Origin of the sequence: Pseudarthrobacter sp. fls2-241-R2A-168, assembly GCF_030209335.1 — a bacterium.
Taxonomy (GTDB): domain Bacteria; phylum Actinomycetota; class Actinomycetes; order Actinomycetales; family Micrococcaceae; genus Arthrobacter.
In genome coordinates this window covers 1-212,403 of the sequence record NZ_JARVSG010000015.1, presented here as the reverse complement: position 1 = coordinate 212,403, position 212,403 = coordinate 1, and the positions used below count along the sequence as shown (strand labels likewise).

Below are 212,403 nucleotides of genomic sequence, written 5' to 3'. Positions count from 1 at the left end.
ATCGTCCGCGCCGTGAGGGCGAAGGTGACCGCCGAGGCTTTGGTGGCGGTGAGCGTAAGGCGTTCGGTGACGGCGATCGTAAGCCTTATGGCGATCGGGACAACCGTTCGTTTGGTGATCGTCCGCGCCGCGATGGTGAAGGTGACCGCCGAGGCTTTGGTGGCGGTGAGCGCAAGCCCTTCGGCGACCGCGACAAGAAGCCTTTTGGGGATCGTCCGCGCCGTGAGGGCGAAGGTGACCGCCGAGGCTTTGGTGGCGGTGAGCGCAAGCCGTTCGGTGACCGCGACCGTAAGCCGTTCGGTGACGGCGATCGTAAACCTGGCGATCGGGAGAACCGTTCGTTTGGGGATCGTCCGCGGCGTGAGGGCGAGGGCGACCGCCGTGGTTTCATTGGTGGCGAGCGAAAGCCGTTCGGTGACCGTGACGGCAAGCCCTTTGGTGACCGTGACCGGAAGCCTTACGGCGATCGGGAGAACCGTTCGTTTGGGGATCGTCCGCGCCGCGATGGTGAAGGTGAACGCCGCGGTTTCAGTGGAGGAGAGAACCGCAAGCCTTTTGGCGACCGGAGTGACCGTCCCAACCGCGGTGACCGTCAGGAAGAACGCCGCGCACCGCGCAGCTTTGACCGCGGTCCCAGTCGCGGAGAGAGCCGCGACGCCGGCCCCCGCACTTTCGGCCGCGACCGGCAGGAAGAACGCCCCGCCCGCGTACCCAACGTGCGCGACCTCCGCAGCGCCAACCGCCCTGACCGGGAACGGTCCCCCCAGATCGACGACGATGTCACGGGCAAGGAACTTGACCGCGCCACCCAGCACCAGATCAAAACGCTTGAGGCCAACAGCGCCGAATGGGTCGCCCGCCACCTGGTGATGGCCGGCCGGCTGATCGACGACGAGCCGGAGCTGGCCTTCCAGCATGCCTTGGCCGCCAGCCGGCGCGGTGGCAGGCTGGCCGCTGTCCGCGAGGCGGTGGGCCTCACGGCCTACGCAGCGGGCCACTACGGCGAGGCACTTCGTGAATTCCGGACATACCGCCGGATCAGCGGCTCCAATGTGCACTTGCCCGTCATGGCCGACTGCGAACGTGGGCTCGGCCGCCCCGACCGTGCGCTCGATGTGGTCCGGTCCGAGGAAGCCCAGGACCTGGACGCTCCCGGCAAGGTCGAGCTTGCCATTGTGGCCGCGGGTGCACGAACTGATCTCGGCCAGCTGGACGCCGCAGTGGCCGAGCTGGAGATCCCGCAACTGGACATCAACCGTGCCTTCTCCTACAGCCCCCGCCTCTTCCGCGCCTACGCCGATGCACTCGCTGCCGTGGGCCGGACCACCGAGGCCGAGAAGTGGCAGAAGCAGGCCGTGGTGGCTGAAAACGCGCTGGGCCTTGGCGTTGACGAGGAACCGGACATCATCGACCTTGGCTGGGACGAGGAAGAGGAAGCCCGCGAGGAAGCCGAGCGGCGACGCCTCCTGGACCGCGCCTCCAGCGCGTCCGGCGCCGCCGGCGCTTCCGGTGCAGCCACAACGCCATCCACCGGCGCTGATGCCCCCGCCACCAACGGCGCAGCCATCACCGGGGAAGCAGAAACGCCTGCCGCTGAAGAAGCCGTGGATACCAGCATCGATGACCAGGAAGCGGATTTCTTCGTTTCAGACGACGCCGAATCAGACCAGGACTCGGTGGAACCCGACGAGCTGGGCCACGGGGAGCCGGTCCACGACGAGCTGGGCAATGACGGAGAGGACCTGCCGGACGGCAACGCTCCGGAGGACCACCAGGACCACCAGGATCGCCGGGAAGACTAAGACGGATGACTGAAGCAACCCTGATTTCCCGGTTCGATGCACTCCTGGCGGACCTGGACGGAGTGGTGTATGCGGGCCCGCACGCCATCCCCGGTGCGGTGGAATCACTCCTCCAGCTGAATGGCCTCGGCGTTGGCCTGGGATACGTAACCAACAACGCATCTCGCACCCCTGCGCAGGTGGCGGCCCACCTTCGTGAGCTCGGCGCACCGGCGGCTGATGACCAGGTGGTCAGCTCCTCACAGGCGGCCGCGGAGATGCTCGCCTCGGAGCTGCCCCCGGGTTCCCGGGTGCTTATCACCGGCAGCCCGGCACTGGCCCAGGAAATCGAACTCGTGGGCCTGGAGCCGGTGTACAGCCAGGACGAGAATCCAGTGGCGGTAGTCCAGGGCTTCAATCCGGCCATCGGCTGGAAGGAACTCGCTGAGGCCTCCTACGTCGTGGCCGCCGGAACGGTGTGGGTTGCCACCAACACGGACATGTCCATCCCGCAGGCCCGCGGCATCGCGCCCGGCAACGGAACGCTGGTGGCAGCAGTAACCGCCGCAACGGGCCAGATGCCCCGCGTGGCAGGAAAACCCGAAGCCCCGCTGTTCCACTCCGCCGCCAAGCGGCTTGGAGCAGAGCGCCCGCTGGTGGTGGGGGACCGGCTGGACACCGACATCCTGGGCGGCAACAATGCCGGCTTCGCCACGGTGGCGGTCCTGACCGGCGTCGACACCCGGAAAACAATCCTTGCTGCCCGCGCTGCCGAACGGCCCAACTACATCATCAATGACCTGACGGAGCTCTACAGCCCCTACCCCGAGGTGACGCACGACGACGGCACCTACACGTGCGGTGAAGCCACCGCTCGCGTGGCCAACGGAGCCGTTGGCATCATTGGCAGCCAGGACAGCCTCGACGCCTGGCGGGCGGCCTGCGCCGCCTGGTGGGCGGCCACTCCGGACGCCACCACGGCACAGGAACCGAAACTGGCCTGGCTGGATCACTAGACTGGTTGGATGACTGAGCTGAGCCCCACTGACGAATCCGCGGCAGCCCAGCCCTCCCCGGACTGGCCGCTGGGCAGCCAAGCCGACGTGACGGACCCCCTGGTCAAGCAGGCCCTGGCACGCCTGGACGGATTGCCCGGGACTCCTGTAGCGGGGCACGAAGCGGTCTACAACGATCTCCATGACCAGCTGCGGACCGCCCTGGATACGGAGCCCACAAGTACGGACCCCGCCAGCTTGAAGCCTACAAGCCCGGATCCGGCCAACAGCCACCCCTCGGACGGTGGCGCCTGATGCCGCTGCGGCTCGACCAGGCCCTGGTGGCCCGCGGCCTGGCCAGGTCCCGCACCCACGCGGCATCGCTGATCGCCGAAGGCAAAGTCAGCTCCGCCGGCCAGGTGCTGGGCAAGGCGTCACTCCAGGTCGCCGAGGACAAGGACCTGGTGGTCCAGCATGACGAGCAGGACACCTATGTGAGCCGGGCCGGGCACAAACTGGCCGGCGCCCTGGAAGCATTTCCCGAGGTGCAGGCCGCCGGGAAGAGGTGCCTTGACGCCGGAGCCTCCACCGGGGGCTTCACTGATGTCCTGCTGCGGCGAGGGGCCGCGCACGTGGTGGCGGTCGACGTCGGGCACGGCCAGTTGGTGCCCCAGCTGCGGGGCGATCCCCGCGTGGAAGTCCACGAGGGACTTAACGTGCGCTATATGTCGCCCGGGGATATCGGCGGCCCTGCGGCGCTCACAGTCGCTGACCTTTCCTTTATTTCGCTGACCCTCGTAGTCCAGCCACTGGCGGGATGCACGGAACCCGGCGGTGACCTGGTGCTGATGGTGAAGCCCCAGTTCGAGATCGGCAAGGACCGGCTGGGACGTACCGGGGTGGTGACTTCCGAACGGGAGCGGAGGATGGCGGTGGAGAAAGTGGCCCGGGCAGCCCTCGACGCCGGCCTCGACCTGCGCGGCCTCGCGCAGAGCCCGCTGCCCGGCCAGGACGGAAACGTCGAATACTTCCTGTGGATAAAGCGCAGGATGAGCCAAGAGTTGCCTAAGATCGAAGAGCGAGACGCAGCCACCGCTGCCTTGCTCGGAACTATCTGGCACAACCACTAGAGAGCGGAACCTGATGAGCAGGCGCGTATTGGTCCTCGCCCACACCGGCCGCGAGGAATCACTGAAGGCCGCCTGGGAGGCCTGCGCCTTGCTGCACGCCTCCGGCATTGTCCCGGTGATGCAGGACTCCGAACTGGCGGACATGGAACGCTTCTTTGGCCACCTGGCCCAGCCCGTGGAAGTGCTCCATGACCACGTCCAATTGCCCGACGTCGAACTGGTGATGGTCCTGGGCGGTGACGGCACCATCCTCCGCGCGGCAGAGCTGGTCCGTGAAGTGGACGTGCCCCTGCTGGGCGTGAACCTGGGCCATGTGGGCTTCCTTGCCGAGAGCGAACGGGCAGACCTCGCCCAGACCGTTGAATGGATCGCCAGCCGCGAGTACACGGTGGAAGAGCGCATGACCATCGACGTCCAGGTCTGGGTCCGGGGACAGAAGATCTGGCACACCTGGGCGCTGAACGAGGCAGCGATCGAAAAGGCCAACCGGGAACGCATGCTCGAGGTGGTCACCGAGGTGGACCAACGCCCGCTGACCACCTTCGGCTGCGACGGCATCGTGCTGGCCACCCCCACCGGCTCCACCGCCTACGCGTTTTCCGCCGGCGGACCGGTGGTCTGGCCGGAGGTGGAGGCCCTGGTCATCGTCCCCATCAGCGCCCATGCGCTCTTCGCCAAGCCGCTGGTGGTCTCGCCCCGCTCACGCCTCGCCGTGGAAGTCCTGGGCCGGACAGATGCCCAGGGAGTCCTCTGGTGCGACGGCCGGCGTTCCGTTGACCTGCCCCCAGGCGCCCGCGTGGAGGTTACCAAATCAGCCACCCCCGTACGGCTGGCCCGCACCCACCAGACACCCTTCTCGGCCCGGCTGGTGCGCAAGTTCGAGCTGCCCATCCACGGCTGGCGCGGCCCTGTCCCCAAGGCCGACGCGATCCACACCGGCCCCATTCCCATCGTCCGGACTCCCCGCCCCATGCCGCCGCTGCAGGTGCCGGGCAGCGGGCAGCCGGACATCGATCCCGATCCCTCAACCGCAAAGTGAACCATGCTTGAAGAACTGAGAATCCGCGATCTGGGCGTCATCACCGACGCAACACTGCCGCTGGGCCCCGGGCTGAGCGTGGTGACCGGCGAGACCGGCGCCGGCAAAACCATGGTGGTCACCGCCGTCGGACTCCTCCTGGGCGCCCGCTCTGATGCCGGTGCCGTCCGCAGCGGCGCCAAGAGTGCAACTGCCGAGGCAGTGCTGAAGCTCGACGCCGGCCATCCAGCCATTCAGCGTGCCCTGGAGGCAGGTGCGGATGCTGAAGAGTTCGACGGCGGCGCGGAGCTGATCCTTGCCCGGCGCCTGGGTGCGGACGGACGCAGCCGTGCGTTCCTGGGCGGCCGGGCCGCCCCTGTGGGTGTCCTCGCGGAGATCGGCGAAACCTTGGTGGTGGTCCACGGCCAGTCGGACCAGATCCGGCTCAAGGGTGCCGTGGCACAGCGGGGTGCGCTGGACAAGTTCGCAGGGGACGCCCTGGCGGGTCCGCTGTCCGCCTACCAGGAGCTGTACAACCACTGGAAGGCGAGCCAGTCCGAGCTGGACACCCTGCGCAGCGCTGCCCGGGACCGGCTCCGGGAAGCAGAATCCCTGGAGGCTGCCCTCGCCGAAATCGACGACGTGGATCCGCAGCCGGGGGAGGACGAGCTCCTGAAGGCGGAGGCGGTAAAGCTGGCCAATGTGGAGGAGCTGCGGATTGCGGCGAGCACGGCCCACCAGGCGCTGATCGCTGAGGACTTCGGTGAAGCCGGCGACGCCACCACGCTCGTGGACGCCGCCAAGCGGACGCTGGAGCATGTGGCAGAGCATGACGCCGAACTCGGTTCCGCGGCAGCCCGGCTGGCCGAAGTGGGCTTCCTCCTGAACGATATCGCTACCGACCTCGCCAGCTACCAGGCCAGCCTGGACACGGAGGGGCCAGAGCGCCTCGCCGAAATCGAGGAGCGGCGGGCCGTCCTTGCCAAGCTGATCCGCAAGTACGCCCCGTCCATCGACGAAGTGCTTGAGTGGGCGGAAAATGCCCGTGTGCGCTTCGATGAACTGCAGGACGATTCAACCCGGATCGAAACGCTGGACGCGGAGGTGGCAAAGGCGGAGGCGGACCTGCAGAAGCAGGCGGCCGCCATCAGCAAGATCAGGACCAAGGCCGCCAAGGACCTTTCGGCCCGCGTCAGCGCCGAGTTGAAGGCACTGGCCATGGCCGACGCCACCCTGGTGATCAACCTCGAGGCCACAGGCCAGCTGGGACCTCACGGCGCGGACGAGATCAGCTTCCTGCTCCAGCCGCACTCCGGCGCCCCGGCCCGGCCGCTGGGCAAAGGGGCGTCCGGCGGTGAACTCTCGCGGGTCATGCTGGCCATCGAAGTGGTGCTGGCCGCCGTGGATCCCGTTCCCACGTTTGTCTTTGACGAAGTGGACGCGGGCGTGGGCGGCCGTGCCGCCGTCGAAATCGGCCGCCGCCTGGCCATGCTGGCCCGGCACGTGCAGGTGCTGGTGGTCACGCACTTGCCGCAGGTTGCAGCCTTCGCCGACCAGCACATCACCGTCACCAAAACGTCCGTCAGGGGCGCCGACGGCAAAACAGCCACCGGGTTCACCTCGAGTGATGTCCGCCTCCTCGACGGCCCCGAGCGCGTCCGCGAACTGGCCCGCATGCTGGCCGGCCAGGAGGACTCCGAGTCCGCGCAGGCGCACGCGCAGGAGCTGCTGGACGACGCGAAACTGCTGCCACAGCGGGCCTGACACGGCCCGCTGAGGCATCCGGACAACGGGCTGCCCCTTGCCTCCCGGACGGCCGGACCAGCAGACTTGATCATTTGGGGGAAACAGTTACCCGGACCCGTGGAAGGCTCATTTGATGATAGGCTCGAATTCCGTGGTGCAGCGATCAAATTCCCGTGTAAATTCCCGGTTCCCGGGCTCGTCCAAGACGACCAAACACATCTTCGTAACCGGTGGTGTGGCGTCCTCGCTCGGTAAGGGACTGACGGCATCGAGCCTCGGTCATCTGCTGCGGGCACGCGGCCTGTCTGTAACTATGCAGAAGCTCGATCCCTACCTCAATGTGGATCCGGGCACGATGAACCCCTTCCAGCACGGCGAAGTCTTCGTCACGGACGACGGCGCCGAGACGGACCTGGACATCGGACACTACGAGCGCTTCCTCGACGAAAACCTCGAAGGCTCGGCCAACGTGACCACCGGCCAGGTGTACTCCACGGTTATCGCGAAGGAACGCCGCGGCGAATACCTCGGCGACACCGTGCAGGTCATCCCGCACATCACCGATGAGATCAAGCGCCGCATGCGCCTGCCCGCCGAAGGCAAGAACGCCCCGGACGTCATCATCACCGAAATCGGCGGCACTGTTGGCGACATCGAATCCCAGCCGTTCCTCGAATCGGCCCGCCAGGTCCGCCAGGACATCGGCCGGACCAACGTCTTCTTCCTGCACGTCTCGCTGGTTCCGTACATCGGGCCGTCCCAGGAGCTGAAGACCAAGCCCACGCAGCACTCGGTCGCCGCACTGCGCTCCATCGGCATCCAGCCCGAAGCGATCGTCATCCGCTCGGACCGCGAAGTGCCCGAGGCGATGCGCGAAAAGATCGGCCGGATGTGCGACGTCGACATCGACGCCGTGGTCAATGCCGCCGATGCTCCCAGCATCTACGACATCCCCAAGACCCTGCACACCCAGGGCCTGGACTCCTACATCGTGCGCGCCCTGGACCTCCCCTTCAAGGATGTGGACTGGACCAGCTGGGACAAGCTCCTCGAAGCCGTCCACAACCCCAAGCACCACGTGGAAATAGCGCTCGTTGGCAAGTACATCGACCTGCCGGACGCCTACCTCTCGGTCACTGAGGCACTGCGCGCCGGCGGGTTCGCAAATGACACCAAGGTCAAGATCCGCTGGGTCCCCTCGGACGAATGCGAAACCCTCGAGGGCGCGATTAAGGCACTCGACGGCGTCAACGCCATCTGCGTCCCGGGCGGCTTCGGCATCCGCGGGCTCGAGGGCAAGCTGGGCGCGCTGAAGTTCGCCCGCGAAACCAAGCTGCCGGTCCTGGGCCTCTGCCTGGGGCTGCAGTGCATGGTCATCGAGTACGCCCGCAACGTGGTGGGGATGGAAGGCGCGTCCTCCAGCGAATTCGAGCCGGATTCCAAGTACCCCGTCATCGCCACCATGGAAGAGCAGCTGGAGTTTGTCGAGGGCCGTGGCGACCTGGGCGGCACCATGCGCCTGGGCCTGTACGAAGCCAAGCTCGACGCCGGTTCGGTCATCGCCGAAACCTACGGCAAGACCACCGTCAGCGAACGCCACCGCCACCGCTACGAGGTGAACAACAAGTACCGCGACCAGATTGCGGCCGAAGGGCTCGTCTTCTCGGGCACGTCTCCGGACGGCAAGCTTGTGGAGTTCGTTGAGCTGCCCGCCGAGGTCCACCCGTACTACGTGGCCACCCAGGCGCACCCCGAACTGAGCTCCCGCCCCACCCGGCCGCACCCGCTGTTTGCCGGCCTGGTGAAGGCAGCACTGGACCACCAGGAGGGCGCCGACACGGCCGCCGCCCCGGGTGCCGGCGCTGCCGAGGCCGCACCGTCCGGTACGGTAGCCGCTAAGTAGTTCAGCACGACGTAAAGGACGGCGCGATGCCCGGTACACACGAAGCCACCCACGTAGTAAAGGTTTCGGATGCACCGAGCCCGCGCCGTCTTTTGTCTACCGAGAAGGTGTACGAAGGCCGGATCTGGGATGTAGTCAGCGACACCTTCCAGCTGCAGGACAGCGGCGAGGCACTCACCAGGGACTACATTGACCACCCCGGCGCTGTTGCCATCCTGCCCATGAACAGCGACGGCGAGATCCTCCTCCTCAAGCAGTACCGGCACCCCGTGGGCATGGATCTGTGGGAGATCCCGGCCGGGCTGCTGGATGTGGAGGGCGAGGAGTTCCAGGTGGGCGCGGCCCGCGAACTCGCCGAAGAGGCGGACCTCGCCGCCGGCACCTGGAACGTCCTGGCCGATGTCTTCAACTCACCCGGTTCCTCCAGCGAGGCCATTCGAATCTACCTGGCCCGTGACCTCACCGAGGTTCCGCACCACGAGCGCCACGAGCGGACGGACGAGGAAGCCGAGATCGAGTTCCACTGGATCAACCTGGACGACGCCGTGGAGTCCGTGCTGGCCGGCCGCCTGCACAACCCGTCCGCCGTCGTCGGGATCCTTGCCGCCGCCGCTGCCCGCGCTGACGGATTTTCCGGACTCCGGCCGGCGGACGCGCCCTGGCCCGAGCACCCCAGCCAGCGCTGATGGCCCCTGGTCCTTCGGCTGAAACAGCCCTCCCGGCTGGGGAGGCGGAGACCCGGCCGGCAACGGCCCCCACCGCCATTGACCGCGCCATCACCGACTACCTCCAGCACATGGGCGTGGAGCGGGGCTTGGCCGCCAACACCCTCGCGGCGTACCGCAGGGACCTGGCCCGCTATTCCCGTTACCTTGCCGCCGCGGGCTGCGGCCGGCCGGAGGACATTACCCGGCACCATGTCACGGGGTACGTCCGTGCGCTGGCGGACGGGTCCGACGGCGGTACCGCCCTGGGCGTGCGGTCCGCGGCGAGGACGGTGGTGGCCGTGCGGGGCCTGCACAAGTTCTGGGCCCTCGAAGGATTCACCCCCACCGACCCCGCCAGCGACGTCCATCCGCCGATGCCCGGGAAGCGGCTGCCGAAGGCCATCAGCGTGGACGAAGTCACCCGGATCCTGGAGGCGGCCGGCACCGATACCGCCACAGGCCTGCGGGACCGCGCCCTGCTGGAGTTCCTCTACTCCACCGGTGCCCGGATCAGTGAAGCCGTTGGCCTGGACGTGGATGACATCTCCCTCCAGGAGGCGGAAAGCGGACCGGCCATCGTGCGGCTCTTCGGCAAGGGATCCAAGGAGCGGCTGGTGCCGCTGGGGTCCTACGGAGCCAGGGCCCTGGACGCGTACCTGGTCCGCGGCCGCCCACTGCTGGCGGCCAAGGGGAAGGGCACGCCGGCCTTGTTCCTGAATGCCCGCGGCGGCCGGATCAGCCGGCAGAGTGCGTGGACCATCCTGAAAGCCGCCGCCAAGAAGGCCAACATCACCAAGGATGTTTCACCGCATACCCTCCGGCACTCCTTCGCCACCCACCTGCTCGAAGGCGGCGCGGACGTCCGGGTGGTCCAGGAACTGCTGGGCCACGCCTCAGTAACCACCACCCAGGTCTACACACTGGTCACCGCAGACACTCTTCGGGAAATCTACGCGGCGGCACACCCCCGGGCGCTGGGCTGACGCAGCTCAGGGACAGCGATGTCCTTGTTGTACAGCGCTTCAAGCACCTAGAGCAGCGCTTCGATGGTCAGTTCCACCGGGCCCAGCAGGAAAGCCAACAGGGAGGTGCCCATGCCTGCCAGCAACATCAGACCCGGATGCGCCAAACCAATCACAACCCGGCGCAGGCGCGGGCGGCCACGGAGGAACGATTTCGGCACCCGCGAGAACGTGGGGACCTGCCGCCAGCCGCGCAGCCGCCGCAGGAACCAGGCGCAGCGGGCAACAAACGCCAGCCATAGAACGGCCACTACCAGCGGGACCAGGGCTGCCATCAGGTTGAAACCCAGGGCGGTCACTTCGCGCTCTGAATCACCCGCCAGGGCCTGGATGGTGGTGGAGATGGACGCACTGAGCACTACCGAGATGGCCCACACCATAAATGCGGCAACCAGCGCCAGGAAACGCACGAAGAACAGGCCCAGCACCGATTCCCGGGCGGGTTTCACCTGCTGCCGGGGAGTCACGTGGAGCACGGCAAGGGTGCTGAGCAGCGTGGGCAGGGCAGCCGCGGCCACCAGCAGATACCAAGTCCAGCCGGCCAGGTCCACGAATTCGTCCACCACGATCAGCAGTGTCCAGAAACAGGCCCACGCCCAGCCCCAGTACAAGGGATTGCGCACCAGCCACTCGGGCAGGCGGGCGTCAACGGCCGAGATGCGGGCCGGCCGTATCCCGTGGGCAGTTTCGGGAGTCACAGGTAGAGCTTGGCATATTCGGACGCCCCCTGGCGCTTCCTCGCGGACAACTCCGGCACCCCATAGGCTTAAGGGCATGACTGCAGCACGGGTTACTCTCTGTTTCCTGCTCCGTGAAGGGGATTCGGGCCCGGAGGTGCTGCTGGGACTCAAACGGACCGGGTTTGGCCTTGGCAAGGTAGTGGGCATCGGGGGGCACGTGGAACCCGGTGAGACTGACGCCGAAGCCGTGGTCCGTGAGGTCCTGGAGGAAACCGGCGTGGTGGTCCGGCAGGAAGACCTCGCAGACGCGGGCGTGGTGCAGTTCGTCTTCCCGGCCCGTCCGGCGTGGGACATGCACACGCGCCTTTTCACTGCCCGGACCTGGCAGGGGGAACCGGCGGAAAGCGACGAGATCCTCCCCGGGTGGTTCCCCGTGGATACCCTCCCTGTGGACCGGATGTGGCAGGACGCCGATCACTGGCTGCCCGTGGTCCTGGAAGGCGGCAGGGTCAACATCGTGGTCACCATGGACAGCGACAACGAAGGCGTTGCGTCCTCGGAAAGCCTCCTGCCCTAACCCTCCTGCCCCAAGCCGCCGACTTCAGACCGTTAAGTGCCGACGGCGGCGCGAGTCTCCTCAAGGTGACCCGCGCCGCCGTCGTACTTTCAGTGAAAGCCCGCCCTACGGAAGGTGCCGCTCCTCCGGGCCGACGTACTCGCTCAGCGGGCGGATCAGGGAGTTGGCGTCCAACTGCTCCATGATGTGTGCTGTCCACCCGGTAATGCGGCTGGCCACAAACAGGGGAGTAAACGTTGCTGTGTCGAATCCCATGAGGTGGTACGTGGGGCCGGCGGGGTAGTCGAGGTTGGGCTTGATGGCCTTGGCCTCTTCCATGGCCTGCTCCAGGCCGTTGTAGAGGCCCAGGAGTTCGGGGCGGCCGTAGTGGGCGATCATCTTGTCCAGGGCGGCCTTCATGGTGGGCACCCGCGAGTCGCCGTGCTTGTAGACCCGGTGGCCGAACCCCATCACTTTCTTCTTCTGCGCCAGCGCGTTTTCCATCCAGGCCTTGGCCCGGGCCGCCGCTTCCTCAAGGGACTCCTGCGGGCGGATGCCGATCTCGTCGAACGTGTGCATCACGGCTTCGTTGGCACCGCCGTGCAGCGGACCTTTCAAGGCGCCAATGGCACCGGTGACCGCCGAATGGAGATCCGAGAGGGTGGAAGTGATCACCCGGGCGGTGAACGTGGAGGCGTTAAAGGAGTGCTCGGCATAGAGGATCATTGACACGTTGAACGCCTCCACCACCTCCGGCACCTGTTCCTCGCCAAACGTCATCCACAGGAAGTTCGCCGAATAGCCAAGATCCTCACGAGGCTCGACGACGCCCTGCCCGTGCCGGCGCCGCTGGTCATACGCCACTACGGCCGGCATGGCAGCAAACAGGTCGATGGCTTTGGCCATGTTGGCTTCGCGGGACGCATCCTCGGCCAGGGCGTGCCGCGCGCCCATCACCGACGCGGCCGTCCGGCACACATCCATGGGGTGGGACGTCTCCGGCAGCGCATCGATCACCTGCTTGACCACCGGATCCAGGGCCCGCCCGGACCGCTCGCGTGCAGTAAACTCCGTCAGTTGCTCCTGGCTGGGCAGCTCGCCGTTCCAGAGCAGGTAGGCCACCTCCTCGAAGCTGCACCTGGCCGCGAGCTCCTGGACTGGATAGCCCCTGTACAGCAGGGAGTTGGTGTCCGGATTGACCTTCGAGACGGACGTGTAATCCACCACGACGCCGTCCAGGCCCTTTTTGATGTCCACTTCATCCATGCTGAAACTCCTTCGTTCCTGTCGCCTGTTGCACCAGCGGTACCCGGTGCAGCTTTCCTACTCCCCGGGGACCCGGAAATTGAACACTCCGCTGTCGAAGCGGTTGTAGCCTTCGTAGTCAACGAGATCGTAGAGGCGTGCGCGGGTCAGCATGCTGCCGACCTGCGCCTCCTGCGTGCCCTCAGCCCTAATCGATTCCAGCGTACGCTCGGCAGCGCCCATGGCACTACGGAGAAGGGTCACCGGATATATCACCATGTTCACTCCGACGCCCTGGAGCTGTTCGGTGGTGAAGAGGTCGCTTTTGCCGAATTCGGTCATGTTGGCCAGGATGGGCACGTCCACGGCGTCGCGGATCGCCTTGAATTCTTCCAACGTGGCCATGGCTTCGGGGAAGATCGCGTCCGCCCCGGCGTCCACCAGGGCTTTGGCGCGGTCCTGCGCCGCTTGAAGTCCCTCTGTGGCGCGGATGTCGGTGCGGGCCATGATCAGGAAGTTCGGGTCCCGGCGGGCGTCTGCCGCGGCGCGGATGCGTTTCGTAGCGGTATCCAGGTCCACGACGTTTTTGCCGTCGAGGTGGCCGCAGCGTTTGGGGTTGAACTGGTCCTCGATGTGCAGCCCTGCCAGGCCCGCGTTCTCGATTTCCTGGACGGTGCGGGCCACGTTCATGGGTTCGCCGAAGCCGGTGTCGGCGTCCACGATGGCGGGCAGGTCCGTCATCCGGGCGATCTGCCCGGCCCGGGTGGCAACCTCGGTGAGGGTGGTCAAGCCGATGTCGGGCAGGCCAAGGTCGTTGGCCAGGACCGCGCCGGAGATGTAGACGCCGGCGAAGCCTTTCTCCTCGATCAGCCGGGCGGAGAGCGGGTTGAACGCGCCGGGAAACTGGGCGATGGTCCCGGAAGCGAGGAGTTCGCGGAACCGGATCCGTTTCTGTTCGGGGGTGGTTTTGGAGTACAGCATTAGAAGAGTCCCTTGGGTGCGGCGCCGAGGTCGATGATCCCGGGGGCGGCGGTGATGTTCAGCTGGTCCAGTTCCCCTGCGGCGAGTTCGGGGAGGCGTTCGACGGCGGCGAGGAACCGTTCGATTTCGGCTTCCTCCACGAGGCCGGCGGCGAGCGTGCGGAACTTGTGAATGTACTGCTCGCGGCCGAAGGGGCGGGCGCCGAGGGGGTGGGCGTCGGCGACGGCGATCTCGTCGGTGATGACGGTGCCGTCGGTAAGGGTGATTTCCACTGACCCGCCGAAGGCCTTCTCCGAAATGTCCAGGGAGTGGTAGCGGCGGGTCCATTCCGGATCCTCCTCCGTGGAGACCTTCTGCCAGAGGTCCACCGTATCCGGCCGGGCGGCGCGTTCGGGGGAGTAGGAGTCAACGTGGTGCCAGGCCCCGTCCTGCAGGGCGACGGTGAAGATGTAGGGGATGGAGTGGTCCAGCGTTTCCCGGGATGCGGTGGGGGAGTACTTCTGGGGGTCGTTGGCCCCGGAGCCGATGACGTAGTGGGTGTGGTGGCTCGTCTTGATCAGCACGGACTTCACGTTGCCCGGGTCGGTGGCCTCGGGGTGCTCGCGGTGCAGCTTGCGTGCGAGGTCGATCCAGGCCTGGGCCTGGTACTCGGCCGAGTGTTCCTTCGTGTAGGTGTCCAAAATGGCGCGCTTGGCCTCGCCCGCTTCCGGAAGCGGGACCTGGTAGGACGCCTCCGGGCCGTCCAGCATCCAGGCGATCACCCCGTCTTCGCCTTCGTAAATGGGCACGGGCGAGGTCTGGCCACGCATCGCCCGGTCCGCGGCCTCAACCGCCATCTTCCCTGCGAACGCGGGGGCGTGGGCCTTCCACGTGGAAATCTCACCCTTGCGCGACTGGCGGGTGGCGGTGGTGGTGTGCAGCGCCTGTCCGACGGACTGGAAGATCGTCTCGACGTCGAGCCTCAGGAGGGTGCCGATCCCGGCCGCGGCGGAGGGGCCAAGGTGGGCCACATGGTCGATCTTGTGCTTATGCAGGCAGATGGCCTTGACCAGGTTCACCTGAATCTCATACCCGGTGGCGATGCCCCGGATCAGGTCCCGGCCGCTGGAACCCACGTGCTGACCCACTGCGAGGATCGGCGGAATGTTGTCGCCCGGGTGGGAGTAGTCCGCAGCAAGGAAGGTGTCGTGGTAGTCCAGTTCGCGCACTGCCACCCCGTTGGCCCATGCGGCCCATTCGGGGGAGACCCGTTCGCCGATGCCGAAGACCTTCGCGCCCTTTCCGCCGGTGCTCGGACCATGGGCGAGTGCCTGCGCGCGGGCCGCCACGATCGGGGCGCGGTTCAGCGAAGCGATGGCCACCGAGGCGTTATCGATGATCCGGTTGATCACCATCTCCGTGACATCGGCGGTGACCTCCACCGGGTCCGCGGCGACCCTGGCAATTTTGTGGGCCAGCTGGTCCTCGCGGGAGAGGTTCTCTTCGCTCTTGTAGACGCGGACGTGGTGTTCCTTGACCATGGGGCTCCTTCTAACGGGGTGTGTGGGTTGCTTTGATGTGGGACAGGCTGCGGTGCAGATGCAGGGTGGTGGCCGCCTGCGCCAGTCCCGGGTTGCCGATGGCGATGGCCTCGGCGATGGCGGCATGTTCGGCTGCCGCGGCTGTCAGCCGGGCGGCATCGTCGGCGGCCATGCGGCGGATGCGGACCAGGTGGACCCGGAGGCTCCGCATCGCCTGGGCCAGGTAGGAATTGGAGATGGCGGCGTCGATGGCCGAGTCCAGCCGTTCCACGAGCAGGTAGTAGTCATCCAAAGCGGGTGCGCTGTTGGTGATCAGCGAAGGCGCCGCCCGGAAATCCGCCTCAAGTGTCCGGAAGGTACCGGCATCGCCCCGTTGCGCCGCCAGCGCCGCAGCCTTGCCTTCGAGCGTCTCGCGCAGTTCGAACAGTTCGTCGATATCCTCCAGCGAGATATCGGTGACGACGACGCCGCGGCCGCCTGCCGCCGTCGTCAGCCCTTCTGCAGCCAGGCGGCCCAGCGCCTCCCGGAGTGGAGTGCGTGAGACGCCAAGCCGCTCCGCCTGTTCCACCTCGGCCAGCAAAGTGCCCGGCTGGAGCCGCCACTGGACGATGTCATCGCGGAGTGCGGTGTAGGCGCGGTCGCTGGCTCGCACTGGTAGTCCCTTCGTCGATACCCGCCAGTGTATACAAGGAAAGCTAAAAAAGCAGCGCAGGACAAATATTTAGATGAAAAAAGCCCTGGCTGTATACATGCTCCGAAAGTGGGATTTCGACAGGCTCAATCACCGGTCGCTGACAGGCTCAATCACCGGTCGCTGCCAGGCTCAATCACAGGAGGTGGCAGGCCCGATCACCGGAGGGTGGCAGGAGCAATCATCGTGCTGCCCACCGGTATTCGTTTTCCGGCCGGCCCGGAGTGCCGTAACGGGCAGTCCTGGATACCGTTCCGGCGTCGGCAAGGTATTCCAGGTAGCGGCGGGCGGTGACGCGGGACATGCCCAGGGCGTCCATGACTTCCGTGGCGGATACGGCACCCTGCTGCTCCTTCATAAACTCCTGGACGGACGCCAGGGTTGACACCGAAAGCCCCTTCGGCAAAGGCAGTTCGGAGGGCGCCCGCAGGCTGGCGAACGCCTGGTCCACGTCCGTCTGGGAAGCTCCTGCCTTTCCGGAGCCCCCAGGCGGGCCCGCCAGCTGCTGCCGGAACTGGCGGTAACTCTCCAGTTTGTCCGCGAAGGTGGCGTAGGTGAACGGCTTAATCAAATACTGGACAACGCCAATGGCCACGGCGCTTCGCACGATGGCCAGTTCGCGGACGGCGGTGATGGCGATGATGTCGGCGAGGATCCCGGACGCCCGCATGCGGCGGGCGATATCCAGGCCGTGGAGGTCGGGAAGGTTCATATCCAGCAGCACCAGCTCCACCGGGTTGCCGGCAGCGACGAACTCGTTGAGCAGCCGCAGGGCGGACTGTCCGTCCGGGGCAGTCCCGGCCAGCTCGAAGCCCGCCAGCCGCCCCACGTAAGCCGCGTGTGCGGCAGCCGCGATAGCCTCATCCTCCACCACGAGGACCCGGATGTTGCTCACGCTTTGTGCTCCTTCTTTGCCGGCGCCGCGGCGGGGAGGAAAACTTCGAACTTGGCGCCACGCCGGCCATTGATTGTCAGGGTACCCCCCAGGCGGTGCACAGCCTGGCGGACCAGCGCCAGGCCGATGCCCCGTCCGCCCTGGCCGGCGGGCTTGGTGCTGAAGCCATGCCGTAGCAGATTGTCTGCGGCAGCAGGCTCGATGGCGGGGCCTGAATCGTGCACGGTGATGTCCAGGCCTTCCTCATCGGCCTCCACCGTCAGTTCCACCTGCCGGGGGGCCGGTCCGTCGGCCGCTGCATCCATGGCATTGTCCAGCAGGTTGCCAAGAATGGTTACCAGGTCCTGCACGGCAATCCCCGCCACGCTCGCCGAGCCAAGCGCGGACACGTCCAGCTGTACGCCCCGTTCGTGCGCCTCGGCCACTTTGCCCATCACCAGGGCACCAAGCACCGGCTCGTCCACCGAACTGACCATGTCATCTGTGAGCTGCTGGCTGAGTTCGAGGTCCTTCGTTGCGAAGGACAGTGCCTCCTGGGTGCGCCCCAGCTCCAGCAGCGAAACCATGGTGTGCAGCCGGTTCGCGTGCTCGTGGGTCTGCGCGCGAAGTGCGTCAGAGAGCGTGCGCATGGTTTCCAGCTCGCTGCCGAGGGCTTCAATTTCCGTCCTGTCCCGCAGGGTGGCCACAGTCCCGTAGACAGGGGTCTTGCCGCGGCTGGCGGACACCTCGGGCCCCTTTGCCGGTCCCTGGTTCACCACCAGGATGCGTGAGCCGGTCAGGACAGTCTCGTCCTTGGCGCTGCGCCCCGACGCGAACAGTGTCCGGAGCCCTTCATCAAGGGGCAGCTCAGACAGTGACGGCGGCCGGGTGGGGTCCTTGCTCCCGGGACTGTCCAGGCCCAGCAGTTCGGCCGCCTGGTCGTTATACATCACCACGTGGCCCTTGGTATCGATCAGGATCAGTCCCTCCCGCACCGAATGCAGCACCGACTCGTAGTAGGCGAAAAGCTGGGCCAACTGTTCAGGTCCCCAGCCCCGCGTGACCCGGCGGAGGTACCGGCCCAGCAGCCACGAGGCCAGCGAGCCGCCCACCAGCAGGGCCAGTCCGATGGCCACCAGGGCGGGCAGCCGGCCGGACAGGGCGACATCCACGCTCCGGACCGTGACGCCAGCGGCCACCAGTGCTTTGACGTTCCCGGCGGCATCCTTCACCGGCGCTATGGTTCGCACCGAGGGCCCCAGCGTTCCGGCGGTAACTTCGGTGAATGTCTCGCCACGCAGTGCGGCGTCGATGGACCCGATGTAGGGCCGGCCGAGTTCCTCGTTCCGGGGATGCGTCCACCGCGTCCGGTCCGGGGCCATGATCGTCACGAAGTCGGCACCCGATCCGGCCATCACGTTGAGGGCGTAGGGCTGCAGCAAGGCCGAGGGGTTGGTGGTGTCCGCGGCCTGGAGGACCAGGGGGTTGGCGGCGACCGCCGCAGCAACACCGGTCATCCGGCGCCCGGCTTCCTCATACGTGCGGTCCCGGGCATCGATAAACGTGGCGGTGCCAACGATCGCGATGAACGACACCACAATCAGCAGGTTCGCCACGAAAAGCCGGCGGGCGATACTCCAGCGGTGGATCATCTGTACCTTTCCCCAACCGATTAACTTCGCCCCGGCCGAACTGCGTCACGACCAATATGAACGCAACGGTGAGCTGGGTCACCACCTGCCCAATGATGGATATCACACCGGAGGACGTGGGCCCAGAGACTGTGCCGCAGCGTCTACCAGATTATCCAAAGGAGACACATCATGGCTTCTCAACGAGGAGAGTCGCTTGACAGCGTGAAGACGCCGCGCAAGGGCCTGGACAAATCGCATTACCTCTATATCGCCGTCATCGTCGCCGTCATCCTGGGCGCCGTCGTCGGCCTGCTGTTCCCCGAGGTGGGCAAATCCCTCAAGCCGCTCGGCGACGGATTCATCAAGCTCATCAAGATGATGATCGCCCCCATCATCTTCTGCACCATCGTCCTGGGCATCGGTTCCATCGCAAAGGCCGCCACGGTGGGCAAGGTAGGCGGCCTGGCCCTGCTCTACTTCGTCATCATGTCCACCTTCGCCCTGGCCATCGGCCTGGTGGTGGGCAACATCATCCACCCCGGTGAGGGCCTCAAGCTGACCCCTTACGATCCCAACAAGAAGGCCGCCACGGACAGCACCGTGGACTTCCTGCTCGGCATCATCCCCAGTGACATACCCGTCCTGCCTACCCTCCTTGCTGCCATCCTCGTCGGTTTTGCACTGCAGAAGATGGGACCGCAGGGCGCACCGATCCTGAAGGCCATCGGCCACGGCCAGGCCCTCGTGTTCCGCATCCTCATCATGATCATGTGGCTCGCCCCGGTAGGTGCCTTCGGTGCCATCGCCGCGGTTGTCGGCGCCACCGGATTCCAGGCCATCATCAGCATGTTCACCCTGATGCTTGCCTTCTACATCACCTGCGCCCTGTTCATCGTGGTCATCCTCGGCGGCCTGCTCCAGGTGGTATCCGGCGTCAACATCTTCAAGCTCATGAAGTACCTGGCCCGCGAATACCTGCTCATCTTCTCCACGTCCTCCTCTGAGGCGGCACTGCCCCGCCTGATCGCGAAGATGGAACATCTCGGCGTCTCCAAGCCCGTCGTCGGCGTGACGGTCCCCACCGGCTACTCCTTCAACCTTGACGGCACGGCCATCTACCTGACCATGGCATCCCTCTTCGTTGCCAATGCCATGGGCACCCCGCTGGACCTGGGCGCCCAGATCTCCCTCCTGATCTTTATGATCATCGCCTCCAAGGGTGCTGCCGGCGTCACCGGTGCCGGCCTGGCAACACTCGCTGCCGGCCTGCAGGCACACAAGCCCGAACTGCTCGGCGGCGTGGGCATGATTGTGGGCATCGACCGGTTCATGTCCGAGGCCCGCGCCCTGACCAACTTCACCGGCAACGCCGTGGCAACCATCCTGATCGGCACCTGGGTCAAGGAGATCGACGGCGGCCAGGTCGGCCGGGTCCTCTCAGGCCAAGAGCCGTTTGACGAGGCAACCATGATGGCCCACCACCATGGCGAGATGGCACCGAAGGAAGAAGGTGCACGGGAGGCCGCGAAGGCCTAGCCCTCCGCAGCTGTCGCAAAACCGCCCCCGCAGCACTCCTGTGGGGGCGGTTTTCTGCGTGCCCTGGCAGCAACCTTCTACCTCAGCTAGAGGGTAAAGGCTCAACATCCGCGGAAAGTCAAGTTGCCTCGAATACCGTGTCGGGCGCTGTAACCTTGGGAAGAAGCAGGAGCGTTGCTGGCCATCCAGCGGCAGGAAATCACCGTCATCGAAAGTGTGGATAGATACGTGAGCAGCGAACAGGGTTCAGCAACTCTGGAGGGCACGGAATTCGACCTGGAAGACGCGGTGATGGGGCCCACCGGGCGCCCATACCGCGAGTTCCCGGAACCCGCGCCGCTGTCCTCCCACGGTCCGGCCCGCGTCATCGCCATGGTTAACCAAAAAGGCGGCGTCGGCAAGACCACCTCCACCATCAACCTCGCGGCAGCGCTGGCTGAATACGGCCGTCGTGTGCTCCTGGTGGACTTCGATCCCCAGGGCGCCCTGTCCGCCGGCCTTGGCGTGAACCCGCACGAACTGGACCTCACGGTCTACAACGTCCTGATGGACCGCAAAGTAAACATCCGGGACGCCATCCACCGGACCGGCGTGGAGAACGTCGACCTGCTGCCGGCAAACATCGACCTCTCGGCAGCCGAAGTGCAGCTGGTCAACGAGGTGGCACGCGAGCAGGTGCTGGACCGTGCCCTCAAGAAGGTCGAAGACGACTACGACGTCGTCCTCATCGACTGCCAGCCGTCGCTCGGACTCCTCACCGTCAACGCCCTCACGGCAGCGCATGGCGTCATCATCCCGCTGATCTGCGAGTTTTTTGCCCTCCGTGCCGTGGCGCTGCTGGTGGAAACCATCGACAAAGTCCAGGACCGGCTCAACCCCCGCCTGCAGGTGGACGGCGTGCTGGCCACCATGTACGACGCCCGCACGCTGCACAGCCGCGAAGTGATCGCCCGCCTGGTGGAAGCCTTCGGGGACAAGGTCTTCGAAACCGTCATCAAACGCTCCATCAAGTTCGCCGACGCCACCGTGGCCGCCGAACCCATCACGAGCTATGCCGCCACCCATGTGGGAGCCGACGCCTACCGCAGGCTGGCCAAGGAACTGATTTCGCGCGGCGGCGCACCCTAGCCACGCCGTGGCCGAAACCAAGCCCGGCTTTGAGGTGCGGCTGGCCAACTTCACGGGTCCGTTCGACCTCCTCCTGGGGCTGATCGCCAAACACCAGCTGGACATCACCGAGGTGGCCATCGCCACCGTGACCGACGAGTTCATCAAGTACATCCGCAACCTGCAGAAGCTGGGCGAAGAGTGGGCCCTCGACGAGGCCAGCGAATTCCTGGTGATCGCCGCGACGCTACTGGACCTCAAAGCTGCCCGGCTCCTGCCTGCCGGCGAGGTGGACAACGACGAAGACATTGCGCTGCTGGAAGCCAGGGATCTGCTCTTCGCCCGCCTGCTGCAGTACAAAGCCTTTAAGCAGGTGGCCGGTATCCTTGGCGAAACCCTCCACCGGGAAGCCCTGCGCTTTCCAAGGCAGGTGGCGCTGGAAGGACACTTCGCCGCGATGCTCCCCGAACTGGTCTGGAAACACACGCCCGGGCAGTTCGCCCGTTTGGCGGAGGCGGCCATGCAGCCGAAGGCTCCACCGCCCACGGAAGTGGGGCTGGCCCACCTTCACGGCGGTACCGTCAGCGTCAAGGAGCAGGCTGAAATCGTGGGGCTGCGGCTGCAGCTCGAGTCGCCACTGACGTTCCGGGCCCTGATCGCCGACGCCGACTCCACCCTGGTGGTGGTGGCCAGGTTCCTTGCCCTCCTGGAACTGTTCAGGGACAAGGCGGTGTCCTTCGACCAGCTGTCGCCCCTGGGGGACTTGGCCGTGCACTGGACGGCCGGGAGCGGCGACTGGTCCGCGGAAAACCTGAGCGAGGAATTTGAGGAGCAGTTGTGACCCAACAACCAACCAATGGCGCAGCCCAGGGGGAGCCGGACGTCAACAGCCTTCCCGGCGGCGCCAAAGCGGCCTTGGAGGCCGTGCTGATGGTCATCGACGAGCCCGCCACAGAAGAGGAGCTGGCCGCGGGACTGGAGCTGACCGTTGATGCGGTGGGCGCCCTGCTGGCCGAACTCCAGTGGGAGTATAGCGGCTATACTGTTAACGCCCCGGATATGGATTCAGCCAGCCCAGCTGGTTTCGGCTCCAGCCCCCGGGGTTTTGAATTGCGGAAAGTCGCCGGCGGCTGGCGGATCTACTCCCGTGCTGAATTCGCCCACATCGTGGGCAAATACGTGCTGGAGGGGCAGACGGCCAGGCTCACCCAGGCCGCCCTGGAAACGCTCGCGGTGATCGCCTACCGCCAGCCGGTCTCCAGGGCCAGGGTGTCCGCAATCAGGGGAGTTAATGTCGACTCCGTCGTACGGACACTCGCCCAGCGCGGGCTGATCGAGGACACGGGAACGGATCCCGAGTCCGGCGCCATCCTCTACCGGACTACGTCGTACTTCCTGGAACGGATGGGAATCAGTTCAGTTGCCGAGCTGCCGCAGCTGTCCCCGCACCTCCCGGGGCTGGACGGGATCGCGGAGTTTTACGACGCCGAAACAACGTAGGCAGGGACCATCCCTGGCTGCAGCACGAGTATTTACAAGGGCAGATTATTTCTGCACGGCTGGTTAGGGTTGTCTGTGGACACCTTGCCGGTCAACATATCGAAGGACGGGTCATGACACAGGCGGGACGCCAGGGTTCACCACGTAACAGTTCGGGACGCAACAGCTCCGGACACAACAACACACCGGGACGCAACAGCTCCCAGGGCGGCGCTTCAGCCGGCGGCTTCCGCGGCGGTTCAGCCAAGCGCGGCACCGGATTCGGCAGCGACCGCCCGCACCGCGCACCCAAGCCGCGCGAGGAGCGCTTCATCGATCCGGATCAGGCGCCGGACGCCCGGACAGGCGGGGGATCCCCGGAACCAAGGGCTGCCAAGCCTTCTTCCCGGAAGCCGGCCGCGCGCAAGCCCGGAGCCAAGAAGGCGCCCGGAACGCCCGGCGCACCCAAGCAGAAGCCACGGACCGGCGCCCCCGGGGCAGCCGCCTCACGCGCCTTCGGCAGCGAACGCTTCGGCCAGAACCTCGGGCCGATCCGCAAGCCGTCACGCAAGAAAGGCCCGCGCGGCGACGTTCCCCAGTCCGAACTCCACGATGCCGACGGCGTGCGCCTGCAAAAGGTGATGGCCTCCGCCGGTGTGGCCTCGCGGCGCGTCTGCGAAGAGATGATTGCAGAAGGCCGGGTGGAAGTGGACGGCCAGGTGGTCACCGAACTCGGTGTCCGCGTCGATCCGAAAACCGCCGTCATCCACGTGGACGGCATCCGGATCCAGCTGGACGAAAACATGGTCTACATGGTGTTCAACAAGCCCAAGGGCGTCGTCTCCACCATGGAGGACCCCGAGGGCCGGCCCTGCATCAGTGACTTCCTCCGGAACCAGCACGGTGAACGGCTCTTCCACGTGGGCCGGCTGGACGTCGCCACCGAGGGGCTGCTCCTGCTGACGAACGACGGCGAGCTGGCCAACCGCCTGACCCACCCGTCCTACGAGGTTCCCAAGACGTACCTTGTCCAGGTCCGCGGCCCGTTCCCGCAGGGGATCGGTAGCCAGCTTAAGCAGGGTGTGGAACTTGAGGACGGTTTTGCCAACGTCGACTCCTTCAAGCTCGTGGACTCCACCCCCGGGCACGTGCTGATCGAGGTAGTGCTGCACTCCGGCAAGAACCGGATCGTCCGCCGCCTGTTCGACGCCGTCGGATTCCCGGTCCTGCGGCTGGTGCGCGTCAAGGTGGGGCCCATCGGCCTGGGCGACCAGCGCCAGGGCAGCATCCGCAACCTTGGCAAGCAGGAAGTCGGCCACCTGCTGGCATCCGTAGGACTCTGACCATGTCCGCTTTCCAGAGCCAGGGCCGCGGGCACCTGGACGGTCCGGTGGTGGTCCTTGGCACAGGGCTGCTGGGGACGAGCATCGGTCTGGGCCTTCGCGGCCGCGGGGTTCAGGTGTACCTCTCCGATCCCTCGCCCACCAACCAGGCGGTTGCGGTGGACATCGGGGCAGGGCAGCCCCTGGCTGCGTTGGCAGGTCAGACGCCGCAGCTGGTGGTGGTTGCCGCGCCGCCGGATGTCACGGCCGATGTTGTGGCGAAGGCGCTGGCTGACTACCCCGGGTCCGTGGTGGTGGACATTGCCAGCGTCAAGGCGGGAATCCTCTCAGCCCTGCGCAGCTGCGGCGTGGACCTCTCACGCTACGTGGGCACCCATCCCATGGCCGGACGGGAGAAATCCGGCCCGGTAGCCGCGCGCGGCGAGCTCTTCACTTCGATGCCGTGGGTGGTGTGCCCGTCTGAAGAGACTTCAGGTGCCGCACTCCAGGTGGCCCGCTCGCTGGCCGCCGACCTCGGTGCAGTCGTCTCCCAGTTCACCGCTGATGAACATGATGAAGCGGTCGCGCTTGTCTCGCACCTGCCCCAGGTGATGTCCTCGCTTTTGGCCAGCCGTCTTCAGGGTACGCCGCTGCACGCGCTCTCCCTTGCGGGAAACGGCCTGCGGGACGTTACCCGCATTGCTGCCAGCGATCCCACCCTCTGGGTGCAGATCCTGGGCGGCAATGCGGCCAAGGTGGTGGAGATCCTTTACGGCGTGCGCGAGGACCTCAACCGGCTGATCGGAACGCTGGAACAGCCGGCGGCTCCAGGTGCCCGCCTGGACCTCGCGCAGCTGATCAGCGAAGGCAATGCCGGACAGGCCCGCATTCCGGGCAAGCACGGCGGGCCTCCGCAGGCATACTCCTGGCTCACCGTTCTGGTGGACGACAAGCCGGGACAGATCGCGCAGCTCCTCACCGAGATTGGTGAGATCGGCGTCAACGTTGAGGACTTGCGGCTGGACCATTCGTCCGGACAGAACGTGGGCATGGTGGAATTGTCAGTGTTGCCCAACAAGCATGACCACCTGATCGAAGCTTTAAACGACCGCGGATGGCGGGTACTTCAGTAATGACACAGGAACTTCTTGACACCCTGCCGGCGCTCCGCGTCGGCAGGCCACTGGTGGTTGCCATCGACGGGCCGTCCGGCTCGGGCAAGTCCAGCGTCAGCAAGGAAGTGGCCCGCAGGCTCCGCCTCGCCTACCTCGATACCGGTGCAATGTACCGTGCACTCACCTGGCACTGCGTCACCCACGGCATTGACCTCGACGACGCCGCTTCCGTGGAGCAGGCCTCCCGCGACCTGGTCCTGGACCTGAGCACCAGCCCGAACGAGGAGTACGTCCGGGTTGACGGCGTGGACGTCACCGACGCCATCCGGGAACCCGCCATCTCTTCGGCAGTCAGCGCCGTGGCCACCACCCTTGGTGCCAGGACGGAGCTCATCCGGCGGCAGCGGGCCCTGATTGAAAAGCACCACCGCCGCATGGTGGTGGAAGGCAGGGACATCACCACCGTCGTCGCGCCCGGCGCAGAGGTGCGGATGCTGCTCACAGCCAGCGAGGAAGCCCGGCTTCGCCGCCGCGGCATCCAGCTTGGCGGAACGCAGGACGCCGAACAGCTGGCCGCGCAGGTGACCCACCGCGACGCCAAGGACTCCACGGTGGTCAACTTCACGCAGGCCGCCTCGGGCGTGGTCACCCTGGACTCCTCGGACCTCGACTTCGACCAGACAGTTGCCGCAGCCCTGGTGATTGTGACCAAGGTCCTGAACCGTGACTGACCCGGCCATCAACCAGCCGGCCATGGGCGGCGGGCCGGAGATTCCGGCCGGCTGGACCATGGCCTGGAGCAGGCCCGTGGGCTGGATCCTGGACCACCTCGTGTACCGGACGTCCGTCACCGGGCGGGACAATGTCCCCACCGGCGGGCCGGTGATTTTTGCCGCCAACCACATCAGCTTCCTGGACGGCCCGGTCATGTTCGGCGCCTCCCCGCGGCCCATGCACATCCTGGTGAAACAGGAAATGTTCAATGGCTTCCTGGGCCGGGTCCTCACCGCCTCCGGGCAGCTGCCGGTGGACCGTTCGGGAGACCGCGCCGCGTTGCAGCGTTGCAGGAAAGTGCTCGACGCCGGCCGTTGCGTCGGGATTCTTCCTGAGGGTACGCGGGGGAGCGGGGCCGCCGAAGACATCAATAACGGCGTTGCCTGGCTGGCGCTGAACTCCGGCGCCCCGGTGGTGCCGGTCGCGATCCTCGGCACCCGCAAAGGCGACGAACACCTCGATTCCGTACCACGGCCGGGCAGGCGGTTCCACGTCAGCTTCGGCAATGCGCTGACGCTGACCCGCCGGGCCGGCGAAAGCGGCCGTGCTTCAATGGACAGGGCGGCGCTGGAGATCCGCGCCGCACTGTCAGGGCATGTGCAGGATTCCATCCAGCTCACCGGGCAGCCACTGCCGGCGGCCGGCAATTCACAAAGACTTCAAGCAGTAGCCGGGACGCCGGCAGATGACCACTAAGGACAGTGCAATGAGCGACACCACCCAAACCTCCGGCCACCCAGGCGCCGGCGACGACGAATACACTCCGGCAGGCACCGACCAGGTTGCCGAACGGCTGGCGGCAATTGACGACGACGAAGCCGAGCTTCGTGCGGCGTCCCTCCGGGCAGGCCTTGAGGACTACGACCTCGACGAGGACGATGCCGCGCTCCTCAGCGGCGACTTCGGCGACGAGGACTATGACGGGCCCGTCAAGCTGGATCCAGTCCTGGCCATCATCGGCCGCCCCAACGTGGGCAAGTCCACCCTGGTGAACCGCATCCTGGGCCGCCGCGAAGCAGTAGTTGAAGACACCCCCGGCGTCACCCGTGACCGCGTGATGTACTCCGCCCACTGGAACGGCCGCAACTTCACCCTCGTGGACACCGGCGGCTGGGAGCACGATGCCCGCGGCATCCACGCCCGGGTGGCCGAGCAGGCCGAAATGGCGGTAGAGCTCGCAGACGCCGTCCTTTTCGTCGTCGACTCCGCCGTGGGCGCCACCGCCACCGACGAAGGCGTCATGAAGATGCTGCGCCGCAGCAAGAAGCCCGTCATCATGGTGGCCAACAAGGTAGACGACTTCGCGCAGGAAGCGGACTCCGCCGCACTGTGGGGCCTCGGCTTCGGCGAGCCCTACCCGGTGTCCGCCCTGCACGGCCGCGGCGTGGCCGACCTCCTGGACCATGTGATGGACGTGCTGCCCGAGTTCTCCACCATTGAGGGCCTGGAACGCTCCGGCGGCCCCCGCCGCATTGCCCTGATCGGCCGCCCCAACGTGGGCAAGTCCTCGCTGCTGAACAAGCTCGCCGGCACCGAGCGCGTGGTGGTGGACAACACCGCCGGAACCACCCGCGACCCCGTGGACGAATTCATCGAGCTCGGCGGCCGGACCTGGCGCTTCGTGGACACGGCAGGCATCCGCCGCCGCCAGCACATGGCGCAGGGCGCGGACTTCTACGCCTCCCTGCGGACACAATCCGCGCTCGAAAAGGCCGAGGTCGCCGTCGTGCTCCTCGCCGTGGACGAGGTCCTCAGCGAACAGGACGTCCGGATCCTGCAGCTCGCCATTGAATCGGGCCGCGCCCTGGTGCTGGCGTTCAACAAATGGGACCTGCTCGACGACGAACGCCGGCGCTACCTTGAGCGTGAAATCGAACAGGACCTGGCCCACGTGAACTGGGCTCCCCGGGTCAATATCTCGGCGAAAACCGGATGGCACAAGGACCGGCTGGTTCCCGCCCTGGACGTGGCGCTGGAAAGCTGGGACAAGCGCATCGCCACCGGCCGCCTGAACGCCTTCCTGGGCGAGCTCGTGGCGGCCCACCCGCACCCGGTCCGTGGCGGCAAGCAGCCGCGCATCCTCTTCGGCACCCAGGCCTCCAGCCGGCCGCCGAAGTTCGTGCTGTTCACCACCGGTTTCCTGGATCCCGGCTACCGCCGCTTTATCACCCGCCGGCTGCGGGAAACCTTTGGCTTCGAGGGCACGCCCATCGAGGTCAGCATGCGCGTGCGGGAAAAGCGGGGCAAGAAGCGTTAATTGCGGTGATATCCGCAACACGCGATGCCCCGAATCCCGGAAAGTGTCACTGGCACCCTCCGGGATCGTGTAAGCTCTTCTAGGTGGTTCGGCCGGACTGCTGGTGGAAATCCCCGGGTCAGCCCGCGGATGAAGCGCAGCGGAGAACGGCGGAACTAACGGGCTGTAGCGCAGCTTGGTAGCGCACTTGACTGGGGGTCAAGGGGTCGCAGGTTCAAATCCTGTCAGCCCGACCAAAAAAGTGGAAGCACCGGAGAAATCCGGTGCTTCCACTTTTTTGTTGCCGTTTTTGCCCGCTAACCCCTGGCCCGCTGTCCCGGGCTCCGCACCCTCTTCCGGACACAACACCCGGGCGTTCGCGGTGGTTTTGTCCGGAAGCGGGTGTCCACCGGGGAGCCCGCCACTACTTAAGGAACTTCGAGGTCCTGCGGTCGGCCAGGATCTTGCCCTTCGTCTGGCAGGTGGGGCAGTACTGCAGCGCCGTATCAGCGAAAGACACCTCGCGGACGGTGTCCCCACAGACAGGACACGGCTGGCCGGTCCGGGCATGGACGCGCATGTGGCTGCGCTTGACGTCCTTCAGGTCCTTGGGCGGCTTGCCGCGTGCCTCGGCCAGGGCCGTGCCCAGGATGCTGTGGATGGAGTCGTAGAGGACCTGGACCGTCCCGCGGTCCAGGGACTTGGCGGTGGCAAAGGGTGAAATCCGCGCCGCGTGCAGAATCTCGTCACTGTAGGCGTTGCCGATGCCGGCGATCACGCTCTGGCTCCTCAGGAGCCCCTTGATCTGCTGCGAACTGCCGGCGAGGATCTCCGCCAGCATGTCGGCGTCGAACGCCTCGGTAAACGGATCCGGTCCCAGCGTGGCGATGCCCGGAACCTCCTGCGGATCCCGCACCACGTAGACGGCGAGGCTCTTCTTCGTTCCAGCCTCGGTGAGGTCGATGCCGCGCGCACCATCGGAGCCCTTGAAAGTGAATCGGGCAGCGATGTGTCCCTTGCCCATCCGCAGTTGCGCATCCGTGGGGGAATCAGTGAACCGGACCCAGCCGGCCCGGGCCAAATGGAACACCAAGGAGATTCCGCCGGTGTCGATGCTGACGAATTTGCCAAAGCGGCGCACCCCGGTCACGGTCCTGCCCTCAAGAGCGTTGAACGGCGGATCAGCTGTCTTGAGTACCGCGAAGGAAACGATCTGCACTTTGGTCACGGACGTTCCCTGCAGATGATCGTCAAGAAATTCGGCCAGGCCGGCCACCTCGGGAAGTTCGGGCATCGCTTACCCTGCGGCTTCCCCGGGTCCGGAAACAGTGCGTGCGGTCATGGGTCCCATCTTGTCAGAATCCTCCGCGAACGCCCCGGCACTTGTGCCTATACTTTCAGCGGCGGCCTGTTTGGGCCCCGTTGACATTGGTGTTCGACCCGATGAAAGGCCCCTGATGAGCAACATTCCCGAAGACCTGTCCTACACCGCCGAACATGAGTGGGTCTCTGCCCCTAACGCCGACGGCGTGGTACGGGTGGGCATCACCGACTTCGCCCAGGACGCACTAGGGGACGTTGTGTACGCCCAAATGCCCGAAGTTGGCACAAAGGTTACGGCGAACGAAGTAGTGGGCGAGGTTGAATCCACCAAGAGCGTCAGCGACATCTACGCGCCGGTCAGCGGCGAAATAGTTGCCCGCAACGATTCCCTGGACACCGATTCGGCCCTGATCAACACCGATCCCTACGGCGACGGCTGGCTCATTGAAGTCAAACTGGCCGAACCGGACGCCGTCGAGTCATTGCTCAGTGCATCCGAGTACGAACAACAGGTAGGCTGAAACCTAACCGGTACATCCGGTTCGGCCGGACGTGAAGTCGGAACGTCTTCGCACGTCAGCGGCCGGATCGGAAGCCGGTTCCGGACCTGCAGGGCAGGTGCGGAGGGTAAAAAGTTCAATGCCGGCGTGAGCGCCGCATAGTCGATGAGGAGGAGTCCATGGCTGGCCACACACACAACCCTGCCGATGGGGAATACGGCAATGGTGCGGCTAGGGCGTCGGAGACCACCTCGATCCACCTCACCCCGGTGACCGATGAACCCACCATCGCACCCAAGCTGTCATCAGATGAGCGCAGCTCCGTCGAGGCACTGCCGGCGGGGTCCGCACTCCTCGTTGCGCACAGCGGCCCGAATGCCGGTGCCCGTTTCCTGCTGGATTCTGACGTCACCACCGCCGGCCGCCACCCTGATGCCGACATCTTCCTCGACGACGTCACCGTTTCCCGCCGCCATGTGGAATTCCGGCGCACTGCGCGGAGCTTCGAAGTGGTGGACAAGAACAGCCTGAACGGTACCTACGTCAACCACGACCGCGTTGACAGTGTGGAGCTCAAGTCCGGCAGCGAAGTCCAGATCGGCAAGTTCCGCCTCACCTTCTACCTGAGCCCTGCCAGCGCTGCAGGCCGCGGCTGATCCGGGGACCGCTGCCTGTGGCAATGGCACAACCGGAACGCCGGGGACCGCAGGTCCTGAACATCGGCGAAGTCCTCGCCCAGCTCAGCGGCGACTTCCCGGGCATGACCGCGTCGAAAATCCGGTTCCTTGAGGAGAAGGGGCTGATCAACCCGCGGCGCACTCCTGCCGGATACCGCCAGTATTCCGACGGCGATGTGGAGCGCCTGCGCTTTGTCCTGGCTTTGCAGCGGGACCAGTACCTGCCCCTGAAAGTCATCAAGGACTACCTTGACGCCATCGACAGGGGAGAACGCCCGGAAAACCTGCCGCCCGGCGTCGTGGTTTCGCCGCGGGTTGTGTCCGATGAACTGGCGGCGGAACTGCAGAGCCGCGGACGCAAGCTCAGCGAGGAACAGTTGCGGACGGAGTCCGGCGCCAGCGTCCCGCTGCTGCAGGCCCTGCTGAGCTTCGGCCTGATCAGCCACTCCAACGGACAATTCGACGAGCACGCCCTCACGGTGGCCCGGGCGTGCGTGCAGCTGGAAAGCCACGGGCTTGAGCCGCGCCACCTCCGTCCCTTCCAGGCAGCAGCCGAACGGGAGTTCGGGCTGGTGGAACGTGCAGTGGCGCCCCTTGCCTCGCGCAAGGACGCCGCGTCCCAGGCGCGCGCGGCGGAGGCGGCCCGCGAAATCAGCGACCTTTGCCTCACCCTGCACCGGGCCTTGGTGCAGGACCACATCTCACGCATGGACATCTGATGATTGAAGTCGAGATCGTAGGGGTTCGGATCGAACTGCCTTCCAACCAGCCACTGGTCCTCCTGCGGGAGATGCACGGCGAACGCCACGTTCCCATCTGGATCGGCACCCCGGAAGCAAGCGCCATCGCCCTGGCCCAGCAGGGCGTGGTTCCGCCCCGGCCCATGACGCACGACCTCCTCGTGGACGTTGTTGAATCGCTCGGCCATTCCGTGGTCAGCGTCAACATCGTTGCCGTGGAGGACAACATCTTCTACGGCCAGCTCCAGTTCGAGAACGGCACCACCGTCAGCTCGCGGGCGTCCGACGCACTCGCCATCGCCCTTCGTGCCAAATGCCGCATCTGGTGCGCAGACTCCGTCATGGACGAAGCCGGCGTCAGGATCACGGAGCACGATGAGGGGGAGGACGCGGAACCCGGTCCCTCCGTTGACGAGGAACGCGAACTGCGCCGCTTCCGCGAGTTCCTGGACGACGTGGAACCCGAGGATTTCGACGGCTAAGGTCACATTAAGGTTAAAGTTGAGGATGAAAGTTTCGACACGCCTCTTTCAACCGGCCAACGTCTTTGACCTTGGGTCCCTGCAGGCCTAACGTCAAAGTATCAAGTTCCCATTGCTTACGGCAGCCGCGCAAGTCACACTGGAAGGTGCGCCCCGCGGAAATTACAGGCATGGTCTTCGTACCTGTTCCTGCCGTTGCAGTTGTTCACGGGGGGCTTATGACAAGGAGGATCCAGGTGAGTCCCAAAGGCGAAGCAGGCGGGCTGAAGCAGCCCACGGCTGGTATTGCTATGCCCGCGAGCGGTGCCCAGGGCCTCCTGTTCACCGAAGACCTTCCCGTTCTGGACGAGGACGCCGGATACCGCGGCCCCACCGCCTGCAAGGCTGCAGGCATCACCTACCGCCAGCTGGACTACTGGGCGCGCACCGGGCTGGTTGAACCCGCTGTCCGCGGTGCCGCCGGCTCGGGGTCCCAGCGCCTGTACGGCTTCCGGGACATCCTGGTGCTGAAGGTGGTCAAACGACTGCTCGATACCGGTGTCTCATTGCAGCAGATCCGCACCGCCGTAGAGCACCTGCGTGAGCGCGGCGTGGAGGACCTCGCCCAGATCACCCTGATGAGCGACGGCGCCAGCGTCTACGAGTGCACCTCCGCGGACGAAGTGATCGACCTCGTGCAGGGCGGCCAGGGCGTGTTCGGCATCGCGGTTGGCCGCGTCTGGCGCGAAGTGGAAGGCAGCCTGGCATCGCTCCCGAGTGAGCACGCTGCCGAGCAGTCCTTTCCGGACGACGAATTGAGCAAGCGGCGGGCAGCCCGCAAGATCAGCTGACAGGCTTAACGGCAGAAGCCGCCCTTCCCACGGAGGGCGGCTTCTGCCGTTTAACTCGCTTTTACCTGGCGCGGCTGCGCAGGCCGCTTCCTACTGTCATCAGGTTTGCCAGCAGCTCGTCAAACAGTGCCGCGGCGGACTTGGCGGAGTCTCCCGGCCAATGGTGCACGGGGTGCGCTGCGCCCTGGATTTGCTGCCAGTTGGCCTGCTCCGGGATCCTGGGGCTCAACAGGAGCTCACCGAACATCGACTCCATCTCGGCCAGCCGGTAGCTGTGCTCCGAGGAACCGGACCGCACGCGGTTGGCGATGATGCCGGCCGGAGAAAGGTTGGGCGCGAACTCCTGCCGGAAAAGCTGGATGGCCCGCATGGTCCGCTCAGTGCCGGCCACCGAGAACAACCCAGGCTCGGCCACGAGGGCTACCTTGTCGCTGGCAGACCAGGCCATGCGCGTGAGGCCGTTGAGCGACGGCGGGCAGTCGATCAGGACCAGCTGGTAATCCTCGGCTCCGGCCAGCACCGACGACAGCCGGCGAAGGTCGCGGCGGCTGAGGTCGGGGCGGTCGTAGATTCCCGTGTAGGCAGAGCCGACTGCGACGTCCAGGACTGCAGGACCGGAACCGTTGGACTGGGCCAGCCCCGCCCAGCTGCTGCCCGCAACGTTCTCTGCGAGCTTGGCGCGGCGGGGGTGCTTGAGCATTCTGCCAATATCCAGCTGGTCGCCCGGCTGGACGCCCAAGGCGGTGGTCGCGTCTGCATGGGGATCAAGGTCCACCACCAGTGTGCGGACACCTGCGGCAAGTGCGGCGGACGCCAATCCTGTGGTCACGGAAGTCTTGCCGACTCCACCCTTGAGGCTGCTGATGCTGACTACTTGCACTTGAGAGACCAAAACCTAACGCCGGATGCCGTGTTGGGGGTAATGTTTGCTCCGGCAGCGCCGAAGCCGGACGGTCCTGCCGCCCTACTCATCATATGTGGATGCATCGGCGAATCCTGCTTTATGGGGCGTCGGCATGGCACGGACTGTGCTGTTGGAGGCGGTTTGCCCCCGGCCCGGCGAAAGGGTTCAGGACATGACGGGGAAATCTGTGACGGTGGCCACAAAGATTTGTGTTTGTCCTTGTAGGTCCTAGACACTGTGACCACTCACCGATCCACCCGCAATGATGCAGGAGAAGTATGTTTTCCAAAGTTCTGGTGGCCAACCGCGGCGAAATCGCGATCAGGGCCTTCCGCGCCGGCTACGAGCTGGGCGCAAAGACCGTTGCCGTTTTCCCCCAGGAGGACAGGAACTCGATCCACCGCCAGAAGGCGGACGAGGCCTACCTGATTGGCGAAGAGGGCCACCCCGTCCGTGCGTACCTGGACGTTGCCGAAATAGTGCGGGTGGCGAAGGAATCCGGCGCGGACGCCATCTACCCCGGCTACGGGTTCCTCTCCGAAAACCCGGACCTGGCCCGAGCGGCCAAGGAAGCGGGCATCACCTTCGTTGGCCCTCCGGCTGAAGTGCTGGAACTCGCAGGCAACAAAGTGGCGGCACTGAAGGCCGCCCGTGACGCCGGCGTTCCGGTCCTCAAGTCCAGCGCTCCGTCGAAGGACCTGGACGAACTGCTTGCCGCGGCCGATGAAATCGGCTTCCCCATCTTCGCCAAGGCCGTGGCCGGCGGCGGCGGACGCGGCATGCGCCGGGTGGACACCCGTGAGGCCCTGCCCGAGGCACTGCAGTCCGCGATGCGCGAGGCCGATGCCGCGTTCGGTGATCCCACCATGTTCCTCGAGCAGGCGGTACTGCGCCCGCGCCACATCGAAGTGCAGATCCTCGCCGACGCCGAGGGCAACGTGATGCACCTCTTCGAACGCGACTGCTCCATCCAGCGCCGCCACCAGAAAGTCATCGAGATCGCCCCGGCACCCAACCTGGACGAGGGCATCCGGCAGGCGCTTTACCGGGACGCCGTCAAATTCGCCAAGGCCTTGAACTACGTCAACGCCGGCACCGTGGAATTCCTCGTGGACACTGTGGGTGAGCGCGCCGGCCAGCACGTCTTCATCGAGATGAACCCCCGCATCCAGGTGGAGCACACCGTCACCGAAGAGGTCACCGACGTCGACCTCGTCCAGGCACAGATGCGCATCGCCGCCGGCGAGACCCTGGCTGACCTTGGCCTCTCCCAGGACACCGTCAGGCTGCGCGGCGCCGCGCTGCAGAGCCGCATCACCACCGAAGACCCGGCCAACGGCTTCCGCCCCGACGTCGGAAAGATCACCGGCTACCGCTCTGCCGGCGGCGCCGGCGTACGGCTCGACGGCGGCACCGTCTACTCGGGTGCCGAAATCAGCCCGCACTTCGACTCCATGCTGGTCAAGCTCACCTGCCGCGGCCGGGACTACCCGGCTGCCGTGGCCCGTGCACGCCGTGCCCTCGCGGAATTCCGGATCCGCGGCGTCTCCACCAACATCTCCTTCCTGCAGGCGGTGCTTGACGACCCCGACTTCATTGCCGGTGATGTGGCCACGTCCTTCATCGACGAGCGCCCGGAGCTGCTGAAGGCCCGTGTCTCTGCAGACCGCGGCACCAAGCTCCTCACCTGGCTGGCCGACGTCACGGTCAACAAGCCCAACGGTGAGCTGACTGTCCACTCGAACCCCGCCAGCAAACTCCCGTCCGTCAAGGACCAGCAGGCTGCTCCGGGCTCACGCCAGAAGCTCCTGGAACTGGGACCGGAAGGCTTCGCCAAGGCGCTGCGCGAGCAGAACGCGGTGGCCGTCACGGACACCACGTTCCGCGACGCACACCAGTCCCTGCTCGCCACCCGCGTCCGGACCCGGGACCTCGTCGCGGCCGGCCCCGCGGTGACCGCGCTCCTGCCGCAGCTGCTGTCCGTTGAAGCCTGGGGCGGTGCCACCTATGACGTTGCCCTGCGGTTCCTCGGCGAAGACCCCTGGGACCGGCTCGCTGCCCTGCGCCAGGCGCTTCCGAACGTCTGCCTGCAGATGCTGCTGCGCGGCCGCAACACCGTGGGCTACACGCCTTACCCCGAAGAGGTCACCGAAGCCTTCGTCAACGAGGCCGCTGCGACCGGCATCGACATTTTCCGGATCTTCGACGCCCTGAACGATGTCAACCAGATGGCCCCGGCCATCCGTGCAGTCCGGGCCACCGGCACCGCCGTCGCTGAAGTGGCGCTGTGCTACACGGGCGACATGCTGGACCCCAACGAGAAGCTCTACACGCTGGACTACTACCTGGAGCTCGCGCAGAGGATCGTTGACGCCGGAGCCCACATCCTGGCGATCAAGGACATGGCCGGCCTGCTCCGTCCTGCTGCCGCGGCGAAACTGGTGTCGGCGCTCCGGGACCGCTTCGACCTTCCGGTCCACCTGCACACCCACGACACCGCAGGAGGCCAGCTGGCCACCCTGCTGGCTGCCGTGGATGCCGGTGTGGACGCCGTGGATGTCGCCTCGGCGTCACTGGCAGGAACCACCAGCCAGCCGTCAGCGTCGGCCCTCGTGGCAGCCCTGGCGCACACCCCGCGGGACACCGGCCTCAGCCTGGAGGCCGTCAGCTCACTGGAGCCGTACTGGGAAGCTGTCCGGCGCGTCTACGCACCGTTCGAGTCAGGCCTTCCGGGCCCCACCGGCCGCGTGTACCAGCACGAGATCCCGGGCGGGCAGCTCTCTAACCTCCGCCAGCAGGCCATGGCACTGGGCCTGGGGGAGCGCTTTGAAGCGATCGAGGATATGTACACCGCCGCGGACCGCATCCTGGGCCGCCTGGTCAAGGTGACGCCGTCTTCGAAGGTTGTTGGCGACCTCGCCCTCCACCTGGTGGGCCTGAACGCGGACCCGGCAGACTTCAACGAGAACCCGCAGAACTACGACATCCCCGATTCGGTCATCGGATTCCTGTCCGGCGAACTCGGCGACCCTCCGGGCGGCTGGCCCGAGCCTTTCCGCACCAAGGCACTCCAGGGCCGGAGCGTGAAGGTCCGGGACGCGGAGCTCAGCGCCGAAGACAGCGCTGCCCTGAAATCCGATTCGAAGACCCGGCAGCACACCCTGAACAGGCTGCTCTTCGACGGACCCACCAAGGACTACCTCAAGAGCGTGGAAACGTACGGCAACATCTCGGTGCTGGACACCCGCGACTACCTGTACGGCCTGCAGCGGGGCAAGGAGCACGAGATCCAGCTCGAGAAGGGCGTCAGGCTGATCGCGTCACTCGAAGCCGTGTCCGAGCCTGACGAAAAGGGCATGCGCACGGTTATGTGCACCCTGAACGGCCAGTCCCGTCCCGTGGTGGTCCGCGACCGTTCAGTGGTCAGCAACGTCAAGGCCGCCGAGAAGGCCGACGCCAACCAGCCCGGCCACGTGGCAGCCCCGTTCGCCGGTGCCGTCACCGTCACGGTCAAGCCCGGTGACGAGGTCAACGCTGGTGACACCGTGGCGACCATCGAGGCAATGAAGATGGAGGCATCCATCACGACGCCGGTGGCCGGCAAGGTTTCCCGGCTCGCCATCTCCTCGGTGGAGCAAGTCCAGGGTGGAGACCTGCTGCTCGTCGTCGAGTAGGACAACAAACAACGCGGGGTCACTTCCCGCCCAATCCGATGCGTCGGACGGGCGGGAAGTGACCCCGCGTTGTTGTTTTCTAGGACCGTGGTGCTGCGTACATCTCTTCGATGACGGTCTCGAAGTCCTTCATGACCTGGGCGCGCTTGACCTTCATGGAGGGGGTCAGGTGGCCGGAGGCCTCCGTAAAGTCGGCCGGCACAATACGGAACGACTTGATGGCCTCGGCCTGGGACACCGACGTGTTGGCGGCCGTGATGAGATCCTGGACCGCGGCCTTGACCACGGGGTTGTTGGCCGCCTCGTCCAGGGATGTGGTGGCAGGGAGGCCGTGGCGCTGGAGCCAGCCGGGCAGGGCCTCCTGGTCCAGGGTGACCAAAGCCCCGATGAAGGGCCGGTTGTCACCGACCACCAGGACCTGGGAGACCAGGGCATCGGCACGGATCTGGTCCTCGAGCAGCGCAGGGATCACGTTCTTGCCGCCGGCGGTGACGATGATCTCCTTCTTGCGCCCGGTGATCCAGACGAAACCATCCTCGTCGAGGCGGCCGACGTCGCCCGTACGGAACCACTCGCCGTCGAACGTTTCTCCTGTGAGGTCCTCGCGCTTGTAGTAGCCGCGCATCACGCAGACGCCCTTGGCCAGGATCTCGCCGTCCTCGGCGATCCTGACGGCGTTCCCTGGCAGCGGTTTGCCCACGGAACCGATCTTGATCAGCGACGGTGTGTTCACCGAGATGGGGGCCGTGGTTTCGGTGAGGCCATAGCCTTCAAGCACCTGCAGGCCGATGCCCTGGAAGAAATGGCCCAGGCGTTCGCCCAGCGGCCCGCCGCCGGATACCGCGTGGGCAACGTGGCCGCCCATCGCAGCCCGAAGTTTGCCGTACACCAGCTTGTCGAAGAGGGCGTGGCGCAGCTTCAGGCCCAGGCCCACCCGCCCGTTCTGGCGTGCCTTGGAGAAGGCGATGGCAGTCTCGGCGGCCCGGTGGAAGATGGCTCCCTTGCCGCCGTCCTCCGCCTTGGTCAGCGCCGAGTTGTACACCTTTTCGAACACCCGCGGCACGGCCAGTATGAACGTGGGCTCATAGCTCTGCAGGTCCGAAAGGAGGTTCTTGATGTCCGGGGTATGGGCCACCGTGGTTCCGGCTGCCATGGCCAGGACGGAGATGAAACGGGCGAACACGTGCGCCAGCGGCAGGAACATGATCGTTTTGGCGTTTTCGTGGACGATCTCGCCGATGATGGCCAGCGCGTTCTCCGAGAGTTCCACGAAGTTCCCGTGCGTGAGTTCGCAGCCTTTGGGGCGGCCGGTGGTCCCCGAGGTGTAAATGATGGTGGCCACGTCGGCCAGGCCGGCAGAGGCGCGACGCGCTTCAAGGTCCGCGTCGCTGACATCCCGGCCGGCCTCACGCAGTGGGTCGAGGCCGCGGCCTTCCAGTTGCCACACGTGCTGGAGGGACGTGAGTCCCTCGGCATTGACGGCCTGGCGGATCACGTCCTCGTGGTGGGCGGCTTCGCCGAAGGCTGCCACCGCGCCGGAGTCACCGAGGTTCCAGGCGACCTGCGAGGGGGAGGAGGTCTCATAGATAGGTACCGAAACGGCGCCGGCAAACCAGATGGCGAAGTCTACCAACGCCCACTCGTACCGCGTCCGGGACATAACCCCCACACGGTCTCCGGCGGCCACGCCGCTGGCCATCAGGCCCTTGGCGAGGGCGGTGACGTCGGCGAGGAAGTCCGTGGCGGAAATGTCCTGCCAGGATCCGGCGGAGTCCAGTCGCGAAAACAGTGAAGGGTTGCTGGGCTTGGCGGCCTGCCGCAGTACCAGGTCCGTGATGTTGGTTTCCGGTGGGACAACAACAAGAGGCGGAACACTGAATTCGCGCACTATAGCTCCTTTGATATCCGAAGACCCGGGCAGGGTATGCCTAAAGACTAATACGCCTCTGCCCGGGCCATGCAGGATTCTAAGTTACTCGTCGGTAACTTTGTCGTCAATGCCGCCGGCTCCAACCTGCTGACCGGAACATGCTGGCCCGGCACCCGCCTGCCCGCGAGGCCACCGGCCTAGAATGGTTGACTATGTATGCACCGCCTCCCGGCGAACAGGCCGGCCCCCTGCGACGACCCGTTCCCTGGAGGCAGCGGCCGGCCCGCGGCGGGGCAAGGATGCGGCACGGCGAGAGCTTCCGCGAGCACCTGCGCCTGGGGCGGCGGGGCCTGGCCATCGGCATCGACATTGGCGGAACCAAGGTGGCTGCCGGCGTGGTGGACGCCGAGGGCAGGATCCTCAGCGAGGCACGCCGTTCAACGCCCGGGACGGATCCCCGGGCAGTAGAAAGCGTCATTGTCGAGCTCGTCGAAGAACTGGGCCGCGGGCACCGGATCTGGTCCGTGGGAATCGGTGCGGCCGGCTGGATGGATCTCGACGGCGGAACTGTGCTTTTCAGTCCGCACCTGGCCTGGCGGAACGAGCCGTTGCGCGACAATCTCCAAAAACTGTTGCGCCGTCCGGTCCTGCTGGCGAACGACGCCGATGCCGCGGCCTGGGCGGAATGGCGCTTTGGTGCCGGGCAGGGTGAAGACCGGCTGGTGTGCATCACGCTGGGCACCGGAATCGGTGGCGCCATGGTGATGGACGGCCGGGTGGAGCGGGGCAGGTTTGGTGTGGCCGGCGAGTTCGGCCACCAGATCATCATGCCCGGCGGGCACCGGTGCGAGTGCGGCAACCGGGGGTGCTGGGAACAGTACGCCTCCGGAAACGCGCTGGGCAGGGAGGCCCGGATCCTGGCGCGGGCGAACGGTCCGGTAGCCCAGGAACTCCTGGCAGCCGTGGGCGGACATTCTGAAACGATTACCGGTGCCGTCGTCACCGAACTTGCCCTCGCCGGGGATGCCGCTTCGCGCGAACTTCTGGATGAGGTGGGCGAGTGGCTGGGGCTGGGGCTTGCCAACCTGGCGGCGGCCTTGGATCCCGGCCTGTTCGTTATTGGCGGCGGCCTGTGTTCGGCCGGAGACCTCCTCGTGGAACCTGCCCGGAAGGCATTCGCGCGGAACCTGACCGGCAGGGGCTTCCGGCCTGCCGCCGGAATCGAGTTGGCCGCACTGGGACCAAACGCCGGCCTCATCGGCGCGGCGGACCTCTCCAGGGTCAGCAGCAGGCTGCGCGGCTGAAGTAACGCAACGACCGGGGCTAAACCCGGGCGCCGTCGTCGTTGTCGTCTTTTTCCTGCGGAAGCTTCATGATCAGGTACACGGTTCCGAAGATAAACACCGCAACGATGCCCACGATGGCCAGCAGCGGCGCGGAGCGCCAGAACATGGCCGACAACAACAGCGCTATGGGCCCGCCCACCGCTGCAAGCCATGCCAGCATGGTCAGCGGGTCGGTTCCGGCCAGGCTCGGTGGCTCCTCGGGGACGAACTCGCCCCCGTCCTCAAGCGCGTCGTAGTCACGCGGCCCGCCCGCACTGCCGGCGGGGGCATCGGTGTCCCGGCTGCCGGTGGAGGCTTCCTGGCGTTCGGCGGCAGACAGTTCGGCGGGCGCCGCTCCGGCAAGGCCCAGGGGATCGAAGTCCCGGAAGGTCGGTGCCCCTCCCGCCACGGCCGGCGTGCCGGGGGACTGCCCTGTTGCAGTTTCGCCGGGTTGGGCTGGTTCGGCCGTGGACTTCCCTTCAAGCCGGGCCACCAGGTCAAGCCAGACGGCGTCATCCTGATTGGCGCCCTGGTCCGGTGATCCGGGATCAGGCCTGTTCATGGGAGGCCTCCTGGGCGGACGGGGCGGGCACGGCGGATGCAGGATCGGCGGCGGGGACCATGCTGCGGATAAAATCCACGGAACCCTGGAAAATCTGCTCCGCATCGTTGTCCATGGTGGCCACATGGTAGCTGTTTTCCAGCCGGATAAGCTCAAGGGGAGCGTGGGTGAGGCCGCGCCGGAGTGCCACGATGCTGGTGTCGGACACTACGTGGTCGATGGTGGAGCGGTAGACGCGCACCGGCGCCGTAACCCTGGGCAGGATCCGGATGGTGTCCTTGAACATCTTGTTCAGCTCGTGGGCGGCGGCTACGGGGGTGCGGGGATATGCTCCCTCGTCCATGCCTTCCTTGAGGATGTCGTTCGCGATGGCCGGCGTGCTTTTCATGACCAGCTTGAGGATCCCTGCAAGCGGCGCCCGGGGATCGTCGATCACCAGCCCCGGGTTCACCAGGAGCACTCCGGCCACCGGGCGCGTAGCGGCGATGCGCAGGGCGAGTGCTCCGCCCATGCTCAGCCCGGCGGAGAAGACGTAGTCGCAGTCCGCGTCCAGCTCCAGGTAAGCGTCGTCGAGGACGCCGTGCCACTGCTGCCACCGGGTCCGCGCCAGTTCCTGCCAGCTGGTGCCGTGCCCGGGAAGCAGGGGCATCCGGACGGCAAAACCTGCGGCGGCGAAGGCGTGCGCCCAGGAGCGCAGGCCATGGGGACTTCCGGTGAACCCGTGCGAGAGGACCACGCCGATCCTGGGACCGTCGCCGCCGAACGGACTGCTGAAAGGGCTATGGTCCGGACTGGAGGTCATGGGGTCTCCATTGAAGTGCTTTGACGGGCGTGGGTTTGGAAAAAGGCGCTGGATTTCATGAAGATCTCCGGCGCGTCCACATCCAGCGTAGCTACGTGGCCGCTGCTGGCAAGGCCCACTACCTCCGTGAGGCGGGAGCCCAGGCGGTGCCGCAGCACGGCCAGCGAGGTGGGCGGCACCACCATGTCCGTATCGGACTTGAACACCTGCACCGGCGCTGTGATGCGGGTCAGGCCGCGGATGGCCGCACCGAACAGTTTCTTCAATTCGTGGACAGCGGAGAGGGGCGTGCGCGAATAGTCCCCGTCCTCGGTAACAACGGCCGTTGCCTGCTCCTCCTGGATGGGCACAGTGGTTTTCTGGAAATATTTGAGGACGCCAATGACGCGGACCCGCCGGTCGTAGAAGCTCAGGCCGGGGTTGACCACCGAAATTCCGGCCACGGGGTGCCGGGAGGCGGTGAGCAGGGCGATGGCTCCGCCCATGGACAGACCGGCAACAAAACAGGTTTCGGTGCGTTCGGCAAGGTCGAGGTAGGCGGTTTCGAAGCTGCTGTACCAATCGTTCCACCGGGTCCCGGCAAGCTGCCGCCAGTCCGTGCCGTGGCCGGGCAGCAGGGGAACGGTCACCGCATACCCCTGGGAGGCCAGATGCTGCGCCCACGGGAGGACGCTTAGCGGGCTGCCGGTGAAGCCATGGCAGATGGCGATGCCAATCCTTGCGTTGGCTCCATGGCCCGGATAGCTGAAAGCGGCAGGACCTGACGGGATGCTGCTTTCGCTCATGAGTCCATCGTGTCACTGTTCCGGGCAAATCTCACTAGAGTAGGGTTTCATTGAACTGCTGACCAGGCCCGATGCCGGGCGTGAAAGCTGCCTTCCGGAGGGGTTTCGCACGTGTTCTATTGGGTGATGAAAAGGATCTTCCTCGGTCCGGTGCTGAAGCTGCTTTTCCGTCCCTGGGTTAAGGGACTGGATAACATTCCGGGCGAGGGCGCAGCAATTATTGCGTCGAACCACCTCTCGTTTTCTGATTCGATTTTTATGCCGCTGATGGTCCGCCGTCCCGTGGTGTTCCTGGCCAAGTCCGAGTACTTCACCGGCACCGGGATCAAGGGCAGGCTGACTGCGATGTTCTTCCGGCTCACCAACCAGCTGCCCATGGACCGGTCCGGCGGTGCCGCATCTGAGGCATCGCTGACCGCCGGGATGGAGGTGCTTTCGCACGGCGGGCTGCTGGGCATCTACCCCGAAGGCACCCGCAGTCCCGATGCGCGCCTCTACCGGGGGAAAGTGGGCGTGGCCCGGCTGGCGCTCAAAGCCGGGGTGCCTGTGATTCCGGTGGCCATGATCGGCACGGACAAGGTGCAGCCGATCGGAAAGCGGCTCCCGAACATCCGCAGGATCGGGATGATCTTCGGCGAACCACTGGACTTCGCCAAGTACCGGGACCAGGCCGATGACCGCGTTGTCCAGAGGCAGGTGACGGACCAGATCATGTTCGAGCTGATGCGGCTCTCAGGCCAGGAATACGTGGACGAGTATGCCGCTGTGGTGAAGCTGCGGCTGGCAGGCAAGCCCGCCGATCCTGTTGTGGCCGCGGAGCCGCCCGCGCCCCCGGTGCCCGGCGGGCACGGCCAGGGCGTGCCCGGCAAAGGCGCGGCCGGGGGCCAGGTGCCGGAGGCCGGCAAGCAGCAGGACGACGGCGGTGCTGCCGCCGCCATCTGAGCACGCCGCGCGTCTCCCTGGTTCGCCCCGCAGGGTACCGGCGGAGTCCAGGGCAGGGTCTGTGACGGCCTGTCCAGGACGCGTGACGGGTGCGGTGTCCGGCGGGCCTGCGCTGCCGTTAGTCTTAGATAGTGACTGAGCTATCTGCAAAACCTGCCTTCTCGCTGTCCAGTACCGCCCAGAGCGGTGCGGCCAACTATCCCGGACTCGATAACTGGCGGGACCTTCCCATCTCCCAGCAGCCCAGCTGGCAGGACCGGGAGGTGTTTGATGCCTCGGTGAAGGAACTCTCCGTCCTTCCTCCGCTGGTGTTCGCCGGCGAGGTTGACGTCCTGCGCGAACGGCTGGCAGCCGCTGCCCAGGGCAAGGCGTTCCTGCTCCAGGGCGGCGACTGCGCCGAGACCTTCGAAGCAGCCACCGCGGACAAGATCAGCGCCCGCGTCAAAACCATCCTCCAGATGGCAGTGGTCCTGACCTACGGTGCGGCCATGCCCGTCATCAAGATGGGCCGGATGGCCGGCCAGTTTGCCAAGCCGCGCTCGTCCAACGACGAAACCCGCGACCGCGTGACGCTCCCCGCCTACCGCGGCGACATCGTCAACGGCTACGACTTCACCCCCGAGTCCCGCGGTCACGACGCCGCGCGCATGCTGCGGGCGTACCATACCTCTGCTTCCACCCTGAACCTCATCCGGGCCTTCACCCAGGGCGGGTTCGCGGACCTGCGCTCGGTTCACCAGTGGAACAAGGGCTTTACGGAGAACCCGGCCCACGCCCGCTACGAATCCCTGGCACGGGACATCGACAGGGCCATCAAGTTCATGGCATCCTGCGGGGCTGACTTCGAAGCGCTGAAGCGCGTTGAATTTTTCGCCAGCCACGAGGCACTGCTGCTGGACTACGAGCGTGCCCTCACCCGCATCGACTCCCGGACCGGCTTCCCGTACGACACGTCCGCCCACTTCCTCTGGATCGGCGAGCGGACCCGCGAACTGGACCACGCCCACGTAGATTTCCTGTCCCGTGTGCGGAACCCCATCGGCGTGAAGCTGGGCCCGTCCACTACCGGGGATGATGCCCTTCGCCTGATCGACAAGCTGGACCCGGACCGCGAACCGGGCCGCCTGACCTTTATTACCCGCATGGGCGCCGGCAACATCCGCGAGAAGCTGCCCGCCGTCGTCGAGAAGGTCACTGCCTCGGGCGCGCAGGTGCTCTGGGTGACCGACCCCATGCACGGGAACACGGTGACGTCCCCGAACGGCTACAAGACCCGCAACTTCGACGACGTCATCGACGAAGTGCGCGGCTTCTTCGAGGTGCACCACGCCTTGGGCACCGTTCCCGGCGGCCTGCACGTGGAAATGACGGGCGATGACGTTGCAGAATGCCTTGGCGGGGCCGACCCGATCGACCAGGAAGCTTTCCTGGACCGCTACGAGTCAGTGTGCGATCCGCGGCTGAACCACATGCAGTCGCTGGAGATGGCTTTCCTGGTGGCCGGAGCCCTCGCTAAACGCTGATGCCCTTGAAGGTGGTGCGGGCGGCAGGGCCGCCTACACCACCGTCAGGGTGATGACTGAGCCTTCGGGCACCTTGGTGTTGACGGGATCCTGGTCGCGGACTGTGCCGAAGAAGCCGCCCAGGATGTTGTTCACCTTGACCTGGAAGCCCAGGCTTTCAAGGGCCTTCCTGGCCTCTGCGGCCTGCTTGCCGATGTAGCTCGGCACGTCCACCATGCGCGGACCCTTAGAGATGGTCAGTGTCACTGTGCCTCCGCGGGTAAGAGTGCCGTTGGCGGGTTGCTGGCTCACCACCGCGCCCTTCGGGATGTTCTTGTCGAAGACTTCCTCCCGGGCCACGTCAGCCTTCAGCCCGGCTGCTTCGATGGCGTCCACGGCTTTGTCCTCCTCCCGGCCCACAACATTGGGTACCGGAATGGGCTCGGGGCCTTTGGATACAACGAGCCGGACAGGCGTGCCATGGCGGGCGGGCGTTCCGGGAGCAGGGTCCTGGGAGAGGACAACACCGGCCGCTGCCGTTTCGCTGAACTGCTCCGTGACCTCTCCCAAAGCCATTTCCGCCGTGCTCAGGCCGGTCTTGGCTTCCTCAAGGGTGCTGCCCGTCAGCTTGGGAAGCGGGAACAGTTGCGGTCCCTTGGAGACAAACAGCGAGACCGGCTGGAACTTCCGGATCTCCGAGCCGGCCGGCGGCTCCGTCCCCACCACCAGGCCACTGGGCACGTCATCGTCGAAGACGTCGCTGGTAGTGGACTGGAACCCGGCTTTGCTGAGGAGCCCCTGGGCTTCGGCCACCGTTTTGTTGGCTACAGCGGGGATGGCGGCTGCGGAACCAGGGCCCATGCCGAAGAACCAGCCCGCGCCGGTGGCCAGCAGCGCCGCTATGACCAGCACCACCACCCACAGGATCCCGCGGCGCCGCGGGCTGCCTTCACGCAGGCTCCGCGCCGGGACAGCAGCAGCCCGCGCGCGGGCCCTTTCGTCTTCCTTATCGGCCTTCCGCTGTGCCCGTTTACTCAAGGGGGCGCCACCAGGGGCGGGAGCCCATACCTGCTCGTCTGAGTCCGGGGGAGTGAGGTTGTGCCGCGCGCCGGAGACAGCCGGGCCTGCTTCCTGACCGGCGCGTGGGCCGGCCTGGGCGTGCGGAGGGCCGTGAGGGGACGCCGGGGGGCGACCAAAAGGCATAACGCTTGTTGGATTGTTGGCGCGGGCTATGACTTCTGTGTGGTTTTGGGATGCCGCGGCACCGGCCGCCGGCGGTTGCAGGTCCAGTTCCCGGTCAGTGAGGTTGGTCCTGATATGCCGCAGTTCCTGCAGCAGCGCGTTGCCGTCGATCGGCCGGTTCTCGGGATCGTTGGACGTGCACCACTGCACCAGTTCGTCCACTTCCGCTGCCAGGCCCGGGACAAGGGCCGACGGCGGACCGACAGTCCCGTTCACATGCTGGTATGCCACCTGGATGGGGACCTCGCCGGTGAACGGCTGCTGGCCGGTCAGCATCTCATAAAGCATGATGCCCACCGAGTAGACGTCGCTCCGGGCGTCTGCGGGTTTGCCAAGGACGAGTTCCGGCGAAAGGTAGGCGACGGTGCCGAGCAGGGCTCCCGTCGACGTGGACGTGGTGACAGCGCGTGCCAGCCCGAAGTCGCCGATCTTGATCCTGCCGTCGTCCGCTATCAGGACGTTTTCGGGCTTGACGTCGCGGTGGATGAATCCTGCGGCGTGGGCGGCGCCGAGGCCTTCCACTACGGGGTCGATCAGCGCCAGGGCCAGCCTGGGCGGAAGTGCCCCCTTGCTGTTGATCACATCCCGCAGCGTGTGGCCCTTGATGTACTCCATCACCAGGTAAGCGGTGTGGTGGTCCGTGCCCTGGTCCAGCACCCCCACCACGTGCGGGTGTGAGAGCCTGGCCGCGGCCTTCGCTTCACGGCCCAATCTCCCCAGGAAGCTTTCATCGGCGGACAGGTGCGGGTGCAGTACTTTCAGGGCCACATCCCGCTCAAGCCGCTGGTCTGTTGCCACGTAAACGGTGGACATTCCGCCGCGCGCCAGCCTGGACTGGATGGCATACCGGTTGTCCACCAGGGTTCCTACCATCGGGTCTGACACGTGTTCCGTCACCCTACGATCGTAATCCAGCAATGAAACGGGTCCGAACCGATACTGGTCCGGACCTGTGCCTATGTCCCTTCGCCACCCCCCTTTCACGGGGTGGCGGCGTCAGCCGAAGTTCTTTTGGTGTGCCTTGATGGCTTCGACGTACGCTTTGGTGTCGTCGTACATTCCGTACTTGCTCACCGAGTACTGGCCCTGGTAGTAGCCGGCGATGGCCGTGTCCTGGTCCTTGCTGGTGGCCAGGAGCTGGCGGATGATCGCCACGCCGGCAGTTGCGTTGTCACGGGGATCCAGGAGGTTCAGCTTCCGGCCCACCAGGTCCGAGGCCCATTGGCCCGAGCTGGGAATGACCTGCATGGTCCCGATCGCGTTGGCAGGGGAGACTGCGCGCTGGTTGAAGCCTGATTCCTGGTGGGCGAAGGCAAGCGCAAGTGAGGGCTCGACGCCCATCGCCCGGGCAGTGTCCGCGACAATGCCCCGCATCTCCTCCCGGGTAGGGACAGGGGAAGCGTTCAGGAGCGCCTTGTTTTCGTTGGCTGAGCTCACCACCGCCGCCGGATAGCTGAACCCGAGGAAGGAACTGGGCACCAACGGCGTCACGGCGGCCGCCGGCTGCGGTGCCGGCTCGGCCCCAGCGCCGGGGATTGCCAGCTTGTTGCCCGGGTGGATTACCGAGGACATGCCCAACTGGTTGGCGGAGAGGAGCTCAGAAAGCTTGACGCCATGGCGGGACGCGATGGCCCACAAGGTATCCCCGGCCTTGACGGTGTAGGAACCTGTTGCGGGAGCGGCCGGGCTGGCCGGTGCGGCAGAGGCGTTGGCCAGCGCCGCGGGCGGTGCCGCCGGTGCGGGAGCCGGGGCAGCATCACCTGCGCCGACTTTCACTTTCTGCCCGGGGTGGATGATGGACCGCATAGTGAGGTTGTTCCACGCGAAAACGTCCGCGAGGCTCACGTTGTGCCTCGCAGCGATGGCCCCCAGCGTGTCGCCGGGTTTCACCGTGTAGGTGGCCCCCGTCCCCGTGCTCGGGGCAGGGGCGGGCGAGGGTGCCGCAGCAGGGGCCGCCGGTGCATCACCGGAGCCCGTGAGCTTGATCTTCTGTCCCGGGTAAATGATCGTGTTGGCCTGGAGGTTGTTCAGCTTCAGGATTTCGCCCGTGTTCAGTCCGAACCTGCCCGCGATGGCACTGATGGTGTCACCCCGGGCAATGGTGTAGTCAGCCGGCGGCGCCGGCTGTGCCGGTTTGAAGGCGGCAGGGATGGTGGTGGAGACAGACGACGCCGGAATGACGGCTGCCGTTGCCTGGGCCGCCTGTGCCTTCATGGCTGCCGCGAGGGTGGCCGGGACAGGACGGGCAGGCTGCTGGGCAGCCGCGGGCTGCGCGAGGGCTAGAGACGACAATACGACCGCTGGCAGCGCCGCTGTTGTGGCGGCAATCAAGGGCAGGCTCGGCTTCGGGGGCTGCTTTGGCGAGCGGGACATCGTCATGGGAAGGAATCCTCTTCTCAACTGCGGGCGCGGGCGGGGGTGCCGCTGATAAACCGATACTACTGTTACTGCTGTTAATGCTGTTACGAATGTGATGTATGTGAATCTCTCACGGATTCCCGATTAGCACAAGAATTCCGGCATTCCCGGCATAGCGGAATTCCCGGAGTGTCCGCAGGTCAGGAGGGTCCGCATTATGTCCCGACTAGGCGGTACGGCGGCATCGTGGCAACCTTGATCCGTGAGTAATGTTGAAAACCTCGTGGGCGAATGGTTGCCCTTGCCCGACGTCGCACGCTTGTTGGACGTTTCCATCACCAAAGTCCATAGCCTGCTGGAAGACCGCGCATTGGCCGCTTTGCGGGTGGGTGAGCGTAAAATCCGTTCAGTCCCGGCCGAATTCATTCAGGACGGCCAAGTGGTGGACAGCCTTAAAGGCACCATTGTTGTACTGGCAGACGCGGGCTACTCCGACGAGGACCTCATCATTTGGCTTTTTACGCCTGATGAATCCTTGCGGGGACGGCCTATCGACGCATTGCGGGAAGGCCGCAAAACTGAAATCCGGCGCAGGGCGCAAACCCTGGCCTGGTAATTTCCCCTCCTGGAACCGGGAATCAGGAAGCCCGGCTGACCGTAGCTTCGGCAAGCCTTCGCAACGCGGTTTTTGGCAGGTCGTCCAAAGGAAGCGTCTCAAGGGCGTCGAATGCCGCTTCGCCAAATTCAGTGATCAGGACCTCGGTGGCCTGCAAGGCACCTGACTCTTCGATAATCCTCCGGATCTCATGGATGTCCTCATCCGTGAGGTCCGGGCTGCCCAGCCGGGCATCGATAAAGGCGGATTCGGCTGCCGAGGCCTGGTCCAGGGCCAGCGCCACCAGTACCGTGCGCTTGCCTTCCCTCAGATCGTCCCCGGCCGGCTTGCCGGTGGTGAGCGGATCGCCAAAAACACCAAGCACGTCGTCGCGGAGCTGGAAGGCCTCGCCCAGGGGCAGGGCAAACGCCGAATAGCCGCGGAGAAGTTCGTTCGAGGCACCCGCGAGTGCGCCACCCAACGCCAAGGGGTGTTCTGTGGAGTATTTGGCCGACTTGAACCGGATGATGGACTGGGCGCGGCTGACGGCACCGGCCCGGTCACGGACTGGGCCGGCAACCTCTTCCAGGATGTCCAGGTATTGCCCTGCCATGACCTCGGCGCGCATGAGGTTGAAGATCAGCCGCGCCCGGCTGCCGGCCGCTGCACGTTCTCCTATGTCCGTGAAGGCTTCCTCACTGAAGGACAGGCAGAGGTCGCCGGTGAGGATTGCCGCCGCCTGCCCGAAACGTTCACTGTCCAGCGCCCAGCCATGGGTGCCGTGGAGCTGGCTGAAGCGGCGGTGGACGCTCGGGCCGCCCCGCCGGGTATCAGAGCGGTCAATGATGTCGTCGTGGATCAGCGCCGCCGCCTGGAACAGTTCCAGGGCCGCTCCTGCCGTCACTACCTGCTGCGCGCTGGATTCGCCGCCTGCGCCCCGCCAGCCCCAGTAGCACATCAGCGCCCGGAGGCGCTTGCCGCCCGTGACCAGATTGGAGATGGAGCCCATGATGGGTTCGATGTCCGGGGAGATTGCGGTCATCACGGACTGCCGGGAGGTGAGGAAATCGGTCAGTTCGCCGGCTACGGCCGCGACAAAGGCGGCCTGTTCGTTCCTAAGCTGCTCCGCCGCCGTCACTTGGCTGACTCAGCTGCCACGTTGGCGCCGATAGTGAAGGTCACAACGCCTGCCGCTTCGACTGCCGACAGATTAACAGTCTCGTTGTCGCCCCGGACAAAGTCCTTCGAGGCAACAGCCCCCACCGCTTCACCCGGAACAGCTTTGAAGCCGCGCGCCTCAAGCTCCTTCGTGTAGAAATCCAGGACGGAGGCAGTCGGCGAGGTGATGGTGGCAACCAGGGCGGCGGTGGCAGGCGTCGAGGCCTTGTCGAAGCTGCTGGACACCACGGTGGCGCCGGGCATGAGGGGCAGGAGTTGCTGGGGGAAGCCCTCGACGACGGCGCCTACGGTGGCGGAGGTGTTGGGCGAGGCGGAGGGGCTGGCAGAGGCTGTGGCGGTTGGCGTGGCAGCTTCGGGCGAGGACGCGGAGGCGGTGGGACCAGGAGTTCCTGACGGTGTTGGGCTGCAGGCAGCCAGGGCCAATGCTGCCGCGGCAGCGAAAGCGGCCAGGGCTGCTGGCTTGAGGTTTCCAATGACCGTCACAGGGACTTTCCTCCTGGGGTTGATGCCGGATTCAGCCTCCAGTTTAGTCAGTACAAAACGATAGGATTGCAGCCGTGGGACCTGATGGGACGAATGAGCCGGCCACAGCAGGCCTCCGGGCCCGCAGGCCCAAGTGCATCATGCATGTGGATATGGACGCCTTTTTCGTCTCGGTGGAACTGCGTACGCGGCCGGAACTGCGCGGGAAGCCGGTTATCGTGGGCTTCCCCGCCGAACGCTCAGTGGTCCTGTCGGCCTCCTACGAGGCGAGGGCCTTTGGGGTGAAATCAGCCATGCCTATGGCTGTGGCCATGCGGATGTGCCCGCAGGCAGTGATCATCGAGCCACGCCATAAGGTGTACTACGAAGTCTCGGCGCAGCTGATGGCGATTTTCGAATCCGTGACCGAACTGGTGGAGCCGCTCAGCGTGGACGAGGCGTTCCTTGATGTAACAGGTGCCATACGCCGGCTGGGTCCGCCACGGGCCATTGGCGAACTGATCCGCAGCAGGGTGGCAGCGGAGCTGGGCATCACCGCCTCGGTGGGGATTGCGGAGACAAAGTTCGTGGCCAAAATTGCGTCCACCCGCTGCAAGCCGGACGGGCTGCTCCTTATCGGCCCGGACCAAACGGTGCCCTACCTCCACAGCCTGCCAGTGGGCGCACTCTGGGGCATCGGCGCCAAGACGGCTGAGGTCCTGGCCAGGATGGGTATCCGGACCGTGGCGGACGTGGCCGCCACCCCGGTCGCCTCGCTCCGGAAGATGCTGGGTGCCACGGGAGAGCACGTGTACCGGTTGGCATGGGGTCAGGACCCGCGTCCCGTCACGCCGGTCCGGCTGGAAAAGAGCATCGGCGCGGAGGAGACCTTTGCGGTGGACACAGCCGACGACGCCCTCCTCCACCGGGAACTGCTCCGCCTCGCCCACCGGACGGCAGGGCGCCTGCGGAGCGCGGGGATGGTGGCCCGCACCATCGCGCTGAAGCTGCGCTTCGCCGATTTCTCCACCATCACCCGCAGCAGGACTGTCCAAACACCCGTGGACAGCGCGCAGCTCATCTATGCAGTTGCTCTGCAACTCCTCGAATCCGTGGACCGGCCAATGACCGTGAGGCTGGTGGGAGTGCGGGCCGAACAACTCGAAGATGCAGCCACCACCTCGCTGCAGCTCAGCATCGACCGGCGGGATGACAACTGGCGGTCCGCCGAGCACGTTCTTGACCAGGTGACCCGCAAATTCGGGAGCAAATCCGTTCTCCCTGCCCGGCTGCTCGAGCCCGGAAGCGGCACTGACTAAAGGCTCCAAAAAAGGGCTGGCTTATGGCTCCGTTTAAGGCCTCGAATCAGCGTGCCCGGTGCGCCTTCGGAAGTCATTGCCGTCTTTCAGAACAGCCCTCAACAAACTATCCTTATAAATACAAAGTTTTTGAGTGACTGGACTTACTGCCGGACTCTCTTGGACATGCTTCCGCTCCGGGTCTGCATGCCTGGCTTTCGTTTACCGCCACAGCCGGCGGGTACGGGAACCACCAGGGCATACCAGACGTTATTGGAGTTGAAGTAATGGCTGGGACCAGCCCGGACGTTGGCCTACAAAAGGAGGTCGTGATGCCGCTGTCGGAGCACGAACAGAAGCTGCTCGAGCAGCTGGAGAAGCAGCTTCACGAGGATGATCCAAAATTCGCGAATTCCATGGGTTCGGACCCAGGACGTTCGTGGTCGACAAGACACGTCGTGATCGGCGTCCTCTGTGCGCTGGCCGGCGTCTTCCTGTTGCTCGTCGGCGTCACCCTGCAGAACATCTTCGTAGGTGTCCTCGGCTTTATTGTGATGGGCGGGGGCGTGTATTTCGCCACAATGCGCAGCAGCTCGTCGGGCACCAAGGGCTCGAAGTCCGGGAGCGGCAAGGCTGGCAAGCAGCGCAGTTCGTTTATGAGCAGCCTCGAGGAACGTTGGGACGAGAGGCGCAGGGGAGAACCCTGATCCGTCCAGCCGGCAGGACAGGACCCACCCGGCCCCACTTTGCTCCCCCCGAATAGGGGAGAGCCGCAAATAGACCCGCTCCGGCGGGTCTTTTTGCGTTTGAGGCAGGTCTTTTGAGTGCCATATCGAGCCCACGGCAAAAGCGGCCTGAATGGCGGCCTGGAAGCGCGTGAATATTTGGCGACGGTTCAGCAAAAGTCCTCCACTTCCCACCACCGGCAGAATTCCGCGCCATTTCTGGCCTCCAGTCCCAAAGATTGCCCCTCCGGAGCCGCAATTCGCGTTGACTGTGGGGGAAAGTGGAGTAATGTGGAGGACATAAGAGGGTGGTTGCAACACAGGGGATGTGCAGTTCCTGACATCGGACAGGCGGTGGGCCAGTGTTTCTGGGCACACATTCGCCGCGTCTTGATGAAAAGGGCCGGATCATTCTCCCCGCGAAGTTCCGGGAGGAACTTGCCAGCGGACTGGTCCTTACCAGGGGCCAGGAACGTTGCATCTACGTCTTCAGCGAGAAGGAATTTGCCCGGGTCCACGAGCAAATGCGGGAGGCGCCAATCTCCTCAAAACAAGCGCGGGACTACATCCGCGTCTTTCTCTCTGGAGCCTCGGACGAGGTACCTGACAAGCAGGGGCGCGTAACCATTCCACCGGCGCTCCGGGAATACGCAGGACTCGGGAGGGAACTGGCCGTGATCGGTGCCGGAACCCGCGCCGAGATCTGGGACGCCCAGGCTTGGAATGAATACCTCGCAGAGAAGGAAACGGCCTTCTCTGAAACCGATGACCCCATCCCGGGCATTTTGTGACCGGGCAGGGGCAGCGGACAGCTTCTTGGTTGGGATCTCCAGCCGGCCCATCAGCCGGCCAACCTGGCTCAACTTCCCCGGAGCCAGGCGGGCAGGACGGTAGGCGCGGATGGGGATCCGGGTCAAGAAGCATCCAGGTGACAGCGACGGCGAGAAAGGACGAGGCATGAACGATCAACCGAAGCCCACGTCCGAACGCCATGTGCCGGTCCTTCGGGACCGGTGCATCAATTTGTTGGCCCCCGGATTCGAGGCAGCCAGGAGCCGCGGTGAAACTCCGGTGGCCATTGATGCCACCCTGGGCATGGGAGGCCACTCCGAGGCCATGCTGCAGCGCTTCCCCGACCTGCACCTGATCGGGATCGACCGCGATGAGGAAGCCCTTGCCCTGGCCGGTGAACGGCTGAGTCCCTTTGCGGCACGGACCGATCTTGTGCATGCCGTCTATGACGAGATCGAAGATGTCCTGGCAGACCTCGGCGTCACGGAAGTGCATGGGATCCTGATGGACCTCGGCGTTTCGTCGCTCCAGCTCGACGAGCGTGAGCGCGGCTTCGCCTACTCCTTCGACGCTCCGCTGGACATGCGGATGGACACCAGCCGCGGCCAGACGGCAGCGGACGTGGTGAATACCTACAGCGAAGAGGAACTGGTCCGGATTATCCGCAAGTGGGGCGAGGAAAAGTTCGCCGGCCGAATCGCCAACAGAATCGTAGCCGCCCGCGCCGCCAAACCGTTCACCACCACCGGCGAGCTCGTGGAGCAGATCCGCTCGGTTGTTCCGGCCGGTGCTGCCAAGTCCGGCGGACACCCGGCCAAGCGGACCTTCCAGGCATTGCGGATTGAGGTCAACGAGGAACTCGAAGTGCTGGAACGGGCGGTGCCCGCCGCTGTGGATGCCACGGCACTGGGGGGCCGCATCGTGGTGATGTCCTACCACTCCCTGGAGGACAAGATCGTCAAGGGAGTCTTCCAGGCCCGATCGAGATCCTCCGCTCCGCTTGGTTTCCCGGTGGAGCTGGAGGAACACAAACCCGAACTGAAAACCCTGACCAAAGGCACCGAGGTGCCAACCGCCGTCGAAATCGCCGAAAACCCCCGCGCTGCCTCAGCAAGGCTCCGCGCTGTGGAACGAATCCGAGCCAGGAGAGCTGAATGAGCACCGCTGCCGTGAAGAACTTTCCCGTCGTCTCCGGTACGGCGGCCAAGCACCTCCCTTCCGGTTCGCCTGAAGCGCCCCGCCGGAGCCGTACGCCGCTCTCCGTGGTCCGCACCGTTCCCCGCAAACGCCGTGCGCCTTTTGTGGTGCTGTGCTTCGGCATGCTCGCCCTGGCACTGGTCGCCGTCCTGGTGCTGAACATCTCGGTTTCCACGGCCCAGTACCAGTTGGTGGAATTGCGTGCCACGCAGAGCACCCTGACTAAACAGAACCAGGACCTCACCCAGCAGGTCCAGAACTTCGAAGCACCGCAAAACCTTGCCGCGCAGGCAACAAAGCTGGGAATGGTGCCATCCACTGTTAAGGGCCAGATCGACCTGTCCACTCTGTCGGTGACCGGCAAGGCAACGCCGGCCGTCAAGGACGGCCCCGCCGGCGCCGTGATCCCGGCGCCGGCAGTGGCGGGCCAGCTCACCGTGGTGCCCCCGCCCAGCAAGAGCGAGCCCCTCGAAGCCCGGAAGCCTGTGGAAGACACCCCGGCGGCCCCGGCTGCTGCTTCCCCTGGCAGCACAACGGGCAGCGCAGCGGGTGCCACGTCCGGCACCCCGGCCGGCGCTGCACCGGACGCAGCAGCCCAGGCGCCGGCAGCCGCGGCAGTGCCCCCCGTGGAACTGCACGGTGGGTCGGTTCCCGCCCCGGAGCAGAAGGTCCCCGGGCAGTAACACGGCAGGTCTGACAGGCAACAAGGTCGAGCAGCAAGGAATATCACGGTGGCGCAGAGGACCGGCAAGGCAAGAAGCAGCAAGGTTCCCAACGCCACCAAACGCCTCCGGCTTGGCCTGGGGATCATGCTCACGCTCCTGCTGGTGGTGGGCGGAAAACTCTTCCTCGTCCAAGGGCTTGACGTGGGGGGAATGGCCGAAGCTGCGCTCAACAGCCGGATGAAGCAGACCGTGCTGCCTGCAGAGCGGGGCAGCATTCTGGACTCCACGGGCACTGTGCTGGCCAACAGCGTGATCCGCTACAACGTGGTGGTGGACCAGCGGGTCAACACCAAAACGGAGAACTTCAAGCGCCTGGAAACCGTGGACGGCAAGGAAAAGCTGGTGGACGTCAGCCGCGACCAGGGCCTGACGGAGCTCGCAGCGGCGCTGGGCATGGAGAAGGACGACATCCGCGACGCCGTCACCGGACAGCAGCCTTATTACATCGTGGCCAAGGACGTGAAGCCCGACATCGAGGACCGCATCTCCAAGCTCCAGATTCCTGGGATCGTTACGGAAGGCGTCAGCAAACGGGTCTATCCCAACGGCTCCGTGGCCGGCGGCATCATCGGCTTCCTGCAGGACGGCACCACCGGCCTGGCCGGCATTGAACAGACCCAGGACGGGCTGCTCAAGGGAACGGACGGCAAACGCCTCTTCGAGATCGGTGCCGACGGACTCCGCATCCCGGTGGGAATGGACGAGCTGACGCCGCCGCAGGACGGCAAGGACGTCAAACTCACCATCAACTCGGACCTGCAGTACTTCGCCCAGCAGGCCATCCAAAGCCAGACTGACAAGCTCAGCGCCGAGTGGGGCGTCATCATCGTGATGGACGTCAAAACCGGAAACCTTGTGGCTATGGCCGATACCAACGCCCCGGATCCCAATGACCCGGGCCGGGTGGCTGCCAAGGACCGCGGCGTCCGTGCGGTCACCGCCGCCTACGAGCCAGGGTCCGTCGAAAAAATGCTCACGGCAGCGGCGCTGATCGAGGAAGGCAAAGCCAACCCCCTCAGCGAGTACACCCTGCCGCCGTCGTACACGGTCAACGGCCAGACCTTCAGCGACTCCTTTTCCCACGGCACCGAAAAGCGCACCCTCGCCGGCATCCTGGGCTACTCCATGAACACCGGCACCGTCATGGCCGGCCAGGAACTGAGCAAGGAACAGCGCTATAACTGGCTGAAGAAGTTCGGCATCGGGGAGGCGCCCGACATTGGACTCCCCGCACCCGCGTCCGGAATCCTCACACCCTGGGAGCAGTGGGACGGGCGCCAGGAATACACCGTCTTGTTCGGGCAGGGCGTTTCGCAGTCCACCCTCCAGACTGTGAGGGCGTTCCAGTCCGTGGCCAACAACGGCGTGATGCTCCAGCCCCGCCTGATCGATTCCTATGTTTCCCCGGACGGTACCGAGGAAAAGGTACCGGCCGCACCGTCCACTCAGGTGGTCTCGGAGCACACGGCCCAGCAGGTCCAGGACATCCTGGAAAGTGCCGTCACCGAAGGCCAGATCAAGGACGCAGGGATCGACGGCTACCGGGTGGGTGCAAAGACGGGCACCTCGGAATCGCCGTGCGACGACGGCAAGTCCGGCTTCTGCGGCTACACGGCCTCCATGGTGGGGATGGCACCGATGGATGATCCGCGGTTTATTGTGGAGGTGGTACTCCAGCGGCCCAAGGGCAGCATCTACGGGATTACCAACGGGCCGGTCTTCCGGTCGGTCATGAGCCAGGCACTGCGGACCTACAACGTCCAGCCGTCCACGGGTGAACCGGCCAGGCTGCCCCAGTTTGCCAAGTAGCAGCCCCGCTTAGAGCACCACTACCGGCCCACCCATGCCGGGCACGACTAGCACCATCGGAGATTCCTTGTCTGAGATCAACCCGCCCGACAACCGCGCCGTCCCGGAGGGACCGGCCGGCCAAGGCCGCTTCCGCCCCTCACGGGTGGAGCCGGTACGGCTGGCAAGCATCGGCGAAGCCATCGATGTTGCAGTTCCTGGCCCGGCAGCTGAGGTGGAAGTCACCGGAATTTCCTTGAACTCACGGACCGTGGAGCCGGGCGACCTGTACGTCGCCCTGCCGGGCGCCACCCGCCATGGCGCAGACTTCGTGCCGCAGGCTGTTGAAGCAGGAGCTGCTGCAGTGCTGACTGACGACGCCGGCGCCAGGCTGCTCGCGCCCGCCGAGACGCCGGTACCCGTGATGATTGTGGAGTCACCACGGAACGTGGTGGGCCCGCTGTCCGCCCTGATCTACCGCAGCCAGTCCGCTGCCGGCCAGCCACAGTTATTTGGCGTCACGGGCACCAACGGGAAGACCACCACCACTTACTTCATCAACTCCTTGCTGCGCGCCCTCGGCCGCAGCACCGGGCTGATCGGCACCATCGAGATCCATGCCGGCGGGGACCCAATTCCCAGCCTCCTCACCACGCCGGAATCCACCGACGTCCATGCACTGCTCGCCCTGATGCGCGAACGCGGGCTTGCAGCCGCTGCGATGGAGGTCTCCTCCCACGCCATCTCCTTCCAGCGCGTGGACGGGGTGCTGTTCGATGTTGCCGGCTTCACCAACCTCACCCAGGACCACCTGGACCTGCACCTGACCATGGAGGACTACTTCGCTACCAAAGCGGAGTTGTTCACCCCGGAGCGCGCCCGGGCGGCGGTAGTAACGGTCGACGACGAATGGGGCCGGCAGCTTGCCGGCAGCACCAGGGTGCCGGTCACCACCCTCAGCACCACCGGGGCGCCAGCGGACTGGACCGTCACGGGAACCGCCCCGCGCGGACTCGGCACGGACTTCACGCTGGGTGGTCCCGACGGCGTTCAGCTCCGCATCCACACCGGCCTGCCCGGCAGCTTCAACGTGGCCAACGCGGCGCTGGCGGCAGTAATGGTCCTGGCAGCAGGAGTTGACGCGGCAACCTTGCAGGCGGCACTGGACGGGTCCGACCCGTTCACTGTTGCGGTGCCCGGACGGATGCAACTGGTATCAACGGAACCCGCCGCGATCGTTGACTTTGCCCACAACACCGATGCACTGGCCAGGGCCCTGGAAGCGGTACGCTCCCCATCGCCGGACTCCCGCCTCATCGTGGTGTTCGGCGCCACCGGGCAGCGCGACCAGGGCAAACGCCCGGCCATGGGCGCCATCGCCGCCCGGCTTGCCGACGTCGTTATCATCACCGATGACGATCCCCACGACGAAGACCCGGCCGCCATCCGCGCCGATGTCCTGGCCGGAGCCCGCGAAGCCCAGGAAAAAGACTCCCTGCCCTGCGACATCCTGGAAGTTTTCCCGCGTGCCGAAGCCATCCGCCGTGCCGTAGACCTGGCCCGCCCGCAGGACACCATCCTGGTGGCCGGCCGCGGCCACGAGGTGTGGCAGGAAGTCAAAGGCGTCAACCATGCCCTGGACGACAGGGTAGAGCTGCGCAGCGCCTTGACAGCCAGGGGATTCAACGTTCTCCAAGCCGACCGGATAGAGTCCTAGACCGAGATGATTGCTTTTACTGCGGCGGAGATCGCCGAAATCACTAACGGGCGCCTGGACGCCGATCCCGGAATCACGCCCCTTTCGGTGGTGACGGACTCACGCGATGCCACACCTGGATCGCTCTACGTCGCAAAGCCCGGCGAGCATGCTGACGGCCACGACTTTGTGGCCGCGGCGTTTTCGGCCGGTGCCAGTCTGGCTTTGCTGGAGCGTCCTGTCGCCGATGCAGACGGGAACGGCTACCCCTCGGTACTCGTTCCGGACGCCGTGCTGGCCATGGGCGCCCTGGCTGCTGAGGCCGTGCGCAGGATCCGAGCCGCCCGCGCCGAACAGGGCAGCGAACTGACAGTTGTGGGAATCACCGGTTCGGCCGGGAAAACCACCACCAAGGACCTCCTCGCCGGAATCCTGTCGACGCAGGGACAAACTGTTGCGCCGCAGGGCTCCTATAACGGCGAGGTGGGCGTGCCGCTCACCGTTTTTCGTGCCGGAACCGATACGCGTTACCTTGTCATTGAAATGGGCGCCACCGGAATCGGTCACATCCGCTACCTCGCGGACATGGTCAGGCCTGATATCGGCGTCGTACTGGCCGTCGGAACCGCCCATGCCGGCGAGTTCGGGGGAGTGGCGAACATTGCCCTGGCCAAGGGTGAGCTGGTGGAGGCGCTTGCTGCTGACGGCACCGCCATTATCAACCTCGACGACGACCGCGTGGCGGCGATGCGCTCACGCACCGAGGCAAAGGTACTCGGGTTTTCCGCGGAAGGCCGCGCCGGCGCGGCCGTGCAGGCACTGAACCCTGACACCAATGCGGACGGCAACCCCGAATTCGATCTCCAGCTTCCGGACGCCGAGGGCGGCCTGCACGTCAGCAGCCGCCTCATCGGCGCGCACCATATGGGCAACCTGCTTGCCGCCGCCGGAGCAGCCTGGGCCGCTGGAGTTCCGGGGCAGGACATCGCGTCCTCCCTCAGCAGCCAGACCGCCGCGAGTCGCTGGCGGATGGAACGCACCGAGCGGGCAGACGGCGTCACGATTATCAACGACGCCTACAACGCCAATCCTGAATCCATGCGTGCTGCGCTGCGGACCCTGGCAGATCTCGGCCGCGGCCGCCGCACCTGGGCGGTGCTGGGCGCCATGCTTGAACTTGGAGACGATTCCATCAGGGAACACACTGCCGTGGGTACCCAGGTGGTGCGGCTGAACATTTCACGCCTGCTGGTGGTGGGCCGGGAAGCCCGTGCCCTCTATGTCTCCGCCGTCCAGGAGGGCTCCTGGGGCGATGAATGCCTCTTCGCGGAAACCGTTGATGAAGCCTACGACGTGCTGAACGCAGAGCTCGAACCGGGCGACCTGGTGCTGTTCAAATCCTCGAACAGCGTGGGACTTCGCCATTTGGGCGATCGGATAGCATTACCCCCACTGACCCCCCAATCCGCCGATGAAAGGAGCACTCTGCTGTGATTGCACTTTTGATCGGCGCCGGCCTGGCCCTCTTGTTCGCCCTGGTGGGGACACCGCTCTTTATCCGGTTGCTGGTGCGCCGCGGCTACGGCCAGTTCATCCGGGATGACGGACCCACCTCGCACCACACCAAGCGCGGCACGCCCACCATGGGCGGGACCGTGGTGGTGGCAGCCGTATTGCTGAGCTACGGACTCACCCACCTCATCATGATGATGGTGAACCCGGACTCCTCCGGCCCTTCCGCATCCGCCCTCATCCTGCTGTTCCTCATGGTCGGGATGGGTTTGGTGGGGTTCCTTGATGACTTCATCAAGATCTCCCGCCAGCGCAGCCTCGGCCTCAATGCCAAGGCAAAACTGATACTGCAGGGTGCAGTCGGAATCATCTTTGCCGTGCTCGCGCTGAACTTTCCCAATGGCGCCGGTGCCACTCCGGCCTCCACTAAGATTTCGCTGGTCCGTGACCTGCCGTGGCTGGACCTTGCTTTCGGCGGGACCGTCCTCGGGGCCATCCTGTTTGTGGTGTGGTCAAACCTGATCGTCACGGCCGCGACCAACGGCGTCAACCTCACCGACGGCCTCGACGGGCTCGCCGCCGGTGCGTCAGTCATGGTCTTTGGCGCATATACGCTGATGGGAATCTGGCAAAGCAACCAGGCCTGCGGATCGCCGCGGCAGGCGGGCAGCGGCTGCTACTCGGTCCGGGACCCGCTGGACCTTGCCCTGCTGGCGGCCATCATGAGCGCGGCTCTGGTGGGCTTCCTGTGGTGGAACACGTCACCGGCAAAGATTTTTATGGGCGATACCGGATCGCTGGCCATCGGCGGGGCAATTGCCGGCTTCGCCATCCTGTCCCGGACTGAGCTGCTGCTGGGCATCATCGGCGGCCTGTTTGTCCTGATCACCCTGTCCGTCATCATCCAGGTGGGCTACTTCAAGGCCACCGGCGGCAAACGTGTCTTCAAAATGGCACCGCTGCAGCACCACTTCGAACTGAAGGGGTGGGCCGAAGTCACGGTGGTGGTCCGGTTCTGGATCCTCGGCGGGCTTTTTGTGGCCGTGGGCCTGGGCATCTTCTACGCTGAATGGGTTGTGCTGCTGTGACCGTTTCCCCCCGCCTGAAGGACCTCACCAGCTGGGACTCCGACTGGTCCGGCCTCCGCGTTGTAGTGACCGGCATCGGCGTCTCCGGTTTTGCCGCCGCCGATACCCTCATCGAGCTCGGCGCCCGGGTGGTGGTGGTCGACGCCGCCACGTCTGACACCGCCAAAGCCCACGCTGAAACCCTGAAGATCGTTGGCGCAGCCGATGTCCTGCTGGGCGAGGACGCGGTGAGCCGCATCCCGAAGATCGACGGCGAACTGCCAGAGCTGATTGTCACCTCACCCGGTTGGCGCCCCGACCAGGCGCTCCTTGCCGCCGCCGCGCGGGCGCACATCCCCGTATGGGGCGATGTGGAACTCGCATGGCGGGTACGTGTCCGGGAAGGCCGCAAGACGGCCGACTGGCTCGCGATTACCGGAACGAACGGCAAAACCACCACGGTAGGGCTCACCGAATCCATGCTCCGGGCGGCCGGACTGAAAGCCATCGCCGTGGGCAATGTGGGCACACCCATCCTCGACGCCCTCCGCGACCCTGTGGAGTACGACGTCTTCGCCGTCGAACTCTCCAGCTTCCAGCTGCACTGGGCGCAATCCCTCTCACCGGTAGCCAGTGTGTGCCTGAACGTCGCCGAGGACCACGTGGACTGGCACGGCTCCTACGATTCCTACCTGGCGGACAAGGCCAAGGTCTACGAACAGACCCAGAAGGCCTGCATCTACAACGCAGAGCAGATCGAAACCGAGCGCATGGTGGAAAACGCCGACGTCGTGGAAGGCTGCCGCGCCGTCGGTTTCACCACCGTCACTCCAGCCATCAGCATGCTCGGCGTGGTGGAAGGCCTCCTGGTGGACCGGGCGTTCATCGCCGAACGCAAGGACAGTGCCGCAGAACTTGCCTCCATGGGCGACCTCGGTGCCTTCGCACCCCGCCACATGGTGGCCAATGCCCTGGCTGCGGCAGGACTGGTCCGCGCCTACGGCGTTGACGCCCAGGCGGTGCGCAAGGGAATCCAGGACTACATCCCGGGTGACCACCGCATCCAGCCCGTGGCCCGCCACAACGGCGTGCTGTGGGTCAACGACTCCAAAGCCACCAACCCGCATGCAGCGTCCGCCTCACTGGCCACCTTCAGCAATGTCGTCTGGATTGCCGGCGGCCTCTCCAAGGGGGTCACCTACGATGATCTGATCCGCGAGCATGCCCAACGGCTCAAAGCCGTAGTGCTCATCGGAAGCGATACCGCTGACCTGCGCGATGCCCTCCAGCGACACGCGCCGGATGTCCCGGTGATCATCCCGGGCGCGGGTGAAACTGAAGAGGTGCAGACTGCCGCAACAGCCGGCCCCGGCCAGGCCGGACCCTCCGGTGAAACGGTGATGGCCAATGCCGTTGCGTCAGCAGCACAGGTCGCTGAATCCGGCGATACTGTGCTGATGGCTCCGGCAGCTGCTTCCATGGATCAGTTCTCTTCCTATGCTCACCGTGGTGACACTTTCATCGAAGCTGTCCGCGAGCTGGTGGAAGGGCAGGCCCAGACCGGCGAGGAGTAACAATGGTCAGCACGCCCACCCGGCCCCAGCCAGACAAACGGCAGGCGGGTAAGCCAGGCTCCGGCTCCTCGGCAGCACCGGCGCAACGCCCGGCTTCCGTCCCTGTCCGCATCAAGGCGGCCTACCGGAAATTCTGGTCGGCACTGGAAGGCACGGGAACCTCCAAGAACGGCTCCACGTACTACCTCATCCTCGGCTCAACCCTGGCGCTGACGGCGATCGGGATCATGATGGTTCTCTCCGCCTCCAGCGTGGAGTCCATTGCGGCCGGCAAGTCGCCTTACGGTGATGCGCTGAAGCAGGGTGTGTTTGCGGCGATCGGCATCTTCACCATGTTTGTGCTGTCCCGCATCAACGTGGTGTGGCTCAAGCGGCTCGCCTGGCTGGCGATCATCGCCGCAGTGGTCCTGCTGGGCCTGGTCCAGGTTGTGGGCGCTGAGGTCAACGGCAATAAAAACTGGATCGACCTCGGCGGCATCACCTTCCAGCCGTCCGAAGCGTCCAAGCTGGCACTCGCACTGTGGATGGCCACCGTGCTGGCCAGGAAAGGCCGCCTGATCAGCCGCTGGCAACACGTGGCGATTCCTGCCGTCCCCATGGCGATCATCATTGTGGGCCTGGTCCTGGTGGGCAACGACCTCGGAACCGCCATGATCATCATGATGATTACGGCCGCCGCGCTGTTCTTTGCCGGGGCACCCCTGTATCTCTTCGGCATCGCAGGCCTGGTGGCCGCCGCCGGTACGGCCGTTATGGCCGTCACCAGCTCAAACCGCATGTGCCGCATCACCTCCTGGTGGACCGGACAGTCCTGCGCGGACGGGATTGATGCCAACTACCAGGCAACGAACGGCCTGTATGGACTCGCGTCGGGAGGCTGGTTCGGAGTGGGACTGGGGCAAAGCCGGCAAAAGTACAGCTGGATCCCCGAAGCCCACAACGACTTCATCTTCGCCATCATCGGCGAGGAACTCGGCCTGGTGGGCACCGTCGTCGTCCTGATCCTTTTCGCCATCCTGGGAGCCGCCATCTACCGCGTGGTGGTGGCACAGGAGGACATGTTCCACCGCGTGCTGGCCGGCACCATCATGGTGTGGCTGCTGGGCCAGGCCACGGTCAACATGTCGGTAGTGACCGGACTGATGCCCGTCATCGGCGTGCCGCTGCCCTTCATTTCCTACGGCGGGTCGGCGCTGCTGATGTCCCTCTGTGCCATCGGAGTGGTGCTCTCGCTGGCCCGGGAGCAGATGGCGCCGGCCATCCGGCCCAAACGGATGCTGAAGTTCAAGGCCAAACCGGGGCGGGCCACCGCCGCCGCCAAGAAGACTGCAAGAAAGCGTGCCTGACACCAGATGACCTCCACTAATCCATCCATCGTCCTGGCGGGCGGCGGAACCGCAGGCCACATCAGTCCGCTCCTGGCCATCGCGGCAGCAATCCGGGATGCCGCCCCAGGAGCCGCGATCCTCGCCGTCGGCACGCCCGCCGGAATGGAAACCAGGCTGGTTCCTGCCGCCGGGGTTGAGCTGGCCACGATTGACCGTGTTCCCTTCCCCCGAAAGCCTTCGGCCGACCTCCTACGCCTGCCCGGCCGCCTTGCCGGCGCCGTCCGGCAGGCCGGCGCCATCCTGGACAACGTGGCTGCCGATGTCCTGGTGGGTGTGGGGGGATACGTCTGCACTCCCATGTACCTGGCTGCACGGAAGCGTGGCATTCCGATCGTGATCCACGAGGCCAACATCCGTCCCGGCCTGGCCAACCGGGTAGGGACGCTCTTCACCAAGCGCGTTGCCGTGGCCTTCGACACCACCCCGCTGCGGGGCGCCGTGCACGTCGGCATGCCCATGCGTAGCGAAATCTCTCATCTGGACCGGGCAGCGGCGCGCGCCTCAGCCCGGGAAACACTGGGACTGGACCCTGCCAAACCCACACTGATCGTCACCGGCGGATCCTCGGGGGCGCAAAGCATCAACAGGACCATCTCCGGCGCCCTCGGGCAGTTGGCCGAGGCCGGTATCCAGACCCTGCACGTCACCGGCCGCGGCAAGTCGGTCCTGGACGACGGCGGCAGGCCACTGGCTGCCGACGGTTACCGGCAAGTGGAATACATCGATGGCATGGAGCTCGCCTACGCGGCGGCCGACGTCCTGCTGGCCCGCTCCGGTGCCGCCACCGTCCATGAGGTTGCCGCCGCCGGCGTGCCGGCCGTCCTGGTTCCGCTGCCCATCGGCAACGGCGAACAGGCGCTCAATGCCGCCGGACTCGTGGCCGCCGGGGGAGCCCTGCTGGTGGCTGACCGCGACTTCACGCCCGATTGGGTAGGCCGGGAACTCATCCCGCTGGTCACCGACGGGTCACGGCTCGCCACCATGGCAGCCAACTCCCACCGGCTTGGTATTCGAAACGCCGATCAGCGCATGGCTGGTCTTGTCCTGGAAGCGGTATCGACATGAGTCACGGCATCCCCAGCCTGGCCTCACTGGGCAGGGTCCACTTTGTTGGGATCGGCGGCGTGGGCATGTCCGCCGTCGCCCGGATCATGGTTGCCCGCGGCGTTCCCGTCAGCGGCTCTGATGCCAAGGACCTGCCCGTGATGGCGGACCTCGCGGCCGCCGGAGCGCGCATCGCCGTCGGCTATGACGCCGCCAACCTGGCCGATGCCCAGACCGTGGTGGCCGGTTCCGCCATCCGCGCCGACAATCCTGAGCTGGTGGCAGCCAGGGCAGCAGGACTGCCGGTGCTGCACCGCTCCCAGGCCCTCGCCGCCACCATGGGGGAGGACGTGGTGGTGACCGTAGCCGGAACGCACGGCAAGTCCACCACCACCTCCATGGTGGCCGTCCTCCTGCAGGGCGCCGGGCTGGATCCGTCATTCGCCATCGGCGCCAACGTCCCGGCGCTCGGCGTCAACGCCGCCCACGGAACGTCCGGGATCTTTGTGGCCGAGGCGGACGAATCGGACGGCTCATTCCTGAACTACCGGCCGAAAATCGCCGTGGTCACCAACGTGGAGCCGGACCACCTGGACTACTACGGCACGGCCGAGGCCGTCTACGAATCCTTTGACCGGTTCACGGCCCTGCTCCCGGCCGACGGCGTCCTGGTTGCGTGTGCGGACGACCCCGGCGCACTTGCCCTGGCGCAGAGGACGCGGGAGCGCGGCAACACCCGCGTGCTCCTTTACGGCACCCGCGCGGAAGCCGAGCTGAAACTGCACGACGGCGGCCCGGGCGATGTTGCCGTGTCCACGCTGTCCGGCCTGTTCCCGCTGGAGCTGCAGGTGCCGGGCCGGCACAACGCCCTGAACGCGGCCGCCGCGTTTGCCGTTGCACAGGAGCTGGGAGTGGAGCCGGCCGTGGCAGCCGCCGCCCTGGCGCAGTTCTCCGGGGCTGCACGGCGCTTCGAGCTCAAAGGCCAGGCGCGCGGCGTCCGCGTCTTCGACGACTACGCCCACCATCCCACCGAAGTCCGTGCGGCCCTGGCCGCGGCCCGGTCCGTGGCGGGGGACAACAAGGTCCATGTGCTCTTCCAGCCCCACCTTTTCTCACGGACCCGGGAATTCGCCAAGGAGTTCGCCGAGGCCCTGAACCTCGCCGATACTGCCTGGGTGCTGGACATCTACCCCGCGCGCGAGGATCCGATTCCCGGCGTCACCAGCCAGCTCATTGCGGACTACCTGGACGACGGCGGGCGGCTGGTTCCAGCCTCCGACGCCGTGGCGGCCCTTACCGGCGCCGCTGCTGAGGGTGACATCATCCTCACGGCAGGTGCCGGTGACGTGACGGCTTACGGGCCGCAGATCGTAGAGGCCCTGCGTGCCTAGTTCCCGCCGTCCTACCTACACCTCCGCCGGCCGACGGCCTGGGAAGGCCGACGTACGGCCCGGCCAGGCAGGCCCCGACGCGACGGGCAGCCAGGACATCATCTCGGCATCGCGGCCTGCCCCGGAGCCTGCGCCTCAGCCCGCTCCGCAGCCCACCCAAAAGGCCGGAAAAGCAGGCAAAGCAGGCTTCGGCGCACGGGTAAAGGACCGACTGACAAACGACGGGCCGGCAACGGGCGCGCCCGCCCGGGACGCTGCGGGCGGGAACGTCCAGGCTTCCGACCGGGCAGGGAAGGTCCTGGCTTTTCCCGAGCCCAAGGGGAAGCGGCGGAAGAGGAACATCCTGGTGGTGGCAGCCATCCTGCTTGCCGTGGTGGCCGGGCTCATTGCCGCCGCAGTTTTTACCCCCGCCCTGGCTGTACGGACCATCTCCGTGTCCGGAACGCACCTGCTGACCCCTGCCCAGGTGGAAGCCGCGCTGGAACCACTCCACGGCAAGCCGCTGCCGCAGGTCACCGACGAGGAAGTGGGGCGCCTCCTGGCGCCCCTGGTCCAGGTGAAGTCCGTCTCCGCAGAGGCGCGTCCGCCGTCGGGCCTTGCCGTAGCCGTCCGCGAACGCGTGCCTGTGGCGCTGGTCAAGCAGGGGGAGCAGTACCAGCTGGTTGACGTGGAAGGCGTGCAGCTCGCATCAACGGACGACCCCGCGTCGGTCTCGCTGCCTGTCATTGACGGCGGTGCAGGTACCATCGGGAAGGACCTTTTCCGGGCTACCGCCCAGGTGCTGGGCGCCTTGCCGCCGGATGTGCTGGCCAAGCTCTCGAACGCCTCGGCCCAGTCTGTGGACGCGGTGGAACTCAAGCTGGTAGACGGCCAGACTATCGTTTGGGGCAACGCCGGCGAGAAGGAACTCAAAGCCAAGGTGCTGGCCGCCCTGCTCAAGGCTCCGGTGGATCCAAAGCACCCGGTCAAGGTGTACGACGTCAGTGTGCCCCGGCACCCGGTGACCCGCTGACACGCTTTCTTTCCGGTATTAATCCGACACGCGGAGCCGGTTATTGAATGTGTGAACCAGAGGAAATACCGTCACAGACATGAGTTACTTGACATAACTATAACCTTCAACTCGAAGGTTAAGGTTGCAGGCATTAAGCTCTTCATCAGATTTAGCAATAAGACACGAACAAGGGACACGTAACGTGGCAGCTCCGCAGAATTACTTGGCCGTCATCAAAGTCGTCGGCATCGGCGGCGGTGGCGTGAACGCAGTCAACCGCATGATCGAGGTCGGCCTCCGAGGTGTTGAATTCATCGCCATCAACACCGACGCCCAGGCCCTGCTGATGAGCGATGCCGACGTCAAGCTTGACGTGGGGCGCGAGCTGACCCGCGGCCTTGGCGCGGGTGCCAACCCCGAGGTGGGCAAGCAGGCTGCGGAGGACCACGCCGACGAGATCGAGGAAGTCCTGCGTGGCGCCGATATGGTGTTCGTCACTGCAGGCGAAGGTGGCGGAACCGGCACCGGCGGCGCTCCGGTCGTGGCCCGCATCGCCCGTTCGCTGGGTGCCCTGACCATCGGTGTGGTCACCCGCCCGTTCACCTTCGAAGGCCGCCGGCGTGCCGGTTCGGCCGAAGCCGGCATCGACGCCCTGCGCGACGAAGTGGACACCCTGATCGTGATCCCCAACGACCGCCTCCTGTCCATCAGCGACCGCAATGTCTCCGTCCTGGATGCTTTCCGTTCCGCTGACCAGGTGCTGCTCTCCGGCGTCCAGGGCATCACCGACCTCATCACCACCCCCGGCCTGATCAACCTTGACTTTGCCGACGTCAAGTCCGTCATGCAGGGCGCCGGTTCGGCGCTGATGGGCATCGGCTCCGCCCGTGGCGAAGACCGCGCCGTCAAGGCAGCCGAGCTCGCCATCGCCTCGCCGCTGCTGGAAGCCTCCATCGACGGCGCGCACGGTGTGCTGCTGTCCATCCAGGGTGGTTCGGACCTTGGCCTCTTCGAGATCAACGAGGCCGCACGCCTGGTCCAGGAGGTGGCACACCCGGAGGCCAACATCATCTTCGGCGCCGTCATTGACGACGCCCTGGGCGACGAAGCCCGCGTCACGGTCATCGCCGCCGGGTTCGACGACGTCAAGGCCACCTCGCCCTCGATGGACCAGTCCCAGCCCCAGGCCGCTCCCCAGCGGCCGGCCGTTCCCGCAACTGCTCCGGCGCCGGCCCAGGCACCTTCCGCAGGCAGCCACCAGGCAAGCGTCCAGCCCATCCACGCGGGAGTCGGTGCAGCAGGGCTCAGCAACTGGGGCCAGCAGCGGCCGGCAGCTGTTCCGGCTGACTCAGGCTTCGACGTCGACCTCCCCTCCGTGGTGGAGCCGGACCTCACCGGCAGCCACTCGGATGACCTGGATGTCCCCGACTTCCTGAAGTAGGGGGCGGCTTGTTCCAGTGGAGTGCCCAAGTCCGGCCCCGTGTCTCCATCGCCTTTACCAACGCTGACGCCGGAAACCTGGCACTGCACGTGGGTGACGATGCGGGTGCGGTAAGCCGGCGGCGCAGGGACCTGGAACGGGCCATCGGCGTAGCGCCCCAGGGGCTGCGGTTCATGAACCAGGTGCACGGCAACACGGTGACGGTCATGGACCAGGACACCGCTGCGCCGGAAGCTGACGCCATGGTTTCGCGCGGTGTCCCGCTGGCGGTGATGGTTGCGGACTGCATTCCTGTCCTGCTCGCCGGGGAGTCGCCGGACGGGCCAGTCCTCGCCGCGGTCCATGCCGGCCGTCCCGGCATTGCCAACGGGGTGATTCCGGCGGCCGTGGACAGGATGAAGTCCCTTGGTGCCGTCGGCATCCGCGCATGGCTGGGACCTTCGATCTGCGGCAACTGCTACGAGGTGCCCGCCGGGCTGCAGGACGAGGTTTCCGCCGTCGTCCCCGCTGCACGTACCACCACGTCCTGGGGCACTCCCGGCCTGGACCTGCCGGCCGGTGCCCGCAGCCAGCTGGACCAGGCAGGCGTCAGTGTTGAATACAGCGGCCCCTGCACCCTGGAGACGCCATCCCTGTTCTCCTACCGCCGGAACAGCAACACGGGCCGGTTCGCGGGCCTGATCTGGTGCCATGACTGAGGCCTCGGCAGGCGGCGACCCCCGTTCCCGGGAGCTCGGAACGCGGCTGGCCGCCGTACGGCAGCGCATCGGGACGGCAGCGGCCGCCGCAGGCCGGGAAGGAAACCTTCCCACCCTGATTGTGGTGACGAAGTTCCATCCTGCCGACGACATCAGACGGCTCGCGGCGCTGGGTGTCACCGACGTCGGCGAGAACCGCGACCAGGAGGCGTCGGCGAAGGCGCTTGAACTGGCGGACTGCGGCCTTACCTGGCACTTCGTTGGCCAGCTGCAAAGCAAGAAGGCTAAATCGGTACTCCGATACGCCGCCGCCGTGCACTCCGTGGACCGGCCCCAGCTCGTGGACGCGCTGGCCAGGGCTGCACAGGCCGAGCGCGACGCCTCAGGGCGGGCGCCGCTGGACTGTTTCATCCAGGTCAGCCTGGAGGACGACGCCGGAGCACACCGCGGCGGCGCCGTTCCTGAAGAAGTGCTGCCGCTGGCTGAACGGATAGCAATCTCCGCCGGCCTCGAATTGGCCGGGGTCATGGCCGTGGCGCCGCTGGGCGCCCCGCCGGAAGCCGCCTTCGAAAAACTCGCCCGGGTCTCGGCCCGGCTGGTCACGGAGCATCCCGCCGCCACGGGCATTTCCGCCGGCATGAGCCAGGACCTGGAAGCGGCCATCGCGTTCGGAGCGACACACCTGAGAATCGGCTCCGATATTCTCGGATCGCGTCCCGCCGTGGGGTAGCGTCGGTGCTATTGGAAGTGATGGGCGGGGGACTCCAGTGCTGTCAAGCCATTGGGCGGCCCGCTTACGGACACGATTAGGAGTCGACCATGGCCGGCGCTCTGCGCAAGACAATGATCTATCTTGGGCTCGCCGACGGCGATGAACACTACGAGTCCGAGCAACAGACCACACGTAAGGATGAGGACGAAACGATGGAAGTTGACCGCGAGGAGCGCCGTGCCCCTGCACCCGTCCGCGAGGTCAGCCGCGAATCGTCCTACACCCCCGAAGAGGAATACCGCGCCCCAGTGACCCCCATCAAGCGCGCGGCCTCGAGCCGCGAGGAGGCCACCGGTCTCCGCCAGATCACCACTATCCACCCGCGTTCCTACAACGATGCCAAACTCATCGGTGAAAGCTTCCGTGACGGCATCCCCGTCATCATGAACGTTACGGACATGGGCGAGGCTGACGCCAAGCGCCTGGTGGACTTCTCTGCCGGCCTTGTTTTTGGCCTCCGCGGAAGCATTGAGCGGGTGACCAATAAGGTCTTCCTGCTCTCGCCGTCCTACGTTGAGGTCATCGGCGACGACAAAAAGGCCAGTGAAACTACGGCCAGCTTCTTCAACCAAAGCTGAGCAACGGGCTGACACAGATGCCAGGCAGGGACACACCTGCCTGGCATCTGTGCTGAAATAGACGAGACACATCCGCAGTGCACCGCGGTATCCACAAGGGACATGGAGATATGAAGTAAGTCATGGGAATTATTTTCGGGCTTGTCTATCTCGCACTCCTGCTGTTCTTTGTCGCCCTGATCATTCGCCTGGTGTTTGACTGGGTCCAGATGTTTGCCCGGGAATGGCGTCCCCGGGGAGCCGCCCTGGTGGCGGCGCACGCCGTGTACTCCATCACCGATCCGCCGCTGAACGGACTGCGGCGGCTGATCCCGCCGCTGCGCCTGGGCGGCATCTCGCTGGACCTGGGCTTCCTGGTCCTGTTCATTGGAGTCAGTATTGCCATGGGGATCACCAGAAGCCTCGCTTGATTTACCGGATAGACCTGCAGGGCAGGGATGGAACCCGCCGGGAACCACGAATGCCATGTGAAGAAAAACTCGTGTTTGACACCGCAGTGTTGAATTAGAGGAACAAGACCAACTTTAGGTACCGTAGTTTTGACGGCCGGAAGGCCTACTGACTACTTAGACCAGTGAGGTGACCAGATGGCTTTGACGCCAGAAGACGTTGTCAACAAGCGCTTTCAGCCGACCAAGTTCCGCGAAGGCTACGACCAGGACGAGGTTGATGACTTCCTGGACGAAATCGTCGTCGAACTCCGCCGCCTGAACCAGGAAAACGACGAACTTCGCAAGAAGCTCGCCGAAGCCGGTTCCAGCGTTCCCGCCAGCACCGTTGCCGCACCCGTGGTGGAGAAGGTTCCCGCGCCCGTCAAGTCCGACAAGGACGAAGCCCGCGAGAAGGCCGAAGCAGAAGCCAAGGCCGCCGAAGAGCGCAAGAAGAAGGACGTCCAGCAGGCTGCCCCGGCAGCTGCCGCTCCTGTTGCCGCCGCACCGGCTGCCGCCACGGCTTCGGCCGAATCGGCTGCCGGCCTGCTCGCCATGGCCCAGCAGATGCACGACCGCCACGTTGCAGACGGCCAGGCGCAGAAGGACAAGATCATCGCCGAGGCGCAGATCGAAGCCAGCAGCCTGGTCAACGACGCACAGGAGAAGTCCCGCAAGATTCTCGGCGCCCTGGAGCAGCAGCGTTCAGTGCTCGAGCGCAAGGTGGAGCAGCTGCGCGGCTTCGAGCGTGACTACCGTTCACGCCTGAAGGCCTACATCGAAGGCCAGCTGCGCGACCTCGATGCCCGCGGTTCAGTGGCTACGCCGGAAGTCAGCGAAGCCAACTAGTCTGTCAAGCACGTATTCTGAAAGCCGGTGGCTGAGGATTCCTCGGCCACCGGCTTTTGGCATTGACACCGGTTTTACGAATGAAAGCACCATGACTGACGAACTTGCCGCCGACGCCGCACGCCCTGTACCGCCCTCGCCACGGCCCCGCCGCGCCGTGCTGCTGTCCCTCTTTGCGGGGTTCGCAGTTTTTGCCTATGTCCTGGACCAGCTGACCAAGCTCTGGGTCACCTCCTCCATGGTGGAAGGGGAGCGGATCCCGGTACTGCCGCCCGTGCTGCACTGGTACTTCATCCGGAACTCGGGGGCGGCGTTTTCCATCGGCGAAAACGTCACCTGGGTGTTCTCCATCATCATGGCCGCGGTGGCAATCGCCATCCTGCTCCAGGTCCGCAAGCTCGGCTCCATCTGGTGGTCCCTCGCGCTGGGCCTGCTGCTGGGCGGCGCGCTGGGCAATCTGACCGACCGGCTCTTCCGGGAACCGTCCTTCGGCATGGGCCACGTGGTCGACTTCATCCAACTGCCGAACTTCGCGATCTTCAATATCGCCGACTCAGCGGTGGTGTCCGCCGTCGCGGTCATCTGCATCCTCACGCTGCGCGGCATCTCCATCGATGGAACGCGGCTGACGGCCGGCAAGGAAAAGTCCGCCGATGCTTGAGCGCGTTGTCGTCGCCGAACAGTTTGGCGGCACCCGCGCTGATGCGGGGGTCGCCGCGCTCCTGGGGATTTCGCGCTCCCTGGCGGCAACCCTGATCGCCGAGGGCCATATCCTCAGCAAAGGCAAAGCATTGGGCAAATCGGCCAAACTGGTGGCCGGAGACGTCCTCCAGGTGAGCCTGCCGGAACGGCGTGACCCCCTGGAAGTCGTGGAGGAAGTTGTGGAAGGCCTGAAGATCCTGCTGGACGACGACGATTTTGTCGTCGTTGATAAACCCGTGGGCGTAGCTGCCCATCCCTCCCCGGGCTGGGTGGGGCCCACCGTTGTGGGCGGCCTTGCCGGGGCCGGATACCGCATCTCCACGTCAGGGGCGCCGGAGCGTGCCGGCATTGTCCACCGGCTCGACGTCGGCACATCGGGAGCCATGGTGGTGGCCAAGTCCGAGCGCGCGTACACAGCCCTGAAGCGGGCGTTCAAGGAGCGTACCGTGGACAAGGTCTACCACGCCGTGGTGCAGGGCCTGCCTGATCCGCTGGTGGGCACCATCGACGCTCCCATCGGCAGGCACCCCGGCCATGACTGGCGGTTCGCCGTCATCGAGGACGGGCGGCCGTCCGTCACGCACTACGAAGTGGTGGAAGCCTTCGGCAAGGCAAGCCTGGTGGAAGTACACCTGGAAACCGGCCGCACCCACCAGATCCGGGTTCACTTTTCCGCACTGCGCCACCCCTGCGCCGGTGACCTCACCTACGGTGCCGACCCCCGGCTCGCGGCCACATTGGGGCTGACCCGCCAGTGGCTGCATGCCCGCGAACTCGGCTTTGAGCATCCCGTCACGGGGGAGTCGGTGCGTGTTGTCAGCGACTACCCGCAGGACCTGGCGTTTGCCCTGGAAGTGCTGGAGTCAGGGCGGGCCTGACGGACCCCTGCCCGGCCGGCGCTTAGAATAGTGCGGTGACTTCCAGCAATGATTCGTTCGTCCACCTGCACACCCACACCGAGTACTCCATGCTGGATGGAGCGGCCCGCCTGGGTGAGCTGTTCGATGAAACCGAACGCCTCGGCATGCCGGCACTTGCCACTACAGACCACGGTTACCTCTTCGGCGCCTTCGATTTCTGGCGCAAGGCCACGGACAAGGGCATCAAGCCCATCATCGGCGTCGAAGCCTATGTAACACCGGGTACCGCCCGCACAGACAAGGGACGCGTGCGCTGGGGCGAGGAGTCCCAGCGCAAGGACGACGTCTCCGGCGGCGGCTCGTATACCCACATGACCCTGCTCAGCTACAACAACGTGGGGATGCGGAACCTCTTCCGCGCCTCATCCATCGCTTCACTGGACTCCGTCTTCGGCAAGTGGCCCCGACTGGACCGTGAACTGCTCAACACCTATTCCGAGGGCCTGATAGCCACCACCGGATGCCCGTCCGGGGAAGTGCAGACGCGCCTCCGCCTGGGCCAGTACCGCGAAGCGCTGGAGGCCGCCGCGGAGTTCCGCGACATCTTCGGCGCTGACAACTACTTCTGTGAGCTGATGGACCACGGCCTGGACATCGAGCGGCGCGTCACCGGTGACCTGCTGCGGCTGGCCAAGGAACTGAACCTTCCCCTCGTGGCCACCAACGACCTCCACTACACGCACGAGCACGACGCCAAAGCCCACGAGGCCCTCCTGGCCATCCAGTCCGGCTCAACCCTCCTGGAGCCCACCTACGATAACGGCGGCTCCCGGTTCGCCTTCTCCGGCAGCGGCTACTACCTGAAATCGCCGCAGGAGATGCGGGAGCTTTTCCGCGACCACCCGGACGCCTGCGACAACACCCTGCTCATCGCCGAGCGCTGTGAAGTGTCCTTTAATACGGACGCCAACTACATGCCGCGCTTTCCGTGCCCGCCGGGGGAGGACGAGACCTCCTGGCTGGTGAAGGAAGTGGATAAGGGGCTGCAGTACCGGTATCCGGCCGGAATCCCGGACGAGGTCCGCAAACAGGCCGACTATGAACTGGGCGTCATCACCTCGATGGGCTTCCCGGGCTACTTCCTGGTGGTGGCCGACTTCATCAACTGGGCCAAGAACAACGGCATCCGCGTGGGTCCCGGCCGTGGTTCCGGTGCCGGTTCCATGGTGGCGTACGCCATGCGCATCACTGACCTGGACCCGTTGCGCCACGGCCTGATCTTCGAGCGCTTCCTCAACCCCGACCGCGTCTCGATGCCCGACTTCGACGTCGACTTCGATGACCGCCGCCGCTCCGAGGTCATCGACTACGTGACCCGCAAGTACGGTGACGAGCGTGTTGCGATGATCGTCACGTACGGCACCATCAAGACCAAACAGGCGCTCAAAGACTCCTCGCGCGTGCTGGGCTACCCCTTCAGCATGGGCGAGCAGCTGACCAAGGCGCTGCCGCCTGCGGTCATGGCCAAGGACATCCCCCTCGCGGACATCCAGAACCCGGAGGCGAAGCGCTACGGCGAGGCAGGGGACTTCCGGCAGCTGATCAGCACCGATCCGGAAGCCGCCAAGGTGTTCGAGACAGCACTCGGCATCGAGGGGCTGAAACGCCAGTGGGGCGTCCACGCCGCAGGTGTGATCATGTCCTCGGACCCGATCATCGACGTCATTCCGATCATGCGCCGTTTCCAGGACGGCCAGGTGATCACGCAGTTCGACTACCCGACGTCCGAGGGCCTGGGCCTGATCAAGATGGACTTCCTGGGCCTGCGGAACCTGACGATCATTTCCGACGCCCTCGAGAACATCAAGATGAACCGCGGCATCGACCTCGACCTGGAAAACCTCGAGCTCGATGATGCACCGTCCTACGAACTCCTGGCACGCGGCGACACCCTGGGTGTCTTCCAGCTCGACGGCGGCCCCATGCGGTCGCTGCTCAAGCTCATGAAGCCTGACAACTTTGAAGACATCTCCGCCGTCCTGGCGCTCTACCGGCCGGGCCCCATGGGCGCCAACGCCCACACGGACTACGCGCTGCGTAAAAACGGGATCCAGGAAGTCATCCCCATCCACCCGGAACTGGAGGAACCCCTCAAGGAGATCCTCGGCGGAACCTACGGCCTGATCGTGTATCAGGAGCAGGTGATGGCCGTGGCGCAGAAGCTGGCCGGGTACTCGCTGGGCCAGGCAGACATCCTCCGCCGGGCCATGGGCAAAAAGAAGAAATCCGAGCTGGACAAGCAGTTCGCCGGCTTCTCCCAGGGCATGCAGGACAACGGCTACTCCATGGAGGCCGTGAAGACCCTGTGGGACATTCTGCTGCCCTTCTCCGACTACGCCTTCAACAAGGCCCACTCGGCCGCGTACGGCGTGATCTCCTACTGGACCGCGTACCTCAAGGCCCACTATGCGCCTGAGTACATGGCGGCGCTGCTCACGTCCGTGGGCGATGACAAGGACAAGTCCGCGATCTACCTGAACGAATGCCGGCGCATGGGCATCACTGTGCTCCCGCCGGACGTCAACGAGTCCGCCCTGAACTTCACCCCGGTAGGCAACGACATCCGCTTCGGCATGGGCGCCATCCGCAACGTCGGCGTCAACGCGGTGGAAGCCATGGTGGCGGCCCGGGAGAGCGAGGGCGCCTTTACCTCCTTCAAGGACTACCTGATGAAGGTCCCGGCCGTGGTGTGCAACAAGCGCACCATTGAGTCGCTGATCAAGTCCGGCGCCTTCGATTCGCTGGGCCACCACCGGCGCGCCCTGGCCATGATCCACGAAGAAGCCATCGACTCGGTCATCACGCTCAAGCGGAACGAAGCGATCGGTCAGTTCGACCTCTTCGCCGGCTTTGAGGAAGCCGAGTCGGAATCGTCGCTGAGCATCGAAATCCCCGACCTGCCTGAATGGGAGAAGAAGGACAAACTCTCCTTTGAGCGGGACATGCTGGGCCTGTACGTCTCGGACCACCCCCTGCAGGGCCTCGAGGGGGTGCTCAGCCAGCATGCCGAAATGAGCATCACGTCAGTCCTGGGTGAAGACGGGCCGCAGGATGGTGCCATCATCACCATCGCCGGCATGATCACATCCCTGAGCCGGCGCATCGCCAAGGCCAGCGGAAACGCCTACGCCCGGGCGGAGGTGGAGGACCTTGGCGGCTCGATGGAAGTGATGTTCTTCGGCCAGGTCTACGGACCCATTGCCTCAGTATTGGCCGAGGACCTGATCGTGGTGGTCAAGGGGCGCCTGCAAAAACGCGACGACGGCGCGATCACCTTGAACTGCATGGAGCTTTCCGTCCCGGACCTCAGCGAAGGGCTGGGCGGACCGCTGGTGATCACCATGCCCACGCACAAGGCCACGGAGGCCGTGGTCACGGAGCTTGGCGACGTTCTCCGGACCCACCGCGGCAACTCGGAAGTGCGCCTGCACCTGCAGGGCGATACCCGCACGGAGATCATGGGCCTGCCGGTCCACCTCCGGGTGAACCCCAGTCCGTCCCTGTTTGGTGACTTGAAGGTCCTGCTGGGCCCGGCCTGCCTGGACGCCTGAGAGCACTGGACGCCTGAGAGCAGCGGACGACGGCGGGCGGTGCGTGCCGCCGTCGTCCTTCGCTCTGGAGGGAAGCTAGATCTCGTAGTCCAGCGGCACGGGCTGCCCGTACGCCCCGCCGTGGTACAGCAGGGGAGAACCCTCGCCGCCCACCTGGCCGTCAACCACCTGGACCACCACCACGGCGTTGTTCTCGAACGAGAGGCGCATCTGCACCTCGCCGATCAGCCAGCCGGCCACGTCCTTCAGCACGGGGACGCCGTGCGGCCCTGCTTCCCAGTGGTCGCCCTCAAAGCGGTTGGTGCCGCGGGCAAAGCGGTCTGCCAGCGCCTGGTTCTCGAGGCCGAGCATGTGGACGCCAATGTAGGTGGTGTTGGCCACGGCAGGCCAGGACCCGGAGCTGCGGGCCATGTTGAACGTAAAGCGTGGCGGTTGAGCGGACAGGGAAGCCACGGACGTGGCGGTGAACCCGAACGGGCGGTCCTGGTAGTTGACCGTGATGATGGCGACGCCGGCCGCGTGGCGCCGGAACATCTCCTTGAACGTCCGCTCGAAGGGCGCCTCAGATTCGGTCACGTGGAACTCCTGGTGGTGGATGGCTTGGTGCTCTCCTTCAACTCTATGGGCCTGCCGGGCAGGCGGGGAATCTCTTGAAGCCCTACGTCCGGGAGTTAAGCGGCCGGAACAACTGTTAAGGTTTGTTGCATGACACAACGGACCGGACGGGCACGTCCGCGGCTGCCCTGGCCCATGCTGGTGCTGCCGGCGGTGGCCGGCATACCGGCGGGGATCCTTTGGTGGCTGCTGGCACCGGGAGGCCTCAACCTCATCACCCGGGACCCCGCCCTTGGCGACGGCGCCCACCCCCAGGTCTGGCTGCCGAGGGACCTGACCCTGGCCGGGCTGCTGGTCTTCGCAGGGTGCCTGCTGGCCGTCTTCCTGGCCGACAAGAAGCGCCAGGATCCGCAGGCAAGCCTCCTCATGGGGCTTGCCGGTGCCCTGTGCGGTGCAGTCCTGGCGTGGCAGGCGGGGGTGTTTTCCGCGCGCTTGTTCGGCCCGGCCGTCGACGCCACCGCCAACGCCAGTATCGCTTTCTCGTTGCGTGCGCTGCCGGTGCTGCTGCTGTGGCCGGCAGCCACGGCCGTCTCCGTGTTTGTGCTGGAGTTGATGCACCTCCTGGGCAAGAAGGACGACGACGGCCCGGAGGAGGCGCGGCACGCTGCGGTTGGGCCCGTAAAATAATGCGGTGACCATTTCTTCGGAGTTCCCCGCCGTCCCTGCCGCTGCCACCGTGAGCTTCCGCACCGTTGATCTCCGGGGCCGGAACCTGACCCTTGCGGCACTCCGCGCCGCCGTGCCGCGTGCCCAGGGCCAGACTGTGGCCGACGCTGAAGAAAAGGTCCTCGATATCATTTCGGCCGTTCGGAAGGGGGGCTTCGAAGCCCTGGCCGAGCTGGCCCTCCGCTTCGACGGCGTGGAACAGGACCATCCGCTGGTTCCGCAGGCGGCCCTCTCAGCCGCCCTGGAGCAGCTGGATCCGGTGGTGCGCCGGGCGCTGGAGGAATCCATCAGCCGGGCACGCCGTTTTGCCGAGGGCCAGCGGCCGCGCAACGTGGACGTCCAGCTGGGCGACGGCGCCCTGGTGAGCCAGAACTGGGTGCCAGTGGCGCGGGTGGGCCTCTATGTTCCCGGCGGCCTGGCGGTCTACCCGTCCTCGGTGATCATGAACGTGGTCCCGGCCCTCGCCGCGGGGGTGGAGTCCATTGCGCTGGCGTCGCCTCCGCAGAAGGAGTTCGGCGGGCTTCCGCACCCCACCATCCTTGCCGCCGCAGCGCTTTTGGGCATCACGGAGGTGTACGCCATCGGCGGGGCGCAGGCTGTTGCCGCGTTCGCCTACGGGGTGCCCGCTGCTGATGCCGGCCCTGCGCTGGAGCCTGTGGACGTGGTAACCGGTCCGGGCAACATCTTTGTGGCAACGGCCAAGCGGCTGGTGAAGGGCGTGGTGGGCATCGATTCCGAGGCGGGGACCACGGAGATCGCCATTTTGGCAGATTCCACCGCGCAGCCGCCCCTGGTTGCCGCTGACCTCATCAGCCAGGCCGAGCACGACCCCAAGGCGGCATCGGTACTGATCACCGATTCGGAGGACCTCGCCGCCGCTGTCCGCGCAGAGCTGGACCTGCAGGCCGCCGCCACCAAGCACTCGGCCCGCGTCCGGGAAGCCCTCTCCGGCCCCCAGTCCGGCGTTGTCCTGGTGGACAACCTCGAGCAGGGCATTGCAGCATGTGACGCATACGCCGCCGAACACCTGGAGATCATGACCCGGGATGCGGCTGCCGTGGCCGGGAGGATCCGTAATGCCGGTGCCATCTTTGTTGGCGACTACAGCCCGGTGTCCCTGGGGGATTACTGCGCCGGGTCCAACCACGTGCTGCCTACCAGCGGTACTGCGGCCTTTTCGTCCGGCCTGAACGTCACCACTTTCCTGCGTGCAATCCAGGTGGTGAACTACAGCCGTGAAGCGCTGGCCGAGGTCAGCGGCCACATTGTGAGCCTGTCCGGCGCTGAAGACCTGCCCGCCCACGGGGAAGCTGTCACGGCCCGGTTCCCGGAGCAGCGTGGGGCCTCATCCGCCGACATGTAGTGGTGCCGACTACTACATGTAGTAGTTACAGGCTTGTTATTAGGGTACGGGCGGACGTAAACTGATACGGCTGCAGGGTGTTGCGATACCCCTGCATGTGCCTCAGATCAAGCGAAGGAAGGGACTCCATGTACTGTCCGTTCTGCCGCAACCCCGATTCCCGCGTGGTGGACAGCCGCATGGCCGACGACGGCTCGGCCATCCGCCGCCGCCGCCAGTGCCCCGAATGCGGACGCAGATTCACCACCGTGGAAACCACCAGCCTGTCGGTGATCAAGCGGTCCGGCGTGGGGGAGCCCTTCAGCCGCAGCAAAGTCATCAATGGCGTCCGCAAGGCATGCCAGGGCCGGCCGGTCAGCGAGGATGACCTCGCGCTGCTGGCACAGGAAGTCGAAGAGCAGATCCGCTCCTCCGGGGCCGCCGAAATCGACGCCCACGAGGTGGGGCTCGTGATCCTCGGGCCGCTGCAGAAGCTGGACAAGGTAGCCTACCTGCGGTTCGCCAGTGTGTACCAGGCCTTCGAATCCCTTGAAGATTTTGAATCGGCCATTGCCCTGCTCCGCCAGGAAGCCGAGGAGGACGCCGGCGGCATCGCCGCGAAGGGCGCCAAAACCTCCGAAAAGAGCCCGCTCTAGCGGCTCGCCCTCATCTCCGGTGGTGGCAGTGGAGGGGAAGCCGCAGCCACCACCGGCATCACAACGAATGCACGAATGCCCCTTCCGAACGGAAGGGGCATTCGTGCATGCAGGAGCGGGCGCCTTCTACTTGGCGAGCTTGTGCTTCAACGCGATTTCGATGGCGGCGCCCACAATGCCGGCCTCGTTGCGCAGGACCGCCGGAACGATGGGCGTGCGGAGCTTGAGGTTCGGCAGGTACTCGTCGGCGCGCTTGGAGATGCCGCCGCCCACGATGAACAGTTCGGGGGAGAACAGGAACTCGACGTGGGAGAAGTAGCGCTGCAGCAGGACGCTGTATTCGTCCCAGGACAGCCCGTCGCGTTCCCGGGCAACGGCGGAGGCCTTGGTCTCGGCGTCATGGCCGTCGATCTCCAGGTGGCCGAGTTCGGCGTTCGGTACCAGCTTGCCGTTAAAGATAAAGGCAGAGCCGATGCCGGTGCCCAAGGTAATCACCAGCACGGTACCGGAAACCCCGGCACCGGCACCGTAGCGCGCTTCGGCGAGCCCGGCAGCGTCAGCGTCGTTAATGACCTCCACGGGGCGGCCCAGGCGCTCGGTCAAGAGGGCATCGATGTCCGTGTTGAGCCAGGCTTTGTCCACGTTGGCGGCGGAGTGGACCACTCCGTGCTGGATGATCCCGGGGAACGTTACGCCCACGGGGGAGCCGGCGGCGGGCGCCTCGGGACGGGCGGAAAGCTCGGAGACCACCAGCGCCACTGCCTCGGCTACTGACTCAGGCGTAGCCGGCTGCGGGGTGGGTACCCGGAACCGGTCACCGAGGAGCTTGCCCTTTTTCAGGTCGACGATGCCGCCCTTGATTCCCGTGCCTCCGATGTCGATGCCGATCAGCGGGGCGTTCTTGTGCGACTTCTCGTCCTTCTTGGCCAATGGGTTTTCCGTTCGTGGCAGGGGCGGGCAGGGGAGGGGCGGCGGGCAGCCGGCCCGGTTGTTGCTAAGTCTGCGGTGGCTGCTGGTCAGCAGCGGCGGTTCTGTTACCGGCGGCGGCACTTTATCGCGTCCGACGCCGGTGCCGGCTGGTCAGGGGAGCGTGAGGATCTCGGCGCCGGTATCCGTGACCAGCAGGGTGTGCTCAAACTGGGCGGTGCGCTTGCGGTCCTTGGTCACCACTGTCCAGTCATCGGCCCACATGTCCCATTCCACCGTCCCCAGCGTGAGCATCGGCTCAATGGTGAACACCATGCCGGCTTCGATGACGGTGTTGTAGGCGGGGGCGGCATCGTAGTGCGGGATGATCAGCCCGGTGTGGAACGCTTCCCCAACGCCGTGACCGGTGAAATCCCGGACCACGCCGTAGCCGAAACGCTTGGCGTAGGACTGGATGGCGCGGCCGATCACGTTGATCTCCCGCCCCGGGGCAACCGCCCTGATGGCCCGGTTCAGGGATTCCTGCGTCCGTTCCACCAGGAGACGCGATTCCTCGTCAACATCGCCCACCAGGAAGGTGTAGTTGGTGTCCCCGTGGACGCCGCCGATAAAGGCGGTGATATCGATATTGATGATGTCGCCGTCCTGGACCACTGTGCTGTCCGGAATCCCGTGACAGATGACCTCGTTCACGGACGAGCACAGGGACTTCGGGAATCCCCGGTACCCGAGGGTGGAGGGATAGGCGTGATGGTCAAGGAGGAACTCGTGGCCCACCTTGTCCAGGTGGTCCGTGGTGACGCCGGGTTCGATGTGCTTGCCCACCTCGACGATCGCCTGTGCGGCGATTTTGGCGGCCACCCGGATCTTCTCGATGGTCTCTGCGGACTTGACCTCCGAGCCGGTGAATTTGGCGGGCGCCGGCTTGCCGACATACTCCGGCCGGGGGATGGACGCCGGTACTGGACGCTGCGGGCCGACGGTTCCCGGGGTGAGGGTGCCGATGGGTGCAGTCGAGGCAAGGGAAGGCATAGATTGATCATATAAGGCACCACAGAAGGCCTAACAACCGGGAGCCGCGTCCGTGACGCGTAAGAATTTAAGTTACGCGCGTCACGTAAGCAGCTTCCTGCCGGCGGAACGGGGAAGAGCGATGACCGAGTACTGGTACAACATCAAGACCCACGAGGTGGAGGAGGACCGGCTTTCGGACTGGAGCCAGCTGATCGGACCCTACAAAACCAGGGAAGAGGCCGAGCACGCGCTTGAAAAGGTCCGCGCGCGCAATGAGGCGTGGGACAAGCAGGACGACGACGACTGACGGCTTTGCCGGGCAGGGCGTCTTGGCGGCACTACTCCGCGGACTGCCTCGGCCGCGGGCGGCCTCACCTTGACGTCCGCTTCCGCAGTACCCCCAAGACGCCATCAAGGCGCCAGGACGGTTGCCGGCTGCCGGCCCCGGTGCCGTTAGTCGGCGCCGCCGGGCTTAGAAAGAATGTTCCGGGCCGGGAAACTGGCCTGACCGTACGTCCTCGCCGTACGCAGTGGCTGCGTCAAGCAGCGTGGTGCGCAGGTCCGCGTACTGCTTGACGAATTTGGCCATCCTGCCGCCCCGGAGGCCGGCCATGTCCTGCCACACGAGCACCTGGCCGGTGGTTTCCTTACCGGCGCCGATGCCAACGGTGGGAACCGTGACGGCCGCGTCCACCGCCGCCGCAGTCTCGGCGGGAACCATTTCCATCAACACGCTGAAGGCGCCCGCCTCAGCCAGCGCGACGGCGTCGTCAATCAACCTCTGGGCGTCGTCGCCGCGGCCCTGCACGCGGTACCCGCCCAGCGCGTGCTCGCTTTGCGGCGTGAAGCCGATGTGGGCCATAACGGGAATCCCGGCCTGCACCATGGCCCGGACAGTAGGGGCGTAATACTTGCCGCCCTCGATCTTGACCGCGTGCGCGAGGCCCTCCTTCAGGAACCGCACACCAGCGGCGACAGCCTGCTCCGGCGAGACCTCGTAGCTGCCGAACGGCAGGTCGGCCACCACCAGCGCGCGCTTGGCCGAACGCGCCACAGCGCGGCACAGGGGAAGCAGTTCGTCCACAGTCACCGGAAGGCTGGTTTCGTTGCCGAAGACATTGTTTGAGGCCGAGTCCCCCACGAGGAGCACCTCGATGCCGGCGGCATCGAAGATCTCTGCCGTGTACTGCTCATAGGCGGTCAGTATGGCAAACTTCGTGCCGGCATCCTTGGCCTGCTGGAGATGGTGGATCCGGACCTTTGCCGGTTTCCGCGCGGAGGCAGCCGGGCCGCCCTGCGCAGGTCCGCTGCCATAGGGGGCGGGAACGTCTGCGGGCGCGCTGGAATCGGAGCTGTTGCTTGAGGCCATGGCATGAGCGTAGTGCCGCACCTGCCGTCCTAGCTACCGGTTGCGGGCACCGACCAGGTGATTCGCGTCATATGGGCGGGGGGCCCTGGCCGCAACGCCGGTGGTGTGGCCCGTGCGCGTCAGGGGTTCCGGTGTGTTAATGCTGTGTTACGCGCCCCGCCGTCTCCAGCATCGCCGCCAATTGCTTAGTACAGTGTTGGTGAACTGCTTTCCGGCTTCCTCCTCTGCGGACCGGGGCATGGACGTTGACCGACAGAAGAGGCCATCATGGACCGCCAGCAAGAGTTTGTCCTGCGCACTATCGAAGAGCGCGACGTACGTTTCGTGCGCCTGTGGTTCACCGACGTCGTGGGTTCACTCAAGTCCGTGGCCCTGGCGCCCGCCGAAGTTGAGGGCGCCTTCGAGGAAGGCCTCGGCTTCGATGGTTCAGCCATTGAAGGGCTCGCCCGCGTTTTCGAATCCGACATGCTGGCACAGCCGGACCCCTCCACCTTCCAGATCCTGCCGTGGCGCGGCGAAACCGAGCAGACCTCGCGCATGTTCTGCGACATCCTCACCCCCGACGGCGAGCCCTCCGCCGCCGATCCCCGCAACGTCCTCAAGCGCACCCTGGCCAAAGCGGCGGACATGGGGTTCACCTGCTACACCCACCCCGAGATCGAGTTCTACCTCCTCAAATCGCAGGAGCCGGGACCGGACGGGGCTCCCGTGCCCGTCGATGAGGGCGGCTACTTTGACCACGTACCGGGCGGCGTAGCGCAGGATTTCCGCCGGACCGCCGTGACCATGCTGGAATCCGTGGGAATCTCCGTCGAGTTCAGCCACCACGAGGCCGGGCCGGGCCAAAACGAAATCGACCTCCGGTACGCCGATGCGCTGCAAACCGCGGACAACATCATGACGTTCCGCACCGTGATCAAGGAAGTGGCGCTCCAGCAGGGCACCTACGCCACGTTTATGCCCAAGCCCTTCACCGCGCACCCCGGCTCCGGCATGCACACGCACTTCTCCCTGTTCGAGGGCGACACCAACGCCTTCTACGAGGCCGGCGCGGAGTTCCAGCTGTCCAAGACCGCCCGCCAGTTCATTGCCGGCATCCTCAAGCACGCCCCTGAATTCACGGCCGTCACCAACCAGTTCGTGAACTCCTACAAGCGCCTCTGGGGCGGCGGCGAGGCCCCGAGCTACCTGAGCTGGGGACACAACAACCGTTCCGCGCTGGTCCGCGTTCCGCTGTACAAGCCGGGCAAGGGCCAGTCCGCACGGATCGAATACCGCGGCATCGATTCAGCGGCCAACCCCTACCTTGCCTACGCCGTCCTGCTGGGCGCAGGCCTCAAGGGCATCGAAGAGGGCTACGACCTGCCGGCCGCTGCCGAGGACGACGTCTGGTCGCTGAGTTCGGCCGAACGCCGCGCCATGGGCCATGACCCCCTTCCCGCCAGCCTGCATGACGCCATCAGGTCCATGGAGGATTCGGAGCTGATGCCGCAGATCCTGGGCGAGCAGGTCTTCGAACACTTCCTGCGCAACAAGCGCGCCGAGTGGCAGGACTACCGCCTCCAGGTCACGCCCTACGAACTGCAGCGCAACCTGGGCATCCTCTAGGGAGCGGTGGTGAGCCTCGCACGGCGCCTGATCTCCGCCGGCTTCAGCGATCTCGAAAAGGGCGAGCGGTTCCTCGCTGCCCGCGAGCTCGAAGGACTGGACGAAGACAGGCTCTTTGCCGGGCTCCAGATGGCTGCCAGCCCGGATACAGCCCTGCAGTCCCTGGTCCGCCTGATCGAAAAGCATCCGGCCCTGCGGGAGCTTGCGGCCGCCGACCCCGAGACCAGCGAGCCGCTGTACCGCGTCCTGGGAGCGTCCGAGGCGCTGGGGGAGTTCCTGATCCGCCACCCTGAACACCTGTCCGCCTTTGAAGTGCGGCCCAGCCCTGAACCCCAGCCGGCCGATCCGCAGGAGCTTCGCGCCACCCTGTTGCAGTCCGTGGGCGCCGATCCCCGGGCCGCGCGGCCGGTGGCAGCAACCACCGGAACCGACGCCTATGCGGCCCTTCGGACGGCCTACCGCAGGGGCGTTGTGGACCTGGCAGTCAAGGACCTGTGCGCCGCGGACCCGCTGGACTTCATGCCGTCGGTGGGCGGGGAGCTCGCCGATCTCGCGGGCGCCGCCATTGAGGCCGCCCTTGCCGTCTCGCGTGCCGAAGCGGCCGGCCAGTTCAGCGCCGCGGACGTGGCCGACGTCGGCCTGGCTGTTATTGGCATGGGCAAATGCGGGGCCCGCGAGCTGAACTACATTTCCGACGTCGATGTGATCTACGTGGTGGAGCCGGGCAGCCTGGACGACGCTGCCGCTGCCACCATCGGCACGGCCCTGGCCAGCGGGATCTCCCGGGCCATCTCATCGGTGGCCCGCGAACCCGGGCTCTGGGAGGTGGACGCGAACCTGCGGCCGGAGGGTAAATCCGGGCCCCTGGTCCGGACCCTGGCCTCACACCAGACGTACTACGCGCGGTGGGCGGAGAGCTGGGAGTTCCAGGCACTGCTCAAAGCACGCACCATCGCCGGTGACGCCGCCCTCGGCCAACTGTACGAAGAGGCCATCACGCCGCTGATCTGGAGTTCGGCCAGCCGCGACGGCTTTGTCGAATCAGTCCAGGCCATGCGCCGCCGCGTCACCGAACACATTCCGCCTGCGGAGGAACAGCGGCAGATCAAACTGGGCCGCGGCGGATTGCGGGACGTTGAGTTCACCGTCCAGCTGCTCCAGCTGGTGCACGGCAAATCCGATGAATCGCTCCGCCGGCGCGACACCACGTCCGCCATTGCCGCCTTATCCGCAGGCGGCTACATTGGGCGTGCCGATGCTGCAGCCTTCGACAACGCCTACCGGTACCTGCGGCTCCTGGAGCACCGCATCCAGCTCTTCCAGCTGCGCAGGACCCACCTCATGCCGGTGGGGGAACCGGCACTGCGTGCACTGGCCAAGGCGGTGCTCGGCCCGTTTTCCAACGAACGCCCGCACCCGGACGCCCTGCTCACTGCCTGGCAGAAGACCAAGCGCTCGGTGCGTGAGCTGCATGAACGGATCTTCTACCGGCCCCTGCTCAACACCGCCGCCAAGCTCAGCAGCGAGGACGCCAAGCTGACGCCCGAGGCCGCCGAGGGCCGGCTCGCCGCCCTCGGTTACCGGGACCCGAAGGGTGCCATGCGCCATATCGAGGCCCTCACGGCGGGCGTGAGCCGGCGGGCCGCACTGCAGCGGCAGCTGCTGCCCATCCTGCTGGACTGGCTGGCCGAAGGCGTGGATCCCGACGGCGGCCTCCTCGCCTTCCGCCGGGTCAGCGAAGCCCTGGGCACCACCCACTGGTACCTGGGCATGCTCCGGGACTCCAAGGCCGCCGCGGAGCGGTTATGCCATGTGCTGGCCAACTCGCGGCTGATCGCCGACCTGCTGGAAGTGTCCCCTGAATCGGTGGCCTGGCTTGGCCATGACAAGGACCTGGTGCCGGTGACCTTTGAGGCACAGTGGCAGGAGATCACCTCCAAGATGTCCCGCCATGCAGATCCGGAAAGTGCAATGCGGCTGATCCGGCTGATCAGGCGGCGGGAGACGCTGCGGGTTGCCATCGCCGACTCCGCCGGACTCCTGGACCAGGATCGCGTGGGAGCCGCCCTGGCGGACGCCGACCGGGCCGCGGTGCTGGGCGCACTGCGCGTGGCCGAAGGAATCGTCTCAGCCAAGGGGCCACTGAAAACCGCTGTCCTGGTGGTTGCCATGGGCCGGCAGGGCGGGCGCGAGATCGGCTACGGGTCCGACGCCGACGTGATGTACGTCCACCGGGCGTTGCCGGGCTTCTCCGAGGAAGAAGCGCAGGAGCAGGCCTCGCGGATCGTGTCCAAGGTCTCCAGCCTCCTCACCCAGCCGCTGAAGCCGGCCATCATGGCCGAACGGGTCCTCCAGGTGGACGCCGACCTGCGCCCCGAGGGCAAGAACGGTGCGATGGTGCGCTCCCTGGATTCCTACGCCGAGTACTACCGCCGCTGGTCCCTGATCTGGGAGGCCCAGGCCCTGCTGCGTGCCAGGCCCATGGCCGGCGACGACTCCCTGGCTGCGGACTTCCTCGAACTCATCGATCCCATCCGCTACCCGGAGTCTGTATCCGAGCAGGACGTACGCGAGATCAGGCGGATCAAAGCACGGGTGGAGTCCGAACGCCTGCCCCGGGGGGCCGATCCTGCCCGGCACCTCAAGCTGGGCCGCGGCGGGCTCAGCGACGTCGAATGGCTGGTCCAGTTGCTGCAGCTGCAGCATGCGGGCAAACACCCGCAGCTGCGCACCACTTCAACCGTGGGTGCGCTCCAGGAGGCAACCCAACTTGGCCTGCTGGCGGCCGACGATGCCGACCTCCTGGCGGCTGCCTGGCGTTTGGCCAGCCGGATCAGGTCCGCCAACGTCATCTGGAGCGGCAAGGCCTCGGACCTGCTGCCGTCTTCGCGGCGCGACCTGGAAGCCGTGGCACGCTGGTGCGGTTACGAACCAGGCCAGGCCGCGGCCCTGGAGGAGGACTACCTGCGGGTCAGCCGGAGGGCCCGTGCCGTCTTCGAACGGGTCTTCTACGGCCAGTAACCCCTGAACCGCCCATAGTGCGCGGCTGACAGTTGTCAGGGCCCGGTGCTACGTTGAGCCCATGGCTAACCAACTCTTCCTCAACCTGCCCGTCCAGGACCTCAAGCGCTCGGTGGACTTCTTCAGTTCCCTCGGCTTCACCTTCAACCAGGACTTCACCGATGAGAACGCCACCTGCATGGTGGTCAACGAGAACGCGTACGTGATGCTGCTGGTACAGGACTATTTCAAGACCTTCACCAGGAAGGACGTCGCGGACAACACGGGTTCAGCGGAAGCAATCATCGCCTACTCTGTGGACAGCCGGGAAGCCGTGGATGAGGCAGTGCGCACCGCGCTGGCCAACGGCGGCTCCGTGTCCGAGGATCCCCACGACTACGGCTTTATGTACAACCACAGCTTCCAGGACCCTGACGGACACCTCTGGGAGGTCTTCTGGATGGATCCCGCAGGAGCGCCCGCCGAGGCCACCGCGGGCGGCGAATCCGCGGGCCAACAATCCTGACCGGAACCGGTGGGGGCGTCTGGCTGATTTCACTCCGGGATATCGACGACGACGCCCGGGCCATCCAGCTGGAAGCCGTGGCCGGACTCGAACTTTTGCCCGGGCAGGAGAAATTTGTTGGCGATCCGCTGCGGATGGCCCTGGCCGGCCTGGCTGAGGAGTCACGCCGTCCGTACGTGATTGAAGCCAATGGCCGGGCCGTGGGGGTGCTCACGTTGCAGGCAGGGGCAGCCAGGCTTGCCGGCTGGCCCGACGACGATTCCGCCTGGCTGCTGCGCGGCTTCCTCATCGACCGGCGGCAGCAGGGCAAAGGGTACGGTCCGCTGGGGGCGGCCGCCGCTGCGGCTGCCGCGGAGAAACTCAGCAGCCGGCAGCAGAGCCGGGAGGCCGGCGTCGTCCTCTCCGTCAACGAAGCCAATCCGGCGGGCCTGGACGCCTACCGCCGCGCCGGATTCGAGGACCGCGGCCAGTACCTGGGCGGGTCCTCAGGCCCCCAACGAACCCTGTACCGGGCCTTTGCTGCGGTCCGCCGGCCGTAACCGGACGGCCCGGCGTTGCACTCGGTGCCGGATTGGCACATCATGTGGACTGGCAGTGTTCTTCAAACCTTGTTGGGGGGAAGGCTTCATTTAGTCTTCGTCTCGGGGGACATTCGCCAGGGGATCCGGCTCCCGGTCTCAGCACGTCTGGAGCCGGATCCCCACCTTATGGGGATTTGCTCCTGGTTCCATGGATACCGGGCGATCCGGCACTTCCACAGTGTTCCCCGGGCCCCTATGCTGGGGGCTACATACAGATAGCTCTGGGGGCTGCAAACATAGTTTGGGAAGCCATGAAGCCGATCAGGACCGCCGCGCCGGCCGTTGTTTTATTGCTCGCAGCGTGTTCTGCGCCGGCGCCCGTGCAAGGCGGCCCGCCGGCTGGCGGGGCCGGCCCAAGCGCGGCCCAATCAGCAGCCACGGCACCAGGCACGACGCCGGCAGGACTCTACGGGCTCACTACAGCCTCGGGCGCCCATATTACTTTTACGCTGCCGGCACCTGCGACCGACCCTGCTGTAGCTGCCATCGAGGCCTACCGGGTCAAGGTCGGAGCAGCGCCTGTTTCATACCTCGTGGCGGACGTGGACAACCGCACCGGCACGGCACCAGTGAATCTGTATATGGTGAGCGCTTCCAGTCCCGAAGGGCGGCAAGCCACGTTCACCAGTGTCGCCGATGCGCTCCATAGCTGGGCACCCACGTTCAGTTACGACTACAAGTGGTCCATGGATGGCAAACGCCTGGACGAGGCACAAGGCGCCGGGTTGAAGCGTGAGGCTGATGAGTTGTACAACGCGGACATCAGTGACGTGGACATAGCGGAGCGCACTACTGTCATTCTCACGTCAAGTGACGCCGACCTGCCCGCGGGGTTCAGCAGGGTGGCCGTACAACCATCCGTTACGGGCAGTGAAGAGGAAGCACAGCAGGTCCGTTGACCCTGCATCCTGCGCATGCGGACCGGAAACCCTAGCGGATCCGGACAGCAGTAAGGCCGGCCTCAAGGGAAACCTTGAAGCCGGCCTTTCCTGTATGAAAGAGCCCTTGCGGACTGTTTGCGGGCTATGCCCGCGTCAGCCGCAGAGCCTGACTAGACGCCGTAGTAGAGCTCGAACTCGTAGGGGTTCGGGCGCAGCGACAGCGGGCGGATTTCGTTTTCGTACTTGTACTCGATCCAGGTGTCGATCAGGTCCTGGGTGAAGACGCCGCCGGCCTGCAGGAACTCGTTGTCCTCGGCCAGGGCTTCCAGGGCTTCCTCGAGCGTGCCCGGAGCCTTGGGGATGTCCTTGGCTTCCTCAGCGGGGAGCTCGTAGAGGTCCTTGTCGATGGGTGCCGGCGGCTCGATGCGGTTGCGGATGCCGTCGATGCCGGCCATCAGCTGGGCGGCGAAGGCCAGGTACGGGTTGGAGGAGGGGTCCGGTGCGCGGAACTCGATGCGCTTGGCCTTGGGGTTGGTGCCCGTGATGGGGATGCGGATACCGGCGGAGCGGTTGCCCTGCGAGTAGACCATGTTGACCGGGGCTTCGAAGCCCTTGACCAGGCGGCGGTAGGAGTTCACCGTCGGGTTGGTGAAGGCCAGGACGGCGGAGGCGTGCTTGAGCAGGCCGCCGATGTACCAGCGGGCGGTGTCGGACAGGCCGGCGTAGCCCTTCTCGTCGTAGAACAGCGGCTCGCCGCCGTTCCACAGCGACTGGTGGCAGTGCATACCCGAGCCGTTGTCACCGAAGACCGGCTTGGGCATGAAGGTCACGGACTTGCCCCAGGCGTCTGCGGTGTTCTTGATGACGTACTTGAACTTCTGCAGGTCGTCGGCAGCGTGCGTCAGGGTGGTGAACTTGTAGTTGATCTCGGCCTGGCCGGCAGATCCAACTTCGTGGTGGCTGCGCTCGACCTCAAGGCCGGCTTCGTCCAGGGCAACGCACATGGCGTCGCGGAGGTCGGCCTGCTTGTCAGTGGGGGAGACCGGGAAGTAACCGCCCTTGACGGGGGTCTTGTAGCCGAGGTTTCCGCCCTCTTCCTCGCGGCCGGTGTTCCAATGTGCTTCCTCGGAATCGATCTTGTAGAAGCTGCCCTGCGGGGAGGACTGGTACTGGACGTTGTCGAAGACGAAGAACTCTGCTTCGGGAGCGAAGAATGCGGTGTCTGCGATGCCGGTGGAGGCCAGGTAGGCTTCGGCCTTCTCAGCCACGCCGCGGGGGTCGCGGTGGTAGGGATCGCCCGTGCGGGGGTTGACGATGGAGAAGTTCAGCGCGAGGGTCTTTTCCATGCGGAAGGTGTCCAGGAACGCGGTGGTGACGTCCGGGATCAGCTGCATGTCGGACTCGGCGATGCCCTGGAAGCCGCGGATGGAGGATCCGTCGAAGAGCTGGCCGTTGATGAAGAAGTCGGCGTCAACGCTCTTGGCCGGGACGTTAAAGTGCTGCTGGACACCCGGGAGATCGGTGAAGCGGATATCGACGAACTTAATATCTTCGTCCTTGATGAACTTGAGGACTTCGTCCGCAGTCTTGAACATCTATGCTCCTAACGCATATGTAAATATCTGGCGTGACAGCCATCTGATCCAACGCAATCCAAAGGCAGGGAGACCACAAGGTTTCCCTGCTGATATGCACCCTGCCGGGGGATTCGCTTGAAACTGCTAACAGCCTATGGATGGGGCATTTCCCGTCCGTGTCCGTATTGTTTCGGGCAGGTTACAGAATGCCCTGATATGGCAACGCTACTGGCCGTCCACACTGTGGTCTAACCGCATCCACACTGTGGGCGGGTGAACACGCGTAAGCTTGGACGGTGGTAGATCGCAAAGACCTCGGTTCCTGGCTCACTGGCCCCGACACCTCCGGCATATCCAGGTATCCGGGGGAGCGGCTTGGCCTGCCGGAGTCCGGTCCCGGTTCCATCGCACGGGCAGGCCGCCGGATCGTTGCGCTCATGATCGACTGGGGCATCGCGCTGTTGATCAGCAACTTCGCTTTTGGCGGCGACGCCTGGGCAAACCTGGCCATTTTCGCCGTCGAGCAGATCCTCCTGGTCGGCACCCTCGGCTACAGCATCGGGCACCGTGCCATGGGCATCCACGTGGTGCGGGCCGGCGGCGGAGCGCCGGGGCCGCTCGCTGGCCTGGTGAGGTCTCTGCTGCTGTGCCTGGTGTTCCCTGCCGTGGTTTTCGATCCCGACCATCGCGGACTCCATGACAAGGCGATGAATACGCTCCTGCTGCGCCGGTAGGATCCGCGGGCGTCAGGCCCTGCTGGTTTCCCTGAGGGGTCCCGACCCGACCGCCGAAAGGTGTCCGCGCCTGCCTGCCCAGCGCTCGAACCAGAGGGTGGCGAAGGGGAAAACAGCCGAGATCCCGGCAAAGAACGCCACCATGAACGGCCACCGCTGCAGCCGCCAGAGTGCCAGCGCCGTGATCCCGTAGCCAACGAACAAGGCTCCGTGGATGGGGCCGGCCACCTGCACGCCGATTTCCGTGGTGCCGGCAATCCATTTGAAGTACATGCCGATCAGGAGCGCGGCCCAGCTGAACGCTTCAGCGATGGCGAAGATCCGAAAGGCGCGCAGCGCCAAGGTTTTGACGAGCGGTACGGCGTCGCCCTGGGTTGTCTGTTCCTCGTTGACGTGGGCCTCGTTGACCTGGACGTCCGCCTGGTCCTCTGTCAGATTGCTGTGGTTCACGCTGTCCTGTCCTCCTGGCAGTATTGGTGCACTAAAAAGCCCCGGTACCGGCAGGTAGCCGGTACCGGGGCTTTTGGCCTAACGTCCGCGGTTGGGGCGGGCCTTGTAGGGGTCGATGCCCTTGGGAATGGGGAGCCGGGTGCCCAGCGAAGCGATCCGCTTGGAGACCGCATTGACTTCGAGCTTGGTCAGTTCGTTCTTCATTTTGCCCATTTTCTTTGCCACCTGGCTGATGGGCACCTGGCCCTCGCCGCGTCCGCTTTCAATGACGTGGACGGTGACGTTGGGCAGGATCCGGGCAAGGCGCTTGCGTTCTGCGTCCAGCAGCGGCTTCACGCGGTGGCTGGGCCCTTCACTGACCAACACGACGCCGGGACGTCCAATGGCGCGGAACACGGCGTCCTGCGTGCGGGGGTTGACGGCGACGGGCTGGTCCTCGGTGATCCAGCCGCGCCGGAGCGTTCCCAGTGCGGCGCCGGAGGCGCCGGGCTGGTTTTCGATCTGGGCGAAGGCAGCGCGCTCGGCGCGGCGTGACAGGATCAGGGTGGCACCGAGCAGGCCCAGCGGGATGCCGATGATGAGGCCGGTAATCCAGTTCTCCAGCCAGAAGCCCACCAGGAAGCTGACGGCCACAACACCGAGGAACACCAGCAGCATCAGCCACGGGACCATGGGGTCGTGGCGGCGGGTCATGTTGAAAACTTCGCCGATCTGCTTGAGCCGGCTGGGCTTCTTGACCTTCGCTTCTTTCGGCTTGCGGGAGAAGAGGCCGCGCTTGACTGCGCTCGAGCCCGCAGGAGTGGGGTTGCTGGAATCAGGGGATTTCGCCATAGTGCCTCAATTCTACGTGACCAAAGCCGCAGGGCCGGCACCGGAGTTCTCCGGTGCCGGCCCTTCGGGGTGTTGTCTTTTGGCGTCTGGGATGGTTGGTGTCAGGAATGCGCGGCGAGCAGTGAGCTGGCTTCCTGGCGGGTGGTTCCGGAGTCCTGGATGCCCTCGGCGATGTGGGCGAGTTCGGCGGGGATGTCCCGGCCTTTCTTGCGCATGGCGGTGGCCCAGAGCCGGCCTGCCCGGTAGGAGGAGCGCACCAGCGGGCCGGACATCACGCCGAGGAAACCGATCTCGATGGCCTCGTCCTGCAGGTCCACGAACTCCTGGGGCTTGACCCACCGGTCCACCGGCAGGTGCCGCTCGGACGGGCGCAGGTACTGGGTGATGGTGATCAGGTCGCACCCCGCCTCATGCAGGTCCCGCAGCGCTTCGGAGATCTCTTCACGGGTTTCGCCCATGCCCAGGATCAGGTTGGACTTGGTCACCATGCCCAGGTTCCGGCCCTGCGTAATCACATCCAGGGACCGCTCGTACCGGAAGGCCGGCCGGATCCGCTTGAAAATCCTTGGCACGGTTTCCACATTGTGCGCGAACACCTCGGGCTTGGAGTCGCAGATCGCGGCGATGTGCTCGGGTTTGCCGGAGAAGTCCGGGATCAGCAGCTCCACCCCGGTGCCCGGGTTCAGCTCGTGGATCTTCCGGACCGTCTCGGCGTACAGCCACACGCCCTCGTCCGCCAGGTCGTCTCGGGCCACGCCGGTGACGGTGGCGTAGCGCAGCTGCATGGCCTGCACGGACCGGGCCACCTTGGTGGGTTCGAACATGTCCACCGGGGACGGTTTGCCGGTATCGATCTGGCAGAAATCACACCGGCGCGTGCACTCGGACCCGCCGATCAGGAACGTGGCTTCCTTGTCCTCCCAGCATTCAAAAATGTTGGGGCAGCCGGCCTCCTCACACACCGTGTGCAGGCCTTCCTTTTTCACCAGGTTCTTGAGCCCGACGAACTCCGGACCCATCTGGACCTTGGCCTTGATCCACTCCGGCTTGCGCTCCACCGGAACAGCAGAATTACGCTGTTCTACGCGCAAAAGCTTCCGGCCTTCAGGTGCCAATGTCACAGTAGAGCTCCTTCGGGGGTAGCGACCAGGGCGTCTTCATTCTTGCGCAGTTCTTCGATAACCCGGGAAACGAGGTCTGCCGGGGCAACGTCATAACCGGTTTCCTGGGCGATGGTGGTCACGCCCGCATCGGTGATGCCGCAGGCGATGATCTGCGAGTACGGGGTGAGATCGTTGTTGCAGTTGATGGCGAAGCCGTGCATGGTGACGCCCTCGTGGACGCGGATGCCGATGGCTGCGATCTTCCTGTCCGGGCCCTTGTCATCGGCAGTGAGCCAGACCCCGGCACGGCCTTTGATCCGTACAGCCTCGATGCCATAGTCGGCGAGGACGGCGATGATCACGGACTCGAGGCGTTCCACATAATCACGGATGCCCGCGCGGTTCTTCAGCTTAATGATGGGGTACCCCACCAGCTGGCCCGGGCCGTGCCAGGTAAGTTTACCGCCACGGTCCACCGGGACAACGGGGGTACCGTCAAAGGGCCGCTCATGGTCCTCGGTGCGTTTGCCGGCCGTGTAGACCGGGGCGTGTTCCAGGAGAAGGACGGTGCTGGGGGCCTTGCCGGCGACGACGTCGTCATGGAGTTCGCTCTGAATGGCCCAACCGCGGGTGTAGTCCACAAAGTCCGGAGCAAGACCCAGCTGTGAAAACTCAAGAGTCATGGAATCCAGCTTAGACCTTGGGAGGCGGCAGGCCCGGTTTAGTGCTGAAGCTCACCCCGGGCAGTGAGCCAGCCCCCATCGGCCGAAAAAAGCCTTTGGAGCCAGGCCTGTGCCTGCCTGTGGATAACTTCTGCACGGGGTTCCGGATTCGGCTAGACATAGGTCATGGAGAAATTGCAGCACCCGGGTGTCCCCGGATATGCGGTGGGGAGGTTGCTCGGCCACGGTGGCAGCTCTTCAGTCTGGCTGGTCAAGGAGGAGAGGACTGGCCGCGAGTTTGCCCTGAAGTGCCTCCGCCGGACCGCGCGGCGGGCAGCACGCGGGGAAGCGATGACGGAAGAGGGGATCCGCCGCGAGATCCGTATCCTGTCAGTGCTGGACCATCCACACCTTATTAAGGCCCATAGCGCCGTCAGGGTGGAAGACGGGCCAGACAGTACGGCCGGCCTGATCATGGACTACGCACCCGCCGGTTCGCTCGGTGGGCTGGTGGCGGCACGGGGCAGGTTGAGTGCCGGCGAGACGGTGACAGTCTTGACGCCCATCGCGCAGGTGCTCGGATACCTGCACAGCAAGGGGTTCACGCATGCCGACGTTTCGCCGGGCAACGTCCTGTTTACCGGCCAGGGGAAGCCGATGCTGTCCGACGTCGGCATCGCCCGGATGCTTGGCGATCCTGCGTCCGCGCCGGGCTTGGGCACGCCGGGCTTTACGGATCCGGCACCCGTGGACGCCGTCCGGGCCGGCCTGCAACCCGAGCGCGACGTGTATTCGGCTGCCGCCCTGGGCTGGTTCTGCCTGACCGGGTCGCCGCCGCAACGCACGGCCGACCGCCCACCGCTGACACTCCTGGTTCCGACCGTCCCCAAAGAGCTCGCCGTGGCTCTTGAGTCCGGGCTTAACGAAGACCGGCGGCTGCGGCCGACGGCAGCAGCATTCGGGACCGCCATCTACCGGAGCGCATCGCCATTGCCGCTTGATCTCGCGTCTGCGGTCCATCCCACAGTCCTTCCTGAACTGGTGACGCGCCTGCACGCGCCGGCATCACCCAGCGGACTGCGCGAAAGGCTCGATTTCTTGCGGCGCCGGCTGGCAACATCGACGTGGGCCGGTTGGTTCCCTAACCCGCAGAAGCTGCCGTTTCCGGCGTCGGACTCCACGGCGTCCACGGCAGCCCAGGCCATGCCCGGCCAGGCCCCCGGGGACCAGCGGAAGGACCAGATCGCGCGTGGGCAAGGAATAGGCCGGCCCGCGCTGGACAAGTGGAAGGGCAAGCCCGCGCCGAACCGGCGGAACAACCAGGCCGCGGTGAACCGGGAGAAGAGCCGGCCTGCCGGGGTGCGGGGCAGGGCCCGGCACGCTCAGGCGGAACCCAGGGGAGCGCTGCGGCGGGGTGCTGTTGCCGCCGCAGCCCTTACCGCGGCCGTCTGTGCCTGGTGGCTTGTTGGAGCGGGGCTCACAGCAGCAGGACCGGGTTCGCCGCCCGCCGGCCAAAGTGCCGGAACCGCAGGTGCCTACCCGGAAACGCCTTCCGTGGAGGCGCCGCAGCGGCAGGACCCGGCCGACGCCGCGCGGCTGCAGGCGGGTTCGCCGGATCCCGGGGTGGCAGTCCAGGGACTGTCGTCGCTGAGGTCCCTGGCCTTCAGTTCCGGCAGGCTGGAACTGCTGGACGAAGTGAACCAGCCGGGCGCAGGTGCCGCAGCAGCAGACCGGCGAATTGCCGAGCGCCTGCAGGCATCCGGGCATAAGCTTGCGGGCTTCTCCACGGCCCTGTCGCAGGTGCACACAGAAGAGGGCGCAACATCGGCCCGTGCAGTGGTGGCGGTGACGTCCGCCTCGTCCGTTTACGAGGAGAAGGACGCCCAGGGTGCCGTTGTCGCGACCGGTGCCGCCGGTGCCGAGCAGCGGATCCGCGTTGTGCTTGTATCAGTTGACGGCAGGTGGCGGGTCACTGAAATCCTTCCAGGCCCTTGACTTGTCTGCGGCCGGAGAGCCGCTACTCCTTGCCGGCCACCCACTCCGCTGCCTGGGCGAGCGTTGGGTGCTGCCAGGTGAATCCCGCAGAGGACAGGCGTGCGGGCTCCATCCGCTGGCTGGCGAGCAGCAGTTCGTCGGCCAGGTCGCGCATGACAAACCGCAGTACCGGACCCGGAACCCTCAGGGCAGCGGGACGGTGCAGGGCATGGGCCAGGGCAGCCACGAGCTCGTTGACGTTGGCTTCCTCGGGGGCGCACAGGTTGACCGGGCCGCTCACGTCCGATTCCAGCAGGAAGAGGAAAGCGGCGGAGACGTCCGGCAGGGTGATCCAGGGCCAGTACTGGCGGCCATTCCCCAGCGGGCCGCCAATGCCCAGCCGGATCAGCGGCAGCAGCCTGCCCAGTGCTCCCCCCTTGCGGCTGAGCACCACCGCCGTGCGCGGAGTCACCACCCGTATACCAGGGGGAGCGGCGGCAGCTGCTGCCTCCCACTCGCCGCAGATCCGGGCCAGCGTCCCGGCACCTTGCGGCGCATCTTCCCGGAGCACGGTGTTCCCGGCGTCACCGTAGTAGCCGGCACCGGACTGGCTGATAAATACGGGCGGCGGGGAATCCAGCTGGCGCATGGCGTTGGTCAGGGTGCGGGTGGAATCCAGCCGGGAACTGAAGAGCTCCGCAACCCGATTTCGCGTCCACGGCCTGTCCCCGATGCCGGCGCCGGAAAGATTAACGACGGCGTCAGCGCCTTCCAGCGCCTTGGGGTCCAGTTCCCCGGCGGCCGGGTTCCACTGGACTTCCGCGGCTGAGGAGGCCTCGCGGCGCACCAGCGAAATCACCTGGTGGCCGGCCGGACGGAAGGTTGCGGACATGTGGGTTCCGATCAGCCCGGAGGCCCCGGCGATGACTATGCGCATGCTGTCCATCACACCACGGCTGCCACACTGGCACCTCCAACGGCGCCGCGTGGGGGTTGACTATGATCGAACGATGACCTCTTCGAGCTACTTCCGTTACCCGCACCTGCACGGCGATCTGGTCACATTCGTGGCCGAGGACGACGTGTGGATTGCGCCCCTGGACGGCGGGCGCGCATGGCGTGTCTCCTCGCTCCAGCTTCCTGCCCGCAATCCGCGCTTCACCCCCGACGGGCAGCGGCTGGTGTGGACGGTGGTGCAGGGAACGGCGCCGGAGGTGGTGTCGGCGGCAGTAGACGGCGGGGATTACCGGCAGCTGACGTACTTTGGCCACAGCTCCACCAAAGTCAAAGGCTTCACCGCCAGCGGCTCAGTGGTTGTCACCAGCGCGTTCCGGCAGGCCGAAAGCAGGCACACGCACGCCTACAGCGTCCCGCTCGACGGCGGCTGGGCGGAAGAGCTGCCGTTCGGCCCGGTGGAGTCGGTGGCCTTCGGCCCCGAGGTGGGTGATGAGCGGCCCGTAGTGGTGGGCAGCGTATTGTCCCGCGAGCCCGCCTGGTGGAAGCGCTACCGCGGAGGCACTGCGGGAAAGCTCTGGATCGACAACGACGGCAATGGGGAGTTTGAGCGCCTGCTGCCGGACCTGGACGGCAACCTCGCCGACCCCATGTGGGTGGACGGGCGGATTGCATTCCTGTCCGACCACGAGGGTTACGGCAACCTGTATTCGGTGTTGCCCAACGGAAAAGACCTGCAGCGCCACACGGACCACGAGGACTTCTATGTCCGCCATGCCAGCACGGACGGCAAGCGGATCGTCTTCGAGTCTGCGGGTGAACTGTGGGTGCTTTCCGGGCTCGGGGCCGATGCCGTGCGGCTGGACATCACGTTGGGGTCGGCCTCGCAGTCGAGGCGGCCGGCACTGCTCAATACAGCTAAACACCTGGGCGAGGCAGTCCCGGACGCTTCCGGCTCGGCCAGTGCGGTCGAAGCCCACGGCACCATCTCCTGGCTCCGCCACAAAGACGGTCCATCGCGCATCATCGAAGCAACCCCAGGGGTCCGCGCGCGCCTGCCAAGGCCGCTGAACAACGGACGACTGGCCTACGTCGCCGATCATGACGGCGTCGAAGCACTGTTCATCAAGGATGTCGCCGGGCCCGTCCCCGGCACCGCCGCCGCACCCTCCGCAGCCACACCCGCCGGACCTCCGGAGAGTGGGGCAGCCGCCCCGGCACAGGGCCGCGACGAGGAGCACGCGCCTTTGCCGCAGCCCGTCCCTGCTGCCGGCGCTGCAGTCCTGGCCGCGAATACTGCGAAGACCGCTGTCCGGGATGACCAGCAGGCTGACGTCGCTCCTGAGGAAGCGCCGTCTCCTGACAACGCGAAGGCCGAGCCGGCTGCGCAGGCCCCAACGCTGCGCATCGGTTTTCCGCACCCCACCCGGACCAGTTCGCTGGAGGCAAGCCCGGACGGCAACTGGCTTGCGCTGGGCACATCGTTCGGCGAGGTCTACGCGGCCGATACGCGGACCGGCGAACTGACCCTGGTGGCAAGCATCGGCGAAGGCACCGTTTCGGACCTCGCCTGGTCCGGGGACTCCCAGTGGCTGGTCTGGTCCGAGCCGGTCACCTCTTTCGGTTCGCGCAGCCGGCTCCGGCTGGCAAAGGTGTCGGATCCCGGGGCCAGCCCGGTGGACGTCACGGACGGCCGGTTCCGGGACACGTCTCCCGCCTTCACTCCGGACGGGAAGTTCCTGGCCTTCCTGTCCAACCGCAGCTTCGACCCCGTCTACGACGGGCACTCCTTCGACCTCTCCTTCCCCAGCCCCATCAAGCCCTACCTCGTGGCACTGGCTGCAGATACGCCGTCGCCCTTTGGTCCTTCAGTGGATCCCGATGCCGGTGAGGCTGAGGCGGCAAAGGCTGACCCGAAGCGGGATGAGGCGGCCGCTCCCGAGGTCATTGTGGATGCTGAGGGCCTGGCCCACCGCGTTATCGGCGTCCCCGTGCCGCAGGGCAACTACACGTCACTGAAGGCGTCCGACGGCGCTTTGCTGTGGCTCGACTGGGCCCTCGCCGGGGTAACCGGTGACGGCAAAGCCAGCCAGGAGGACAAGGACGCACGCCCCAGCCTGTCCCGTTTCGACCTCGCGCGCCGGAAGCAGACCACCCTGGTGGAGTCTGTGGACAGTTTCCGGCTTTCCGGCGACCGCAGCAAAGTGGTGCTGATCTCCGAGAAGAAGGTCACGGTGGTCCCGGCGGACAAAATGGTGGACGAGGAATCGGGCGACCTTGTCAAGGTTGACCTGGGGCGGATCCGGGTCATGATGGAACCGCTCCGCGTCTGGGGCCACGCTTTCGACGAGGCCTGGCGGCTGCAGCGCGACTTCTTCTGGGCAGAGGACATGGCCGGGCAGGACTGGGAGTCCATCCACAAGCGCTACCGCCCCCTGGTGGACCGCCTGGGCTCGCACGATGACCTGGTGGACCTCCTGTGGGAGCTGCACGGCGAACTTGGAACGTCCCACGCCTACGTCAAGCCGGCGCCGGTCACCGAAAACGGCAGCCACGGCCAGGGGCGGCTGGGCGCGGACCTATCGCTCACCCCGGCCGGCTGGGAAATCACACGGATCCTTGCCGGCGAGTCCTCAGACCCGCTCGCTACATCTCCGCTGACCCGCCCGGGCGTGGGCGCCAAGGCAGGCGACATCCTGCTGGCCATCGACGGGGTTCCGCTGTCCGCCTCCATCACCCCGGCCATGCAACTGGTCGGAGCCGCGGGCCGGGCCGTGGAACTGACTTTGCTCAAGGGCACCGCGCACGGCGGACGTGCCGGCACGCAGCGGCGGGTCGCCGTCGTTCCGGTGAAGGATGAGGAGCGCCTGCGGTACCAGGAGTGGGTGGCCTCGAACCGGCGCACTGTGCGTGAGGCGTCCGGCGGAACCTTCGGGTACCTGCACATCCCGGACATGATGGCCAACGGGTGGGCCCAGCTCCACCGGGACCTCGATACCGAAACGGCACTGGATGGACTTATCGTGGACGTGCGGCGCAACCGCGGCGGGCACACGTCCCAGCTGGTGGCCGAGCTGATCGGGCGTAAAGTCACCGGCTGGAGCATGCCGCGCGGCGAAAAGCCGCGGACGTACCCGCACCATGCCCCGCGCGGGCCCGTCATCATCCTCGCCGATGAATTTGCCGGTTCCGACGGCGACATCATCACCCAGGTGTCCAAGCTCCGCGGCATTGGCCCTGTGATCGGAACCCGCACCTGGGGCGGTGTGGTGGGCATTGATAACAGGTTCTCCCTGGCCGACGGCACTGGTGTCACCCAGCCGCGGTACGCCAACTGGTTCAGCGGCGGCGTGGGATGGGGCGTTGAGAACTACGGCGTGGACCCGGACATCGAAGTGACGTACCCGCCGCATGCCTACGCGGCCGGCCGGGATCCGCAGCTCGAATACGGCATCGGTGCGTTGAAGGAAATGGTGCAGGAGCTTCCCACGGACCGGCCGCCGGCCCGCGAGGGCTACCGCCGGCTCCGCCCGGCTCCGCTGCCGGCCCGCCGGCCGGGGAGCCGGCAGGCGTAGCTCCTGACCGTAACTAAAAGGCCCTGCCCTGCCGGAAGATCTTCCGGCAGGGCAGGGCCTTTTGTTAAGCCTGGGGGAGGGCCTAGGCCTCCAGCGTGGCGTCCAGTGTGATGTCGATGCTGGCGAGGGCGCCGGAGACCGGGCAGCCCACCTTGGCGTCCGCTGCGATCTTCTGGAACTCGTCCTCGGAGATGCCGGGGACCCGGGCTGACATGGTCAGGTGGCTGCCGGTGATGCCCGTGCCCGGAACGAAAGTGACATCTGCCTTGGTGCGCACTTCCTCCGGTGTGTGCCCGGCGTTGGCGAGCTCGTTGCTGAAGGCCATAGAGAAGCAGGCTGCGTGGGCTGCAGCGATGAGCTCTTCCGGGCTCGTTTTGCCGTTGGCCGCTTCAGTCCTGGCCTTCCACGTCACGTCGAAGGTGCCCAGGCCTGAGGTGGCCAGGCTGGTGGTGCCGGAACCCTCCGTCAGGTTGCCGTTCCATACTGCGTTTGCTGAACGTGTTGCTGCCATGTCACTCCTCAAATCGATTCGAACCGGGGCAGGCTGCTGCCAGGACCCCGCCGCTACCCATCCTATGGATTCGGCACCCCGGGTGCACGGGTTGTCCGCTGTCAGAGGATTGTGACCATGGCGCTAAAACGCCGACGGCGACGCCCCGCTGGAAGGGAGCGTCGCCGTCGTACGGTGCAGAAAAGACCGCCTACTGCCAGATGGTGGCAATGGCTACGTTCAGCAGCGCCAAACCGCCCACAGCGTGTGCCAGGCCCTTGCTGACGGGCTCGTTGTTCTTGTACTTGCGGCGGCCGATGAAGGCCAGCACGCCAACCGCAAGGGCGATGGCGAACTTGATGCCCAGCTTGGCGTAGTTGGCGTCCATGTCCAGGGCCGGGATCAGGCCCATCAGGGCGATGCCGGTGAGCAGCTGGAGCATGGCGCCGTCGAACTGGCGGGGGTGGACGGTGGGATTTTTCATCTGGCCGATCCAGATGCCCACGATCATGGCGGCGCCGACGATGTGCAGGAAAACCACAATGTTATAGACGATGTTCATGGGACCAGTGTAGCCAGAGGTTCTACAGCTTGTAGTAGTTAAACGCCGACGGCGGTGCAGGCGTTGCGCTGGTTTCCCACCGCTGCCTGCACCGCCGTGCGTGCGTTGTTGGCCTGTTACAGCCCCAGGTCCGCTTCGAAGGCGCCCTCTTCAAGGCGTGCCTTCAGGGTCTGGAGGAACCGGCCGGCGTCCGCGCCGTCCACCAGGCGGTGATCATACGTCAGCGACAGGTACATCATGGAGCGGATGGCGATCGAGTCGTCACCGTTTTCATCCGAAACAACCACGGCGCGCTTGACGATGGCGCCGGTGCCCAGGATGCCCACCTGCGGCTGGTTGATGATCGGGGTGTCGAACAGGGCCCCGACCGAACCGATGTTGGTGATGCTGAAGGTGCCGCCGGACAGCTCGTCCGGGCCGATCTTGCCGTCGCGGGTGCGGCTGGCAACGTCGGCGATCTTGCCCGCCAGGCCAGCGAGGTTCAGGTTGCCGGCGTCGGAAATGACCGGAACCAGCAGCCCCTTGTCCGTGTCCACGGCAATCGCGAGGTGCTCGGCGTTGTGGTAGGTGATTTCCTGCTTCGCCTCGTCGTAGGCAGCGTTGAGCTTGGGGTGCTGCTTGAGGGCCTCGGCGACGGCCTTGGCGATGAACGGCAGGAAGGTCAGCTTGACGCCGTTCTGCGCCTGGAACGAGTTCTTGGCGCGGGCACGGAGCTTGGCCACCTTGGTCATGTCCACCTCGTGGACCTGGGTCAGCTGGGTGGAGATCTCCAGGGATTCGCGCATGCGGCGGGCGATGACCTGGCGGATGCGCGGTGCCTTCTGCGTGGTGCCGCGCAGCGAGGAAACTGCGGCGTTGGAGGCTGCGGGAGCAGACGCGGCCGGTGCTGCTGCCGGCGCTGCGGCCGGTGCGGCCTTGGCCTCGGCGGCGGCGATGACGTCCTGCTTGCGGATGCGTCCACCCACGCCGGTGCCGGAGAGTGAGGCGATGTCCACGCCGTGCTGGTTCGCCAGCTTGCGGACCAGGGGAGTGACGTAACCGGACTCGGATCCGCCGTTTGAGGGTGCGGCCTCGGCTGCGGCAGGTGCTGCGGCGGGGGCCGGTGCTGCTGCCGGAGCGGGTGCCGCGGCCGGTGCGGGAGCGGCCTGCGGGGCAGGTGCTTCAGCCTTGGGGGCTTCCTGTGCCGGCGCTTCCTGTGCCGGGGCGGGTGCGGCCGGCGCTTCGGCGGGGGCAGCAGCTGCACCGGAGCCGATGACGGCCAGGACGGAACCGACCTCTGCGGTTTCGTCTTCGTTGACCCGGATTTCCTGCAGGGTGCCGGCAACGGGGGACGGGATCTCGGTGTCCACCTTGTCGGTGGAAACTTCCAGGAGCGGCTCATCCACCTCAACGGAGTCGCCCACGGCCTTCAGCCAGCGGGTGACGGTGCCTTCGGTGACGCTTTCGCCCAGGGCCGGGAGGGTGACCTCGTGGCCTTCGCCGCCGCCGGCTGCCGGAGCTGCCGGTGCTTCCTGGGCGGGCGCAGACTGTGCAGGGGCTTCCTGGGCGGGGGCTTCCTGTGCCGGTGCTTCTTCGGCGGCTGCGGCAGCGGGAGCTTCCTGCGCAGGAGCTTCTTCGGCCGGTGCAGCGGGGGCGCCGCCACCGGAGCCGTCGCCGATCCGGACCAGGGGAGCGCCTACCTCGGCGGTCTCGTCCTCGGCAACCAGGATTTCCTCAATCACGCCAGCTACAGGAGAGGGGATTTCAGTGTCTACTTTGTCGGTGGAGACTTCGAGCAGCGGCTCGTCCACCTCTACCCGGTCACCTACCTGCTTGAGCCAGCGGGTGACGGTTCCTTCGGTGACGCTCTCACCGAGGGCGGGCAAGTTAACGGATTCAGACATGTCGTCCCCGTTCTCCTTATTGATCTTTAGTGCGGATGATTGCTGCCTTGTTGGCCAGCCTAGTGCACCCGGCATTTCGTGCCGGGTGCACCAGGCCCTTTGGTGCTTGGGGGAGACTAGCCGTGAAGGGGCTTGCCCGCGAGTGCCAGGTGGGCTTCGCCCAGGGACTCGTTCTGGGTGGGGTGGGCGTGCACCAGCTGCGCCACATCCTCGGGGTATGCTTCCCAGTTCACGATCAGCTGGGCTTCGCCCACCTGCTCGCCCATGCGGGCGCCGATCATGTGGACGCCCACCACGGGGCCGTCTTTCTGGCGGACCAGCTTGACCAGTCCGGAAGTGCCCAGGATGGAGCTCTTGCCGTTGCCGGCTAGGTTGTATTCCTGGGTCTGGACCTGGTCGTCGCCGAACTTTTCCTTGGCTGCCTTTTCGGTGTAGCCCACGGTGGCGATTTCGGGATCGGAGTAGGTGACCTTGGGGATGTTGATGTCCTCGACGATCACCGGCTTGAGGCCGGCGATTTCCTCGGCCACGAAGATGCCCTGCTGGTAGCCGCGGTGCGCCAGCTGCACGCCGGGGACGATGTCGCCGACAGCGTAGATGTTGCCGACGCCGGTGTGCAGGCGCTCGTTGGTGATGACGAAGCCGCGGTCGATGGTGATACCGGCTTCCTCGTAGCCCAGGTTGGCGGTGACGGGGCCACGGCCGACGGCGACGAGCAGGAGGTCCGCTTCGAAGGTCTTGCCGTCCACGAGGGTGACCTTGACGCCGTCGTTGTTCTGCTCAACGCCCTGGAAGAAGACTCCGGTGGAGAACTTGATGCCGCGCTTCTTGAAGGCACGCTCGAAGTTCTTGACGATGGTGGCGTCCTCGTTCGGGACCAGCGAGGGCAGGCCCTCCACGATGGTGACGTCCACGCCGAAGGACTTCCACACCGAAGCGAACTCGACACCGATCACGCCGCCGCCGAGGATGATGGCGCTCTTGGGGATGGAGTCCATGGTCAGGGCCTGGTCCGAGGTGATGACCTTGCCGCCGATTTCCAGGCCCGGAAGGGTGCGGGAGTAGGAACCGGTGGCCAAAACGATGTTCTTGCCCTTGTAGGCGGTGCCGTTCACCACAACGGTGTCGGTGCCCTGGAGCTTGCCTTCACCTTCGATGACGGTGATGCCCTTGGACTTGATCAGGCCCTGGAGGCCCTTGTACTTGCCGGCGATGATGCCGTCCTTGTACGCGTTGACCGCGGTGATGTCGATGCCGTCCAGGGTGACGTTCACGCCGTACTTGGCGGAGTCACGGGCGTGGTCGGCGAGCTCTGCCGAATGCAGCAGCGCCTTGGTGGGGATGCAGCCGTTGTGGAGGCAGGTGCCGCCCAGCTTTGCCTTCTCCACGAGGCCGACGGTCAGGCCAAGCTGTACGGCCCGCAGGGCGGCGGCGTATCCACCGCTGCCTCCACCGAGTACCAGGATGTCGAATTCTTGCGCAGTTGCCTGATCGGCCACTTAAACGCTCCCTCGCGTGAACGATGACGCGTTCTTCCGCGCATCATCTGGTCTTGGAACTTGCACTGCCGTGATTATGTCAGCGTGCCTGTTCTCTTGCATTTGTGACTACCGTGGTTCACCTTAGCGAACCACTTATCCATGCTCCACCTTGGCGCCGCGTTTGTGGAGCGCTTGTGTCGAGTGTCACGCGGCCCTGCGGCGCAGGGAACATCCCGTGCCGCAGGGCGCGCAGTTACCGGGCTACGGCTGCCCGTTGGCCTCAGGCGGCTGCTGCCAGGATGTCCTCTACATAGGCCACCAGGGTCCGGACCGTGCAGCCCGTTCCCTGCTTGTGGGTATAGCCGTAGGGGCTTCCGTTGTTGAAGGAAGGCCCGGCGATGTCGATGTGGGCCCAGGGGATCTGTTCCCCGTCCTTGCCCTTACCCACGAATTCGCGCAGGAAAACGGCCGCCGTCATCATGCCGCCGTGGCGTTCGCCGATGTTGGCCAGGTCGGCCACCTGCGAATCGAGGCTGGGGCGCAGTTCCTCGGGCAGCGGCATGGGCCAGACCAGTTCGCCCGCACGGTCCGCCGCGGTCTTCAGGGCACCCGTGACGCTCTCCGACCCCATCACGCCGGCGGTGCGGTTGCCCAGGGCGATCAGCTGCGCACCGGTGAGCGTGGCGACGTCGATGATGGCGTCCGGGTATTCGCGGCTGGCGGCCACGATGCCGTCTGCCATCACCAGGCGGCCCTCGGCGTCGGTGTTCAGGACCTCAACAGTTTTGCCACCGAACATGGTGAGGACGTCCGCCGGGCGGGACGCCGCCCCGGAGGGCATGTTTTCGGCAATGCAGAGCCATGCGGTCGCCTTCACCGGCAGGCCCAGTCCCGCCAGGGCCAGGACAGTATTAAGGACGACGGCGGCGCCGGCCATATCGCTTTTCATGTCGCCCATGCCGAGGGCCGGCTTGATGGAGATGCCGCCGGTGTCGAACGTGATGCCTTTGCCAACGAGGGCGATCTTCGAGGTTGCTTTGGCAGGGGAGTATTCGACCTTGACCAGGCGGGGCTGGCGGGCTGAGCCCTTGCCCACGCCCATGATGCCGCCGAAGCCTTCCTTTTCCAGCCGCTTCTCATCCCAGACGGTGACTTTGACGGGCAGGCCTTTGGCCAGGTCCTTTGCGGCCTCGGCGAACGTCTCCGGGTAGAGGTGGCTCGGCGGCTGGTTGACCAGTGACCGGGTGGCGTTAACGGCCTTGCCGAGCAGGCCGGCACGCTTCAGTGCTGCGTTGACGCCGTCGTTGCCGGCCAGGTCCGTGAAGATAACGGCATTTTTGACCGGATCCTTCAGCCCGTCCGTGGAGGACCGGAATTCGGTGAAGGAATAGGCCCCCAGGGCGGCACCTTCGGCGACTGCCGCCACGTCGGCGACGGACGCCGTCGGAAGGGCCAGGACAACCGTGGCGAGGCCGGAAAGCTGGCGGACGGCGGAGCCGGCAGCGCGGCGGAGCGCTTCTTCCGTCAGCGGCTTTCCGGCCGCCACGCTGCCGGTGCCGGCGAGGACCAGGATTCCGGCGCCCGTTTCCGGAAGGCCGGGAAGGCGGACAATCTGGTCTGCGGCGCCCGTGACGCCCAGAGACTTGAGGGACTCCGCCAGGGCCTCGGCACTCTTGGCCGTCAGCGGGTTGTCCAGGAGCACCGGACCGTCAGTGCCCTTCCCCACACCGATGACCACTGCGTCACTGGGGCTCTTCTTCAGGTCCCTGGTGAGGGTACTAAGGTTGATTTCAGTATTCTTGACCACAGGGATCAGTCCTCAATTCTCGCGAGATGTTCGAAGCAGGGGTGCATGTTCGGCGCTCTGCCATGGATGCCCGGATTGCCGTCGTTCGGGACGCAGCCCGGGTGTCTTTAAGCCCGTCTGGCAGGCCAGTTCCGATCGTAGCCCGTCCCCGCCTGAGCCGGTGAATTTCCTGAGATGTGCGCCACACCAGCCGCAGGAATGCGGGGCTGTCCCGGGGCGTTGTAGAGGATGTCCACCCGCACCCATGAAAGGAACACGCCGTGCTTGAACGGATCTCCGGCTCCCTGCTGGACCCCGACGCGCTTTATGCAAGCAACATTGAGCTGTTCCACAGCCCGGAGCTCAAGGGGCTGAACCTGGTGATGGGCTTCACCGGATTCGCCGACGCCGGGCAGGTGGTGAAGCAGATCAATGCCGAGCTGCTGGACTCGCTCGACGCCCAGCCCGTTGCCGTCTTCGACGCCGACCAGCTGATCGATTACCGCTCCCGCAGGCCGCACCTGACCTTTGTCGAGGACCACCTGCAGGACTACCAGGAACCCCGGCTCGCCCTCTACCGGCTCGTGGACGGCCTGGGCAGCCCCTTCCTGCTGCTGGCCGGATTCGAACCGGACCTGCAGTGGGAACGTTTTGCCCGCGCAGTGGTGGGCATCGTGGAGAAACTCGACGTCAACCTGGTCACCTGGATCCACTCAATCCCCATGCCCGTTCCGCACACCCGCCCGGTGGGCGTTACGGTCCACGGCAACCGGCCGGAGCTCATCGAGGGCATCTCGGTGTGGAAGCCCACCGTGGAAGTGCCCGCGGCAGTGGGGCACATCCTTGAACTCCGCCTCGTGGAGGCAGGCCGCAACGTTGCCGGCTACGTCATACACGTGCCGCACTACCTGGCCGAGGCCGAATACCCCACGGCCGCCGTGGCCGGCCTGGAGTACCTGGGCGCCGCCACCTCCCTGATGCTTCCCTCGGACCGGCTCCGCGAAGCCGGCCGTGAGGTCAGCCGCCAGATCGCCGAGCAGATCGACGCCTCCGAGGAAGTCCAGCAGGTGGTGTCCCGGCTTGAGTCCCGGTATGACGAAAAGGCCGAAGGTACCGTCCGGCGATCCCTCCTGGCGGATGAAAATGACGAGCTGCCCAACGCCGATGTCCTCGGCGCCGCAGTGGAGGCCTATCTCGCCCGCGAGAATCCCGGCCAGTAGACGCGCCCGTGTGCTGAACCCTTTCCGCACCCGAACTGCAGTCGAACGCCCTGCTGCCGGGGCGGGGACGGGTGTCCGGGCATAATGAAGAGGTGACTGCACCCCGAGCCTGGCTGATCTGGACCATTGGAATCTTCGGGTACCTGGTGGCAGTTTGCCAGCGCACCTCCTTCGGGGTAGTGGGGCTGGAAGCGACGGAACGCTTTCACGCCAGCGCCGCCGCGATCTCGTTCTTCACCGTCCTTCAGCTCCTTGTCTACGCCGGGCTCCAGATCCCGGTGGGGCTGCTGGTGGACCGCTTCGGCTCCCGGGCCATGATCGCCGGCGGTGCCGTGCTGATGGGGCTCGGCCAGCTTCAGCTGGCCTTCGCCGACAGCATCCCCGGCGGCGTGGCCGGCCGGGTCCTCGTGGGCGCCGGCGACGCCATGACCTTTATCTCGGTGATCCGCCTGATTCCGCTCTGGTTCGCTCCCGCCCGCGTGCCGCTGGTCACCCAGCTGACCGGGATGTCCGGGCAGCTGGGACAGCTGTTCAGTGTCCTCCCGTTCGCGTTCGTGCTGCACTCTGCCGGCTGGACCCCGGCGTTCCTGATGCTGGCCGGGATGTCCGGACTCGCCGTCGTCCTGGTGGTTCTGCTCCTGCAGGATGTGCCGCCCGGTACCGCCCGGCCGCAGGGGCAGCAGGGCTTGAAAGCCACCGGTGCCTCGCTGGCCCGCGCGTGGCGCCAGCCGGGGACGCGGCTGGGCCTGTGGAGCCACTTCACCATCCAGTTCAGCGGCACCGTTTTTGCGATGACGTGGGGCTACCCCTTCCTGATTTCCGGACAGGGCCTGGACGCCGGAACCGTTGCTGCCCTGATGGCGCTGTACGTGGCGGCCGCTATGGCGGTAGGTCCTTTTATCGGGCGCTTTGTGTCCCGCCATCCGCTGCGGCGTTCCACCATGGTCCTCCTGATTGCCGCCGCGACTGCCGGGGCGTGGGCCGCTGTCCTGCTGACACCGGGGCGCTCGCCGCTGTGGCTCCTGGCCGGCCTGGTCATGGTGCTTGCCATCGGCGGCCCGGGCTCGATGATCGGCTTCGACTTTGCGCGGACGTTCAACCCGGCCCACCGGATCGGGACGGCCACCGGCATTGTTAACGTGGGGGGCTTCATCGCCGCGCTTATTGCCATCTTCCTCATCGGCCTGGTGCTGGACGTGCTGTACGCCAGCGGCTTCTCCAACGGAGAGCTGTACGGGCTGGCTCCGTTCCGGATTGCCCTGAGTGTCCAGTTCGTGCTGCTTGGCTTCGGCGTTGTGGCCATGCTCGTCTGCCGGCGGAAGGTCCGGCGGCAGATGGCGGCGCAGGGCGTTGTGGTACCGCCCCTCCGCAGTGCCCTGGCCCGCCAGCGCCGGGAAAACCTGGCCCGGCGCAGCAAGGCAGCGGCTTCGGACGACTAGTCCCGCACAGGCCCGGTTTTCGCCTCGTCCGCCGGGGGGGGGGGGGGCGGCGGACTCGTTATCCACATAGCCGTGCCTGGTCCTTCTGAGGCTTCCGCCGCAGGCGAAAGCTGGAACCATGACATCTCCAGAGCGCCTCACAGTCCGCGGCCCCGAAGACATCCTGGGCTTCATTCCGCACTCGTTGGGATACTGGCCGGCCAACAGCCTGGTGGCCATGACGCTGCAGGGCAAGAGGCTGGGTGCAACCCTCCGGCTGGATCTTCCCGGGCCGGCGGTGCTGGCCGATCCGGCACCCTTCGCCGAAACGATAGCCGGGTACCTGGCGGCAGACGAGCACGCCGACGGCACCCTGCTGGCTCTTTTCACCAACAACGGCTGGCTGTCCGGGCCGGGATGCTATGACGGGCTGCTGTTCAGCCTTGAAGCGGCGCTGGCCGGAGCCCGCATGCCCGTCAAGGAGGCCTGGTATGTGGGGGACCGCTACTGGCGGGACGCCTGGTGCACGGATCCGGCCTGCTGCCCGCTGCCGGGCCGGCCCCTGGAACAGATCCGGGACAGCCTGCTCAACACGGAAATGGTGTTCCGCGGAAGCAGTGTGGGGCCGCCTCCGGAGGAACGGCAGGCCCGCACTGTCCCCAGCCTGTACCGTGCAGCTGTCCTGGAGGCCGAGGCTGCCTGGTCGGCCCGCCTGGACTGCCGGCGGCAGAGCCGGGCGCAGTTTGACGCTGTGCTGGGCCTCTGGACCGGGTTGCTCGCAGGCCCGCGGGAGGAATTAGGCCAACCGCTGGTGGACCGGGACGCCTTCCTGCGGGCTTCGCTCCTGGTGCCTGCCTGGCGCGACGCTGTCCTGGTGATGGCGGCGGCCGGACAGGCGGCTGCCGCAGCCGGAGCCGAGGAGTTCGGGAATTTCGACGAGGAGCAGGGACCTGAGCCCGTGGTCTTTACGGGCGTTGTTCCATTGGAGACCGGTCTAGCGGAGACCGAGCCGGCCGGAGCTCCATCATCAACCGGGGGACCCCCGGCCCCCGAGACCCTGCTAAAGACCGGACAACACCAGGGGACTCCCGGTTACGGTGATGTCCTCATGGGGCATGAGCCGCCTGTCCCGCAGTGGCTGACCATGGACGCGCTGGATCTGGTTTTGGGGCAGTTGGCCCTCCTGGGCGGGGCGCCGGCCGCGGCCGCATTAACGGGGAGAGGCTGGATTGCGTGGTGCCGCGGGCGCGGCTCGTACTCCGCTGCGTATTACGAGGAAGCCCTGGAGATCGACCCCGGCTACCGTCTGGCGGAACTGCTGCTGGAGCTGGTGCGCCGCGGTACTTTGTGCGGGTGGGCAGCCCGGAAGGAGGCAGCCTGGCAGAAATTCGGTCCGGACGCCGCCTGAAGCCCAGCGCTCCGGTCCTTGTTGGCCAGGCCGCGGGACCGTGGGGAGGTCCTATTCGGGGAAACGTGAGACAATGGTTGCCGAGACCCGGTTGGGTCCGTGTATCAAGTGCCTGTAACTGGTCCTTTCGGGGAACATTACAGCCGCTCCGGCAGTTCTATTTATAGACTCTGCCGGCCGTGGTGGCGCTTGGTTTCCACCACGGACTTGACAGGGTCATAGTGGTGTTGCCCGTATGGTGATTCCACAGACCACCGCTAGAAAGGTTTTCTGTGACCCCGTCTTCCACGAAGAAGGACCCCGCCGCCCAGGACGAACTGTCCGCTGAGCAGAAGCAGGCTGCGACAAACGCCAAGCGGGCCGCCACTCGGGCAGCCAACAAGGCTTCTGCCGGTGAAGCTGGTGCGGACGGCAAGCGTGAGCCCAAAAAGCGCGGCCCCAAGCCCGGCGCGAAGGCCGCCGCCGAGGCAGCCGGCAAATCGGCGTCTGACGCCGACGATGACGTAGAAGAAGTTGAGGAAGACCTCGACGACATCATCCTCGAAGGCCCCGACGTTGTTGAAGAGGACGCCGAAGCCGATCCCGTGAAGGGTGCTGCCGGATCGGGCAAGGGCTTCGTCTACTCTGATGCTGATGACGACGACGCACCTGTCCAGCAGGTCATGTCAGCCGGCGCCACCGCCGACCCCGTCAAGGACTACCTGAAGCAGATCGGTAAGGTTGCGCTGCTCAACGCCGAGCAGGAAGTGGACCTTGCGCTCCGGATCGAAGCCGGTCTGTTTGCCGAAGAGAAGATCAACGCGGACGACGGGTCCATGGACCCCAAGTACAAGCGTGAGCTTGAGTTCATCATCCACGACGGCAAGCGCGCCAAGAACCACCTGCTCGAGGCCAACCTGCGCCTGGTGGTCTCGCTGGCCAAGCGCTACACCGGCCGCGGCATGCTGTTCCTTGACCTGATCCAGGAAGGCAACCTGGGCCTCATCCGCGCTGTGGAGAAGTTCGATTACACCAAGGGCTTCAAGTTCTCCACCTACGCCACCTGGTGGATCCGCCAGGCGATCACCCGCGCCATGGCGGACCAGGCCCGCACCATCCGTATTCCGGTGCACATGGTTGAAGTCATCAACAAGCTGGCCCGTGTCCAGCGCCAGATGCTGCAGGACCTTGGCCGTGAACCCACGCCTGAAGAGCTGGCCCTCGAACTGGACATGACGCCCGAAAAGGTGGTCGAAGTCCAGAAGTACGGCCGCGAGCCCATTTCGCTGCACACGCCCCTGGGCGAGGACGGCGATTCCGAGTTCGGCGACCTCATCGAGGACTCCGAGGCTGTTGTCCCGGCCGATGCCGTGAGCTTCACCCTCCTGCAGGAACAGCTCCACTCCGTCCTGGACACCCTGTCCGAGCGCGAGGCCGGGGTTGTTGCGATGCGGTTCGGCCTCACCGACGGACAGCCGAAGACTTTAGACGAAATCGGCAAGGTCTACGGCGTCACGCGTGAGCGGATCCGCCAGATCGAATCCAAGACCATGTCCAAGCTGCGCCACCCCTCGCGGTCGCAGGTCCTGCGGGACTACCTGGACTAGGACCAGCAAGTCAGCGATAGCGGCCCGCCGGCTGCCGTGCCCCTCCCGGGGTGCAGCAGCCGGCGGGCCGTTTTGCTTAGTACCAGGCGCTGCTGAGCGAGCGGCTGAGGTTAAAACGAAGAGGGACCCCACCTTCCGGTGGGGTCCCAACTGCTTCGGGTGTGCTAGTCGATTTCTACGGCAGCCTTCTCGTGAAGCTTGCCCGTCTCATCGTGCCAGTCGGAGCTCAACGGCTTGAGCGTTGCCTCGACTGCACGGGCGTGGTGGCCGCAGAACAGCAGCTCACCGCCGGAGGACTCGAGTACAACCCGCACATATGCCTGGGCTCCGCAACGGTCGCACCGGTCGAGTGCGTTGAGTGTGCGGTCTGCCACTGCTGTTGTCATGTCGGCCTCCTTAGTAGATCAGTACGTCTATATAACCAGTATTCGTAACAAAACCATCGCAAGGATGGGGCAAGTTCGCTGTCCGCGTATCCGCAAGAGTGCGTCAAGATCTGCACAGTCCCGTTCAAGAAGCGCTAAGTGGCGCGGGGCACAGGCCCTGCCAGGTGTGGCAGTCGGTGGTGCGCGGCCCGGCCGACTACCCTAGGAAGAGCGAATCCCAGCCCGCTGTTCCATCCTTGAAGGAGTTCACCACCGGTGGCACCAAGTTCTGATTACACTGCCCGGCACCTGTCTGTCCTGGAGGGCCTCGAAGCCGTCCGCAAGCGCCCCGGCATGTACATCGGTTCCACCGACTCCCGCGGGTTGATGCACTGCCTCTGGGAAATCATCGACAACTCCGTTGACGAGGCCTTGGCCGGGTTCGGCCACGACATCAAGATCATCCTCCACGCCGATAACTCCGTGGAAATCCACGACGACGGTCGCGGCATCCCCATCGACAAGGAACCAAAAACCGGGCTGACCGGCGTCGAAGTGGTCTTCACCAAACTCCACGCCGGCGGAAAGTTCGGCGGCGGCTCCTATACCGCCTCAGGCGGCCTGCACGGTGTGGGCGCGTCCGTGGTCAACGCCTTGTCCTCACGCCTCGACGTGGAGGTGGACCGCGGCGGCAAAACCTACAAGATGTCCTTCCGCCGGGGCGAACCCGGCCGCTTCAAGGACGTCGGATCCAAGGTCGACCCGGCCGCACCCTTCACCCCGTTTGTGGACGATTCCGTCCTGGACGTGGTGGGCAAGGCCAAGCGCGGCGTCACCGGCACCAGGATCCGGTACTGGGCTGACCGGCAGATCTTCACCCCGGACGCAAAGTTCTCCTACGACGAACTCGCCGCCCGGGCCCGGCAGACGTCCTTCCTGGTGCCCGGCCTCAAGCTCACCGTGCGCGATGAGCGGAAGGTCCCGGGAACCCCCGGCGAAGCCGGTCCGCATGAAGAGGTCTTCCACCACGACGGCGGCATCTCGGAATTCGTCGAGTTCCTGGCTGCCGATCCCGCGGTCACCGACGTCTGGCGGCTGCACGGCTCGGGCAAGTTCAAAGAGACCGTTCCCGTGCTGGACGAACGCGGGCACAGCCAGCTCGCCGAGGTGGAACGCGACTGTGAAGTCGATGTGGCCCTGCGCTGGGGAATCGGCTACGACAGCACCGTCCGAAGCTTCGTCAACATCATCTCCACGCCCAAGGGTGGAACGCACCAGTCCGGCTTTGAGCAGGCCCTGGTCAAGACCTTCCGCAAAGCCGTGGAAACCAACGCCCGCAAACTCAAAGCCGGCAACGACAAAATCGAAAAGGACGACATCTTCGCCGGCCTCACCGCCGTCCTGACCGTGCGCCTGGCCGAACCCCAGTTCGAAGGCCAGACCAAGGAAATCCTGGGCACCTCCGCCGTGCGCGCCATAGTGGCCAAGGTGGTGGAGCGCGAAATCACCGCGAAGATCAACTCCGCCAACAAAAACGACAAGTCCCAGTCGGCCCTGCTCCTGGAAAAAATTGTCAGCGAGATGAAGTCCCGCATCTCGGCCCGGGTGCACAAGGAAACCCAACGGCGCAAGAACGCGCTGGAAACTTCCTCGATGCCCACCAAGCTGGCTGACTGCCGCACGGACGACGTCGACCGTTCCGAACTGTTCATCGTGGAAGGCGACTCGGCGCTGGGAACCGCCAAGCTGGCCCGGTCCTCGGACTTCCAGGCGCTGCTGCCCATCCGCGGCAAGATCCTCAACGTCCAGAAGGCGTCCGTGGGGGACATGCTCTCCAACGCCGAGTGCGCCGCCCTCATCCAGGTGGTGGGTGCCGGCTCCGGCCGCAGCTTTGACATCAGTGCCGCCCGCTACGGCAAGGTCATTCTTATGACGGACGCGGACGTGGACGGCGCGCACATCCGCACGCTGCTCCTGACGCTTTTCTTCCGCTACATGCGCCCCATGATCGAAGAGGGCCGCGTCTTCGCCGCCGTCCCGCCGCTGCACCGGGTGGAGGTCATCAATGCCGGCCAGAAGGCCAACGAGATGATCTACACCTACTCCGAGGCGGAGCTGCACGTGCTCCTGGCCCGGCTGGCCCAGGAGGGCAAGCGCTACAAGGAGCCCATCCAGCGCTACAAGGGCCTGGGCGAGATGGACGCCGAGCAATTGGCCGAGACCACCATGGACCCACGGCACCGCACGCTGCGGAAGGTGGGGATCGAGAACGCGAAGCAGGCGGAGGAAATCTTTGACCTGCTGATGGGCTCGGACGTCTCGCCGCGCAAGGACTTTATCATCGCCGGCGCCTCCAGCCTGGACCGGGAGCGCATCGACGCCTGACCTTTTTCACCGATGGTTGAGCTTGTCGCAACCCCGGTTTCGACAAGCTCAATCACCGGTAGGTGCGGCACAGCGGCGTACGACGACGGGACTCAGCCGAACAGGCCCGGCACCACCAGCAGGGCTGTGGGCAGCGCCAGCAGGAGTACGCAGCCGGCCAGGACCAGGCTGCGGACCGGGGCCGGCAGTTGCGGCTGGGGGGAGAGCAGCCGGCTGACCCGGGAGGCCGTGGTGCGGGCCGAGTCCGCGCCGGCGGCCGCTGCCGGGTCGAGCCCGGCCAATGACAATCCGGACGCGGCGAGCCCGGCCGGAGCAGGCTGGATTTCTGCTTCGCCCGGCGTCCTGGCGGATCCGCTGGCAACGATGGCAATGGCCTTGATGAGCGTGGCTTTGCTTTCGGTTTTGAGCGCGACGTCGTCGGCCAGCATCTCGATCAGGGAGTTCACGGACTCCTGCGCAAGCCGGGTGGTGGGAAGCCAGGGGAGCGCCTGCCGCCAGGCGGCGAACGCCCACAGGAGCAGGTGGTGCCGCTGGCTCAGGTGCGCGTTTTCGTGGATCAGCACGGCGCGCAGTTCGGCCGGCTCAAGGGCAGCCATCAGGCCATCCGACAGCACGGTTACCGAGCGCGCCCCGCCGGGAAGGCAGTAGGCCACGGGTGAATCGTGGCTGATGACCAGCGTTCCGGCCCCTTCGGTGGACGGGGAGGCCAGGAGCGCGAGAAGCTCCCGGTGCCGCCGCCGCTGGCGCTCGATCTTGTAATAGGTCAGCAGCAAGGTGAACACCAGGTGCGCCGTCAGCAGCGCGGCGGCGGACAGCGCGAAGATATGCCAGAAGCCCAGGTCCGTGGTGGGGGCGTTGAAGAGCACCATGCCTGCAAGGGCCCGAAGGCCGGCGATCAGGTTGTCGCCGACGGGCTCCAGCCCGTACACCAGCATGGCGCCGATCATGGACAGGCCACCGGCAAGGGCGATGGCCTGCCAGAGCACCATGGCCGTAAAAGGGGACCGCGCGGGCCACTGTGCACGCGAGAGGAGGATAGGCACCGGCCACGCCAGGACTATCGCAAGGACCGCCAGCAGGTATGAGGCCCAGAACATGGTCCGCTAGATGTGGCCAAGCAGTTTGCGCAGTGTCTCGGCTTCACCTTCGGAAACGGAGCCAATGAAGCGTGCCAGCACGGCTTCACGGTCCGGGGCTGACCCCAGCACTTCGTGCATCAGCTCCGCTGTGTGGTCCTCGCGGCTGGATACCGCCTGGTAGCGGTGCGGGCGGGTTCCGCGTTCGCGCTCCACCAGGCCCTTCTTCTCGAGCCGGGACAAAACGGTGAGGACGGTGGTGACGGCCAGTTCCTTGCCTTCATGGCCGGCGCTGCCATCCTGCCCCGCTGACGTCTGTGCCAGCCGATCCCGCAACGTGTTGGCGGTGGCTGCTTCATGGCCCGCCCAGAGCAGGTCCATCACTGCCCGTTCCAGTTCACCAAGACTAGCCATTTGCACTTTTCCTTTGTTTCCCCGCACCACTGCCATGGACAGCGGTGACATCATGCGTTTTGCTACTACTACAGGATCCAATTTACCCCGATTCCGTTTCACTTTCTACATCGGGTAGAACACGGGCAGGTCACGGCCCCACTGCACGCATGGTGGAGCCGCAGGCCCCGTTTTTACAGTGCCGCCGGCGTTGTTCTACACTTTGTAGAAGTTAGAGTTTCTACAGAACGTAGAAAACCTTCGCCCGGACAGTAGGGACCGCCATGGACGCTTTGGACGCTCTGGAAATCGCACGCTGGCAATTCGGCATCACCACCGTCTATCACTTCATGATGGTTCCGCTCACCATCGGCCTGGGCCTGGTGGTGGCCGTCATCCAGACCATCTGGCACCGCACCGGAAAGCCCGAATACCTCCGGATGACCAAGTTCTGGGGAAAGCTCTTCCTGATCAACTTCATCATGGGCGTGGCCACCGGCATCGTCCAGGAGTTCCAGTTCGGCATGGCCTGGAGCGAGTACAGCCGGTTTGTCGGTGATGTCTTCGGGGCGCCGCTGGCACTGGAGGCGCTGCTGGCCTTCTTTGTGGAGTCCACCTTCCTGGGCCTGTGGATCTTCGGCTGGAAGCAGCTCAAGCCCGCCATCCATCTCGCCTGCCTCTGGATCGCCGTCGTCGGCTCCGTGTTCTCCGCGTACTTCATCATCGTGGCCAACAGCTGGATGCAGCACCCCGTGGGCGTCGAGATGATCGACGGCCGGCCGGTCATGACCGATGCCTGGGCAGTCTTCACCAACAACACCGCCCTCGTTGCCGTACCGCACACCCTTTTCGGCGCACTCGCCGTGGCCGGCGGCTTCCTGCTTGGCATCGCCTGGTACCACCTCTGGCGGAGGCGGCGCGACGGCGTGGACACCGTGGGTGCCGACGGCAAGGTCATTGCAGGGGAAGCAGCAGAGATCCCCGGCCGCGACCGGGACGACCACAAGGTCTGGCTCCGGTCCCTGCGGATCGGCGCCGTGGTGGCCATGATCTCCTTTGCCGGAACCGCCCTCACCGGCGACCTCCAGGGCAAGCTCATGTTCGAGCAGCAGCCCATGAAAATGGCTGCCGCCGAAGCAGCATGCCACGACGGCACCGGATTCTCGGTCCTGAGCATCGGCAACATCGGCTCGCAGAGCTGCGACGACATCGTGGCCCTGATCGAGGTTCCCGGCATCCTCTCCTACCTGGCCAAGGGCGATTTCAGCACAGAAGTACAGGGCGTCAACAGCCTGCTGCCCGAGTACAAGGAAAAGTACGGCACGCACCTTCCGGACAACCCGATCTACGGCGAGCGCGCCGGGCAGGAAATCGACTACCTTCCCGTCATGGAGGTCACCTACTGGGGCTTCCGCATGATGATCGGCTTCGGCGGCCTCGCGGCCCTCGCAGCCCTGGTGGCACTCTGGCTGACCCGCAAAGGCACCGTCCCGGAGTCCAAGTGGCTGATGCGGCTTGCCGTCTTCGGGATCCTCGCCCCGTTCGGCGCCAACGCGGCCGGCTGGATCTTCACGGAGATGGGCCGCCAGCCGTTCGTGGTGGCACCGAACCCTGACCCCAGCGGCATTGACCAGGTGTTTATGTTCACGGCAGCCGCAGTTTCGCCCGGTGTCTCCGCCGGTGAACTCATGACGTCCCTGGTCACGCTGACCGCCATCTACGCCGTGCTGCTGGTGGTGGAGGTCAAGCTGCTGGTCAAGTACATCCGGGGCGGCGTGGTGTCCGCGATGCCGGAGCTCGTCCACGCCCCGGTGGACGAAAACGAAGACGCCACCCCCGGGCCTGGCGGCCCCGTCGGCAAACCGGCCGACGACGTCCTGGCCTTCGCCTACTAGCCCCGCCACGAGCAGAGGAAACAAAGAATGGAACTGCTGCCAACCATCTGGTTCATCGCCATCGCAGTGCTCTGGACCGGGTACCTCTTCCTGGAGGGCTTTGACCTGGGCGTGGGCATGCTGATGAAGCTGTTCGCCCGGAACAACACCGAACGCCGCGTCCTGCTCAACACCGTGGGCCCGGTGTGGGACGGCAACGAGGTGTGGCTCCTGACCGCCGGCGGTGCCACCTTCGCTGCCTTCCCGCTCTGGTACGCCTCGCTGTTCTCCGCCCTGTACCTGCCGCTGCTGGTGGTCCTGGTGGCACTGATCTTCCGTGCCGTGGCCTTCGAATACCGCGGCAAGGTGGACACCGAGCAATGGCGGGCCCGGTGGGACTGGGCCATTGCCCTGGGCTCCTTCTTCGCGGCCTTCGGCGTGGGGGCTGCGCTTGCCCTGACCACCACCGGCCTTCCCCTGAACGCCAACGGCGACCGCGAGGGCGGCCCGTTCGCGTGGTTCAACGGCTACGCGGTCCTCGGCGGACTCGCCGTCGTCGGCTTCGCGCTGGTCCATGCCCTGGCCTTCCTTGCCCTGAAGACCGACGGCGAGGTCCGCCACCGTGCCCGCACCTGGTTTGTCCGGCTGCTCCCCGTCCTGCTCCTGCCCATCGCGGCGTGGGCGGTGACGGTGCAGGTCCTCGAAGGAAAGCCCTGGACCTGGGCGCTGGTCCTGCTGGCAGTAGCCGCGGCAGCCACAGCCTGGTCGATGGCCCGGAAAGGTGCGGAGGGAAAGGCGTTTGTGGCCCTGGGAGCGTTCCTGGCCCTGGGCTCCGCGTCCATCTTCGGGGCGGCGTTCCCGGTGGTGCTGCCTTCCACCCTGAATGAGGCCTTTGACCTCACCATTTCCAACGCCTCATCCTCGGACTACACTCTGGGCCTCATGAGCGCAGTGGCCGCGTTTGGACTCCCGCTGGTCATCGCCTACCAGGCGTGGACCTACTGGGTCTTCCGGAGACGCGTCAGTGCTGCCCACATCCCGGAGGCCCACAGCTTCCTGCCGGCAATCGCCGCCAAGGCTTTCACCAACAAAGGCTGACATGCGCCCCACCTTCCCGCCCGGCCCGGCCACCCGTTCCGCCATCTACTGGCTGGGACTCCTCGCCGCCCTCAAGGCGCTCTCCCTGGTGCTGATCGGCCAGGCGGTAGCGTCGGTGCTCGCCGGCCTGGTGGCGGGGAACCCGGCGTGGGCGGAGCAGATCGCCGCCGGTATGGCTGGCGTGGTCCTCCGTTCGGTGACCGTGTGGGGACAGGCCGTTGCGGCCCGCCGGGCAGCCCTGGGCATCAAGGAGGAACTCCGCGCCGGGCTGCTGGACAGGGCACTGCGCAACGGCGTCCGTGGCACGGGACCGGCCGACGGCGGACTGGCCGTGCTGGCCACCCGCGGACTGGACGCGCTGGACAGCTACTACACGCAGTTCCTGCCCGCCCTGGTGAACTGCGCCGCGGTTCCACTGCTGGTGGGTGCGCGGATCCTTTTCGCTGACTGGGTTTCCGCGGTGGTCATCGTCCTGACCGTTCCGCTGGTGCCTCTGTTCATGGTGCTGATCGGCCGGTACACCGAGGACAATGTCCGCGAAGCACAGGCCGCCCTGGCCCGGCTCTCCACCCACATGCTGGAGCTGGCCAAGGGGCTTCCCGTGCTGGTGGGCCTCGGACGTGCCTCCGCCCAGCGCAAAGCACTCGAGGAGATCTCCGAGGAATACCGGTCCCGCACCATGGGAACCTTGCGGACCGCATTCCTCTCCGCCCTGGCGCTGGAACTGATCGCCACCATCTCCGTTGCCGTGGTGGCCGTGTTCATCGGCGTCCGGCTGGTGCACGGCGACATGCCGCTGGAAGCCGGACTGCTGGCCCTGATCCTGACGCCGGACTGCTACCTGCCTTTGCGCGAGCTTGGCACCGCCCACCACGCCAGCGACGACGGCAGGGTGGCGCTCGCTGAAACCACCGCCGTCACCGGGGCGCCCGAGCCGCAGCCGCTGCCCGCAGCCCGCGCCGGCCGGCCAGGTGCCCCCATCACCGTCGCGGCACTCACGGTGAGTTACGACGGAAGGCCGCAGCCCGCCGTCGGCCCGCTCACGTTCACCGCGCCGCAAAGCCGGATCACCGCCCTGGACGGCCCGAGCGGAGCCGGCAAGAGCACCGTTCTGGGTGTCTTGGCGGGGACCATCGGGCATGGAGCGGGTACTTCCGTCAGCGGCACCATCTCCGGCCTGGACCGGCACCACATCGCCTGGGTCCCGCAGCACCCGGTGATGGTGGCGGAAACGGTCCTCGACGAGGTTGTGCTGTACCTGACCGGTAAGACGGGCATAGAGGCCAACCGTCCCCGCCGGCACGCTGCCGAGGCAGCCGCCCGAGTCTGCCTGGCGCGGGCAGCGGCCGCCCATCTTGCCGGCAAGCACCCGGCAGAGCTCAGTCCCGGCGAACTGCGCCGCGTGGCGCTGGCCCGCGGGCTGGCCCGGATCGAGGCCGGCGCCACGGTGCTCCTGCTGGATGAACCCACTGCGCATCTTGACGATGAGTCGGCGATGCTCGTGGAGGACACCATCAGGAACCTCCGCGGGCAGGTGACGGTCATCCTGGTAGCCCACGAGGAACGCACGCGGGCGCTCGCCGAACACCTCGTGCCCGTGGCCGGAAGCGGCCTCACATCCCCGGCTCCTGCGGCAGCGGTGCACGCCGGCCCGACAGCTGATCCGAGCAGCAGCGCGGCAGCGGTCTCCGCGAAAGCCCGGCCGGATGCGGCGGAACCCCTGGCGGACAACGCGGAGCAGGTCAGCGCCACCCAAACCAGTGCCAGCCAAGCCAGCCCCGTGCACCTGCTGTCCGCACTCCTGGCGCCCGTGCGGGGCAAGTTTGCCGCCGCAGCAGTGGTGGGAACCCTGGCGGCGGTCTTCGCCGTGGCCCTGTCCGGCCTGTCCGGCTGGCTCATTATCCGCGCCGCCGGGCAGCCGCCCATCCTGTACCTGCTGACCGCGATCGTTGGCGTGCGGTTCTTCGGGATCGGCCGGGCGGTGCTGCGGTACTGCGAACGGTTGCTCTTACACGATGCCGTGTTCGCGGCGCTGACCCGGCTCCGGGGCCGGCTCTGGGAGTCGCTGAGCCGGCGGGCGCTGCCGCTGCGTCGCCTGCTGCAGGGCGGCAACGTCCTGGGAACGGTGATTGACGACGTCGAAACCGTCCGCGATCTCCTGCCGCGCGTGGTCCTGCCCCCGGTCACGGCGCTGGCAGTGGCTGCGCTGGCCCTCGTCACCACGTCGGTGCTGGTGCCTGCCGCGCTTCCGGCCGTGCTCGGTGCCTGCGCGGTGAGCCTCCTGCTCGCCCCCGCAGCAGCACTCTGGGGCGACCGCAAGTCCGCCACCGCTGAGCAGCTCCTCCGCGCCGGTGTCCTGCGGCGTGTGGCGGCAGCCCTTGACGCCCGTGCTGACCTGCACGCGAACGCCGCAGCTCCCCGCGTCCTGGATGCCCTCCGCGCCCAGGACCGCAACGCCACCAAAGCTTCCCAGCGGTCAGCCTGGGCGGACGGCCTGGGCCAGGCCCTCACCACGGCTGCCTGCGCAAGCGCCGCGCTCGGAGCCGCCTGGCTGGCGGGCCCGGCCGTGCTCGCTGGCCAGCTTGCGCCGGAAACAGCAGCAGTGGTGGTCTTGCTGCTCCTCGCGCTGGTGGAACCTTTTGCGGCGATGACGACGGCGGTACGCCAGTTCCCGGCGCTGCGGACAGTCATGGCGCGGGTGGCGGAGTCGGGCGCCCTGGACGACGCGTCCGGCAGCGGCGACGGTGATGGACTTCAGACTGTTCCTGCCCGCCCGGGCGGTCGGCCCGGCGTCGAACTGGCCGGCCTGTCAGCGGCCTGGCCGGGCGGTGCACCCGTGTTCGCCGGGCTGGACGCCGTGGCCCAACCCGGGCGGTGGCTGGCCGTCACCGGCCCGTCGGGGTCGGGAAAGTCCACCCTGCTGTCAGTCCTGCTGGGATTCCTTCCCGTGGCCGCAGGGCGGATCGGCGTAACTGGCCGCGCCGCGTGGTGCCCGCAGGAAGCACACCTGTTTGATTCGACGATCCGCGGCAACCTCCTGCTCGGGAAGCCCGGCAACGAAACAACCGACGACGAAGATCAGGCAGATGCCCGGCTGCTGGAGGTGCTCGCGTCGGTGGGCCTCACCGGCCTGCTGGAGCGGTTGCCGGCAGGCCTGGATACGAGGATCGGGCCGGGCGGGGCGTTCCTGAGCGGCGGGGAGCGCCAGCGCCTGGCCGTTGCCCGCACCCTGATGACCGGTGCCGAGGTGATCCTGCTGGATGAGCCCACCGCGCACCTGGATGCGGAGTCGGCCCGGGCCATGCTGGCGGATCTCCGGCAGGGACTGCGCCACCGCACCGTGGTGCTGGTGACGCACAACCCGGCAGATATCCGGCCCGAGGATGCCCGCCTGGTGCTGGCGGCCGGTTCGGAAAACCCGGGGTCAGAGGACCCACGAGCAAAGGGCTCCGCTTCAGGAACCGCTGGTGGACACCTGGTGCCGTCCTATGCGGGGGATCAGCCGTCCACGTCGTGAAGGTGGTGGACCACGTCGTGCAGGAAGTACTGGGACAGCGTCAAGACCGTGAATTCGGAGCCGTTGCTGCGCAGCCCTTTGCGGCCCCACTCTGACTCCCGCACGGCGGCAAAGGACTCGGCGGCCTGCTTGCCTTCCGCCGTCAGTTCGGCGCTGACAACGGCCGGATCGGCGTTGGCGTAGTCCTTGTCGACGGCCGTCTGGTCCTGGTCCCAGTTCTCGAACCGGGCGTCGTCTGAATCCAGCATCAGGTTCAGCCGCTGGTCGAACAGGCTGAACACGTCCCGGACGTGGCAGGCGTACTCCAGCGCTGACCACGTGTGGTCATCCGGGCGCTCGGCCACGCCAGGGCGGCGGAGAACGGCGCGCCAGCGCGGCAGCATGCTTTCGATTGTCCCGGGCACCGTGGAGGGCGTGGTGGTGGAGGCGTCGAACGAGCATTCCGGGCAGGGACGGGTCAGGACCCAGGTCCAGTCCTTTTCATCAGGAACGATAGGCATGGAAGCAGTCTAAGCGGGATCGGGCCAGGCCATCGCTGGGCCCACCACATCCACCGGCTGGGACAGCGGGACACCCGAACCGTCACGCCGGCCGTGCTCCTGGGGAAGGGACCGCGCCACGCCGGCGGCGGACGAAGCCTTGGCCGGGCCATGGCCGGCCCACGCCAGCAGGAGGATGTCCTCACCCTTCAGGAACCGGTGCGCGCGGACGCCCGCCGTGGCGCGTCCCTTGGCCGGGTATTCGGAGAACGCCGTCACCTTGGCGGTGCCTGGAGCAGTTCCCGGCAGGGCGCCTGTGGTGCCGGCGATGGTCACCACCACGGCCGCTTCATCCTTGGGGTGGATCGCGCCGAAGAACAAGACCTTGTCACCCGCGGCGAGTTTGATGCCGGCCATTCCACCGGCCGACCGGCCCTGCGTCCGCACGGCGGCAGCCCCGAACTTGAGCAGCTGGGCCTGGCTGGTGAGGAACACCAGTTCGGCGTCGTCCTCGCCGGCAGGCGCCACGCCCACCACGAAGTCCTTGTCCTTGAGCGAAATGATTTCCCAGTCCTCGCGGTTCAGAGGGTAGTCCGGCTGGACCCGCTTCACCACGCCCTGCCCGGTGCCGATGGCCAGGACTTCATCCAGCCGGGCGAAGGCCACCAGGGATTCCCCTTTCTGCAGGGTGATGAAGTCCTTCGCCGGGACACCGCCGGCAAGGTTGGGCAGGCCGGAAACAGGGGGCAGGACCGGCATGTCCATCACCTGCAGGCGGAGCATGCGCCCGGAGGAGGTAACGGCGGCAATCTCGCCGCGTGCCGACGTCTTCACTACCGAGGTAAACACATCGTGCTTGCTCCGGGGCCCGGCTTCTGCCAGGGGCTCCTGGTTGCTGGTGCGGGCGATCTGGCCGGAGGCGGTGAGGATGGCCCAGCAGGGATCGTCGGCGATCTCAAGTGCCAGGGGCACCGCCTTGCCCTTCTTGCCCGGGGCCGCGAGTTCGGCGGCCACGGTGGGGGAGACGGCTTCGGATTCGAGCAGGAGGGTGCGGCGCGGGGTCCCGTGCTCCTCCGCGATGGCGCCGAGTTCGTCAGAGACCAGCGTGCGCAGCCGCTCGTCCGAGGCGAGGATGGCTTCCAGTTCCGCGATCTCGCGGCGCAGCTCGTCCTGTTCCTTCTCCAGCTCGATCCGGGAGTACTTGGTCAGCTGGCGGAGGCGCAGTTCCAGGATGTAGTTGGCCTGGATTTCGGTGAGGTCGTAGATGGACATCAGGCGGGCGCGGGCGGCGGCAGCTTCATCCGAGGAGCGGATGATCTGGATGACCTCGTCGATGTCCACGATGGCGATGAGCAGGCCCTCCACCAGGTGGAGGCGGTCCTTCTTCTTCCCCAGCCGGTACGCCGTGCGCCGGCGCACCACGTCGATCCGGTGGTTCACGTAGACAGTCAGCAGCTGCACCAGGCCCAGGGTCTGCGGCTGGCCATCCACCAGGGTCACGTTGTTGATGCCGAAGGAATCCTCCATCGGCGAGTAGCGGTAGAGCTGCTGGAGCACGGCGTTGGGGTTGAAGCCGTTCTTGAGTTCGATCACCAGCCGCAGCCCGTGCTTGCGGTCCGTCAGGTCGACGATGTCGCTGATGCCGGTCAGCTTCTTGGCGTTGACGGCGTCCTTGATCTTTTCGATGACCTTTTCGGGACCCACCATGTAGGGCAGTTCCGTGACCACCAGGCCCGTCCGGCGGGCCGACAGCTGCTCGACCTCCACCTTGGCGCGGGTCTTGAAGGATCCGCGACCGGTGGCGTAGGCATCGCGGATGCCGTCCAGCCCCACGATCCGGCCGCCGCTGGGCAGGTCCGGGCCGGGGACGAACCGCATGAGGTCATCCAGGGTGGCGTCCGGGTTGGCAATCAGGTGCCGGGCGGCGGAGATGACTTCCACCAGGTTGTGCGGGGCCATGTTGGTGGCCATGCCGACGGCGATGCCCGTGGCACCGTTGACCAGCAGGTTGGGGAACGCGGCGGGGAGGACTTCCGGCTGGGTCAGCTGGTTGTCGTAGTTGGGGACAAAGTCCACCACGTCCTCATCGAGGTGGTCGGTGAGGGTGAGGGCGGCGGCAGCCATGCGGGCTTCGGTGTAGCGCGGGGCCGCCGGGCCGTCGTCGAGCGAGCCGAAGTTGCCGTGCCCGTCGATCAGCGGCAGCCGCAGGGAGAAGTCCTGGGCCATGCGCACCATGGCGTCGTAAATGGCGGTGTCGCCGTGCGGGTGCAGCTTTCCCATGACCTCGCCCACCACGCGGGCGCTCTTGACGTGGCCGCGGTCGGGGCGCAGGCCCATGTCGCTCATCATGTAGAGGATGCGCCGCTGCACGGGTTTCAGGCCGTCCCGGGCGTCCGGAAGCGCGCGGGAGTAGATCACCGAATACGCGTACTCCAGGAAGGAGCCTTCCATTTCGGAGGTCACATCGATGTCCACGATGTTCTCCGTGTAGGGCGTGCTGTCTTCCACAGCGGGGGTGGAACTTTGGCGGCGGGCCATGGGGGTTGGTAAATCCTTCTGGGTACTGAGCAGCGAACGGGGGTGTGCTGCCATAGTTTTTGGCTAGGCTAAGCCTATGGTGGATCAGCCCGGGGACGGCGAATATCCGGAACATTGGGAAGCCGATGTCGTACTGCGTGACGGCGGAACGGCCCACCTGAGGCCAATCCACCCGTCCGACGCCGATGCCGTCCAGGCCTTCCATATCGGGCAGTCGCAGGACTCAATCTACATGCGCTTCTTCGCGTTCAAAGCCAGGTTGTCCAGTAAAGAGCTTAAGCGCTTCACGGAGGTTGACTACAAAGACCGGGTGGCTTTTGTGATCACCATCCGCGGCGAAATTGTCGGCATTGGCCGGTATGACCGGCTCGATGACCCCACCGAGGCCGAGGTGGCATTCAACATTTCCGACGCCCATCAGGGGCGGGGGATCGGCTCCATCCTGCTGGAACACCTGGCCGCGGCCGCCCACGAAAACGGGATCCGGCGGTTCAGCGCCGAGGTGCTGCCGGAGAACCGGAAGATGCTGATGGTGTTCTCCGACGCCGGGTACGACGTCCGGCGGCATTTCGACGACGGTGTGGTCAGCCTCGAGTTCAACATCGATCCCACCGAGAAGTCGCGGGCGGTGATGGAATCCCGCGAGCACCGTGCCGAGGCGAGGAGCGTGCGGGACCTGCTGACGCCGTCGTCCATTGCCGTCATCGGTGCCAGCCGCAAATGGGGCACGGTGGGATACCAGCTGCTGGAGCACATCATCGAAGGCGGGTTCCGCGGCCCGGTCTACGCGATCAACCCCGAAGCGCTGGAGCTTGCCGGCATGCTGTCCTTCGGCAAACTGTCCGAGGTTCCGGAGCCCGTCCAGCTTGCCGTCGTGGCCGTGCCCTATGAGGAAGTGCCCGCCGTGGTGGCGGACTGTGCAGCCGCGGGCGTCAGGGGACTTGTGGTGGCGTCGGCAGGCTTCGCGGACGACGGCGAACGCGGCCTTCTGCGCCAGCGTGACCTCGTGCGGCAGGCGAGGGCCAGCGGCATGCGCGTGATTGGGCCGGCCTCCCTGGGCATCGTGAACACCAACCCGGACGTGTCCCTGAACGCCTCCATGGCGCCTACGCTGCCGCTGCGCGGGGGACTGGGACTGTTCAGCCAGTCAGCGGCGATTGGTGTCTCGCTCTACGCTGCCTCGAGCCGGCGCCGGCTGGGGCTCTCCACCTTCCTGTCAGCGGGGAACCGGGCCGATGTTTCGGGCAACGACATGATGCAGTACTGGGAAGACGATCCCGACACGGCCGCCGTCGGCCTTTACCTTGAATCGATTGGCAACCCGCGCAAGTTTTCCCGGCTCGCACGGCGGCTGGCCCGCACCCGCCCGGTGATCGTGGCGAAGTCCGACGCCATGGGGCTGCGGCTGCCGCCGGGGCATGCAGTCCGCACCACCCAAGCGCCTTCCGGGGCGCTGGACGCCATGCTGCGCCAGTCCGGAGTGATCCGGGTGGAAACCATCGAGCAATTGATGGACGTGGCGCAGGTGGTGTCCGGCCAGCCCCTTCCGCTGGGGCCGGGACTCGCGATCTTCAGCAACTCGCACGCGCTGGGCAATGTGGTGGCGGACAGCGCCTCGTCCCAAGGGCTCACCGTCGAAGAACTGGTGACGGGCGTGGATCTCGACGCCGGGCAGTCGGTTGCGCTGCCTGCCCTGCGCGCCAGCCTGCTCAAGGTGCTGGAGCAGGACGATGTCCACTCGGCGGTGGCCGCGCTCCTGCCCGCGCGGGGACTGACCGTGGACAGCATCGCCGAAATACTGGCCGAGTGTTCGGCCATAGCCGGCAAGCCCGTGGTGGCGGCGTTCACCGGCATCCTGGACGCGTCGATTTACGTGGAGGGAATGGTGGGTTCGCCGGAACGCGCCGTGCCTTGCTTCTCCAATCCGGGTGCTGCGGTGGCCGCGCTCGCTGCTGTGGCCAGGTACTCGGAATGGGTGTCCCGGGACCAGGGCCATTTTGTGGAGCCGGACGGCTGCAGCCCGGAGCTCGCGCGGACCGAACTCGAAGCCCTGCTGCGGGACGTTAAGGGCGAGCAGCTCAAACGCCTGGATCCTGCAGCCACCGCCTCCTTGCTGGGCCACTACGGCATCACGGTGCTGCCGTCCGTGGGCTTTGACACTCCGGATGAGGCGGTGGAGGCGGCGGAATCGCTGGGCTGGCCGGTGGTGTTGAAGACCACCGATCCTGCCTTGCGGCACCGGCTTGACCTCGGCGGCGTGCGTTTGGACATCCAGGATGCCGATTCGCTGCGGCAGAACGTGCTGCAGATGCGGCGGGTCCTGTCCAACTATGGCGACCCCGCGCTGGAAGTGCAGAGCATGGCCCCGGTTGGCCAGGCGTGCACGTTCCGGGCCATTGAGGACCCGCTGCTGGGGCCGGTTATCTCGTTCGGGCTCGCCGGGGACGCCGTGAACCTGCTGGACGACTGGTCGCACCGGGTGCCGCCATTGTCCGCGGCGGACGTGGTCGACTTCATCCGCGGCCCGCGTGCGTCGCGGAAGCTGTTCGGTTACCAGGGCCTGCCGGCTGTGGATGTGGCTGCGCTGGAGGACCTGGCCGGCCGGCTTGCCTGGCTGAAGGACAACCACCCCGAAATTGCCCTGGTGGAATTCAATCCGGTCCTGTGCGGCACGTCGGGTTTGACCATCCTTGCGGCGGACATCCGGATCGGCAACCCCGCCCAGCGCACGGACAGCGCGCGCCGGGCCATGCTGGGCTGACGCGGTTAGCAAGAGTCCGGCCGATCTGTGAAAATGGGGTAATGAGCTCACAGCCTCCCGCTTCGGCGCCCGAAACGCCCGGCAACGAAACCCAGGCAGTCCGCCACCACAGCTCACACAGCCACACCGCGCAAGGCCAGAGCCTGGAAGGTGCCCTGCAGAAGGCCGGCTTTTACCCCCGCCTCGTGGCAGATGTTGTGGATGACGCCCTGGACGGCCGAGACTGCGTGGCGCACCTGGTGCACCTGGAGACCCACTTCGACCGTGCCGAAGTCCGCCGCCACATTACGGTGCTGGTACTGACCGCGGACATGCTGGTCATCACCCACGTCGATGACCAGCAGCTTGATGAAGCCGGCGAACAGATTGTGGCCCAGATTTCCACTGAATCCGTCCCCGTGGCCCAGATCCGCTCCGTGGTGCTCAGCTACATGTACTCGCAGCCGCAGAACTATAAGCCTTCCGACCCCGTCCGCGAAGTCACCTTGTCCATTGCGTGGTCCGGCGGGCAGCGCCTGGATATGGGACCCGCCAGTTGCGGCGACCCCCAGTGCGAAGCAGACCACGGCTACAGCGGCACCATTGCGCAGGAAGACATTGTGTTGCGGATCAGCGCCGAGGCGGACGGGCTGCAGGCAGTCCAGGACGCCAAGCTCTTTGCCCGGGCACTTCGGGCCGTGAACACAGGGTCGCCGGCCCCGCAGCCGCACGTCCAGTCAATGCCGCCGCGGCCACGGGCCGGTGTTTTCGGCAACCGCCTCAGCCGCGGGCACCAGCAGCGCTGATGCCCGAAGACCGCCAGCCGACAGATATCGTTCCGCCCGCCCGGCCAGGCCTCGAGTTTGTTATGCCGCCGGCCCCCGCATACGGGCAGCGTTCCATTGCCGAGGTGCTCACGAGCGCCGCGGCCAGCCTGGGTTTGGACGGGTTCGCCAACACGCTCGGCCTTCCGGCAGCCTCGCGGGTGTGCGTGGTCCTCGCCGACGGGCTGGGCCGGAATCTGCTGAAGCAGAAATCCGCCCACACGCCGTTCCTGCGCTCCGTGATGCAGGCCGGGCAGGGCGAGGTTCCCGTCTGGCTCGATTCCACCTTTCCGTCCACCACCGCAGCTGCCTTATCCAGCTTCGGCACCGGACAGGCTCCGGGCCAGCACGGCATGGTGGGCTACGACGTCCTCGATCCGCGGCAGGACAAGGTGGTCAACCTGCTGGGGAACTGGGATCCCGGCGTCGATCCCGCCGCCTGGCAGCCGTTTCCCACCGTGCTCGAGCGCGCTGCGGAGCATGTGGATGTCACCACGGTGAGCCTGCCGCAGTTCGCGGATTCCCCCATGACCCGCGCCGCCCTGCGGGGCGGCCGGCATATTTCCGGAGTCACTTCGCATGCCCGCACGGCCTCCGCAGCCGAGGCCATGGCCTCTGCGGGTCCGTCGCTGATGTACTTCTACGTGAACGAGCTGGACAAAGCCGGGCACCGGTACGGCTGCCAGTCCGAGCAATGGGAGCACCAGTTCGAAGAGCTCGACGCCACCGTGAAGCGCCTGAGTAATACCTTGCCCGCAGGCACCTCTATCCTGCTCACGGCGGACCACGGCATGCTGGATGTCCCCGAGCAGCAACGGATCGACTACTCCGCCGAACCTGCGCTGCTGGAAGGGGTCCGGCACACGGCCGGCGAACCGAGGATGGTCCACCTTTACCTTGAAAATGGAACCGGCCCGGACGTCCGGGACCGGCTGCTCGCGGCGTGGCGGGCGCGTTTCGGTGACCGGATCTGGGCCTTCACCAGGGAGGACGCCATTGCGGCGGGCCTCTTCGGTACGGTGCGTCCCGCCGTCGAAGGCAGGATCGGTGACGTGATGATCGCCGCGCGGGATCCGCTGGCGCTGTACGACACCCGCCGTGTCCGTCCCGCAGCCATGGAAGTGGTAGGCCAGCACGGTTCCTTGACCAAGGCTGAGCGGGAGGTCCCCCTGCTCTGCTTCCCAGCCGGCGGCAGGAGCCCCCGGCGTGGCTGAACTGGTCTTTTTCTCCGGCACCATGGACTGCGGAAAGTCCACCCTGGCCCTGCAGATGGACCACAACCACCGCGCCAGGGGACGCGGCGGCGTACGGTTCAGCCGGAACGACCGCGCCGGGGAATCGCGGATCTCCAGCCGCCTGGGCCTGCAGACCGATGCCGTGGAGGTGCTGGACAGCACGGACTTCTGGGAGGAAGTCATGCTGCGCCGCACCCAGGGGCAGCGCATCGATTATCTGATTTGTGACGAGGCCCAGTTCTACACGCCGGAGCAGGTGGAACAGCTGGCGAAGGTGGTGGACGAGATTGACGTGGACGTCTTCGCGTTCGGCATCACAGCAGACTTCCGCACCAGACTGTTTCCGGGCTCCCAGCGGCTCGTGGAGTTGGCGGACAGGGTGCAGGTCCTGCAGGTGGAGGCACTGTGCTGGTGCGGCCGCCGCGCCACGCACAATGCCAGGACGGTCGACGGCGTGATGGTCACCGAGGGCGCGCAGGTGGTGGTTGGTGATGTGGACATGGCGATGGACGGCGCCCCTGGAACGGCTGAGCTGGACCATGATCCGGTGGTGGGATACGAGACGCTGTGCCGCCGGCATTACATGCGGCGGGTGACTGCCCACGGGGCCGCCCTGATGGGCCGGCAGGATCCGTTGCTGCCGTTCGAGGTTGATGCGTGCTTGTGGCGTGGGTCAGGCGGTACTGGGGTATCAGGGGCTTAGGCTCGGCCTGACTCTCCGCGGCGACGCCACATGGCGCTGCTGCGCTTCGGCGCCGGACCCTATTGCCGCTTGCTGCTCCTTCGTCGCTATGACGCAAGCTACACAAATGACCCCGGCGCCTACGCTGGGTGCCCGGCCTCTGAGCGCCTACTCGCTGCGCGTGCCGAACACAATCTCGTCCCAGGACGGAACGCTCGAACGCTTTGGCCTGCCCGGCTGGCGCTCGGGTGCGCCGGTTTCCGGGAGCTGGCCGGTAACGGGGGAGCTGTCGTCGGGCCGGGGAGCCGGACGCCGCGGGTTGTTGCCCAGTAACTCGTTCAGGCCAGCGCCACTGGAGGGATTGACGCTTTCAGAAGAGGCAGCGGCGCTCCCGCCAGCCTTACTGCTGCCTTCGTCCCCGGAAACCTGCCCCTGAGTGCCGCCCGAGGGCCGCTGGGGGGAGGCCACAATGGTGATCTCGCGGGTTTGGGTGCTTACGCCGTCGTGCAGTTTGAGGGCATCTTCCATCGCCTCCCGGTGCGGAGGTATGAGGCTGAGCCGCGACAACATGGAAGGCCTGGCATCCCGTCGCCGGGTGAAGGAGTTGGCCTGGGCGGCTGGAGTTTCGGGGTTTTCCTCCGGCGACTCGTCGGCATGCTCCTCAGCCTCGGGGATGACCTCCGACGGCCTGGGATGGGCAGCGGGGACACCATGGGTCAGCAGCAGCGCCAGGGCGTCGTCCGAATCCTCGTCCACACCCAGCCGCTGGCCGCGGCGGGACCGCAGCATGTCCAAAAGTCCATCCGATTCCTTGCCGTCGGGTTGGCCCTCGGCGCCCGGCGACGGGCGGGTGGAATCGGCGTCGGTTTCAAAGTCGAAGGGGCGGTCGGTGACGGCGGAGAGCCTTCGGGCCGGAACGGGCCCGTCCAGGGGCTCGAGCTCGCTGAGCTGCTGGGCCCAACGGTTGGCATTGTGCAGCGACTTCCGGGTAGGACTGAATGTCCAAAGTGCTGGCGGTTCTTCACCGATCCCGGCTTTTCCACCGGTGTTTGCCTCGAAACTGGCCGATACTGTCCACGTGCCATCCTGGCGCCGCCAGGAATCCCACTCCACGGAGGAGGGGTCGATGCCGTGGGCAGAAAGCCTGTGGGCGACCATGTCATCCAAGGTGGCCGGATTGTCGCCGAACGCGGACCGGTAGATGTCGTGGCCGGGCGAAGGGGAAGCCACTTCCACCTTGCGGGCCTGCTGGGCCACGTACTCGCGTTCCGCCAGTACGGGTCCCTCGTAGCGTTCCACTTTTGCAAGCGGGAGGCCGGACAGCTCGGCCACCTCCGCAGCCGTGGCGCCGGCCCGGATACGGGCCTGGATGTCCCTCGGGGACAGGGGAATGGCGGGCCGCTCGGCAGCAGGCCTGGGAGCAGGCCTGCTTGCGGTCCTCAGCGCTTCATCGATCGGCAGCTGGAACATCTCGCCGCCGGCCCCGCTCAACAGGAGATGCGTCCCGTCGTCGTGTACGCCTACAAGCCGTAGATCCTGCATACAAATCCTCCACCCTGGCATTACTATCAACCGAAACTCTGCCACCCGGTGAACCGGTTTTGGGTCAAGGGGCAGGGCGCGCCGCAATATTCCGGCTCCCCGCTGTGCCGGGGAGCTGCAACTGGCAAAGCCACTGGTCTTCCATACGGACTCCAACACGACGGCTGCAGCCTTGGAATGTGTTGGGCAGCAAGCGCAGGCAGTACGACGACGGGACTGGCACCTGCAGTCGGCGTCACTTATGCGCCAGGGCAGGCAGTGCGGGTCACCTGCGTGCCAAGGCCGCCGTGAGTTTGTCCGGATGCCGCGAGGAGGTCAGCCAATACGGGGTCTGGTCCGACGGATCCGCGATCTGGATCTTGACCACGGGGTCAATCCAGCCCCGGATGCACAGGTAGGCCAATCCGTTGAGCCGGGTTCCGCGTTCTGCCGTGGCCTCCTCTTTCCGGAACGCCTCCACTGCACCCACAAAACGCCGTTCAATCCTGGCCCGGCCCACGGTCAGCGAATCGTCAGTCACCACAATGGCCGGGGTGGACAGGACCAGGAGGATGGCGATGATTGCGAAGAGCACCGCTGCGGCCGTGTATCCCGCCGTTATGCTGATGGGCGCGAACACCAGGATGCCGGCCCCCGCGACACCGGCCGAGATGATCCAGATCCACACGTTGGGCCACAGCTTCTCCCGATAGATCACCGGCGCCCCTGGGGAAGGTATCTCGGGCACGGGCGCAGGGGAGGTTGATTCGGGCATAAGCCAAGCTTTCCATTTTTGCCCGGCTATTTCACCTTGGCTCAACCCGGCTGTTTCCCTTGCAGGCAACCCTTCGAGCACCGGTACCCCGTGAGGAGCGAAACCCCCGCCGGTACCGCGCTCCCGGCCGGTGGACCTAGGACTGATTTGGGGGCGCGGGTTAGAGTGAGTGACTGTGACTGATCATCCCGCCACAGTAGACACGTTCCCTGACGAAGCCGCCGCAGCCGGGTCCGCGGTTCCGGCCGCCCTCGGCGTTCCCACCCTGCAGGTCCAGCTGAAGATGCTCGACCCGGAGCTTGAGGCGCCGTCCTATGCCCACCCGGGCGACGCCGGTGCGGACCTCCGTGCACGCGAGGATGTTGTCCTGAAGCCGGGGGAGCGGAGACTTGTCCCCACGGGCGTGGCCATCGCCCTCCCTGACGGCTTCGTTGCGCTGATCCACCCCCGCTCGGGCCTGGCCACCAAACACGGCCTCACCATCGTGAACGCTCCGGGAACGGTGGATGCGGGCTACCGCGGTGAAATCTCCGTCACCCTGCTGAACACCGATGCGACGCAGAGCATCGAGCTGCGCCGCGGCGATAGAATTGCCCAGATGGTCATTCAGCGTGTTGAGTACGCGCAGTTCGTCGCTGTCGACGAATTGAGCGGGTCCGTGCGTGGCTCGGGAGGATTCGGTTCCACGGGCGGCTTCAACGTGCCAGGCGCCTGAACCTTTTTCTTCCCCCCAGCCGTTCCCAGGTCAGGAATGTTTCCTGCCGGACGGCCGTAAAGCACCACGGCGGGACCCCCACGGGCCAGCCCGGCAACCAACTAAGGAGACACCCAAATGGTCTTTGGGCTCGGCAGGAAAGCCAAGAAGGAACAAGCAGCCGAACCGGATGAACTGTTGCCTGCCGCGGAGACCTCGCAGGAGGCGAGGGACAGTTCCGGACACCGTGCGGACGGCCCGTTCGATGATTCAGAAATCAGCAGCCGTGACGGTTACGTTGACCTGGGCGCGCTCCTGATCACCCCCAGTGAAGGGCTCCAGCTCCGGCTCGAGGTGGAAGAAGCGACGCAGCGCGTCGTCGCGGTCACCATGGACCTGAACGGTTCCAGCCTCCAGCTCCAGGCGTTCGCTGCCCCCAAGAGCGAGGGCCTCTGGGACGAGATCCGGGAACAAATCGGCCAGTCCGTCGGTGTCCAGGGCGGCCAGGTGGAGGAGATCGACGGTCCCTTCGGCACCGAGCTCGTGGCGAAACTGCCCGCAGGCCTGCCGGACGGGAGCCAGGGCTACCGGGTGGCCCGCTTCATTGGCGTGGACGGCCCCCGCTGGTTCCTGCGCGGCGTCCTGGGCGGTGCCGCAGCACTGGAACGGCCCGCCGCGGAACCCCTCGAAGCACTGTTCCGGCAGGTAGTGGTGATCCGGGGAGACAACCCGATGCCGCCGCGCGATCTGCTGCAGCTGCGCCTGCCCAAGGACGCTACCCCGACGCCGCCGCCAGGCGCGGCAGCACGTCCGGAACCATCACTGCAGGAACCTGAACGTGGTCCTGAAATCACCCAGATTGGCTGATATCGCATCAGGTGGAGCCCCGCTTGGCGACAGCGGAGATGTTCCCCTCAGCCAGTTGCCGGTCAAGGGACGCGTTGTGTGCCGCGGGTGGATCGAATCGGTCACCTACGTTCCAACCGACCGGACCGCGGAGTTCAGCGCCATGGTCTCCGACACCGATGCCCGCCACCGCACCGCCGGCGCCGCTGCAGGACAGCCCGCCAGGCTGCGCGTGGTATGGCTGGGACGGCGGCGCGTACCCGGTATCGACGCCGGCACCGAGGTGCGGCTGGAAGGAATGCTCTCGGCGGTGCAGGGCCTGCCCACGATGTTCAACCCACGCTACGAAATACTGTCCCGCCAGGAGAATGAATGACCGTGCCCAATCCAGACCCTTCCACCGGACCTGGACCTAGACCCGACGGCCAGCAGGCCGGCCAGGCAAAACCGGAAGAGGGGCGGATCCCTGGCGAGGGAGAGACGCCGTCGCCGATGGCAGGACTTGCTGCCGAATACGCCGCGAAGGCGGGGCTGCACCGCACGCATGACGGACGGGTGGACGTACTGCGCAGCGCCGGCGGAGTCCAGGGTATTGCCGAAAGTATCCTGCCGGGCCTGGTGTTCCTCGTGGCGTACACCATCAGCCGGGACCTCACTGTTTCACTCGTGGCCGCCTTGGCCGCTGCCGCGGCGTTTACCGTGGTCCGGCTGGTGCAGCGGCGCCCCCTGACGCAGGCATTGGCGGGTGTGGTGGGCGTGGGCATTTCCGCCTGGCTGGCGAACACTACCGGCAAGGCTGAGGACTTCTACCTGCCGGGCTTTTTCACCAACGCGGCCTACATCGTGGCCATGGTGATTTCGATCCTGGTCAAGTGGCCCGTGGCCGGGCTGTTGTTCGGGTTCATCCGCAACGAGGGCCTGGACTGGCGCAAGGAACCCGCGCGGCTCAAGGCTTACCGGCTCGGCACCTGGATCATCGTTGCCGTCCTGACGCTCCGGCTTGTGGTCCAGGTACCGCTCTATCTCCTGGGACCCGAGGGGCTGGCCGCCCTCGCCACCACCAGGCTCATTATGGGCGCTCCGCTGTACATCCTGGGCATCTGGGTGGCCTGGCTCATCACCCGGCCGGCACCGGCAAGCACGGGCGCAGAGGACGGCGCAGCCCCAACGGACGCAACAGCCCGCGACTAGCCGTCGAACAGAACTAGCCGTCGAACCCGTCGTCCTCCGGGCTCTGCTGCTCTGCGTGGCCCGTGCCGGCGTCAACCCGCGGCCGCGGCGGTTCCGAGGAATCGGGGGAGAGCAGGGCGCGCAGCTCGTCCTCCGCCGCAATGGTGGTGACAAAGAACAGTTCGTCGCCACCGTCAATAACGTCGTCGCGGCTCGGCGTAATCGGTGCGTGGTCCCGGAGGATGGCCACCAGGGTGGAGTCCTCGGGCCACTGGATGTCGCCCACCGTACTGCCGATAACGTGGGAATCGTGCGGAACGGTGAACTCCACCAGTGAGGACACACCGGTCTGGAGCGTCAGCAGCCGGACGAGGTCGCCAATCTCCACAGCTTCCTCCACCAGCGCCGTCATCAGCTGGGGAGTGTTAACGGCAACGTCCACGCCCCATGAATCGTTGAACATCCAGTCGTTCTTGGGATTGTTCACCCGGCCCACAGTGCGGCCAACGCCGAATTCGGTTTTCGCCAGCAGGGACACCACCAGGTTGACTTTGTCATCACCGGTGGCCGACACCACCACGTCAGCGTCCTCCACCTTGGCGCCCTGCAGCGTACTCAGCTCGCAGGCGTCGCCCACCAGCCAGTGGGCGCCGCGGAGCCCGCTGCGCCCAATGACCTCAGGCTTGAGGTCGATCAGCAGGATTTCGTGCTTGTGCGCCAGGAGTTCCCGGGCGATGGACGACCCGACACTGCCGGCACCCACAATCACAACTTTCACTGGTACTCCTTGGCGGGTGCTTTCGCGAGGATCTGGGCGACCTGGGCGCTGCGGTCAACCTGCAGCATGGCGTGGACGGTATCGCCGTCCTGGTAGGCAGTACCGGCGTCGGGAAGCAATCCTTCGCCGAAACGGGTGAGGTACGCGATCCGGATGGCGGCTGCCTTTTCGATGCTGCTGATCCGGTGGCCGATCCAGCCGGCGTCGAGGTCCAGCTCGGCCAGCACCAGGCGTCCCGAAGGCTCCCGGAAATCGCCCGCCAGGTGCTGTTCGGGAAGGATGCGCCGCAGCACCTGGTCCGCGCTCCAGCGGACCGCCGCCACTGTGGGGATTCCCAGGCGCTGGTAGATTTCGGCCCGGCCGGGATCGTAGATCCTGGCGACAACATGGGGGACATGGAAGGTTTCCCTGGCCACGCGGGTGGCAAGGATGTTGGAATTGTCACCGCTGGAGACTGCGGCGAAGGCGTACGCTTCAGCGACGCCGGCCTGCTTGAGGGTGTCCCGGTCGAACCCCACTCCGGTGACCTTGCGGCCCGTGAAGCCCTGGCGGAGCCTGCGGAAAGCGCGGTCGTCCTGGTCGATGATGGCCACGGAATGCCCGGCGTCTTCAAGGGTGTGCGCCAGCGTGGCCCCCACCCGGCCACATCCCATGATCACGAAATGCGCCACCAGTATCTCCTCTTGTTTCTTTCCGGTTCGTCCTGCCGCTAGAACTCTACCGTCAGGGCCCGGAATGCCGCTGTTCACCGGCCGTCATGACACAGCCCGGGAATCAGACTAGCTTTGTGGGGTGCTGACAATATTCAACGCGGTCAAGCGCGTGCTGGTGGGACGGCCGTTCCGGAACGACCGGATGGCCCACACCCTGCTTCCGAAAAAGATCGCACTTCCGATTTTCGCGTCGGACGCGCTGTCCTCGGTGGCCTACGCGCCGGACGAAATCCTGCTGACCCTGGCCCTGGCCGGCGTCAGCGCCGTGGCGTTCTCGCCGTGGGTTGGTCTGGCCGTGATGGTGGTGCTGCTGACGGTGGTGGCCTCATACCGGCAGAATGTCCACGCGTACCCTTCCGGCGGCGGCGACTACGAGATCGCCAACGAGAACCTGGGCAAGTTCGCCGGCCTCACGGTCGCGTCCGCCCTGCTGGTGGATTACGTGCTGACCGTCGCGGTGTCCATGTCCTCGGCGGCCGCGTACCTGACGACGGCGATCCCGTCCCTGCACGGCCGGCAGGCCGTGATTGCCACGATCGGCGTCGTCATCCTCGCCCTGGTCAACCTGCGCGGCATCAAGGAAGCCGGCAGCGTGTTCGCGGTTCCCACCTACATCTTTATGGCATCCATCTTCGGCATGACCGCTGTAGGCATTTTCCAGGCCGCCACCGGGCAACTGGGCGAAGCACCGTCCGCCGCCTTCACCATTGTCCCCGCGGCGGGCTTCGACGAAGGCCTGGTGGGCCTGGCGGGCGCCTTCCTCCTGCTGCGCGCCTTCTCTTCCGGGGCCGCGGCACTCACCGGAGTGGAGGCCATCAGCAACGGCGTCCCCAACTTCAAAGTCCCCAAGAGCAAAAACGCCGCCACCACGCTTCTGCTGCTGGGCGTTATCGGCGCAGCCATGCTGGCGGGCATCATCTACCTGGCCAACGCCACCAAGGTCCACATTGTGCTGGACCCGGCCAAGGAGTTCCTGCTCAACGGAAACCCGCTGCCCGAGGACTACATCCAGAACCCGGCCATCAGCCAGATCGCACAGACCATCTTTGGCCCCGGGTCCATCCCTTTCTACATCGTGGTGGCCGCCACCGGCGTCATCCTGGTTTTCGCCTCCAACACCGCCTTCAACGGCTTCCCTGTCCTGGGCTCCATCCTCGCCCAGGACGGTTACCTTCCGCGCCAGCTCCGCACCAGGGGTGACCGGCTCGCCTTCAGCAACGGCGTCCTGGCCCTCGCCGCCGGCGCCCTGGTGCTGATCATCGCGTTCAACGCCGATGTCACAAAACTTATCCAGCTCTACATCGTGGGCGTCTTTATCTCCTTCACCGCCAGCCAGCTGGGCATGATCCGGCACTGGGGCAGGGAACTGAAACTGGCCAAGGACAAGGCTGTGCGGCGCCGGATGGCGAAGTCCCGGGCCATCAACACCGTGGGCTTCGGCATGACCGCCCTGGTGCTGGTGATTGTGCTCATTACCAAGTTCGAACAGGGCGCCTGGATCGCGCTGCTCGCCATGTTCGTCCTCTTCCTGATCATGTGGAGCATCCGGGCGCACTATGACAATGTGGCCAGGGAACTGGCAGTGGACGCGGATTCCTCACCGCGTGCCCTGCCCACCCGCGTCCATGCCGTCCTGCTGGTGTCCCATGTCCGCAAGCCCGTCCTCCGGGCCCTGGCTTACGCACGCGCTTCCCGGCCATCAAGGCTGGACGCCATCACCGTGGACATCGATCCCGAGGAAACGGCGCACACGGTGGCTGACTGGGAGAAGCTGGACATTCCGGTGCCGCTGACGGTGCTGGCCAGCCCCTACCGGGAGACCGTCACGCCCATCATGGAGTACGTCAAGCAGATGCGGCGGGATTCACCCCGGGACCTCGTGGTGGTGTACATCCCCGAGTACGTGGTGGGTAAGTGGTGGGAGCAACTGGTCCATAACCAGACCGCCCTGCGCATCAAGACCCGGCTGCATTTTGAACCCGGCGTGATGGTGGCCAGCGTTCCGTGGCAACTCAAATCATCCGAAGAAGCGAAGAACCTGCAGGACGTGCAATGACAGCAAAGACACAAACCCAGCCGGCACCCACCGGAGAAACCGGCACCGAAGTAGTGCTCGACGTCGGGCCCGTTGCCCACGGCGGCCACTGCGTGGCCCGGCACGAGGGCCGCGTCATATTTGTCCGCCACGCCATCCCCGGCGAGAAGGTGCGGGCCAGGCTCACCGACGCCGACGAAGAGGCCAAGTTCTGGCGGGCTGACGTGGTGGACGTCCTTGAAGCCTCGCCGGACCGGATGGACCATTTCTGGCACCCGGCGGATTCACGCCGCGCCTGGGGGCACGGCCACCCGCCGGTTGGCGGAGCCGAGTTCGGCCACATCGCACTGGCCCGCCAGCGCAGCCTCAAGGCAGATGTGCTCACCGAACAGCTCAAGCGGCTCGCCGGCGTCGAGCAGTTGCCGGACAGCTGGGCAGGAACGTCCGTGGAGGCAGTGGGGGACGCGTCCGACGGCGGCAGCGGCCTCGGGTGGCGGACCAGGGCGAGCTTCTCGGTCACCCCCGGCGGCAAACTGGGCATGCACGCCCACCGGTCCGGCGACATCATCCCCGTGCGTGAGATGCCGCTGGCCATCGATGCCATTAATGACCTGCGCCTGTGGGACATCGACCTGCAGGGCGTGGACCGGGTGGAGGTGGCTGCGCCTGCCAACGGCTCGCGCCCGCTGGTACTGCTGGCCCCGGCGGAGGGCACCAAGCCGAAACGGCTCAACGCCATCGCCGCCCAACTGCCCGACGACGTATCCGTGGCTGCTTTTGATCCCCTGACAGAGGCCGTTGAGCGGGTGCGCGGACGGCAGTGGGTGCAGGAATCAGCGGCCGGCCACGACTACCGGGTGACCGGCGCCGGGTTCTGGCAGATCCACCGCGACGCGCCCGGGACACTTGTGGGGGCTGTCACAGAATTCCTTCAGGGCGGCGGCTTCCTGCATCCCGGCGCCGTCGTGGCGGACCTGTACGCCGGAGCGGGCCTTTTCACGGCGGTCCTTGCCGATGCAGTGGGTGAAACCGGTTCCGTCCTGTCCGTTGAAGGCGCCCCGGGCACCAGCCGGGATGCACGAAAGAACCTGCACGCAGCGCCGCACGTGGAGATCATCCAGGGCCGGGTGGAGCGTGTCCTGCGCCAGAAACCGCGGGATTTCGATGCCCTGGTCCTTGACCCGCCCCGGGCAGGCGCCGGGAAAGCCGTGGTGGGGCAGCTTGTTGCCTCGCACCCGCGCGCCATTGCCTATGTGTCCTGCGACCCGGCGTCGTTCGCCCGTGACGTGGGGTACTTCCGGCAGTCCGGCTGGGAGCTCTCGGCCCTGCGGGCCTTCGACCTCTACCCCCACACCCACCACCTCGAGACGGTGGCTTTGCTCACTCCGGTTCCCTGATGCCCTAACGTATTTCGACTACTATGGCGGTAGTAGTCCCACGTCGCGCTCCGTAATCACGGCCGGCCGTGTGCAATTTTCGGGCCTTGAACATAATTAGGGCCTCCTAACTAGCAGGCGGTCAACCGCGCGACAAAGATGAAACTGTTGCGAGAGGAGTCCTGCGATGAGCACTGTGGACAGCTTCGGTTCAAAAGGCAAACTTAATGTAGCCGGAACCGAGTATGAAATTTTCCGGTTGAACTCCGTTGAAGGTGCAGAAAACCTTCCGTTCAGCCTCAAAGTATTGCTTGAAAACCTGTTGAGGACCGAGGACGGCGCGAACATCACTGCCGATCACGTCCGCGCCCTGGCAGGCTGGGATCCCAATGCCCAGCCAGATACAGAAATCCAGTTCACGCCGGCCCGCGTGATCATGCAGGACTTCACCGGCGTTCCCTGCGTGGTTGACCTGGCGACGATGCGCGAAGCGGTCAAGGAACTGGGCGGCGACCCCAAGCGGGTGAACCCGCTGGCACCGGCCGAAATGGTCATTGACCACTCGGTCCAGATCGATGCCTTCGGCAACTCCGGCGCACTGGAGCGCAACATGGAGATCGAATACCAGCGCAACGGGGAGCGTTACCAGTTCCTGCGCTGGGGCCAGACGGCGTTTGACGACTTCAAGGTTGTCCCCCCGGGAACCGGCATCGTGCACCAGGTCAACATCGAGTACCTGGCCCGCACCGTGATGACCCGCGAAGTTGACGGCGTGGTGCGTGCCTACCCCGACACCTGCGTCGGTACCGACTCGCACACCACCATGGTCAACGGCCTGGGCGTGCTCGGCTGGGGCGTCGGCGGCATCGAAGCCGAGGCGGCCATGCTCGGCCAGCCCGTTTCCATGCTGATTCCGCGTGTTGTGGGCTTCAAGCTCAGCGGCAGCATCCCTGCCGGCGCCACGGCAACCGACGTGGTGCTGACCATCACCGAAATGCTGCGCAAGCACGGCGTCGTGGGCAAGTTCGTGGAGTTCTACGGCGAAGGCGTGGCGGCTGTGCCGCTGGCCAACCGCGCCACGATCGGCAACATGAGCCCGGAATTCGGTTCCACGGCAGCCATGTTCCCGATCGACGACGTCACCCTGGACTACCTGCGCCTCACCGGCCGCTCGGAACAGAACGTGGCCCTCGTTGAGTCCTACGCCAAGGAACAGGGCCTCTGGCACGATGCAACCCGCGACATCAAGTTCTCCGAGTACCTGGAACTGGACCTGTCCACGGTTGTTCCGTCCATCGCCGGCCCCAAGCGCCCGCAGGACCGCATCGAACTCACCGAGGCCAAGGACGAGTTCCGCCACGACCTCAAGAACTACGTCTCGCACGATGCCGACGCCGGTACCCTGGACGAATCGCTCGAGGAGACCTTCCCGGCCTCTGACTCGCCCTCTTTCACCAGCGGCGCAACCCACGTCTCCGACACTGACCGCGAGCCCCCGAAGTACTCGGCAGGGCACGGGGGAGCGGGCCGCATCACCAAGCCGGTGCCCGTGAAGATGGCTGACGGACGCGAATTCGAACTGGACCACGGTGCAGTCACCATCGCCTCCATCACCTCCTGCACCAACACGTCCAACCCCTCGGTCATGCTGGCCGCCGCGGTCCTGGCACGCAACGCCGTGGACAAGGGCCTCACGTCCAAGCCGTGGGTCAAGACGTCCGTCGCACCCGGCTCCAAGGTGGTCACCGATTACTACGAGAAGTCCGGCCTGACCCCCTACCTGGAGAAGCTTGGCTTCTACATCGTGGGCTACGGCTGCGCCACCTGCATCGGCAACTCCGGTCCGCTGGAAACCGAAGTCTCCGAGGCCATCCAGGCCAACGACCTCGCTGTCGCGGCCGTCCTCTCGGGCAACCGCAACTTCGAAGGCCGCATCAACCCGGACGTCAAGATGAACTACCTGGCCTCCCCGCCGCTGGTCATCGCCTACGCCCTGGCCGGTTCCATGGACTTCGATTTCGAAACCGACGCCCTGGGCCAGGACCAGGCCGGCAACGATGTCTTCCTGAAGGACATCTGGCCCAACCCGGTTGAGGTCCAGCAGGTCATCGATTCCTCGATCGACAAGGAAATGTTCGCCAAGGGCTACGAGGGCGTCTTCGACGGCGACGACCGCTGGAAGGCACTCGACACCCCCGCCGGTGACACCTTCGCCTGGGATCCGAACTCCACCTACGTCCGGAAGCCCCCGTACTTCGAGGGCATGAAGGCGCAGCCGGAGCCGGTCAAGGACATCGCGGGTGCACGCGTGCTCCTGAAGCTGGGCGACTCGGTCACCACCGACCACATCTCCCCGGCCGGTTCCTTCAAGTCCGACACCCCCGCCGGACAGTACCTCCTGGCCAACGGCGTGGAGCGCAAGGACTTCAACTCCTACGGTTCCCGCCGCGGCAACCACGAAGTGATGATCCGCGGAACGTTCGCGAACATCCGCATCAAGAACCAGATCCTGGACGGCGTCGAAGGTGGCTTCACCCGCGACTTCACCCAGGAAGGCGGTCCGCAGGCCTACGTCTACGACGCTGCGCAGAACTACCAGGCAGCCGGCACCCCGCTGGTGGTCCTGGCCGGCAAGGAATACGGTTCCGGCTCATCCCGTGACTGGGCTGCCAAGGGTACCGCCCTGCTGGGTGTCAAGGCTGTCATCGCCGAGAGCTACGAGCGTATCCACCGCTCCAACCTCATCGGCATGGGCGTCCTGCCGCTGCAGTTCCCGGCGGGCGAATCCGCTGCGACCCTGGGCCTGAGTGGCACGGAAACGTTCTCCGTTGAAGGCGTCACTGCCCTGAACGAGGGCACCACGCCGAAGACCCTGAAGGTCACCGCCACCGCCGAAGACGGATCCGCAAAGTCCTTCGACGCCGTGCTGCGCATCGATACCCCCGGTGAAGCGGACTACTACCGCAACGGCGGCATCCTGCAGTACGTCCTGCGCCAGATCTCCGCAAACTAGCGGATTCTTCCAGCAGGCAGCACCTCCCGAAGCCCCGGCCGGTCACCGACCAGCCGGGGCTTCGGCTTTGCATGTGAGCTTTGCATTTGAGCCGAGGCGTTAGAGTTAAGCGGCACGTCTACCACCCGAAGGAGGGGTCATTGGGAATCTTGGACACCATCCGGAATCCGCAGGACCTGAACGAGTTGTCCGAAGAACAGCTGAACCAGCTGGCTTCGGAGATCAGGGGTTTCCTGATCACTAACGTCTCCCAAACGGGCGGCCACCTCGGACCAAACCTCGGCGTAGTGGAACTCACGCTGGCCGTGCACCGCATCTTCGACTCACCGCGTGACAGCATCGTTTTTGACACAGGACACCAGTCCTACGTCCACAAACTCCTGACCGGGCGCCAGGACTTCAGCACCCTCCGCCAGGAAGGCGGCCTCTCCGGCTACCCCTCGCGCGCCGAGTCCGACCACGACATCGTGGAAAGCTCCCACGCCTCCTCGTCACTGTCCTGGGCAGACGGCATTTCCCGCGCCCGCCAGCTGACTGGTGAAGGCCACCGGCACGTCGTCGCGGTGGTGGGGGATGGCGCCCTGACCGGCGGCATGGCCTGGGAAGCCATCAACAACATCGCAGCGGACAAGCGCCGCCGCGTGGTCATCGTGGTGAATGACAACGGCAGGTCCTACGCCCCCACCGTTGGCGGCTTCGCCGACTACCTCGCCTCCCTGCGCCCCACCATCGATTCCTTCCGCGCCACCCCCGCCTACGAGCGCGCGCTGGACTGGTGGAAGAAGAAGCTGCAAAACGGCGGACCCGCAGGCCAGTTCACCTATAAAAGCCTGCATGCCATGAAGAAGGGCATCAAGGACTGGTGGGCCCCTCAGGGCATGTTCGAGGACCTCGGCATGAAATACATCGGTCCTGTGGACGGCCACAACCTCCAGGCCATGGAGCACGCCCTGTCCACGGCCAGGAACTACGCCGGACCGGTCATTGTCCATGCCATGACCGAAAAGGGACACGGGTACGCACCGGCCCGGGCCCACGAGGCGGACCAGTTCCACGCGGTGGGCATCATCGACCCCGAAACCGGCGAGCCCACCGGCACCGCCGGCGCCAAATCCTGGACCTCCGTCTTCGCTGACGAAATCGCCGCCATCGCCGATGAGCGCAAAGACGTTGTGGGTATTACCGGCGCCATGCTCATCCCCGTAGGCCTGCACAAGTTCGCCGCCCGGCACCCCGAGCGGGTTATCGACGTCGGCATTGCCGAACAGCATGCCCTCACCTCCGCGGCCGGCATGGCCTTCGGCGGGCTGCACCCTGTGGTCGCCGTCTACGCCACCTTCCTGAACCGCGCCTTCGACCAGCTCCTGATGGACGTAGCCCTGCACAAGGCAGGGGTCACCATCGTGCTGGACCGCGCCGGCGTCACCGGCCCGGACGGTGCCAGCCACCACGGCATGTGGGACATGTCCATGGTCCAGATCGTCCCCGGCCTGCACCTGGCCGCACCCCGCGATGCCAGCAGGCTGCGCGAGGAACTCCGTGAAGCCGTAGCCATCAGCGACGCCCCCACGGTGGTCCGCTTCTCCAAGGGGTCAGTCGGCGCTGAAGTGGAGGCGCTCGAACGCCTCAGCGATGGCGTGGACGTCCTCTCCCGGCGCCCCTCCGGCTCCACCGAGAACGACGTACTGATCATCTCCGTGGGCGCCATGTCGGAGCTGGCGCTGGATGTTTCCAACCGTCTGGGCGCACAGGGCATCAGCACCACCGTGGTGGACCCCCGCTGGGTGCTTCCGGTACCGCGGTCCATCATCGCGCTGGCATCGCACCACCGCCTGGTGATCTGCATCGAGGACGGCGTCCGCGCCGGTGGCGTAGGCTCCCGCATCCGCCAGGAAATGCGCGCAGCCGGTGTGGACACGGCCCTGAACGAGGTGGGCCTGCCGGTCGAGTTCCTCGACCACGGCACCCGCAACCAGATCCTGGAACGCGTGGGCCTCACGGCCCAACAGATTACGCACGACGTCGTAGCCCAGGTCCTGGGAACAAAGGTTCCCTTTGCGCGTCCCCTGCCGGGCCAGCAGCATCCCACCACCGGCAGCCTTCCGATCCTGTGAGGGGAGAGGACCTACTGAAGTATCCGGGCGTTGTGGGGGAGCCGGCAGGAGAACGGCATCCCGGGCCCGCACGTGAACCACAAGGGCTTGAACCGGGCCACCTGGTGGTGGCGCGCAACCGCAAATGGGACGGCAAAGCGCACTGGGTGGTACCCGGACGCTACCTGGGCGAGGACCGGCACGGCTGGTGGATCTTCCAGGGAACCAACGAATTCTGTTCCCGGCCCGGTGCCGCGTTCTACACAAAGTCAGACGCGGTCCTCCTGATACCCCGCGAGGGCGACTGGGTGGCCACGTTCTACGACGACGCCCATCCCGGCGGTGTGCGGATCTACATCGACCTGGCCGTGGCGCACGAATGGAACCCCATCCGTCCCACCGTCACGGAATTCCATGTCATCGACATGGACCTGGACGTGGTGCGGACAGCGGACCGGGGCGTGTTCATCGACGACGAAGACGAGTTCGCCGAACACCGCGTGGCCATGGACTACCCGGCAGCCCTGGTGGAATCCCTCGAGGCCTCCGCCGGACAGCTTTACCAGGCCGTGAAGGCGGAGCAGGCACCCTTCGACGGCACCGACGTTGAATGGTTTACAAAGGGACGGTTATGAGCGGAATTGTCAGGGTCTATAAGCGCGACGACGAGGGAACGCTCCACTTCCGGGAAGCCTGGTTCGACGAGGACTACGAGCAGTTCGTCATGAACTACGGCGTGGTGGGCCACCAGAGCAAAACCGAGGAAACCGACGTGCCGGATGCTGCGGCCGCCGAAGGACTCCTGGACGCTTTTGCGGTCCAGTGCGCCGAGGACGGCTACGCTGAAATCCCGGAAAACGAGCAGTACTGGGTAGTGGCCCAGTTCGCCCTCAAGACCAGGGAAGGCACCGATCGGGACCGCTACCTGGAGGAAAAGGCCAAGGACGCCCTGATAAGTCACCTCGCCTGGCGGGGGCTCGGCACGGTGGAACGCTCCGAATTCACCGACTTCAAGCTCAATATTTTCTGCCTCTGCCCCGAGGTCAACAAAGCCGTCAACGCCATCAAAGTCTGTGCGCGGAACGAGGACCTGGACTTCACCAAGCTCAGCATCGGCGCAGCCCCGCACAGCGATCCAGAAAACTTCAAGCTCAAGCACTCAGCAAAGTCCGCCAACACCTTCAGCCTTTAGGAGTTTCCGTGACCACCTACCGCCGCGTTGGAAAGTCCGGCCTGACCGTTTCCACGGTTGGACTGGGCTGCAACAACCTTGGCCGGCCCAACACCCTGACCGAGTCCCAGGAGGCCACCGACGCAGTGGTCAATGCGGCCGTGGATGCCGGAATCACCCTGTTCGACGTCGCCGATACCTACGGCAGGGAACCCGGGCTCAGCGAAACGATGCTCGGCAAAGCGCTCGGCGCCCGGCGGGCCGACGTCGTTGTTGCCACAAAGTTTGGCATGGACATGAAAGGCGCCAGCGGCCCGGACTTCGGTGCCCGCGGCTCCCGCCGCTACATCCTCCAGGCCGTGGAAGCCTCGCTCCGCCGGCTGGGCACCGAATGGATCGACCTGTACCAGTTCCACACGCCGGACCCGCTGACCCCCATTGATGAAACCCTGTCCGCCCTGGACACCCTGGTCACCAGCGGCAAGGTCCGCTACATCGGCCACTCCAACAGGGCTGGATGGCAGATAGCGCAGGCGGAGTACGTTGCCCGCGAACTAGGAGGTGCGCGTTTCATCTCCACCCAGAACCACTACAACCTCCTGGACCGGCGGGCTGAGCTGGAAGTCACCCCGGCCGCCGGGGAGTTCGGCCTGGGCGTCCTGCCCTACTTCCCACTGGCCAACGGCCTGCTGACGGGCAAATACGCCCCGGGCCATGCGCCGGAGGGCTCGCGGCTCAGCCACACCCGCAAGAACATGGTCCACGACGCCGACTGGGAGCAGCTGGGCAGGTTCAGCAGCTTCGCCAAAGAACGGGGCCTGAGCGAAATCCAGGTCGCCTTCTCCTGGCTGGCAGCCCAGCCGTCCGTTGCCAGCGTCATCGCCGGGGCCACCCGTCCGGAACAGGTCCGGCAGAACGCCGAAGCGGCGGACTGGATCCCCTCCGAAGAGGACCTCGCGGAGCTGGACAGCATCTTCCCGGCCGCGCCCAAGGTGGCGCTTTTCTAGGGCACGGGCATGACCGCCTTCCTGCTGGACGTGGACACGGGCATCGACGATGCCCTTGCCCTCACCTACCTTGCCGCCCTGCCGGACACTGAGTTCGTGTCCGTCACCGCCACACCCGGAAACGTCGACGCGGACCAGGTGGCGCGCAACACCCTGGCACTCCTGGAGCTGTGCGGACGCCCGGGGGTGGAAGTGGCCATCGGCGCCCGCGGGCCGCTTTCCATACCCCTGTTGACGACGCCGGAAACCCACGGCCCGCAAGGCATCGGATACGCCGTCCTTCCGGAACCCGCAGGCGCTGTCTCAGCGCGGAACGCCGTGGACCTCTGGGTGGAGCACGCCCGCGCCCGGCCCGGGGAGCTCACCGCCCTGATCACGGCACCGCTGACCAACTTCGCGCTGGCGCTGCGGAAGGAACCGCGGCTGCCCGAGCTGCTGGCGAAGGTGGTCATCATGGGCGGAAGCTTCTACTATCAGGGCAATACCACGCCCACAGCGGAGTGGAACACGCACGTGGACCCGCACGCGGCCAAGGAGGTCTATGCCGCCTTCCAGGGCCGGCCGCTGGAAAAGCTCCCCATCGTCTGCTCCCTGGACACCACCGAACGGATGGAACTGCACCCGGAGCATGTCCGGCTCTTGGCGGAGGCTGCCGGCGCCGAAGTTCCCGAACTGGTCCTGCCCGAACAGACGGAGGGCCTGCACAGCACCTCAGACAACACCTTGGTGCGGCACTTGTCCGATGCCCTGCGGTTCTACTTCGAATTCCACCGCCACTATGACCAGGGCTATATCGCCCACGTCCACGACTACTTCGCCGCAGGTGTCGCCGCGGGCACCCTGGACTTCGAATCCCGTCCCGCCACGGTGGATGTGGAGACTGTTTCAACGATGCTGATGGGCACCACCGTGGCGGACTTCCGCGGCCTCTGGGGAGTACCGCCGAATGCCCGCGTTGTGTCCACAAACCATCCGGAAGCTGCCTTCCGGGAGCTGGTGTCCGTCGTCGGAAGCCTGGCACGGCGCCTGTGCTGAGACGGCGCGGTTGAGGGAGCACCGCGGTAGAATTGTCCGCGGACCGGACAGGCGCTGACTGCCTGCCGGCTGCTGCGAGGTGACATAAGCAGCGTTCCATCCGGCCCGGGCTTCCCGGGCCGTCCGTGCGCACCCTGAAGGAACTCCATGTCATCGCACTCCCTGACGTTGCCGTCCACCTCACCGGCCGCCGCCCGCAAACGCCGACTCCTGGAAATCCTCGGCGCCCTGGCCATCGCCGGCACCTACATCTACCTGGTCCTCAACCAGCCCGCAGACATTACCGGCGGACCCGGTAGCGCCTCCGCCCTGATCGCCCTGTCAGGGTTCCTGGCCGGCGCCATCCTGCTCATCGTGGCTGTCCTGCCTGCCTTGCCGACGTCCACCCTGGTGCTGATTCCCGTGGCACTGGTGCTCAATATCGTCCTGGGCCAGTTCGTGGGCAGCACTCTGGTGCCGTTCTACCTCGATGCGATCGGGACCGTCCTGGTGGCAGTCCTCGCCGGCCCCGCCGCCGGTGCGGCAACCGGGGCGTTGAGCAGCATCGTCTGGTCCTTCTTAAACCCCACCGTGCTGCCGTTCGCTGCCGGGGCCGCCCTGATCGGTTGCCTTGCCGGCCTTGCCGCCCGCTACGGCCTCTTCCGCCGCTTCTACCTGGCGCCCGTGGCGGGATTCGTTACCGGCATCATCGGCGGCGTGGTATCGGCCCCGGTGGCCGCCTTCGTCTTCGGCGGCACCTCCGGTGTGGCCACGGGTGCGATCGTCAGCGCCTTCCGCTCCATGGGGGACAGCCTCCTCGCGGCCATCACCAAGCAGGCCCTGATCTCCGATCCCATGGACAAAGCCATCGTGTTCACGGCCGTGGCTGTGCTTATCTACGCCCTGCCCCGCCGCGCGAGCCTGCAGTTCCCGTTTGTCCGGCGGCACCGCGTGCTGGCCGGCAAGGCCCAGGAACAGGGGGCCTGACCGCCTCCTGATGCGATTACATCCGCTGACCTCCCTGGCGGCCGCCGGCAGTACGGCAGTAATTACGACGGCGGCAGCCTGCCTTCCGCTGTCGCTCGCCGTGATCGCGGCGGCAGCGGGCCTCGCGGCCTGGGCCGGTACGTTCCGCAGGCTCCTGCCTGCGGCAGCTGCCATCCTGGTGCCGCTGTGCTTGTCACTGCTGGTGCTGCATGGACTGTTTTTCCCGGAAGGCATTACTGTGCTGGCCGAATGGGGACCGGCGCGCGTAACCTCCGAGGGGCTCTCCTTCGCAGTCCAGCGGGCGGCCCAGCTTTCCGCCGCGGTTCTGGCCCTGCTGGTGTTCTCCTTCAGCGTGAGTGTTCCGGACCTGGTGGCGGCTTTATCGGCCAAAGGGGTGCACGGGCGGTTTGCCTTCGTGCTGGCCTCCACCCTCACCCTGCTGCCCGCCATCACCTCCCGGCTGGAGCGCATCCGCCAGGCCCAGGAAGCACGGGGGCTGGTGATCCGGCGCGGCATCCTGGCGCGGGCTGCGGCGTTCCGGCTGCAGGCAGTGCCGCTCGTGTCCGCTTTGGTGGAGGACGCCGCGACCCGTGCCGCAGCCCTTGACGCCCGCGGTTTCGGCGGCACCGGCCCGCGGAACAGCTATCGTGAGGTGCCGGACCGGCCGTGGGAGCGGATGCTCCGGATTGTCCTGCTGCTGGCAGCCGCAGCAGCCGTGGCCGCCCGTCTGGTGCAGGCGGGCACCTAGATGGAATCCAATACCGTCCTGGGTGCCGTCATCAGGCGCTTCGCTTTCCATGACGACGCACCGGTCCTTCGCGACGTGGACCTCTCCTTCGAACCCGGGACTTTGACGGCAATCCTGGGGCCGTCCGGCAGCGGCAAAACCACCCTTGGCCGGCTCCTGGGAGGCTGGCTTCCGCCAGGACCCGGGGGACGGCTGCAAGGTTGCCTGTCGCTTTCCGGAACCACGCTGCAGTTCCAGGGCGCGGCAGATGATCCGCGGATCAACCCGGCACAGTGGGGCCGGCGGGTGGGTTTCGTCCCGCAGGACGCCTCGGCCATCCTGTCCACGGTCCGGGCCACCGTCGCCGAAGAACTGGCGTTCGGCCTGGAAAATGCCGGCACGGACCGGCCGGCCATGAAGGCCGCGGTGGAACGAACGGCGGTTCTGCTTGGCCTTCGCGGGCTGCTGGACCGCCACCCGGACACACTCTCCGGCGGGCAGTTGCGGCGCCTCGCTATCGGTTGTGCCGTCATCGCTGAACCCGACGTGCTCATCATGGATGAGCCCTTCGCCTCCATGGACGCAGCCGGGACGGATGAACTGACAAACCTGCTGGGCCCGCTCCTCAGGCGGGGGACCGCCGTCGTGATCCTTAGCCAGGCTATGGAGGAGACGCTGCTCGCTGCGGAACGGTGGATGGTGCTGGACGGCGGCACGCTGACGGCCCGCGGCACCCCTGCCGAACTCTGCGCCACGCCCGGACTCCTGCCGGCAGGCATCAGTCGGGCCCGCGCCAGTGGGCTCGGGTCCCGGCAGCAGCCCCAGCGCAGGCCTTCGCACCCAGCGCAGGCTTCGGCGCCCGTCCTGGAGCTCCGCGACGTTGCCTTCGGGTACACAGACAAGGCGGCGAAAGGCAGGAGGGCCCGGGCAGCCACGGGCGGATCAGCGGGGGACAGGCCACAACAGGTGCTCCGGGGCGTCGACCTCCAGCTCATGCCCGGCGAGATCGTTGCCGTCACAGGACCGAACGGGGCGGGGAAATCCACCTTCCTGCGGCACCTCAACGGTTTGCTGCGGCCCACCTCCGGCACTGTCCTGGTGCACGGCGAGGACATTTCCGGCACGCCGGTGGGCGAGGTGGCGGCAGCTGTGGGGCTGCTGTTCCAGCACCCGCGCCACCAGTTGTTTGAACGGACAGCCGCCCGGGAGGTGCGGTTCGGCCTGGACCGGCGGTTCGGCGGCGGTGAAGCGGCGGCCCGAACCGGGGCTGCGCTGGCTGATGTGGGATTGTCCGCGCACGCGGATGCCCACCCCGCAGAGCTGCCGGCATCCCGGCAGCGGCTCCTGGCATTGGCAACGGTCCTCGCCCGGAGGCCGGCGGTCCTGGCCCTGGACGAGCCTACGGTGGCCCTGGACGGGGACGGGCTCAGCCTGCTGGACGCAGCGGTGCGGAACGCAGCAGCGGCGGGCGCCGCCGTCGTCCTGGTCACCCACGATGTGCCCTACGCGCGCTCGGTGGCGGACCGCCTGTTAACGCTCGACGGCGGGCGGCTGGCACCGCTCTGACCCGGCCGGGGATGAGGGGCAACAAACACAAAGGGCCTGTCATACACAAGGGCTCCGTCCGGAGGAACCGGACGGAGCCCTTGTGCGATGCTTCAGCTGAGGCGCTGGCCTCTAGCGCTTTACACGTTCGCCGGGTTGTCCGCTGCCTTGCGGGAGGCCACTCCAGGCGGGAGGAAGCGCTTGCCGTTGACCCGTTCCGAGGCTCCCACCCGGTCAAGGTAGGGGGTGATGCCGCCCAAGAACAGCGGCCAGCCGGCCCCGAGGATCATGCAGAGGTCGATGTCTTCGGGCCCCGCCACCACACCTTCGGCCAGCATCAGGCCAATCTCCTCGGCGAGGGCGTCCTGGGTGCGGCGCAACACCTCGTCGCCGGTGGATGGGTTGGTGCCAAAGGACAGCAGCGACAGCGTGGATTCAGGGATCACCTGGCCGCCGTCAGGCCCGGGAGCCCACAGGCCCTTGACGCCGTTGTCGATGAGCTTTTGCAGGTTGGCGGACACTGTGAAGCGGTCGCCGAAGGCCGCATGCAGCGACTCCTGGACGTGCTGCGCCACGGGAAGGCCAACCATCGCGCCGAGGGTAAACGGAGTCATGGGCAGGCCCATGGGGCGGAGGGCGTTGTCCGCCACCTCGGCCGGAGTGCCTTCATCGAAGGCCGCGGTCACTTCGCCCATCAGCCGCAGCAGGATGCGGTTCACTACAAACGCGGCGGCGTCCTTGACCAGCACCCCGGTCTTCTTCAGGGCCTTGGCCAGTTCAAAGGCGGTGGCCAGCACGGCGTCATCGGTCCCCGGGGCCCGGACGATTTCCAGCAGCGGCATCACGGCCACGGGGTTGAAGAAGTGGAAGCCCACCAGCCGTTCGGGATGCTGAAGGTTCTCCGCCATGGCCGTGACAGACAGTGACGAGGTGTTGGTGGCCAGGATGCACTCCGGAGTAACGATCCCCTCCAGTTCGGCGAACACCTGCTTCTTGACGTTCAGCTCTTCAAAGACCGCTTCGATCACAAAGTCCGCGTCGGCGAAAACATTCTTCGAAACGGAACCGGTCACCAGCGCCTTGGTGCGGTTGGCGGCATCCTGGCTGATGCGCTGCTTGGCCAGCAGCTTGTCCACTTCGGCGTGGACGTAGCCCACGCCTTTGTCTACCCTGGCCTGGTCAATGTCCGTCATTACGACGGGCACTTTCAGTTGGCGTGCGAACACCAGCGCGAGCTGGCTTGCCATCAGGCCCGCGCCCACCACCCCTACTTTGGTCACCGGGCGCGCCAGCTTGCGGTCCGGGGCGCCGGCCGGACGCTTGGAGCGCTTCTGGACCAGGTCCAGGAAGGCATACACGGTGGCGCGGAATTCGTCGGTCTGCATGAGTTCGGCGAGCGTTTCGCACTCAAGTGCCGCGGACTCGGCCTGGGTCATGGTCCGGTTGGCTTCCAGGATGTCCAGGACCTTGCCGGGAGCAGGAGCCGCATTGGACGTCTTCGCTTCCACCAGTGCCCGGCCGGCAGCCACTGCTGCCGACCAGCGCGCGGCCGTTTCCGGATCAGCGGGGTCGACGGCGTTGGGACGCTTTGCCGCCACCTCACCGGAGATGACCTTCCCGGCCCAGGCCAGGGACTGCTCGAGGAAATCCGCGGGTTCGAACATTGCGTCGGCGATACCGAGTGCGAAGGCCTGCGGGCCGGTGAGCGTCCGGTTGTTGCTGAGCGCGTTCTCGATCATGACCTTCACCGCGTTCTCCGGGCCGATGAGGCGCGGCAGGAGGTACACGCCACCCCAGCCGGGAACCAGGCCAAGATAGGCCTCCGGCAGGGCCAGCGCACCCGCACCGGTGGACACAGTGCGGTAGGTGGACTGCAGGGCAACCTCAAGGCCGCCGCCCAGGGCTGTGCCGTTGATGAACGCGAAGCTGGGAACGCCGAGGTTGGCGAGTGTGCCGTACACGTCGTGGCCCAGCTGGGCCATCCAGAGTCCGTGCTCGCGCTCTTCCAGGTTCTTGACGGCGGAGAGGTCCGCTCCGGCCACCAGGAAGTAGGGCTTGCCGGTCACGCCCACACCGACGATCTCGCCGCGGCCGGCCCGCTCCCGGAGCTCCTCAAGCACCGTGCCCAGCTCCACCAGGGTGTTCGGCCCCAGGGTGGTGGGCTTGGTGTGGTCCAGGCCGTTGTCCAGCGTGATGAGGGCGAAGGTGCCGGGGCTGGGCTTGCCGGCCGGTGCCGGGAGCTCGATATCCCGGACGTAGGAGTGCGTCACGGTCTCGTTGGGGAACAGATCGGCAAGCTTGGTGAAATCTGCGGCGCTCATGCGGCTCCTTCGGAAACGGTTTCGGTGTTGAGGGTCCGGACTTCGGACGGCCCCGGGAGGGTTCCGCTGTAATCGGCGTGGTGCGGGTTCTCCCAGATCACTGTGGCTCCCATCCCCAACCCTACGCACATGGTGGTGATGCCGTACCGCACGGAGTGATCCTCCTCAAACTGGCGGGCCAGCTGGTTCATCAGGCGCACGCCGGAGGACGCGAGGGGATGGCCCACCGCGATGGCACCGCCGTAGCGGTTGACGCGGGAGTCGCCGTCGGCAATGCCGAAGTGCTCGAGGAAGCTCAGGACCTGGACGGCAAAGGCTTCATTGATTTCGAACAGGCCGATCTCGTCGATGGACAGGCCGGCGTTTTTCAGTGCCTTTTCGGTGGCGGGGACGGGGCCGATGCCCATCACTTCAGGCTCGACTCCCGCATAGGCGTAGCTGACCAGCCGCATCCGGACCGGCAGTCCCAGTTCGGCAGCGGCATCGGCGGATGCGAGGATGGCGGCCGTGGCGCCGTCGTTCAGTCCCGCGGCATTTCCTGCGGTAACCCGCCCGTGTGGACGGAACGGGGTGCGGAGCGCTGCCAGGTCTTCCACTGTGGTGCCCGGCCGCGGCGGTTCATCAACGGTGTTGAGGGTCCAGCCCTGGCCCGGCTTCAGGGTTGCCACCGGAACCAGGTCCGGCTGGATCCGGCCGTTGCGGCGGGCTGCATCAAACTTGGTCTGTGAAGCCACTGCATAGGCGTCGGTCCGGTCTTTGGTGATGGACGGGAACCGGTCATGGAGGTTCTCTGCGGTGTTGCCCATGTTCAGCGCTGCCGGGTCCACCAGCCGTTCGGACATGAACCGGGGATTGGGGTCGGCGCCCGAGCCCATCGGATGGTTGCCCATGTGCTCCACACCCCCGGCGATGACCACGTCGTAGGCGCCGAAGCCGATGCCGCCGGCGGTGGCGGTGACGGCGGTCATGGCGCCCGCGCACATCCGGTCGACGGCAAAGCCGGGCACGGTCCTGGGAAGTCCCGCCAGCAGGGCTGCGGTCCGGCCCAGCGTCAGGCCCTGGTCGCCGGTCTGGGTGGTGGCGGCGATGGCCACTTCGTCGACGCGTTCCGGCGGGAGCGACGGGTTCCGGCGCAGCAGTTCCCGGATGCATTTCACTATCAGGTCGTCGGCCCGGGTTACGGCGTAGATGCCTTTTTCTCCCGCCCGGCCAAAGGGGGTGCGGAGGCCGTCGACAAAAACGACGTCCCGGACAGTGCGCGCGGGTGCGCCGCTGCGCTCTCCGCTGTTGCTGACTGTGCTCACGTGTAACTCCTCATCGAGACATGGGCGCCGGTGCGCGCCGGTAGACGGCGGCAGCCAAACGGCAATGCTCTCGATGTTACTCGCCAGTAACATAAGCGGCAAGGCCCTCCCGCTGGGACGCTCTCTCACTTAATGCGGCTTATCGCCCAACGCTCTCTCACTTTCGTCAAGAAAGTGAGCGAGCATTGCCAGAATTCACGCATCAAGTGAGAGAGCGCTGGCGTGGCGGTGTTCTGTGGTCGCTTGCTGTTGCAACGGCGCGACCACTAGCGAGCAGCAGTAGGGCAGCTAACTTAGGAGGGTAGCGACTTTCTGGGCAGTCTCCTTGGCCGACCCTGGGTTTTGTCCTGTGACAAGGTTGCCATCAGTGATGGCGTAGGAGACGAACGGGAGCAATGCCTTCTCGTAAAGTGCCCCGCGGCTCTTCATCTCCTCCTCAGCGTTGTAGGGCACTAGCTTCTCAACCCTGGCAAGGACCTCTTCCTGCCACGCGAAGCCGGTTACCTTCCGGCCTTCAACGAGGAGGCTGCCATCGCTAAGCCTGGTGTTGAGCAGGCCGCAGTATCCGTGGCAGACAGAGGATACGACACCGCCTCGTTCCCAGATTTCGCGCGTGACTTTCTCCAGGCCTTCGCTGTCAGGGAAGTCGTACATGACCGCATGGCCGCCGGTGAAGTAGATGGCGTCGAAGTCAGCCGAGTTGATGCTCTCAGGGCCGGCGGTGTTTTCAAGAAGGGTCATCTTGGCCGGGTCGTTCCGCCAGGACTTGGCCGCCTTGTCGTAGCTGGGGAATTTAAGTGACCGCGGTTCCAGGGGAGAAGGGCCGCCTCGCGGGCTGACGATGGCCTGCTCGAAACCGTGGTCCTCGAACACGGCCCAAGCGTGAGCCAATTCGGACAGCCACAGGCCGGTGGGGTGGGTCGGGTCATCGTAGTGGCTGACGTTGGTGACGACGTGGAGAATGCGCTTGGTCATGGTCGTACTCCTCAAGTGGGTGGCCGGGTCGGGGCTTGCCTAGGTGCCGGGTTCCTTGTCGCCCAGTGCGAAGATGGCCCCAACTGCCGACTGCACGCGCGCCGCGACGTCGTTGTCGGATTGAGGCCGCAGCTTGCCGTCAAGATGCAGGAACGCCAGGCCGTGGGCCATGCTCCACAGCGCGATGGAAAGGTTGGACTGGTTGGCGCCCGGGAAAAGGCGCTCGATCGATTGGTTCAACATCTCGTGGAGTTGCTCCGAGGCCCGCACGCGTTCACTGTTCTCCTCGTCGCATTCGTTACCGAACATTAGCCGGAATACGGCTGGGCGCCTGAGGGCGAATCCAACATAGGCAACTCCCAGGGCTGCGATCACGTCCTCAGGCGCAGCCGGCTGCACCGACTCGGCCAGCGCAGCTTCGAGGTCTGCTAGAAGGTCCTTGAATCCTTCGATTGCAACTGCGCTGTCGAGCGCTTCCCTGTCCGCGAAATGCCGGTATGGCGCGGTGGGGGATACGCCTGCGCGACGAGCGACTGCACGCAAAGAGAAGGATTCGCCCGCTTCAAGACTTTCGATTGCGGCGGCGAGCAGGGCTGCGCGGAGGTCGCCATGGTGGTAGCTCCTGGTTGATGTTGACACTGCTAACTTAACCCTTCTACGCTGATGTAAGCAGTGCAAACATATCGCATGGGGGAACTCATGTCATCCATGTCTTTATCCGCGTGATGTTCATTTCTGGCGGATCGGAAGCTGAGGTTGGAAAATGCAGACGATACTGGGCGCAAACGGGCAGATCGCGGTGGAGCTGGCCCGGGAGCTGCACCGCGCATACACCACCGATCTGAGGCTCGTCAGCCGCAATCCCCGCAGGGTCAACGGGTCCGACGCCGTGGTGAGGGCGGACCTGCTCAACGCCGGCCAGACAGCCTCTGCGGTTGAGGGTAGCGACATCGTCTTTTTCGCCGCTGGGCTGCCCGCAAATACTGAAATCTGGGAGGCGCAGTTCCCGACGATGCTGCGGAATGCGCTGGACGCCTCTCGGACTGCCGGTGCAAAGTTCGTCTACTTCGACAACACTTACATGTACCCTCAGGACGATAGTGTCCAGACTGAACAGACGCAGTTCGCTCCCACAGGACGTAAGGGCCGGGTCCGCGCGGCGATGGCGTCAATGGTGCTTGCGGAGATGGCCCGGGGCGATATACCTGTCCTCGTGGCCCGGGCGCCCGAGTTCTACGGGCCAGGCCGGACGCAGAGCTTCACCAACGCCCTGATCATCGACCCTCTCAAGGCCGGCAGGAAACCTCGCGTCCCGGTGCGGGATGACCGCCTTCGAACGTTGATCTGGACCCCGGACGCGAGCCGTGCGCTGGCGCTCCTGGGCAACACGCCGGACTCCTATGGGCAGACGTGGCATCTTCCGGTTGCTGGCGAGCGGCCAACCTACCGGGAATTCGCCAACATGGCCAGCGAGGCGTTCGGTCAGGACGCTGGTTACACCGTCGTGCCACGGTGGGCTCTGAACGCCGCCGGTCTGGTTTCTGCGCAGGTCCGGGAGCTCAGGGAACTCCTCCCGCGCTACGAGCATGACAACCGCTTCGACTCCACGAAGTTCACCTCGCGTTTCCCAGAGTTCGCAGTTACCACCTATGACGAAGGACTTGCGATCATCCGACGAGAAGCAGACGCCTGACCACCAAAACAGCCGCCGGCATCCTAGTCACCGGCAACTAGCGATATCTACCAATCGGTAAAGGCCGCCACATAACCGCAGATTTGACGATATTCAGGCGCGAAGTGAGAGAGCGTTGCCAGAATTCACGCCTTAAGTGAGAGAGCGTTACAAAAAAGCGCGCATTAAGTGAGAGAGCGTCGGGCGGGCTATCCGGCGGCGGCCACGTCCGGCTTGGGTTCCTTGGCCGGGAGCGGCTGCGGGTGGAGGAACGCGTCGGCAATCAGGGGCGCTGCCAGTTCAACCTGCCACTCGCGGGCACCCAACGCCCGGAGCTCGGCAGCGATGGAGGCCGCACTGGTCTCCGCCGGGGGCCGCCACGCCACGCGCCGCAAGTAATCCGGGGTCAGGAGGTTCTCCAGAGGGAGCTTCAGCTGGTCGGCCTTCTCCTGCAGCATGGGCCTTGCTGTGGCGAGCCGTGCGGCGGCTTCGGGGTCCCGGTCGGCCCAGACCCGGGGAGGCGGTGGGGCATTGGTGGCCAGGTGCAGCGGGGGGAGTTCTTCCAGGTCCCGGGCTGTGGCAATGCAGCGCAGCCAGCGGGGAGCTTCGCGCTGGGCTGCCCTGCCGTGGAAGCCCTTGGTTCCCAGCAGCTGGGGCACCGTGGACGGCATGGCCTTGGCTGCGGCAACAAGCGCAGAATCGGGGATCAGCCGGCCGGGCGCGACGTCCCTCTTCTGGGCCAGGGAATCGCGTTCCAGCCACAGCTCCCGGACGGCGGCCAGCTGGCGCCGGTCGCGGATCTGGTGCAGGCCGGAGGTTTTCCGCCAGGGGTCGACGCGGGCGGGAGGCAGTCCGGCAGCCAGGATGGCGGCGAACTCCTGTTCCGCATACTCGAGCTTGCCGTCCGCTTCGAGGAGCTCGATGAGTTCTTCCCGCAGTTCGGTGAGGACCTCAACGTCCAGGGCGGCGTACCGGAGCCACGGCTCGGGAAGGGGTCTGGTGGACCAGTCTGCCGCGGAATGCTCCTTCGCGAGTCCGAAACCCAGCAGCTGTTCGATGACGGCGGCGAGTCCCACCCGGGGCAGGCCGGCCAGGCGGGCGGCGAGTTCGGTGTCGAAGAGCTTGTCCGGCCACATCCCGAGCTCGTGCAGACAGGGCAGGTCCTGGCTGGCGGCGTGCAGGATCCACTCCACGCCGCGGAGGGCTTCGTTGATGATGTCCAGGTTGTCGAAGGGTTCGGGGTCGATCAGCCAGGTACCGGCACCTTCGCGGCGGATCTGGACCAGGAACGCGCGCTGTCCGTAGCGGAAGCCGGAGGCACGTTCGGCGTCCACGCCGGCCGGTCCGGTGCCCGCGGCGATGGCGGCTGCGCACCGCTCCAGCCCGGCCTGCGTTTCGATGACCAGCGGAACGCCGTCGCGGGGCGAATCGAGTTCAATGATTTGGGGGATGGGGGCGTCGAAGCCCTCCACCGTGATGTGGGGTACGGTATCAGCAGCCGGGACGCCGGCCGTGGTGTTTTCCGGAATGTTAGGGGTCATGATGCCTTCAGTTTACCGGCCGGCCGATTCCGGGCTGACGCCGAGACCCCGCGGGGCTTTCGTCCGGAATTCGCCGCACGCCACCGGCGCTAGTTCCGGCGCCGCTGCGGCAGCGGGGTGACGCCGTCCGGAAGCGGCGGCAGGCCGGCGAAGGTGCACACCATGTCGGACCAGGCTTCGAGGTGGGCGGTGACATCGGAGGTGGCCGGAGTCCAGGAGGCGCGGAGTTCGATGTCGATGGATCCCGGCCTGTCCGCCAGCGTTCCAAAGCTTTCGGAGAGGACCCGGGTGGCCGTGCCGCCGGCGGCGCGGTAGGGGGCCTTGTGGTTTTCGAGCGCCTCGACCAGCCAGGTCCAAGCCACCGTTCCCAGCATTTCGTCGTTGCCCATCTCCGGTTCGAGCTGTGCCCGGATGTAGGTAACGATGCGGAACTCGCCGTCCCACACCGCCGAGCCTTCGGGGTCGTGAAGCAGAATGAAACGTCCCGTTGCCAACTCTGTCTCGTCGTCGTCGGCTGTTCCCGAGGCAGCAGCCAGCGCCATGGCGGCAGGACCGTGCAGGGGAGTGGCGGCCGCGTTGGGTCCGGGCGCGAGGACCTCTGCGCCGAGCGCTACGGCAAAGGGAGCCAGGCGTGCCGGCGCGGGGATCTCCGCCAGGCGGAGTTCCCCGCGGCACCGGGCTTTCCTGAGGGTTCCCAAGGCGTGGAGAAATTCCGGGGGAACCTGGTCAAGTGCGTTCACCTTCGCAGGTTACGCAACGGGGCCGGGGACGGCGGGAAGGCTCGCCGTCGCCGCGCGACTAGCTCGCCGTGCTGCCGCGGTAAGCGCGAAGCTCATGCCTGATGGCATCGGCAAAGGCATCGATGTCCTCCTCGGTGGTATCGAACGAACACATCCAGCGCACCTCCCGGGCGGCCTCGTCCCAGTCGTAGAAACGGAAGGACTGCCGCAGCCGGTCGGCCACGCCCTCGGGAAGGATGGCAAAAACGCCGTTCGACTCGGTTTTCTGCGTGGGCTGCACACCGTCAATGGTGTCGACGGCGGCGCGCAGCCTGGCTGCCATCGCATTGGCATGCGAGGCGGAACGCAGCCAGAGGTCGCCTTCCAGGAGGGCGATGAACTGCGCGGACATAAAGCGCATCTTGGACGCCAGCTGCATGTTCATCTTGCGCAGGTACACCAGCCCGTGCGCAGCCTCGGGGTTCAGTGCAACCACCACTTCGCCGAACAGCAGCCCGTTTTTGGTGCCGCCGAAGGAGAGGATGTCCACGCCGGCGTCGCGGGTGAATGCCCGCAGCGGCACCTGGAGGTGGGCGGCCGCGTTCGCCAGCCGGGCGCCATCCATATGGAGCTTCATTCCCTTGGCATGGATGTGGTCGGCGATGGCCCGGACTTCTTCGGGCGTGTAGCAGGTGCCCAGTTCGGTGGTCTGGGTGATGGAGACGGCGAGCGGCTGGGCGCGGTGCTCGTCGCCCCAGCCCCAGGCCTCACGGTCGATCAGTTCAGGCGTGAGCTTGCCGTCCGGGGTGGGGACGTGCAGGAGCTTGATGCCGCCGATGCGTTCCGGCGCGCCGTTTTCATCCATGTTGATGTGGGCGGTGGAGGCGCACACCACCGCACCCCAGCGGGGAAGCAGCGACTGCAGGGACAGGACATTGGCGCCGGTGCCGTTGAAGACCGGGAAGCTCTCGATGCCGGGGCCGAAGTGGCCTTCCAGCACCTCCTGCAGCCTGGCCGTGTACTCGTCTTCGCCATAGGACACCTGGTGGCCGTCATTGGCGGCGGCCAGGGCCGCGAGGACTTCCGGATGGACGCCGGAATAGTTGTCCGAGGCGAACCCGCGGACGTTGGGATCGTGCAGCCGGATCCCGGCGGCAGTTTCTGCTGTTGTGGTCATGGCTTTGGTCACGCTTTCAGTCTAGGTTTCGCCGGGCTGTGCCGTCAGGGCGCAAGCCGGAGCCTTGTGCCGTTCAGCTGGTCCGCGGATGCGTCGAAGAGTCCGACGACGGCACGGGCAAGGTCTTTCACGTCCGTGGCGCCGGGGAAGCTGCGTTCCGGGTGGCTGCGGCGCATCGCGTCGTCCACCAGCGCTTTGACCACCAGGACGACGGCGGCCGGTCCGGTGCCGTTGTCCGCGCCTGGACGGTCGGCGGCTGCCCGGCGGAAACCATCCGCCACAGCCATGGTCCAAGCCTCCGCCGCTGCCTTGGCGGCGACATAGCTGGCCGTGGCCGCTGCCGGTTTTTCCACGGCGGTGGAGGACACCATGGCGAAGCGGCCGCGGCGCGATGCGGCAATGTCGTCGTAGAACACCCGCGACACGTTCCGGAGCGTGGTGATGGCGCCGCGTTCCAGGAAGTCCCAGTCCTCATCGGTCTGGTCGCTGATGCCTTTGGCTCCGCGCCAGCCGCCCACCAGGTGGATCACGGCATCAACGGTACCGGCGTTCCCGTTTCCGCCGGCCGCGCCCACGTCCTTCCTCAACTGCCTCACGTCCGCCAAAGCGGCGAGGTCGCACACAAGTCCCGTGACGCCGTCGCCCGCCTGTTGCGCTGCCGCTTCGATCCGCGCCTGGTCCGAGCCCACGGTGATCACACGGTGGCCGGCATCGTGCAGCGCGCGTGCGACGGCGATGCCGGACGCGCCGCTGCCGCCGGTCACCAGGATGTTCAGGCGGGGTACGTCCACGGCAGGCGCCGCTGGCGCTGTTTGAGCTGTTGCCGGTTCCTCCGTCACAGTGCGGAGGCTCCGGTGATTCCGGCGGTGGATTCGATCACGGGGCGCATCTTTTTCTCCAGTGCTTCGTAGAACATGGACAGCGGGAACTCGTCGTCAAGCACCTGGTCCGTCAGGCCGCGCGGGGGGCCGGCCAGTGCCAGCCCTTCCGGTCCCTTGGCCCAGGCTGATGCCGGGTTAGGAGTAACGGTAGCGGAGATGAGCTTGTATGCGGCGAGCCAGTGGGCGGTTTTCGGCCGGTCGATGGAACGCCAGTACAGCTCATCGATGCTTGCTCCCAAGGCGATGACGGCGTCGGCAACTTCGTCCCAGTCGATGGTGAGCCGCGTGTCAGTCCAGTGCAGGACGTGCTGCTGGTGCAGCCAGGCGAACAGCAGCTGGCCGCCGAGTCCGTCATAGTTGCGGACGCGGCTGCCGGTGATCGCAAAGCGGAAGATGCGGTCGAAGATGATGGCGTACTGCACCAGCTTGGCGTGGCGGCGTGCCTCCGGGTCGGCGTCGTCGTCCTTCTCGATCCGGACCGATTCGCGGAAGGCGGTCAGGTCGCAGCGCAGTTCCTCCAGCGAGTACAGGAAGTACGGCATCCGCTGCTTGATCATAAAGGGATCGAAGGGCAGGTCGCCGCGCATGTGGGTGCGGTCGTGGATGAGGTCCCACATCACAAAGGTGGCCTCTGTCAGGTCCTGGTCAGCGAGGAGTTCGGCCGCTCCTTCAGGGAGTTCCAGGCGTGTGGTTTCCGCGGCGGCCTTGAGCACGCGGCGGAAGCGGGCGGCTTCCCGGTCAGCGAAGATGGCACCCCAGGTGAACGTGGGGGTTTCGCTGACGGCCACTGTCTCCGGGAACAGCACTGCGGAGTTGGTATCGTAGCCGGCCGTGAAGTCGAGGAAGCGGATGGGAACGAAGAGTTTGTTTGAGTACTCCCCGCCTTCAAGGCCTGCGATGAACTCCGGCCAGATCACTTCAATCAGGACGGCCTCAACCAGCCTGTTGCTGCTCCCGTTCTGGGTGTACATGGGGAAGACCACCAGGTGCTGGAGGCCGTCCTGGCGCAGTTCCTGCGGCTGGAAGGCGAGCAGCGAGGACAGGAAATCGGGGATGGCGAAGCCCTTGGCTTCCCAGGCGGCGAAATCCGCGCAGACCGCATCCAGGTAGTCGGCATCGTGCGGGAAGGCGGGGGCCAGGGCGCGGACCGCATCAACGATGCTGCTGACATACAACGATGCCTCGGCATGGTTTGCGGCGTCGGGAATGGAGCCGTCCTTCACCTGCAGCAGCTGGATGGCCGTGGCGGCCGCCTTGAGCCTGGTCCAGTCCTGGTTTTCCGCGGAAATACCGGTGGAAGCGGTGATCAGTGTTTCGGTCATCGTCGGCGCCTTTCTGGTTGCTTGCTATCTATGGCGAGCGTAACAAGCAACCAGCAGGACTAATCTGAAAAGCGGCCTAGCCTAAGAAAAGCTTTTCCTTCGGGCCGTAGGACCAAGGAGAAGGTCCAGCCTTTCCTGATCTCAGGCTTCCGTTGCTGGCCCGCTGGCCTGCGGTTCTTCGCGCGGAACGAGCTTCAGGGAGACGGAATTGATGCAGTACCGCTGGTCCGTGGGTGTGGGGTAGCCCTCGCCGTCGAACACGTGCCCCAGGTGGGAATCACAGGTGGCGCAGCGCACCTCCACCCGCTCCATGCCGAGGGTGCGGTCGTGGATGTAGCGGACGGTGCCTTCAGCCAGCGGTGCAAAGAAGGAGGGCCACCCGCAGTGGGAATCAAATTTCTCATTGCTGGTGAACAGTTCCGCCCCGCACGCCCGGCACTGGTAGACGCCGGCAGTATGGGTGTCCCAGTATTCACCCGTGAACGGACGCTCGGTGCCGGCCTGGCGGAGTACGTGGTATTCCTCCGGCGTGAGCTCCTGCCGCCACTCTGCATCGGTCTTCTGGACGCTCGGCTCGGCGGCGGGGGACTCGGGAGCCGGATCTGCGTCCTTGTTTCCGAAGAGGTTCTTTCCCAGGATGTTGTTTCCGAAGATGCTCATAGCCTTCTCAACGCTCAGGAGTCGCCGATAAATCCCGAACCTGCATACAGGTGCAGGACGGGCAGGCCCAGCTGGTCCTGGGCCTTGTTCGCCCAGTCAGTATGGAACGTATCCGCCACGGCGTGCGGCCGGGTGACCACCACGGCCTGGGAAGCACCGCTTTCCTTCACCTTGGCTACCAGGCCCTGCACCGCGCCGCCGTCGACAACTTCTCCCGTGACGCCCGCGCCGAGCCCCGCCAGCGCTGCCAGCGACACCGCGAGGGTCTCCGCCGCCTGCGCCCGCTCGGAGGCAGGATCCGGGGCATGGGATGTCAGTTCGCGGAATGCCTTGGCAATGTCCAGCATGGAAAGGTTCTCAAGGAAGTCCACCAGCAGATGGCGTTCGGTATTGGCCGGAACCAGGACCAGGAGCCGCGTGTCTCCTCCGTCCACAAGACGCTCGATGTTCAGGCGGTCGTCCGCGCCCAGGGGTTCTTCGGTCAGGATGACGATGGGATCACTCATGGCCTTAGCCTAGTCCCGCGCAAGGTGCGCCCGCACTGGTTCAGGGGTCTGCCGGGCTCAGGGATGTGCCGGGCCGTTGCGCCCCCGGGCGGCAAATACGGCCTGCCGGTGCCGGGGCGGTAAGAATAGTTCCATGGCACTTTTCCAGCGCAGCAGCCCCGCACCCCTCCTGAATACCAAGGATGCCGGCACCGGCCTGTCGTTGCGGACCAAATGGGCCATCGGCGGGGCTATCGGCGGAGGTGCGCTGGCCGGGCTGCTGGCCACGGGATCGTCAGCGCTCGCCGTGTACTTTGCTCGCCGCGTCATCACCCCCGCGCGCCAGCGGGCGGCAAACCAGGAAGTGCTGGCCGTGATCCGGGACGGCAACGGGCAGCAGGTGATCATGGCAGCCAATGAGGACACCACCGTTGACGGCGTGTACGGGTTCTTTTTCGACGGCGGCAAGGGGCACGCCCGGATCGGCCGCATCGTTTCCTATTCACCGGCTGAGCGCACGGTGTCCCGCGAGGTGGAAGCGGTCTACGCAGGGGACCTCACCAAAGCGCGCTGGGGCTGGTGGAGCGGGGCCCTCTACCCGGACCCGGCCGCCGTCGGGATCCCTGCCGAAGACGTCATGATCGAGGTGGACCGCGGGCAGGCGCCGGCCTGGCTGGTCCGTGCCGGCGGGACGGCGCGGACCTGGGCGGTGATGGTCCATGGACGCGGCGCCACACGGCAGGAGGCCCTGCGCGCCGTCGGGCCCGCGCTGGAGCTGGGACTGACCAGTCTGGTGGTGTCCTACCGCAATGACGGGCTGGCGCCGTCCGCCGACGACGGTCGTTACGGCCTGGGGTCCACGGAGTGGCGCGATATCGAGGCGGCCATTGAGTATGCCTTGGCGAACGGGGCCGAGGAGATTGTGCTGTTCGGCTGGTCCATGGGCGGCGCCATCTGCCTGCAGACTGCGGATCTGTCCCGCTACCGTCATTTGATCCGGGCCATGGTGCTGGATGCGCCCGTCATTGACTGGGTGACCGTGCTGGCCCACCACGCCCAGCTGAACAAGATTCCGTCACTGGTGGGGCGGTACGGGCAACTCATGCTGGGGCACCCGCTGGGCCGGCGCCTCACCGGGCTGTCCGCACCGGTGGACCTCAAGGCGATGGACTGGGTGTCGCGGGCAGTTGAACTACGGACGCCCACCTTGATCATCCACAGCGTGGACGATGAGTATGTGCCCTACGGCCCGTCCGCGCTGCTGGCAGAACGCAATCCGGAAATGGTCACCTTCGAGGCCTTCAACCATGCCCGGCATACCAAGGAGTGGAATGTTGATCCGGAGCGCTGGGAGCGCGTGGTCAAAGCGTGGCTGCGGAAACAGCTGGCGCCCCGCCTGAATCCGGGTGCAGCCAGGCAGGGACGCGACGCTGCACTGCGCGGGGAACGCGCCTAGAAGTCGCTGGTCGGCATGTCCGGACGGGTGGCATGTGGGTGGTCGCGGTCCGACAGCCGTTCCGACCACATGGCGCCGTGCCGGTCCACTTTTCCGCAGTTCACGCAGCGCCGGCCGAAATTGCCGTCAGCGTCCTCTTGGGCCAGCCAGTGGTGTCCCAGGTTGATCTTGCACAGCAGGGCCTTGAGCATGCCGTTGCTCCTGAAAACTGCGGCCCCGGCGGCTGACGGGACTGATGGATGGTGCCGCGATTATATGCCTGTGACACCTGGATCAGTCTCCCCTTTTTCTAGTCCTTCGAAGCCTGCACCGAGCTGATGGGCGCGGTGACGGCGTGGGTGAGACGGATCAGGTCCGCGGGTGCCAGCTCGATGTCCAGGCCTCGTTTGCCGCCCGAGACCAGCAACGTCTCCAGCGCCAGGGCGCTGTGGTCCAGGACTGTAGGGGAGGGAAGCCGCTGGCCGAGCGGGGAGATGCCGCCAAGGACGTATCCGGTGCGCCGCTGGGCGGCAGCAGGGTCCGCCATCGCCGCCTTCTTGGCTCCCATGGCGGCTGCGAACGCTTTGAGGTCGAGTGTGCCGCTGACCGGCACGATCCCCACCGTCAGCTTCCCTTCGACCTCCACCATCAGCGTTTTGAAGACCTTTCCAGGTTCGATTCCCAGCGCCTGGGCAGCTTCGGCGCCGTAACTTGCGGCGGCGGGATCGTGATCGTAGGGATGCACCACAAAGGGAACCCCGGCGGCCGCCAGTACGGCGGTGGCCGGAGTTCCCTGTGATGCGTTTTTGCGTGCCATCGGTTCCGGGCGGACGGCTAGGAGCGCACAGCCGTGGAAGCGGCAACCTTGCGCTTGATCCTTCCCAGCATTGCGGTCATTCCGCGCATCCGCAGCGGCGTGATGGCGCGGGTCAGGCCCAGCAGTTCGGGCATGTCATCCGGGACCGAGAGGATCTCCTCGGCGGACAACCCGTCCAGGCCTTCATGCAGCACACCGGCAAAACCCCGCGTGGTGGGAGCCTCTGCCGGAGCCTTGAAGAAGAGCCGCACGGCGCCGGCCGGGCCGCCGCCCTTTTCCGTCTCGATGGTCAGGAACAGCGGGGACTGGCACTCCACCACCTGTTCGAGCAGTTCGGGATGGTCCTTCAGGCGCTCGGGCAGTTCCGGCAGGCCCTGCGAGAACTCGAGCAGCAGTTGCAGCCGCTCGGGCTCCGTCAGGGCCTGGAAGTCGTCCACAATGGCCGCAAGGGCGGTGGGCAGTGCTTGAGTAGTCATCATTTCCAAGTTTACGCAGGATCCACAGGGGAGGCGGCGTCAGGCTCCGACGGCGACGGGAAAGGACCCGCGCTCGGCGCCCTTGACGATGGGCACGCGCACGGCGTTGCCCCACTCGGTCCACGAACCGTCGTAGTTGCGGACGGTTTCGAAGCCCAGGAGGTACTTCAGGGCGAACCAGGTGTGGCTGGAACGCTCGCCGATGCGGCAGTAAGCCACAACGTCGTCGCCTTCGGTCAGGCCGGCCTCGCCCAGGTAGAGGGCGTCGAGTTCCTCACGGCTGCGGAAAGTTCCGTCCGGCGCGGCCGCCCGGGCCCACGGAATGGAGGCAGCAGTAGGAATGTGGCCGCCGCGCAGCGCGCCCTCCTCGGGGTAGGCCGGCATGTGGGTGCGCTGGCCGGTGTATTCCTCGGGGGAGCGGACGTCGATCAGGGGCTTGCCCAGGTGGGCCAGCACATCTTCCTTGAAAGCGCGGATCGGAGCATCGTCGCGCTCAACGACCGGGTAGTCGCCCCGTGCCGGTGCAGGCCGGTCTGTGGTCAGTTCCCTGCCTTCGGCGATCCACTTGTCCCGGCCGCCGTCGAGCAGCCGCACATCCTGGTGTCCGAAGAGGGTGAAGACCCACAGCGCGTAGGCAGCCCACCAGTTGGACTTGTCACCGTAAATCACCACGGTGCTGTCGCGGGAGATGCCTTTCGACGCCGCCAGCTCGGCGAAAGCGGCGCCATCGACGTAGTCGCGGGTCACTTCGTCATTGAGGTCGGTGTGCCAGTCGATTTTCACGGCCCCCGGGATGTGACCTGTTTCGTAGAGGAGCACGTCCTCGTCGGACTCCACTACTACCAGCTGGCCGCTGGCCACGGCACCGTTTTCGACGGCGGCTGCAAGCCACTCAGTGGAGACCAGGCGCTCCGGGTGGGCGTAGGCTGCAAACTTTTCGTTCTGTTCAACCGGGTAAGACATGGCGTTGCCTTTCATCGAGAGCACGGGTAATCCGCGGGACCGGTGTTGGGACCTGCTCCCACACTAGCCAGCGCCCCAAGTGATGTCCGTATTCCGTTAACAGGAGGAAATGTTGCCTTCATCACGCATCCGCCAAGTGTGGCCGGCGCCACCGGGAGCGGCAGTACATTGCCGGTATCCTTTCTGGGGACCAACCACCAGCAGAACGGACCACCTTGGTACAGATCGAACAGCTTGCCGCCCGAACCCCCTCGGTATCGGTGGATGAGCTCCTCAAGGGTTTCTATCCTTCACCGCGGTTCGGCCAGGTGTCATTTGCAAGCTACCGCCCCGATCCCAAGCAGCCCAGCCAGGCGCACGCAGTACATGCCCTGCAGGGTTTTGCCGGGGGCGTTGGGTCCGGTGACGGGGGTGGCCTGTTCAAGAAGTTGTTCGGCAAAAAGGACACGTCCCGCGCCGGTATCTATCTGGACGGCGGCTTCGGTGTGGGCAAGACGCACCTGCTGGCCTCGCTGTGGCACGCTTCGCCCGGGCCCAAGGCCTTCGGCACGTTCGTGGAATACACCAACTTGGTGGGGGCGCTCTCCTTCCGCAAGACTGTGGAGGCGCTGAGCGGTTACAAACTCGTCTGCATCGACGAATTCGAGCTCGACGATCCGGGCGATACCGTGCTGATGTCGCGCCTGATGCGTGAACTCGCGGACGCCGGTGTGAAGCTTGCCGCCACATCAAACACCCTGCCGGGTTCGCTGGGTGACGGCAGGTTCGCCGCAGTGGACTTCCAGCGTGAAATCCAGGTGCTCGCGGACCAGTTCGACGTGGTCCGGATTGACGGCGAGGACTTCCGCCACCGCGGGCTTCCGGCAGCCCCGGCCCCCTTGAAGAACAGCGAACTGTCCGCCCATATGAAAGCCGAGTTCGATGGCAAGACGGTGGCGCAGGATGAGTTCAGCACCCTGATCGCCCACCTGGCCGGCGTGCACCCGAGCCGCTACCGCCAGCTGATCGACGGCATCGACGGCGTGGTGTGGCGGAACGTGGGAACCATTACCGAGCAGGCGGTGGCGCTTCGCTTTGTGGTGCTGGCTGACCGGCTCTACGACAAGGATGTGCCCATCCTGGCCAGCGGGGTTCCCTTCGACAAGCTGTTCACCGAGGAAATGATGACCGGCGGCTACATGAAGAAGTACTTCCGTGCAGTCTCACGCCTCACCGCACTGGCTCGTGAAGGCCAGAACCACGAGCCCTCCTAGCTTGAAGCCGGTGGCCGGCGCGGACTGAGTACCGCCCGCACTGCCAGGCCAATGGCCAGCGCCCAAAACGCGGAGCCGACGCCGGCAAGGCCCAGCCCGGAGGCTGCCATCAGGAAAGTGACGGCCGGAGCTATCCTGTCCTCCGGGTCCGCCAGCGCCGCCGAGATGGAACTTGCCAGCGTGCCCAGGAGCGCCAGGCCGGCCACTGCTTCCAGCATGCCTGGCGGTGCAGCGGCCACCAGGGTGACCAGTGCCGTGGAGAACGCAGCCAGCACAAGGTAGGCAAGCCCAGACGTAAAGCCCGCAACCCACCGCCTGCTCCGGTCCGGCCCCGCTTCTTCACCTGCTGCAAGTGCTGCGCTCAGTGCGGCAAGGTTGACGGCATGGGCGCCGAAAGGGGCTGCCAGGGCAGTCCCGGCGCCGGTCACCAGCATGGACGCACGCCACGGGGTGTCGTAGCCGAACGACCGGAGTACTGCCACCCCGGGAACGTTCTGGGATGCCATCGTCACCACAAAAAGCGGCAGGGCGATACCCGCCATCGCCTGCAGGCTGAACGTGGGGGCGGTCCAGTCGAAGGCAGGAAAAATTTCGGTCCCGTTCAGGGACGTGCCGCCCGCCGCCAGGGAAACGCCGATCACCACCAAGGCCACCAGCAGCGCCGCGGGCACCGACCAGCGGGGCGCGAACTTCATCATCACCAGCCAGCAGGCAATGACCGGGGCTATGAACAGCGGCACATCGGCCAAGGCTTTGAATGGCGCGAGGCAGAGCTGCAGCAACACGCCGGCAAGCATCGCCTGCGCCAGGGTTGCCGGGATCCTGGCCATCAGCCGTCCCAGGGCGGAGACCAGGCCGGTCATGGCGATCAGTATCCCCGCGGCAAGGAAGGCGCCGACGGCGGCCGGCCACCCGCCGTCGGCCGTTCCTGACGTTGCCAGCAGCGCAGCTCCGGGAGTGGACCACGCGAGGGTCACCGGCACTTTTGACCGCCAGGAAAGCCACAACACGCCCACTCCCACCGCCACGGTGAGTGCCAGCAGCCCGGAGGCGGCCTGCGCGGGGTCGGCCCCCACTGCCTTCAGCCCGGACAGGACCACGGCGAAAGACGAGGTAAAGCCCACCAGCGCGGTGACGATTCCTGCCACCACCGGCCTGGAATCCAGTGTGGATTGCCTGCCGGGCCGGTGGGTTTTGAGGGAAACGGGGGACTTCGCCATACGGGCAGGTTATCGGGACTGGCTCATTAGCCTTCAATCGGGCCGCAGCGTACAAGCGCCGGGAACCTGAGGCCTGTCCTCAAACGCCAAAGGTGCGGGTGCCGCCTCCCGGCGGGACCCGCACCCCGTTGACGTACTAGGGCAAAGCCCTGGCCAAATCCTGTTTACGGAGCCTTATCAACCGGCGGAACCGGGTTGACCGGCGGGACCTGCTCAGCGGCAGGTGCCGTGCCTGGGGTTCCGTTCTTGTCAATGAGCTTGGAAGCGCCATCCTGGATCTTGTTGACGTGACCGGAGTACTTGCCTCCGGTCTTGGTGTCGACTAAATCGCCGGCCTTGGTGATGCCGTTCTTGATGGCCTGCTCGTTGCCGCGGATGAGACCTTGAGCCTTGCCCTTTAGATCGTCAATCAGTCCCACGAGCACCTCCCTTCAATCGCGGAGCCAGGTCGCTCCTCGCGCCTTCGATCCTAGCCCTGCCAAGGAGGCGTGCCAAGGAAACCAGGCACTTTGGGCGTTCGCCCGGAGCGGATGCAGGAACACCGGCAGTCAAACGGGGCATGAAAAAAGCAGCTCCAGGGGAGCTGCTGAGTGTGGGCGATACTGGGATCGAACCAGTGACCTCTTCCGTGTCAGGGAAGCGCGCTACCGCTGCGCCAATCGCCCGGAACCGGAAGACCGGCATATGGGTTTATGAGAAGTAAGAGAGCGGACGACGAGATTCGAACTCGCGACATCCACCTTGGCAAGGTGGTGCTCTACCAGCTGAGCTACGTCCGCGTGTGCAGGACCGGTAAACCGGTGGTACTGCGGGCAAGTTGCCTTGCCAGTGGGCGATACTGGGATCGAACCAGTGACCTCTTCCGTGTCAGGGAAGCGCGCTACCGCTGCGCCAATCGCCCATGTTCATTCGGAGAGTATCCGAAATACCATGGTTTTCACCGAGGTGGGTACGGGATTCGAACCCGTGTATACGGCTTTGCAGGCCGCTGCCTCGCCTCTCGGCCAACCCACCGTGTTAGCGCCGATTCAAAAGAACCTTTGCCGTGACAGTGTCCTGCGAGCGGACGACGAGATTCGAACTCGCGACATCCACCTTGGCAAGGTGGTGCTCTACCAGCTGAGCTACGTCCGCATTTTGGAGGGCTGATTCGCTGCCGTTCCCGGCATTTCCTCGCTTTCCAACGAGTAAAAACAATATAGGAGGTTCGGGGATTCTCCAAATCGTCTCCCGCAAAGGGGGACACAATGGCGCTGCTTCCCAGCAATCACGCGGATTTTTCCAAGTTACAGGCGTGTAATTCACGACGGCGGCGCAGGTCTTTGCGGGAGGGTTGCCCTTATGGAAGGGGCTGGGTGGGAGGCGCGCCGCCCGAGTCCTTCGCTTCCGTGTGCAGCTTTACCAATACAGTTGAGTGCCTGAAGCGGTGCCGCTTCCGGCCGATTTCCGAAATGGCCGCAAGGTCCGCTAACATTCAAATGCATCAGGGCGATTGGCGCAGTGGTAGCGCGCTTCGTTCACACCGAAGAGGTCACTGGTTCGAACCCAGTATCGCCCACCGCATATGGTCCGTTTCCGCTCATCAGCAGCGGAAACGGACCATTTTTTGTGCGTGCGGACATTCTGTCAGCCCCTTGTGAAAGAGTTTTTCTTATGACAGCTCCACTTCTTGCCCATGCCACGGAATACGGGCGGATGTACGCCCGGTCCACCTCCGAGCACTTCTCCGTCCCGTCCATCACCACGGTGATCGGCCAGCAGCCGCACGGGCTCGACGGCTGGTTCGGGTACATGGGCGCCAGCAGCCTGGCCAAGGATCCGCTGCTGGCCGACTGCCTGGGAAGCCCCGCCAAAATCAAACAGGCAGTCAATCGGGCAGCCAAAGCAGCGGAAACCTACCGGGACGAGGCCGCCAAGCGCGGGGACCGCGTGCATTTCTACTGCGAGCAGGTGGCCCTGCGGGCCCTGGGCCGTCCCCACGGCATGAAGGAAGCGCGCGAGGCCCTCGCAGCCAACGGCGAAGAAGCCTTCGCCGTCCGGTTCGACGAATGGTGGGAGCTTTTCCAGGTTGAACCCATCGCCCCCGAGATCACCGTCTGGAACAACTCCGTGGGATACGCCGGAACCCTGGACCTCGTGGCACGGATCAACGGCCGGATCTGCCTTATCGATTACAAAACCAAGGGCACCACCCGTGACGGCCTGGTCAAGCCGCTGGACGACAAAGTAGTCATGCAGCTGGTGGCCGGCATGAAAGCCGAGGAGAGCCTGGTGGATCCTGAAGCCGGTACCTGGGAGCCGTGGAAGTACGGCGAAAACCCGGTCCTGCTGGCCGTGGCCATTGGCGAGACCGAGGTCCGCCCCGTCCGCGCCAACCCCGAGGTCCTCAAGCACCACTGGTGGAAGTTCTGCGCCCTGCGGCGTGTGTGGGAGCTGTCCGCGGACACTATTTCAGCGGGCACCGCGCTCCTGCCCATCGCCCCTCCGCCTCTCGCGCAGGTACAGCCCGCCTAGGTACGCGGGTGCAGGGACAGCCCGGGAGTTGTCTGCGCCTAAACTGGATTGGTCCCCTTTGCCGCCTACCGTAAGGACAAACAGCGCATGGCTATTCTGAATATCCGCATCATCGGTGATCCTGTGCTCCGCACAGTTGCCGATCCTGTGACGGATTTCGGGCCTGAGCTGGCCAAGCTGGTGGCGGACATGACTGAAACCATGGAAGACGTCGACGGCGCCGGCCTCGCCGCGCCTCAAATCGGCGTCAGCAAGCGAGTCTTCACCTACCGCATTGACGGCGTGGAGGGGCACATCATTAACCCTGTGCTCGAAAACAGCGAGGACTTCCAGCCGGACCACGTGGAAGGCTGCCTCTCCATCCCGGGCCTGGGTTTCCCGGTCAAGCGTTACCGCGCCACCCGCGTCACCGGCGTCGATATGCACGGCAACCCCGTCACCGTCGAGGGCGAGGGGATGCTGGCACGCTGCTTCCAGCACGAGAATGACCACCTGGACGGCATCCTCTACACCGACAGGCTGGAAGGGGAGGACCGCAAGGCTGCCCTGCGTTCCATTCGCAACGCCAACTACGACTCCATCACGGAAAAGACGACGGCGAAACGCGCCAAGACTGTCGGCTCCAGTTTCGGGGGCTCAAGCTTTGGCGGCGCAACGTCCGGCTCCAGCTTCGGTGCAGGCGCGGCTGGTACCAACGGGTGAGGGTCCTTTTCGCGGGAACCCCCGCCGTTGCTGTCCCGTCCCTTAATGCCCTCGTCGAAGCAGGCTTCGACGTCGTGGCTGTCCTTACCAGGCCCGACGCACCTATCGGCCGGAAGCGCGTCATGACGCCGTCGCCGGTGGCTGCCCGGGCAGCCGAGCTCGGGATCGAGGTGATCCACGCGTCCCGGATCAACGATGAAACCATCGCCCGGATTACCGCGGCCGGTCCCGACGTCGCTGCAATTGTGGCCTACGGCGGGCTGGTCCCGCCCGCGGCGCTTGGCATCCCGCGGCACGGGTGGATTAACCTCCATTTCTCCCTCCTTCCAGCCTGGCGCGGTGCCGCCCCCGTGCAGCGCGCCGTGATGGCCGGGGACGACATCACCGGCGCTGTGACCTTCCAGTTGGAGGAGGGCCTGGACACCGGACCGGTGTTCGGAACCCTGACGGAAACGGTGGGCCCCGACGATACCGCCGGGGAGCTCCTGGAACGGCTGTCGCACAGTGGCGGCGTGCTGCTCGCCCAGACACTCTCGGCCATTGACACCGGCAAAGCCGCCGCTGTGCCGCAGACCGGTGAGGTCTCCCTGGCACCCAAGCTGACCCTCGACGACGGTCGCCTGGACTGGAAGCACCCGGCCCTGGCGATCGGACGGCAGGCGCGGGGAGTCACTCCGGAACCGGGAGCCTGGACAATCCTGGAGGGGCAGCGGATCAAGCTGGAGCCCGTCCGGCTGCGGCCGGATGTCTCGCAGCTGGCGCCCGGTGCCGTGTCAATCCAAGACAAGAGCGTGCTGGTGGGAACCGGTTCGCACGCCGTGGAGCTGACCCGGGTCCAGCCCGCCGGCAAAAAGATGATGGCCGCTGCTGACTGGGCACGCGGCATGGCTTCCCTTGAAAGCGTGGTGTTCGAATGAGCGGTTCCGGAGACAACCAAGGCGGCCGCGGAAGAACCGGCGGCGATTCAGGCGGACAACGTGGCGGCTCCGGCGGCGGCAGCCAGCGCGGAAGCGGCCGCGGTAACGGCGGGCCGCGCGATTCCAGCAACCGCAACGCCAAGGGCCGGGAACGGAACCGCGCCGCGCAGCGCAGCTTCACTGACAGCGCGCCCTCCCAGCGGACCCGCCGGGCTGATCCTGCCCGGCTGGTAGCGTTCGAAGTCCTCCGGGCCGTGGCCGCCGCGGACGCCTATGCCAACCTGGTGCTGCCGGCACGGATCCGGCACCACGGACTGGACAAGCGGGATGCCGGGTTCGCCACCGAACTCAGCTACGGGGCCCTTCGCGGCCAGGGAACGTACGACGCCATCCTGGCCCGCTGCGTTGACCGTCCACTGGACCAGCTGGACCCGGCCATCCTGGACGCCCTCCGGCTCGGAGTCCACCAGCTGCTCGCCATGCGTGTTCCCGCGCACGCAGCGCTGGACCAGACCGTCGGCCTGGCCCGCGCCGTCATCGGCGCGGGACCCTCAGCCCTCATCAACGCAGTCCTCCGCAAAGTGGCTGCCAACACCCTCGAGGAATGGCTGGAGCTGCTGACCGGCGGCGAAACAGACGAGACCAAGGTTGCGTCCCTCCGCCACGCGCATCCCGAGTGGATTGTCCGCGCCATGCGCCAGTCGCTGGTGGCGCATGGGCGTCCGGCCTCGGAAATCAACGACCTCCTGGAAGCCGACAACGCCGCACCGGTTGTTAACCTGGTGGCCCTGCCCGGCATCGGAAGCCTCGATGAAGCCCTTGAGAACGGAGCCGCTCCCGGCGAACTGGTGGAAGGCTCCGCACTCTCCAGCGGAGGGGACCTTGGCCGGCTTGCCTCAGTGCGGGAGGGCAGTACCAGGGTCCAGGATGTCGGCTCACAGCTGGTGGCACGGGCCATGGCCGCCGTTGACCTTGTAGGGCGCCGCAGCGCCGGCGACGACGATGGAGTTGACACAAAGCACGACGGCGAAGCCTGGCTGGACCTGTGCGCAGGCCCCGGCGGCAAGGCCGCTTTGCTCGGTGCGCTGGCGAGCCAGAGGGGAGCCACCCTGCTGGCCAATGAACCCGCACCCCACCGGGCCAAGCTGGTCAGCCAGGCACTGTCCGCCGTGCCTCGGGACACATGGCAGGTCAGGACCGGCGACGGCCGCGACGTCGGCACCGAGAAGCCCGAAGTCTTTGACCGCGTGCTCGTGGACGTCCCCTGCAGCGGATTGGGCGCGCTGCGGCGCAGGCCCGAATCCCGCTGGCGCCGCACTCCCAAGGACCTGGCAGACCTGGGCCCGCTCCAGCGCGAGCTGCTCAAATCTGCGTTGGCTGCCGTCCGTCCGGGCGGCGTCGTGGCGTATGTGACCTGCTCGCCCCACCCTGCCGAAACAACCGCTGTGGTGGCCGATGCACTCCGTAAGCGCGATGACCTCGAACTGCTGGAGGCCGGGGAGGTCCTGGACAGTGTGAGCCTGACCGGGAATCTCGGCGCGGGGCACGAGTCCACCGCCCAGCTGTGGCCCCACGTCCATGGCACCGACGCCATGTTCCTTGCCCTGATCCGCAAAAAGCCCTGATCGGTAAGAAGCACTGACCCGGCAACAGCCCTGATTCCCAAGCACTCCGCACTAAGCACCGACTTCCCCGGAATCCTGCACCGTGAAAGGTATCCCCGTGACCCAATGCTGCATCAACCCGAGCATCCTCTCCGCCGACTTCGTCAACCTTGAGGCCGAGCTCAAGCGCATCAGCAATGCGGATGCGGTGCACGTGGACGTGATGGACAACCATTTCGTGCCCAACCTCACTATTGGCCTGCCGGTGGTCCAGCGGATCCAGGCAGTGAGCCCCGTGCCCCTGGATGCGCACCTGATGATTGCCGACGCCGACCGCTGGGCGCCGGGATTCGCGGATGCCGGCCTGGCATCGGTCACCTTCCACGCCGAGGCTGCGATCGCCCCGATCAAGCTGGCACGCGAACTGCGGGCGAGGGGTTCGAAGGCAGGCATGGCGCTGCGGCCGGGAACACCCGTGGAGCCGTATCTGGACATGCTGTCCGAACTGGACATGCTGCTCATCATGACAGTGGAGCCAGGCTTCGGCGGGCAGGCCTTCCTGGACGTGACCTTGCCCAAAATCCGGCGCGCCAGGAAAGCCATCGACGGTTCCGGCATCGGCGTGGCCATCCAGGTGGACGGCGGCATCACCGAGGACACCATCACCCGCGCCGCCGAGGCCGGCGCAAACGTCTTCGTGGCCGGTTCCGCCGTATACGGTGCCGATGACCCCGCCGCCGCGATTGACCGGTTGCGGCAGTCAGGCAGCGAAACGTTACGTTCCGCGGCGGAATAACAGGGAGTCCTCTGCCGTTATGGCACAATAGCAACACACATACGTGCTCCGGGGTCGGTGTAAGTCCGAACCGGCGGTGACAGTCCGCGACCCGCGAGCCGGTGGTTTCCTTCGGGAGGACACCGGCAGACGGTTGAACCGGTGGAATTCCGGTACCGACAGTTAAAGTCTGGATGAGAGAAGCACGTACAGCTGTTTCTGCGGCGTCTTGGGACGCCGCGGCGTTCTGCTGTCGTATACCCCCGGAGCCATCGCGGTTCGAGAGGGAAGGAACGACACAAGCATTATGAACCGTTTGCGATGGCTCTTTGAGGCCACTATTCCTGCTGCCGGCATGCCTGCCGGCCCAACCATCGGTGCCGCCACGTGACGGCCGGAGTGGTTACAGCTTTTACTGCTGCTGAAACCACCGCCATGGCCACCGCCCTGAAGGCTGCCCTCAACGGTCCCCGCGGTGCGAATCCCCTGGTGGGTGCCGTCGTCGTCGATCCTGACGGGCGCGAACTGGTGACCGGATTCCACCGCGGCGCCGGCACCGCCCACGCCGAAGTGGATGCCATTGCGCAGGCAGCTGCTGCCGGGATCAATCTCTCCGGCTGCACCATGCTGGTCACCCTTGAACCCTGCAACCACATCGGCCGCACCGGCCCCTGCGCCCGGGCGATCATCGACGCCGGGATCACCGACGTTATCTATGCTGTGGACGACCCCCACGATCCGGCCGCGGGCGGGGCAGCCACCCTCCGGGAAGCAGGCGTGCGCGTCCGCGCCGGACTCGGTGCCGGCGAAGCGCTGGACCTGAACCGTCAGTGGTTTGAGGCGGTGGCGGCGAAACGCCCGTTCGTCACCCTTCACGTCGCGCAGACCCTGGACAGCCGCATCGCTGCCGAAGACGGCACCAGCCAGTGGATTTCCTGCCCGGAATCCCTCGCCGACAACCACGCCATCCGCGGGCGCATTGACGCCATCCTCGTCGGCACGCAGACGGTGCTGGTGGACAACCCACGTCTCACCGCGAGGGACGCCGCGGGCACCCCGGCCAGCAAACAACCCGTGCGCGCTGTTATGGGGCTGCGCGACATTCCGGCGGACGCCGCCGTCCACGGAGCCGACGGCCTGGTGCTGCACCTGCCCACCCGCGACCCCCACGAAGCCCTGTCCAGCCTGTACGCGAATGGAATCCGCCACCTGATGGTCGAGGGCGGATCGCGGATACTCAGCGCTTTCCTCGCGGCCGGACTGGTGGACGAACTCATTGTCTACCTGGCGCCCACACTGCTCGGTTCCGGAACTGCCGCCCTCACCGGCCTGGGAATCACCACCCTCGCTGATGCGCAGCACTGGGAGTGGGACGCATCCGACGGCGGCGCCGTCCGGACACTGGGCCGTGACCTAAGACTCCACCTCCGACCGCAACGCACTGTTGCCCTCGACCCACAACCGTCCCGCGCCACCGCGGAGCAAGCCCAGGGAGGCTACTGATGTTTACTGGAATTATTGCCGAGCAGGGGCAGGTCCTGTCCATGGAAAGGGACGGCGACGCCAGCGCCACCCTCCGGTTGCGCGCGCCGGGAACCACTGAGGGGCTGGCCCTGGGCGGGTCCATTGCCGTGAACGGTGTTTGCCTGACTGCCACTGACATCGACGGCAAGGAGTTCAGCGTGGACGTGATGGGGGAGACCCTGGTCCGCAGCACCATCGGTGAACTTGCACCGGGCGACGCCGTCAACCTTGAACGCTGCGTTCCCGCCGGCGGACGGCTTGACGGACACGTGGTGCAGGGCCACGTGGACGGCGTCGGCGTGCTGCTGGAACGCGAGCCGCTGGGCAACTGGGACCGGCTCCGCTTCGGCGTCCCTGCAAACCTGGCCCGCTACATCGCAGAAAAGGGATCCATTGCCATCGACGGCGTGTCCCTCACCGTCACCGCCGTCAGCCCCGCCGCAGAGCAGGAACCCTGGTTCGAAGTGGGACTGATCCCCACCACCCTGGCTGAAACCGGGCTCGGTACCAAAGTCGCCGGCAGCCGGGTGAACCTGGAAGTTGACGTGCTGGCCAAGTACACCGAACGCCTGCTGGCGTTCAGCACGGCAGCGCCCGGCGCTGTTGAAGGAGGAACACGATGAACGCCGCCGTCCGAGTCGAACCCGAGGTGGCCACCGCTGACCACTCCCGCCCTCGGGAGAACCCCGCCGTACGGCTGAGCACCATCGAAGAAGCGGTCCAGGCCATCGCCGCGGGCAGGCCCGTGCTGGCCGTGGACAACGAGGACCGCGAAAACGAAGGCGACATCATTTTCGCCGCCCAGTCCGCCACGCCCGCGTTGATGGGCTGGACCATCAGATACAGCTCCGGCGTCATCTGCGTCCCGCTGTCCGGAGAACGCGCCGATGCCTTGGACCTGCCTCCCATGGTGGAAGTCAACCAGGACGCGAAGGGCACCGCATACACCGTTTCCTGCGATGCTGCCACAGGCGTCAGCACCGGAATTTCCGCCACGGACCGGGCCCTCACGGCCAGGGTGCTCGCCGATCCGCAGTCGGAGCCGGCGTCCGTGACGCGCCCTGGGCATATTTTCCCGCTGCGTGCGGTTGACGGTGGTGTGCGGGAACGTCCCGGCCACACCGAAGCCGCAGTGGACCTGTGCCGCCTGGCCGGCCTGGAACCTGTGGCCGTGATCGCTGAAGTAGTGTATGACGACGGCGAAATGATGCGGCTGGACGGGCTCCGTGCCTTCGCTGCTGAACACGGATGCCCCCTGATTTCGATTCAGGACCTGGTGGCCTACCTCGACGCGGAGGGCACATCGGACGGTATTACCCGGGCAGCACGCGCGGGCGAAGAAGAGGAGATACGATGACGGCTTCCGCAGCTTCGGGCAACGGCCACCTGCCTGCCTCAGGCAACGGCCACCACAAGGCCGAATCCGCACCTGGCCACCACCACGCGGAGGGCAACGGCCATACACCCCATCCCGTCAGCGCCGGTCCCATCGTGCAGCTGCCCACAGCTTTCGGTGATTTCGTGGCCCAGGCCTGGACGGACCTGGTCACCGGCCACGAGCACCTGGCGGTCAGCTCTCCGAACCCGCCCAAGGATGGAAAAGCGCCCCTGGTCCGGCTGCACTCCGAATGCCTCACCGGGGATGTTTTTGGTTCGTACCGCTGCGACTGCGGCGAGCAGCTTGCCTACGCCCTGGAAATGATCCGCGAACACGGCGGGACGTTGCTGTATCTGCGCGGGCAGGAAGGCAGGGGCATCGGCCTCGCCAACAAGATCAAGGCCTACGCACTGCAGGAGGCCGGCTTCGACACAGTGGAGGCCAACGAACAGCTTGGCCTGCCGGTGGACGCCCGCTGCTACAAAGCGGCCGCCCAGGTGCTGGCCGAAATGGGGCTGCACGAGGTGCGACTGTTGAGCAACAACCCGGACAAGCAGAACAGGCTGGCGAAGGCCGGCGTCAAGGTGGTGGAAATGGTCCCCACCGAGGTGCCCTCGCGCGACCAGAACATCCGGTACCTGCAGACCAAGAAGGACCGCATGGAGCACCGCCTGGTGCTTGGCTCCCACGTGGGCCCGGTGCCGGTAGCCAGTCCCGGCGCCGGCTTCGAGCACGAACAAGACTGAACAGCACATTTCGCTGCTGACCCAACACAACGAACGGAACAGTACTGACCTATGAGCGGACACGGCGCCCCCGACATCGACCTCTCCACCCTCAACCCGGCCGAAACGTCCCAGCTGAAGCTGGCCATCGTCGCGGCCAGCTGGCACACCCAGATCATGGACGGCCTCCTGGACGGTGCCCTGCGCGCGGCCAAGGACGCCGGCATCGCCGAGCCCACCGTCCTGCGGGTGCCGGGCAGCTTTGAGTTGCCGGTGGCAGCCGCGCGCCTCGCGCCGCACTTCGACGCCGTGGTGGCCCTCGGCGTCGTGATCCGCGGCGGCACGCCGCACTTCGAGTATGTCTGCCAGGCCGCGACGTCGGGACTCACCGACGTGAGCGTCCGCACCGGCGTCCCCGTGGGCTTTGGCGTCCTGACCTGCGACACCGAGCAGCAGGGCCTGGACCGTGCCGGCCTCCCCGGCTCGAAGGAAGACAAGGGCCACGAGGCTGTGACCGCGGCCCTGGCCACCGCAGTGGTGCTGAAGCAGTACCGCAGCCAGCAGTAGGGCTTGCTGACAGGGGCAGATGGCGGGCGCGTGTGTGTTCACTCACATCGCGCCCGTCATGCAACGGCCCGACAAGCGCCCTTTGGACCGCAGCAAGTAGGCTGGAGGGCGTGAAGAATTTCGAGACGCTGTTCGCTGAGCTCAGCGAGAAGGCAGCCGCCCGCCCGGAAGGCTCCCGCACCGTCGCTGAATTGGACTCCGGTGTCCACGGCATCGGCAAAAAAGTCGTTGAAGAAGCAGCCGAAGTATGGATGGCTGCCGAATATGAATCCGATGAAGCGGCGGCCGAGGAAATCTCCCAGCTGCTGTACCACCTGCAGGTTCTGATGCTCGCCAAAGGCCTGACCCTGGAAGACGTCTACAAGCATCTGTAGCCACCAGTCCGGCGCGCCCTCTGCCCGCCGGTGCCTGCCGTGGCCTGCACTGCTTGAACACCTGGACATTTCCACATTTAGAAAGATTTCCCCATGCTGCGAGTAGCTGTCCCCAACAAGGGTTCCCTGTCCGAAGCCGCCTCCGCAATGTTGTCCGAAGCCGGATACCGCCAGCGCCGAGATACCCGCGAGCTGGTGATGGTGGACCCGGACAACGACATCGAGTTCTTCTTCCTCCGTCCCCGCGACATCGCCGTGTACGTGGGCCAGGGAACGCTCGACGTCGGCATCACCGGCCGTGATCTGCTGCTGGACGCAGAGGTGGAGGCAGAGGAACTGCTTCCACTCGGTTTCGCCGCCTCCACGTTCCGCTTCGCCGGCCCGGTCGGGGATTTCGGCAAGGTTGAGGAGCTGGAAGGCAAGCGCCTGGCCACCAGCTACGACGGCCTGCTGCGCGGCTACCTCGCCGAACGCGGCATCAACGCCAAGGTGGTCCGCCTCGACGGCGCCGTGGAGTCCTCGGTCCGGCTCGGAGTTGCCGACGCTATTGCCGACGTCGTGGAAACCGGCAACACGCTCAAGGCCGCCGGGATGGAAATCTTCGGCGACCCCATCCTCAAGTCCGAGGCTGTCCTGATCCGGCGCACCGGCGCAGGCGGTGCCGCGAACGGCACAGCCAAGGAGATCGAGGTCCTGATCCGCCGGCTGCAGGGTGTGCTGGTGGCGCGCCAGTACGTCCTGATGGATTACGACATCCGCAAGGAACTCGTGGAACAGGCCGCCGCGTTGACGCCGGGCCTGGAATCGCCCACGGTCTCGCCGCTGCGGGACTCGGAATGGGTGGCCGTTCGCTCCATGGTGCCCAAGCGCGAAACCAACCGGATCATGGATGAGCTGTACGACCTCGGGGCCCGCGCCATCCTGGTCAGCAGCATCCACGCCTGCCGCATCTGATTCCAGGCAGCGGATCCCAGCGCGACATCCACTACAGAATTTCCAGGAGTTTCCCATGGCAGTAGCCGTACGCGTCATTCCCTGCCTCGACGTGGACGCCGGGCGCGTCGTCAAAGGCGTTAACTTCGAGGGCCTCCGCGACGCCGGCGACCCCGTGGAGCTCGCCCACCGGTACGACAACGCCGGTGCCGATGAATTGACCTTCCTTGACGTCACCGCGTCTTCCGGCAACCGCGAAACCACCTTCGACGTGGTCCGCAGGACCGCCGAGGAAGTGTTCATTCCGCTGTGCGTTGGCGGCGGCGTGCGCGGGGTTGCCGAGGTGGACAAGCTGCTCCGCTTCGGTGCGGACAAAGCCTCCATCAACACCGCAGCCGTTGCCCGGCCCGAGGTCATCGACGAAATCACCCGGCATTTCGGTTCCCAGGTCCTCGTCCTGTCCGTGGACGCTCGCCGCACCCGCCCCGGATCCCAGCCCACGCCGTCGGGCTTTGAAGTAACCACCCACGGCGGACGGACCGGCACCGGGATCGACGCCATCGCCTGGGCCAAGGAAGCCGCGGACCGCGGTGTGGGGGAGATCCTGCTGAACTCCATCGACGCCGACGGCACCAAGGACGGGTTCGACCTCGAACTCATCAAACTGGTCCGCGCTGCCGTCAAAGTCCCCATCATCGCCTCCGGCGGTGCGGGGGAGCCGGCGCACTTCCCGCCCGCCGTCGCGGCCGGCGCTGACGCGGTCCTGGCCGCATCGATCTTCCACTGGGGCCCGGACGACATGATGTCCCAGGTTAAGAACGCGATCCGGGAAGCAGGCTTCGAAGTCCGCTAGCCGCCGGGCTAAAGCAACGCGGAGTCATTTCCGGCCCACAAACCTCGGTTTATTGGGCGTTTAGTGACCTCGCGTTGCTTGGTTAAAGGCCTACTTCGGCTGACTGGAGGAGGGCGACGGCGTCGGGCTGGCCTTCGAAGGTGACCAGGGCGTGGCGCGTGCGGCCGTGGGCGTGCATGAGCAGCTCGCCCGGCTCGCCAACGATTGCGACCGAAACAGGGGCCCGCTTGGCCACGTGCCGCGGGCCCGACGGCCGCACCAGCACAATGCCGAGGTCGACGCCCCGGTACAGGATGGCGGCACGCTTCACCAGCTCATCCCACAGCGCTTCCGAATACGCCTCATCCAGTGCCCTCGGTGCCCAACGGTCCACTGCGCGGCGGACGTCCTCGGTGTGCACGAAGTATTCGATCAGGTTGGAGCTTTCGTCCAGTGCCTTGATGTTCATCGGGGACAGCGCCGGCGGTCCGGCCCGGAACGTGTTCACGAGTCCCGTGTACGCTTCGGGCGTGGTCAGCTTCGCTGCCAGCTTGGCTGTGGCCTGGTCCGAAGCCTTGGCCAGGCGCTTGATGATCAATCCGAGCCCTACAGCGGCTTTGCGCTCACGCAGATACAGGTGCGCGGCAAGGTCCCTGGTGCGCCAGCCTTTGCAGAGTGTGGGCGCGTCAGGGCCGGCCGCAAGCAGGGTCTCGGCCAGGACTTCTCGGGACGGGTCGACGAAATGCATCACTTGTGAAACTAGCACGACACCCGTGCAGTTGGGCAGCGCGGCCGCCGGTGCTGGCGTGCCGTTGTTCACACACGATTCCGGGCACGGCAAAGGCACTAGACTTGACCTGATGTCTGAGCAGCCCGCCCCCGTCCCCACTCCTGCTTCCACCCTGCCCGCAGCACCCTGGCCGGGCGCGGCGGGAACTCCTGAAGGCACCCCTGCGGCCGGCCCGCTGCCGTCCGAACTGGCCGCCGCGCTGAAGCGGGACAGTGCAGGACTCGTGGCCGCCGTCGTGCAGCAGTTCGACACCAACGAGGTGCTGATGCTCGGCTGGATGGACGACGAAGCATTGCACCGCACCATGACCACGGGGCGCGTCACGTTCTACTCCCGCTCCCGGCAGGAGTACTGGCGCAAGGGAGACACCTCCGGGCACGTGCAGTGGGTGAAGTCCGTGGCCATGGACTGCGACGGCGACGCCCTCCTGGTGCGGGTGGACCAGGTGGGCGCCGCGTGCCACACCGGCACCCGCACCTGCTTCGACGGCAGGGAGCTGGCTGTCACCACAGGCCAGGCACTCTGACTTTCTTCCGCTGACCGCAGCCAGCCTGCGGCAGGCAGGGGGGTGTTGGCCACCCCTGCAACCATTGCGCAACAGGTACCGGCGCAGGCCCATGAAGCGCCGGCCCACCAGAACCAGAACCGGCCCCGACGAGAACAGGCGGAACAGCATAGCCATGCAGGACCTTGGAACCATCAGCCCAAGCCTCGAGGAGTTCCGGGAACTGGCCGGCCACAGCCGCGTCATCCCCGTCCGGCTCAAAGTACTCGCCGACGCTGAAACGCCCATCGGCTTGTACCGCAAGCTCGCCCAGGGGCAGCCCGGAACATTCCTGATGGAGTCTGCAGCCGTGGGCGGGGCATGGTCCCGCTACTCGTTCATCGGCGCCCGGTCCCGGGCCACCCTGACCACCAAGGATGGTAAAGCCCACTGGCTGGGAGAGCCGCCAGTGGGAGTCCCGGTGGGCGGGAGCCCGGTGGACGCCGTCCGCGACACCATCGAAGCACTGCGCACTGACCGGTTTGAGGGCCTGCCGCCGTTCACCTCCGGCCTGGTGGGTTTCCTCGGCTGGGAAACAGTGCGCCACTGGGAACGTCTGGTCAGTCCGCCCGAGGACGACCTGCAGCTGCCGGAGATGGCGCTGAACCTCGTCACGGACATGGCGGTCCACGACAACGTGGACGGCACCGTGCTGCTGATCGCCAACGCCATCAACTTCGATGACAGTTCCGAACGCGTGGACGACGCATGGCACGACGCCGTTGCCCGGGTCAAGGCGCTCCTCACCCAAGTCAGCACTCCCGTTGCCCAGCCCGTGTCAGTGCTGGCCCCTGCCGCGCTGGACTTTGCCGCCAGCGTGCAGGAACGCTGGGACGAGGCCGAGTACCTGGCAGCCCTTGACCGCGGCAAGGAAGCAATCGTCGACGGCGAAGTGTTCCAGGTGGTGATTTCCCGCCGCTTCGAAATGGAGTGCAAGGCTTCAGCCCTGGACGTCTACCGGGTCCTGCGCAACACCAACCCCAGCCCGTACATGTACATCTTCAGCCTCGAGGACGCCGATGGCCGGGAATACTCGATCGTCGGGTCCTCGCCTGAGGCACTGGTCACCGTGACCGGTGAAGAGGTCATCACCCACCCCATCGCCGGTTCCCGGCCGCGCGGCAAGACGGTGGAAGCGGACAAGGCCCTCGCCGAGGAACTGCTCGCGGACCAGAAGGAACGCGCCGAACACCTGATGCTGGTGGACCTGTCCCGCAACGACCTTTCCAAGGTGTGTGTCGCGGGAACCGTGGATGTCACGCAGTTCATGGAGGTGGAGCGCTTCAGCCACATCATGCACCTGGTTTCCACCGTGGTGGGCCAGCTCTCGCCACAGGCCAAGGCCTACGACGTGCTGAAGGCCACCTTCCCGGCAGGCACACTCTCCGGCGCACCGAAACCCCGCGCCCTGCGGCTCCTCGATGAGCTCGAACCGCACCGCCGGGGCATCTACGGGGGAGTGGTGGGCTACCTCGACTTCGCGGGCGACATGGACATGGCCATCGCCATCCGCTCCGCACTGCTGCGCGAAGGCCGGGCCTATGTCCAGGCAGGCGGCGGCATCGTGGCCGACTCCGTGAACCCCACCGAGGCCCTCGAAACCGTGAACAAGGCCGCCGCCCCGTTGCGCGCCGTGCACACGGCAAGTTCCCTGCAGAACATCACTGCAGACTCCCTTTCCGCGGAATCTGAAGGCGCTGTATCCGGCGGGACGGACTCCTGATGCCTGGTGTCCCCCGGAACGCCGAACCGGCAGCGGAACAGCCCGGGACAGCAACGAAGCGTGCCACACCCGCCTGGGCCCGCAAGTCCACGCTGGTGCTGCTGGTAGCCGTCCTGGCGCTGGCAGTCTTCGGCACCACCACCCAGACGTGGCTGACCGTCACGCTGGACCCGGACCAGGTGGGCCAGTCCGGTACCGCCCAGACGGCACTGGAGGTACAGGGCAGCAAGGCTGCCACTGCCGTCACCGCGCTGGCCCTCGTGGCCCTCGCCGGCGGGCTGGCAGACGCGATCGCAGGCAGGATCGCCCGGTGGATCATCACCGCCATCATCCTCCTGGCCTCGGCCGGGATTATCGCCGCTGCCGCCACCGTCCTGGCTGACCCGCTGGCGGCAGCCCAGGGTGCCATCGCCGCAGCCACCGGTGTCACCGGCAGCGAGGCTCAAGTGGCCGTCGCGGCTTTCCCGGTCCTCGCCGTCGTGGCAGGCTGCCTGCTGGCGCTGGCCGCGCTGCTCATCATTCCGGCCAGCCGGTACTGGAAATCCCGGACCAAATATGACGCGCCCACCATCAGCGGAACCGCGGCCGCGTCAGGACCGGTTGACGAGATCGACAGCTGGGACCGGCTCTCCCGCGGCGACGATCCCACATAAACAGGCCACGGGCTGCCCCGGCCCGCCCAGCCCGGCGGCACAATACGCGGCGGGCAGCCAAAAAATGGCAGAATGTAAGCAGTATCCACCCTGAGGAGATTTTCCATGAGCAAAGCACCTGCATCCGTTTCCAAGTCAGGCACCCGCACGGTTGCCCCCGGCGCCATTGACCACAGCCAGGAACTCGGCCACGGCAACAGCCCCGCGGCCTGGACCTGCGTCATTGTGATGCTGGTAGGCGCCCTCATCGCATCAATCGCCTTCGTTATCGCCAGCACCCCCATCTTCATCGCCGGTATCGCCGTGATGGTCGTCGGCCTTATCCTCGGCTACATCATGCGCAAGGCAGGCTACGGCGTCGAAGGCAGCAAGCTGAAGAACTCCGGCCACTGATGGCAACTGTTCTCGATGACATCAACGCCGGTGTCAGGGAGGATATGGACGCCCGGAAACGCCTTGTTTCCCTGGCTGAACTGAAGGACCTGGCCCAGGCCGCAGCACCGGCCCGTGACCCCTGGGCTGCCCTCGGTGGTCCCTCCCAGTCACGTGACCAGCTCAAAGTCATCGCGGAAATCAAGCGGCGCAGCCCTTCCAAAGGCGACCTCGCAGCCATTGGCGACCCTGCGTCACTTGCGCGGCAGTATGCCGACGGCGGTGCCTCCGTCATCAGCGTCCTCACCGAACAGCGCCGCTTCAACGGGTCCCTGGCGGACCTCGACGCCGTGCGCGCGGCGGTGGACGTGCCCTTGCTGCGCAAGGACTTCACCCTCGACGAGTACCAGATCTGGGAGGCCCGGGCCCACGGCGCGGACCTCATCCTGCTGATCGTGGCGGCGCTCTCCGACGCGCAGTTGAACGAGTTCTCGGCATTGAGCCGGGAACTGGGCATGAACGTTCTCGTGGAAACGCACACCGAAGAGGAAATCGAGCGGGCGGTCGCAGCCCAGGCGCGCATCATCGGAGTGAACGTGCGCAACCTGAAGACGCTCGACGTCGACCGTTCCGTTTTCGCGTCCCTGGCGGGCCTGATTCCGGCGGAGGCCCTCGTGGTTGCCGAATCAGGTGTCCGCGGCGTGGATGACGTGACGCACTACGCCGCCAGCGGCGCCAACGCAATCCTGGTGGGGGAGGCCCTGGTGAGCCACTCGACCCCGCGCGAGCGGATTGCCGAGTTTACTGCGGCAGGCGCCGCCGCCATCGCCGCCCGGCGCTGACGCAGCGCCCCTGGCCGCGGCAGCGTGGGCAGGGGCTGCCTGCCGCCCGCGGTTTTGTTCCGGCCCACCAGCGGGAACACCACAACTTACCGAACGATCAACTTCGAACAGGACGGGACTGATGGCCGACGCACCCTCAGGAAACGCTGACAACAAGGCCGCGGAAGCATTCCTGCAGGGCGGCTCCCTGAAACACGCCCCGGGGCCGTACTTCGGCAACTACGGGGGGCGCTGGATGCCTGAGTCGCTCATCGCCGCCCTGGACGAGCTCGAAGAGACGTTCGACAAGGCCAAGGACGATCCGGAGTTCCGGGCCCAGGTCGCTGACCTGAACAAGAACTACTCCGGCCGTCCCTCGCTGCTGACCGAAGCCAAGCGCTTTTCCCAGCACGCCGGGGGAGTCCGGGTCTTCCTCAAGCGTGAGGACCTGAACCACACCGGTTCCCACAAGATCAACAACGTCCTGGGCCAGGCGCTGCTCGCCAAGCGCATGGGCAAGACGCGGGTCATTGCCGAGACCGGCGCGGGCCAGCACGGCGTGGCCAGCGCCACCGCCGCGGCCCTGATGGGCCTGGAGTGCGTGGTGTACATGGGCGCCGAGGACTGCCGCCGCCAGGCGCTGAACGTTGCCCGGATGGAGCTCCTGGGCGCCACCGTCATCCCCGTGACCAGCGGCTCGCAGACCCTCAAGGACGCCATCAACGAGGCCTTGCGCGACTGGGTGGCCAACGTGGACAACACCCACTACCTCCTGGGCACTGCCGCCGGGGCCCACCCGTTCCCGGCGATGGTCCGCTACTTCCACGAGGTGATCGGGGAGGAAGCACGCGCCCAGATCCTGGACCAGGAAGGCCGGCTCCCGGACGCCGTCTGCGCCTGCATCGGCGGCGGCTCCAACGCCATCGGCATCTTCCACGGCTTCCTCGACGATCCGTCCGTGAAGATCTACGGCTTCGAAGCAGGCGGCGACGGCGTGGAAACGGGCCGCCACGCGGCCACCATCACGCTGGGCAAGCCGGGCGTCCTGCACGGCGCCCGCTCGTACCTCATGCAGGATGACGACGGCCAGACCATCGAGTCCCACTCCATCTCCGCGGGCCTCGACTACCCCGGCGTCGGTCCCGAACACTCCTACCTGTCGGACATTGGCCGGGTCAGCTACGAACCCATTACCGACGCCGAGGCCATGGAGGCCTTCCGCCTCCTGTGCCGCACCGAAGGCATCATCCCCGCCATCGAGTCCTCGCACGCGCTGGCGGGCGCCATCAAGGTGGGCCAGCGCCTCGCTGCCGAAGCCGCTGATGCCGGCGGCACCGCACAGGACAAGATCGTGATCGTCAACCTTTCGGGCCGTGGGGACAAGGATGTTGCCACCGCCGCCGAATGGTTCGATCTGTTGGACAAGAATTCCGCCGAGTCCGAGATCGGCAAAGAGGGGGAGCAGCTGTGAGCACTGCACAGACCACCAGCAAGTCGGCCGCGGCCATCGACAAGGCACGCGCCGAAGGCCGCGCCGCCCTCATCGGCTACCTTCCCGCCGGCTACCCCAGCGTGGAGGAGACCATCGCCGCGGGCATCGCCCTGGCCGAGAACGGGGCCGACCTGATCGAAATCGGCATCCCGTACTCGGACCCTGTCATGGACGGCCAGGTCATCCAGGCCGCCACCACCGAGGCCCTGGCCAAAGGCTTCCACGTCCGCCAGGTCTTTGACGTGGTGGCCGGCATCACCAGCAAAACCGACGCCGCCGTCCTGGTGATGACCTACTGGAACCCCGTGATCCGGATGGGCGTGGACGAGTTCTCCCGGCGCCTGGCCGAAGCAGGCGGCGCCGGACTCATCACCCCCGACCTCATCCCCGACGAAGCAGCGGAGTGGATGGAAGCCTCGGACAAGTACGGCCTGGACCGGGTGTTCCTGGTGGCGCCATCCTCCACCACGGAGCGCATGCAGCGCACCGTGGACGCCAGCCGCGGCTTCGTCTACGCCGTGTCCATCATGGGTGTCACCGGCGCCCGGACCTCCGTCAGCACTGCTGCCAAGGACGTGGTGGCCGCAGCGCATGCCGCCGGTGCCGAGCGTGTGTGTGTTGGGCTGGGCGTCTCCAATGCCGAACAGGTCCGCGAGATTGCGGCCTATGCCGAAGGCGTGATCGTGGGCACCGCACTCGTGGCCGCAATCCGCGACGGCGGCGTGGACGCCGTCGCCGCCCTCACCAAGGACCTCAGCACGGGACTGGCCAGGGAAACTGGCCTGACCGGGGAAGAAGCCTAATCCATGCAGACGCTCCTTCAGGCGGCGGCCTTGGTGCCCGCCAGTATTCCCAGCCCGGACTGGTCCGGGTTCGATATTCCCCTGCCCTGGGGAACGCTGCGCATCCACGCCTACGCCCTATGCATCCTGGCCGGCATCGTGGTGGGCCTGTGGCTCACGTCGGTCCGCTGGGCCAAGCGCGGCGCGCCCGAAGGCAGCGTCTGGGACATCGTGGTTTGGGCCATCCCGTTCGGCATCATCGGCGGCCGGCTCTACCACGTGGTGTCGTCGCCGGACGCCTACTTCGGCCCCGGCTTTGACGGCACCGGCGACCTCTCCCTGATCCCGCAGATCCAGCGCGGCGGCCTGGGCATCTGGGGCGCCGTGGTCCTTGGCGTGGTGGGTGCGTGGATCGGCTGCCGCCGCAGCGGCGTCAAGCTCAGCGCCTTCCTCGACGCCGCCGCCCCCGGGCTGCTGCTCGCCCAGGCCGTCGGCCGTTGGGGCAACTACTTCAACCAGGAACTCTTCGGCGGTCCTACCACATTGCCCTGGGGGCTGCAGATTGACGCCGACAACCCCAACTTCCCGGCGGGAGTAGCCGCGGACACCCTGTTCCACCCCACATTCCTCTACGAATCGCTATGGAACCTGGCCGGCGTCGTCATCCTGCTCGCCCTGGACCGGAAGTTCAGCTTCCGCCGCAGCAGGCTGTTCTGGCTCTACGCCATGTACTACACGCTGGGCCGGGTCTGGATCGAAGCCATGCGCATCGACGATGCAGAACAGATCTCCCTCTTCGGCATCACCACCCGGCTGAATGTCTGGACGAGCATCTTCGTTTTCCTGGCCGCTCTGGTGGCCTTCATCCTGCTGGGACTGAAGAAGCCGGCGGACGCCGAAAGCCCTTATCTTCCGGGCCGGGAACCTGCGGAAAAGCAGCATGAAGCAGCCGTAACAGGCCACGACGATTCGGTCCGTGATGCGGACCCTGTTGTCTCAGATAGTGAATCGCGTGATAATCTCCCTGATAACCAAAGCGGTTCCAGGCCCGATTCCGTCCCCACGGAAGAGGCCTCGGCAGCACCGGCCGGCGTCAAGCCGGGACAGGATGCAACGGCTGCCGGACATTCCGGCAGTACAGCCACAGGAGCCGCACCGGAGGCCGGCACCAGCAAGTAAACCGCCGGCCCAAAGGGCAGCAGGGCCACCGCTCGAAGCTCCCGAAAACCACAGTGTCGTGGCATGGGGCCAGTCTGGACAGCATAGAGCTGCTGTCAGATGAAGCCCTGGGCAGGGGCCTGCGTAACCGTTAGTTCAGCAGGCCGGGCTGACCTACAATTTCCAGTAAGTAACACTTTGTTGTGCCCATGTGAGCGGCGCCCGACGAGTGGGGCCAACGGTGTCCCTTCCATACGCACGATCAGGAGGAAGGACGTCTCCCATGACCCAAACTCTTCACACTCCCAGCTGGTCTGAACCGGATCAGCCTGAGACTGCCATGTCGCCGTTCAAGCGCTTCGCGGCCTTGCCGGAGGCCAGCGGGTTGTACAACCCCGAGCAGGAGAAGGACGCCTGCGGTCTTGCGATTATCGCCACCCTCCGCGGCGAGCCCGGCTACGACATCGTGGACGCCGCCCTCACCGCCCTGCGCAACCTCGAGCACCGTGGTGCCGTGGGTGCGGATGAAGGCACCGGTGACGGCGCAGGTCTCCTCATGCAGATCCCGGATGAGTTCTTCCGTGCAGTCACCGAGTTCGAACTTCCCGCACCCGGCCAGTACGTGGCCGGCACGGCGTTCCTTCCCGCCGAGCAGCGCGAAGCCGACGCCGCGAAGGCCGGCATCGAAGGCCTGGCAGCTGACGAGGGCCTGAAGGTCCTCGGCTGGCGCGAAGTGCCCATTGTGGCCGACCTCGTCGGTGCCATGGCGCGCGCCTGCATGCCCTACTTCTCCCAGCCCTTCCTGGCATCCGCCACTGGTGAGGAACTGGACCGCAACGAACTGGACTCCCGCGCCTGGCGGATCCGCAAGCGTGCCCAGAACAAATTCGGTGTGTACTTCCCGTCGCTGTCCTCGCGGACCATCGTCTACAAGGGCATGCTCACCACCGCCCAGCTGGAGCCGTTCTACCCGGACCTTTCGGACAAGCGGTTCAAGACCAAGCTGGCGATCGTCCACTCACGGTTCTCCACCAACACCTTCCCGTCCTGGCCGCTGGCCCAGCCGTTCCGGACCATCGCCCACAACGGTGAAATCAACACCGTCAAGGGCAACCGGAACTGGATGCGCGCCCGCCAGTCCCAGCTCGCCAACCCGCTGCTGGGCGACTCGCCGGAAGAGCTGTACCCCATCTGCACCCCGGGTGCCTCCGACTCCGCTTCCTTCGATGAGGTAGCCGAGCTGCTCTGGCTCTCGGGCCGCCCCATCACGCATTCGATCATGATGATGATCCCCGAGGCCTGGGAAAACCACGCCACCATGGATCCGGCGCGGCGCGCGTTCTACGAGTACCACTCCCTGCTGATGGAGCCGTGGGACGGCCCCGCAGCTGTTTCCTTCACGGACGGCAACCTCGTGGGCGCCACCCTGGACCGTAACGGCCTGCGCCCCGGCCGCTTCTGGATCACCGAGGACGGCCTGATCGTCTTCGCCTCCGAGGTGGGCGTGATCGACGTCGAGCCCTCCAAGGTGGTCAAGAAGGGCCGCGTGTCCCCGGGCAAGATGTTCCTGGTGGACACCGAAGCCGGCCGCATCATCGACGACGAAGAGGTCAAGGCCGAGGTGGCCGCCGCCAACCCGTGGGCGGAGTGGGTCAAGGACAACCTGATCGACCTCAACGAACTTCCCGAGCGCGAGCACGTGGTCCACACGGCCGCGTCCGTGAACATCCGCCAGCGGACCTTCGGCTACACCACCGAGGAACTGAAGATCCTGCTCGGCCCGATGGCCCGCACCGGTGCCGAACCGCTGGGTGCCATGGGCTCGGACACCCCGGTGGCCGTGCTGTCCAAGCGCCCCCGGCTGCTCTTCGACTACTTCGTGCAGTCCTTCGCCCAGGTGACCAACCCGCCGCTGGACGCCATCCGTGAAGAACTCGTCACGTCGCTGACCTGTGCCATCGGCCCCAACGGCAACCTGCTGGACACCAAGCAGGTCCGCCAGCCCCAGGTGCAGCTGCCGTTCCCGGTGATCAACAACGACCAGCTCGCCAAGATCGCCAACATCGAGGACGCCGACGGCAACCGCGTGGCCATGAAGGTCCGCGGCCTGTACAGGCCCGAAGGCGGCGAGAACGCGCTCCGCGCCCGGCTCACCGAAATCTGCGAGCAGGTTTCCGGCGCGATCAACCGCGGCGTGCAGTACATCGTGCTGTCCGACCGCGACTCGAACGCACAGTGGGCGCCCATCCCGTCCCTGCTGCTGGTCAGCGCCGTGCACCACCACCTGCTCCGCAGTGCCAACCGCACCAAGACCGCCCTGGTGGTCGAGGCCGGCGACGTCCGCGAGACGCACCACGTGGCCGTACTCATCGGCTACGGCGCGTCCGCCGTCAACCCGTACCTGGCCATGGAATCCGTGGAGCAGCTGATCGCTGCCGGCGACGTCACCGGCGTCACCCCGCAGGACGGCGTCTACAACCTCATCAAGGGCCTGGGCAAGGGTGTCCTGAAGATCATGTCCAAGATGGGCATCTCCACCGTGGCGTCCTACACCGGCGCGCAGACGTTCGAGGCACTGGGCCTGGGACAGGAACTGGTGGACGAATTCTTCGCCGGCACACACTCCCAGCTCGGCGGCGTTGGCCTGGACGTCATCGCGGCCGAAGTTTCCGCGCGGCACCAGATGGCCTACCCGGAGGGCGGCATCGAGCAGCCCCACCGCCCGCTGCTGGGCGGCGGCGAGTACCAGTGGCGCCGCGACGGCGAGCCGCACCTCTTCAACCCGGAGACGGTCTTCCGGCTGCAGCACGCCACGCGTGAACGCCGCTATGACATCTTTAAGGCCTACACCAAGGGCGTGGACGACCAGTCCCAGAACCTGATGACCCTGCGCGGGCTGCTCAAGTTCAAGAATGAGCGCCCCGCGGTTCCGCTCGAGGAAGTGGAGCCCGTCTCCAGCATCGTCAAGCGGTTCTCCACGGGTGCCATGAGCTACGGCTCCATCTCCCAGGAGGCTCACGAGACGCTGGCCATCGCCATGAACCAGCTGGGCGGCAAGTCCAACACCGGTGAGGGCGGCGAAGACGTTGACCGGCTGCTCGACCCCAAGCGCCGGTCCGCCGTCAAGCAGATCGCTTCCGGCCGCTTCGGTGTCACGAGCCTCTACCTGACCAACGCCGACGACATCCAGATCAAGATGGCGCAGGGTGCCAAGCCCGGCGAAGGCGGCCAGCTGATGGCGCAGAAGGTCTACCCCTGGGTGGCCCGCACTCGGCACTCGACCCCCGGCGTCGGACTCATCTCCCCGCCCCCGCACCACGACATCTACTCGATCGAGGACCTCGCGCAGCTCATCTATGATGCGAAGCGCGCCAACCCCTCGGCCCGTGTGCACGTCAAGCTCGTCTCCGAGGTGGGGATCGGCACCGTGGCATCGGGCGTGACCAAGGCGAAGGCCGACGTCGTGCTGGTTTCCGGCCACGACGGCGGAACCGGCGCCTCGCCGCTGAACTCGCTCAAGCACGCCGGTGTCCCGTGGGAGCTCGGCCTGGCCGAGACCCAGCAGACGCTGATGCTCAACGGCCTGCGCGACCGCGTGGTGGTGCAGGTTGACGGCCAGCTCAAGACTGGACGCGATGTGGTGATCGCCGCGCTGCTCGGCGGCGAAGAGTTTGGTTTCGCCACCGCACCGCTGGTGGTGGAAGGCTGCATCATGATGCGCGTCTGCCACCTGGACACCTGCCCCGTGGGCGTTGCCACCCAGAACCCGGAACTGCGGGCACGCTTCAGCGGCAAGCCCGAGTTCGTGGTCAACTTCTTCGAGTTCCTCGCCGAGGAAGTCCGCGAGATCCTGGCCGAGCTGGGCTTCCGCAGCCTCGAAGAGGCCATCGGCCATGCCGAGGTCCTCGACGCCCGCGAGGCGATCAACCACTGGAAGGCCGACGGCCTGGACCTGGATCCCATCCTGCACGGGCTGGAGTTCGACGACGACGCCCCGCTGCGGAACATGACCGGGCAGAACCACGAGCTGGACAAGCACTTCGACCAGCGGCTCATCACCATGGCCACCGAGGCCCTGACGGACCGCAGCCCGGTGAAGATCGCCGTTGACGTGATCAACACCGACCGTTCCGTGGGCACCATGCTGGGCCACGTGGTCACCAAGACGTTCGGCACGGATGTCCTGGCCACGGACACCATCGATGTCACCCTGAGCGGCACCGCCGGCCAGTCCCTGGGGGCCTTCCTGCCCGCAGGCATCACCCTGCGGCTGTTCGGCGACTCGAACGACTACGTGGGCAAGGGTCTCTCCGGCGGACGCATCATCGTCCGGCCGGACCGCACCAACGTCTTCAAGGCTGAAACCAATGTCATCGCCGGTAACGTGATCGGCTACGGCGCCACCAGCGGTGAGATGTTCCTGCGCGGCCAGGTGGGCGAACGCTTCCTGGTCCGCAACTCGGGAGCCACCGCCGTCGTCGAAGGCATCGGAGACCACGGCTGCGAGTACATGACCGGCGGCCAGACGCTGATCATTGGCCGCACGGGCCGAAACTTCGGTGCCGGCATGTCCGGCGGCACCGCCTACGTCCTGGACCTGGATACTGCCAAGGTCAACAAGGACGCCCTACAGTCCGGTGAACTCCAGCTCCGCGAGCTGGACGCCGAGGACCGCGACATCGTGCACGGCCTCCTGGTCAAGCACGTTGAAGAAACTGACTCCCAGCTGGCGGCACGCCTCCTCGAAAACTTCGATGACACCGCCGCCCGCATTACCAAGGTGCTGCCGCGGGACTACGCGGCCGTGCTGCAAACCCGCCTCGATGCCATTGAAGAGGGCCTGGACCCCGACGGCGAAGAAGTGTGGTCTCGAATCCTGGAGGTAACCGGTGGCTGATCCACGCGGATTTTTGAAAGTACGTCAGCGTGAAACCCAGCCGCGCCGTCCCGTGCCCGTCCGCATTATGGACTGGAAGGAAGTGTACGAGGCACAGGAAAAGGGCACGCTGAAGGCGCAGGCCGGCCGCTGCATGGACTGCGGCGTCCCGTTCTGCCACCAGGGGTGCCCGCTGGGCAACCTCATTCCTGAGTGGAATGACCTCATGTGGCGGGACAAGGGCGAGGAAGCGATCGAGCGGCTCCACGCCACGAACAACTTCCCTGAGTTCACCGGCCGGCTGTGCCCCGCCCCGTGCGAGGCATCCTGCGTGCTGGGCATCAACCAGCCCGCCGTCACCATCAAGCAGGTGGAAGTCTCCATCATCGACGAGGCCTGGGACAACGGCTGGGTCAGCCCCCTGCCGCCGGCACGTTTGACCGGAAAGACCGTTGCCGTCGTCGGCTCCGGCCCTGCCGGCCTGGCCGTGGCGCAGCAGCTGACCCGCGTGGGCCACACCGTTGCGGTGTACGAGCGGGACGACAAGATCGGCGGCCTGCTGCGGTACGGCATCCCCGATTTCAAGATGGAAAAAGAGCAGGTTGACCGCCGCATCGAGCAGATGAAGTCGGAGGGTACCCGCTTCCGCACCGGTGTCAACGTGGGGACGGATGTGACCTGGGAGCAGCTGCGCAGGCGCTACGACGCCGTCGTGGTCTGCACCGGCGCTACCGTTCCGCGCGACCTGCCCATTCCGGGCCGGGACCTCGACGGCGTCCACTTCGCCATGGATTACCTGGTGCCGGCCAACCGTGTTGTTGCGGGGGAGCAGGTGGAGGACCAGATCCACGCGCAGGGCAAGCACGTGGTGATCCTGGGCGGCGGCGATACCGGTGCGGACTGCCTGGGCACCGCGCACCGCCACGGTGCTGCTTCGGTGACCACCCTGGCCATCGGCAAGCAGCCGCCGGCCGAGCGTGCCAGCCACCAGCCCTGGCCGACGTTCCCCACCTTGTTCGAAGTTGCCAGCGCGCACGAGGAAGGCGGCGAGCGGACCTACCTCGCCTCCACCGTGGAGTTCGTGGGCGAAAACGGCAAGCTTACCGGCGTCAAGGTTGCCGAGACGGAATTCGTGGACGGCAAGCGCCTGCCCAAGGCCGGCACCGAGCGGATCATCCCCGCTGACCTGGTATTTCTCTCCCTGGGGTTCACCGGCGCGGAGCCTGCGGGCATCACCGAGCAGGTGCACGCCGAGTTCGACGGCCGCGGCAACGTGTCCCGCGACGGCTACTACATGACCAACACAGAGGGCGTCTTTGTGGCGGGTGACGCTGGACGTGGACAGTCCCTCATTGTGTGGGCCATCGCCGAAGGACGCGCCGCCGCCGCAGCCGTGGACAAGTACCTGATGGGCAGCACCATCCTGCCCGCACCCGTGGCGCCGACGGACCGTGCCATCGCCGTCCTCTGATGCAGCACCGAGGGTTCACCTCGTCGACAACTTAACCAATGCAAGAGACCAATAGGGTAGGTATATGAGACGCGCAAAAATTGTGGCTACGTTCGGCCCGGCAATTGCCAGCTATGAAAACACCCTCGCGGTGCTGGAAGCCGGTGTTGACGTTGCTCGTATGAACATGAGCCACGGCGACTACTCCGTGCATGACAACACCTACGAAAACGTCCGGAAGGCAGCCGCCGATCTTGGCAAAGCTGTGGCCATCATGGCCGACCTGCAGGGACCCAAGATCCGTCTGGGCCGGTTCGTTGACGGCCCGCACGCCCTCGCCGTCGGTGACATCTTCACCATCACCACCGAGGACGTTCCCGGCACCAAGGACATCTGCTCCACCACGCTGAAGAGCCTCACCGAGGACGTCAACGTGGGGGATGCGCTGCTGATCGACGACGGCAAGGTGGCCCTGCGTGCCACGGCAGTCGACGACGTCAAGGTTGTTGCCGAGGTGACCGTGGGCGGCATGGTGTCCAACAACAAGGGCATCAACCTGCCGGGTGTGGCTGTCAACGTCCCCGCGCTGAGCGAAAAGGATGAGGACGACCTCCGCTGGGCCATGCGCCGCGGTGTGGACCTGGTGGCACTGTCCTTCGTGCGCGACGCCTCCGACATCCGCCGCGTGCACGAGATCATGGACGAAGAAGGCCGCCGCGTGCCCGTCATCGCCAAGATCGAAAAGCCGCAGGCCGTGGAGCAGCTGCCCGAGATCATCGACGCGTTCGACGCCATCATGGTGGCCCGTGGCGACCTTGGTGTGGAGCTTCCGCTGGAGGAAGTGCCGATCGTGCAGAAGCGCGCCATCGAACTGGCCCGCCGCTGGGCCAAGCCGGTCATCGTGGCAACCCAGGTCCTGGAATCCATGATCGACAACCCGCGCCCCACACGCGCAGAGGCATCCGACTGCGCCAACGCTGTGCTTGATGGTGCCGACGCCGTAATGCTCTCGGGCGAAACCAGCGTGGGCAAATACCCGATCGAGACCGTCAAGACCATGGCCCGGATCATCGAATCCACCGAGGTCCACGGCCTGGAGCGCGTCCCCCCGCTGGGCACCAAGCCCAAGACCCGCGGTGGCGCCATCACCCGTGCCGCCGTCGAAATCGCCGATCAGCTGGACGCCAAGTACATCTGTGCGTTCACTCAGTCCGGTGACTCCGCACGCCGCCTGTCACGCCTGCGGCCGATCAAGCCCGTCTTCGCGTTTACCCCGGTGGAGCAGGTCTGGAACCAGTTGGCGCTGACCTGGGGCATCCAGCCGGTGCTGGTGCAGATGGTGGACCACACCGACGCCATGACCGCGCAGGTTGACCGCAGCCTCGAGGAAATGGGACTCGTCGAGGACGGTGACCTGGTGGTCATCGCCGCCGGTTCGCCTCCCGGAAAGGCCGGTTCGACGAACTCGCTGAAGGTGCACAAGGTAGGCGACCTCGCTGACTCCACGCGCGCCGGTGAAGTCACCAGCAACAAGGAAAAGCTCGGCCCCTGGCCGGAAAGAAAGAAGAAGGCCTAAGCTTTCTGACACGGAAAAGGACCCCCGCCGGTTGGCGGGGGTCCTTTTTCGTTGGGCTTGGGGGTGGTACCGGGTGGCCGGAACCCGGCAGGACGCCGTCGTGCGTTACCTGCCGGGATGCCGAGGTTAGTTGACCTGGTTGATGATGGTCTCGGCGACTTCGCGCATGCTCAGGCGGCGGTCCATGGAGGTCTTCTGGATCCAGCGGAAGGCTTCCGGTTCGGTGAGGCCCATCTTGGTGGTGAGCAGGCTCTTGGCGCGCTCCACGAGCTTGCGGGTGGCGAACTGCTCCTGGAGATCGGAGACTTCGCTTTCCAGTGCCTTGATCTCCTCGTGCCTGGAGAGGGCGATTTCCAGGGCGGGGATAAGGTCCGCGGGGGTGAAGGGCTTCACCACGTAGGCCATGGCGCCGGCGTCGCGGGCGCGCTCCACGAGTTCCTTCTGGCTGAAGGCGGTCAGCAGCACCACGGGGGCGATGCGGGCCTTGACGATCTTTTCGGCTGCGGAGATGCCGTCCATGACGGGCATCTTGACGTCCATCAGGACCAGGTCCGGCTTCAGTTCCTCGGCCAGCTGGACGGCCTTCTCGCCGTTGTCTGCTTCGCCGATGACGTCATAGCCTTCGCCGCGCAGGATTTCGATGATGTCGAGGCGGATGAGGGTTTCATCCTCGGCCACAACGACGCGGCGCGCCGGCTGGGACGATGGTTTTGACTCCGTCTGTTCAGTCACGGGATCTCCTTGGAAAGGTACGGCGGGGACATCACTATCTTAGGTGTGCGCCCGGTCCAGTACTTGATCTGCATGGTCGGTTGCGGCGTCGGCGGCGCGATTCTGGAATTCAGCCTATCTGCATGTAGAGTAATTCCGCGTACGTGAAGCGATCGCGTTGCTCACAATCAGCTGTGGGCGTACCCTTTTGCTTCGTGTAATCCGCGCCCGAGTGGCGGAATTGGCAGACGCGCCGCACTCAAAATGCGGTATCGAAAGGTGTGTGGGTTCGAGTCCCACCTCGGGCACAGTGTTTTCCCAGGTCAAGAGCTTTTTATCTTTTTGGTGTTGACAAAGCTTGACTTTTCGGTGGGGCACACCTTGCAAGAAGTTTTGTGTCTTTGCCAACGGACACTGGGCTCGCAGTGCGCCCCCTGCATATCGCAGCTCAGACGTTCCTCGATGACTCAACCTGAATCCTTTGCCGCGTAAGCGCTGAACTAGTGCGCGGGTGGTGCGTGTACATCCGATGGGTTGGTCCCTGCCACGGACTACGACGGCACAGAGGCACGCGGCGCGCACCGAGGAGTCTTGTTCATGGACAAAGTGAGGAATTGGCCGGTATTCCCCACTTCACGTCGAAGTGCAGGGAGCTAATGGGTCAGCTACGGTGGAAAACATGTTCGCGACCGATTCCCATCCAAGCTTCACCAATGTGCCTGATGATGACTCCATACTCTGGCGGTATGTGGATCTCCCTCGATTCCTCTCGCTGCTTGAGGAGGAGGCTATCCCCTTCATTCGGCTGGACCAGATGCGCGACAAGTGGGAAGGCGCGTACACCCAGGCCAACCTCGAGCGCAACAGCAAGCTGTATCGGCCTTTTGCATACCTCGACGGCCTTCCTGTGAGTCGCCGCGAGAAGATGCTACGTACGGAGCACATCAATTGCTGGCACGAGTCACCAGAGGAGTCAGCTGCCATGTGGGACATTTACCAGCGAGACGGCCGCGGAGTCGCCGTCAGGACAACCTGGGGCGATCTGAAGGCCAGCCTCGGCTCGGAGAACGTAATTTACGGAGCGCGCGTTAAGTATGCCGACTACAAGTCGGAGCTGATACGGGAAGATAACCTCTATTACGCACTCATGAATAAGAGGAAAAGCTTCGCGCATGAGAGGGAAGTCCGCCTTATCACATCCACTGCTAAGCGGGAAGTCCGCCACGATGAGAAGACAAATTCACGAACAACGCACTATGCGTCCGGGCCCATTGTATTGCCCGTAGCAATGGACCTGAATCGGCTGATAAGCAGCGTCTACGTCGCGCCTGATGCTCAGCCTTGGATCGCGGCTCTCGTGACCAAGATCGTGAAGCGGTATGGCTATGACTTTGAGGTCAGGCAGTCTGATTTGTACAACGACCCCGTCCAATAGGCGCAAGACTTGGGGTGGTCTTGGCGCGCCTTACCTACTCCGTCCATCGTCCAGCGGCGGCCGCGTGAGTCGGCAGAATGGCCGGGTGCTCGACGTCTCGTAAAAGGTGTCTTGCAGTGGATCGTGTCGTCGTAGGTGCAATGGGGGATTTCGAGTCAGAGTTGCCTCGTGTGGCAACTGGGTTACATCCGGATCAGTGCTTCAAGCCAGGACGCGCAGCAGCAGCTGGCCGCGCTGGTTACCGCTGGTGTGTAGAAGCGGGATGTCTTCGCCTATATGACTTGGGGTAGCAAGACGGCGATCGAGCGTCCGGGAATGAAAAGGCTCCTCGAGTACGCTGTCGCGGATGACACCATTGTTGTGTCGCGGTTCGACCGGCTGGGCCTGCCGCTGACCGACGTGCTGAAAACGTTGGCCCTGTTGCTCGGCCGCGGTGTCCAGGTCCGGTCCATCTCCGGTGGCATCGACTCGACGACCTCGACCGGCCTTGTTGTCTATGCTCGCAATCCTTGCCGAGTATGAGCCCGAGCTCATTGTCGAGCGGGTCAGCGCCGGCATTTCCGCAGCACGCTGAGAACGGCACACGCTTCGGCCGGCCGTTGTCTGACCCCCGTCATCGCTGACAAACTAGCGACTGCGCAGGGTGCCCATGCGACGGGACGTACAGCCGGAAGCCGCTGCCCGGCTCGTGGACTGGAGCCGGGTAACTCTTTATCGACACCAGCAGGCACAGCCCAGGTCTGATGCCCAACATTGGCTCCCCATGAGTACGGTGTCGCAGAGCTACTCTGTCGGGGGTGCACTGTCACGGGTTACCGTGACCTGGGTGCTGACTGTGCGCCGGTAAACATCACTGATGGTTGCGTCGCGGTGCGCGAAAATCGGATAGCCCCGCCCGGTGTCGTCGGGTGTAGGCTGCGGTGCCCAAGTGCACTTCAGGACCCTGGAGATATCGGCGTTTGCCCCGATTTCCGGAATCAAAGCGTTCAATTGCACGGCGAGGGCCGAAACAACTAGGTCTTCATCGGGTGCCATGAGCGCCCAACCACTCGGGTGTTTCGCTGTTCCTTCAGGGATGCCTCCCTTAGAGTTGGGTGCACCTACGAGCATGATCTTGGTCAGGCCGTACTGGTCGACAGTGTGCCATGTGTAGGGCGGATGCGACTCCTTGTGGTCAAGAAATGCCCTAAATGCGCGGGCCTTCTCAAGCAACGGGTACGCCTGGTCCATGAAGATGCCTTTCGGCTTCCACCAAGTCAGGAATTTGCTGATGGAGTGCGTTGGCGCCTCCCCAAAGGTGTTCGTGTGTCGCCGAATCACGGATAACATCGCGGACACCGCCGAGTAGTAGGTATGGAAAAAGTCGTGTGTAGCGCTGAAGAGGACTTCTTGCTGCCGCGGGGTGGGATGGACGTTGGGGTAGTACACGCTCACTTGTCCAAAAACGCCCCGGGCCGCCTGGAGCTGATCTCTCTTCTTGAGAAGGTTTTGCAAAGACTCTGCAAGGTCAGCCATGGTGTGCCTCTGGCCTTCCGTGGAGTCCCAATGTGTGAATTCGTGGGACCAAAGGTCAACGTAGCCGGGGCCCACCCGAAAATGGAACGGGACCTTGGGCGAACCGTTCTTCAGCGCTGTTGCCATGGCTGCGCCCTCCACCATACACATTTCTCCATGAAGCCGAGTGTAGCGTCGGTATACCTTCCTCTTCGGCTAGGCCACGTAGAGCGGACCCCGCTGGGCTCGGGCCGAAAAAGTACTTTTCTGCCTCTTAACTGCTGTCCTTATGTCGTTAGCTGCGCCTGTTACGAGCGGATGTCGAGGTAGTGCCGAATCGCCCGGGCCGTTTCCTCCGGTGCGCTGACGTGGGGGCAGTGCCCGGTGGCCTGAAGCTGCACCAGGGTGCTGTGTTCCAGGCTCTTGTGCAGGTAGGCGCCCACTTCCGGCGTGGCAAGCCGATCTTTGAAGCACTGCAGAATCAGGCAGTTGGTGCGCACCTTTTTCAGTTCAGGGCGGGTGTCGGAAAAGAAAGTAACCCCGGCGAAGTGGCGTGCGATGGCGGGATTTGTCCGGCAGAAGCTGGCACGCAGGTCCTCCGCTAATTCCGGCTCCTGCGGGTTGCCCATGACCATCGGCGCCAGGGCCGCGGCCCAGGCGCCGATGGTTGCTGTCCAGAGATGCCAGCAGGCCCTCGATGTCTTCCCGCAAAAGCCCGCCCACATAGCCGTCGTACGGGTCATCGGTATGGCGGGGTGAAGGAGCAAGCAGGACAAGCCGGGAGAAACGGTTGGGGTCCTGCACCGCGGCGATCACGCCGGGCTGCTGGCGCATCCGCGGCACGAACACGTGGTGACCGTGCAGAACGCCCCACCAGTTGACGTTCATCATCATTGGAAGTCTGTGTACGCGGTATCCCATGACGCCCGGAACAGGCGCCACCGCTTCGAGCTTCGACATATCGGTCTGCACAGCGATCGCGTTCACCCCGAGTGCCAAGAGCTCATTGCGGGTAGCCTCGGCCGCTTGAAGATCGATGTCCGCTATCGCGACGTTGATATCTTCCCTTGCGAACGTCTATGCCACTAACCGCCCATCCCCGTTACGGCCCCAGCGATGACCGCGGTGCGGCCCCGCAAGTTCTCCATGACATTTCCTTTCGTCGGCTGGCAGAGGCGTGCCACCCCGGTGGTTGAGCGTCAGCACGCCGGATCGACTCAGGCATGCTGGTCGAGCCACCAGCGGATGGCGTGGTGAGAGCGGTGCCCGACGCGGGTCGACAACATCTTCAAAACGTACTTGACCCTTGCTAGTCCAAGGTGCTGCTGACCGGGTCACTGACTCCGCGGCGGATCATCGATACGGCCGGCTATCGCGTCGGCGACCGCCGAGGGCCGTTCGATGCACCTTGGGATGTCGGCACTGCAAGGTAACGAGGGAGCAGTTTCCGTCGTCCAGTGGCCGATCCGGTTAACCCCGTGATTGTCACTTGGCGGCCAATCCGACACTTCGGAGGTAGGCGTACCCGTTTTGGTACGGGCTGAGCCCTACGACGTTGTCCCGCCCGACAACCTGAAGCGCCGGGTGCATCAGCGACAGGACCGTGGCGTCCTCAGCGATCGCCTTGGCCAGGGCCCTCAGGGTTTCAGTGCGCTCGTCTGAGGGCGGCGTGTTCAGAGCCTCTGCCAGCGGGTCGGCGATCGATGCGGGCGGAGCGCCATTGATGTTCAGCGCCGAACTCTCGCCGACCAGTGAATTGAGGAGCATGCCTGGATCCGGATGCCCGGCGGAGTACTGGATACGAAGGTCGTAAGTCTTCCCCGACCATTCCTGCGAGGCACGGACGGCCTCAACAGGGACGATCTCGGGCTTTGCCCCGATGTTCCCCACTATTCCCGCGACGGCTTCGGCCAGAGCCAGCTGGGTGGAGACGTTGTACACGAGGATCCGGACAGTCGTACCGGCGAGGCCGGAGCTTGCGGCCAGCTGCTTTGCCTGGTCTACATCCGGGCCGTGCTCGAGCTCGGGCACGAACGCGGGATGGCTCTTTGGAAACAGCTGCGTATTCGGCTCGCCCTCCCCATACGTCGCTTTCAGGAGCGGCGCCCGATCGATCGCGAGATCGACGGCCCGACGAGCATCGCCCGACTTGAACACGCCATCCCGATTGAACAGCAGGGCAATCTGTCCGAAGTCCGCCGCGGCAGCCTTCTGAAAGCCGGGGCCCAGTGCTGTGAATGACTTTAGGTCAGTGTTCGTGGCGTCGATCTCGCCAGACTTGAGCTGGTTGAGCCGAGACTGCTGATCCGGCACGATCTTCACCTTCAGTAGGGCAGCACCGGCCTGATCCTTGACCCACGAGGTCTCCGACCGCTTGAAGGACAGTGCGTCGGGAGAGACCGACGTGAGCACGTACGGTCCGGTCCCGGCGGAACCTGAGGCGAGGAGGTTGTCGTTCCCGATCGCCTTGGGACTGATCATCATGCCGGCCAGCGACGCGAGCTCACCGAGTATGGCGCCGCGCTTCTCGCCCAGCGAAAAGACGACTGTCGAGGGGTCCGGAGCTTCCACCGAGGTGATCGCAGCAAGGGAGGCTTTCTGCTGCGGACCGGCCTGCTTCGCCGACTCGATATTCGCCACCACCGCTTCCGCGTCGAAGGGCTCCCCATCCGAGAACTCCACCCCCTGCCGCACCGTCATCGTCAGTGTCGAGGGACCCGTAAACTCCCACTTCTCCGCCAGCTGCGGAGTGAATGAGCCATCAGTGCCTACCGTCAGCAGCGTGTCATAAGCCAGCCGCAGAAACTGAAGATCCGTGGGTTGAGGAGTGTTGTGGGGATCCGCCAGCGCCAGCGGCGTGGGTCCAGCCCATACGAACGTCGCGCTCGGATCCATCTGTGCATTCGCCTCGAGTTCGGCCGAGTTGCTCGGCCCGGGCGCCTTGCTCGCACTGCAGCCGGTGAGCAAGATCGCGGCTGCGGCGATCAGGCTGACGGCGCTGAGCCACCCGTGACCGCGCTTCGCGCCCGGTCCCAGTGGATGCGTGCCGTCCGCTGTCGTTGTGGAGTCTCTGGGTGGCTTGAACGTCATAGTTCAGGACCTTTCCTCATGGTCGGCGGCGAATCTCGCCGCAATCAACCGCCGCTCTGCAAGGCCACTCAATGAAAATAATGATTACATTGGATATAGTAGATAGCCCTGATTCACGGATGCTAGCCGATTTTCTCCACCGGCGTCAACGGTCCCCTCTGCCTCATCACGGTGTCCGCCGAGCGGGATGCCGCGGGGGGTGTCCGCCGCTCGGCAATGTGAGCCATGGAGCTGTCGATGAGTGGACGCAGGGCTGTTACCAAGGCGATTGCCACACGGATGCCCACTCAGATCAGGCGGTGAAGAAGCAGGTTTTGGACGAGTTGTGCGCGACGAGGGGCTGGCACCGTGACCACGCCCGGAGGGCGTTATGGCCGGCATGGTGTTGATGCCTGTCCGGCCGCGGTCGCCGCTCTACGGGAAGCCAGTGATCGAGGCACTGCGGTTCTGCGGTCGGTGCAGGGGACCCCGTGCGCGCGGCTGCTCGCAGCTGCCCTGCCGGACCTGATCAGACGCCTGGGCCGGTTCAAGGAACTGCAGATCGATGACGCCACGGCGGGGCAGTTCCTGCGCATCGGCCGCAGCGAGATCGAGAGCGCGGGTTGCCGCAATTTTCGCGGAGCAGACGGGGCAGGCCCAGGTAGATCCGCAGGTGGCCATGCCGGAGAACCCGGCTTTTTTGTCGGCACCGGAACCGGAGAGCTTGACGGCCACGTTACGTCAGGCAAGACGCCATGGTGGCTGCACACGCGGACCCGCGAAACAGTAGTGAGATCCCAGAGGATACGGCGGGCAGAATGCCGCTCAGAACGGCCAGAACGCGCCGCTGCTGGCTTAGCGTCGGGGGAGAGGTTACGCAAGACGACCATTGACCGCCGGCTCAAACCGGAGTGGGCAGAACTTGGTCCCCTGGCCCGGGCCGGTCTCACGCCAAGCCCGGAGCTTTGCTGAAAGACTCCATCCCAAGCGGACCTGGGCCGAGTAGGACGAGGCGGTGCCCGGGTTCGTCGAGATCGATCTGATTGGCCACGAGGGCGGCAACAGCAGGGGCGAGTTCTGCTTCGCCTTGGATATCACCAACATTGCCGCCGGCTGGTCCGAGACCCGGTCGCTCAGGAACAAGGCCCCCAGAAATGTGCGTTCTGACCTATTCAGGCACCGTCCTCGGGCCGCAAAAAAGTGGCCTCGACGGGAAAACTAGCCCTTGACCGCGGTTGTCATCGGGCGTCAGTTCAGGTCCTCAGCGCCGAACTCCAACATCGACCAAAGCGAAACAGGGCACCAAACCCAGCCCGCCATCCGGGCAACACCAAATGATTCCGCGAAACAACCCAGACGCGGATCTTGAACATGATTCTTCGGACGCCCCGTAACGAGCCGTTATTGTCCCGATTTGTCGAACGTCTAAACGCCCGGGATGAGCGTCAATAACCGACTGCATGAGTCCGCTTGGCCGCCGCTGCTAATGGTTAGAATAGAATGGCCAATGTGCCCAAACTAGGATCCCTGATACCAGTGCACGATGCATTGGCTGCTCGGGTTTATCCCGTTGCCGGGCCGGGACCATCTAACGGAAAGTCAGCGAGGTCATGATCGAGAAGAAGACTACTCAGCTTCGCAGGATTTTCGAGAGCCCTGAGGCTACGTTGATGCCTTTTGGTTGCTTGCCGATCCATGCTCAGATGGCCGAGCGTGCGGGGTTCGCTGCGTTCGAAGTAGGAGGTGCCAGTTCGGCTTGGTGGGTTGGTGGTGTGGCTGATGTCGGGTTTTTGACGATGACTGAGGTGGTTCAGCACGCGGCAATGGTTGCTCGCTCGGTTGATATACCCGTGTACTGTGACGCGGACACCGGTTACGGTGCCCCGGTGAACGTGCGCCGCATGA

Annotated in this window: 186 protein-coding genes, 8 tRNA genes, 1 pseudogene and 1 riboswitch; of the genes and pseudogenes, 124 read left to right on the top strand and 71 right to left on the bottom strand. The window is 65.9% G+C overall.

Annotated elements, in window-relative coordinates:
- A partial coding sequence (locus QRN11_RS11105) for a hypothetical protein (RefSeq protein ID WP_285250983.1) occupies positions 1–917 on the bottom strand: 917 nt, incomplete at its 3' end.
- Between QRN11_RS11105 and QRN11_RS11100 the strand changes: the two genes are divergently transcribed.
- From QRN11_RS11100 to xerD, 9 genes are all read left to right on the top strand, one after another.
- Positions 870–1,802 carry a tetratricopeptide repeat protein gene (locus QRN11_RS11100; RefSeq protein WP_285250982.1) on the top strand — a complete coding sequence of 311 codons (933 nt, stop codon included), beginning with the start codon at positions 870–872 and terminating at the stop codon, positions 1,800–1,802. The genes QRN11_RS11105 and QRN11_RS11100 overlap by 48 nt on opposite strands.
- 5 nt (positions 1,803–1,807) lie before the next feature.
- Positions 1,808–2,797, top strand: coding sequence for an HAD-IIA family hydrolase (locus tag QRN11_RS11095; RefSeq protein ID WP_285250981.1), 990 nt, complete (start codon positions 1,808–1,810; stop codon positions 2,795–2,797).
- Between the two features lie 9 nt (positions 2,798–2,806).
- Complete coding sequence (locus tag QRN11_RS11090; protein WP_285250980.1) at positions 2,807–3,091, top strand: hypothetical protein; 285 nt, start codon at positions 2,807–2,809, stop codon at positions 3,089–3,091.
- Positions 3,091–3,906, top strand: coding sequence for a TlyA family RNA methyltransferase (locus QRN11_RS11085; protein WP_142063850.1), 816 nt, complete (start codon positions 3,091–3,093; stop codon positions 3,904–3,906). The genes QRN11_RS11090 and QRN11_RS11085 overlap by 1 nt, the downstream gene beginning before the upstream one ends.
- 13 nt (positions 3,907–3,919) lie before the next feature.
- Positions 3,920–4,945 (top strand): NAD kinase, encoded by a 1,026-nt coding sequence (locus QRN11_RS11080; protein WP_091422076.1) that lies wholly within the window; start codon positions 3,920–3,922, stop codon positions 4,943–4,945.
- A gap of 3 nt (positions 4,946–4,948) precedes the next feature.
- Entirely contained in the window at positions 4,949–6,688 is a 1,740-nt protein-coding gene (gene recN, locus QRN11_RS11075; RefSeq protein WP_285250979.1) for a DNA repair protein RecN, read from the top strand.
- Positions 6,689–6,803: 115 nt separating this feature from the next.
- A complete protein-coding gene (gene pyrG / locus QRN11_RS11070; protein ID WP_285250978.1) occupies positions 6,804–8,573 on the top strand; it encodes a CTP synthase in 1,770 nt (589 codons plus the stop codon).
- A 26-nt stretch (positions 8,574–8,599) separates the two neighbouring features.
- Entirely contained in the window at positions 8,600–9,259 is a 660-nt protein-coding gene (locus tag QRN11_RS11065) for an NUDIX domain-containing protein (protein ID WP_285250977.1), read from the top strand.
- Positions 9,259–10,263 carry a site-specific tyrosine recombinase XerD gene (xerD, locus tag QRN11_RS11060; protein ID WP_285250976.1) on the top strand — a complete coding sequence of 335 codons (1,005 nt, stop codon included), beginning with the start codon at positions 9,259–9,261 and terminating at the stop codon, positions 10,261–10,263. The genes QRN11_RS11065 and xerD overlap by 1 nt, the downstream gene beginning before the upstream one ends.
- A gap of 47 nt (positions 10,264–10,310) precedes the next feature.
- Here xerD and QRN11_RS11055 read toward each other — a convergent pair whose 3' ends face one another.
- Positions 10,311–11,000, bottom strand: coding sequence for a hypothetical protein (locus QRN11_RS11055; RefSeq protein ID WP_285250975.1), 690 nt, complete (start codon positions 10,998–11,000; stop codon positions 10,311–10,313).
- Between the two features lie 76 nt (positions 11,001–11,076).
- Here QRN11_RS11055 and QRN11_RS11050 point away from each other — a divergent pair, with 76 nt between their 5' ends.
- A complete protein-coding gene (locus QRN11_RS11050; RefSeq protein ID WP_285250974.1) occupies positions 11,077–11,559 on the top strand; it encodes an 8-oxo-dGTP diphosphatase in 483 nt (160 codons plus the stop codon).
- Positions 11,560–11,664: 105 nt separating this feature from the next.
- On the opposite strand, the gene QRN11_RS11045 is transcribed toward QRN11_RS11050, so the two are convergent.
- The 6 genes from QRN11_RS11045 to QRN11_RS11020 all read right to left on the bottom strand — a co-directional run bounded on the left by QRN11_RS11045 (position 11,665) and on the right by QRN11_RS11020 (position 18,501).
- Entirely contained in the window at positions 11,665–12,804 is a 1,140-nt protein-coding gene (locus QRN11_RS11045; RefSeq protein WP_285250973.1) for a bifunctional 2-methylcitrate synthase/citrate synthase, read from the bottom strand.
- A gap of 57 nt (positions 12,805–12,861) precedes the next feature.
- Positions 12,862–13,764 (bottom strand): methylisocitrate lyase, encoded by a 903-nt coding sequence (prpB, locus tag QRN11_RS11040; protein ID WP_285250972.1) that lies wholly within the window; start codon positions 13,762–13,764, stop codon positions 12,862–12,864.
- Entirely contained in the window at positions 13,764–15,284 is a 1,521-nt protein-coding gene (locus tag QRN11_RS11035; RefSeq protein WP_285250971.1) for an MmgE/PrpD family protein, read from the bottom strand. Before QRN11_RS11035 ends, prpB begins: the two co-directional genes overlap by 1 nt.
- A 10-nt stretch (positions 15,285–15,294) precedes the next feature.
- On the bottom strand, positions 15,295–15,936 hold the full coding sequence (locus QRN11_RS11030; RefSeq protein WP_285250970.1) for a GntR family transcriptional regulator: 642 nt from the start codon (positions 15,934–15,936) through the stop codon (positions 15,295–15,297).
- Between the two features lie 220 nt (positions 15,937–16,156).
- Entirely contained in the window at positions 16,157–16,870 is a 714-nt protein-coding gene (locus tag QRN11_RS11025) for a response regulator (RefSeq protein ID WP_142063822.1), read from the bottom strand.
- Positions 16,867–18,501: a sensor histidine kinase gene (locus tag QRN11_RS11020; protein ID WP_285250969.1), complete on the bottom strand. Its 1,635-nt coding sequence runs from the start codon at positions 18,499–18,501 to the stop codon at positions 16,867–16,869. The genes QRN11_RS11025 and QRN11_RS11020 overlap by 4 nt, the downstream gene beginning before the upstream one ends.
- 171 nt (positions 18,502–18,672) lie before the next feature.
- On the opposite strand from QRN11_RS11020, the gene QRN11_RS11015 reads away from it, so the two are divergent.
- From QRN11_RS11015 to QRN11_RS10970, 10 genes are all read left to right on the top strand, one after another.
- Positions 18,673–20,019 carry a cation:dicarboxylate symporter family transporter gene (locus QRN11_RS11015; protein WP_091422047.1) on the top strand — a complete coding sequence of 449 codons (1,347 nt, stop codon included), beginning with the start codon at positions 18,673–18,675 and terminating at the stop codon, positions 20,017–20,019.
- A 228-nt stretch (positions 20,020–20,247) separates the two neighbouring features.
- The gene (locus tag QRN11_RS11010) at positions 20,248–21,147 is read left to right on the top strand and encodes a ParA family protein (protein WP_142063813.1); all 900 of its coding nucleotides are present in this window, start codon (positions 20,248–20,250) and stop codon (positions 21,145–21,147) included.
- Positions 21,148–21,154: 7 nt separating this feature from the next.
- The gene (locus QRN11_RS11005; protein ID WP_285250968.1) at positions 21,155–21,967 is read left to right on the top strand and encodes a segregation and condensation protein A; all 813 of its coding nucleotides are present in this window, start codon (positions 21,155–21,157) and stop codon (positions 21,965–21,967) included.
- Complete coding sequence (gene scpB, locus QRN11_RS11000) at positions 21,964–22,626, top strand: SMC-Scp complex subunit ScpB (RefSeq protein ID WP_285250967.1); 663 nt, start codon at positions 21,964–21,966, stop codon at positions 22,624–22,626. Before QRN11_RS11005 ends, scpB begins: the two co-directional genes overlap by 4 nt.
- 113 nt (positions 22,627–22,739) lie before the next feature.
- Complete coding sequence (locus QRN11_RS10995; protein ID WP_285250966.1) at positions 22,740–23,948, top strand: pseudouridine synthase; 1,209 nt, start codon at positions 22,740–22,742, stop codon at positions 23,946–23,948.
- Positions 23,949–23,950: 2 nt separating this feature from the next.
- Positions 23,951–25,060 carry a prephenate dehydrogenase gene (locus tag QRN11_RS10990; RefSeq protein ID WP_285250965.1) on the top strand — a complete coding sequence of 370 codons (1,110 nt, stop codon included), beginning with the start codon at positions 23,951–23,953 and terminating at the stop codon, positions 25,058–25,060.
- Positions 25,060–25,773, top strand: coding sequence for a (d)CMP kinase (cmk, locus tag QRN11_RS10985; RefSeq protein ID WP_091422034.1), 714 nt, complete (start codon positions 25,060–25,062; stop codon positions 25,771–25,773). Before QRN11_RS10990 ends, cmk begins: the two co-directional genes overlap by 1 nt.
- A 58-nt stretch (positions 25,774–25,831) precedes the next feature.
- Complete coding sequence (locus tag QRN11_RS10980; RefSeq protein WP_285250994.1) at positions 25,832–26,512, top strand: lysophospholipid acyltransferase family protein; 681 nt, start codon at positions 25,832–25,834, stop codon at positions 26,510–26,512.
- Between the two features lie 10 nt (positions 26,513–26,522).
- Positions 26,523–28,073 carry a ribosome biogenesis GTPase Der gene (gene der / locus QRN11_RS10975; RefSeq protein ID WP_142063798.1) on the top strand — a complete coding sequence of 517 codons (1,551 nt, stop codon included), beginning with the start codon at positions 26,523–26,525 and terminating at the stop codon, positions 28,071–28,073.
- Positions 28,074–28,232: 159 nt separating this feature from the next.
- Positions 28,233–28,309: transfer RNA gene (locus QRN11_RS10970), tRNA-Pro, on the top strand.
- A gap of 167 nt (positions 28,310–28,476) precedes the next feature.
- Here the strand turns inward: QRN11_RS10970 and QRN11_RS10965 are convergent.
- Entirely contained in the window at positions 28,477–29,346 is an 870-nt protein-coding gene (locus QRN11_RS10965; protein ID WP_091422029.1) for an Fpg/Nei family DNA glycosylase, read from the bottom strand.
- Between the two features lie 163 nt (positions 29,347–29,509).
- Here QRN11_RS10965 and gcvH point away from each other — a divergent pair, with 163 nt between their 5' ends.
- From gcvH to QRN11_RS10940, 5 genes are all read left to right on the top strand, one after another.
- Positions 29,510–29,896: a glycine cleavage system protein GcvH gene (gcvH, locus tag QRN11_RS10960; protein ID WP_091422027.1), complete on the top strand. Its 387-nt coding sequence runs from the start codon at positions 29,510–29,512 to the stop codon at positions 29,894–29,896.
- A 158-nt stretch (positions 29,897–30,054) separates the two neighbouring features.
- On the top strand, positions 30,055–30,531 hold the full coding sequence (locus QRN11_RS10955; protein ID WP_091422025.1) for an FHA domain-containing protein: 477 nt from the start codon (positions 30,055–30,057) through the stop codon (positions 30,529–30,531).
- A gap of 23 nt (positions 30,532–30,554) precedes the next feature.
- Positions 30,555–31,271, top strand: a complete 717-nt coding sequence (ftsR, locus tag QRN11_RS10950; protein ID WP_142063791.1) for a transcriptional regulator FtsR — start codon at positions 30,555–30,557, stop codon at positions 31,269–31,271.
- Complete coding sequence (locus tag QRN11_RS10945; protein WP_050055549.1) at positions 31,271–31,774, top strand: bifunctional nuclease family protein; 504 nt, start codon at positions 31,271–31,273, stop codon at positions 31,772–31,774. The genes ftsR and QRN11_RS10945 overlap by 1 nt, the downstream gene beginning before the upstream one ends.
- Positions 31,775–32,010: 236 nt before the next feature.
- On the top strand, positions 32,011–32,604 hold the full coding sequence (locus QRN11_RS10940; RefSeq protein WP_091422021.1) for a MerR family transcriptional regulator: 594 nt from the start codon (positions 32,011–32,013) through the stop codon (positions 32,602–32,604).
- 61 nt (positions 32,605–32,665) lie between these two features.
- Here QRN11_RS10940 and QRN11_RS10935 read toward each other — a convergent pair whose 3' ends face one another.
- A complete protein-coding gene (locus QRN11_RS10935; RefSeq protein ID WP_285250964.1) occupies positions 32,666–33,484 on the bottom strand; it encodes a ParA family protein in 819 nt (272 codons plus the stop codon).
- A 302-nt stretch (positions 33,485–33,786) separates the two neighbouring features.
- Here QRN11_RS10935 and QRN11_RS10930 point away from each other — a divergent pair, with 302 nt between their 5' ends.
- Positions 33,787–37,182 carry a pyruvate carboxylase gene (locus QRN11_RS10930; RefSeq protein WP_285250963.1) on the top strand — a complete coding sequence of 1,132 codons (3,396 nt, stop codon included), beginning with the start codon at positions 33,787–33,789 and terminating at the stop codon, positions 37,180–37,182.
- Positions 37,183–37,261: 79 nt separating this feature from the next.
- Here QRN11_RS10930 and QRN11_RS10925 read toward each other — a convergent pair whose 3' ends face one another.
- Positions 37,262–39,070: an AMP-dependent synthetase/ligase gene (locus QRN11_RS10925; RefSeq protein ID WP_285250962.1), complete on the bottom strand. Its 1,809-nt coding sequence runs from the start codon at positions 39,068–39,070 to the stop codon at positions 37,262–37,264.
- Positions 39,071–39,264: 194 nt separating this feature from the next.
- On the opposite strand from QRN11_RS10925, the gene QRN11_RS10920 reads away from it, so the two are divergent.
- A complete protein-coding gene (locus tag QRN11_RS10920) occupies positions 39,265–40,356 on the top strand; it encodes an ROK family glucokinase (RefSeq protein ID WP_091422011.1) in 1,092 nt (363 codons plus the stop codon).
- 19 nt (positions 40,357–40,375) lie between these two features.
- Here the strand turns inward: QRN11_RS10920 and QRN11_RS10915 are convergent, their stop codons facing one another.
- From QRN11_RS10915 to QRN11_RS10905, 3 genes are read right to left on the bottom strand one after another with little or no spacing between them, the layout of a single operon-like run.
- Positions 40,376–40,939, bottom strand: a complete 564-nt coding sequence (locus tag QRN11_RS10915; protein ID WP_285250961.1) for a hypothetical protein — start codon at positions 40,937–40,939, stop codon at positions 40,376–40,378.
- Positions 40,926–41,741, bottom strand: coding sequence for an alpha/beta hydrolase (locus QRN11_RS10910; protein WP_285250960.1), 816 nt, complete (start codon positions 41,739–41,741; stop codon positions 40,926–40,928). Before QRN11_RS10910 ends, QRN11_RS10915 begins: the two co-directional genes overlap by 14 nt.
- Positions 41,738–42,526, bottom strand: coding sequence for an alpha/beta hydrolase (locus tag QRN11_RS10905; protein WP_285250959.1), 789 nt, complete (start codon positions 42,524–42,526; stop codon positions 41,738–41,740). The genes QRN11_RS10910 and QRN11_RS10905 overlap by 4 nt, the downstream gene beginning before the upstream one ends.
- Before the next feature lie 111 nt (positions 42,527–42,637).
- Here QRN11_RS10905 and QRN11_RS10900 point away from each other — a divergent pair, with 111 nt between their 5' ends.
- Together QRN11_RS10900 and QRN11_RS10895 are read left to right on the top strand one after the other, a co-directional pair.
- Positions 42,638–43,468: a lysophospholipid acyltransferase family protein gene (locus QRN11_RS10900; protein ID WP_285250958.1), complete on the top strand. Its 831-nt coding sequence runs from the start codon at positions 42,638–42,640 to the stop codon at positions 43,466–43,468.
- Positions 43,469–43,599: 131 nt separating this feature from the next.
- Entirely contained in the window at positions 43,600–44,991 is a 1,392-nt protein-coding gene (locus QRN11_RS10895) for a class II 3-deoxy-7-phosphoheptulonate synthase (RefSeq protein WP_285250957.1), read from the top strand.
- Between the two features lie 33 nt (positions 44,992–45,024).
- Here QRN11_RS10895 and pknB read toward each other — a convergent pair whose 3' ends face one another.
- Both pknB and QRN11_RS10885 read right to left on the bottom strand, forming a co-directional pair.
- Positions 45,025–47,085, bottom strand: a complete 2,061-nt coding sequence (pknB, locus tag QRN11_RS10890) for a Stk1 family PASTA domain-containing Ser/Thr kinase (RefSeq protein WP_285250993.1) — start codon at positions 47,083–47,085, stop codon at positions 45,025–45,027.
- Between the two features lie 123 nt (positions 47,086–47,208).
- Entirely contained in the window at positions 47,209–48,591 is a 1,383-nt protein-coding gene (locus QRN11_RS10885) for a lytic transglycosylase domain-containing protein (RefSeq protein WP_285250956.1), read from the bottom strand.
- Positions 48,592–48,832: 241 nt separating this feature from the next.
- On the opposite strand from QRN11_RS10885, the gene QRN11_RS10880 reads away from it, so the two are divergent.
- Entirely contained in the window at positions 48,833–49,186 is a 354-nt protein-coding gene (locus QRN11_RS10880) for an Rv2175c family DNA-binding protein (protein ID WP_170850858.1), read from the top strand.
- 22 nt (positions 49,187–49,208) lie between these two features.
- Here the strand turns inward: QRN11_RS10880 and QRN11_RS10875 are convergent, their stop codons facing one another.
- Both QRN11_RS10875 and QRN11_RS10870 read right to left on the bottom strand, forming a co-directional pair.
- On the bottom strand, positions 49,209–50,303 hold the full coding sequence (locus QRN11_RS10875; RefSeq protein WP_091421986.1) for a polyprenyl synthetase family protein: 1,095 nt from the start codon (positions 50,301–50,303) through the stop codon (positions 49,209–49,211).
- Complete coding sequence (locus QRN11_RS10870) at positions 50,300–50,827, bottom strand: hypothetical protein (RefSeq protein ID WP_285250955.1); 528 nt, start codon at positions 50,825–50,827, stop codon at positions 50,300–50,302. The genes QRN11_RS10875 and QRN11_RS10870 overlap by 4 nt, the downstream gene beginning before the upstream one ends.
- A 74-nt stretch (positions 50,828–50,901) precedes the next feature.
- Between QRN11_RS10870 and dinB the strand changes: the two genes are divergently transcribed.
- The 23 genes from dinB to dnaE all read left to right on the top strand — a co-directional run bounded on the left by dinB (position 50,902) and on the right by dnaE (position 77,936).
- The gene (gene dinB / locus QRN11_RS10865) at positions 50,902–52,125 is read left to right on the top strand and encodes a DNA polymerase IV (RefSeq protein WP_285250954.1); all 1,224 of its coding nucleotides are present in this window, start codon (positions 50,902–50,904) and stop codon (positions 52,123–52,125) included.
- A gap of 311 nt (positions 52,126–52,436) precedes the next feature.
- Positions 52,437–52,811, top strand: coding sequence for an SCO2097 family morphological protein (locus QRN11_RS10860; protein ID WP_091422088.1), 375 nt, complete (start codon positions 52,437–52,439; stop codon positions 52,809–52,811).
- 380 nt (positions 52,812–53,191) lie between these two features.
- Positions 53,192–53,620 (top strand): division/cell wall cluster transcriptional repressor MraZ, encoded by a 429-nt coding sequence (gene mraZ, locus QRN11_RS10855; protein WP_018763545.1) that lies wholly within the window; start codon positions 53,192–53,194, stop codon positions 53,618–53,620.
- Positions 53,621–53,786: 166 nt separating this feature from the next.
- On the top strand, positions 53,787–54,779 hold the full coding sequence (rsmH, locus tag QRN11_RS10850; RefSeq protein WP_285250953.1) for a 16S rRNA (cytosine(1402)-N(4))-methyltransferase RsmH: 993 nt from the start codon (positions 53,787–53,789) through the stop codon (positions 54,777–54,779).
- Positions 54,776–55,501 (top strand): cell division protein FtsL, encoded by a 726-nt coding sequence (gene ftsL / locus QRN11_RS10845; RefSeq protein WP_285250952.1) that lies wholly within the window; start codon positions 54,776–54,778, stop codon positions 55,499–55,501. Before rsmH ends, ftsL begins: the two co-directional genes overlap by 4 nt.
- Positions 55,502–55,549: 48 nt before the next feature.
- On the top strand, positions 55,550–57,352 hold the full coding sequence (locus tag QRN11_RS10840; protein ID WP_091421979.1) for a peptidoglycan D,D-transpeptidase FtsI family protein: 1,803 nt from the start codon (positions 55,550–55,552) through the stop codon (positions 57,350–57,352).
- A gap of 67 nt (positions 57,353–57,419) precedes the next feature.
- Positions 57,420–59,048: a UDP-N-acetylmuramoyl-L-alanyl-D-glutamate--2,6-diaminopimelate ligase gene (locus tag QRN11_RS10835; RefSeq protein ID WP_285250951.1), complete on the top strand. Its 1,629-nt coding sequence runs from the start codon at positions 57,420–57,422 to the stop codon at positions 59,046–59,048.
- A 6-nt stretch (positions 59,049–59,054) separates the two neighbouring features.
- On the top strand, positions 59,055–60,521 hold the full coding sequence (locus QRN11_RS10830) for a UDP-N-acetylmuramoyl-tripeptide--D-alanyl-D-alanine ligase (protein ID WP_285250950.1): 1,467 nt from the start codon (positions 59,055–59,057) through the stop codon (positions 60,519–60,521).
- Complete coding sequence (gene mraY / locus QRN11_RS10825; protein ID WP_091421972.1) at positions 60,518–61,627, top strand: phospho-N-acetylmuramoyl-pentapeptide-transferase; 1,110 nt, start codon at positions 60,518–60,520, stop codon at positions 61,625–61,627. The genes QRN11_RS10830 and mraY overlap by 4 nt, the downstream gene beginning before the upstream one ends.
- On the top strand, positions 61,609–63,180 hold the full coding sequence (murD, locus tag QRN11_RS10820) for a UDP-N-acetylmuramoyl-L-alanine--D-glutamate ligase (protein WP_285250949.1): 1,572 nt from the start codon (positions 61,609–61,611) through the stop codon (positions 63,178–63,180). Before mraY ends, murD begins: the two co-directional genes overlap by 19 nt.
- 2 nt (positions 63,181–63,182) lie before the next feature.
- The gene (ftsW, locus tag QRN11_RS10815) at positions 63,183–64,526 is read left to right on the top strand and encodes a putative lipid II flippase FtsW (protein ID WP_285250948.1); all 1,344 of its coding nucleotides are present in this window, start codon (positions 63,183–63,185) and stop codon (positions 64,524–64,526) included.
- Positions 64,527–64,532: 6 nt separating this feature from the next.
- A complete protein-coding gene (murG, locus tag QRN11_RS10810; protein ID WP_285250947.1) occupies positions 64,533–65,633 on the top strand; it encodes an undecaprenyldiphospho-muramoylpentapeptide beta-N-acetylglucosaminyltransferase in 1,101 nt (366 codons plus the stop codon).
- Positions 65,630–67,003, top strand: a complete 1,374-nt coding sequence (murC, locus tag QRN11_RS10805) for a UDP-N-acetylmuramate--L-alanine ligase (protein ID WP_285250946.1) — start codon at positions 65,630–65,632, stop codon at positions 67,001–67,003. Before murG ends, murC begins: the two co-directional genes overlap by 4 nt.
- Complete coding sequence (locus QRN11_RS10800) at positions 66,996–68,015, top strand: cell division protein FtsQ/DivIB (RefSeq protein WP_285250945.1); 1,020 nt, start codon at positions 66,996–66,998, stop codon at positions 68,013–68,015. Before murC ends, QRN11_RS10800 begins: the two co-directional genes overlap by 8 nt.
- Before the next feature lie 184 nt (positions 68,016–68,199).
- Entirely contained in the window at positions 68,200–69,438 is a 1,239-nt protein-coding gene (gene ftsZ, locus QRN11_RS10795; protein ID WP_285250944.1) for a cell division protein FtsZ, read from the top strand.
- Positions 69,439–69,446: 8 nt separating this feature from the next.
- Positions 69,447–70,136 (top strand): purine nucleoside phosphorylase YfiH/LACC1 family protein, encoded by a 690-nt coding sequence (locus QRN11_RS10790; protein WP_285250943.1) that lies wholly within the window; start codon positions 69,447–69,449, stop codon positions 70,134–70,136.
- Positions 70,129–70,866, top strand: a complete 738-nt coding sequence (locus tag QRN11_RS10785; RefSeq protein WP_285250942.1) for a YggS family pyridoxal phosphate-dependent enzyme — start codon at positions 70,129–70,131, stop codon at positions 70,864–70,866. Before QRN11_RS10790 ends, QRN11_RS10785 begins: the two co-directional genes overlap by 8 nt.
- An 89-nt stretch (positions 70,867–70,955) precedes the next feature.
- Positions 70,956–71,486: a cell division protein SepF gene (locus tag QRN11_RS10780; RefSeq protein WP_091421951.1), complete on the top strand. Its 531-nt coding sequence runs from the start codon at positions 70,956–70,958 to the stop codon at positions 71,484–71,486.
- 122 nt (positions 71,487–71,608) lie between these two features.
- Positions 71,609–71,896: a YggT family protein gene (locus QRN11_RS10775; protein ID WP_091421948.1), complete on the top strand. Its 288-nt coding sequence runs from the start codon at positions 71,609–71,611 to the stop codon at positions 71,894–71,896.
- A 177-nt stretch (positions 71,897–72,073) separates the two neighbouring features.
- On the top strand, positions 72,074–72,763 hold the full coding sequence (locus QRN11_RS10770; RefSeq protein WP_091421945.1) for a DivIVA domain-containing protein: 690 nt from the start codon (positions 72,074–72,076) through the stop codon (positions 72,761–72,763).
- Between the two features lie 91 nt (positions 72,764–72,854).
- Positions 72,855–73,424, top strand: coding sequence for a signal peptidase II (gene lspA / locus QRN11_RS10765; protein WP_285250941.1), 570 nt, complete (start codon positions 72,855–72,857; stop codon positions 73,422–73,424).
- Complete coding sequence (locus QRN11_RS10760; protein WP_091421941.1) at positions 73,417–74,343, top strand: RluA family pseudouridine synthase; 927 nt, start codon at positions 73,417–73,419, stop codon at positions 74,341–74,343. Before lspA ends, QRN11_RS10760 begins: the two co-directional genes overlap by 8 nt.
- Positions 74,344–74,378: 35 nt before the next feature.
- Positions 74,379–77,936, top strand: coding sequence for a DNA polymerase III subunit alpha (dnaE, locus tag QRN11_RS10755; RefSeq protein WP_091421939.1), 3,558 nt, complete (start codon positions 74,379–74,381; stop codon positions 77,934–77,936).
- A gap of 75 nt (positions 77,937–78,011) precedes the next feature.
- Here the strand turns inward: dnaE and QRN11_RS10750 are convergent, their stop codons facing one another.
- The gene (locus QRN11_RS10750; protein WP_091421936.1) at positions 78,012–78,512 is read right to left on the bottom strand and encodes a flavin reductase family protein; all 501 of its coding nucleotides are present in this window, start codon (positions 78,510–78,512) and stop codon (positions 78,012–78,014) included.
- A 129-nt stretch (positions 78,513–78,641) separates the two neighbouring features.
- Here QRN11_RS10750 and QRN11_RS10745 point away from each other — a divergent pair, with 129 nt between their 5' ends.
- The 3 genes from QRN11_RS10745 to nrdR all read left to right on the top strand — a co-directional run bounded on the left by QRN11_RS10745 (position 78,642) and on the right by nrdR (position 81,215).
- Positions 78,642–79,178, top strand: coding sequence for a hypothetical protein (locus QRN11_RS10745; protein WP_285250940.1), 537 nt, complete (start codon positions 78,642–78,644; stop codon positions 79,176–79,178).
- A gap of 4 nt (positions 79,179–79,182) precedes the next feature.
- Positions 79,183–80,580: a histidinol dehydrogenase gene (gene hisD, locus QRN11_RS10740; protein ID WP_285250939.1), complete on the top strand. Its 1,398-nt coding sequence runs from the start codon at positions 79,183–79,185 to the stop codon at positions 80,578–80,580.
- A gap of 128 nt (positions 80,581–80,708) precedes the next feature.
- On the top strand, positions 80,709–81,215 hold the full coding sequence (nrdR, locus tag QRN11_RS10735; RefSeq protein ID WP_091421926.1) for a transcriptional regulator NrdR: 507 nt from the start codon (positions 80,709–80,711) through the stop codon (positions 81,213–81,215).
- Between the two features lie 126 nt (positions 81,216–81,341).
- Here the strand turns inward: nrdR and ppgK are convergent, their stop codons facing one another.
- Together ppgK and map are read right to left on the bottom strand one after the other, a co-directional pair.
- A complete protein-coding gene (gene ppgK, locus QRN11_RS10730; RefSeq protein ID WP_091421923.1) occupies positions 81,342–82,145 on the bottom strand; it encodes a polyphosphate--glucose phosphotransferase in 804 nt (267 codons plus the stop codon).
- Between the two features lie 150 nt (positions 82,146–82,295).
- The gene (map, locus tag QRN11_RS10725; protein WP_285250938.1) at positions 82,296–83,174 is read right to left on the bottom strand and encodes a type I methionyl aminopeptidase; all 879 of its coding nucleotides are present in this window, start codon (positions 83,172–83,174) and stop codon (positions 82,296–82,298) included.
- Between the two features lie 121 nt (positions 83,175–83,295).
- Here map and QRN11_RS10720 point away from each other — a divergent pair, with 121 nt between their 5' ends.
- On the top strand, positions 83,296–83,463 hold the full coding sequence (locus QRN11_RS10720) for an SPOR domain-containing protein (RefSeq protein ID WP_139205017.1): 168 nt from the start codon (positions 83,296–83,298) through the stop codon (positions 83,461–83,463).
- A 165-nt stretch (positions 83,464–83,628) separates the two neighbouring features.
- Here the strand turns inward: QRN11_RS10720 and panB are convergent, their stop codons facing one another.
- Positions 83,629–84,525 carry a 3-methyl-2-oxobutanoate hydroxymethyltransferase gene (gene panB, locus QRN11_RS10715; protein WP_285250937.1) on the bottom strand — a complete coding sequence of 299 codons (897 nt, stop codon included), beginning with the start codon at positions 84,523–84,525 and terminating at the stop codon, positions 83,629–83,631.
- A 267-nt stretch (positions 84,526–84,792) separates the two neighbouring features.
- Here panB and glnA (QRN11_RS10710) point away from each other — a divergent pair, with 267 nt between their 5' ends.
- From glnA (QRN11_RS10710) to QRN11_RS10690, 5 genes are all read left to right on the top strand, one after another.
- On the top strand, positions 84,793–86,133 hold the full coding sequence (glnA, locus tag QRN11_RS10710) for a type I glutamate--ammonia ligase (RefSeq protein ID WP_091421917.1): 1,341 nt from the start codon (positions 84,793–84,795) through the stop codon (positions 86,131–86,133).
- A 9-nt stretch (positions 86,134–86,142) separates the two neighbouring features.
- Complete coding sequence (locus QRN11_RS10705; protein WP_285250936.1) at positions 86,143–89,154, top strand: bifunctional [glutamine synthetase] adenylyltransferase/[glutamine synthetase]-adenylyl-L-tyrosine phosphorylase; 3,012 nt, start codon at positions 86,143–86,145, stop codon at positions 89,152–89,154.
- Between the two features lie 61 nt (positions 89,155–89,215).
- Entirely contained in the window at positions 89,216–89,659 is a 444-nt protein-coding gene (locus tag QRN11_RS10700; protein ID WP_285250935.1) for a VOC family protein, read from the top strand.
- Positions 89,653–90,198: a GNAT family N-acetyltransferase gene (locus QRN11_RS10695; RefSeq protein ID WP_285250992.1), complete on the top strand. Its 546-nt coding sequence runs from the start codon at positions 89,653–89,655 to the stop codon at positions 90,196–90,198. The genes QRN11_RS10700 and QRN11_RS10695 overlap by 7 nt, the downstream gene beginning before the upstream one ends.
- Before the next feature lie 293 nt (positions 90,199–90,491).
- Positions 90,492–91,139: a hypothetical protein gene (locus QRN11_RS10690; RefSeq protein WP_285250934.1), complete on the top strand. Its 648-nt coding sequence runs from the start codon at positions 90,492–90,494 to the stop codon at positions 91,137–91,139.
- Between the two features lie 152 nt (positions 91,140–91,291).
- Here the strand turns inward: QRN11_RS10690 and glnA (QRN11_RS10685) are convergent, their stop codons facing one another.
- The gene (glnA, locus tag QRN11_RS10685; protein WP_050055503.1) at positions 91,292–92,716 is read right to left on the bottom strand and encodes a type I glutamate--ammonia ligase; all 1,425 of its coding nucleotides are present in this window, start codon (positions 92,714–92,716) and stop codon (positions 91,292–91,294) included.
- Between the two features lie 278 nt (positions 92,717–92,994).
- On the opposite strand from glnA (QRN11_RS10685), the gene QRN11_RS10680 reads away from it, so the two are divergent.
- Complete coding sequence (locus tag QRN11_RS10680; RefSeq protein ID WP_091421906.1) at positions 92,995–93,432, top strand: RDD family protein; 438 nt, start codon at positions 92,995–92,997, stop codon at positions 93,430–93,432.
- Between the two features lie 12 nt (positions 93,433–93,444).
- Here the strand turns inward: QRN11_RS10680 and QRN11_RS10675 are convergent, their stop codons facing one another.
- The 4 genes from QRN11_RS10675 to lipB form a co-directional block, all read right to left on the bottom strand.
- A complete protein-coding gene (locus tag QRN11_RS10675) occupies positions 93,445–93,774 on the bottom strand; it encodes a DUF3817 domain-containing protein (protein ID WP_285250991.1) in 330 nt (109 codons plus the stop codon).
- Positions 93,775–93,960: 186 nt separating this feature from the next.
- Positions 93,961–94,713 carry a DUF4191 domain-containing protein gene (locus QRN11_RS10670; protein WP_091421905.1) on the bottom strand — a complete coding sequence of 251 codons (753 nt, stop codon included), beginning with the start codon at positions 94,711–94,713 and terminating at the stop codon, positions 93,961–93,963.
- Between the two features lie 101 nt (positions 94,714–94,814).
- Entirely contained in the window at positions 94,815–95,834 is a 1,020-nt protein-coding gene (gene lipA / locus QRN11_RS10665; RefSeq protein WP_142058068.1) for a lipoyl synthase, read from the bottom strand.
- Entirely contained in the window at positions 95,831–96,499 is a 669-nt protein-coding gene (lipB, locus tag QRN11_RS10660) for a lipoyl(octanoyl) transferase LipB (protein ID WP_091420034.1), read from the bottom strand. Before lipB ends, lipA begins: the two co-directional genes overlap by 4 nt.
- Positions 96,500–96,664: 165 nt before the next feature.
- Here lipB and QRN11_RS10655 point away from each other — a divergent pair, with 165 nt between their 5' ends.
- Positions 96,665–98,473, top strand: coding sequence for a serine/threonine-protein kinase (locus tag QRN11_RS10655; RefSeq protein ID WP_285250933.1), 1,809 nt, complete (start codon positions 96,665–96,667; stop codon positions 98,471–98,473).
- 22 nt (positions 98,474–98,495) lie between these two features.
- Here the strand turns inward: QRN11_RS10655 and QRN11_RS10650 are convergent, their stop codons facing one another.
- A complete protein-coding gene (locus QRN11_RS10650) occupies positions 98,496–99,389 on the bottom strand; it encodes a TIGR01777 family oxidoreductase (protein WP_285250932.1) in 894 nt (297 codons plus the stop codon).
- Positions 99,390–99,462: 73 nt separating this feature from the next.
- Between QRN11_RS10650 and QRN11_RS10645 the strand changes: the two genes are divergently transcribed.
- The gene (locus QRN11_RS10645; RefSeq protein WP_285250931.1) at positions 99,463–102,981 is read left to right on the top strand and encodes a S41 family peptidase; all 3,519 of its coding nucleotides are present in this window, start codon (positions 99,463–99,465) and stop codon (positions 102,979–102,981) included.
- 82 nt (positions 102,982–103,063) lie between these two features.
- Here QRN11_RS10645 and QRN11_RS10640 read toward each other — a convergent pair whose 3' ends face one another.
- From QRN11_RS10640 to QRN11_RS10620, 5 genes are all read right to left on the bottom strand, one after another.
- Complete coding sequence (locus QRN11_RS10640) at positions 103,064–103,492, bottom strand: OsmC family protein (RefSeq protein WP_056333222.1); 429 nt, start codon at positions 103,490–103,492, stop codon at positions 103,064–103,066.
- 190 nt (positions 103,493–103,682) lie between these two features.
- Positions 103,683–104,033: a hypothetical protein gene (locus QRN11_RS10635; protein ID WP_285250930.1), complete on the bottom strand. Its 351-nt coding sequence runs from the start codon at positions 104,031–104,033 to the stop codon at positions 103,683–103,685.
- 116 nt (positions 104,034–104,149) lie between these two features.
- Positions 104,150–105,916: a 2-oxoglutarate dehydrogenase, E2 component, dihydrolipoamide succinyltransferase gene (gene sucB / locus QRN11_RS10630; RefSeq protein WP_285250929.1), complete on the bottom strand. Its 1,767-nt coding sequence runs from the start codon at positions 105,914–105,916 to the stop codon at positions 104,150–104,152.
- Positions 105,917–106,032: 116 nt separating this feature from the next.
- Complete coding sequence (lpdA, locus tag QRN11_RS10625) at positions 106,033–107,415, bottom strand: dihydrolipoyl dehydrogenase (protein WP_142058083.1); 1,383 nt, start codon at positions 107,413–107,415, stop codon at positions 106,033–106,035.
- A 262-nt stretch (positions 107,416–107,677) separates the two neighbouring features.
- Positions 107,678–109,204, bottom strand: a complete 1,527-nt coding sequence (locus QRN11_RS10620) for a leucyl aminopeptidase (protein WP_142058085.1) — start codon at positions 109,202–109,204, stop codon at positions 107,678–107,680.
- Positions 109,205–109,464: 260 nt separating this feature from the next.
- On the opposite strand from QRN11_RS10620, the gene QRN11_RS10615 reads away from it, so the two are divergent.
- The 4 genes from QRN11_RS10615 to QRN11_RS10600 all read left to right on the top strand — a co-directional run bounded on the left by QRN11_RS10615 (position 109,465) and on the right by QRN11_RS10600 (position 114,815).
- Positions 109,465–110,403 carry a proteasome assembly chaperone family protein gene (locus tag QRN11_RS10615; protein WP_091420047.1) on the top strand — a complete coding sequence of 313 codons (939 nt, stop codon included), beginning with the start codon at positions 109,465–109,467 and terminating at the stop codon, positions 110,401–110,403.
- A gap of 92 nt (positions 110,404–110,495) precedes the next feature.
- Entirely contained in the window at positions 110,496–111,842 is a 1,347-nt protein-coding gene (locus tag QRN11_RS10610) for an MFS transporter (protein ID WP_285250928.1), read from the top strand.
- 118 nt (positions 111,843–111,960) lie between these two features.
- Positions 111,961–113,229: a DUF4192 domain-containing protein gene (locus QRN11_RS10605; protein ID WP_285250927.1), complete on the top strand. Its 1,269-nt coding sequence runs from the start codon at positions 111,961–111,963 to the stop codon at positions 113,227–113,229.
- Between the two features lie 272 nt (positions 113,230–113,501).
- Positions 113,502–114,815: an RNA polymerase sigma factor gene (locus tag QRN11_RS10600; RefSeq protein WP_142058091.1), complete on the top strand. Its 1,314-nt coding sequence runs from the start codon at positions 113,502–113,504 to the stop codon at positions 114,813–114,815.
- 164 nt (positions 114,816–114,979) lie between these two features.
- Here QRN11_RS10600 and QRN11_RS10595 read toward each other — a convergent pair whose 3' ends face one another.
- Positions 114,980–115,201 carry a DUF7455 domain-containing protein gene (locus QRN11_RS10595; RefSeq protein WP_013600696.1) on the bottom strand — a complete coding sequence of 74 codons (222 nt, stop codon included), beginning with the start codon at positions 115,199–115,201 and terminating at the stop codon, positions 114,980–114,982.
- A gap of 255 nt (positions 115,202–115,456) precedes the next feature.
- Here QRN11_RS10595 and QRN11_RS10590 point away from each other — a divergent pair, with 255 nt between their 5' ends.
- Entirely contained in the window at positions 115,457–117,565 is a 2,109-nt protein-coding gene (locus QRN11_RS10590; RefSeq protein ID WP_091420053.1) for a DNA gyrase/topoisomerase IV subunit B, read from the top strand.
- Positions 117,566–117,657: 92 nt separating this feature from the next.
- Here QRN11_RS10590 and QRN11_RS10585 read toward each other — a convergent pair whose 3' ends face one another.
- Positions 117,658–118,662, bottom strand: a complete 1,005-nt coding sequence (locus QRN11_RS10585) for a M56 family metallopeptidase (protein ID WP_285250926.1) — start codon at positions 118,660–118,662, stop codon at positions 117,658–117,660.
- 6 nt (positions 118,663–118,668) lie between these two features.
- Positions 118,669–119,055 (bottom strand): BlaI/MecI/CopY family transcriptional regulator, encoded by a 387-nt coding sequence (locus QRN11_RS10580; protein ID WP_050055484.1) that lies wholly within the window; start codon positions 119,053–119,055, stop codon positions 118,669–118,671.
- A 272-nt stretch (positions 119,056–119,327) separates the two neighbouring features.
- Between QRN11_RS10580 and QRN11_RS10575 the strand changes: the two genes are divergently transcribed.
- The 3 genes from QRN11_RS10575 to cydD are packed head-to-tail and all read left to right on the top strand — an operon-like array spanning position 119,328 to position 125,523.
- Positions 119,328–120,929: a cytochrome ubiquinol oxidase subunit I gene (locus tag QRN11_RS10575; RefSeq protein WP_285250990.1), complete on the top strand. Its 1,602-nt coding sequence runs from the start codon at positions 119,328–119,330 to the stop codon at positions 120,927–120,929.
- 27 nt (positions 120,930–120,956) lie between these two features.
- Positions 120,957–122,006: a cytochrome d ubiquinol oxidase subunit II gene (gene cydB, locus QRN11_RS10570; RefSeq protein WP_285250925.1), complete on the top strand. Its 1,050-nt coding sequence runs from the start codon at positions 120,957–120,959 to the stop codon at positions 122,004–122,006.
- 1 nt (position 122,007) lies between these two features.
- Positions 122,008–125,523: a thiol reductant ABC exporter subunit CydD gene (cydD, locus tag QRN11_RS10565; protein ID WP_285250924.1), complete on the top strand. Its 3,516-nt coding sequence runs from the start codon at positions 122,008–122,010 to the stop codon at positions 125,521–125,523.
- Here cydD and QRN11_RS10560 read toward each other — a convergent pair.
- Positions 125,505–126,023 carry a DinB family protein gene (locus QRN11_RS10560; RefSeq protein WP_142058103.1) on the bottom strand — a complete coding sequence of 173 codons (519 nt, stop codon included), beginning with the start codon at positions 126,021–126,023 and terminating at the stop codon, positions 125,505–125,507. The two genes, cydD and QRN11_RS10560, sit on opposite strands and share 19 nt — an antisense overlap.
- Before the next feature lie 9 nt (positions 126,024–126,032).
- The gene (locus QRN11_RS10555; protein WP_285250989.1) at positions 126,033–128,540 is read right to left on the bottom strand and encodes a DNA gyrase/topoisomerase IV subunit A; all 2,508 of its coding nucleotides are present in this window, start codon (positions 128,538–128,540) and stop codon (positions 126,033–126,035) included.
- Positions 128,541–128,616: 76 nt separating this feature from the next.
- Between QRN11_RS10555 and QRN11_RS10550 the strand changes: the two genes are divergently transcribed.
- From QRN11_RS10550 to QRN11_RS10535, 4 genes are read left to right on the top strand one after another with little or no spacing between them, the layout of a single operon-like run.
- The gene (locus tag QRN11_RS10550) at positions 128,617–131,301 is read left to right on the top strand and encodes a bifunctional acetate--CoA ligase family protein/GNAT family N-acetyltransferase (RefSeq protein ID WP_285250923.1); all 2,685 of its coding nucleotides are present in this window, start codon (positions 128,617–128,619) and stop codon (positions 131,299–131,301) included.
- A gap of 41 nt (positions 131,302–131,342) precedes the next feature.
- On the top strand, positions 131,343–132,086 hold the full coding sequence (locus tag QRN11_RS10545) for a DUF5998 family protein (protein ID WP_142058107.1): 744 nt from the start codon (positions 131,343–131,345) through the stop codon (positions 132,084–132,086).
- Complete coding sequence (locus QRN11_RS10540; protein ID WP_502935026.1) at positions 132,086–133,318, top strand: alkaline phosphatase family protein; 1,233 nt, start codon at positions 132,086–132,088, stop codon at positions 133,316–133,318. The genes QRN11_RS10545 and QRN11_RS10540 overlap by 1 nt, the downstream gene beginning before the upstream one ends.
- Positions 133,311–134,042, top strand: coding sequence for a thymidine kinase (locus QRN11_RS10535; protein WP_285250922.1), 732 nt, complete (start codon positions 133,311–133,313; stop codon positions 134,040–134,042). The genes QRN11_RS10540 and QRN11_RS10535 overlap by 8 nt, the downstream gene beginning before the upstream one ends.
- 147 nt (positions 134,043–134,189) lie before the next feature.
- On the opposite strand, the gene sepH is transcribed toward QRN11_RS10535, so the two are convergent.
- Together sepH and QRN11_RS10525 are read right to left on the bottom strand one after the other, a co-directional pair.
- Positions 134,190–135,563, bottom strand: a complete 1,374-nt coding sequence (gene sepH, locus QRN11_RS10530) for a septation protein SepH (protein ID WP_285250921.1) — start codon at positions 135,561–135,563, stop codon at positions 134,190–134,192.
- A gap of 265 nt (positions 135,564–135,828) precedes the next feature.
- Complete coding sequence (locus QRN11_RS10525) at positions 135,829–136,317, bottom strand: DUF3093 domain-containing protein (protein WP_285250920.1); 489 nt, start codon at positions 136,315–136,317, stop codon at positions 135,829–135,831.
- A 175-nt stretch (positions 136,318–136,492) separates the two neighbouring features.
- Here QRN11_RS10525 and dut point away from each other — a divergent pair, with 175 nt between their 5' ends.
- The 4 genes from dut to QRN11_RS10505 all read left to right on the top strand — a co-directional run bounded on the left by dut (position 136,493) and on the right by QRN11_RS10505 (position 139,048).
- Complete coding sequence (dut, locus tag QRN11_RS10520; protein ID WP_285250919.1) at positions 136,493–137,032, top strand: dUTP diphosphatase; 540 nt, start codon at positions 136,493–136,495, stop codon at positions 137,030–137,032.
- A gap of 117 nt (positions 137,033–137,149) precedes the next feature.
- A complete protein-coding gene (locus QRN11_RS10515) occupies positions 137,150–137,878 on the top strand; it encodes a DUF3710 domain-containing protein (RefSeq protein WP_285250918.1) in 729 nt (242 codons plus the stop codon).
- On the top strand, positions 137,871–138,233 hold the full coding sequence (locus QRN11_RS10510; RefSeq protein ID WP_091420077.1) for a hypothetical protein: 363 nt from the start codon (positions 137,871–137,873) through the stop codon (positions 138,231–138,233). The genes QRN11_RS10515 and QRN11_RS10510 overlap by 8 nt, the downstream gene beginning before the upstream one ends.
- Positions 138,230–139,048: a DUF3159 domain-containing protein gene (locus QRN11_RS10505; RefSeq protein WP_285250917.1), complete on the top strand. Its 819-nt coding sequence runs from the start codon at positions 138,230–138,232 to the stop codon at positions 139,046–139,048. Before QRN11_RS10510 ends, QRN11_RS10505 begins: the two co-directional genes overlap by 4 nt.
- A 13-nt stretch (positions 139,049–139,061) precedes the next feature.
- Here the strand turns inward: QRN11_RS10505 and QRN11_RS10500 are convergent, their stop codons facing one another.
- Entirely contained in the window at positions 139,062–139,805 is a 744-nt protein-coding gene (locus tag QRN11_RS10500; protein WP_091420080.1) for a potassium channel family protein, read from the bottom strand.
- The gene (locus tag QRN11_RS10495; RefSeq protein ID WP_142058125.1) at positions 139,802–140,476 is read right to left on the bottom strand and encodes a potassium channel family protein; all 675 of its coding nucleotides are present in this window, start codon (positions 140,474–140,476) and stop codon (positions 139,802–139,804) included. The genes QRN11_RS10500 and QRN11_RS10495 overlap by 4 nt, the downstream gene beginning before the upstream one ends.
- A gap of 121 nt (positions 140,477–140,597) precedes the next feature.
- Between QRN11_RS10495 and QRN11_RS10490 the strand changes: the two genes are divergently transcribed.
- The 11 genes from QRN11_RS10490 (at position 140,598) to QRN11_RS10440 (ending at position 155,507) form a co-directional block, all read left to right on the top strand.
- Positions 140,598–142,574, top strand: coding sequence for an APC family permease (locus tag QRN11_RS10490; RefSeq protein ID WP_285250916.1), 1,977 nt, complete (start codon positions 140,598–140,600; stop codon positions 142,572–142,574).
- The gene (locus QRN11_RS10485; protein WP_285250915.1) at positions 142,571–143,950 is read left to right on the top strand and encodes a class I SAM-dependent RNA methyltransferase; all 1,380 of its coding nucleotides are present in this window, start codon (positions 142,571–142,573) and stop codon (positions 143,948–143,950) included. Before QRN11_RS10490 ends, QRN11_RS10485 begins: the two co-directional genes overlap by 4 nt.
- Before the next feature lie 166 nt (positions 143,951–144,116).
- A complete protein-coding gene (locus QRN11_RS10480) occupies positions 144,117–146,942 on the top strand; it encodes an aconitate hydratase (RefSeq protein ID WP_285250914.1) in 2,826 nt (941 codons plus the stop codon).
- Between the two features lie 140 nt (positions 146,943–147,082).
- The gene (gene dxs, locus QRN11_RS10475) at positions 147,083–149,056 is read left to right on the top strand and encodes a 1-deoxy-D-xylulose-5-phosphate synthase (RefSeq protein WP_285250913.1); all 1,974 of its coding nucleotides are present in this window, start codon (positions 147,083–147,085) and stop codon (positions 149,054–149,056) included.
- A complete protein-coding gene (locus tag QRN11_RS10470) occupies positions 149,053–149,670 on the top strand; it encodes a DUF402 domain-containing protein (protein ID WP_091420089.1) in 618 nt (205 codons plus the stop codon). Before dxs ends, QRN11_RS10470 begins: the two co-directional genes overlap by 4 nt.
- Positions 149,667–150,227 (top strand): hypothetical protein, encoded by a 561-nt coding sequence (locus QRN11_RS10465; protein ID WP_285250912.1) that lies wholly within the window; start codon positions 149,667–149,669, stop codon positions 150,225–150,227. The genes QRN11_RS10470 and QRN11_RS10465 overlap by 4 nt, the downstream gene beginning before the upstream one ends.
- A gap of 8 nt (positions 150,228–150,235) precedes the next feature.
- Complete coding sequence (locus QRN11_RS10460) at positions 150,236–151,213, top strand: aldo/keto reductase (RefSeq protein ID WP_285250911.1); 978 nt, start codon at positions 150,236–150,238, stop codon at positions 151,211–151,213.
- Between the two features lie 9 nt (positions 151,214–151,222).
- Positions 151,223–152,248 (top strand): nucleoside hydrolase, encoded by a 1,026-nt coding sequence (locus QRN11_RS10455; RefSeq protein WP_285250910.1) that lies wholly within the window; start codon positions 151,223–151,225, stop codon positions 152,246–152,248.
- Positions 152,249–152,395: 147 nt separating this feature from the next.
- Positions 152,396–153,214, top strand: coding sequence for an ECF transporter S component (locus QRN11_RS10450; RefSeq protein WP_285250909.1), 819 nt, complete (start codon positions 152,396–152,398; stop codon positions 153,212–153,214).
- A 10-nt stretch (positions 153,215–153,224) separates the two neighbouring features.
- Complete coding sequence (locus QRN11_RS10445) at positions 153,225–153,962, top strand: energy-coupling factor transporter transmembrane component T (RefSeq protein WP_285250908.1); 738 nt, start codon at positions 153,225–153,227, stop codon at positions 153,960–153,962.
- Positions 153,963–155,507: an ABC transporter ATP-binding protein gene (locus tag QRN11_RS10440; RefSeq protein WP_285250907.1), complete on the top strand. Its 1,545-nt coding sequence runs from the start codon at positions 153,963–153,965 to the stop codon at positions 155,505–155,507. It begins immediately after the preceding gene.
- Positions 155,508–155,626: 119 nt separating this feature from the next.
- Here QRN11_RS10440 and QRN11_RS10435 read toward each other — a convergent pair whose 3' ends face one another.
- From QRN11_RS10435 to QRN11_RS10420, 4 genes are all read right to left on the bottom strand, one after another.
- Positions 155,627–157,807 (bottom strand): 3-hydroxyacyl-CoA dehydrogenase NAD-binding domain-containing protein, encoded by a 2,181-nt coding sequence (locus tag QRN11_RS10435; RefSeq protein ID WP_285250906.1) that lies wholly within the window; start codon positions 157,805–157,807, stop codon positions 155,627–155,629.
- Positions 157,804–159,111: a thiolase family protein gene (locus QRN11_RS10430; RefSeq protein ID WP_285250905.1), complete on the bottom strand. Its 1,308-nt coding sequence runs from the start codon at positions 159,109–159,111 to the stop codon at positions 157,804–157,806. The genes QRN11_RS10435 and QRN11_RS10430 overlap by 4 nt, the downstream gene beginning before the upstream one ends.
- A gap of 288 nt (positions 159,112–159,399) precedes the next feature.
- A complete protein-coding gene (locus QRN11_RS10425; RefSeq protein WP_285250904.1) occupies positions 159,400–160,086 on the bottom strand; it encodes a type 1 glutamine amidotransferase domain-containing protein in 687 nt (228 codons plus the stop codon).
- Positions 160,087–160,125: 39 nt separating this feature from the next.
- Positions 160,126–160,725 (bottom strand): TetR/AcrR family transcriptional regulator, encoded by a 600-nt coding sequence (locus QRN11_RS10420; protein ID WP_285250903.1) that lies wholly within the window; start codon positions 160,723–160,725, stop codon positions 160,126–160,128.
- A 124-nt stretch (positions 160,726–160,849) separates the two neighbouring features.
- On the opposite strand from QRN11_RS10420, the gene QRN11_RS10415 reads away from it, so the two are divergent.
- A complete protein-coding gene (locus tag QRN11_RS10415) occupies positions 160,850–161,779 on the top strand; it encodes an NAD-dependent epimerase/dehydratase family protein (RefSeq protein WP_285250902.1) in 930 nt (309 codons plus the stop codon).
- Positions 161,780–161,967: 188 nt separating this feature from the next.
- Here QRN11_RS10415 and QRN11_RS10410 read toward each other — a convergent pair whose 3' ends face one another.
- From QRN11_RS10410 to QRN11_RS10380, 7 genes are all read right to left on the bottom strand, one after another.
- Positions 161,968–163,299 carry an HRDC domain-containing protein gene (locus QRN11_RS10410; RefSeq protein ID WP_285250901.1) on the bottom strand — a complete coding sequence of 444 codons (1,332 nt, stop codon included), beginning with the start codon at positions 163,297–163,299 and terminating at the stop codon, positions 161,968–161,970.
- A gap of 89 nt (positions 163,300–163,388) precedes the next feature.
- Positions 163,389–164,039 (bottom strand): DUF3000 domain-containing protein, encoded by a 651-nt coding sequence (locus QRN11_RS10405; RefSeq protein ID WP_285250900.1) that lies wholly within the window; start codon positions 164,037–164,039, stop codon positions 163,389–163,391.
- 58 nt (positions 164,040–164,097) lie between these two features.
- Positions 164,098–165,195, bottom strand: a complete 1,098-nt coding sequence (locus QRN11_RS10400) for a threonine aldolase family protein (protein ID WP_285250987.1) — start codon at positions 165,193–165,195, stop codon at positions 164,098–164,100.
- A gap of 44 nt (positions 165,196–165,239) precedes the next feature.
- Complete coding sequence (locus tag QRN11_RS10395; RefSeq protein WP_285250986.1) at positions 165,240–165,986, bottom strand: SDR family NAD(P)-dependent oxidoreductase; 747 nt, start codon at positions 165,984–165,986, stop codon at positions 165,240–165,242.
- 44 nt (positions 165,987–166,030) lie between these two features.
- Positions 166,031–167,398 carry a DUF6421 family protein gene (locus tag QRN11_RS10390; RefSeq protein ID WP_285250899.1) on the bottom strand — a complete coding sequence of 456 codons (1,368 nt, stop codon included), beginning with the start codon at positions 167,396–167,398 and terminating at the stop codon, positions 166,031–166,033.
- Between the two features lie 141 nt (positions 167,399–167,539).
- Positions 167,540–168,058 (bottom strand): peptide-methionine (R)-S-oxide reductase MsrB, encoded by a 519-nt coding sequence (msrB, locus tag QRN11_RS10385; RefSeq protein WP_285250898.1) that lies wholly within the window; start codon positions 168,056–168,058, stop codon positions 167,540–167,542.
- A 14-nt stretch (positions 168,059–168,072) separates the two neighbouring features.
- Positions 168,073–168,564, bottom strand: coding sequence for a hypothetical protein (locus QRN11_RS10380; protein WP_142058153.1), 492 nt, complete (start codon positions 168,562–168,564; stop codon positions 168,073–168,075).
- A gap of 133 nt (positions 168,565–168,697) precedes the next feature.
- On the opposite strand from QRN11_RS10380, the gene QRN11_RS10375 reads away from it, so the two are divergent.
- Entirely contained in the window at positions 168,698–169,999 is a 1,302-nt protein-coding gene (locus tag QRN11_RS10375; protein WP_285250897.1) for an alpha/beta hydrolase family protein, read from the top strand.
- Here the strand turns inward: QRN11_RS10375 and QRN11_RS10370 are convergent.
- From QRN11_RS10370 to QRN11_RS10355, 4 genes are all read right to left on the bottom strand, one after another.
- Positions 169,996–170,190, bottom strand: coding sequence for a hypothetical protein (locus QRN11_RS10370; protein WP_285250896.1), 195 nt, complete (start codon positions 170,188–170,190; stop codon positions 169,996–169,998). The two genes, QRN11_RS10375 and QRN11_RS10370, sit on opposite strands and share 4 nt — an antisense overlap.
- Before the next feature lie 98 nt (positions 170,191–170,288).
- Positions 170,289–170,795 (bottom strand): Cys-tRNA(Pro) deacylase, encoded by a 507-nt coding sequence (gene ybaK, locus QRN11_RS10365; RefSeq protein WP_285250895.1) that lies wholly within the window; start codon positions 170,793–170,795, stop codon positions 170,289–170,291.
- A 17-nt stretch (positions 170,796–170,812) separates the two neighbouring features.
- Positions 170,813–171,271: a SufE family protein gene (locus tag QRN11_RS10360; protein ID WP_091420116.1), complete on the bottom strand. Its 459-nt coding sequence runs from the start codon at positions 171,269–171,271 to the stop codon at positions 170,813–170,815.
- A 39-nt stretch (positions 171,272–171,310) separates the two neighbouring features.
- Positions 171,311–172,234 (bottom strand): sulfurtransferase, encoded by a 924-nt coding sequence (locus tag QRN11_RS10355; protein WP_091420254.1) that lies wholly within the window; start codon positions 172,232–172,234, stop codon positions 171,311–171,313.
- 215 nt (positions 172,235–172,449) lie between these two features.
- On the opposite strand from QRN11_RS10355, the gene zapE reads away from it, so the two are divergent.
- Positions 172,450–173,487: a cell division protein ZapE gene (zapE, locus tag QRN11_RS10350; RefSeq protein ID WP_091420118.1), complete on the top strand. Its 1,038-nt coding sequence runs from the start codon at positions 172,450–172,452 to the stop codon at positions 173,485–173,487.
- Here the strand turns inward: zapE and QRN11_RS10345 are convergent.
- The 7 genes from QRN11_RS10345 to QRN11_RS10315 all read right to left on the bottom strand — a co-directional run bounded on the left by QRN11_RS10345 (position 173,484) and on the right by QRN11_RS10315 (position 175,841).
- Positions 173,484–174,707, bottom strand: coding sequence for a benzoate/H(+) symporter BenE family transporter (locus QRN11_RS10345; RefSeq protein WP_285250894.1), 1,224 nt, complete (start codon positions 174,705–174,707; stop codon positions 173,484–173,486). The genes zapE and QRN11_RS10345 overlap by 4 nt on opposite strands.
- Positions 174,708–174,871: 164 nt before the next feature.
- Complete coding sequence (locus QRN11_RS10340) at positions 174,872–175,126, bottom strand: antitoxin (RefSeq protein WP_091420256.1); 255 nt, start codon at positions 175,124–175,126, stop codon at positions 174,872–174,874.
- A gap of 174 nt (positions 175,127–175,300) precedes the next feature.
- Positions 175,301–175,372 (bottom strand) — tRNA-Val (locus tag QRN11_RS10335).
- A 41-nt stretch (positions 175,373–175,413) separates the two neighbouring features.
- Positions 175,414–175,486, bottom strand: a tRNA-Gly gene (locus tag QRN11_RS10330).
- Positions 175,487–175,536: 50 nt separating this feature from the next.
- Positions 175,537–175,608 (bottom strand) — tRNA-Val (locus tag QRN11_RS10325).
- A gap of 42 nt (positions 175,609–175,650) precedes the next feature.
- Positions 175,651–175,721 (bottom strand) — tRNA-Cys (locus QRN11_RS10320).
- 47 nt (positions 175,722–175,768) lie between these two features.
- Positions 175,769–175,841: transfer RNA gene (locus tag QRN11_RS10315), tRNA-Gly, on the bottom strand.
- A gap of 352 nt (positions 175,842–176,193) precedes the next feature.
- Here QRN11_RS10315 and QRN11_RS10310 point away from each other — a divergent pair.
- The 14 genes from QRN11_RS10310 to hisF all read left to right on the top strand — a co-directional run bounded on the left by QRN11_RS10310 (position 176,194) and on the right by hisF (position 187,573).
- A tRNA-Val gene (locus QRN11_RS10310) sits at positions 176,194–176,265 on the top strand.
- Between the two features lie 95 nt (positions 176,266–176,360).
- Positions 176,361–177,221: a cytochrome gene (locus QRN11_RS10305; RefSeq protein WP_091420121.1), complete on the top strand. Its 861-nt coding sequence runs from the start codon at positions 176,361–176,363 to the stop codon at positions 177,219–177,221.
- Positions 177,222–177,308: 87 nt separating this feature from the next.
- The gene (def, locus tag QRN11_RS10300) at positions 177,309–177,923 is read left to right on the top strand and encodes a peptide deformylase (RefSeq protein WP_142058168.1); all 615 of its coding nucleotides are present in this window, start codon (positions 177,309–177,311) and stop codon (positions 177,921–177,923) included.
- A complete protein-coding gene (fmt, locus tag QRN11_RS10295; RefSeq protein WP_142058171.1) occupies positions 177,920–178,840 on the top strand; it encodes a methionyl-tRNA formyltransferase in 921 nt (306 codons plus the stop codon). The genes def and fmt overlap by 4 nt, the downstream gene beginning before the upstream one ends.
- A complete protein-coding gene (locus tag QRN11_RS10290) occupies positions 178,837–180,465 on the top strand; it encodes an RsmB/NOP family class I SAM-dependent RNA methyltransferase (protein ID WP_285250893.1) in 1,629 nt (542 codons plus the stop codon). Before fmt ends, QRN11_RS10290 begins: the two co-directional genes overlap by 4 nt.
- A 97-nt stretch (positions 180,466–180,562) precedes the next feature.
- A complete protein-coding gene (gene rpe, locus QRN11_RS10285) occupies positions 180,563–181,240 on the top strand; it encodes a ribulose-phosphate 3-epimerase (RefSeq protein ID WP_285250985.1) in 678 nt (225 codons plus the stop codon).
- A gap of 39 nt (positions 181,241–181,279) precedes the next feature.
- A riboswitch (FMN riboswitch) is annotated at positions 181,280–181,430 on the top strand.
- Positions 181,431–181,654: 224 nt separating this feature from the next.
- Positions 181,655–182,722 (top strand): bifunctional diaminohydroxyphosphoribosylaminopyrimidine deaminase/5-amino-6-(5-phosphoribosylamino)uracil reductase RibD, encoded by a 1,068-nt coding sequence (gene ribD, locus QRN11_RS10280; protein ID WP_285250984.1) that lies wholly within the window; start codon positions 181,655–181,657, stop codon positions 182,720–182,722.
- On the top strand, positions 182,722–183,366 hold the full coding sequence (locus QRN11_RS10275) for a riboflavin synthase (RefSeq protein WP_285250892.1): 645 nt from the start codon (positions 182,722–182,724) through the stop codon (positions 183,364–183,366). Before ribD ends, QRN11_RS10275 begins: the two co-directional genes overlap by 1 nt.
- The gene (ribB, locus tag QRN11_RS10270) at positions 183,363–184,100 is read left to right on the top strand and encodes a 3,4-dihydroxy-2-butanone-4-phosphate synthase (protein WP_285250891.1); all 738 of its coding nucleotides are present in this window, start codon (positions 183,363–183,365) and stop codon (positions 184,098–184,100) included. The genes QRN11_RS10275 and ribB overlap by 4 nt, the downstream gene beginning before the upstream one ends.
- Positions 184,097–184,867, top strand: coding sequence for a GTP cyclohydrolase II (gene ribA / locus QRN11_RS10265; protein WP_285250890.1), 771 nt, complete (start codon positions 184,097–184,099; stop codon positions 184,865–184,867). The genes ribB and ribA overlap by 4 nt, the downstream gene beginning before the upstream one ends.
- 51 nt (positions 184,868–184,918) lie before the next feature.
- A complete protein-coding gene (gene ribH, locus QRN11_RS10260) occupies positions 184,919–185,413 on the top strand; it encodes a 6,7-dimethyl-8-ribityllumazine synthase (RefSeq protein ID WP_285250889.1) in 495 nt (164 codons plus the stop codon).
- Positions 185,414–185,523: 110 nt separating this feature from the next.
- Positions 185,524–185,787 (top strand): phosphoribosyl-ATP diphosphatase, encoded by a 264-nt coding sequence (locus QRN11_RS10255; RefSeq protein ID WP_050055439.1) that lies wholly within the window; start codon positions 185,524–185,526, stop codon positions 185,785–185,787.
- Positions 185,788–185,880: 93 nt separating this feature from the next.
- Positions 185,881–186,741: an ATP phosphoribosyltransferase gene (gene hisG / locus QRN11_RS10250; RefSeq protein WP_285250888.1), complete on the top strand. Its 861-nt coding sequence runs from the start codon at positions 185,881–185,883 to the stop codon at positions 186,739–186,741.
- Between the two features lie 55 nt (positions 186,742–186,796).
- The gene (gene hisF, locus QRN11_RS10245; protein WP_285250887.1) at positions 186,797–187,573 is read left to right on the top strand and encodes an imidazole glycerol phosphate synthase subunit HisF; all 777 of its coding nucleotides are present in this window, start codon (positions 186,797–186,799) and stop codon (positions 187,571–187,573) included.
- An 82-nt stretch (positions 187,574–187,655) separates the two neighbouring features.
- Here hisF and QRN11_RS10240 read toward each other — a convergent pair whose 3' ends face one another.
- Positions 187,656–188,300: a TIGR03085 family metal-binding protein gene (locus tag QRN11_RS10240; RefSeq protein WP_091420259.1), complete on the bottom strand. Its 645-nt coding sequence runs from the start codon at positions 188,298–188,300 to the stop codon at positions 187,656–187,658.
- Between the two features lie 112 nt (positions 188,301–188,412).
- Here QRN11_RS10240 and hisI point away from each other — a divergent pair, with 112 nt between their 5' ends.
- The 11 genes from hisI (at position 188,413) to pyk (ending at position 203,789) form a co-directional block, all read left to right on the top strand.
- Positions 188,413–188,868 carry a phosphoribosyl-AMP cyclohydrolase gene (hisI, locus tag QRN11_RS10235; protein ID WP_285250886.1) on the top strand — a complete coding sequence of 152 codons (456 nt, stop codon included), beginning with the start codon at positions 188,413–188,415 and terminating at the stop codon, positions 188,866–188,868.
- 154 nt (positions 188,869–189,022) lie between these two features.
- Positions 189,023–190,609, top strand: coding sequence for an anthranilate synthase component I (locus tag QRN11_RS10230; RefSeq protein WP_285250885.1), 1,587 nt, complete (start codon positions 189,023–189,025; stop codon positions 190,607–190,609).
- Positions 190,609–191,262: a Trp biosynthesis-associated membrane protein gene (locus QRN11_RS10225; RefSeq protein ID WP_285250884.1), complete on the top strand. Its 654-nt coding sequence runs from the start codon at positions 190,609–190,611 to the stop codon at positions 191,260–191,262. Before QRN11_RS10230 ends, QRN11_RS10225 begins: the two co-directional genes overlap by 1 nt.
- Before the next feature lie 105 nt (positions 191,263–191,367).
- Positions 191,368–191,655: an HGxxPAAW family protein gene (locus QRN11_RS10220; RefSeq protein WP_142061300.1), complete on the top strand. Its 288-nt coding sequence runs from the start codon at positions 191,368–191,370 to the stop codon at positions 191,653–191,655.
- Positions 191,655–192,476 (top strand): indole-3-glycerol phosphate synthase TrpC, encoded by an 822-nt coding sequence (gene trpC / locus QRN11_RS10215; protein ID WP_285250883.1) that lies wholly within the window; start codon positions 191,655–191,657, stop codon positions 192,474–192,476. Before QRN11_RS10220 ends, trpC begins: the two co-directional genes overlap by 1 nt.
- Before the next feature lie 121 nt (positions 192,477–192,597).
- On the top strand, positions 192,598–193,926 hold the full coding sequence (gene trpB / locus QRN11_RS10210) for a tryptophan synthase subunit beta (protein WP_285250882.1): 1,329 nt from the start codon (positions 192,598–192,600) through the stop codon (positions 193,924–193,926).
- Entirely contained in the window at positions 193,923–194,750 is an 828-nt protein-coding gene (gene trpA, locus QRN11_RS10205) for a tryptophan synthase subunit alpha (RefSeq protein ID WP_285250881.1), read from the top strand. Before trpB ends, trpA begins: the two co-directional genes overlap by 4 nt.
- A gap of 3 nt (positions 194,751–194,753) precedes the next feature.
- Positions 194,754–195,908, top strand: a complete 1,155-nt coding sequence (lgt, locus tag QRN11_RS10200; protein ID WP_285250880.1) for a prolipoprotein diacylglyceryl transferase — start codon at positions 194,754–194,756, stop codon at positions 195,906–195,908.
- A 262-nt stretch (positions 195,909–196,170) separates the two neighbouring features.
- On the top strand, positions 196,171–200,784 hold the full coding sequence (gene gltB, locus QRN11_RS10195; RefSeq protein ID WP_285250879.1) for a glutamate synthase large subunit: 4,614 nt from the start codon (positions 196,171–196,173) through the stop codon (positions 200,782–200,784).
- The gene (locus tag QRN11_RS10190; protein ID WP_285250878.1) at positions 200,777–202,234 is read left to right on the top strand and encodes a glutamate synthase subunit beta; all 1,458 of its coding nucleotides are present in this window, start codon (positions 200,777–200,779) and stop codon (positions 202,232–202,234) included. Before gltB ends, QRN11_RS10190 begins: the two co-directional genes overlap by 8 nt.
- 64 nt (positions 202,235–202,298) lie before the next feature.
- Positions 202,299–203,789 (top strand): pyruvate kinase, encoded by a 1,491-nt coding sequence (gene pyk, locus QRN11_RS10185; protein WP_285250877.1) that lies wholly within the window; start codon positions 202,299–202,301, stop codon positions 203,787–203,789.
- A 126-nt stretch (positions 203,790–203,915) separates the two neighbouring features.
- Here the strand turns inward: pyk and QRN11_RS10180 are convergent, their stop codons facing one another.
- Entirely contained in the window at positions 203,916–204,521 is a 606-nt protein-coding gene (locus QRN11_RS10180; protein ID WP_120691251.1) for an ANTAR domain-containing response regulator, read from the bottom strand.
- A 205-nt stretch (positions 204,522–204,726) separates the two neighbouring features.
- Here QRN11_RS10180 and QRN11_RS10175 point away from each other — a divergent pair.
- The 3 genes and pseudogenes from QRN11_RS10175 to QRN11_RS10165 form a co-directional block, all read left to right on the top strand.
- Positions 204,727–204,808 (top strand) — tRNA-Leu (locus QRN11_RS10175).
- Positions 204,809–205,179: 371 nt separating this feature from the next.
- Entirely contained in the window at positions 205,180–205,935 is a 756-nt protein-coding gene (locus QRN11_RS10170; protein WP_285250876.1) for a DUF2971 domain-containing protein, read from the top strand.
- A 168-nt stretch (positions 205,936–206,103) separates the two neighbouring features.
- Positions 206,104–206,665: pseudogene (locus tag QRN11_RS10165) on the top strand (recombinase family protein); the annotation flags it as partial.
- 53 nt (positions 206,666–206,718) lie between these two features.
- Here QRN11_RS10165 and QRN11_RS10160 read toward each other — a convergent pair.
- The 5 genes from QRN11_RS10160 to QRN11_RS10140 form a co-directional block, all read right to left on the bottom strand.
- Positions 206,719–207,594 carry a hypothetical protein gene (locus QRN11_RS10160; RefSeq protein WP_285250875.1) on the bottom strand — a complete coding sequence of 292 codons (876 nt, stop codon included), beginning with the start codon at positions 207,592–207,594 and terminating at the stop codon, positions 206,719–206,721.
- Positions 207,595–207,737: 143 nt separating this feature from the next.
- Positions 207,738–208,058 carry an alpha/beta fold hydrolase gene (locus QRN11_RS22505; RefSeq protein WP_350223978.1) on the bottom strand — a complete coding sequence of 107 codons (321 nt, stop codon included), beginning with the start codon at positions 208,056–208,058 and terminating at the stop codon, positions 207,738–207,740.
- Positions 207,940–208,416, bottom strand: coding sequence for a hypothetical protein (locus QRN11_RS10150; RefSeq protein WP_285250873.1), 477 nt, complete (start codon positions 208,414–208,416; stop codon positions 207,940–207,942). The genes QRN11_RS22505 and QRN11_RS10150 overlap by 119 nt, the downstream gene beginning before the upstream one ends.
- 498 nt (positions 208,417–208,914) lie before the next feature.
- Positions 208,915–210,519: an ABC transporter substrate-binding protein gene (locus tag QRN11_RS10145; RefSeq protein WP_285250872.1), complete on the bottom strand. Its 1,605-nt coding sequence runs from the start codon at positions 210,517–210,519 to the stop codon at positions 208,915–208,917.
- 414 nt (positions 210,520–210,933) lie between these two features.
- Positions 210,934–211,233 carry a hypothetical protein gene (locus QRN11_RS10140; RefSeq protein ID WP_285250871.1) on the bottom strand — a complete coding sequence of 100 codons (300 nt, stop codon included), beginning with the start codon at positions 211,231–211,233 and terminating at the stop codon, positions 210,934–210,936.
- A gap of 875 nt (positions 211,234–212,108) precedes the next feature.
- On the opposite strand from QRN11_RS10140, the gene QRN11_RS10135 reads away from it, so the two are divergent.
- A partial coding sequence (locus QRN11_RS10135) for an isocitrate lyase/phosphoenolpyruvate mutase family protein (protein ID WP_285250870.1) occupies positions 212,109–212,403 on the top strand: 295 nt, incomplete at its 3' end.

Excerpts from the sequence above, each read along its gene's own strand:
- glnA (WP_091421917.1), top strand. The coding sequence starts at position 84,793 with ATGGACCGCCAGCAAGAGTTTGTCCTGCGCACTATCGAAGAGCGCGAC.
- QRN11_RS10485 (WP_285250915.1), top strand. The coding sequence starts at position 142,571 with ATGACAGCAAAGACACAAACCCAGCCGGCACCCACCGGAGAAACCGGC.
- QRN11_RS11035 (WP_285250971.1), bottom strand. The coding sequence starts at position 15,284 with ATGGTCAAGGAACACCACGTCCGCGTCTACAAGAGCGAAGAGAACCTC.
- QRN11_RS10275 (WP_285250892.1), top strand. The coding sequence starts at position 182,722 with ATGTTTACTGGAATTATTGCCGAGCAGGGGCAGGTCCTGTCCATGGAA.
- QRN11_RS10400 (WP_285250987.1), bottom strand. The coding sequence starts at position 165,195 with ATGACCACAACAGCAGAAACTGCCGCCGGGATCCGGCTGCACGATCCC.
- QRN11_RS10440 (WP_285250907.1), top strand. The coding sequence starts at position 153,963 with ATGGAATCCAATACCGTCCTGGGTGCCGTCATCAGGCGCTTCGCTTTC.
- hisF (WP_285250887.1), top strand. The coding sequence starts at position 186,797 with ATGGCAGTAGCCGTACGCGTCATTCCCTGCCTCGACGTGGACGCCGGG.
- QRN11_RS10915 (WP_285250961.1), bottom strand. The coding sequence starts at position 40,939 with ATGAACAGGCCTGATCCCGGATCACCGGACCAGGGCGCCAATCAGGAT.
- QRN11_RS10945 (WP_050055549.1), top strand. The coding sequence starts at position 31,271 with ATGATTGAAGTCGAGATCGTAGGGGTTCGGATCGAACTGCCTTCCAAC.
- recN (WP_285250979.1), top strand. The coding sequence starts at position 4,949 with ATGCTTGAAGAACTGAGAATCCGCGATCTGGGCGTCATCACCGACGCA.
- QRN11_RS11045 (WP_285250973.1), bottom strand. The coding sequence starts at position 12,804 with ATGGATGAAGTGGACATCAAAAAGGGCCTGGACGGCGTCGTGGTGGAT.
- ftsR (WP_142063791.1), top strand. The coding sequence starts at position 30,555 with ATGGCACAACCGGAACGCCGGGGACCGCAGGTCCTGAACATCGGCGAA.
- ybaK (WP_285250895.1), bottom strand. The coding sequence starts at position 170,795 with ATGGCACGCAAAAACGCATCACAGGGAACTCCGGCCACCGCCGTACTG.
- QRN11_RS10545 (WP_142058107.1), top strand. The coding sequence starts at position 131,343 with ATGAGCTCACAGCCTCCCGCTTCGGCGCCCGAAACGCCCGGCAACGAA.
- sepH (WP_285250921.1), bottom strand. The coding sequence starts at position 135,563 with ATGCAGGATCTACGGCTTGTAGGCGTACACGACGACGGGACGCATCTC.
- QRN11_RS10655 (WP_285250933.1), top strand. The coding sequence starts at position 96,665 with ATGGAGAAATTGCAGCACCCGGGTGTCCCCGGATATGCGGTGGGGAGG.
- QRN11_RS10425 (WP_285250904.1), bottom strand. The coding sequence starts at position 160,086 with ATGACCAAGCGCATTCTCCACGTCGTCACCAACGTCAGCCACTACGAT.
- hisI (WP_285250886.1), top strand. The coding sequence starts at position 188,413 with ATGTCTGAGCAGCCCGCCCCCGTCCCCACTCCTGCTTCCACCCTGCCC.
- QRN11_RS10645 (WP_285250931.1), top strand. The coding sequence starts at position 99,463 with ATGACCTCTTCGAGCTACTTCCGTTACCCGCACCTGCACGGCGATCTG.
- lspA (WP_285250941.1), top strand. The coding sequence starts at position 72,855 with ATGACTGACGAACTTGCCGCCGACGCCGCACGCCCTGTACCGCCCTCG.
- lgt (WP_285250880.1), top strand. The coding sequence starts at position 194,754 with ATGCAGACGCTCCTTCAGGCGGCGGCCTTGGTGCCCGCCAGTATTCCC.
- lipB (WP_091420034.1), bottom strand. The coding sequence starts at position 96,499 with ATGACTCTTGAGTTTTCACAGCTGGGTCTTGCTCCGGACTTTGTGGAC.
- QRN11_RS10390 (WP_285250899.1), bottom strand. The coding sequence starts at position 167,398 with ATGACCGAAACACTGATCACCGCTTCCACCGGTATTTCCGCGGAAAAC.
- QRN11_RS10345 (WP_285250894.1), bottom strand. The coding sequence starts at position 174,707 with ATGGCGAAGTCCCCCGTTTCCCTCAAAACCCACCGGCCCGGCAGGCAA.
- QRN11_RS11100 (WP_285250982.1), top strand. The coding sequence starts at position 870 with ATGGCCGGCCGGCTGATCGACGACGAGCCGGAGCTGGCCTTCCAGCAT.
- pyk (WP_285250877.1), top strand. The coding sequence starts at position 202,299 with ATGAGACGCGCAAAAATTGTGGCTACGTTCGGCCCGGCAATTGCCAGC.
- nrdR (WP_091421926.1), top strand. The coding sequence starts at position 80,709 with ATGTACTGTCCGTTCTGCCGCAACCCCGATTCCCGCGTGGTGGACAGC.
- QRN11_RS10225 (WP_285250884.1), top strand. The coding sequence starts at position 190,609 with ATGCCTGGTGTCCCCCGGAACGCCGAACCGGCAGCGGAACAGCCCGGG.
- rsmH (WP_285250953.1), top strand. The coding sequence starts at position 53,787 with ATGAACGATCAACCGAAGCCCACGTCCGAACGCCATGTGCCGGTCCTT.
- QRN11_RS10785 (WP_285250942.1), top strand. The coding sequence starts at position 70,129 with ATGACTGAGGCCTCGGCAGGCGGCGACCCCCGTTCCCGGGAGCTCGGA.
- QRN11_RS10605 (WP_285250927.1), top strand. The coding sequence starts at position 111,961 with ATGACATCTCCAGAGCGCCTCACAGTCCGCGGCCCCGAAGACATCCTG.
- prpB (WP_285250972.1), bottom strand. The coding sequence starts at position 13,764 with ATGCTGTACTCCAAAACCACCCCCGAACAGAAACGGATCCGGTTCCGC.
- QRN11_RS10380 (WP_142058153.1), bottom strand. The coding sequence starts at position 168,564 with ATGAGTGATCCCATCGTCATCCTGACCGAAGAACCCCTGGGCGCGGAC.
- QRN11_RS10980 (WP_285250994.1), top strand. The coding sequence starts at position 25,832 with ATGGCCTGGAGCAGGCCCGTGGGCTGGATCCTGGACCACCTCGTGTAC.
- QRN11_RS10375 (WP_285250897.1), top strand. The coding sequence starts at position 168,698 with ATGGCACTTTTCCAGCGCAGCAGCCCCGCACCCCTCCTGAATACCAAG.
- QRN11_RS10860 (WP_091422088.1), top strand. The coding sequence starts at position 52,437 with ATGCCGCTGTCGGAGCACGAACAGAAGCTGCTCGAGCAGCTGGAGAAG.
- QRN11_RS10550 (WP_285250923.1), top strand. The coding sequence starts at position 128,617 with ATGGTGGATCAGCCCGGGGACGGCGAATATCCGGAACATTGGGAAGCC.
- QRN11_RS10465 (WP_285250912.1), top strand. The coding sequence starts at position 149,667 with ATGAGCGGAATTGTCAGGGTCTATAAGCGCGACGACGAGGGAACGCTC.
- QRN11_RS10595 (WP_013600696.1), bottom strand. The coding sequence starts at position 115,201 with ATGACAACAGCAGTGGCAGACCGCACACTCAACGCACTCGACCGGTGC.
- QRN11_RS10355 (WP_091420254.1), bottom strand. The coding sequence starts at position 172,234 with ATGTCTTACCCGGTTGAACAGAACGAAAAGTTTGCAGCCTACGCCCAC.
- gltB (WP_285250879.1), top strand. The coding sequence starts at position 196,171 with ATGACCCAAACTCTTCACACTCCCAGCTGGTCTGAACCGGATCAGCCT.
- QRN11_RS22505 (WP_350223978.1), bottom strand. The coding sequence starts at position 208,058 with ATGGGCAACCCGCAGGAGCCGGAATTAGCGGAGGACCTGCGTGCCAGC.
- QRN11_RS10670 (WP_091421905.1), bottom strand. The coding sequence starts at position 94,713 with ATGGCGAAATCCCCTGATTCCAGCAACCCCACTCCTGCGGGCTCGAGC.
- QRN11_RS10930 (WP_285250963.1), top strand. The coding sequence starts at position 33,787 with ATGTTTTCCAAAGTTCTGGTGGCCAACCGCGGCGAAATCGCGATCAGG.
- murG (WP_285250947.1), top strand. The coding sequence starts at position 64,533 with ATGACCTCCACTAATCCATCCATCGTCCTGGCGGGCGGCGGAACCGCA.
- ftsW (WP_285250948.1), top strand. The coding sequence starts at position 63,183 with ATGGTCAGCACGCCCACCCGGCCCCAGCCAGACAAACGGCAGGCGGGT.
- def (WP_142058168.1), top strand. The coding sequence starts at position 177,309 with ATGGCTATTCTGAATATCCGCATCATCGGTGATCCTGTGCTCCGCACA.
- QRN11_RS10540 (WP_502935026.1), top strand. The coding sequence starts at position 132,086 with ATGCCCGAAGACCGCCAGCCGACAGATATCGTTCCGCCCGCCCGGCCA.
- QRN11_RS10525 (WP_285250920.1), bottom strand. The coding sequence starts at position 136,317 with ATGCCCGAATCAACCTCCCCTGCGCCCGTGCCCGAGATACCTTCCCCA.
- murD (WP_285250949.1), top strand. The coding sequence starts at position 61,609 with ATGGGTTGTGCTGCTGTGACCGTTTCCCCCCGCCTGAAGGACCTCACC.
- QRN11_RS10635 (WP_285250930.1), bottom strand. The coding sequence starts at position 104,033 with ATGAACATCGTCTATAACATTGTGGTTTTCCTGCACATCGTCGGCGCC.
- QRN11_RS10700 (WP_285250935.1), top strand. The coding sequence starts at position 89,216 with ATGGCTAACCAACTCTTCCTCAACCTGCCCGTCCAGGACCTCAAGCGC.
- pknB (WP_285250993.1), bottom strand. The coding sequence starts at position 47,085 with ATGGTAGGAACCCTGGTGGACAACCGGTATGCCATCCAGTCCAGGCTG.
- QRN11_RS10360 (WP_091420116.1), bottom strand. The coding sequence starts at position 171,271 with ATGACTACTCAAGCACTGCCCACCGCCCTTGCGGCCATTGTGGACGAC.
- QRN11_RS11065 (WP_285250977.1), top strand. The coding sequence starts at position 8,600 with ATGCCCGGTACACACGAAGCCACCCACGTAGTAAAGGTTTCGGATGCA.
- QRN11_RS10505 (WP_285250917.1), top strand. The coding sequence starts at position 138,230 with ATGACCGTGCCCAATCCAGACCCTTCCACCGGACCTGGACCTAGACCC.
- cydD (WP_285250924.1), top strand. The coding sequence starts at position 122,008 with ATGCGCCCCACCTTCCCGCCCGGCCCGGCCACCCGTTCCGCCATCTAC.
- QRN11_RS10305 (WP_091420121.1), top strand. The coding sequence starts at position 176,361 with ATGACAGCTCCACTTCTTGCCCATGCCACGGAATACGGGCGGATGTAC.
- QRN11_RS11015 (WP_091422047.1), top strand. The coding sequence starts at position 18,673 with ATGGCTTCTCAACGAGGAGAGTCGCTTGACAGCGTGAAGACGCCGCGC.
- QRN11_RS10905 (WP_285250959.1), bottom strand. The coding sequence starts at position 42,526 with ATGAGCGAAAGCAGCATCCCGTCAGGTCCTGCCGCTTTCAGCTATCCG.
- trpB (WP_285250882.1), top strand. The coding sequence starts at position 192,598 with ATGGCCGACGCACCCTCAGGAAACGCTGACAACAAGGCCGCGGAAGCA.
- QRN11_RS10690 (WP_285250934.1), top strand. The coding sequence starts at position 90,492 with ATGAAGCCGATCAGGACCGCCGCGCCGGCCGTTGTTTTATTGCTCGCA.
- QRN11_RS11085 (WP_142063850.1), top strand. The coding sequence starts at position 3,091 with ATGCCGCTGCGGCTCGACCAGGCCCTGGTGGCCCGCGGCCTGGCCAGG.
- ribA (WP_285250890.1), top strand. The coding sequence starts at position 184,097 with ATGACGGCTTCCGCAGCTTCGGGCAACGGCCACCTGCCTGCCTCAGGC.
- QRN11_RS10580 (WP_050055484.1), bottom strand. The coding sequence starts at position 119,055 with ATGGCTAGTCTTGGTGAACTGGAACGGGCAGTGATGGACCTGCTCTGG.
- QRN11_RS11020 (WP_285250969.1), bottom strand. The coding sequence starts at position 18,501 with ATGATCCACCGCTGGAGTATCGCCCGCCGGCTTTTCGTGGCGAACCTG.
- QRN11_RS10995 (WP_285250966.1), top strand. The coding sequence starts at position 22,740 with ATGACACAGGCGGGACGCCAGGGTTCACCACGTAACAGTTCGGGACGC.
- panB (WP_285250937.1), bottom strand. The coding sequence starts at position 84,525 with ATGGCCTCAAGCAACAGCTCCGATTCCAGCGCGCCCGCAGACGTTCCC.
- QRN11_RS10450 (WP_285250909.1), top strand. The coding sequence starts at position 152,396 with ATGTCATCGCACTCCCTGACGTTGCCGTCCACCTCACCGGCCGCCGCC.
- QRN11_RS11090 (WP_285250980.1), top strand. The coding sequence starts at position 2,807 with ATGACTGAGCTGAGCCCCACTGACGAATCCGCGGCAGCCCAGCCCTCC.
- cmk (WP_091422034.1), top strand. The coding sequence starts at position 25,060 with ATGACACAGGAACTTCTTGACACCCTGCCGGCGCTCCGCGTCGGCAGG.
- QRN11_RS10480 (WP_285250914.1), top strand. The coding sequence starts at position 144,117 with ATGAGCACTGTGGACAGCTTCGGTTCAAAAGGCAAACTTAATGTAGCC.
- gcvH (WP_091422027.1), top strand. The coding sequence starts at position 29,510 with ATGAGCAACATTCCCGAAGACCTGTCCTACACCGCCGAACATGAGTGG.
- QRN11_RS10145 (WP_285250872.1), bottom strand. The coding sequence starts at position 210,519 with ATGACGTTCAAGCCACCCAGAGACTCCACAACGACAGCGGACGGCACG.
- glnA (WP_050055503.1), bottom strand. The coding sequence starts at position 92,716 with ATGTTCAAGACTGCGGACGAAGTCCTCAAGTTCATCAAGGACGAAGAT.
- QRN11_RS10720 (WP_139205017.1), top strand. The coding sequence starts at position 83,296 with ATGACCGAGTACTGGTACAACATCAAGACCCACGAGGTGGAGGAGGAC.
- ftsL (WP_285250952.1), top strand. The coding sequence starts at position 54,776 with ATGAGCACCGCTGCCGTGAAGAACTTTCCCGTCGTCTCCGGTACGGCG.
- QRN11_RS10560 (WP_142058103.1), bottom strand. The coding sequence starts at position 126,023 with ATGCCTATCGTTCCTGATGAAAAGGACTGGACCTGGGTCCTGACCCGT.
- ribH (WP_285250889.1), top strand. The coding sequence starts at position 184,919 with ATGAGCGGACACGGCGCCCCCGACATCGACCTCTCCACCCTCAACCCG.
- QRN11_RS10445 (WP_285250908.1), top strand. The coding sequence starts at position 153,225 with ATGCGATTACATCCGCTGACCTCCCTGGCGGCCGCCGGCAGTACGGCA.
- QRN11_RS10515 (WP_285250918.1), top strand. The coding sequence starts at position 137,150 with ATGGTCTTTGGGCTCGGCAGGAAAGCCAAGAAGGAACAAGCAGCCGAA.
- QRN11_RS10435 (WP_285250906.1), bottom strand. The coding sequence starts at position 157,807 with ATGAGCGCCGCAGATTTCACCAAGCTTGCCGATCTGTTCCCCAACGAG.
- QRN11_RS10780 (WP_091421951.1), top strand. The coding sequence starts at position 70,956 with ATGGCCGGCGCTCTGCGCAAGACAATGATCTATCTTGGGCTCGCCGAC.
- QRN11_RS10965 (WP_091422029.1), bottom strand. The coding sequence starts at position 29,346 with ATGCCCGAACTTCCCGAGGTGGCCGGCCTGGCCGAATTTCTTGACGAT.
- QRN11_RS10230 (WP_285250885.1), top strand. The coding sequence starts at position 189,023 with ATGCAGGACCTTGGAACCATCAGCCCAAGCCTCGAGGAGTTCCGGGAA.
- QRN11_RS10170 (WP_285250876.1), top strand. The coding sequence starts at position 205,180 with ATGTTCGCGACCGATTCCCATCCAAGCTTCACCAATGTGCCTGATGAT.
- QRN11_RS11080 (WP_091422076.1), top strand. The coding sequence starts at position 3,920 with ATGAGCAGGCGCGTATTGGTCCTCGCCCACACCGGCCGCGAGGAATCA.
- QRN11_RS10640 (WP_056333222.1), bottom strand. The coding sequence starts at position 103,492 with ATGGCAGCAACACGTTCAGCAAACGCAGTATGGAACGGCAACCTGACG.
- QRN11_RS10770 (WP_091421945.1), top strand. The coding sequence starts at position 72,074 with ATGGCTTTGACGCCAGAAGACGTTGTCAACAAGCGCTTTCAGCCGACC.
- QRN11_RS10775 (WP_091421948.1), top strand. The coding sequence starts at position 71,609 with ATGGGAATTATTTTCGGGCTTGTCTATCTCGCACTCCTGCTGTTCTTT.
- QRN11_RS10745 (WP_285250940.1), top strand. The coding sequence starts at position 78,642 with ATGACACAACGGACCGGACGGGCACGTCCGCGGCTGCCCTGGCCCATG.
- QRN11_RS10650 (WP_285250932.1), bottom strand. The coding sequence starts at position 99,389 with ATGCGCATAGTCATCGCCGGGGCCTCCGGGCTGATCGGAACCCACATG.
- QRN11_RS10415 (WP_285250902.1), top strand. The coding sequence starts at position 160,850 with ATGCAGACGATACTGGGCGCAAACGGGCAGATCGCGGTGGAGCTGGCC.
- murC (WP_285250946.1), top strand. The coding sequence starts at position 65,630 with ATGAGTCACGGCATCCCCAGCCTGGCCTCACTGGGCAGGGTCCACTTT.
- QRN11_RS11050 (WP_285250974.1), top strand. The coding sequence starts at position 11,077 with ATGACTGCAGCACGGGTTACTCTCTGTTTCCTGCTCCGTGAAGGGGAT.
- ribB (WP_285250891.1), top strand. The coding sequence starts at position 183,363 with ATGAACGCCGCCGTCCGAGTCGAACCCGAGGTGGCCACCGCTGACCAC.
- QRN11_RS10370 (WP_285250896.1), bottom strand. The coding sequence starts at position 170,190 with ATGCTCAAGGCCCTGCTGTGCAAGATCAACCTGGGACACCACTGGCTG.
- sucB (WP_285250929.1), bottom strand. The coding sequence starts at position 105,916 with ATGTCTGAATCCGTTAACTTGCCCGCCCTCGGTGAGAGCGTCACCGAA.
- cydB (WP_285250925.1), top strand. The coding sequence starts at position 120,957 with ATGGAACTGCTGCCAACCATCTGGTTCATCGCCATCGCAGTGCTCTGG.
- xerD (WP_285250976.1), top strand. The coding sequence starts at position 9,259 with ATGGCCCCTGGTCCTTCGGCTGAAACAGCCCTCCCGGCTGGGGAGGCG.
- msrB (WP_285250898.1), bottom strand. The coding sequence starts at position 168,058 with ATGAGCATCTTCGGAAACAACATCCTGGGAAAGAACCTCTTCGGAAAC.
- trpC (WP_285250883.1), top strand. The coding sequence starts at position 191,655 with ATGGCAACTGTTCTCGATGACATCAACGCCGGTGTCAGGGAGGATATG.
- QRN11_RS10585 (WP_285250926.1), bottom strand. The coding sequence starts at position 118,662 with ATGTTCTGGGCCTCATACCTGCTGGCGGTCCTTGCGATAGTCCTGGCG.
- der (WP_142063798.1), top strand. The coding sequence starts at position 26,523 with ATGAGCGACACCACCCAAACCTCCGGCCACCCAGGCGCCGGCGACGAC.
- QRN11_RS10955 (WP_091422025.1), top strand. The coding sequence starts at position 30,055 with ATGGCTGGCCACACACACAACCCTGCCGATGGGGAATACGGCAATGGT.
- pyrG (WP_285250978.1), top strand. The coding sequence starts at position 6,804 with ATGATAGGCTCGAATTCCGTGGTGCAGCGATCAAATTCCCGTGTAAAT.
- ribD (WP_285250984.1), top strand. The coding sequence starts at position 181,655 with ATGGCCACCGCCCTGAAGGCTGCCCTCAACGGTCCCCGCGGTGCGAAT.
- QRN11_RS10885 (WP_285250956.1), bottom strand. The coding sequence starts at position 48,591 with ATGACGATGTCCCGCTCGCCAAAGCAGCCCCCGAAGCCGAGCCTGCCC.
- QRN11_RS10410 (WP_285250901.1), bottom strand. The coding sequence starts at position 163,299 with ATGACCCCTAACATTCCGGAAAACACCACGGCCGGCGTCCCGGCTGCT.
- map (WP_285250938.1), bottom strand. The coding sequence starts at position 83,174 with ATGCCTTCCCTTGCCTCGACTGCACCCATCGGCACCCTCACCCCGGGA.
- QRN11_RS10830 (WP_285250950.1), top strand. The coding sequence starts at position 59,055 with ATGATTGCTTTTACTGCGGCGGAGATCGCCGAAATCACTAACGGGCGC.
- QRN11_RS10220 (WP_142061300.1), top strand. The coding sequence starts at position 191,368 with ATGAGCAAAGCACCTGCATCCGTTTCCAAGTCAGGCACCCGCACGGTT.
- QRN11_RS10990 (WP_285250965.1), top strand. The coding sequence starts at position 23,951 with ATGTCCGCTTTCCAGAGCCAGGGCCGCGGGCACCTGGACGGTCCGGTG.
- QRN11_RS10555 (WP_285250989.1), bottom strand. The coding sequence starts at position 128,540 with ATGGCCCGCCGCCAAAGTTCCACCCCCGCTGTGGAAGACAGCACGCCC.
- QRN11_RS11095 (WP_285250981.1), top strand. The coding sequence starts at position 1,808 with ATGACTGAAGCAACCCTGATTTCCCGGTTCGATGCACTCCTGGCGGAC.
- QRN11_RS10290 (WP_285250893.1), top strand. The coding sequence starts at position 178,837 with ATGAGCGGTTCCGGAGACAACCAAGGCGGCCGCGGAAGAACCGGCGGC.
- hisG (WP_285250888.1), top strand. The coding sequence starts at position 185,881 with ATGCTGCGAGTAGCTGTCCCCAACAAGGGTTCCCTGTCCGAAGCCGCC.
- QRN11_RS10760 (WP_091421941.1), top strand. The coding sequence starts at position 73,417 with ATGCTTGAGCGCGTTGTCGTCGCCGAACAGTTTGGCGGCACCCGCGCT.
- QRN11_RS10160 (WP_285250875.1), bottom strand. The coding sequence starts at position 207,594 with ATGGTGGAGGGCGCAGCCATGGCAACAGCGCTGAAGAACGGTTCGCCC.
- QRN11_RS10920 (WP_091422011.1), top strand. The coding sequence starts at position 39,265 with ATGTATGCACCGCCTCCCGGCGAACAGGCCGGCCCCCTGCGACGACCC.
- QRN11_RS10455 (WP_285250910.1), top strand. The coding sequence starts at position 151,223 with ATGACCGCCTTCCTGCTGGACGTGGACACGGGCATCGACGATGCCCTT.
- QRN11_RS10240 (WP_091420259.1), bottom strand. The coding sequence starts at position 188,300 with ATGCATTTCGTCGACCCGTCCCGAGAAGTCCTGGCCGAGACCCTGCTT.
- QRN11_RS10910 (WP_285250960.1), bottom strand. The coding sequence starts at position 41,741 with ATGACCTCCAGTCCGGACCATAGCCCTTTCAGCAGTCCGTTCGGCGGC.